Annotated in this window: 217 protein-coding genes, 4 tRNA genes, 1 other RNA gene and 1 riboswitch (2 of these 223 only partly in view); of the genes, 134 read left to right on the forward strand and 88 right to left on the reverse strand. The window is 49.7% G+C overall.

The annotated features are described in order from the left end of the window. From AC2UZI_RS05055 to AC2UZI_RS05070, 4 genes are all read right to left on the reverse strand, one after another. Positions 1-867, reverse strand: the 5' portion of a protein-coding gene (locus AC2UZI_RS05055; RefSeq protein ID WP_486942725.1) for a collagen-like triple helix repeat-containing protein. 792 nt of this gene lie to the left of the window's left edge; only the first 867 of its 1,659 coding nucleotides appear in the window; its start codon is at positions 865-867; the stop codon falls past the left edge of the window. A 503-nt stretch (positions 868-1,370) separates the two neighbouring features. After that, the gene (locus AC2UZI_RS05060) at positions 1,371-1,931 is read right to left on the reverse strand and encodes a MarR family winged helix-turn-helix transcriptional regulator (protein ID WP_486942726.1); all 561 of its coding nucleotides are present in this window, start codon (positions 1,929-1,931) and stop codon (positions 1,371-1,373) included. 324 nt (positions 1,932-2,255) lie between these two features. Next, positions 2,256-4,265 carry a collagen-like triple helix repeat-containing protein gene (locus tag AC2UZI_RS05065; protein WP_486942727.1) on the reverse strand — a complete coding sequence of 670 codons (2,010 nt, stop codon included), beginning with the start codon at positions 4,263-4,265 and terminating at the stop codon, positions 2,256-2,258. A gap of 360 nt (positions 4,266-4,625) precedes the next feature. Beyond that, positions 4,626-6,242 (reverse strand): ShlB/FhaC/HecB family hemolysin secretion/activation protein, encoded by a 1,617-nt coding sequence (locus tag AC2UZI_RS05070; RefSeq protein WP_486942728.1) that lies wholly within the window; start codon positions 6,240-6,242, stop codon positions 4,626-4,628. 865 nt (positions 6,243-7,107) lie between these two features. Here AC2UZI_RS05070 and AC2UZI_RS05075 point away from each other — a divergent pair. From AC2UZI_RS05075 to AC2UZI_RS05145, 15 genes are all read left to right on the forward strand, one after another. Continuing rightward, positions 7,108-7,299 (forward strand): Flp family type IVb pilin, encoded by a 192-nt coding sequence (locus tag AC2UZI_RS05075; RefSeq protein ID WP_486942729.1) that lies wholly within the window; start codon positions 7,108-7,110, stop codon positions 7,297-7,299. Between the two features lie 115 nt (positions 7,300-7,414). After that, a complete protein-coding gene (locus tag AC2UZI_RS05080; protein ID WP_486942730.1) occupies positions 7,415-7,885 on the forward strand; it encodes a prepilin peptidase in 471 nt (156 codons plus the stop codon). Next, complete coding sequence (locus AC2UZI_RS05085) at positions 7,867-8,343, forward strand: TadE/TadG family type IV pilus assembly protein (protein WP_486942731.1); 477 nt, start codon at positions 7,867-7,869, stop codon at positions 8,341-8,343. Before AC2UZI_RS05080 ends, AC2UZI_RS05085 begins: the two co-directional genes overlap by 19 nt. Then, positions 8,340-8,903 (forward strand): TadE/TadG family type IV pilus assembly protein, encoded by a 564-nt coding sequence (locus AC2UZI_RS05090; protein WP_486942732.1) that lies wholly within the window; start codon positions 8,340-8,342, stop codon positions 8,901-8,903. Before AC2UZI_RS05085 ends, AC2UZI_RS05090 begins: the two co-directional genes overlap by 4 nt. A gap of 10 nt (positions 8,904-8,913) precedes the next feature. Further along, positions 8,914-9,882: a Flp pilus assembly protein CpaB gene (gene cpaB / locus AC2UZI_RS05095; protein ID WP_486942733.1), complete on the forward strand. Its 969-nt coding sequence runs from the start codon at positions 8,914-8,916 to the stop codon at positions 9,880-9,882. 37 nt (positions 9,883-9,919) lie between these two features. Beyond that, entirely contained in the window at positions 9,920-11,221 is a 1,302-nt protein-coding gene (locus AC2UZI_RS05100; RefSeq protein ID WP_486942734.1) for a type II and III secretion system protein family protein, read from the forward strand. Positions 11,222-11,253: 32 nt separating this feature from the next. Then, on the forward strand, positions 11,254-12,531 hold the full coding sequence (locus AC2UZI_RS05105; protein WP_486942735.1) for a CpaE/TadZ family protein: 1,278 nt from the start codon (positions 11,254-11,256) through the stop codon (positions 12,529-12,531). A 17-nt stretch (positions 12,532-12,548) separates the two neighbouring features. Next, positions 12,549-13,892 (forward strand): TadA family conjugal transfer-associated ATPase, encoded by a 1,344-nt coding sequence (locus tag AC2UZI_RS05110; RefSeq protein WP_486942736.1) that lies wholly within the window; start codon positions 12,549-12,551, stop codon positions 13,890-13,892. A 2-nt stretch (positions 13,893-13,894) separates the two neighbouring features. Further along, the gene (locus AC2UZI_RS05115) at positions 13,895-14,815 is read left to right on the forward strand and encodes a type II secretion system F family protein (RefSeq protein WP_486942737.1); all 921 of its coding nucleotides are present in this window, start codon (positions 13,895-13,897) and stop codon (positions 14,813-14,815) included. Between the two features lie 9 nt (positions 14,816-14,824). Further along, the gene (locus tag AC2UZI_RS05120; RefSeq protein ID WP_486942738.1) at positions 14,825-15,793 is read left to right on the forward strand and encodes a type II secretion system F family protein; all 969 of its coding nucleotides are present in this window, start codon (positions 14,825-14,827) and stop codon (positions 15,791-15,793) included. 2 nt (positions 15,794-15,795) lie between these two features. Next, the gene (locus AC2UZI_RS05125; protein WP_486942739.1) at positions 15,796-16,779 is read left to right on the forward strand and encodes a tetratricopeptide repeat protein; all 984 of its coding nucleotides are present in this window, start codon (positions 15,796-15,798) and stop codon (positions 16,777-16,779) included. A gap of 10 nt (positions 16,780-16,789) precedes the next feature. Continuing rightward, positions 16,790-17,332, forward strand: coding sequence for a DUF3613 domain-containing protein (locus AC2UZI_RS05130; protein ID WP_486942740.1), 543 nt, complete (start codon positions 16,790-16,792; stop codon positions 17,330-17,332). Positions 17,333-17,366: 34 nt separating this feature from the next. Next, on the forward strand, positions 17,367-19,475 hold the full coding sequence (locus tag AC2UZI_RS05135) for a pilus assembly protein TadG-related protein (RefSeq protein ID WP_486942741.1): 2,109 nt from the start codon (positions 17,367-17,369) through the stop codon (positions 19,473-19,475). A gap of 44 nt (positions 19,476-19,519) precedes the next feature. Beyond that, complete coding sequence (locus AC2UZI_RS05140) at positions 19,520-20,902, forward strand: sigma 54-interacting transcriptional regulator (protein ID WP_486942742.1); 1,383 nt, start codon at positions 19,520-19,522, stop codon at positions 20,900-20,902. Between the two features lie 18 nt (positions 20,903-20,920). Continuing rightward, on the forward strand, positions 20,921-21,649 hold the full coding sequence (locus AC2UZI_RS05145; RefSeq protein WP_486942743.1) for a DUF2968 domain-containing protein: 729 nt from the start codon (positions 20,921-20,923) through the stop codon (positions 21,647-21,649). Positions 21,650-21,734: 85 nt separating this feature from the next. Here AC2UZI_RS05145 and AC2UZI_RS05150 read toward each other — a convergent pair whose 3' ends face one another. Then, positions 21,735-22,907: a vWA domain-containing protein gene (locus tag AC2UZI_RS05150; RefSeq protein WP_486942744.1), complete on the reverse strand. Its 1,173-nt coding sequence runs from the start codon at positions 22,905-22,907 to the stop codon at positions 21,735-21,737. Positions 22,908-22,994: 87 nt separating this feature from the next. Then, on the reverse strand, positions 22,995-23,882 hold the full coding sequence (locus tag AC2UZI_RS05155) for an AAA family ATPase (protein WP_486942745.1): 888 nt from the start codon (positions 23,880-23,882) through the stop codon (positions 22,995-22,997). Between the two features lie 169 nt (positions 23,883-24,051). Here AC2UZI_RS05155 and AC2UZI_RS05160 point away from each other — a divergent pair, with 169 nt between their 5' ends. Further along, positions 24,052-24,414 (forward strand): c-type cytochrome, encoded by a 363-nt coding sequence (locus AC2UZI_RS05160; protein WP_486942746.1) that lies wholly within the window; start codon positions 24,052-24,054, stop codon positions 24,412-24,414. Between the two features lie 7 nt (positions 24,415-24,421). Next, the gene (locus AC2UZI_RS05165) at positions 24,422-24,784 is read left to right on the forward strand and encodes a c-type cytochrome (protein ID WP_486942747.1); all 363 of its coding nucleotides are present in this window, start codon (positions 24,422-24,424) and stop codon (positions 24,782-24,784) included. A 32-nt stretch (positions 24,785-24,816) separates the two neighbouring features. Here the strand turns inward: AC2UZI_RS05165 and AC2UZI_RS05170 are convergent, their stop codons facing one another. Beyond that, complete coding sequence (locus tag AC2UZI_RS05170) at positions 24,817-25,242, reverse strand: DUF1841 family protein (protein WP_486942748.1); 426 nt, start codon at positions 25,240-25,242, stop codon at positions 24,817-24,819. A gap of 219 nt (positions 25,243-25,461) precedes the next feature. Here AC2UZI_RS05170 and icd point away from each other — a divergent pair, with 219 nt between their 5' ends. Further along, the gene (icd, locus tag AC2UZI_RS05175; protein WP_486942749.1) at positions 25,462-26,718 is read left to right on the forward strand and encodes an NADP-dependent isocitrate dehydrogenase; all 1,257 of its coding nucleotides are present in this window, start codon (positions 25,462-25,464) and stop codon (positions 26,716-26,718) included. A 145-nt stretch (positions 26,719-26,863) separates the two neighbouring features. Here icd and AC2UZI_RS05180 read toward each other — a convergent pair whose 3' ends face one another. Both AC2UZI_RS05180 and AC2UZI_RS05185 read right to left on the reverse strand, forming a co-directional pair. Beyond that, entirely contained in the window at positions 26,864-27,481 is a 618-nt protein-coding gene (locus tag AC2UZI_RS05180) for an exopolysaccharide biosynthesis protein (protein ID WP_486942750.1), read from the reverse strand. A gap of 134 nt (positions 27,482-27,615) precedes the next feature. Further along, complete coding sequence (locus tag AC2UZI_RS05185) at positions 27,616-29,109, reverse strand: catalase (RefSeq protein ID WP_486942751.1); 1,494 nt, start codon at positions 29,107-29,109, stop codon at positions 27,616-27,618. A gap of 356 nt (positions 29,110-29,465) precedes the next feature. Here AC2UZI_RS05185 and AC2UZI_RS05190 point away from each other — a divergent pair, with 356 nt between their 5' ends. The 4 genes from AC2UZI_RS05190 to AC2UZI_RS05205 all read left to right on the forward strand — a co-directional run bounded on the left by AC2UZI_RS05190 (position 29,466) and on the right by AC2UZI_RS05205 (position 32,931). Further along, positions 29,466-29,687 (forward strand): hypothetical protein, encoded by a 222-nt coding sequence (locus AC2UZI_RS05190; protein WP_486942752.1) that lies wholly within the window; start codon positions 29,466-29,468, stop codon positions 29,685-29,687. A gap of 442 nt (positions 29,688-30,129) precedes the next feature. Further along, positions 30,130-31,113, forward strand: a complete 984-nt coding sequence (locus AC2UZI_RS05195; protein ID WP_486942753.1) for a TRAP transporter substrate-binding protein — start codon at positions 30,130-30,132, stop codon at positions 31,111-31,113. Between the two features lie 26 nt (positions 31,114-31,139). Next, entirely contained in the window at positions 31,140-31,664 is a 525-nt protein-coding gene (locus tag AC2UZI_RS05200) for a TRAP transporter small permease (protein ID WP_486942754.1), read from the forward strand. A 10-nt stretch (positions 31,665-31,674) separates the two neighbouring features. Further along, positions 31,675-32,931: a TRAP transporter large permease gene (locus AC2UZI_RS05205; RefSeq protein WP_486942755.1), complete on the forward strand. Its 1,257-nt coding sequence runs from the start codon at positions 31,675-31,677 to the stop codon at positions 32,929-32,931. Between the two features lie 113 nt (positions 32,932-33,044). On the opposite strand, the gene AC2UZI_RS05210 is transcribed toward AC2UZI_RS05205, so the two are convergent. Together AC2UZI_RS05210 and AC2UZI_RS05215 are read right to left on the reverse strand one after the other, a co-directional pair. Beyond that, on the reverse strand, positions 33,045-34,772 hold the full coding sequence (locus AC2UZI_RS05210; RefSeq protein ID WP_486942756.1) for a sulfate adenylyltransferase: 1,728 nt from the start codon (positions 34,770-34,772) through the stop codon (positions 33,045-33,047). A gap of 283 nt (positions 34,773-35,055) precedes the next feature. Continuing rightward, positions 35,056-36,987: a DUF294 nucleotidyltransferase-like domain-containing protein gene (locus AC2UZI_RS05215; RefSeq protein ID WP_486942757.1), complete on the reverse strand. Its 1,932-nt coding sequence runs from the start codon at positions 36,985-36,987 to the stop codon at positions 35,056-35,058. 86 nt (positions 36,988-37,073) lie between these two features. Between AC2UZI_RS05215 and AC2UZI_RS05220 the strand changes: the two genes are divergently transcribed. After that, on the forward strand, positions 37,074-40,505 hold the full coding sequence (locus AC2UZI_RS05220; RefSeq protein WP_486942758.1) for a hybrid sensor histidine kinase/response regulator: 3,432 nt from the start codon (positions 37,074-37,076) through the stop codon (positions 40,503-40,505). Here the strand turns inward: AC2UZI_RS05220 and AC2UZI_RS05225 are convergent. From AC2UZI_RS05225 to AC2UZI_RS05235, 3 genes are all read right to left on the reverse strand, one after another. Then, positions 40,498-41,160: a response regulator gene (locus AC2UZI_RS05225; RefSeq protein WP_486943718.1), complete on the reverse strand. Its 663-nt coding sequence runs from the start codon at positions 41,158-41,160 to the stop codon at positions 40,498-40,500. The genes AC2UZI_RS05220 and AC2UZI_RS05225 overlap by 8 nt on opposite strands. A gap of 119 nt (positions 41,161-41,279) precedes the next feature. After that, positions 41,280-42,944, reverse strand: a complete 1,665-nt coding sequence (gene actP, locus AC2UZI_RS05230) for a cation/acetate symporter ActP (RefSeq protein ID WP_486942759.1) — start codon at positions 42,942-42,944, stop codon at positions 41,280-41,282. Then, positions 42,941-43,252: a DUF485 domain-containing protein gene (locus tag AC2UZI_RS05235; RefSeq protein ID WP_486942760.1), complete on the reverse strand. Its 312-nt coding sequence runs from the start codon at positions 43,250-43,252 to the stop codon at positions 42,941-42,943. Before AC2UZI_RS05235 ends, actP begins: the two co-directional genes overlap by 4 nt. A gap of 410 nt (positions 43,253-43,662) precedes the next feature. Here AC2UZI_RS05235 and AC2UZI_RS05240 point away from each other — a divergent pair, with 410 nt between their 5' ends. Further along, a complete protein-coding gene (locus AC2UZI_RS05240; protein ID WP_486942761.1) occupies positions 43,663-44,001 on the forward strand; it encodes a hypothetical protein in 339 nt (112 codons plus the stop codon). Between the two features lie 284 nt (positions 44,002-44,285). On the opposite strand, the gene AC2UZI_RS05245 is transcribed toward AC2UZI_RS05240, so the two are convergent. Beyond that, entirely contained in the window at positions 44,286-45,059 is a 774-nt protein-coding gene (locus tag AC2UZI_RS05245; RefSeq protein ID WP_486942762.1) for a Smr/MutS family protein, read from the reverse strand. Then, a complete protein-coding gene (trxB, locus tag AC2UZI_RS05250; RefSeq protein ID WP_486942763.1) occupies positions 45,046-46,005 on the reverse strand; it encodes a thioredoxin-disulfide reductase in 960 nt (319 codons plus the stop codon). The genes AC2UZI_RS05245 and trxB overlap by 14 nt, the downstream gene beginning before the upstream one ends. Positions 46,006-46,052: 47 nt before the next feature. Here trxB and AC2UZI_RS05255 point away from each other — a divergent pair, with 47 nt between their 5' ends. The 4 genes from AC2UZI_RS05255 to serS are packed head-to-tail and all read left to right on the forward strand — an operon-like array spanning position 46,053 to position 51,784. Continuing rightward, a complete protein-coding gene (locus tag AC2UZI_RS05255) occupies positions 46,053-48,428 on the forward strand; it encodes a DNA translocase FtsK (protein WP_486942764.1) in 2,376 nt (791 codons plus the stop codon). Then, the gene (gene lolA, locus AC2UZI_RS05260; RefSeq protein WP_486942765.1) at positions 48,415-49,041 is read left to right on the forward strand and encodes an outer membrane lipoprotein periplasmic chaperone LolA; all 627 of its coding nucleotides are present in this window, start codon (positions 48,415-48,417) and stop codon (positions 49,039-49,041) included. The genes AC2UZI_RS05255 and lolA overlap by 14 nt, the downstream gene beginning before the upstream one ends. 18 nt (positions 49,042-49,059) lie before the next feature. Continuing rightward, the gene (locus AC2UZI_RS05265) at positions 49,060-50,403 is read left to right on the forward strand and encodes a replication-associated recombination protein A (protein WP_486942766.1); all 1,344 of its coding nucleotides are present in this window, start codon (positions 49,060-49,062) and stop codon (positions 50,401-50,403) included. Positions 50,404-50,449: 46 nt separating this feature from the next. Continuing rightward, complete coding sequence (gene serS / locus AC2UZI_RS05270) at positions 50,450-51,784, forward strand: serine--tRNA ligase (protein WP_486942767.1); 1,335 nt, start codon at positions 50,450-50,452, stop codon at positions 51,782-51,784. Positions 51,785-51,870: 86 nt separating this feature from the next. On the opposite strand, the gene AC2UZI_RS05275 is transcribed toward serS, so the two are convergent. Further along, positions 51,871-52,233 carry a hypothetical protein gene (locus AC2UZI_RS05275; protein ID WP_486942768.1) on the reverse strand — a complete coding sequence of 121 codons (363 nt, stop codon included), beginning with the start codon at positions 52,231-52,233 and terminating at the stop codon, positions 51,871-51,873. Between the two features lie 144 nt (positions 52,234-52,377). After that, positions 52,378-52,467, reverse strand: a tRNA-Ser gene (locus AC2UZI_RS05280). A 268-nt stretch (positions 52,468-52,735) separates the two neighbouring features. On the opposite strand from AC2UZI_RS05280, the gene AC2UZI_RS05285 reads away from it, so the two are divergent. After that, complete coding sequence (locus tag AC2UZI_RS05285) at positions 52,736-53,518, forward strand: 3-hydroxybutyrate dehydrogenase (RefSeq protein ID WP_486942769.1); 783 nt, start codon at positions 52,736-52,738, stop codon at positions 53,516-53,518. Between the two features lie 33 nt (positions 53,519-53,551). Next, positions 53,552-54,343: a peroxide stress protein YaaA gene (gene yaaA, locus AC2UZI_RS05290; protein ID WP_486942770.1), complete on the forward strand. Its 792-nt coding sequence runs from the start codon at positions 53,552-53,554 to the stop codon at positions 54,341-54,343. Between the two features lie 46 nt (positions 54,344-54,389). On the opposite strand, the gene AC2UZI_RS05295 is transcribed toward yaaA, so the two are convergent. Continuing rightward, positions 54,390-56,690 (reverse strand): FUSC family protein, encoded by a 2,301-nt coding sequence (locus tag AC2UZI_RS05295; protein ID WP_486942771.1) that lies wholly within the window; start codon positions 56,688-56,690, stop codon positions 54,390-54,392. 450 nt (positions 56,691-57,140) lie between these two features. Here AC2UZI_RS05295 and ilvB point away from each other — a divergent pair, with 450 nt between their 5' ends. The 4 genes from ilvB to pssA all read left to right on the forward strand — a co-directional run bounded on the left by ilvB (position 57,141) and on the right by pssA (position 61,412). Beyond that, positions 57,141-58,877 (forward strand): biosynthetic-type acetolactate synthase large subunit, encoded by a 1,737-nt coding sequence (gene ilvB, locus AC2UZI_RS05300; protein ID WP_486942772.1) that lies wholly within the window; start codon positions 57,141-57,143, stop codon positions 58,875-58,877. Next, positions 58,874-59,365, forward strand: a complete 492-nt coding sequence (gene ilvN / locus AC2UZI_RS05305; RefSeq protein ID WP_486942773.1) for an acetolactate synthase small subunit — start codon at positions 58,874-58,876, stop codon at positions 59,363-59,365. The genes ilvB and ilvN overlap by 4 nt, the downstream gene beginning before the upstream one ends. A 123-nt stretch (positions 59,366-59,488) precedes the next feature. Beyond that, on the forward strand, positions 59,489-60,505 hold the full coding sequence (gene ilvC, locus AC2UZI_RS05310) for a ketol-acid reductoisomerase (RefSeq protein ID WP_486942774.1): 1,017 nt from the start codon (positions 59,489-59,491) through the stop codon (positions 60,503-60,505). Positions 60,506-60,632: 127 nt separating this feature from the next. Then, the gene (pssA, locus tag AC2UZI_RS05315; protein ID WP_486942775.1) at positions 60,633-61,412 is read left to right on the forward strand and encodes a CDP-diacylglycerol--serine O-phosphatidyltransferase; all 780 of its coding nucleotides are present in this window, start codon (positions 60,633-60,635) and stop codon (positions 61,410-61,412) included. On the opposite strand, the gene AC2UZI_RS05320 is transcribed toward pssA, so the two are convergent. After that, on the reverse strand, positions 61,409-61,921 hold the full coding sequence (locus tag AC2UZI_RS05320) for a hypothetical protein (protein ID WP_486942776.1): 513 nt from the start codon (positions 61,919-61,921) through the stop codon (positions 61,409-61,411). The genes pssA and AC2UZI_RS05320 overlap by 4 nt on opposite strands. 192 nt (positions 61,922-62,113) lie before the next feature. Between AC2UZI_RS05320 and rpsO the strand changes: the two genes are divergently transcribed. Beyond that, positions 62,114-62,380: a 30S ribosomal protein S15 gene (rpsO, locus tag AC2UZI_RS05325; protein WP_486942777.1), complete on the forward strand. Its 267-nt coding sequence runs from the start codon at positions 62,114-62,116 to the stop codon at positions 62,378-62,380. A gap of 91 nt (positions 62,381-62,471) precedes the next feature. Next, positions 62,472-64,628: a polyribonucleotide nucleotidyltransferase gene (gene pnp / locus AC2UZI_RS05330; RefSeq protein WP_486942778.1), complete on the forward strand. Its 2,157-nt coding sequence runs from the start codon at positions 62,472-62,474 to the stop codon at positions 64,626-64,628. A 325-nt stretch (positions 64,629-64,953) separates the two neighbouring features. Here pnp and AC2UZI_RS05335 read toward each other — a convergent pair. After that, positions 64,954-65,039, reverse strand: a tRNA-Leu gene (locus AC2UZI_RS05335). A gap of 17 nt (positions 65,040-65,056) precedes the next feature. Beyond that, positions 65,057-65,146: transfer RNA gene (locus AC2UZI_RS05340), tRNA-Ser, on the reverse strand. A gap of 350 nt (positions 65,147-65,496) precedes the next feature. Between AC2UZI_RS05340 and AC2UZI_RS05345 the strand changes: the two genes are divergently transcribed. The 22 genes from AC2UZI_RS05345 (at position 65,497) to AC2UZI_RS05450 (ending at position 86,604) form a co-directional block, all read left to right on the forward strand. Continuing rightward, on the forward strand, positions 65,497-66,477 hold the full coding sequence (locus tag AC2UZI_RS05345; RefSeq protein ID WP_486942779.1) for an NAD(P)H-quinone oxidoreductase: 981 nt from the start codon (positions 65,497-65,499) through the stop codon (positions 66,475-66,477). A gap of 193 nt (positions 66,478-66,670) precedes the next feature. Further along, entirely contained in the window at positions 66,671-67,420 is a 750-nt protein-coding gene (tpiA, locus tag AC2UZI_RS05350; protein WP_486942780.1) for a triose-phosphate isomerase, read from the forward strand. A gap of 16 nt (positions 67,421-67,436) precedes the next feature. Then, a complete protein-coding gene (gene secG / locus AC2UZI_RS05355; RefSeq protein WP_486942781.1) occupies positions 67,437-67,976 on the forward strand; it encodes a preprotein translocase subunit SecG in 540 nt (179 codons plus the stop codon). A 325-nt stretch (positions 67,977-68,301) separates the two neighbouring features. Next, complete coding sequence (locus tag AC2UZI_RS05360; protein ID WP_486942782.1) at positions 68,302-68,862, forward strand: acyloxyacyl hydrolase; 561 nt, start codon at positions 68,302-68,304, stop codon at positions 68,860-68,862. A gap of 195 nt (positions 68,863-69,057) precedes the next feature. Beyond that, a tRNA-Leu gene (locus AC2UZI_RS05365) sits at positions 69,058-69,142 on the forward strand. 54 nt (positions 69,143-69,196) lie between these two features. Beyond that, a complete protein-coding gene (locus AC2UZI_RS05370; protein ID WP_486942783.1) occupies positions 69,197-69,319 on the forward strand; it encodes a hypothetical protein in 123 nt (40 codons plus the stop codon). 400 nt (positions 69,320-69,719) lie between these two features. Continuing rightward, complete coding sequence (locus AC2UZI_RS05375) at positions 69,720-70,895, forward strand: porin (RefSeq protein ID WP_486942784.1); 1,176 nt, start codon at positions 69,720-69,722, stop codon at positions 70,893-70,895. A 403-nt stretch (positions 70,896-71,298) separates the two neighbouring features. Next, entirely contained in the window at positions 71,299-71,658 is a 360-nt protein-coding gene (locus AC2UZI_RS05380; protein WP_486942785.1) for an NADH-quinone oxidoreductase subunit A, read from the forward strand. A 158-nt stretch (positions 71,659-71,816) separates the two neighbouring features. Then, positions 71,817-72,293, forward strand: coding sequence for a NuoB/complex I 20 kDa subunit family protein (locus AC2UZI_RS05385; protein ID WP_486942786.1), 477 nt, complete (start codon positions 71,817-71,819; stop codon positions 72,291-72,293). Between the two features lie 37 nt (positions 72,294-72,330). Beyond that, a complete protein-coding gene (locus AC2UZI_RS05390) occupies positions 72,331-72,942 on the forward strand; it encodes an NADH-quinone oxidoreductase subunit C (protein WP_486942787.1) in 612 nt (203 codons plus the stop codon). A gap of 7 nt (positions 72,943-72,949) precedes the next feature. Further along, positions 72,950-74,203, forward strand: coding sequence for an NADH-quinone oxidoreductase subunit D (locus AC2UZI_RS05395; RefSeq protein WP_486942788.1), 1,254 nt, complete (start codon positions 72,950-72,952; stop codon positions 74,201-74,203). Positions 74,204-74,233: 30 nt separating this feature from the next. Further along, a complete protein-coding gene (gene nuoE / locus AC2UZI_RS05400) occupies positions 74,234-74,728 on the forward strand; it encodes an NADH-quinone oxidoreductase subunit NuoE (protein WP_486942789.1) in 495 nt (164 codons plus the stop codon). Continuing rightward, positions 74,725-76,092, forward strand: a complete 1,368-nt coding sequence (nuoF, locus tag AC2UZI_RS05405; RefSeq protein ID WP_486942790.1) for an NADH-quinone oxidoreductase subunit NuoF — start codon at positions 74,725-74,727, stop codon at positions 76,090-76,092. Before nuoE ends, nuoF begins: the two co-directional genes overlap by 4 nt. Before the next feature lie 15 nt (positions 76,093-76,107). Next, positions 76,108-78,438 (forward strand): NADH-quinone oxidoreductase subunit NuoG, encoded by a 2,331-nt coding sequence (nuoG, locus tag AC2UZI_RS05410; RefSeq protein ID WP_486942791.1) that lies wholly within the window; start codon positions 76,108-76,110, stop codon positions 78,436-78,438. A 1-nt stretch (position 78,439) separates the two neighbouring features. Next, positions 78,440-79,513 carry an NADH-quinone oxidoreductase subunit NuoH gene (gene nuoH / locus AC2UZI_RS05415; protein WP_486942792.1) on the forward strand — a complete coding sequence of 358 codons (1,074 nt, stop codon included), beginning with the start codon at positions 78,440-78,442 and terminating at the stop codon, positions 79,511-79,513. Between the two features lie 16 nt (positions 79,514-79,529). Further along, positions 79,530-80,018, forward strand: coding sequence for an NADH-quinone oxidoreductase subunit NuoI (nuoI, locus tag AC2UZI_RS05420; RefSeq protein ID WP_486942793.1), 489 nt, complete (start codon positions 79,530-79,532; stop codon positions 80,016-80,018). A gap of 17 nt (positions 80,019-80,035) precedes the next feature. Then, on the forward strand, positions 80,036-80,677 hold the full coding sequence (locus AC2UZI_RS05425; RefSeq protein WP_486942794.1) for an NADH-quinone oxidoreductase subunit J: 642 nt from the start codon (positions 80,036-80,038) through the stop codon (positions 80,675-80,677). Next, a complete protein-coding gene (gene nuoK / locus AC2UZI_RS05430) occupies positions 80,677-80,985 on the forward strand; it encodes an NADH-quinone oxidoreductase subunit NuoK (protein ID WP_486943719.1) in 309 nt (102 codons plus the stop codon). The genes AC2UZI_RS05425 and nuoK overlap by 1 nt, the downstream gene beginning before the upstream one ends. 16 nt (positions 80,986-81,001) lie before the next feature. Further along, positions 81,002-83,005 carry an NADH-quinone oxidoreductase subunit L gene (gene nuoL / locus AC2UZI_RS05435; protein WP_486942795.1) on the forward strand — a complete coding sequence of 668 codons (2,004 nt, stop codon included), beginning with the start codon at positions 81,002-81,004 and terminating at the stop codon, positions 83,003-83,005. After that, entirely contained in the window at positions 83,002-84,504 is a 1,503-nt protein-coding gene (locus tag AC2UZI_RS05440) for an NADH-quinone oxidoreductase subunit M (RefSeq protein ID WP_486943720.1), read from the forward strand. The genes nuoL and AC2UZI_RS05440 overlap by 4 nt, the downstream gene beginning before the upstream one ends. A 9-nt stretch (positions 84,505-84,513) precedes the next feature. Further along, on the forward strand, positions 84,514-86,004 hold the full coding sequence (gene nuoN, locus AC2UZI_RS05445) for an NADH-quinone oxidoreductase subunit NuoN (RefSeq protein WP_486943721.1): 1,491 nt from the start codon (positions 84,514-84,516) through the stop codon (positions 86,002-86,004). Between the two features lie 12 nt (positions 86,005-86,016). Continuing rightward, the gene (locus AC2UZI_RS05450; RefSeq protein WP_486942796.1) at positions 86,017-86,604 is read left to right on the forward strand and encodes a DUF2818 family protein; all 588 of its coding nucleotides are present in this window, start codon (positions 86,017-86,019) and stop codon (positions 86,602-86,604) included. A gap of 50 nt (positions 86,605-86,654) precedes the next feature. Here the strand turns inward: AC2UZI_RS05450 and AC2UZI_RS05455 are convergent, their stop codons facing one another. Next, on the reverse strand, positions 86,655-87,740 hold the full coding sequence (locus AC2UZI_RS05455; RefSeq protein ID WP_486942797.1) for an NAD(P)H-dependent flavin oxidoreductase: 1,086 nt from the start codon (positions 87,738-87,740) through the stop codon (positions 86,655-86,657). A gap of 273 nt (positions 87,741-88,013) precedes the next feature. Between AC2UZI_RS05455 and serB the strand changes: the two genes are divergently transcribed. Continuing rightward, complete coding sequence (gene serB, locus AC2UZI_RS05460; RefSeq protein ID WP_486942798.1) at positions 88,014-88,865, forward strand: phosphoserine phosphatase SerB; 852 nt, start codon at positions 88,014-88,016, stop codon at positions 88,863-88,865. A gap of 145 nt (positions 88,866-89,010) precedes the next feature. Here serB and mfd read toward each other — a convergent pair whose 3' ends face one another. Further along, entirely contained in the window at positions 89,011-92,490 is a 3,480-nt protein-coding gene (gene mfd, locus AC2UZI_RS05465) for a transcription-repair coupling factor (RefSeq protein WP_486942799.1), read from the reverse strand. A 17-nt stretch (positions 92,491-92,507) separates the two neighbouring features. Here mfd and ispD point away from each other — a divergent pair, with 17 nt between their 5' ends. Further along, on the forward strand, positions 92,508-93,218 hold the full coding sequence (ispD, locus tag AC2UZI_RS05470) for a 2-C-methyl-D-erythritol 4-phosphate cytidylyltransferase (protein ID WP_486942800.1): 711 nt from the start codon (positions 92,508-92,510) through the stop codon (positions 93,216-93,218). Next, the gene (gene ispF / locus AC2UZI_RS05475) at positions 93,215-93,706 is read left to right on the forward strand and encodes a 2-C-methyl-D-erythritol 2,4-cyclodiphosphate synthase (RefSeq protein ID WP_486943722.1); all 492 of its coding nucleotides are present in this window, start codon (positions 93,215-93,217) and stop codon (positions 93,704-93,706) included. Before ispD ends, ispF begins: the two co-directional genes overlap by 4 nt. A 22-nt stretch (positions 93,707-93,728) precedes the next feature. On the opposite strand, the gene AC2UZI_RS05480 is transcribed toward ispF, so the two are convergent. Together AC2UZI_RS05480 and ompR are read right to left on the reverse strand one after the other, a co-directional pair. After that, on the reverse strand, positions 93,729-95,030 hold the full coding sequence (locus AC2UZI_RS05480) for a sensor histidine kinase family protein (protein WP_486942801.1): 1,302 nt from the start codon (positions 95,028-95,030) through the stop codon (positions 93,729-93,731). A gap of 129 nt (positions 95,031-95,159) precedes the next feature. After that, the gene (gene ompR / locus AC2UZI_RS05485; protein WP_486942802.1) at positions 95,160-95,894 is read right to left on the reverse strand and encodes an osmolarity response regulator transcription factor OmpR; all 735 of its coding nucleotides are present in this window, start codon (positions 95,892-95,894) and stop codon (positions 95,160-95,162) included. Positions 95,895-96,238: 344 nt separating this feature from the next. On the opposite strand from ompR, the gene tsaB reads away from it, so the two are divergent. From tsaB to AC2UZI_RS05500, 3 genes are read left to right on the forward strand one after another with little or no spacing between them, the layout of a single operon-like run. Then, complete coding sequence (tsaB, locus tag AC2UZI_RS05490) at positions 96,239-97,030, forward strand: tRNA (adenosine(37)-N6)-threonylcarbamoyltransferase complex dimerization subunit type 1 TsaB (protein WP_486942803.1); 792 nt, start codon at positions 96,239-96,241, stop codon at positions 97,028-97,030. Position 97,031: 1 nt separating this feature from the next. Beyond that, positions 97,032-97,520: a ribosomal protein S18-alanine N-acetyltransferase gene (rimI, locus tag AC2UZI_RS05495; RefSeq protein WP_486942804.1), complete on the forward strand. Its 489-nt coding sequence runs from the start codon at positions 97,032-97,034 to the stop codon at positions 97,518-97,520. After that, the gene (locus tag AC2UZI_RS05500) at positions 97,517-98,446 is read left to right on the forward strand and encodes a uracil-DNA glycosylase (protein ID WP_486942805.1); all 930 of its coding nucleotides are present in this window, start codon (positions 97,517-97,519) and stop codon (positions 98,444-98,446) included. The genes rimI and AC2UZI_RS05500 overlap by 4 nt, the downstream gene beginning before the upstream one ends. On the opposite strand, the gene lplT is transcribed toward AC2UZI_RS05500, so the two are convergent. Beyond that, positions 98,443-99,753 (reverse strand): lysophospholipid transporter LplT, encoded by a 1,311-nt coding sequence (gene lplT / locus AC2UZI_RS05505; RefSeq protein WP_486942806.1) that lies wholly within the window; start codon positions 99,751-99,753, stop codon positions 98,443-98,445. The two genes, AC2UZI_RS05500 and lplT, sit on opposite strands and share 4 nt — an antisense overlap. Positions 99,754-100,027: 274 nt before the next feature. On the opposite strand from lplT, the gene smc reads away from it, so the two are divergent. Genes smc through ligA form a run of 3 tightly spaced genes read left to right on the forward strand, consistent with a single transcriptional unit; the run spans position 100,028 to position 106,689 of the window. Then, complete coding sequence (gene smc, locus AC2UZI_RS05510; protein WP_486942807.1) at positions 100,028-103,546, forward strand: chromosome segregation protein SMC; 3,519 nt, start codon at positions 100,028-100,030, stop codon at positions 103,544-103,546. Between the two features lie 39 nt (positions 103,547-103,585). After that, positions 103,586-104,608: a cell division protein ZipA C-terminal FtsZ-binding domain-containing protein gene (locus tag AC2UZI_RS05515; RefSeq protein ID WP_486942808.1), complete on the forward strand. Its 1,023-nt coding sequence runs from the start codon at positions 103,586-103,588 to the stop codon at positions 104,606-104,608. Continuing rightward, positions 104,605-106,689: an NAD-dependent DNA ligase LigA gene (gene ligA, locus AC2UZI_RS05520; RefSeq protein WP_486942809.1), complete on the forward strand. Its 2,085-nt coding sequence runs from the start codon at positions 104,605-104,607 to the stop codon at positions 106,687-106,689. The genes AC2UZI_RS05515 and ligA overlap by 4 nt, the downstream gene beginning before the upstream one ends. A 112-nt stretch (positions 106,690-106,801) precedes the next feature. Here the strand turns inward: ligA and AC2UZI_RS05525 are convergent, their stop codons facing one another. From AC2UZI_RS05525 to fdxA, 9 genes are all read right to left on the reverse strand, one after another. Further along, entirely contained in the window at positions 106,802-107,578 is a 777-nt protein-coding gene (locus AC2UZI_RS05525) for a peptidylprolyl isomerase (RefSeq protein WP_486942810.1), read from the reverse strand. Between the two features lie 12 nt (positions 107,579-107,590). Further along, positions 107,591-107,866 carry a BolA family protein gene (locus tag AC2UZI_RS05530; protein WP_486942811.1) on the reverse strand — a complete coding sequence of 92 codons (276 nt, stop codon included), beginning with the start codon at positions 107,864-107,866 and terminating at the stop codon, positions 107,591-107,593. Between the two features lie 6 nt (positions 107,867-107,872). Next, positions 107,873-108,436 (reverse strand): septation protein A, encoded by a 564-nt coding sequence (locus AC2UZI_RS05535; protein WP_486942812.1) that lies wholly within the window; start codon positions 108,434-108,436, stop codon positions 107,873-107,875. Between the two features lie 2 nt (positions 108,437-108,438). Continuing rightward, the gene (gene msrB / locus AC2UZI_RS05540; RefSeq protein WP_486942813.1) at positions 108,439-108,840 is read right to left on the reverse strand and encodes a peptide-methionine (R)-S-oxide reductase MsrB; all 402 of its coding nucleotides are present in this window, start codon (positions 108,838-108,840) and stop codon (positions 108,439-108,441) included. 108 nt (positions 108,841-108,948) lie between these two features. Continuing rightward, positions 108,949-109,620, reverse strand: coding sequence for a P-loop NTPase family protein (locus tag AC2UZI_RS05545; protein ID WP_486942814.1), 672 nt, complete (start codon positions 109,618-109,620; stop codon positions 108,949-108,951). Between the two features lie 149 nt (positions 109,621-109,769). After that, positions 109,770-110,411, reverse strand: coding sequence for an endonuclease III (gene nth, locus AC2UZI_RS05550; RefSeq protein WP_486942815.1), 642 nt, complete (start codon positions 110,409-110,411; stop codon positions 109,770-109,772). Then, a complete protein-coding gene (locus AC2UZI_RS05555; RefSeq protein WP_486942816.1) occupies positions 110,408-111,049 on the reverse strand; it encodes an electron transport complex subunit RsxB in 642 nt (213 codons plus the stop codon). Before AC2UZI_RS05555 ends, nth begins: the two co-directional genes overlap by 4 nt. A 64-nt stretch (positions 111,050-111,113) precedes the next feature. Then, complete coding sequence (locus tag AC2UZI_RS05560) at positions 111,114-112,346, reverse strand: polyhydroxyalkanoate depolymerase (protein ID WP_486942817.1); 1,233 nt, start codon at positions 112,344-112,346, stop codon at positions 111,114-111,116. Positions 112,347-112,541: 195 nt separating this feature from the next. Then, on the reverse strand, positions 112,542-112,865 hold the full coding sequence (gene fdxA / locus AC2UZI_RS05565; protein WP_486942818.1) for a ferredoxin FdxA: 324 nt from the start codon (positions 112,863-112,865) through the stop codon (positions 112,542-112,544). A 374-nt stretch (positions 112,866-113,239) separates the two neighbouring features. Here fdxA and AC2UZI_RS05570 point away from each other — a divergent pair, with 374 nt between their 5' ends. From AC2UZI_RS05570 to accD, 4 genes are all read left to right on the forward strand, one after another. Then, positions 113,240-115,501: a RelA/SpoT family protein gene (locus AC2UZI_RS05570; RefSeq protein ID WP_486942819.1), complete on the forward strand. Its 2,262-nt coding sequence runs from the start codon at positions 113,240-113,242 to the stop codon at positions 115,499-115,501. A gap of 83 nt (positions 115,502-115,584) precedes the next feature. Next, positions 115,585-116,784, forward strand: a complete 1,200-nt coding sequence (trpB, locus tag AC2UZI_RS05575; protein ID WP_486942820.1) for a tryptophan synthase subunit beta — start codon at positions 115,585-115,587, stop codon at positions 116,782-116,784. Positions 116,785-116,801: 17 nt separating this feature from the next. Further along, entirely contained in the window at positions 116,802-117,620 is an 819-nt protein-coding gene (trpA, locus tag AC2UZI_RS05580; RefSeq protein ID WP_486942821.1) for a tryptophan synthase subunit alpha, read from the forward strand. Between the two features lie 114 nt (positions 117,621-117,734). Further along, positions 117,735-118,616 carry an acetyl-CoA carboxylase, carboxyltransferase subunit beta gene (accD, locus tag AC2UZI_RS05585; RefSeq protein ID WP_486942822.1) on the forward strand — a complete coding sequence of 294 codons (882 nt, stop codon included), beginning with the start codon at positions 117,735-117,737 and terminating at the stop codon, positions 118,614-118,616. 119 nt (positions 118,617-118,735) lie between these two features. On the opposite strand, the gene AC2UZI_RS05590 is transcribed toward accD, so the two are convergent. Further along, positions 118,736-122,068, reverse strand: coding sequence for an Rne/Rng family ribonuclease (locus tag AC2UZI_RS05590; protein ID WP_486942823.1), 3,333 nt, complete (start codon positions 122,066-122,068; stop codon positions 118,736-118,738). Positions 122,069-122,560: 492 nt separating this feature from the next. Between AC2UZI_RS05590 and AC2UZI_RS05595 the strand changes: the two genes are divergently transcribed. From AC2UZI_RS05595 to msrQ, 4 genes are read left to right on the forward strand one after another with little or no spacing between them, the layout of a single operon-like run. Next, entirely contained in the window at positions 122,561-123,529 is a 969-nt protein-coding gene (locus AC2UZI_RS05595; RefSeq protein ID WP_486942824.1) for an RluA family pseudouridine synthase, read from the forward strand. Then, a complete protein-coding gene (locus AC2UZI_RS05600) occupies positions 123,526-124,188 on the forward strand; it encodes an HAD family hydrolase (protein WP_486942825.1) in 663 nt (220 codons plus the stop codon). The genes AC2UZI_RS05595 and AC2UZI_RS05600 overlap by 4 nt, the downstream gene beginning before the upstream one ends. A gap of 20 nt (positions 124,189-124,208) precedes the next feature. Beyond that, on the forward strand, positions 124,209-125,171 hold the full coding sequence (gene msrP / locus AC2UZI_RS05605) for a protein-methionine-sulfoxide reductase catalytic subunit MsrP (RefSeq protein WP_486942826.1): 963 nt from the start codon (positions 124,209-124,211) through the stop codon (positions 125,169-125,171). Continuing rightward, complete coding sequence (gene msrQ, locus AC2UZI_RS05610) at positions 125,171-125,800, forward strand: protein-methionine-sulfoxide reductase heme-binding subunit MsrQ (protein WP_486942827.1); 630 nt, start codon at positions 125,171-125,173, stop codon at positions 125,798-125,800. The genes msrP and msrQ overlap by 1 nt, the downstream gene beginning before the upstream one ends. A 26-nt stretch (positions 125,801-125,826) precedes the next feature. On the opposite strand, the gene AC2UZI_RS05615 is transcribed toward msrQ, so the two are convergent. The 3 genes from AC2UZI_RS05615 to AC2UZI_RS05625 are packed head-to-tail and all read right to left on the reverse strand — an operon-like array spanning position 125,827 to position 128,017. Continuing rightward, on the reverse strand, positions 125,827-126,660 hold the full coding sequence (locus AC2UZI_RS05615) for an N-acetylmuramoyl-L-alanine amidase (protein WP_486942828.1): 834 nt from the start codon (positions 126,658-126,660) through the stop codon (positions 125,827-125,829). Between the two features lie 22 nt (positions 126,661-126,682). After that, positions 126,683-127,399, reverse strand: coding sequence for an SAM-dependent methyltransferase (locus AC2UZI_RS05620; protein ID WP_486942829.1), 717 nt, complete (start codon positions 127,397-127,399; stop codon positions 126,683-126,685). A gap of 21 nt (positions 127,400-127,420) precedes the next feature. Next, positions 127,421-128,017 carry a Maf family nucleotide pyrophosphatase gene (locus AC2UZI_RS05625; RefSeq protein WP_486942830.1) on the reverse strand — a complete coding sequence of 199 codons (597 nt, stop codon included), beginning with the start codon at positions 128,015-128,017 and terminating at the stop codon, positions 127,421-127,423. A 92-nt stretch (positions 128,018-128,109) separates the two neighbouring features. Between AC2UZI_RS05625 and AC2UZI_RS05630 the strand changes: the two genes are divergently transcribed. The 20 genes from AC2UZI_RS05630 to rarD all read left to right on the forward strand — a co-directional run bounded on the left by AC2UZI_RS05630 (position 128,110) and on the right by rarD (position 145,376). Continuing rightward, positions 128,110-128,628, forward strand: coding sequence for a YceD family protein (locus AC2UZI_RS05630; protein WP_486942831.1), 519 nt, complete (start codon positions 128,110-128,112; stop codon positions 128,626-128,628). Positions 128,629-128,701: 73 nt separating this feature from the next. Next, complete coding sequence (gene rpmF, locus AC2UZI_RS05635; protein ID WP_486942832.1) at positions 128,702-128,884, forward strand: 50S ribosomal protein L32; 183 nt, start codon at positions 128,702-128,704, stop codon at positions 128,882-128,884. A gap of 42 nt (positions 128,885-128,926) precedes the next feature. Beyond that, the gene (gene plsX / locus AC2UZI_RS05640) at positions 128,927-130,012 is read left to right on the forward strand and encodes a phosphate acyltransferase PlsX (protein ID WP_486942833.1); all 1,086 of its coding nucleotides are present in this window, start codon (positions 128,927-128,929) and stop codon (positions 130,010-130,012) included. A gap of 26 nt (positions 130,013-130,038) precedes the next feature. Then, on the forward strand, positions 130,039-131,013 hold the full coding sequence (locus AC2UZI_RS05645) for a beta-ketoacyl-ACP synthase III (RefSeq protein WP_486942834.1): 975 nt from the start codon (positions 130,039-130,041) through the stop codon (positions 131,011-131,013). Positions 131,014-131,077: 64 nt separating this feature from the next. Next, positions 131,078-132,010: an ACP S-malonyltransferase gene (fabD, locus tag AC2UZI_RS05650; protein WP_486942835.1), complete on the forward strand. Its 933-nt coding sequence runs from the start codon at positions 131,078-131,080 to the stop codon at positions 132,008-132,010. A gap of 2 nt (positions 132,011-132,012) precedes the next feature. Further along, a complete protein-coding gene (fabG, locus tag AC2UZI_RS05655) occupies positions 132,013-132,756 on the forward strand; it encodes a 3-oxoacyl-ACP reductase FabG (protein WP_486942836.1) in 744 nt (247 codons plus the stop codon). Positions 132,757-132,946: 190 nt separating this feature from the next. Continuing rightward, positions 132,947-133,186, forward strand: coding sequence for an acyl carrier protein (gene acpP / locus AC2UZI_RS05660; protein WP_486942837.1), 240 nt, complete (start codon positions 132,947-132,949; stop codon positions 133,184-133,186). Positions 133,187-133,332: 146 nt separating this feature from the next. Further along, positions 133,333-134,568 (forward strand): beta-ketoacyl-ACP synthase II, encoded by a 1,236-nt coding sequence (fabF, locus tag AC2UZI_RS05665; protein ID WP_486942838.1) that lies wholly within the window; start codon positions 133,333-133,335, stop codon positions 134,566-134,568. Further along, on the forward strand, positions 134,568-135,101 hold the full coding sequence (locus AC2UZI_RS05670) for a hypothetical protein (RefSeq protein ID WP_486942839.1): 534 nt from the start codon (positions 134,568-134,570) through the stop codon (positions 135,099-135,101). The genes fabF and AC2UZI_RS05670 overlap by 1 nt, the downstream gene beginning before the upstream one ends. Further along, positions 135,098-135,700: an RNA polymerase sigma factor RpoE gene (rpoE, locus tag AC2UZI_RS05675; RefSeq protein WP_486942840.1), complete on the forward strand. Its 603-nt coding sequence runs from the start codon at positions 135,098-135,100 to the stop codon at positions 135,698-135,700. Before AC2UZI_RS05670 ends, rpoE begins: the two co-directional genes overlap by 4 nt. 10 nt (positions 135,701-135,710) lie before the next feature. Further along, the gene (locus AC2UZI_RS05680) at positions 135,711-136,217 is read left to right on the forward strand and encodes a sigma-E factor negative regulatory protein (RefSeq protein WP_486942841.1); all 507 of its coding nucleotides are present in this window, start codon (positions 135,711-135,713) and stop codon (positions 136,215-136,217) included. Further along, the gene (locus AC2UZI_RS05685; RefSeq protein WP_486942842.1) at positions 136,214-137,257 is read left to right on the forward strand and encodes a MucB/RseB C-terminal domain-containing protein; all 1,044 of its coding nucleotides are present in this window, start codon (positions 136,214-136,216) and stop codon (positions 137,255-137,257) included. The genes AC2UZI_RS05680 and AC2UZI_RS05685 overlap by 4 nt, the downstream gene beginning before the upstream one ends. 23 nt (positions 137,258-137,280) lie before the next feature. Continuing rightward, a complete protein-coding gene (locus tag AC2UZI_RS05690) occupies positions 137,281-138,774 on the forward strand; it encodes a Do family serine endopeptidase (protein WP_486943723.1) in 1,494 nt (497 codons plus the stop codon). 131 nt (positions 138,775-138,905) lie between these two features. Then, positions 138,906-140,699 carry a translation elongation factor 4 gene (lepA, locus tag AC2UZI_RS05695; protein ID WP_486942843.1) on the forward strand — a complete coding sequence of 598 codons (1,794 nt, stop codon included), beginning with the start codon at positions 138,906-138,908 and terminating at the stop codon, positions 140,697-140,699. 18 nt (positions 140,700-140,717) lie between these two features. Further along, positions 140,718-141,602 carry a signal peptidase I gene (gene lepB, locus AC2UZI_RS05700; protein WP_486942844.1) on the forward strand — a complete coding sequence of 295 codons (885 nt, stop codon included), beginning with the start codon at positions 140,718-140,720 and terminating at the stop codon, positions 141,600-141,602. Beyond that, positions 141,602-142,360: a ribonuclease III gene (gene rnc / locus AC2UZI_RS05705; protein ID WP_486942845.1), complete on the forward strand. Its 759-nt coding sequence runs from the start codon at positions 141,602-141,604 to the stop codon at positions 142,358-142,360. Before lepB ends, rnc begins: the two co-directional genes overlap by 1 nt. Continuing rightward, positions 142,357-143,247 (forward strand): GTPase Era, encoded by an 891-nt coding sequence (era, locus tag AC2UZI_RS05710; RefSeq protein WP_486942846.1) that lies wholly within the window; start codon positions 142,357-142,359, stop codon positions 143,245-143,247. The genes rnc and era overlap by 4 nt, the downstream gene beginning before the upstream one ends. Beyond that, positions 143,240-143,827, forward strand: a complete 588-nt coding sequence (recO, locus tag AC2UZI_RS05715; RefSeq protein WP_486942847.1) for a DNA repair protein RecO — start codon at positions 143,240-143,242, stop codon at positions 143,825-143,827. The genes era and recO overlap by 8 nt, the downstream gene beginning before the upstream one ends. Positions 143,828-143,829: 2 nt before the next feature. Next, positions 143,830-144,462, forward strand: a complete 633-nt coding sequence (locus AC2UZI_RS05720; RefSeq protein ID WP_486942848.1) for a PIN domain-containing protein — start codon at positions 143,830-143,832, stop codon at positions 144,460-144,462. Then, positions 144,462-145,376 (forward strand): EamA family transporter RarD, encoded by a 915-nt coding sequence (rarD, locus tag AC2UZI_RS05725; RefSeq protein WP_486942849.1) that lies wholly within the window; start codon positions 144,462-144,464, stop codon positions 145,374-145,376. The genes AC2UZI_RS05720 and rarD overlap by 1 nt, the downstream gene beginning before the upstream one ends. A gap of 79 nt (positions 145,377-145,455) precedes the next feature. Here the strand turns inward: rarD and AC2UZI_RS05730 are convergent, their stop codons facing one another. The 3 genes from AC2UZI_RS05730 to AC2UZI_RS05740 form a co-directional block, all read right to left on the reverse strand. Then, positions 145,456-146,166 (reverse strand): Bax inhibitor-1/YccA family protein, encoded by a 711-nt coding sequence (locus AC2UZI_RS05730; protein ID WP_486942850.1) that lies wholly within the window; start codon positions 146,164-146,166, stop codon positions 145,456-145,458. Positions 146,167-146,235: 69 nt separating this feature from the next. After that, complete coding sequence (locus AC2UZI_RS05735; RefSeq protein WP_486942851.1) at positions 146,236-146,673, reverse strand: DNA polymerase III subunit chi; 438 nt, start codon at positions 146,671-146,673, stop codon at positions 146,236-146,238. Positions 146,674-146,675: 2 nt separating this feature from the next. Next, positions 146,676-148,169, reverse strand: coding sequence for a leucyl aminopeptidase (locus AC2UZI_RS05740; protein ID WP_486942852.1), 1,494 nt, complete (start codon positions 148,167-148,169; stop codon positions 146,676-146,678). A gap of 51 nt (positions 148,170-148,220) precedes the next feature. On the opposite strand from AC2UZI_RS05740, the gene lptF reads away from it, so the two are divergent. The 3 genes from lptF to AC2UZI_RS05755 all read left to right on the forward strand — a co-directional run bounded on the left by lptF (position 148,221) and on the right by AC2UZI_RS05755 (position 150,975). Beyond that, a complete protein-coding gene (lptF, locus tag AC2UZI_RS05745) occupies positions 148,221-149,345 on the forward strand; it encodes an LPS export ABC transporter permease LptF (RefSeq protein WP_486942853.1) in 1,125 nt (374 codons plus the stop codon). A gap of 134 nt (positions 149,346-149,479) precedes the next feature. After that, on the forward strand, positions 149,480-150,430 hold the full coding sequence (locus AC2UZI_RS05750) for a CysB family HTH-type transcriptional regulator (RefSeq protein ID WP_486942854.1): 951 nt from the start codon (positions 149,480-149,482) through the stop codon (positions 150,428-150,430). A 194-nt stretch (positions 150,431-150,624) separates the two neighbouring features. Further along, entirely contained in the window at positions 150,625-150,975 is a 351-nt protein-coding gene (locus tag AC2UZI_RS05755) for a DUF2325 domain-containing protein (RefSeq protein WP_486942855.1), read from the forward strand. 112 nt (positions 150,976-151,087) lie between these two features. Here AC2UZI_RS05755 and AC2UZI_RS05760 read toward each other — a convergent pair whose 3' ends face one another. Further along, entirely contained in the window at positions 151,088-151,513 is a 426-nt protein-coding gene (locus AC2UZI_RS05760) for a C40 family peptidase (RefSeq protein ID WP_486943724.1), read from the reverse strand. A 536-nt stretch (positions 151,514-152,049) separates the two neighbouring features. Between AC2UZI_RS05760 and AC2UZI_RS05765 the strand changes: the two genes are divergently transcribed. Next, positions 152,050-153,357 carry an MFS transporter gene (locus AC2UZI_RS05765; protein WP_486942856.1) on the forward strand — a complete coding sequence of 436 codons (1,308 nt, stop codon included), beginning with the start codon at positions 152,050-152,052 and terminating at the stop codon, positions 153,355-153,357. Between the two features lie 77 nt (positions 153,358-153,434). Further along, on the forward strand, positions 153,435-154,322 hold the full coding sequence (locus AC2UZI_RS05770; protein ID WP_486942857.1) for a DMT family transporter: 888 nt from the start codon (positions 153,435-153,437) through the stop codon (positions 154,320-154,322). A 28-nt stretch (positions 154,323-154,350) separates the two neighbouring features. Here the strand turns inward: AC2UZI_RS05770 and AC2UZI_RS05775 are convergent, their stop codons facing one another. Further along, on the reverse strand, positions 154,351-155,997 hold the full coding sequence (locus tag AC2UZI_RS05775) for an electron transfer flavoprotein-ubiquinone oxidoreductase (RefSeq protein WP_486942858.1): 1,647 nt from the start codon (positions 155,995-155,997) through the stop codon (positions 154,351-154,353). A gap of 327 nt (positions 155,998-156,324) precedes the next feature. Between AC2UZI_RS05775 and AC2UZI_RS05780 the strand changes: the two genes are divergently transcribed. From AC2UZI_RS05780 to ftsB, 8 genes are all read left to right on the forward strand, one after another. After that, positions 156,325-157,032, forward strand: a complete 708-nt coding sequence (locus AC2UZI_RS05780) for a CoA transferase subunit A (RefSeq protein WP_486942859.1) — start codon at positions 156,325-156,327, stop codon at positions 157,030-157,032. A gap of 8 nt (positions 157,033-157,040) precedes the next feature. Then, positions 157,041-157,703, forward strand: coding sequence for a 3-oxoacid CoA-transferase subunit B (locus AC2UZI_RS05785; RefSeq protein ID WP_486942860.1), 663 nt, complete (start codon positions 157,041-157,043; stop codon positions 157,701-157,703). A gap of 85 nt (positions 157,704-157,788) precedes the next feature. Continuing rightward, complete coding sequence (locus AC2UZI_RS05790; RefSeq protein WP_486942861.1) at positions 157,789-159,567, forward strand: M24 family metallopeptidase; 1,779 nt, start codon at positions 157,789-157,791, stop codon at positions 159,565-159,567. Between the two features lie 134 nt (positions 159,568-159,701). Then, positions 159,702-161,339, forward strand: a complete 1,638-nt coding sequence (pyrG, locus tag AC2UZI_RS05795; RefSeq protein ID WP_486942862.1) for a CTP synthase — start codon at positions 159,702-159,704, stop codon at positions 161,337-161,339. A 123-nt stretch (positions 161,340-161,462) separates the two neighbouring features. Next, a complete protein-coding gene (gene kdsA / locus AC2UZI_RS05800; protein ID WP_486942863.1) occupies positions 161,463-162,317 on the forward strand; it encodes a 3-deoxy-8-phosphooctulonate synthase in 855 nt (284 codons plus the stop codon). A 10-nt stretch (positions 162,318-162,327) separates the two neighbouring features. Next, entirely contained in the window at positions 162,328-162,612 is a 285-nt protein-coding gene (locus tag AC2UZI_RS05805) for a DUF1330 domain-containing protein (RefSeq protein ID WP_486942864.1), read from the forward strand. A gap of 321 nt (positions 162,613-162,933) precedes the next feature. Then, positions 162,934-164,217, forward strand: coding sequence for a phosphopyruvate hydratase (eno, locus tag AC2UZI_RS05810; protein ID WP_486942865.1), 1,284 nt, complete (start codon positions 162,934-162,936; stop codon positions 164,215-164,217). A gap of 51 nt (positions 164,218-164,268) precedes the next feature. Continuing rightward, positions 164,269-164,568 (forward strand): cell division protein FtsB, encoded by a 300-nt coding sequence (gene ftsB, locus AC2UZI_RS05815; protein WP_486942866.1) that lies wholly within the window; start codon positions 164,269-164,271, stop codon positions 164,566-164,568. Positions 164,569-164,628: 60 nt separating this feature from the next. On the opposite strand, the gene AC2UZI_RS05820 is transcribed toward ftsB, so the two are convergent. The 13 genes from AC2UZI_RS05820 to AC2UZI_RS05880 all read right to left on the reverse strand — a co-directional run bounded on the left by AC2UZI_RS05820 (position 164,629) and on the right by AC2UZI_RS05880 (position 177,252). Next, positions 164,629-165,417, reverse strand: a complete 789-nt coding sequence (locus AC2UZI_RS05820) for a TadE/TadG family type IV pilus assembly protein (protein ID WP_486942867.1) — start codon at positions 165,415-165,417, stop codon at positions 164,629-164,631. Between the two features lie 118 nt (positions 165,418-165,535). Beyond that, on the reverse strand, positions 165,536-166,453 hold the full coding sequence (gene hslO / locus AC2UZI_RS05825; protein WP_486942868.1) for an Hsp33 family molecular chaperone HslO: 918 nt from the start codon (positions 166,451-166,453) through the stop codon (positions 165,536-165,538). 108 nt (positions 166,454-166,561) lie between these two features. Then, a complete protein-coding gene (locus AC2UZI_RS05830) occupies positions 166,562-167,098 on the reverse strand; it encodes an RDD family protein (protein ID WP_486942869.1) in 537 nt (178 codons plus the stop codon). Between the two features lie 94 nt (positions 167,099-167,192). Continuing rightward, positions 167,193-167,333, reverse strand: a complete 141-nt coding sequence (locus tag AC2UZI_RS05835; RefSeq protein WP_486942870.1) for a hypothetical protein — start codon at positions 167,331-167,333, stop codon at positions 167,193-167,195. Positions 167,334-167,433: 100 nt separating this feature from the next. Beyond that, positions 167,434-168,996: a THUMP domain-containing class I SAM-dependent RNA methyltransferase gene (locus AC2UZI_RS05840; protein ID WP_486942871.1), complete on the reverse strand. Its 1,563-nt coding sequence runs from the start codon at positions 168,994-168,996 to the stop codon at positions 167,434-167,436. A gap of 8 nt (positions 168,997-169,004) precedes the next feature. Beyond that, the gene (locus AC2UZI_RS05845) at positions 169,005-169,421 is read right to left on the reverse strand and encodes a CopD family protein (RefSeq protein ID WP_486942872.1); all 417 of its coding nucleotides are present in this window, start codon (positions 169,419-169,421) and stop codon (positions 169,005-169,007) included. A 3-nt stretch (positions 169,422-169,424) separates the two neighbouring features. Further along, positions 169,425-170,663, reverse strand: a complete 1,239-nt coding sequence (locus tag AC2UZI_RS05850) for a glutamate-5-semialdehyde dehydrogenase (protein ID WP_486943725.1) — start codon at positions 170,661-170,663, stop codon at positions 169,425-169,427. Positions 170,664-170,775: 112 nt separating this feature from the next. Then, positions 170,776-171,837 (reverse strand): DNA polymerase III subunit delta, encoded by a 1,062-nt coding sequence (gene holA / locus AC2UZI_RS05855; RefSeq protein ID WP_486942873.1) that lies wholly within the window; start codon positions 171,835-171,837, stop codon positions 170,776-170,778. A gap of 1 nt (position 171,838) precedes the next feature. Continuing rightward, positions 171,839-172,498: an LPS-assembly lipoprotein LptE gene (locus AC2UZI_RS05860; RefSeq protein WP_486942874.1), complete on the reverse strand. Its 660-nt coding sequence runs from the start codon at positions 172,496-172,498 to the stop codon at positions 171,839-171,841. 8 nt (positions 172,499-172,506) lie between these two features. Further along, complete coding sequence (gene leuS, locus AC2UZI_RS05865; RefSeq protein WP_486942875.1) at positions 172,507-175,164, reverse strand: leucine--tRNA ligase; 2,658 nt, start codon at positions 175,162-175,164, stop codon at positions 172,507-172,509. A gap of 217 nt (positions 175,165-175,381) precedes the next feature. Beyond that, complete coding sequence (gene rpmG, locus AC2UZI_RS05870) at positions 175,382-175,549, reverse strand: 50S ribosomal protein L33 (RefSeq protein ID WP_166407741.1); 168 nt, start codon at positions 175,547-175,549, stop codon at positions 175,382-175,384. A 37-nt stretch (positions 175,550-175,586) separates the two neighbouring features. Continuing rightward, positions 175,587-175,823 carry a 50S ribosomal protein L28 gene (gene rpmB / locus AC2UZI_RS05875; protein WP_486942876.1) on the reverse strand — a complete coding sequence of 79 codons (237 nt, stop codon included), beginning with the start codon at positions 175,821-175,823 and terminating at the stop codon, positions 175,587-175,589. 280 nt (positions 175,824-176,103) lie between these two features. Then, positions 176,104-177,252, reverse strand: a complete 1,149-nt coding sequence (locus tag AC2UZI_RS05880) for a Bcr/CflA family multidrug efflux MFS transporter (protein ID WP_486942877.1) — start codon at positions 177,250-177,252, stop codon at positions 176,104-176,106. Positions 177,253-177,505: 253 nt separating this feature from the next. On the opposite strand from AC2UZI_RS05880, the gene AC2UZI_RS05885 reads away from it, so the two are divergent. Beyond that, positions 177,506-178,768, forward strand: coding sequence for a class I SAM-dependent methyltransferase (locus tag AC2UZI_RS05885; protein ID WP_486942878.1), 1,263 nt, complete (start codon positions 177,506-177,508; stop codon positions 178,766-178,768). Between the two features lie 199 nt (positions 178,769-178,967). Next, positions 178,968-179,732, forward strand: a complete 765-nt coding sequence (locus tag AC2UZI_RS05890; RefSeq protein WP_486942879.1) for a glycine betaine ABC transporter substrate-binding protein — start codon at positions 178,968-178,970, stop codon at positions 179,730-179,732. 25 nt (positions 179,733-179,757) lie between these two features. On the opposite strand, the gene AC2UZI_RS05895 is transcribed toward AC2UZI_RS05890, so the two are convergent. The 3 genes from AC2UZI_RS05895 to radC all read right to left on the reverse strand — a co-directional run bounded on the left by AC2UZI_RS05895 (position 179,758) and on the right by radC (position 182,751). Then, a complete protein-coding gene (locus AC2UZI_RS05895; protein WP_486942880.1) occupies positions 179,758-181,512 on the reverse strand; it encodes a glycosyltransferase family protein in 1,755 nt (584 codons plus the stop codon). Positions 181,513-181,622: 110 nt separating this feature from the next. After that, on the reverse strand, positions 181,623-181,886 hold the full coding sequence (locus tag AC2UZI_RS05900; protein ID WP_486943726.1) for a type B 50S ribosomal protein L31: 264 nt from the start codon (positions 181,884-181,886) through the stop codon (positions 181,623-181,625). Between the two features lie 187 nt (positions 181,887-182,073). Beyond that, the gene (gene radC / locus AC2UZI_RS05905) at positions 182,074-182,751 is read right to left on the reverse strand and encodes a RadC family protein (RefSeq protein WP_486942881.1); all 678 of its coding nucleotides are present in this window, start codon (positions 182,749-182,751) and stop codon (positions 182,074-182,076) included. A gap of 50 nt (positions 182,752-182,801) precedes the next feature. Between radC and AC2UZI_RS05910 the strand changes: the two genes are divergently transcribed. From AC2UZI_RS05910 to AC2UZI_RS05925, 4 genes are all read left to right on the forward strand, one after another. Further along, positions 182,802-183,278 carry an FKBP-type peptidyl-prolyl cis-trans isomerase gene (locus tag AC2UZI_RS05910; protein ID WP_486942882.1) on the forward strand — a complete coding sequence of 159 codons (477 nt, stop codon included), beginning with the start codon at positions 182,802-182,804 and terminating at the stop codon, positions 183,276-183,278. Continuing rightward, on the forward strand, positions 183,275-184,240 hold the full coding sequence (gene ispH / locus AC2UZI_RS05915) for a 4-hydroxy-3-methylbut-2-enyl diphosphate reductase (protein ID WP_486942883.1): 966 nt from the start codon (positions 183,275-183,277) through the stop codon (positions 184,238-184,240). Before AC2UZI_RS05910 ends, ispH begins: the two co-directional genes overlap by 4 nt. 91 nt (positions 184,241-184,331) lie before the next feature. Then, positions 184,332-185,210, forward strand: a complete 879-nt coding sequence (locus tag AC2UZI_RS05920) for an NAD(P)-dependent oxidoreductase (RefSeq protein ID WP_486942884.1) — start codon at positions 184,332-184,334, stop codon at positions 185,208-185,210. Between the two features lie 103 nt (positions 185,211-185,313). Then, positions 185,314-186,690 carry a YdgA family protein gene (locus AC2UZI_RS05925; RefSeq protein ID WP_486942885.1) on the forward strand — a complete coding sequence of 459 codons (1,377 nt, stop codon included), beginning with the start codon at positions 185,314-185,316 and terminating at the stop codon, positions 186,688-186,690. Between the two features lie 87 nt (positions 186,691-186,777). Here AC2UZI_RS05925 and AC2UZI_RS05930 read toward each other — a convergent pair whose 3' ends face one another. From AC2UZI_RS05930 to AC2UZI_RS05965, 8 genes are all read right to left on the reverse strand, one after another. Next, positions 186,778-187,383: a Maf family protein gene (locus AC2UZI_RS05930; RefSeq protein ID WP_486942886.1), complete on the reverse strand. Its 606-nt coding sequence runs from the start codon at positions 187,381-187,383 to the stop codon at positions 186,778-186,780. 5 nt (positions 187,384-187,388) lie between these two features. Further along, the gene (gene pyk, locus AC2UZI_RS05935; RefSeq protein ID WP_486942887.1) at positions 187,389-188,828 is read right to left on the reverse strand and encodes a pyruvate kinase; all 1,440 of its coding nucleotides are present in this window, start codon (positions 188,826-188,828) and stop codon (positions 187,389-187,391) included. 11 nt (positions 188,829-188,839) lie between these two features. Next, positions 188,840-189,310: a 23S rRNA (pseudouridine(1915)-N(3))-methyltransferase RlmH gene (gene rlmH / locus AC2UZI_RS05940; RefSeq protein WP_486942888.1), complete on the reverse strand. Its 471-nt coding sequence runs from the start codon at positions 189,308-189,310 to the stop codon at positions 188,840-188,842. Between the two features lie 70 nt (positions 189,311-189,380). Beyond that, positions 189,381-189,782 (reverse strand): ribosome silencing factor, encoded by a 402-nt coding sequence (gene rsfS / locus AC2UZI_RS05945; RefSeq protein WP_486942889.1) that lies wholly within the window; start codon positions 189,780-189,782, stop codon positions 189,381-189,383. 14 nt (positions 189,783-189,796) lie between these two features. Next, a complete protein-coding gene (nadD, locus tag AC2UZI_RS05950; protein WP_486942890.1) occupies positions 189,797-190,396 on the reverse strand; it encodes a nicotinate (nicotinamide) nucleotide adenylyltransferase in 600 nt (199 codons plus the stop codon). Next, positions 190,387-191,292, reverse strand: a complete 906-nt coding sequence (hemF, locus tag AC2UZI_RS05955; protein WP_486942891.1) for an oxygen-dependent coproporphyrinogen oxidase — start codon at positions 191,290-191,292, stop codon at positions 190,387-190,389. Before hemF ends, nadD begins: the two co-directional genes overlap by 10 nt. A gap of 21 nt (positions 191,293-191,313) precedes the next feature. After that, complete coding sequence (gene purD, locus AC2UZI_RS05960; protein WP_486942892.1) at positions 191,314-192,606, reverse strand: phosphoribosylamine--glycine ligase; 1,293 nt, start codon at positions 192,604-192,606, stop codon at positions 191,314-191,316. 49 nt (positions 192,607-192,655) lie between these two features. Next, a complete protein-coding gene (locus AC2UZI_RS05965; RefSeq protein WP_486942893.1) occupies positions 192,656-193,387 on the reverse strand; it encodes a YebC/PmpR family DNA-binding transcriptional regulator in 732 nt (243 codons plus the stop codon). Between the two features lie 141 nt (positions 193,388-193,528). Here AC2UZI_RS05965 and AC2UZI_RS05970 point away from each other — a divergent pair, with 141 nt between their 5' ends. From AC2UZI_RS05970 to AC2UZI_RS05980, 3 genes are read left to right on the forward strand one after another with little or no spacing between them, the layout of a single operon-like run. Next, positions 193,529-195,010 (forward strand): helicase HerA-like domain-containing protein, encoded by a 1,482-nt coding sequence (locus tag AC2UZI_RS05970; protein WP_486942894.1) that lies wholly within the window; start codon positions 193,529-193,531, stop codon positions 195,008-195,010. Positions 195,011-195,019: 9 nt separating this feature from the next. Beyond that, positions 195,020-195,952, forward strand: a complete 933-nt coding sequence (locus tag AC2UZI_RS05975) for a 2-hydroxyacid dehydrogenase (protein ID WP_486942895.1) — start codon at positions 195,020-195,022, stop codon at positions 195,950-195,952. Positions 195,953-196,012: 60 nt separating this feature from the next. Then, entirely contained in the window at positions 196,013-196,999 is a 987-nt protein-coding gene (locus AC2UZI_RS05980) for a quinone oxidoreductase family protein (protein WP_486942896.1), read from the forward strand. A gap of 80 nt (positions 197,000-197,079) precedes the next feature. Here AC2UZI_RS05980 and AC2UZI_RS05985 read toward each other — a convergent pair whose 3' ends face one another. Together AC2UZI_RS05985 and pepN are read right to left on the reverse strand one after the other, a co-directional pair. After that, entirely contained in the window at positions 197,080-198,087 is a 1,008-nt protein-coding gene (locus tag AC2UZI_RS05985; protein WP_486942897.1) for a class 1 fructose-bisphosphatase, read from the reverse strand. A 19-nt stretch (positions 198,088-198,106) separates the two neighbouring features. Continuing rightward, complete coding sequence (pepN, locus tag AC2UZI_RS05990) at positions 198,107-200,803, reverse strand: aminopeptidase N (RefSeq protein ID WP_486942898.1); 2,697 nt, start codon at positions 200,801-200,803, stop codon at positions 198,107-198,109. 167 nt (positions 200,804-200,970) lie between these two features. Here pepN and AC2UZI_RS05995 point away from each other — a divergent pair, with 167 nt between their 5' ends. Continuing rightward, positions 200,971-201,609 (forward strand): DUF4136 domain-containing protein, encoded by a 639-nt coding sequence (locus tag AC2UZI_RS05995; RefSeq protein ID WP_486942899.1) that lies wholly within the window; start codon positions 200,971-200,973, stop codon positions 201,607-201,609. A gap of 44 nt (positions 201,610-201,653) precedes the next feature. On the opposite strand, the gene AC2UZI_RS06000 is transcribed toward AC2UZI_RS05995, so the two are convergent. Then, complete coding sequence (locus AC2UZI_RS06000; protein ID WP_486942900.1) at positions 201,654-202,001, reverse strand: H-NS histone family protein; 348 nt, start codon at positions 201,999-202,001, stop codon at positions 201,654-201,656. Between the two features lie 203 nt (positions 202,002-202,204). Here AC2UZI_RS06000 and AC2UZI_RS06005 point away from each other — a divergent pair, with 203 nt between their 5' ends. The 7 genes from AC2UZI_RS06005 to thpD all read left to right on the forward strand — a co-directional run bounded on the left by AC2UZI_RS06005 (position 202,205) and on the right by thpD (position 208,457). Beyond that, positions 202,205-202,981 carry a carbon-nitrogen hydrolase family protein gene (locus tag AC2UZI_RS06005; protein ID WP_486942901.1) on the forward strand — a complete coding sequence of 259 codons (777 nt, stop codon included), beginning with the start codon at positions 202,205-202,207 and terminating at the stop codon, positions 202,979-202,981. Positions 202,982-203,005: 24 nt separating this feature from the next. Then, positions 203,006-204,472 (forward strand): metalloprotease TldD, encoded by a 1,467-nt coding sequence (gene tldD / locus AC2UZI_RS06010; protein ID WP_486942902.1) that lies wholly within the window; start codon positions 203,006-203,008, stop codon positions 204,470-204,472. A 153-nt stretch (positions 204,473-204,625) separates the two neighbouring features. Then, positions 204,626-205,153 (forward strand): MarR family winged helix-turn-helix transcriptional regulator, encoded by a 528-nt coding sequence (locus tag AC2UZI_RS06015; RefSeq protein WP_486942903.1) that lies wholly within the window; start codon positions 204,626-204,628, stop codon positions 205,151-205,153. After that, positions 205,150-205,713 (forward strand): diaminobutyrate acetyltransferase, encoded by a 564-nt coding sequence (ectA, locus tag AC2UZI_RS06020; protein WP_486942904.1) that lies wholly within the window; start codon positions 205,150-205,152, stop codon positions 205,711-205,713. Before AC2UZI_RS06015 ends, ectA begins: the two co-directional genes overlap by 4 nt. Before the next feature lie 105 nt (positions 205,714-205,818). Continuing rightward, the gene (gene ectB / locus AC2UZI_RS06025) at positions 205,819-207,126 is read left to right on the forward strand and encodes a diaminobutyrate--2-oxoglutarate transaminase (protein WP_486942905.1); all 1,308 of its coding nucleotides are present in this window, start codon (positions 205,819-205,821) and stop codon (positions 207,124-207,126) included. Continuing rightward, positions 207,123-207,527, forward strand: coding sequence for an ectoine synthase (locus tag AC2UZI_RS06030; RefSeq protein ID WP_486942906.1), 405 nt, complete (start codon positions 207,123-207,125; stop codon positions 207,525-207,527). The genes ectB and AC2UZI_RS06030 overlap by 4 nt, the downstream gene beginning before the upstream one ends. A gap of 12 nt (positions 207,528-207,539) precedes the next feature. Then, entirely contained in the window at positions 207,540-208,457 is a 918-nt protein-coding gene (gene thpD / locus AC2UZI_RS06035; protein WP_486942907.1) for an ectoine hydroxylase, read from the forward strand. A 104-nt stretch (positions 208,458-208,561) separates the two neighbouring features. Here thpD and ehuA read toward each other — a convergent pair whose 3' ends face one another. The 4 genes from ehuA to ehuB form a co-directional block, all read right to left on the reverse strand. Continuing rightward, positions 208,562-209,365 (reverse strand): ectoine/hydroxyectoine ABC transporter ATP-binding protein EhuA, encoded by an 804-nt coding sequence (gene ehuA, locus AC2UZI_RS06040; protein WP_486942908.1) that lies wholly within the window; start codon positions 209,363-209,365, stop codon positions 208,562-208,564. Beyond that, positions 209,362-210,054, reverse strand: a complete 693-nt coding sequence (gene ehuD, locus AC2UZI_RS06045) for an ectoine/hydroxyectoine ABC transporter permease subunit EhuD (RefSeq protein WP_486942909.1) — start codon at positions 210,052-210,054, stop codon at positions 209,362-209,364. Before ehuD ends, ehuA begins: the two co-directional genes overlap by 4 nt. A 2-nt stretch (positions 210,055-210,056) precedes the next feature. Beyond that, positions 210,057-210,728: an ectoine/hydroxyectoine ABC transporter permease subunit EhuC gene (gene ehuC / locus AC2UZI_RS06050; RefSeq protein WP_486942910.1), complete on the reverse strand. Its 672-nt coding sequence runs from the start codon at positions 210,726-210,728 to the stop codon at positions 210,057-210,059. Between the two features lie 111 nt (positions 210,729-210,839). Continuing rightward, positions 210,840-211,700 (reverse strand): ectoine/hydroxyectoine ABC transporter substrate-binding protein EhuB, encoded by an 861-nt coding sequence (gene ehuB, locus AC2UZI_RS06055; protein ID WP_486942911.1) that lies wholly within the window; start codon positions 211,698-211,700, stop codon positions 210,840-210,842. Between the two features lie 404 nt (positions 211,701-212,104). Between ehuB and aroG the strand changes: the two genes are divergently transcribed. Together aroG and mnmA are read left to right on the forward strand one after the other, a co-directional pair. Then, complete coding sequence (aroG, locus tag AC2UZI_RS06060; protein WP_486942912.1) at positions 212,105-213,175, forward strand: 3-deoxy-7-phosphoheptulonate synthase AroG; 1,071 nt, start codon at positions 212,105-212,107, stop codon at positions 213,173-213,175. Between the two features lie 137 nt (positions 213,176-213,312). After that, entirely contained in the window at positions 213,313-214,431 is a 1,119-nt protein-coding gene (gene mnmA / locus AC2UZI_RS06065; RefSeq protein ID WP_486942913.1) for a tRNA 2-thiouridine(34) synthase MnmA, read from the forward strand. Between the two features lie 75 nt (positions 214,432-214,506). Here mnmA and AC2UZI_RS06070 read toward each other — a convergent pair whose 3' ends face one another. Both AC2UZI_RS06070 and AC2UZI_RS06075 read right to left on the reverse strand, forming a co-directional pair. Next, positions 214,507-215,121, reverse strand: coding sequence for a glutathione S-transferase N-terminal domain-containing protein (locus tag AC2UZI_RS06070; protein ID WP_486942914.1), 615 nt, complete (start codon positions 215,119-215,121; stop codon positions 214,507-214,509). Between the two features lie 220 nt (positions 215,122-215,341). Further along, positions 215,342-215,596: a hypothetical protein gene (locus AC2UZI_RS06075; protein ID WP_486942915.1), complete on the reverse strand. Its 255-nt coding sequence runs from the start codon at positions 215,594-215,596 to the stop codon at positions 215,342-215,344. Between the two features lie 177 nt (positions 215,597-215,773). Between AC2UZI_RS06075 and purB the strand changes: the two genes are divergently transcribed. Next, on the forward strand, positions 215,774-217,150 hold the full coding sequence (gene purB, locus AC2UZI_RS06080; protein WP_486942916.1) for an adenylosuccinate lyase: 1,377 nt from the start codon (positions 215,774-215,776) through the stop codon (positions 217,148-217,150). An 80-nt stretch (positions 217,151-217,230) separates the two neighbouring features. Here purB and AC2UZI_RS06085 read toward each other — a convergent pair whose 3' ends face one another. Next, positions 217,231-217,968: a YbaY family lipoprotein gene (locus tag AC2UZI_RS06085; protein ID WP_486942917.1), complete on the reverse strand. Its 738-nt coding sequence runs from the start codon at positions 217,966-217,968 to the stop codon at positions 217,231-217,233. Positions 217,969-218,436: 468 nt separating this feature from the next. Here AC2UZI_RS06085 and ribA point away from each other — a divergent pair, with 468 nt between their 5' ends. Continuing rightward, entirely contained in the window at positions 218,437-219,057 is a 621-nt protein-coding gene (ribA, locus tag AC2UZI_RS06090) for a GTP cyclohydrolase II (protein WP_486942918.1), read from the forward strand. 144 nt (positions 219,058-219,201) lie between these two features. Here ribA and AC2UZI_RS06095 read toward each other — a convergent pair whose 3' ends face one another. Continuing rightward, positions 219,202-219,831 (reverse strand): FMN-dependent NADH-azoreductase, encoded by a 630-nt coding sequence (locus AC2UZI_RS06095; protein WP_486942919.1) that lies wholly within the window; start codon positions 219,829-219,831, stop codon positions 219,202-219,204. Between the two features lie 207 nt (positions 219,832-220,038). Then, positions 220,039-220,208: riboswitch (yybP-ykoY riboswitch) on the forward strand. 7 nt (positions 220,209-220,215) lie between these two features. On the opposite strand from AC2UZI_RS06095, the gene AC2UZI_RS06100 reads away from it, so the two are divergent. Together AC2UZI_RS06100 and speE are read left to right on the forward strand one after the other, a co-directional pair. Beyond that, positions 220,216-220,794 (forward strand): TMEM165/GDT1 family protein, encoded by a 579-nt coding sequence (locus tag AC2UZI_RS06100; RefSeq protein ID WP_486942920.1) that lies wholly within the window; start codon positions 220,216-220,218, stop codon positions 220,792-220,794. A gap of 243 nt (positions 220,795-221,037) precedes the next feature. Then, complete coding sequence (gene speE / locus AC2UZI_RS06105; protein ID WP_486942921.1) at positions 221,038-222,291, forward strand: polyamine aminopropyltransferase; 1,254 nt, start codon at positions 221,038-221,040, stop codon at positions 222,289-222,291. 155 nt (positions 222,292-222,446) lie between these two features. Here speE and AC2UZI_RS06110 read toward each other — a convergent pair whose 3' ends face one another. Beyond that, on the reverse strand, positions 222,447-222,719 hold the full coding sequence (locus tag AC2UZI_RS06110) for a hypothetical protein (RefSeq protein WP_486942922.1): 273 nt from the start codon (positions 222,717-222,719) through the stop codon (positions 222,447-222,449). A 1,101-nt stretch (positions 222,720-223,820) separates the two neighbouring features. Here AC2UZI_RS06110 and AC2UZI_RS06115 point away from each other — a divergent pair. Next, positions 223,821-224,465: a LysE family transporter gene (locus AC2UZI_RS06115; RefSeq protein WP_486942923.1), complete on the forward strand. Its 645-nt coding sequence runs from the start codon at positions 223,821-223,823 to the stop codon at positions 224,463-224,465. A gap of 32 nt (positions 224,466-224,497) precedes the next feature. Beyond that, positions 224,498-225,019 carry a hypothetical protein gene (locus AC2UZI_RS06120; protein ID WP_486942924.1) on the forward strand — a complete coding sequence of 174 codons (522 nt, stop codon included), beginning with the start codon at positions 224,498-224,500 and terminating at the stop codon, positions 225,017-225,019. 72 nt (positions 225,020-225,091) lie between these two features. Here AC2UZI_RS06120 and sstT read toward each other — a convergent pair whose 3' ends face one another. Further along, positions 225,092-226,315, reverse strand: coding sequence for a serine/threonine transporter SstT (gene sstT, locus AC2UZI_RS06125; protein WP_486942925.1), 1,224 nt, complete (start codon positions 226,313-226,315; stop codon positions 225,092-225,094). Between the two features lie 242 nt (positions 226,316-226,557). Between sstT and ssrA the strand changes: the two genes are divergently transcribed. Further along, positions 226,558-226,925, forward strand: a transfer-messenger RNA (tmRNA) gene (gene ssrA / locus AC2UZI_RS06130). Positions 226,926-227,048: 123 nt separating this feature from the next. Here ssrA and AC2UZI_RS06135 read toward each other — a convergent pair. The 6 genes from AC2UZI_RS06135 to gph form a co-directional block, all read right to left on the reverse strand. Beyond that, a complete protein-coding gene (locus tag AC2UZI_RS06135; RefSeq protein WP_486942926.1) occupies positions 227,049-227,429 on the reverse strand; it encodes a winged helix-turn-helix domain-containing protein in 381 nt (126 codons plus the stop codon). Positions 227,430-227,486: 57 nt separating this feature from the next. Continuing rightward, positions 227,487-228,593 (reverse strand): molybdenum ABC transporter ATP-binding protein, encoded by a 1,107-nt coding sequence (gene modC, locus AC2UZI_RS06140; RefSeq protein WP_486942927.1) that lies wholly within the window; start codon positions 228,591-228,593, stop codon positions 227,487-227,489. 3 nt (positions 228,594-228,596) lie between these two features. After that, positions 228,597-229,283, reverse strand: coding sequence for a molybdate ABC transporter permease subunit (gene modB, locus AC2UZI_RS06145; RefSeq protein WP_486942928.1), 687 nt, complete (start codon positions 229,281-229,283; stop codon positions 228,597-228,599). A gap of 30 nt (positions 229,284-229,313) precedes the next feature. After that, positions 229,314-230,030 (reverse strand): molybdate ABC transporter substrate-binding protein, encoded by a 717-nt coding sequence (gene modA, locus AC2UZI_RS06150; protein WP_486942929.1) that lies wholly within the window; start codon positions 230,028-230,030, stop codon positions 229,314-229,316. Between the two features lie 205 nt (positions 230,031-230,235). Beyond that, complete coding sequence (locus AC2UZI_RS06155; protein WP_486942930.1) at positions 230,236-230,541, reverse strand: hypothetical protein; 306 nt, start codon at positions 230,539-230,541, stop codon at positions 230,236-230,238. 30 nt (positions 230,542-230,571) lie between these two features. Then, a protein-coding gene (gph, locus tag AC2UZI_RS06160) for a phosphoglycolate phosphatase (RefSeq protein WP_486942931.1) crosses the window boundary here: on the reverse strand, positions 230,572-230,686 show its 3' end. Its footprint extends 557 nt past the window's final position; 115 of the gene's 672 nt are visible here — the last part of the coding sequence; the start codon falls outside the window, past its right edge — the gene reads right to left on this strand; the stop codon is at positions 230,572-230,574.

A 230,686-nucleotide genomic window follows, 5' to 3' on the forward strand; every position in this document is an offset into this window, starting at 1 on the left:
GCTGACGGTTCCGGTAATGGGGGAAAGCGTATTATCGAGTGCCGCGCCGACGGCTGATAAGGGTTCGTTCAGCCCCAGTCCAGCCAAGTTGTCGACGGCTTGGCCGAGGTTGCCTAATGTGGGTTCAAGAACGGGAGTCTGCTCGCCATCGACTAAGCTTGTTAAGCCTAATTGGCCGGTCAGGGGTGAGAGTAAACTGCCCTCGGCAAGAAGTGAGCCGGTCAGGTTTGCCACCCCTTGTGTCACGTGTCCTAGGGTAGCGCCTAGTGGGTTCTGCGTGCCATTGGGGTTCAGTAAGCCGCCTGCACTTCCCACAGCGTTGCCAAGTTCACCCACTAAACCACCGACACCAGCGCCTAGGTTCAATGGCAAGCCGCTATCGCTTAGGTCACCGCTAAGTCCGGTTAGCGTGCCACCGACTTCGTTAAGTAAGCCATCTACAGGCTCACCTAGGCCGGTAGTCTGGCCAACGCTTTGCGTCAGGTCAGTAACCGTGTCCGTAACGGGTGCTAAATGCGTGTCCAATGCGTTAGCCAGTTGCTCGCCAGTTTGCTCAAGATTAAGGTCAATGACGTTATCCACCGCAGCGCCTGTGTTTTTCAGTGCTGGGTTTAATAAACTGGATTGGGTGCCGCCGCCATTGCCGTTGTCACCGCCGTTTCCATTTCCACCGTTACCACCATTGCCCCCGTTCCCGCCATTTCCACCATTTCCGTTATCGGGTAAAGAGGGTGAAGGGGGTGGGGTGGGATTGTCACTGTACTTGAGAGAGCCGGAGCAGCCCGCTAAGGCAAAGGCGCTTAATAAAACGGTGGCTAATACACGTTTGCGTAGTCGTGTGCTCTGTGTTGTAGAAAAGGGTTTCATTTGGGATGCTCCTGTAGTGAATTTGTTGTCTTAATCTCACTAAAGCAATATCCGTGCCAGTTTTTGTTTATTTTTATTTTATTGTTTTAAAACAGAAGGTTAGGTGTTTTTGATAACGGTTTCGGTGTTTTTTCTCGTTCCGTTACTTCGTATTAAGAGTGAATTCAGGGGTTTTTATGGGCTTTTCGTAACAGCGTTACGTAACAAAGTAGAGAAATAGTCCGCTTTTAAGCGATGACGGATCGGGATGAGCATAGAAAGAAGGCTAAAGACCGTATCAGTTAAGCCATGAAAAAAAGATAATGCTGCTTTAGCGGCTTTCTTAGCAGCGAAACTGGCGTAATTATCCAGTTTAGGGGCGGTAGCGGTGGCTGCGACTATGCTGGAAGAGTTTTTTCAAAAAAAAGAACCCTACCGAATGAGCTTCATCAGCGATCTCCGGTAGGGTCAAGTTCGTTTTTTAGCCTAGAAGGGCATTCAGGGCGTTAACGGTGTCGTTTGGCTTAGGCGCCGACGCCGTGTTTGCTATCTAGCCATTTCTGCGTGCCCTGCTTAAGGCCACCAATGCTATCAAGTAAGAAGTCGTACATGGCTAAGACTTGATTGGGGTTCTCTTGCGCAGCAAATTCTAGCGCATTTTGAATCGTGTCCTGTCTTTTAGAAATGATGTGCTCACACTGCTCTTTAATGGGCAGCAGCGCCACGACCCGTCTGTCCAGAGGGTGGTTTCCGCGTTTAATAAAGCCTGACTTTTCCAATCGGCTGATTAACGCGCTTACGCCACTGGCGCTGAGATGCATAAGTTGGGCGAGCTGACCCGTGGCCAACGGCTCAAGTTCAACAATGTACTCCAGTGCTTTGTAATCGCTAAGCGGTAGCCCAGCTTGTTCGGCCATTCTGGCTTTGTTCGCTTCGGTGTAGACGGAAAGCTGTCTGACCAGCATTGCAGCCACGTCGTTCACCAGTTGCCGAGACAGCACCTCAGATTGCACGTTGAAATTAGGCGTATTAATTGTGGGGTAGGCTGCGGAGGAGCTTACATTCCATTCGGGTGTATTAAGCATGGTTGATGTTCTCCGTGTGGGTCTTGTAAGCCGCGATATGTTTTTACAACATGTGTGGCTGCGGATCAAAAAACAAGGCATTACAGTATTAATATCTATTAAGCAATTACCGTGCCAGTTTTGTTTTACCCCTTGGGTTTGTGCTTAACTGATTGTTTTTATTGCTGTTGTTTGAAAGGGTGCGTGAGCGTTAAGGGCTTGGGGAGTGGTTTCTTGTTACTTTTTTTCATCGTGTTACGTAACAAAGCTCAAAGCAAAGGCCACGATCTTGCTGAATCGTGGCCTTGCTTTATGAGTGTGAGGTTTGCTTAACGATGGGTTTTCTTAGCGTCCACCACCCAGCAGGCCTCCCACTAGTCCAGTAACGGGTGCTAATAAGCCACCTTGGTTGCCGTTGTTGCCAGTACCGGGTTCTGCTGGGGCTGCTGCTCCACCCAGTCCGCCAGTTAAGCCACCAACAAGGTTAGTGACGGGTGCAAGCAGACCGCCTTGTGCGGCATCGCCACCACCAAGACCACCAGTTAAACCGCCGACAAGGTTAGTTACTGGGGCAAGCAGACCGCCTTGTGCGGCATCACCACCACCAAGACCACCAGTTAAGCCGCCGACAAGGTTAGTGACGGGGGCAAGTAGACCACCTTGCGCTGCATCGCCGCCACCTAGGCCGCCAGTTAAACCACCAACAAGGTTAGTCACAGGGGCGAGTAAACCGCCTTGTGCGGCATCACCACTACCAAGACCACCAGTTAAGCCGCCGACAAGGTTAGTGACGGGGGCAAGTAGACCGCCTTGTGCGGCATCGCCACCACCTAGACCTCCGGTTAGACCACCAACGAGGTTAGTGACGGGGGCAAGTAGACCGCCTTGGGCGGCATCGCCACCACCCAAGCCACCGGTTAAGCCACCCAATAGGCCGCCTTCACCGCCGGTGATACCAATCCCGTCGGTAAGGCTAGCGACGGCTAGTGTGGCATTATCCAATACCGCGCCCACTGGGTTCGCCGCATCGCCGTGGACCAGACCGCCAGCGCTTGTTACTGCTTGGCCTAAGTGAGCAATCGTGCCGCCTAAACCTAGGGGTGTGGCGTCAGAAACTTGTGTGCCAGCTTGTTGCAAGGCTGAGCCTAAGCCGCCAAGCAAGGCGTTGATGGGTTCACCCACGCCCAATCCATCGCCCACTTGTTGGGTGACGTTGCTAACTGTTCCTGTAATGGGGGAGACAACTTGGTCTAAGGTGGCACCGACTTGACCCAGTGGTTCGCTTAGACCCAGTCCGGCAAGGTTATCCACCGTTTGCCCTACGTTGCCTAAGGCAGGTTGCAGCACTGGAGCTTGCTCACCTTCAAGTAAAGAACCGAGTCCAAGTTGTCCTGTCACGGGCGAAAGTAAGCTGCCCTCGGCAAGCAGAGCGCCAGTCAGATGCGCGACCCCTTGCGTTACGTGGCCCAAGGTGTCACCGAGTGCGTTTGGATTACCGTTTGGATTTAGTAAGCCACCGGCACTTCCCAGTGCGTTACCAATTCCGCCCACTAAGCCGCCCACGCCTTCACCTAGGTTTAATGGTAGGCCGCTTTCGCTAAGGTTTGAGCTGAGGCCCACTAAGGTGTTGCCCACTTCGTTCAACAGGCCATCCACGGGTTCACCCAGACCAGTGGCCTGACCCAGACTTTGCGTAAGGTTGGTAACGGTATCTGTAACCGGAGCCAATTGCGCATCTAGCATGTCGCCTAACTGCTCGCCGGTTTGCGCAAGTTTGAGGTCAATGACGTTATCCACCGCAGCGCCTGTGTTTTTCAGAGCGGGGTTTAATAGTCCAGAGGTGGTTCCATCGCCGCCGCCGTTATCGCCACCACCGTTGTCACCACCGCCGTTGTCACCACCACCGTTGTCACCACCGCCGTTATCGCCGCCACCGTTGTCACCACCGCCGTTGTCGCCGCCGCCGTTATCGCCGCCGCCGTTATCGCCGCCGCCGTTATCGCCGCCGCCGTTATCGCCGCCGCCGTTATCGCCGCCGCCGTTATCGCCACCACCGTTATCGCCACCACCGTTATCGCCACCACCGTTGTCACCACCGCCGTTATCGCCACCACCGTTGTCGCCACCACCGTTGTCACCACCGCCGTTGTCACCGCCACCGTTGTTGCCACCACCATTATCACCGCCACCGTTATTTCCGCCATTTCCAGGCTGTTCTGTTGGGGGGGTGATGTTGGCGTCGCCATACTTCAGTGTGCCAGAGCAACCCGCTAAGGCAAATGCGCTAAGCAGTACAGTTGCCAATAAGGTCTTGCGTAGTAACGTGCCGTTTTTTGTAGTAGAAATGGGTTCCATTTGGAATGCTCCTGTAGTGAATACCAATTGTTGATATCACTAAAGCAAAAAGCATGCCAGTTTTTCAGTTGTCTATTTTTATTGTTAATAATCAACTGCTTATTGTTATTTAATTGTTGTTTTCGAAATGGGTTGAATAGCTTTTTATTCAAAGATATCGTTTTTAAACGATATTTCTGGGGTTTTTCGTAACACTGTTACGTAACGTTCAAAGAAGATTGGGCAAAGAGGGGGTGACGCCGTTGCGTAGGGTTCTGGCGTTACGGCAAGCGTTATGACGGTTTAGCAGTGAGGGCGAGAACGCGTAAAGCGGCAATGGGCCGCCTTACTTGGGAAGCATTACGCTGTTAAAGCTGTATCTTACTGATACGAAAACAGGACATTCGCGTTAACACGATATTTGCGCTTTGTGGTGTTTAAGGGCAGGTCGCCAATCGGCTTGGCCACGTTGATGTCAAAAATAAAGTGTTTTGGGTTGCCAATGCGCAAACCCAATGCGGCCGAACTGAGTTTACGGTCATTATAGGCGCGCAAGTTGCTGTCGTTATACCAAGAGCGGGCCCAGTCGATGGCGGCGTAAGGCTGTATGTGATTGATGACGGCATTGCTCAAGCTAAAGCGCGTGTTCAGCTCTGCCGTTAAGCCTATCCCTTTATCGCCGGCGGCTTCACCCGCGGGGTAACCAAAACCATGACGCCATGCCCCGTACGAAACCTGTTCGGTGCTGGGCAGTATGTGCGGGCTGTATTGGCCGCTGGCGTGTAGGCTTAATCCGACTTTGTCGCTTAAATTGATGTTTTGGCGTGCGGTTAAGGTGGTGCGCCAGAAATCAAGTCGCGTATTTAATCGAGCGTTTGGATCAAAGGCCGAATCCAGACGTTGTTTAGCCCCCAAACTGTCTAGCCCTTTGTGCACGGCTAACTGAGCGCTGTGCGATTGCTTGCTGCTGGCACCGCGATAGTCCAGTTCGCCGCTTAGTACTCGTAAGTCGGTGACTTGCACCAGATAGCCAGCATTCAGGCGGTTATGATATTCGTCAATCGAGCGTGAAGCGCCAATGGACGCGCTGGCTTTTAGGCTGCGCTGATTTTCGGCAATCAGTGGATAGCTTAGGCCCACGTTTACGCGCTCGTTGGTCACGCGACGGTCCCAGCCTAGCTGGGTTAATAACGAGTCGTGTGGGGTAGAGCGGTAATGATAGCCATCAATGTCCAGACTTAAGCCGTTTCCGGTTAGGGGGACGGATAGTTTTCCGGCGAAGTAACGTACGTCGTCACTTTCGGTGGGGATGGCGGCGCTGATACGAAGCTCTTCGCCCAGCGGCGTGGCGCTTTTTATGGCAAGTTCGGCGATGGCTTGGCGGCCTGTGCCCAAATCAGAAATGCTAACGCCACCGCCCAGTGTTGAATGCTGAACGTTTAAGACCAGTTCGGTGCCACCATCGGTAGTGCGTGGCATGTCTAATGAAGGCGTTAACTGCAGGCCCGGAATGGTACGCAATAAATTTAAGGTGCGTTCTAGTGTTTTTCGGGTAAGCGGGCGCTCGCTTAGCAGTTTTTCACTTAAACGATGGATGCGTGCCGAGGTGCGCCCGGGGTCACCCTCTATGCGTAGTGATCGAACATGCCCTTCAATCACAGTAATTTTAACCAAGCCATTTGCAAAATCTTGTTCAGGCAAAATCGCAAACGATAACGGAAAGCCTTGCTCTTGATAGAGCATCGTGATGCGATTGGTTTGATTAACGAGTTCAGCAATGGTGAGTTGTTGCTGAGCTAAAGGCTCGATAATCGCCACGATCTCTTCAAACGGAATCGAATGGCTGCCACTGACATCAAAATGTTGGGGCACCACCACCTGCTGTAAGCGTTGCAATATAGCGTCTTGCGCAGCATTGGGCGCTTGGGGTAATTGCATGGCCGGCGCTGGTGCCACCGGGGCCGGCGTTTCGGTGGCGCTACGGGGCAAGGCATCCATCGGATTCCCTCGCAGTGGGGCATCAGCGTAAGCTACCGAGCAGCTTAAACCCGCTACCGCAAGGCAAGTTTTTAGAAGTCTGTGGTTGGGTAGGGGTGCGTAACTAAGCATGGCTCTTAATAGGTGATGGCAGCGTTGAAAGGGCTGCCGCTCAAGTGAAAGAGGAATTACGGATGCATAGGAATGCAGCTGTAAAAAGAGGGTGTTTGAATTGTTGATGTGCTTCTTTGTACTGCTAACAGCTATAAATCAGAACACAAACTGACTTCTTTAGCCATAAGTTGTCTAAATGCAACGTGCTCTTTGGTTTCTTTTTTAATATTTTGTTTCAAATGGCAAGTTTTTCCTAGGTGTTGTCCCTTAATTAAGCACTGCTAAATGCTTGAATTATCGCTTAAAATCTCATAAATTGCAGTGATGTTCGCTTTTTCTATTGTGTCTATAAATTGCAACAAACATCAACAAACGTACCGGATTGTCCGCTAGGTAGTTGATAATTCACCGTAAAAAATTGATGCCTGACACAAAAAAATTTATAGAGCTGTGTTAACAACACCTAAGTATCGCAAAAGAAACGGAATTGTAAAAAATTTTATGACGCTTTTCAGATGTATATTTATCATTGCATACATTTAAAGCATAAAAGAAATTAGGTGCTAGAATAAAATCAATAATTAAGTCTCAAAAGTAGTGGTTTTGAAAGTAAATAATTCAGCGGTTTTTGTTTAATACCGAAAGCTGTAAAGAAGAAAACACTTAAAGTTTAGTGTGTTGTTTGAATCCGAAACATTAAGTCTGTAAGGCTTAAGTATCCGCGCATTGTCACGTTGTGATTGCGCTTTTATGTTTATTTGGAGGGGTTTTTATGAAACAGCAACTACTTCAACTTTGGCGTGACGAAGACGGCGCGACGGCGATTGAATACGCGCTGATCGCGGGGCTGATTGCGGTTGTTCTTATCGGTGCCTTGGGACTGCTCGGTGGGCAAATCGAGGGTTTATTTAGTTCAATCGGCGAGGAGCTGGATACGGCTGCTGCGGGTGCAGGTGAAGATTAAGCTGGTTAAACACCCTAGAGGTCATTAATACCCATTTTTCGTTGTTGTGATAGTTAGCAACAACGACAAATGCAATTTATGGATTGGGCTTCTGATTGTGTTTTAAGGCTGTGCCATGACCCTCTTCCTCACCCTCGCTCTACTCTTTTGCGCCGCTAGCGATTTTTTAGGTCGCAAAATACATAATACAGCGATGGTGTTGATGATGGTCGTGGTGGCCCTAGCCCATGTGCTGTCAGCCGTGGGCTGGGCCCAACCTTATTCGTACAGCAGTTTCATTGATGGCAGTTTGGCGTTTGCGCTGGCTTTTATCGTCTCGTTCGTGTTGTGGCGCTTCAAGCTATTTGGCGGCGGCGATGTGAAGCTGCTTGCCGTGTTGGGTTTTTGTTTTGGTTTGAAGGCCTTGCTACCCATCGTATTGCTGGGCACGGTAGCAACGGGTGTGCATGCATTGGTGCTTTTTACCTTGCAGCGTATTCAAACCACCTTCGGATTTATGATTGCTCGCTTGCCTGCATCCGTACCCTATGGGGGATGGCTCGCGTTATCAGCAATAGGGTGGATGCAATGGAACCTTGCTCAGTAGATAGCAAACAGAGGCTACAGCGCTTACGACACGCTCAACGCGGTGTGTCGGCGCTTGAATTCGCCTTGGTGTTCCCCTTATTGTTCTTCATTTTATACATGGCCATTGCCTACGGCTTGATCTTCGCGGCACAACAAAGCATGAATTACGCCGCTGAAACCATGGCCCGTGAGTCGCTGCTATTCGGTAGCGGCGACGAAAGCTCCCAAGCCACGGCGGCTGATTGGTTAAGAAGTTTAGGTGGCGCATCGGCACTTAGTACAACCATCGTCAGGCAGGAAGATGACCCCAGTCTGGGCGAGTTCGAAAGCCTAGTCATCTTTCGTTATGACTACGCGAATCACCCCATTGTGCCGTGGCTAGGCCCCAAGACTTTTGGTGGTGTGTTGTTTCCTGATGAGCTTATTGCCACCGCCAGTGTCGATACACAGATCACGGCCAGGGTGGGGCGGCCATGAACCATCGTAATGTGAAGGGACTTCATGCCAAAGGCAGCGATTTACACCCACAGCAACAAGGCGCGGCGGCTTTAGAGTTTGTGCTGATCTTAATTCCGGTGCTGTTGCTGCTGTGTGCCATCGTGTCTTACGCCAGCTATTTTTTGTTGCAGCAACGCGTGAATCATACAGTGGGCGATGTGGCGCGTATGGTTAGCGTGCAGCGCGTGGCCTTGGACCCAGACAATCAAACCGCCTTCAGTACCGGTACGGATTCCTATAAAACCCTCATACGTGAACGACTGAGTGACGACGGCTGGCTACACGCTTTTAAAGACAATTGCGATGCGGCCCAATCGTTATGCCATCGCACCGCTATTGAATCCTTAGACTGCGATTGGTTTCCCGCCGATGCGGTGGCTGTTCAGCACTGCGTCAGGGTATCTGTAGACGTAGAAATAGAAGGGTGGTTTTTAACCGATTTACTTAGGCATGTGGGTAGAACGTTTTCGGATTCGGCAAATTGGGTACCTACCGTTGCTAGCGCTTCAGTCGTGGTACGACTACAAAATAATAGGTAGATAACAAGCTATGACGCGTTTTATGAAAGTGGCCGCTATTGTATTAAGTGTGTTGGCGCTGATATTGATCTTATTAGCGCTTAAGCTGATTTTTGCGCCCGCTCCACAGCCAGAGCGTGTGGTGGTGCGCGAGGTTCATACCGAAGCACCGGTTGAGGCGGTGGTGGTGCCCACCTATCCGGTGGTGGTTAGCTTACGCGAACTCGAAGCGGGCACTCAGATTATGGCCACCGATGTGGAAATTGCCCAGTGGCCTGTGCAGCCCCAGCAAAGTTTGCCTGAGATTGATCTGGCCGTGGGTCAGTATTTGCGTTTTGATGTGGCGGCGGGCGAGCCCTTACGAGACAGCGCGTTTAAGCGCGGAATCGCAGAACATTTGGCTGAGTCCGAGCGCGCGGTGACGATTGCGGTGGATGAACAAATTGGCGCGGCACATCGCATACAGCCCGGCGATCACGTTGATGTGTTTTTTACCCTGACTAAAGCGGGTGAAGTGGGCCACACCCAGTCACGTCTATTACTCGCGGCAGCACGCGTTTTGGCTTATGGCCGAGACAGTGTTGATGGCCCCGAAGCGGCTGCAACACAAGGCGGTAGGGGTAATCAAGATGCTACGGCACGCCATGCCATGCTGGCCGTGCCTTTAGATCAAGTCAATGAATTGCTGATGGCTAGTCGAAACGGTCGACTGCAACTGGTGTTGCGCCCGGCAGCTGACGTTGCGATGCCCACGCCGGAATTATTCGATGCCTACACACCGCTACGTGCAGGGCGAGCGGATCTTAGTCCTGCACAAAAAGCGCAATTACGCTCACCAGAAAATCTGGCTTACGCAGGCCTAAGCTTAGAGTCCGTTGCCGTTACCGAAGAGGAAGACGTAACGGATAGCGCACCGGCAGCCAGTACGAATCGCGGGGCAGGGCCTAGCAACCGTGTGCAGATTATACGTTCGGGGAAAGTGTCTGATGAGTCTTACTAATACCGTCGGGCTTCGTGCCGCGGCTGCGAGAGTAACTATGATGCGTTTTAAGCTTCAACAATTGTGCTTTTTAAGTGTGGTGCTGATCACAGGGCTAGTGATGTCGTGGAGCGCTCATGCCAATACAGTAGCGATGGTGGTCAACGATCAAGAGCTTTTGCGTTTTGCGCAGCCCTTGGTGAGGGTAGCGGTGGGCGATGAACGTGTGGCCGATGTACAAGTGTTGGATGGCCAAGGCGGTAGAGCCACCCAATTATTGTTGGTTGCGAAACAGGCGGGTCAAACCGATTTGCGTGTGTGGTTACGAGGTAGCGATCAAGCCATACGTTATCAAGTGCAGGTAAAAGGTGCCGTACAGCAAGCATTGCAGCAAGGTGGGCGCCCTATTGAGGCCGATGTGGGTGCTGCCGGTGGCGTGGCGACCATCAGCGGTAGCTCGAGTTCGTTGTTGGCGCACCGTGACGCTATGGCAAGCGCATCGCAAAGCGGTGCAGATGTCGTGGATTTGTCTGAGATCAACCTCAGTGGCATGGTGCAGGTGGATGTGAAAGTGGTAGAGGTGTCACGTTCGGTAATGAAGGATGTGGGCATTAGTGCCGAGGCACAGCGATCCAGTGGCCGTTGGGCTGCTGATCTGGCGTTGCCCTTAACCAGCGCTAATGGTTTTAACTTAATGTTTAGCTCAAACAGTTTTAACGCACGTTTGAATTTACTTGAACAAAATCGTATGGCCCGTGTGTTAGCCGAACCCACCTTAGTTGCGTTGTCGGGGCAAAGTGCCAGCTTTTTGGCGGGGGGCGAAGTGCCTGTGCCCGAGTCGGGCGGCTTAGGAACCACCAGTGTGTCGTACAAGCCTTTTGGTATTGGCTTAACGGTAACGCCCACAGTGCTATCGCGTGATCGTATTTCATTAAAAGTGGCCCCTGAGGCCAGTGATCTGGATTACGCCAACGCCATACCGGTAGCGTCGGGCGAGAACGTCACGCTGATGCCTGCCTTTAGAACACGAAAGGCTGAAACCACCGTAGAACTGGGCGATGGTGAAAGCTACATCATTAGTGGTTTAGTGTCGCGCCAAACGGCTGCTGACGTTTCTAAGATGCCGTTTCTGGGCGATCTACCCATTATTGGCGCATTTTTCAGAAGTATTCGTTATTCACAGCAAGAGCTTGAGCTGATCATTGTGGTGACACCGCGTTTGGTGAAGCCCATTGCACGTGATGTGACCTTACCCTTACCCGGTGCGGGTCAAGACCGTAGTGATACGCCGACGAATGCTTGGGGCTACTACTTATTAGGGCCTCAAGGGGGCGAGTTTATGCCTGGGTTTTCAAATTAATTCGGCCATTGTCGTGTTCGGGAGTGAAATCATTGACGAATAAGTGGAATTTCTTGCTATGTAGCCATGATCGTGTACTGGCTACGCGGTTAAGCGAAGTGTGCAGCGAGCTGGGCGTGGTGCGCAGCGTAGAGGCGGCACCGCAAGCCGTGTCAGAGGCTTTAGAGCAAGAGCCGATAGATTTGGTGTTTTTTGACTTTAGGTGTTCGGGTCAAGAGGGAGAAACAAGCTTTGATGCCGCAGTCGAGCTGGCTCGGTTAGCGGCCGAATTTTCAGCTCGGGTGGGCCGAGTGGCGATCGGGCAAAGCGAAGACTCGCAAAGTGTCATTCGGGCGCTACGCGCCGGCGTGCACGAGTTTATCGATTTGTCTCGACCGGATGAAGTGAAAGAGACCGTAGAGCGCGCACTGCATTATGTGCGACAACGCGTGCAATCGCACGAGCAAGACAGCCCACCTAGGGCTCGTAGTGTGTTGATACTGGGCGCACGACCTGGGGTGGGTGCGACCACGGTGGCCACCTATGTGGCCGCAGCGCTGCAAAAGAAGTTAGCCGGACAGTATGTAAAAAAAGGGTCCACCCCTTTGCTTAGCGACACGTCAATCTTACCGCTGGCCAATCGGGTGTGTTTGGTGGATTTAGGCTGGCCCACGGGTGAAAGTAATTTGTATTTGAATCTGGTGTCTGACTTCAACTTTATTGAAGCCAGTCAACAGGTACACCGCTTAGACAGCACTTTGCTGAAAACGGCGTTGCCTCAGCATAGCAGTGGCATGAACACCATTAGTTTACCGGCGGATCCGAATGCGGTAAGGCAGGCATCGCTAACCGATTGCTTGGCACTGGGCGAAGTGCTGGATCACCATTATGGCGCGTTAGTGGTCGAGGCAAATGGTTTTCCGAATATCGATTTTCTTCGAAAGGTAGCCGATCGTGTGGATGATATTTGGTTGGTCTGCGATCAAAACATGGCGTCGTTAATCGCCGTGGCTGACTTATTACCGCATTTTGAAGGGCTTTCTGTGCAATTGGTGATCAATCGCTACGACGCCCGGGCCGGCCTCACCGCAAAGGAAATCGCTGAGCGCTTCTCGTTGAACCTCTTAGCTACATTACCGGATCGGGGTTGGGAAATGATGAAGGCCGCTAATTTGGCAGAGCCTATTAGCCAAGGCGACGAGCGCGATTCGTACAACAAAGCCATTGTTGCCATGGTTAACAGCATCTATCACGAAGACGAGTCGCTGTCTGCGCCGCCTTCTAAAGCAAGACTTAAGTGGTTACCCCGTTGGGTTAGCCATTCACGATAATGACAAAGGAACGTGCAATGAGCGCAACGTCTTTTCCAGAAAGTGATTCGCTATTGGGTGGCGTGGACATCCATCGGGTGAAAGAGGCGGCACACGAGCATTTACTGGCTCGCATTGAAGAGCTGGGCGCCGAGTTCGGTCGTTGGACGCGTGAGGCCATACAGGAATTTGTCGGCATCGAAGTGGCAAATTTTGCTCGCTTGCGTCGTCTTCCTGTTAATGAGCTAGAGCAACAGCAAATTGTCAGTGCGCTTACTAAAGAATTAGCAGGCCTTGGGCCCTTAGAAGACTTACTGGCCGACATCGAAGTCGAAGACATACTGATCAACGGCTTTGATAAGGTTTTCGTGTCGCGTCGTGGGCAACTGGCTCAAGAGAACGTGCGCTTTAACGACAATAACCATGTGCTGCGTATTGTGCGGCGCATCTTAGCGCCATTGGGCCGACGACTGGATGAGTCCATGCCCATGGTGGATGCACGCTTGCCAGATGGTGGCCGCCTTAACGTGGTCATACACCCCTTGGCGGTTGACGGCCCGATGGTGTCGGTGCGTAAGTTTCGTAAAGACCCGCTTAAGCCCAAAGACTTACTTGAGCTAAATACCTTTGATCAGGCGATTTTTGATTTGTTGGAAGCGGCCGTGGCCAGCCGATGCAATATCTTAATTTCAGGTGGTACAAGCTCGGGTAAAACCTCGCTGTTGAATGCGTTGGCCTTTTTTATTCCCAGCACCGAGCGCGTGGTGACGATTGAAGATACGGCAGAGCTTTCGCTGAATCATCCCCATGTGGTGCGTCTTGAGGCACGCCAAACGGGCTATGACGGCAGTGGCGAAGTGTCGATACGTGACCTGATTCGTAATAGTTTACGTATGCGCCCTGATCGCGTGGTGGTAGGAGAGGTACGCGGCTCTGAGGTAATCGACATGCTTCAAGCCATGAATACCGGTCACGAAGGCTCGATGGCCACCATTCATGCTAACTCGCCGCGCGAGTGTTTGTATCGCATGGAAATGCTGGCGGGTTTCGCGGGGTTTCAGGGTAGTGAAGAAAGCCTGCGTCGCCAAATATCCAGCGCCTTGGACTTTATCGTACAAATTGGTCGCTTACCTAACGGGCGTCGACGTATTGTGTCGGTCACCGAGGTCACAGGCATGGGCGATGGGGTGATCTCTACCCAAGAACTTTATAAGCACGAAAGCGTTGTGGACGCCAATGACGAGGAAGTGGATCGTTGGGTCAGTTTAGGTATTCATCCTCATAACCGTAAATTGGCCAGTTATCGCGATGCCCTGAGTGCACGTGCGCAAGCAAAGCACGATAGCGATAAAGAATCCGGCTTTTGGGACTGGAGACGCTAACCATGATAGGGCTCGTGCTTCTGATGCTGGGTTTGGTTCTGTTTGCCGGTGCGCACTGGATATGGCGCTACGCGCTGTTACGTGAGCAGCACCGTCGGGTGGACCAACGCTTGTCTCAGCAATTAAGCCGGCACGCGCCTACCGAGTTAGCCAGTGTCCTTACTGAACAGCGTGGCGCTTGGATGCGGGCACCTCGTGGCTGGACAGAGCTATTGCTACGAGCCGGTTTGACCAGTTCCAGAACCTTATACATCAAAATGTTGACCCCTATTTTGGTGTTGTTAGTGACGGTGCTGATGAGCCTAGGCGCTTTTGCCGGGTTCTTGTTTCTGGTTTCAGCGGTACTGCTCTTGTATTTTTGGTTATGGCTACGAGCGGATAAACGACTACGAAAAATGAACAGTCAGATTCCTGATTTTCTGGAAATGATTGTGCGCTTAATGACCATTGGAAACAGCATGAATGCCGCATTTCTTCGTGCTAGTGAAGCTGCCCCAGAGCCCATACAAGGTGTGCTTGAGCGGGTGGTGTCTTTGCATCGTTCAGGCAAAGAACTGGATGATTCCTTGCGTATCGTTTCGCGTCAATTTGGGCTGCATGACTTGTTTTTAGTGGCAGCGGTGATTGGCGTGGCTATGCGCTTTGGTGGACGTAGCGACCAGACACTTGAGCGCATGGCAGGTTTTATGCGCGACCGAGAGCACTCACGGCACGAGCTTCACGCCTTGTCAGCCGAAGTACGCTTATCGGCGTGGGTGTTGGGTTTATTACCGTTGTTATTAGCCTGCTATATTTTGATGTTCAACAACGCATTGTTAGTAGGAATGTGGAACGACGTTGCCGGGAAAAAACTACTTTTTCTTGCCGCTGGTCTACAGATTTTTGGTTCCTATTGGCTTTACCGTATGACGCGACAGGTCTAGGAGGGCGCCATGGATCAACACCTTCTGATCGGCTTATTGATTGCTTGTGCTGTGCTTTGTTTAGCCATGGCAACGGGCGTGGGTGGATGGTTGCTGTTGAGAAAGGGCAGCGAGCGTAGCAAAGTACGAAAAAATATGGATGCAGCCATTGAGCAGCGTCAAAACCGTGGCGAGGCCGCTACCCAAAAGCGTAGCTGGAAGCAGCAGCTTATCGGCTTACTAGAAAGTCTGGGTAAGTGGGCGTTAGCGGGGCCATTGGGTAAAAGCGTGTTGGCCGACGAAGATCGTGAGCTGGTCGACGGTAGCGGCTTCAAAAACCTAGCTCAGGCCCGCCTACTGTTTGTGGGGCTACGTATTGTTAGCACACTTTGTTTTGTGGTAGTGGGCTCCGCTTTCCCTTTTGGGGGCTTCTTAGCCAAGGTGCCCTTTATTGGGGTGTTTTTAGGCTTCGCCTTGGGCTGGATGCTGCCCAAGTGGGTGTTACAACGCCGCACTACCGAACGCCGCAACGCCATCAAACAAGAATTACCGCTATTTGTGGATTTAATACGCTTATTACAAGGCGTGGGGTTATCCATGGATCAAAGCTTACACACCGTAGAAAAAGAATTTCAAAATGTGATTCCGGTGTTGGGGCACGAGTTAACCCTGTCGCTTGAACTGTATTCCCGAGGGCGTACTCGCGAACAGTCACTTGAGCGACTTTCAAAGAATTACCGTAACGACGATTTAGCCGCGATCTGCCGACTTATCGTGCAAGTGGATCAGCACGGTGGTGGCATGCAAGAGCCGCTGAATCGTTTTGGTGAGCGACTGCGCGAGCAGCGACGGTTAAACCTAAAAGAAGAAGTGGGAAAGCTAACCGTAAAAATGACAGGAGTCATGGTCATCACCTTATTGCCCGCCTTATTAATTGTCACGGCAGGCTCCGGTTTTTTGGCCTTATTTCGAGGCTTGTCACAGATGTCAGGGGGGTAAATATGGTGCAAGCTAAAAAAATAATGTGGAAGCGTCAATCTAAATACTGGGCTGTGGTGGCGACGTTACTGCTTGCTGGGTGTGCAAGCAGCGGTTTAGAAAGTGCTTACCAATTGATCGAGCAGCAGCAATCTCAACAAGCCTTAATACGCCAACACGAAGCGCAAGAATGGAAAAGAAATGCGCCGAATCAACGTGAAATTGCCTTAAACGGCATCAGCGAAGTGCAGCAACAAGGGCGTTACTTTGCGTCATTGGCCTTTATTGATGCATATGTCGCAGAGTTTGGCAGAAACCCTGAAATCGATGTGATGCAAGCCGAGGCTTTTCGTAATACCGGTCAGTTAGAACAAAGCCAAGCCTTGTACCAGCAATTGTTAGCGGGCTCGGAAACGGCACTGGCCTATCGCGGTTTAGGCTTGCTTGCCGGACAGCAACAGAATTATGCGCAAGCCGCTGACTATTTAGCGAAAGCAGTACAACAACGCCCAACGGATGCCATGTTGTTAAGTGATCTGGGCTTTGCGCAATTGCGCTCGCATCGCCTAGCGCAGGCACGAGTTTCATTGGGTAAGGCAGCAGAGCTTGAGCCCGATAACGCCAAAGTATTAAGTAATTTAGCCTTGTACTTACTGCTAAACGATCAAACGCAGCAGGCTGAAGAACTGATGACCAAGCGGCGTATGTCCGATCAGGTACGTCACGCGGTGCATGAGTTGGCGTATGACATTCAACATTCAAAAAAAGCAGTGGCCGCACCGGTAATGATGGCAGAGCTTAAAACGGATGCACAGCAAGCCCCAGCGTCAGAGGCGTTGTCTCGCCCTGCAAACGAGTCTGGTGTGGTGCGAAACGTAACGCAAGCGGTGGCGTCCACGCACCCAAGCCCAAGCACTCGTGTTACCACCAGTGCGCAACAACAAGGTGAAGTCCATCGCGCAACCGAAGCGCCTTTTGGTTTTACGAATTCACGCCTGATTCAATAAGGACAATACGATGCACACCTCCACTTTTTGGGTAATAGGGCTGGCTGTAATGGCATTTAGTAGCGCCAGCGTTGCACAGCAAACTCAGCATCCTTTAACGCAACAGTTGCAGAACAATGCGCCTGCACCGGTTCAAGCACAAAGCTACGTGATCAACCCAGTCAGCACAGCCGAATCCGCCGTGGTCACCCAGCGCTCTTCAGCGCTGACTGTAAGTAGCGCTGCTTCGGCAACCCGTTCCGTGGCCGCACAGACGCAAGCGCGCACAGCCCCTGTGACAAACTCATCCACCAACGCGGTGGTTCGTAACCAAAGCCCTGCAGCTCAGCAACAAGCTGTGCAGCAAACCAGCCGTACTTATGCGCCTCGCGCACAAATCGGTGAGGTGACCCGCAGCTTATTGACCGCCCAAGCTCGGCCCGATCGACGTGGCACCGAACACACCGTATTGGGCATTACCGCGACACGCACTTGGGAACGCTACTTACGTAGTTTCGAGCACGAGATACCCGAACGATTTGAGCAGTTAGAGGCACAACGAACGAGCCGCTAACTAAGCGAAGGCTTAGGCGCCCAAGGAGAACAACATGACCCCACATCAACACGCTAACAAGCTGACTCGACGACAACGCGGTTCAATCTTGATCCCCGCCGCCGCTGCCGTATTGGTGTGCGTCATCCTCCTCGGCGCCGCGCAACTTGGCTTGTACTTCTCGGTAAAACGCGAAGCGCAAAACGCCGTTGATTTAGCCGCGCTGAATAATGTGATTTTGTTGGATATGAACGGGTATGGCGATAGCCCTTCGTGTGGTGACATGCAGAGCGATGTAGAGAAGTACATTGAAAACTATCCCTCGCTGTACGAACACCGTGAGTCGTTAAGTGTGACTTGCAAACGAGTAATAGAAAGCAATGGCGACTATTCCCTCGACACCGCTGCCACACTTCCTGCAAATGCTCTGGAAGTTCGATTAGACCTAAAAGCCCAAGCCTATGCGTTTTTCGGAAGCTTAGGTCTAGAAAAAATCAGCGCCACCGCCACCGCCTACCTACCGCCTATTGATGAGTTCTTGGAGCAGCAGCGTTTCAGTGTGCAATACGATACGTTGGGTGTGAATAATAGTGGTTTGATCTCGCAGCTTCTCACGCAGGTGGGCTTAGAGACACATCATATTGATGTACTAACGCATAACGGATTAGCGAATGCAAAAGTTTCGCCATCGGGTTTATTAGCTGCCTTAGAGTTGCCCGTTGATTTGGATTTAAACGTGGCCACACCTTTGGATTTATTGGAACTCGAACGGCTAAGCGTGGCAGAAATTCTTAAAGCTAGTGCTACGGTTTTAGGGCAGCAGGAGCTTGTGGGAGTAAGTCAGGCTAATGTTTTGAATGCAATCGATGCTTTAGTTGGAGTTTCTGGCTTTGGAACAAAAGTTCCTTTGTTTGGTCCCGATGGTTTTTTAAGTATTGCTCATTATGAAAGTGCTAAAGCGGCACTTGGGACTCGTATCGATTGGGGCGAGTTTTTAAATACCGCTGTGCTTTTTGCTCAGGGCGATTCGTTTCTTGAGGTTTCCGAAAGCTTGAATTTAGGCATTGTGAAAGTCGATTCAGCAGTGCGGGTGATAGAGCCTCCCTCCAGTGCACCGCTGATAGTGGGTGCTAAAGCGAGTCATGCCAATGCTCGGGTTTATATACGTGCGCAACTTAACTTACTACTTTTGAAAGTTGACTTACCTATTGTTATCGAGTTGGGTCAGGGGGATGCAACTCTACAGTCTTTAGCGTTTAGTCGAGTAAGTAGAGAGGGAGTTGCTGAATTCGAAGTGAGCGGTGCGCTAGTGAATGTTTGTATGGGTAGATTTGCGAATACAGAATTGTTCTCTCGCGAAAACGGATGCACGGAGGAGAGCGTAGTCTCAGATTATGAGATTGTTAATGCCTTGGGCATCCCTATAAAAACCAGTTTAAAACCCGCTGTGTTTTCAAAGGAAGATATCCCGCCTGTGTATGTGGATCTTATCGGTAAGGGGCCTTTTGAGTCAGAACCTGTGCCTACCTTCGAGTTGAATCTAAGTTCAATTGTTCATCAAGTAGTGGGTGAAACCGTAGGAGGGGTTCTGGGAAGTTTGTTGGACGCTAAAGATGAAATACCTTCTAATCGTTCGAAGCTAACTGATTTAGCGAAGAGTTTAGTGGGAGGGCCCAACATAGAAGATCCCCCTTATGAGAACCTAGAGGATTTCAATCAGTCTTTGGAAGACGCTGAGGAGATGTTGATAGAGATAGAAACGAATGCTAGGAACGCAGGCGTTGCACATGAGGTGGTTAGACTCTTAGGATCAGTAACATCTCTGGTTACTGGCTTGTTAGAGGGAGTACTAAACCTGATCGGTGATCTTCTAAAAGGCATCGTTTGCATTATTCCTTGGATTTGTTCAGATGAGCCGCTAAAAGATTACGAGAAGTTGGCGGGAGCGCTGGAAGATAGTTCGTCCGATAGTAGGGTTGTAATGCTCCTTTTGACTGTCTTGGATTTATTGCTTGAGCCGTTGGAAGATGTACTTAACCCTGTATTAGATAGCTTACTTGACGTGCTTGGGGTAGATCTAGGAGACGTAGTCGTACGTGTGGACGAGTTTTTCAGCCACGATCACTTCGAAGGCGTACTCATTCACAACCTCTCTCACGACTAAACTCCTCAACGTTATTTATCGTCCCATTGAATGTGGATCTTTCTATGACACCAACGCTGTACGTAATTGAAGGTTCTTCAGATCTGTTTTTTCGAGCGATGCGATGCTTGGAAAGCAGTGATGTGGGCGTGGTCCGGGTGGAGTCAGATTCCTCATTACCTACAACGGAAAAGGGGCTGGCTTCGGCTATTGCGCTGGTGTCTGTCTCGGTGATTGCCACGCCTGACTTTTTTGCACAGCAATGGCTAAGTAAATATGCGGTGCCGGTGATTTGGGTGGCCTCATCTGAGCGTGCTGCTGACCCTCGTTATTTTCCAGAACGTTTGTCGCACACGTTATCGTCCGATTTTAATTGCGCCGAGCTTCGGCACTTAGTTGAGAAAATCAGCCGAGGTGCCGCTTTAGAACGTGCTGAGCATCAGGCCGACGCTTCCCCTAGCGAGCCGCTGATCGCGACCTCAGCAGCGATGCAAGCTTGCTTAGACGACGTGCGTTTATATGCTGACACGCGGGCGAGTGTGTTGATTCATGGCGAAACTGGCGTGGGTAAAGAGCGGGTGGCAAAACTGTTGCACGACCAGTCCAGTCGCCGTAATGGACCTTTTATACCGGTTAACTGCGGTGCGGTACCCGAAGGCTTGTTCGAGGCGCATTTTTTTGGTCATGCTAAGGGCGCGTTTACGGGTGCCATTGGTGCGCACAGTGGTTATTTTGAGCAGGCGAACGGTGGAACGCTATTTCTTGATGAAATTGGTGACCTTCCGTTGCATCAACAGGTTAAACTACTGCGAGTTCTGGAACAACGCACGGTGACCCGTTTGGGGTCAACGACGGAAATTGACGTTGATTTCCGTATGGTGGCCGCCAGTCATCGCAGTTTGGTGCAGCTTGTGTCCAACGGCGATTTTAGGGCCGATTTGTATTATCGCTTGGCCGTCGTTGAGTTACACATCCCCAATCTCGAAGAGCGGGGTGCTGAAGAAAAGTTGGCGCTGTTCACGGCCTTGCTGCAACGCGAATTAAAGGCGACGTCGTTGGATGTGCCGGCTTGGATTGGCGCGGCGCTTGATAACATGGTGTTTACGGGTAACGTGCGCGAATTGGCGAACTTGGTAGAACGGGTGGCGTTGTTATATAAGCGTGAACGTAGCCTAGACAGCAACGCCATTAAGCAGGTGTTTGACCGTTTTAGTCGTGTTGGGTTGATGTTAAATGCACCCAAAGCGTTACCCGCAACGTTAAACGAGGCCCAAACTGAATTCAGTGCAGCCGAATTAGCCGAGCGGGAAAAAATTATTGAAGCGCTAGAGCGTAATGCTTGGCGTCGTCAGGACAGTGCAGCCGATTTAGGAATTAGCCGTAAAGTCTTGTGGGAAAAAATGCGCAAGTTCGATATTACTGAACAGAGCGAGCGCAGCGAAGTCTAAAACAGGGAAAGGATGACAATGGGAAGTACGTTAATGCGCAAGCAAACCATGACCATTAAACTGTGTTCATTAGTGGCGCTGGCACTGGGCCTTAGTGCGTGTAGTGCAATTTCACCAACACAAGACGTGTCGCGGCCTGTGGTGCAGCAAACACCAACGGAAACCGCAGCAGAAACCACTGACGTCATAGAACCGATTGCTCAGCCCGAGGTGGCGCCCGTTGCAACGCGCGCGTTGGGCAGTACTGCCGACGAGCTACAAGCGATGATCCAAAGCCGAGAGGTGCGCGAGTTACGCACGGCCTATAACGGCTCTTACGGTGTTAGCATGCTGTTTAACCCCAGCACACTGGACTATTATGTTGCGCTTTTTCAGCAGCAACGCTTCTGGCGCATTCTAAAAACCACATCCTTATCTGAAGCCGAGAAAAGCTATACCGCCTATCGTCAAGAAACGGTGGCTTTAGCACGTTCCGAGCTACAGCGCATACGGCTTGAGGCAGAGTACAACAAAATCGAGGCCGAGCTTAGCGATAGTGCTGATGCCTTAACCACGTTGCAAAACGACATGGAATACCAGCGTCAACAAGAAGCGCTTATCCTTGCCGAGCAGCAAAGCGCAAAACGTGAGGCTGAGCAGTTGGCCGAGCAAGAGCGCGACGCGCGTAAGCAGTTGCAGGTATTGCAAAATCAAATTCGCGAGCTAGAGCGCCAACGCGCAACCTTACGTCGATTGCACGGTAACTAATAACGGCAGTTGAAATGCCGTAATCAATCTCTACCAGTTTGAACGTACAACGATGCCCTCATGGCTGCCAGCGATGGGGGCATTGTTATTTTGATAGATAACGCATACCGGCTTCTAAGCCCGACAGGCTAATGTCGTACATACGGTCTTGCATGATGTGTTGAACCATCGCGATGGTTTGAGGATACTGCCACACACGTTTGGGCTGTGGGTTTAGCCAGATGGCTTTGGGCCATTGCGTTAACAGGCGTTGAAGCCATACCGCACCAGTTTCACTGTTGTTGTGTTCGACGGATCCGTTTACCGTCATGATTTCGTATGGGCTCATGGTGGCGTCGCCCACCAGAATTAATCGCCAGTCGCTGTTGTAACGATGAATAAGATCCCACGTGGGGGTGCGCTCGTGATGGCGTCTGTCGTTGTGCGTCCATACTGTCTCGTAAGGGCAGTTATGGAAGTAATACACCTCAAGGTGTTTAAACTCGCTGCGAGCGGCGGAAAAAAGATCTTCCACTAAGCGGATGTGATCGTCCATGCTGCCGCCCACATCCAATAGCATTAGCACCTTAATGGTGTTTTTGCGTTCGGCCGTCATTTTGATATCGAGCATGCCCGCATTGCTGGCAGTGCTACGAATGGTACCTGGTAGGTCTAGCTCTTCTGCGACGCCTTCCCGTGCGAAGCGGCGTAAACGTCGTAGGGCGATCTTAAAGTTACGAGGGCCCAGTTCTTGTTGGTCGTCGTAATCTTTAAACTCGCGTTGCTCCCAGACTTTAACTGCGCTACGGTTCTCTGCGGACTGCTCACCCAAACGTAAACCTTGGGGGTTGAAACCACTGTTTCCAAAGGGGGATGTGCCCCCGGTACCAATCCACTTACTGCCGCCCGCGTGCCGCGACTCTTGTTCTTCTAAACGCTGTTTAAAAAGCGCGATGAGTGCTTCCCAGCCTAGCTTTTTGATGGCGGCTTGATCTTCTGCACTTAAGTGACGTTTAAAATCACTGATTAGCCAGTCAAGCGGAATTTCTTTGTCGCTGGCCACCGTTTTTAGATGCTCGCGATAAAACTTGCCGAATGCGACATCGTACTTATCGAAAAGGCTTTCATCTTTCACCAGAATCGTACGCGCCAACACGTAAAAACTGTCCAGTGTGGGCGGCATCACGGGCTGGCGTAGCGCTTCAAGCAGGCTCAGGTACTCACCGATTGAGACGGGTATTTCATGAGCACGTAAGTGGTAGAAGAAATCGATAAACATGGTGATAAACGAAGCAAGATAAAAAAGGCCAGCGATAGCGTGCAGTAGTTTATAGCAACGGCAGATAAACCGTTGTTTATATTCGATTTATCGTCGATGGCTTGTCGATTGGGCTACCTTTGCCAGACGTTCTAACAGACTGACATCTTGCTCGTTTTTTAATAGTGCTCCCGCAAAAACCGGAAGGCCTGTTGCATCGGGAGCACTGGGGTCTTCATGTATGGCGTCAGGGTCGACGGATTCGCTTAACAGAAGATAAAACCAGTCTAAAAACTCGGATGTTGAAGGCCTCTTCTTTAATCCCTGGGTGTCGCGTAGCGTGTAAAACACATCCAGTGCGGTGTTCAATACGTCTTCCCGTAATGTGGGGAAATGCACACCTACAATTTGCGTAAGGGTCTCGCGATCGGGGAACTGGATGTAATGAAAAAAGCATCGACGCAGAAAGGCATCCGGCAATTCTTTTTCATTGTTAGAGGTGATGATGATCAGTGGTCGATGACGAGCGCTAATGGTTTGTTGGGTTTCATAGACATGAAACTCCATCTTGTCGATTTCTCGCAGTAAATCGTTGGGGAACTCGATGTCGGCTTTATCAATTTCATCGATCAATATGACGCTGGGTTGCTCGGCTTCAAAGGCTTCCCACAGTACGCCTTTTACGATGTAGTGCCGAATATCATGCACCTTCTCGTCGCCAAGCTGCGAATCACGCAGACGTGAAACAGCATCGTATTCATATAACCCTTGTTGTGCCTTCGTGGTGGATTTAATATGCCATTGCAGCAATGGCCGGTCTAAGGCGGCAGCCACTTCTTGGGCTAAGTGCGTTTTACCGGTGCCGGGCTCTCCTTTAATCAATAAAGGCCGGCCAAGCGTAAGAGCAGCGTTCACCGCCAGTTTTAAGTCGTCGGTGGCGATGTATTGCTCGGTTCCTGAAAAACGTGGGTCAGAAGCATTTTGTAAATCGGTCATAGAAGCGGTATAAAGCAATAAGGTGTTAACACTAATATGGTTTAGGCACATAGCCTAGCGTACAATTATGCATGTTTATGACGGTCGCTAGAAAGTCATCGTAACCATTATTCCCCATGTGTAATGGCTGCGGGCAGACCGGTTTCCAACTCAAAAGGTCTTATACGCCATGATGAAGTTGCAACCAGGAAGTACCGCCTTATCTAAACTGGTAGCGATACCGGTTTTACTTTTATTCTCTTACTCTGCCTTAGCGCAAGACTCGCCTGAAATCATTCAGGGCAACCCTGACGATGCAAAAAGTAAAATTTCAACCTGCATCGGTTGTCACAGCATACCAGGGTATCGAGCCAGTTTTCCCGAAGTCTACCCCGTCCCCATGATCGCCGGCCAAAGCGAACAATACATTATTACGGCCTTGAACGATTATGCCAGTGGGGCCCGATCTTTTCCCACTATGGGGGCGGTAGCACACAGTTTGTCCCCTCAAGATATTGCCGACATCGCGGCTTATTTTTCTAACCTAAAATAAGGGGGCAATGATGCGTCAATACCTATTAGTAGCGGCACTTTTTGCCTCAGTGTGTAGTATGGGGGCGAAGGCTGAAGAGGTCATTAATGGCGAGGGGGTCTGGCAAAAGTACAACTGTGCGTCCTGTCATGGGGCTGATGCCAAAACGCCCATTATGGATACCTATCCTGTTTTAGCAGGGCAGCATGCCAAGTATCTTGCGCAAACGTTGCGAGCGTATCAGCGCGGTGTGGCCGGGGCACCTGCCACATCCAATATACGCACCAATGCGGTAATGGGCGCCTTGGTCGCTAACTTAACCGGCGACGAGATCGATGCGGTGTCGACGTGGTTGGCAACCTTAGAGTCCCCGTTGTCGAATCGACGCTAAGGACATAACAGGGTGGGGGTAGCTACGCTGGCTTAACGCGTGGTGTAACGGTTGATTAGCTCAAGATAACGCTCGTTATCAAGGGGCTGATTTAAGCGTTGTGCCTCCCAGATGACTTCGCCCAGCGCATCCATAATGCGGTGCGCCGCTTCGTGTGGCGTCATCTGTGCGATTAGCCGGTTATAGGCCGCCTTGATGCCAGGGGGCTGATCAATAGACACCTGTTCATGAATTGCTAAATGCATGGACAAGTGCAAAAAAGGATTGGTTTGCCCTTGCTCTACGCTGTAGTCGGCATTGACCGCGTCGGGGTCAGAGAGCAGTTCGTGGTATTCGGGATGCTCATGGACCCAATCCATGGCGATCAGCTCTAGCGGCGTCAACACACCTTTGTTCTGGTGCTTTTGCCACGCTTCTGAGAAAAACTGGCGAACTTGCTCGCGGGTAGGGTTAAACATGGCGGTAATGCGTTGATATATAGTCAGTCATCCCTATATTCTACCTGTTAGCCCTTGCTTGAGATAGCGGGTGATAGGCTGCTGTGTCTGTTGTTTATCATCTATTTTCGTGCTTGAGCGAGTTTTAGGCTAAACTCTTATATAAGACTGAAACGAGCTGTAGCTATAGTGTCGTTTCGCGATCATTTGTTTTCTATTCTGGAGCATTACTGGAGCATCATGACCTATCAGCATATTAAGGTCCCTGCAGAGGGGCAGAAAATCACGGTTAATGCCGACTTCTCAATCAACGTACCCGAACAGCCCATTGTTCCTTATATCGAAGGCGATGGTACTGGTGTTGATATTTCTCCCGTTATGATCAAAGTGGTCGACGCGGCAGTGAAAAAAGCCTACGAAGGCAAACGTCAAATTCACTGGATGGAAGTTTTTGCAGGTGAAAAATCCACTCAGGTCTATGGCCCTGATGTGTGGTTGCCTGAAGAAACCCTCGAGGCAGTTAAAGATTACGTTGTATCCATTAAAGGTCCGCTTACTACACCCGTTGGTGGTGGTATCCGTTCGTTGAACGTAGCGCTACGTCAGCAACTCGACCTTTACGTTTGTTTGCGCCCTGTACGCTACTTCAACGGTGTACCGTCGCCTGTGCGCGAGCCTGAAAAAACCAACATGGTTATTTTCCGCGAAAACTCAGAAGACATTTACGCTGGTATCGAGTTCGAAGCCGAGTCTGCAGAAGCTAAAAAACTGGTCGACTTCCTACAAAACGAACTAGGCGTTAATAAAATTCGCTTCCCAGCCACATCCGGTTTGGGTGTTAAGCCTGTTTCGCGTGAAGGCACACAGCGCTTAGTGCGTAAAGCCATTCAGTACGCGATTGATAACGATCGCTCCTCGGTTACTTTGGTGCACAAAGGTAACATCATGAAGTTCACCGAAGGTGGCTTCCGCGATTGGGGTTACGAGCTGGCTCAGAAAGAGTTTGGTGCACAGCCTATTGATGGCGGCCCATGGTGCAAATTCAAAAACCCGAAAACGGGCAAAGAAATCACCATTAAAGATTCTATCGCTGATGCCTTCTTACAGCAGATCTTGCTGCGCCCAGCCGAGTACGACGTCATTGCAACGCTGAACCTAAACGGTGACTACGTTTCCGACGCCTTGGCTGCACAGGTGGGTGGTATTGGTATTGCACCAGGTGCTAACTTGTCTGACTCGGTGGCCATGTTCGAAGCCACTCACGGTACTGCACCGAAGTACGCTGGTAAAGATTACGTGAACCCAGGTTCCTTAATCTTGTCAGCTGAAATGATGTTACGCCATATGGGCTGGACCGAAGCTGCAGATTTAATTATCTCCAGCATGGAAAAAGCCATTAAGTCCAAGAAAGTGACCTATGACTTTGCACGTTTGCTAGAAGGTGCAAATCAAGTGTCTTGCTCGGGCTTCGGCGATGTAATGATCGAAAACATGTAATGTAGTTGATCGTAGTCTGCCTAAGACGAAAAAACCCGCATAGTAATTAGCTATGCGGGTTTTTTGTTTTTCTACATTATGAGTTGTTCAAATCTCACAATGGCGTAGTCACTTTTGGATTCCTGTTCGCTATGATCCAGAATATTTAGCCAAATAAAGCACCGCCAGCCCAAAATGCGGCGTATAGCAGCGCACTAAAATAGATCACGGTTAATACGGTACCCAGATAGCCCAGCAGTACGAACACACCGTCGCGTTGAATCATCCCGATCGTTAATAGCAGTATGCCGATAGCGGGCGCAGTGTTGGAGAAAGGGATGAGCCCGAATGGGGCCATTAACAGTATTCCACCAAACACCAATACGCCGCCGTTGATCGCTGCCATGCGGCCGGCGGTCATGGCGAGTGCGCGGGGGCGTACCCAGGAGTCAAGGCGTGACACGATTTTTACGCCTTTACGCAGGGCAGGAAGCAGTTTTTGTGCATCAAGCTTGCGGTCCAGAATTTTTGTTGGCAACCACGGCATCCGGTTCAGAGTGACGGCCACTGACAGCAACACGATGGCGGCGCCAAATACCGTAGACACCCCAGGTATTGAAACGGGAATCAGGAAGGGAAGGGTTGCGAGTGCGCACAGCAGCAGGAGCCCTTGCTCACCGATGGCGCTCATTAGCTCGCGTAAGGTCACTGTTTCGCCTTGAATGCTGTCGATGGTACGGGCCAAGGTGGTGCTAAGGGATTCAGTGGAGTCGTTGAAATGCATCAAGTCTGCCTTGTCTTGAGTATCAGATCAGAGTTTCTGTCTTTGGGTTTTATTATGCTTTTCTGGGTCGCTGAAAAGCCGTTGCCCCTACCCCTCGTAAAAAGAGGAGTAGGGGCAACTATAGTAAAACAGATTTACTCGATGCTGTTAGGCGAATCTTCACCGGCAAAAGCGCCGAGTTTGCGCAGTGCAGCTTCTACACCTGCACCGTAGGCTGGATCAGCCTTAGCACAGTTTTCAACATGACGACGTTTAATGAAGTCAGGTGCATCGCCCATGGCGCGTGCGGTGTTGTCGAACAGTACTTGCTGTTGATCTGAGCTCATTAAGCGGAACAGATCGCCCGGTTGCTTGTAGTAGTTCGAGTCATCGTCACGGAAATCCCACCAGTCTGCATCACCATTAATTTTCAGTGGTGGCTCGCGGAACTGGGGTTGCTCTTGCCATTGATTGAAGCTGTTGGGCTCGTAGTGGGGTAGGCTACCGTAGTTACCGTCTGTACGACCGGCACCGTCGCGGTGGTTGCTGTGCACAGGGCAACGAGCAGCGTTAACCGGAATCTGATGGTAGTTAACCCCTAAACGGTAACGTTGTGCGTCGGCGTAGTTAAACAAACGCGCTTGCAGCATTTTGTCTGGTGAAGGTGCGATACCTGGAACCAGATTGCCCGGAGCGAATGCACTTTGCTCGACATCGGCAAAGAAGTTCTCGGGGTTGCGGTTAAGTTCGAATTCGCCCACTTCGATTAGCGGGTAATCGCCTTTAGGCCAAACCTTAGTCAAATCAAATGGGTGATAGGGCACGTTCTCGGCTTCGGTCTCGGGCATGACCTGAATGTACATCTTCCATTTAGGGAAGTCACCGCGTTCGATCGCGTCGTACAGGTCACGTTGGTGGCTTTCACGATCGTTACCGATGATGTCAGCGGCTTCGGCATCCGTTAGGTTTTTAATACCTTGCTGTGTGCGGAAGTGGAATTTCACCCAGTAACGTTCGCCAGCGTCATTCCAGAAGCTGTAGGTATGCGAGCCAAAACCATGCATGTGACGATAGCTAGCAGGAATACCGCGATCGCTCATGACGATGGTGACTTGATGTAGGGCCTCAGGCAGTAGGCTCCACCAGTCCCAGTTGTAGGTAGCAGAACGCAGGTTAGTGCGTGGGCAACGCTTCACCGCTTTGTTAAGGTCAGGAAATTTACGTGGATCGCGGATAAAGAAGACTGGGGTATTGTTACCCACCATGTCCCAGTTACCTTCTTCGGTATAAAACTTCAACGCGAAGCCACGAATGTCGCGTTCAGCGTCGGCTGCACCACGCTCACCGGCGACGGTGGTGAAGCGGGCAAACATTTCAGTTTTTTTGCCGACAGATTCAAAGATCTTGGCGCGGGTGTATTTTGTGATGTCGTTGGTGACGGTGAAGGTACCAAAAGCACCCGACCCTTTGGCGTGCATGCGGCGCTCTGGGATTACTTCACGTACGAAGTTAGCGAGTTTTTCGTTTAGCCAAACGTCTTGTGATAGTAAAGGGCCACGTGGTCCGGCTGTAAGGCTGTTTTGGTTATCCGGTACTGGGGCACCGAACTGCGTAGTGAGATGGGTAGGCTTGTCAGTTGGCTTGCTCAAAGCAGAACTCCTAATAGTTGGTAGGACGTCGTTACGAAGATTATCTTAGCCTGCTACAGCGAGAATGTGAATTAGATAAATGACATTGTTCTGATAGAGGCAAACTATCTTAATAACCTAAAGTAATAGCTTTATTATCGGTGCGATAAGTACGCTGGGATAATGACGCTAAATCAAGTCGATACGAGGTTTTTTCGTTAAAAACATGGCTTTTTTCATGGCCATTGTTTCGTTTGGGTGCGTGGATGTTGTATTAACTCACCTTCTTTAGGGTTCTAGGGTTTACCCCTAGCTATTGAATAGGGTTTACCCTATAATGAAGTCATTGAAGGCAATTCTCTTGGGGGGATTTCAAAATGGCAAACGAATTTGTAAAACTGGCTTCTGTGGGCAACGTACCCAGTGAGGGTGTTGTTCATTCTGGTGGCATTGAGCTACGCTTGAAAAAACTGGCGAAAGTGGCAATGGCTGCTATTCGTAAAGTCGACAGTATTGCACAAGATTATTTCGGTGCGATGGCAGAGGCACGTAGTCGTAAACCTATCGTGTGTGAATGTGGCTTACCACGTTCTTACTAACATCAGTAAAAAACGTAAATCGTTAACAGACGTTTTTTTGACTTAACCTGAAATAGGTTTAGCTCACAGTAATCGAACGTAATGAAGATGCACTGCCTTATTGTCCAGCGAGGTCGCTAAGCCCTCGCTGTTTGCTATCTGCCCAAGCAGATATCGTCCGCCCTATGTAGTTGCTCTGATTATTATTTAAAACGCCCGCTTTTGCGGGCGTTTTTGTTTTTAAGACAATACGCTGCTCACTATACCTGTAGCGGGCTTCGGCGAATAAATAATAAGATTACTAGTAGTACCACCTATTGTTCCAAAGATGGTACGTTAACATAATGAATTCATAATAAATAATGTCTAACTACGTCATTTCGTTTTTGGCGCGATGAATTCTCGTTGTCGTTTTGTTCACATCTCATACGAGGCGATAGCACAATACCAAAGGAACAGAGGAATGAAACCACTCCATTGCTTATTTGCCATTGTAGGTAGCTTTGCCGTGTCTACAGCGCTTGCCCAGAATGTGGTGGCGCTGAAGTTTGCACATGATTTACCCGAGAATACGATTAAGGCTCAAACCATAAAACTGTTTGCAGAAAAGGTAGATGAATACAGCGAAGGGGGTATGCGCGTGGATGTGTATCCAGGTGCCCAGTTGGTGGCCTCCAAAGACGAGATTCGTGCGGCGATTCGAGGACAGGTGGATATTGTCGCGCCGCTTACCAGTTATTACGTGCCTTTGGATGAACGATGGGAAGTGTTTAATCAACCGGGCCTATTTAGTTCGTTCACTCACAGCATGAGCGTACTGGAGGGGGATATCGGTCAAGAGCTACTGGGGGATCTTGAGCGCTTTAGGGTTCATGGGCTGGGGCTTTGGCACGATGGGCCGGGATATCTCTACAGCAGCGATAAGCCAATACGTAAGCCTGCGGATGCGGCGGGCATGAGAATACGCGTAACGCCGTCAGCCCCGTTAGAAGCGGGTGTGCGGGCTGTGGAGGGTGTGCCTGTGACGCTTCAGGCTCCTGACGTTTATTTAGGTTTACAACAGGGCTTGGTAAGTGGTGTGGTGACTACCGTGACTTTAGCCGCTTCGGCACGTTGGTACGAGGTGCTCAATAGCATGACCCGAGTTATGCAGCAGCATGGCGGTTACGCAGTGGTCATTAATAAAGCACGGTGGGATAAGTTAAGCGATGAGCAACGAGATGTTGTTGAGCGTGCGATGCAGGATGCCTCTAAGTGGAACCGTGAGTTCGCCGAAAGTAATGCTATTGCATCAGAAAAAATCCTAATGGATAACGGCATGGAAATTCAGGATTTGGAGCCTGAGCTATTGAACGAGTGGCGGCAAATCTATGAAGGTGTTTATGACAGTCAAAGTGCAGAGGTTCAAGAGCTGATCGCTCGAATAAAAGAAAGCACTGACGAGTAAAACTCGAACCCTAACTAAGGATGGTTATGCACAAGACGCTAAGAACCATAGGTAGAGTTTGGGACCGTATCGAGTTGTTTATCGGTGGTTTATTTCTCACCCTGTCGGTCTTTATCATCGTTATTCAAATTGTGCTGCGTTCGTTTTTTTCAATCTCCTTGGTGGGCGGTGATGAAATTGCCGCCTACGCCATCATCTGGAGCATTTTGTTTACGGCCTCGCTTGCCGTTAAATCGAATCAGCATGTACGTATCGATATTATTTTCACCATTGTGCCCACGTTTATGGTGCGTGTGATCGATATGGTCGGGACATTGTTATCGCTGATTTTTACGCTGTACCTGACCTATTCAGGATGGGAGTTAATGGTGGAAAGCTACATTCTGGGTGAGCTCACCATGACCATGTTGCGTTTACCAGTATGGATTCCACAGATCATTCTTCCGCTAGGGGGAGCCTTGCTGTCACTGCGACTGATTCAACGTTTCATCTGGCTAATCAGTGGTAAAGCGAAGGTAAATCAAGACCTCGATCTCACCTCACCTTTGTAGGAGTTCGTTCATGTTAGCGATCATGACGACATTTTCGGCCGCATTGGTTAGCGGTATGCCCGTGGCGTTTGCACTCGGGCTGTGCGGTCTCGCCTATTTTGTGCTCCAAGACGCGGCACCTGCTACGTTGGCCTCTCAGTTGTTCAGTGCCTTAAGTGTGCCCAGTCTACTAGCCATACCGTTCTTTATTCTGGCGGCTGAGATCATGAGCCGGACTGGGGCCACAACCCGACTTATTCATTTTATTGACGTGTTTATGCGCCATACACGGGGTGGCATGCCAGTGGTGGCGGTCATAGCAACGGTGATGTTCTCATCTATCAGCGGAAGCTCTGTAGCGACCGCTGCAGCAATTGGAACTATTCTTATCCCAGAAATGGTCCAGCGTGGCTATGACCGAACATTTACGGTGGGGCTAATCGCCAGTGCAGGAGGTCTGGGAATTCTGCTACCACCTTCTGTGCCTTTGGTGGTGTACGGCATTGTTACAGAAACATCGATTGCACGAATGTTTACCGCTGGAGCGATTGTTGGATTGATACTAAGCGCCTTGCTTGTCGTAATTGCCTATGCCTATGGCCGAGCCTCCAGAATACCCCCTAAGCCTAAAGCGACCAGACGTGAGCGTATCGATGCCTTTAAAGCTGCCTACGGTGTGTTGCTGTCTCCGGTGATTGTGTTAGGCGGTATTTACTCGGGCTACTTCACCCCGATGGAGGCGGCAGCAGTCAGTTGCGTTTATGCCATTGGTCTGGCTTTAGGTTATGGGGTATCGCTAAAAAACCTACTTCCTATCCTGACCAGTGCAGCCAAAATGTCTAGCATTATTATGATGATTTTGGCCGGAGCACAGTTGTTTGGCTATGCCTTGACCAGCGAACGTGTGCCACATGCGTTATTCGACATCATCATGGCAATGAACCTAAGCGAAACGCAGTTTCTAGTAGGGGTGATGTTGCTGTTTTTAATCATTGGGCTGGCTCTTGAAGTCATCTCGGTCATTCTGATTACCATGCCTATTTTGATGCCTATTCTTATGGGCTTTGAAATTGATCCCGTGTTTTTTGGAATGCTATTGATTTTGAACATGGAGATTGCGGTGATTACACCCCCCATTGGTCTTAATTTGTTCGCTATCAGTGCGATCAGTGGTGTACCAGTGATGCGGGTGTTTAAAGGGTGTTTACCCTTCGTTCTACTGCTCTTAACGATGCTGGCGATTATGACGTTTGTACCGCAAATACAGCAGGGCTTCACGAGAATTTGACGAATTTACACCCTTCGTTAACGCCGAGTGAAAGTTAAAATGCCCCTGTAACGTCTCACAACGTTGCAGGGGCTTTTTATGCCTAGCTGAACTACATAATGATCGCGATAAGATTAATCGTTATCAGCACCACGGTAACGTTTATAAGGTAATACGTTCCAGGTTCGGTCTTTTAGGTTTTCTGGGCAGATAGAGGATGGGATCTCGCTAAGCAGTTGACGTGCCGCGCGTAACTCTCGTTCGACCTCCGCTTTGTCTTGATACATAAACTCATCCGAGGCCTCGTCTGGTGCTTGGCTTAGCTTCTCTTCCAAGTCGCTAATGATGCGTTCTTGTTGGGCGCGTAAGGTATCGCGAGCTTGGGCAACCCAGGCTGGCTGTAGACCGCGGTTGTGATCGCCTAAGTAGGTGTATTCGTCGTACACACCGGTATAAACATCACCTGCATGCGAGCGAGCATCTTGACTGGCGGTTTCTAAATCACGAATCGTTAGGTCGTTGTCTTCCAACTCTTTAGCCCGTGGAGCGCCCCCTAGACGAGTGTATTTGGTGTAGAAGGGGAACATGCTTTTAATGACCTTGGCGATAGGCAGTGTGCCTTGATCGTTTTCATCCACACCTTTGGGCTGCACGCCTTGTATGCCGGAAATTGCTGACTCTGGGCGTACCACTTCTTTAGGCGGCATGATGCCGTGGCGCAGCATTTCGCGAATGCCTGTGCCTGAAATGTTTAAGCGATAGCGCTCATCATGTGAACACGTTTGCGTACTGGCATGACTGGCGCAACGGGTGCAATAAAAGACTTCATGAAACAGGCGCACATCAATGCCCAATTCTTCTGGTGAGAATTGATCAAAGATGCTGTGACTGGCGTACTTGTCGTAATAGCTTCCGATACCGGCGTGGTCACGTCCAATAAGGGCATGTGTACACCCGTAGTTTTTCATGATCAGTGCGTGCAAAACGGTTTCGCGGGGGCCAGCAAAAATATAGGTCACACGTAACGGAGACAAAATGGCACGGTCACCAGGGTAGTAGGTCTCAAGTACGTTACGGTAAGCCAGCATGCGGTATTCGTGGCGCACGTATTCGCGTTTGGCCATTTCTACCAGTGGTTGCAAAAATAGGCCGTCAACTTCTTCGAGTGCGTTGCGGTGAATGTGCTCATGGCCACGGTGCAAGGGGTTGGCACCCGTGATGAAACCAGCGACCGAGCGAAATTTTTTCTCTTCATAGAACAGTCGCCAGGTATCTTTAGGTTCTTGGCGCAGCTTTTCAAAGGGGCCCCAATCCACACGTTGCAGCAGGTGTAGGGTGCCGCCTAAGGAAATGTCGCCCATGCGTCGATAAACCGAGTCTACGCCGGGGTGGTTACGGTCTGTGGTACCAAAAAGTTGTTGGGCACGTTCACCTTTGTCGTAAGCGAACAGGTCTTCAATCACTAAAATGGCGACAGGCTCATTATTGCTGTCGGTTAACGCCACCTCGTCACCAACGGACAGGCCTTTGATGGTCTGGCTGTTGCGCTCGCCGATGGGGGCAAAACTGAGGGGAACGGGCCATACCACGCCGTTGCTTAAGCGGCCTTCTTTAAGAACAGACTTATAGTCCGCTTCGTTCATAAACCCTTTATTGGGCGAGAGTACGCCGGTGGCAATCATCTCGATGGTGATCACAGCTTCAAGGTCGACTCGAATGCTAGGTAATGAACGAGCCCGCTCAATTTCACCTTGCACGAGGTGCTCGGGAACCACTTGGTTCACCAACGTCCCTCCGTGCGGTTTTTGCGGATAGTTATCAAAATTTAATGTCTGTTGCTCCGCGATCGTAGATTGCTCCATGATTCCTCCAGTAGTTTGCCTTGTACGACAGAGACTGTCGTTAGGCTTATCAGTTGAGTAGCGTGACCGTCATAGACCAGAGGTTAAAACGGGATTGCCGCTATCGAATTAAGGTAAGTAAAAAATCGGTGTTTTAAGCTAAAGCCAATAGGCCTTGTAGTGGCTGATCACTCTAAATGCTAGCAAATCGCTAACAAAAGGGGTATGCCGATCTCGTTATTTTAGGTGCTATATATTACGCTGTGCGTTTGGGTATAGGTGATGATCATATCGTTTTACTCCTTTAAAGTTGATACTTAAATCGCAAGACGTCTTGTAAGCGCTGAGCCTGACGTATGGCCTCTTGTACGATGCGTCGTTCTAAGGCGTTTAACGAGTCAGGTCTTAATACATTGCTTAAGGCTTGTTTGTTTTCGCTTTGTTGTAAATGCAGTTGCAGACGCAAAAGTTGCAAATACAGGTAGGCATCTTGTAATGCTTTGGCTTCGTCCACGGGTATAGCGCCTTGTACCCCCAGACGATCCAATCGCTTGCAGGTGGACGCATGATGAATGCCGTAGGCTAAAGCCAGTACCCGAATGGCATCCACAAAGGCGCTTAAGGCCTGTGTTTTTAGGTTGATGGTTTGGTCCGCTAATCCGAGCACATGCCCGATCCGATTGAATACAGACTGCACGGGAAGGCGATACTTCAAGGCATTTTCAGCCATCATGCGTTGAAACTGAGGGTGATCGTTGACCAAGCCTAATAAGTAAGGCTTAAGCTCATCCAGCCCCCACGCTGGTCCCCAAATACTGCGTACATCAAAATAAATACTGGCGCTAAGTAAGTTGTCGGGGTCCGGCGTTTGTATGATCTCAGCAAATTTTTGTCGCCATTCAGACAGCGATAGACAGAGCGCTGGATTACTGGCCATGATGTTGCCGGGGCAAAGCGTTAAGCCGCATTGATCCAATGTCACGTTCACATCTTGCGCCAAGGCCAATAGTTGTTGGCGACAGGCTTCGGTCTCGTCAGGGTGTTTGGGATAAAACAAGATGCCGTTGTCTTGGTCGGTTAACAGGGTTTGTTCGTTTCTTCCCTCGCTGCCAAAGCTTAACCAGCAAAATTTCGTCGTGATCGTTGGGTGCTTGCGAAGCATTAGCTCAATCACCCGAGTGGTGGTGTGATCGTTGAGTTGCGTAATCAGGGCGGTGATTTGGCTGGCTTGAGCTCCGTGAGCCAGCATGTTGCTAACCAGCCTAGTCATGTTGGAACGTAGTGTCTGTAAGGTTTCTACGCTGTCTGCATGACGCAATGCACGCGATAGCCGAACGAGGTCAATGCGTTGCAAGGAAAACAGATCACGCTCGGAGAGCACCCCCAGTAATTGCCCATTTTCTACCACACAAATATGCCCGATGTGATGACGCGTCATTAACATGGCCGCATCATAAGCGGTGTCTTGAGCGTGCAGTACATAGGGCGCTTTGGTCATAAACAGCGCGATGGGTTGCGCTCGGGTGGTGTCTTCATCGCTGAATACACGTCGCAGATCTCGTAGGGTAAAGATACCTTCGAGTTGATCGTTTTGACCTAAAATGGCAATGCTACTGACCTGACGGTCGTGCATTTTCTGCACGGCTAAGCCGAGAGGCGTGCTGGGCGTACAGGTCGTGGGGGTGCGTACGACCAGTTGCTGCAACGGGGTATCTAGCGTTTGATCCGAGCCCAGCGCCCGCGTCGCGCGTGCTTGAATTTGCCGCTGTAAGCGACCAAGCAGGGGGCTAAGATTCTGGTAGATGTAGGTTCTAAAAACGTCAGAAACCTGTATTAACGTAGAGAAAGGTTTCAGGTCCACAACCAAACATTCGCATTGAGTTGCAGCAACGTAATGGGTTCGTGTTGGGCGCTCATCAAATAACGCAGCCACAGGAAAGCCGTCACCGGGCGTTAAATAAAAACGCACTTCGGGTTGTGCGGCTGAAGCGAGCTGTTGTGCCCCTTCCACCTTGCCATCAAACAATAAATACCATTGTTTAACTTGACCTGACTCAGGAGAAAGCAGAGGCTCTCCTTCTACGAAAGTGCGTCGTGTGCATTGCTCAGCTAAGAACTGTTGGTGCGCAACTTCCATTTGCGAAAGCTGCTCATGTTCTTGTAGAAAACGAACAATACCTTGGGTAGCTAAAGTGGTAACGTCTTGTTGGGCAGTATGATCATCATGTCTTGTCATAGTGGTGGCCCTGATGCAACTGTCCTATTATTACTCACAATTACAAGATATATCAGCGCCTTATACCAAAGTAGGAGACAGCCTTAATGAAAGCCGGTTGGGTCGTATTGGCCTCGCTAATCTATGCCGCCATCTTGTTTACGATCGCATGGGTAGGTGACAGGAATCCGCTGTATACACAACGGCCTTGGTTGCGGCCAGCCGTATACAGTCTGGCGTTGGCGGTGTATTGCTCGTCGTGGACTTTCTATGGGGCAGTGGGCTCGGCGGTGCGTTATGGGGTGGGTTTTTTACCGATTTATTTAGGCCCGCTGTTGATGCTGATTTTTGGCTGGCGACTTCTTGAGCGCTTGGCTCTGGTGGCTCAAAGTCAAAACACGGTGTCTATTGCTGACTTCATGGCAAGTCGATACGGTCGCTCGCAGCGCTTAGCGGCGATGGTGGCAGGCATTGCGGTGGTGGCCGCTGTTCCGTATTTAGCGCTGCAATACAAGGCGGTGGCCCTGAGCTTAAGTGTGCTGGCCGGTACGGATTTTGATCGTGGTGTGTTGGGTGATCCCGCATTGTATGTGGCCATTTTAATGGCGCTGTTTTCTATTTTATTTGGTACACGACAAGTCGATGCCACAGAGCACAGGCCGGGACTGATGCTCGCGGTGGCTTTCGAATCGTTGGTGAAGTTAATCGCCTTGGTAGCGGTTGGCTTGTTTGCGGCTCAGTGGTTCGTTAAGGCTGACCTGAACATGGTTGGAGCCGTCAGTACGCTGTTTGAAAATACCGTGCCTGTGGGGTTTGTTGGGCAAACGCTGTTGGCGTTTGCGGCCATTATTTGCTTGCCGCGTCAATTTCATGTGGCGATCGTCGAATGTGGTGATGTCGTCGATATTCGTCGCGCAAGATGGCTATTTGGTGGTTATCTGGTGTTGATTAGCCTGATGGTGTTACCCATCGCGGCGGCCAGTGTTTCTTTGTTTGGCGCCGGCGCGGATGTGGCTCCAGACAGTTATGTGTTGGCTTTACCCTTATCGCAAAATCAGGTGGGGCTCGCCCTAATGGTGTATATCGGGGGCTTCTCAGCAGCGACAGGCATGGTCATCGTGACAAGCGTTGCCTTATCGACCATGGTTAGTAATGACTTGGTCATGCCCCTGTTACTACGTCGTGGCTGGGCACAATACCAGCAAGGCAACGTGGCTTCTACCGTACTGTGGATACGGCGCATTGCCATTATGGCGTTAGCGGGGGCGGCCTATGGTTACTACATGCTTAGCGGGCAAGATACGGCCTTAGCGTCTTATGGTTTGATGGCCTTTGTGGCGGTTGCTCAATTTGGTCCGGGTTTGATTGGTGGGTTGTATTGGCGCGGAGCAAGCCGCCAAGGGGTTGAAGCCGGTTTGGTACTGGGCTTTGCGCTTTGGGTCTATACCTTGTTGCTACCCACCTTAGCCGAGGTCGGCTGGCTTGCCGACGAGTGGTTGCATTATGGGCCATGGGGGGTATCGTGGTTAAGGCCTTATCACTTGTTCGGGGTAGAAGGCTGGGATCCACTCACCCACGGCACGTTCTGGTCGCTAACCTGCAATATTGCCGCTTTTCTGTGGGTCTCGTTACGCCGCCGCCCAGGGTTGGGTGATCGCTTACGGGCCGAGCCTTTTTTAGACCCCTACGCGCAACGACAAAACCTGTCTTCGGGTCAATCGTATGGCGATTTATCCGTGCACGATTTGCTGTTGCTAGCCGGTCGAATTGTGGGGGCAAAAACCGCAGAACGTGCCTTTACTGCACAAGCCAGACAACGTAATCAAACCTTAGAGCCAGGCTTGCGAGCTGACGGCAGTTGGGTACATTTTACCGAGCTATTATTGGCCGCTGCAGTGGGTGCGGCGTCGGCACGATTAGTGCTAACCAGTGCATTACGGGGTTCAGGCATGGAGGTCGCTGCGGTGGTAGCGGTGCTTGATGAGGCTGGACAAGAACTACGCTTTAATCGTGATATTTTGCTTACCACGCTTGAAAACATTGATCAGGGCGTAAGCGTTGTCGATTCAGATATGCGGTTGGTTGCGTGGAATCAAAGTTATCAGCAGCTATTTAAATACCCCAGAGCCATGTTGTATGTGGGTCGGCCGGTCGCTGATTTGATTCGCTTTAACGCAGAGCGTGGAAAAATTGAAACCACCAAACAAGACATTGACGAGGCCATCAACCGTCGAATTCAATTTATGCGTGATGGCTCATCCTATGTGTCGCAACGCACCTTAAACGATACGCAGGTAATCGAGTTAAGGGGGCGCCCGCTACCGGGCGGTGGCTATGTCACCAGTTACAGTGATATTACGCACTATAAACATGTAGAACGCGAATTGCGTGAAATGAATGAGAACCTTGAACAGCGGGTGGCCGAGCGTACGCAAGAGGCCGAGCAAGCCCAAGAGTCACGCACTCGCTTTTTGACCGCTGTTAGTCATGATGTCTTGCAGCCCATTAATGCCGCACGGTTATTTGCTTCGGCCTTGCACGACAGTGAGGACCCCAAAGAAATGCCTCATTTAGCCGAACGTATCGATACCTCATTGCGTACGGCAGAAGAACTGCTTGAAGGCTTGTTGGACGTTTCTCGATTAAATGCCGGAGCGCTTAAGCCCGAATTAAGCGTGATTAGCGTGCGTCAGTTATTACAGCATCTGGCTGATCAATATGCGCCCATGGCGACGCGCCGAGGCTTAAGCTTAAGCCTCTATGCCAGAGATCTCTACGTCTACAGCGATCAGCGTTTATTGCGTCGGGTTGTGCAAAACTTTTTGGCGAATGCGTTGCGTTATACGCAAAAAGGGCGCGTGGTGCTGAGTGCTCGTTTGCGCAACGATCACGTTGAGTTTCAAGTGTGGGATACGGGCCAGGGTATCCCTGAACATCATATTCAGCAGATCTACGCTGAGTTTCATCGTTACGAGCAGCCCTTTGATTGGGACGGGCGAGGTTTAGGGTTGGGTTTATCCATTTGTCAGCGCATTGCTCTGCTGCTGGGCCATAAGCTGGATGCGCGCTCTCAGGTTGGGCGCGGCAGTATGTTCTCGATTAGTGTGCCATTGGCGCAGGCTCCTCAAGCACCGCAAACGCAAGCGAACGCAACGACTCAACGCAATGATCAGCATGCCTTAGCGGGATTACGGGTGCTGTGTTTGGATAATGACCTTGATATTATCGCCGGGATGGAGGCGTTGCTTGGGCGCTGGGGTATACATATCATTACCGCAACCACGGTAGACGAAGCGCTTGATAAGATGGAGCAAAAACCGGATGTGCTGTTGGTGGATTATCACCTGCATGATCGTTTGGATGGTTTGCAGGCGTTGCAGTTACTGCGTCTACAGGCTCCGCATATACAAGGTGCGTTGCTCACAGCCGATGGCAGTGATCAGCTTAAAAAAGCGGCCCGCGAATTGGGTTATTTGGTATTAACCAAACCCATGAAGCCGGCTTCCTTACGTGCGTTCTTAACGGCACAGATTAAATAAGTTTGGCCTCGACACTTTCTTCTTGATGCAAGCCTAAGCGGCTGGCGATCAGAACGGCTTGCGTACGATTGGAGGCGCCAAGTTTACGTAAGATAGCGGTCATGTGGGCTTTGATGGTGGCTTCAGACACATTCAGTTCGTGTGCGATTTGCTTGTTGAGTTGACCGGTACTTACCATTTGCAAAACTCGGAACTGCTGCGGCGTTAGTTCTTGCAACTGGGCGGCCACTTGTTTTTCTTCCACACTAAGACCGAGTGTGGCATCAGAGACCTCAGGCAGCCACGTACCACCATCTAAAATTTCCTGTATGGCGGTGCCCAAGGTTTGTGAGTCAGCCGATTTGGGTATGTAGCCTGCGGCGCCATGTTCGATGGCTCGGCGTATTAGGCTGGGATCTTCATGCGCCGTGATCATGGCGATAGGAAGTGTGGGGTAAGAGGCGCGTAAATGCACTAAAGCACTAAAGCCAATGGCCCCCGGAATGTCTAAATCAAGTAGCAGTAAATCTGCATCTGGGTGGTCATCGACAAGCTGATACAGGTTCGCGATTCGGTCGGCTTCAAAAATCGTAGCATGCGGAAATAAGCGCGCCACGACGCCTCGTAAGGCTTCACGAAATAAAGGGTGGTCATCAGCAATTAGCAGTTCAGTCATGGGGGAATTATGCCATGGCTTAATTGCGACGTTCTGCATAGTGTAATTACCCCTTGCCTAGAAGCAGAACAGGGTACCGAAGTACCCTGTTTGACGAACTTAAGGCCTGCAATCAGCGTTTAGTGTTGACTGGCTGCAGCGGCTCCGATACCGGTTTGACTGCGTACGGTCAGTGCGGCAAAGGCAGCACGCTCTTGAATAGCACGAGCACTATTATCCAGTGTGGAAATTAACCAGATCGAGAAGAAGGCTAATGGAATGGATAGAATGCCTGGGTTAGGGAAGGGCGTAATGGGCTCAGCATAGCCGAAGACGTCTACCCATACGGTTTGGCTTAACACTACCCAAATGGTTGCTGTGGCTAAGCCTAAGAAACCACCGATAGTTGCTCCGCGAGTGGTGCATCCTTTCCATGCAATGGATAAGACCAAGACAGGGAAGTTGGCACTGGCGGCAATGGCGAAGGCTAAGCCCACCATAAAGGCCACGTTCTGGTTCTCGAAAATAATACCCAGCAGAATCGCTAACACACCCAGTACCACGGTAGAGATTCGCGAAATGCGCATCTGGTCGCGTTCTGTAGCGCGGCCTTTAGCGATAACGTTGGCGTACAAGTCATGTGAGATAGCCGCGGCACCCGCAAGGGCTAAGCCAGCCACCACGGCAACAATGGTCGCAAAAGTCACTGCAGCCAAGAAGCCCAGTAGCAGGTTACCCCCTACCGCGTTGGCCAGATGCACCGCCACCATATTGGTACCACCGATCAGGCCGTTGAGCATATCGAAGGTGCCGTCGGGTCCTGTCATGAAGTACTCAGAGTGTTTAACTAAAAGGGCAATGGCACCGAAACCAATAATGAAGGTCAGCAGGTAAAAGTAACCAATAAAGCTACTGGCGTAAATGACGGATTTACGAGCTTCTTTTGCGTCCGCGACGGTAAAGAAACGCATCAAGATATGCGGCAAGCCAGCTGTACCAAAAGCCAGTGCAATACCTAGTGATAGCGCATTGAGCGGGTTGCTACTGACTGCGGCACCGGGCTCCAGAATGGAATGGCCAGTGGGGTGGGTGGCAACCGCCTCGGCAAGCATCGCGTCAATATCCCAATGAAAGGCCGCCAGTACCAAGCCAGTCATTAGGGTTGCGCCTACCAGCATCAACACGGCTTTGATGATTTGCACCCATGTGGTGGCCGTCATGCCACCAAAGGCCACATAAATCATCATAAGTGAACCCACAATGACCACAGCGATGTTGTAGTCTAAGCCGAACAGCAACACGATTAATTTACCCGCGCCCACCATTTGTGCAATTAAGTACAGCGCAATAATAAGCAACGAGGCACTGGCTGCTAGCACACGCATGGGGGTTTGCGACAAGCGGAAGGAGGTCACGTCGGCGAAGTTATAGCGACCTAAATTTCGTAGGCGTTCGGCGATAAGGAACATCACCACAGGCCAACCAAATAAGAAGCCAATCGCGTAAATCATTCCGTCAAAGCCGGAGACATAAACCATCCCTGCAATACCGAGGAAAGACGCTGCAGATAAATAGTCCCCCGCAATGGCTAGACCATTTTGAAAGCCACTTAAGCCGCCTCCGGCGGTATAGAAGTCAGACGTTGTATGAGTACGGCGAGCGGCCCACCAGGTGATGCCCATGGTGGCCGCGATAAAGGTCAAAAACATGACAATAGCGGAAGTGCTGGCTTGCCCTGTCGGCGCTGCAAACGCTGTACCGGTGGCTGCCGCCCAAAGCCCTAAACCGAAGAAAGTCTTTTTCATGTTGCATCCCTCACAATCTGGGCGAGCAAAGGGTCATACACTTTATTAGAGATATAAACAAAGACCGAAATCAGCACGACCGCACTTACAGCGACCAGCACTGCACTGAGCACGCCAATGGACATCGTCATGTTGCCCACGGGGCGGCTGAATAATTCGGGATCAAAGGCGAGGGTAAGTATGAAGCCTGCATAAATCACAATCGTTAAGCTGAAAAAAATCAGGCTCATGCGATTACGTTTTCGTAATAGTTCTTGATAGGCGGGGTGTTGCATAACCGCCGACACCACATCATTGGGTGCACTCATCGTTGTGTCTCCTTTGGTTGATGATTCTATGCATCGGAATTTTTTTCAGCACAATCTCGCTATGTCGAACGCCTAGAGGTGCTCCTGTGATGAAATATAAAACGAGTCTAAATAACCGAGTAGGCGACTTTGGTCGTAGATGAAAACGTGAAGACATGGGCGTGAATGCCCGAAAGCTGGCCGTTACGTCGCCTCGCAGGGTGTCGTTGGTGTTTTCCCTAGCGTAAGCGGTTTAGAGGCTGTTTTTCACTGACTTGTAAGAACGCCGTCTTAATAAAGACTTAATCGCTGCTTAGAATGAGTACTCTGGCTGCTACCCCGGACTTAATCATCGCGAGTGCTTTGGGGTAGGGCAATAACGATAATGTTGTGATGACTCATATTAAATAAAGCGACGATCAGGACTCGGTATGAAACGACCTTCGGAGGATGCACTATTCGTTAAATTGCTTGAATATTATGTGCTGCATAGTATTGGTGAACTTACCGATGATAAGCAAGCAGAAGCAAAACGAATTGAATCTCATTTGCAAACAAAATATCAATTAACCGATACTTGGTTTGAGATGATCAGTGCCACGCTAAATGATTTGCCGATTCAGCAACACGACATGGTGCGTATTTGGAATAAGTACAGTGGCTGGGCATCGCAACGGGGCGCTATCCCCGACCCAGAGGCCTTTGCTGTATCGTATGTAGATCAGCATTATGCCTTGCCAGACATGATGCCTATTGCTCGGCGCGCTTAAGATGAACCTGTATTATTTTAGTAATGTATCAGTGCATTCCCTAAGTGTGTAAGCCGCAGAAATATTGCAAAATACGTTTCATGCAGGTGAGGAGACTATGCAGCCCGGTTTAACAGGGCAGCCGCAATATAGCGGTATATTTTAATAAAGCAGTATCCATAACTAGAATAAAATAAACAAAGGCCAACAGTGATCCTGTTGGCCTTTGTTTATTTATAAATGACGTCTTTTAGTTTATGACGTTACTTAATAAAAAATACGCGTCTTTAAACCCGCTATCGTCATTAACGATAGCTGCGTAAAATTATTTTCACCGCCCCTTTTCCACCTTCGTGTGGTGCACACTCAGCATAGGCTAAGACGTCGTGCAACTGTGAAAGCCAACGTCTTACCGTAGGAAGTAGGATGGGACCATCTTGCCCCTTCGAGCCATAACCCACCCCGTGCACAATGCGTACGCACTTTAGACGGTGCTCGATGCATTCAGCAATAAACTCACTGACTAACGATCGGGCTTCATCCAGTGTGGCGCCGTGCAGGTCTAGGTTGGCCATAATGGGCCACCTTCCTTTTCTCAGATTGCGCATGACGTCAGACCCACATGCCGAACTTAAATACTCGGTGGGGTCGTGTTCAAAAGACGAAGAAATAAATTGATCCGAGGTCTGTACCAACGGGAGAGCATGAGTGGTGGGGCCCATTGCATGGTGCTGTTTGGCCTCGGCCATTTCTGGGGGCGTTAGGCTAACGGTACTGAGTGGAATGCGATCTGAAGACGGTAAAGGCGTAACGTCGTGCATTTCTCGCTCGAACAGCAGCTTGTCCGTATGGGTAACGGGCGAGGTGGTTTTGTGTGCAGGTTGCAGCAGCGTTTGAAATTCACGCTTCAGCACATGGCTTTCAGGCACCGCGTATTTGGCCGCCGCTTGCATTTTAGGCGTGACAAGAACCGGCCCGTCTTTTTTTAAGGCAGGCCGTTCGAGTGTGGCTTGATGAGCGCGTAGCGTTTTCAAGTCGGCAAGACGAGGCTTGCCTAACTTGGACTTATAAGCCTTCATTCTCCAACCACCGTTGCGCGTCTAAAGCGGCCATGCATCCTGCACCGGCACTGGTAATTGCTTGGCGATAAATCGTGTCTTGCACGTCTCCGGCGGCAAATACACCCGGCACGGATGTCATTGTTGCCATGCCTTCGTGGCCTGAACGCGTAATAATGTACCCATCTTTCATGGTTAGCTGATCTTGGAAAATCTCGGTATTAGGGTGGTGGCCAATAGCGATAAAGGCGCCCATCACAGCCAGGTCTTCGGTTTCGTTCGTCTGGTTGTTGCGTAAGCGCACACCCGTGACGCCGGAGTCATCGCCCAATACTTCGTCTAACTCGTGAAAGAGCTTTAGTTTAATGTTGCCGTTCTTAACGCGATCCATCAAACGGTCGGTTAAGATGGGCTCGGCACGAAATGTATCGCGGCGGTGAACAACGGTAACGGTTTTGCATAGCCCAGACAGATACAATGCCTCTTCGACGGCAGTGTTACCGCCACCGACAACGATGACATCTTGGTTTTTGTAGAAGAAGCCATCGCAGGTAGCACAACCCGATACGCCACGACCCATAAACTTTTGCTCGGACTCTAGGCCTAAATACATGGCCGAAGCGCCGGTGGAAATGATTAATGAGTCGCAGGTATACACATTGCCCCCATCACCGTGTAAGGTGAACGGGCGTTTGCTAAGATCTACTGAACTGATTTGATCAAAAATCAGTTCAGTTTCAAAACGTTCGGCGTGAGCTTGAAAGCGCGCCATTAAGTCCGGCCCTTGTACACCATTGGCGTCAGCAGGCCAGTTTTCAACATCCGTGGTGGTCATGAGTTGTCCACCTTGTTCCATTCCGGTGATTAACACGGGGTTAAGATTGGCTCTGGCAGCGTAGACGGCGGCGGTATAGCCAGCGGGGCCCGAGCCCAAAATCAATACTTTTGCATGTTTAACAGTAGACATCGTAGAAATTCCGAATAATTCAATAACCAGCCAATTATAATGAGTCCATGGCTAGATTACCTGCAACTTCAAATCGATCCTCAAAGAATGTCCGAAACGGGCCTTCTCCCTTACAGTTACGCTTGACTTCGCTCATGCGCGAAGCGCGATGGTTTGTGTTCGCTGCCGTCGCCGCTTGGTTAGGTCTTGTGTTGGCTACCTGGAATGCCGCTGACCCAGCGTGGTCGCAGTCTGTGCATGCGGGGGTCATACGTAATCGGGGTGGAACCTTCGGCGCTAATGTGTCCGATTTCCTCCTGTTTTTATTCGGTTTTTCCGCATGGCTTTGGGTTGTGTTGCTGGTGCAACGCGTGACGGTAGGTTTTTATCGCCTCACGCATTTGGTGATGCCCAACACCAAAACGGAAGAGCCGCTTCCGCGTGTTCGTTGGGAAATCGGAATCGGTTTCTTTTTGTTGTTTATGGGTTGTATGGGGTTTGAGGCCCTGCAGTTTCGAAGTTGGGGCGACAGCCACAGTCTACCTGCTGGCGCAGGGGGGCAACTTGGCTATTTATTAGCCCGTTGGTTATCCACCAGCCTTGGCTTTGCGGGCGCGACCCTGCTATTCCTTAGTTTTATTGCGATTGGCTCCAGCTTGTTTTTTAACTTTTCTTGGTTAAATGTTGCCGAAAAACTAGGTCAAGGCGTAGAGAAAGCGGCGCGTCATCTGCTTGAGTTAAAAGCCGCTCGCGAAGATCGCCGTGTAGGCGAGACAAAAAGCGCAGAACGCAAAGAAAGTGTGGCCACTAAGCAAGAATTGTTTGTGCACGAAAAGCCGGTACGTATCGAGCCTTCGGTCAGTGTGGTACCAAAATCCGAGCGTGTGCAAAAAGAAAAACAACAAACCTTATTTAAAGAGTCTAAGGCGACGGGACAAGTGTCAGGCGACTTACCGGCTATTAGCTTGCTGGATCCGGCCGATGAAAACCAAGAAACGGTTTCCGCCGAAACACTGGAGTTTACGTCCAGACTGATCGAGAAAAAACTGTCTGATTTTGGCGTAACGGTTACTGTGGTTCAGGCTCAGTCAGGCCCGGTCATCACGCGTTATGAAATTGAACCGGCAACGGGTGTTAAGGGCAGCCAAATTGTGAACTTGGGCAAAGATCTGGCCCGATCACTTAGCTTGGTTAGCATTCGAGTGGTAGAAACCATTCCCGGCAAGAATTTAATGGGCCTAGAACTGCCGAACCCTAAGCGTCAAATGGTGCGCTTAGAGGAAATCGTAGCCTCGCAAACTTATCACAACAGTGGCTCGTTATTAACGATGGTGCTAGGTAAAGACATTGCGGGTCATCCCGTTGTGGCCGATTTAGCGCGCATGCCACATTTATTGGTGGCGGGAACGACGGGTTCAGGTAAGTCGGTAGGGATCAATGCGATGATCCTTTCGTTACTGTATAAGGCTACCGCCGACGAGGTTAAGCTCATCCTGATCGATCCCAAAATGTTAGAAATGAGTGTTTACGAAGGGATTCCGCACTTGTTGGCACCGGTAGTGACTGACATGCGTCAAGCGGCAAATGCCTTAAATTGGTGCGTTAACGAAATGGAAAAGCGTTATCGTCTAATGAGTAAAATGGGTGTACGTAACCTAGCGGGTTTTAACAGCAAAATACGTGACGCCGAGAAAAAGGGTGAAGTCATTCCTAACCCATTTTCGCTTACGCCTGATGCGCCAGAGCCGTTAAGCACAATGCCATTTATTGTGGTTGTCATCGACGAGCTAGCCGATTTGATGATGGTGGCGGGAAAGAAAATTGAAGAACTTATCGCCAGACTTGCCCAAAAAGCACGTGCCGCCGGTATCCACTTGGTATTGGCAACGCAGCGCCCCAGTGTTGACGTCATCACGGGTTTGATTAAAGCCAATATTCCTACACGTATCTCCTTTCAAGTGTCTTCGCGTGTTGACTCACGCACGATTCTTGACCAAATGGGCGCCGAAACCCTATTAGGGCAGGGCGATATGCTGTATTTACCACCCGGCACGGGCATACCTATGCGGGTACACGGTGCGTTTGTTCACGATGATGAAGTTCACCGCGTGGTGGACTACCTTAAAGAGCAAGGTGGCGAGCCCGATTACGTAGACGGTATTCTTGATGGCGTGCAAGCCGGAGAAACGGGTGATGGTGTCAACCCGGTAACGGGAATGGCAGATGCCGAGTCTGATCCTTTATACGATCAGGCTGTGGCTATTATTCTGAAGAACCGTCGTGCCTCGATTTCATCCGTACAGCGTCACTTACGCATTGGTTATAACCGTGCTGCGCGCCTGCTGGAACAGATGGAACAGTCTGGCGTGGTGTCGGCGATGCAGCCTAATGGAAATCGCGAAATTTTAGTTCCCACCGGAGGTGCTTCGGATGAAGAAAGTTAAACAGCTTGTAGGCGCCGCGTTATTGGTGTGTGCCAGTAGCGTGGCATGGGCAGAGGGCGCCACAGCGCAATTACGCACTTTTATTGATGACGTACAAGCCGCTACCGGCGAGTTTACGCAACGTACGACCGATACGACAGGTTCGTCCAGAACCGAGCAAAGGGGTAACTTCGCTTTTCAACGGCAAGGTCAGTTCCGTTGGGAGACCCGTGAACCTTACGAACAGCTTGTGCTGTCCGATGGCAAATTCGTTTATCAGTACGACGCTGATTTAATGCAAGTGACCCAGCGCGGTGTGGATTCAGCTGTAGGCGCTTCACCCGCTGCTATTTTATTTGGCTCAGGCAGTCTGGATGACGCGTTCACTCTTTCTGAGATGCCCGATCGCGATGGCTTGTCGTGGTTGCAGGCGGTTCCAAAAAATGCGGATGCGGGCTTTGCTCACGTCAACATTGCTTTTGATGCGAAGCTACCGGTGCGTATTGAGCTGCTTGATTCGTTCGGTCAAACCACGCATATTGAACTACGTAAGTTAACGTCGCAATCATCCTTAGACCCAGCTTTGTTTGTTTTTGATGCACCCGAAGGGGTGGATGTGGTGACCATGCCTTAAGGGCACGGTAACAGTTTTATGGATGACACTGACCTTTTCTCTAACGCGGCACACATGCAGACTTATGCGCCCTTGGCCGAGCGTATGCGTCCACGTAATCTTGATCAAATAGCAGGGCAACAAGACCTTGTGGGGCCCGGTAAGCCGTTGCGAGTCGCCTTCGAGTCAGGTAGGCCGCACTCCATGATTTTCTGGGGGCCTCCTGGGGTTGGGAAAACCACCTTGGCTCGCATGATGGCTGAAGGTTTTGACGCTTTGTTTTTGGCCATATCAGCCGTATTAGGGGGCGTTAAAGACATACGCGAAGCGGTGGTCAAAGCGCAAGTTGCCCAAGGTCAGGGCCGCCGTACGATCTTATTTGTTGACGAGGTACATCGTTTTAACAAGGCACAGCAAGACGCTTTTTTGCCCTATGTTGAAAGCGGCTTATTCACCTTTATTGGCGCCACCACCGAGAACCCCTCGTTCGAAGTCAACTCTGCCTTATTGTCTCGTGCCCGTGTCTACGTATTGCAACCGCTTTCAGAGGCTGAACTACGCGTATTATTAGACAGGGCTGTCACCTTACTGAATACCGATCAACGTTACGATGGCGCCTTGCTCATCGACGACGATGCCCGAAGCCAGTTGTGCCGTTGGGCCGATGGCGACGCGCGCCGCTTGTTGAACGCTGTAGAGGTGGTGGCCGAGTCGGCTCAAAGTGCAGGGCGTGATGTAGTAGATAGTGACTGGCTGGAAGTCGCCTTATCCCAAAACCTTAGGCGTTTTGATAAAGGTGGCGATGCCTTTTACGATCAGATCAGTGCATTGCATAAGTCAGTGCGGGGTTCGGACCCTGATGCCTCGTTGTATTGGTTTTGCAGAATGCTAGATGGCGGCGCGGATGCACGCTATTTAGCCAGACGTATTGTGCGCATTGCGTGGGAAGACATCGGTCTTGCTGACCCCCGAGCCATGCAGCTTGCTAATGACGCCGCCGCCACCTACGAACGACTTGGTTCACCAGAAGGAGAGCTCGCTCTGGCTCAAGCGGTGTTGTATTTGGCTGCAGCGCCCAAAAGCAATGCAGGATACAACGCTTATAATTTGGCTAGACGCTTCGCTGCAGAGCACGGTAGTGCGCTGGTGCCGCCTCACTTGCAAAACGCCCCGACTAAACTCATGAAAGACTTAGGCCATGGCAAAGCCTATCGCTATGCGCACGACGAGCCTAATGGCTATGCCGCGGGCGAGCATTACTTTCCACAGGGCTTGAATCCCGTTTTTTATCGTCCGACAGATCGGGGCTTGGAACAAAAAATCGGGCAAAAACTACAGTCTTTGGCAGAGCTAGATCGACAGTATCGCAATAAGCGCTCATAGATTCGCTACAATCTTCAGATTCTATTTTTAAACGGCTTTTTCACTCATGTTAGACATAAACCTTTTGCGTAAAGATTTGCCCAGTGTGGTTCAAGCATTGGCTACGCGGGGCATCGACTTTGATACTCAACGCTTTAATCAACTCGAAGCGAAGCGTAAATCGGTACAGGTCGAAACCGAAACCTTGCAGGCCAGACGTAATGCGGTGTCCAAGTTAATTGGACAATTAAAGTCTAAGGGTGAAGATGCGTCGGCAGAAATGGCCGAATCCCAACAGATACCCCAGCAATTGCATGAGCTTGAGCAACAGCTCTCGACGATCCAACACGAACTGATGGGTTGGCTAGGCGGTTTGCCTAACGTGCCACACAGCAGTGTGCCAGTGGGCGATTCTGAAGAGCAGAACGTAGAGATTCGACGTTGGGTACCCAATGCCTCTGATCCTTCTACGGATCCGGCTCCTTTAGCCTTCGAGCCTAAAGATCATGTTGAGGTTGGGGAAAAAATAGGCCTTGATTTTGAAGCGGCCCGAAAGCTGTCAGGCTCTCGCTTTATGGTGTTACGCGGGAGTATTGCTCGTCTGCATCGGGCGTTGGCTCAGTTTATGCTTGATATGCAAACCCAAGAGCACGGTTATACCGAATGCTATACGCCGTATATTGTGAACAGTTCGACCTTGTACGGTACGGGCCAGCTTCCGAAGTTCAAAGATGACATGTTCTGGGTCACCAAAGGTGGGCAAGGGCACGATGAAGAAGACACCGTTGCCGAAGACTTGTATCTTATTTCCACCTCGGAAATCACCTTAACCGGTACCGTACGAGATGAAATTCTTCCCCTAACCGAGCTTCCCGTTAAGTTAACCGCACACAGCCCTTGTTTTAGGTCTGAAGCCGGAAGTGGAGGGCGTGATACCCGAGGGATTATTCGCCAACATCAATTCGACAAAGTGGAAATGGTGCAAATCGTGCTTCCAGAGCAGTCTTACGACGCGCTAGAGCAAATGGTAGGGCATGCCGAAGCGGTATTGCAACGTCTGGGCTTGGCTTATCGAGTTGTCTCTTTATGCACAGGCGATATGGGCTTTTCAGCCGCTAAAACCTACGACCTTGAAGTGTGGTTGCCTGCACAAAATACGTGGCGAGAAATTTCGTCAGTATCGAACTGCGAAGCCTTTCAGGCGCGTCGTCTCCAAGCCCGATTCCGTCCCGAAAAAGGCCGCCCTGAATACGTACACACCCTGAATGGTTCGGGTTTGGCAGTGGGTCGTGCCTTAGTGGCCGTATTGGAAAACTACCAAGAAGCCGATGGTTCAGTACGCGTGCCCGAAGCGCTGCAACCTTATCTGGGTGGCGCGACCGTTTTATCAAGTGTGAAGTAAGTAATAACGTAGGCGTACAGCGCGGGTATCGCTACCCGTGCTGCCGCATTTACCGTGTAATGCACAACCCTAACGCTGAACGGCGCTTAGTGGTATTTAATCGGGTAGTCGTCAGACAAGCCCAGTAATAAAGGCTTCTCGTCCTTTATCTTTTTCGTTTGAGCACGTCTTGGGGTCGTCGAGCCTCGGTTCAATACCCATAATAATAATGGTACCCAAACCAGTAACGTTAGCGCCTTAGCTGCGATCCCATTCAAGCTGGCATAGCCGGTCTCTGGCGACGCACTGACGTTTAATAATGCGGCAAGGGCGGGGAACTGCCCTACAAACTCGATGATGAGATTACCGGGAATACGAAAAACCCAACGTGCGGTTTCCCAAAGTTCCCATACGCTAAGGCTACCATCGCCGTTAACGTCCATGACCCATTGCAGTGTTTGAAATTGCATGATTGCCTCCTGTTCCAGAAGTCCTGCACACAACGCACATTAAAAACTCTACACTTTCACTATAGGGCTAAGCGGGACCCACGTTCCATATGGTTTTCCCTAGTCGAAAAAAAAGCCATCGCAATGGATGGCCTTTTTTAATAGTGGCGGGCAGGGTGGGATTCGAACCCACGATACGCTTGCACGTATACTGAATTTCGAGTCCAGCGCATTCGACCTCTCTGCCACCTACCCGCTAGGCCGATTTACTGCATGCATTGCAGCTTACCTGTAAAAGGCAAGACCGCTATTCTAGCAGAATTTTTTAAAGCATAGCGAATAATTAAGGTGTGATGTATGCACTTGGTTTTTTAAGAAATCTTATCGCGCAAACGGCAGAATAGTTTATAGACGACGACCTGTGGTGGTCGCCAGAACAACCCCATGCGCGGTCTAATCGTAGTAGGGCGTTAAAACCGTTAGAATAAAATATTATTGAATCATTAACGATTAAAGGCTGATTATGCTCACGAATAAGACGGCAGTTATTACCGGTTCAACCAGTGGTATCGGTTTAGCAATTGCTAGAGGCTTGGCGTCTCATGGGGCCGATATCGTATTGAACGGTTTCGGTGAGAAGCAAGACGTTGAAAAGTTGCGGGTGAATATTGAACTGGAATTCGATGTCAAGGCGCACTATATCCCCGTTGACCTCAGTGACGCCGACGGTGCCAGATCGTTGATTACGCAAGCGGCCGATTTGCTAGGTGGCATCGATATTTTGGTGAATAACGCGGGCATTCAGCACACCGACACCACAGAAAATTTCCCAGTTGATCGTTGGGACGCCGTCATTGCCTTAAACTTATCAGCTGTGTTCCATGCAACGGCAGCGGTGTTGCCGTCGATGCAAGACAAAGGCTGGGGGCGAATCATTAATGTTGCTTCGGCTCACGGCTTAGTCGCCTCCGAGCAAAAATCAGCCTATGTGGCTGCAAAGCATGGTGTCATAGGCTTAACCAAAGTGGTGGCGCTTGAGAATGCAGGCAATGGCATTACGTGCAATGCCATTTGTCCGGGTTGGGTACGCACACCATTAGTTGAAGCCCAAATTAAAGCGTTGGCCCAAAGTGCCGAGGTCGATATAGAAACGGCCGCAAAAATGCTACTGTCAGAGAAGCAACCCTCGCTGCAGTTCGTCACGCCAGAACAAATTGCAGGTGCTGCCGTGTTCATGTGTACCGAGGCCGCCGATCAAATGACCGGTAGCAGTTTAAGTCTTGATGGCGGCTGGACAGCACGCTAAGGCTTAAGACCAGTATTACCTTAAGGATGACTCATGTTGTTTTTACTTTCGCCAGCGAAAAAGCTGGATTACGACTCTCCCGTTCGCACCACGCAAAGTAGCCAGCCTCTTTTTGTGGACGAGGCCCAAGTGTTGAACGGCATCATGCAGGAAAAAACACCCGCAGAAATTTCCACGCTCATGCGCATTAGCGATGACTTGGCTCAGCTAAACGCCGAACGTTTCGCACAATGGAAGCCTACGTTCACGACCGAATCCGCCAGACAGGCAGTGCTGGCGTTTAATGGGGATGTGTACGAAGGCCTAAAGGCCGATGAGCTCTCTGATGAGCAATTGCAATGGACCCAAGACCACTTGGTTATTTTAAGTGGCCTCTACGGCGCTCTGCGTCCATTGGATTTAATGCGTCCTTATCGACTAGAGATGGGCACTCGATTAGCGAACCCACAAGGTAAAAACCTCTATGAATTCTGGGGCACTAAAATAGGAAGCTACCTTGCTGAACGTGCCACCCAGCAAAAAGAGGGGGATGCGGTGTTGTTAAATCTGGCATCCGACGAATACTTCAAGGCGGTGGATACACGTGCCGCAGGGCTGCCCGTGGTGCAATGTGTGTTTCAAGACGAGAAGAATGGCGTCTGGAAGATCATTAGTTTTTACGCAAAAAAAGCACGTGGCCTAATGATGCGTTATGCCATTGATCATCGTATTAACACCGTAGAAGGGCTGAAAGGCTTCGATGTGGCAGGTTATGCCTTTCAAGCCGAGTTATCGTCTGATACCAAGTTAGTATTCAGACGCCCTGAGGCGGCTTTGGCTAAATAATGGCACCGTAGTCATACCGAGTAAAAACGGCTTGAGGCAATAAAACTCAAGCCGTTTTTTCTTCTAGCATGGCCGGAGTAAGCGGGCCGACGACAAAACTTAAGCCACGCATGTCCTGTTGAATAAGCTGTCCGGCCTTCATCATTTGTCGTAGCGGGTAGGCCAGCATGGCCAGTTCGCCCTCGGTCTCAAGGCTGCCCACGCGATCCACTCGTTCGCCGTCTAGTAGTGAAACCACAGCATTGGTTGCTTGTTCTATGCCCGGCGGTACATGGCTAAGCGATGCAAGTAGCGGTACCGCAGCCCCGGTTTGTGACGCCAGTACATGGTTTTGAATCATGAGGTTGTTCAGCAGTGCTACATTCTTTTGCTTGTTTGCTGGCTCATCCATCATTCGGTAAAACGCAGAAGCAAAGTTGTTAAAGGCGATATAGACTTTATTGCGCGCAAGTTGCCATTGCGTATCGGCCTCGCTAAGATCGCTTTCAAGTTGAAGACGGTCAGCCGAGCTTAAGGGCGATTGCAGCGCGTCTTCACGTTCGTCGGGAAGGGCATTGACCCGCTTATTGTCTTGATGTAATTGGCGGTGCAGTGCCGCATACTGCAACCCCGATACCAAAAACTGCCGGTTTGCATCGCGAGCTTCTTTAGCAAAGTCGTCCATCGAACTGGCTTCCCACTGAGGCAAAACGTAGCTACAAATCAAGGCGATGGCACACCCTAAAAAGGTGTCGAACAAACGTTCGCCAATCACAAAGTTATTGCCCAAGTATAAAAACTGAAACGACAGTAAGACGAATATGGTGCTAAATAAGCCCGATAGCATATAGTTGATCTGCACTAAGGCGTTGCCCAGCACATGAGCAATCAGCATGGCTAAAAAGTAGAGTTCGGGATTACTGCTCAGGCTAATAATAATGTAGCTAGCGCCACACCCCAGCGCCGTACCCATCAAACGCCAGGTATTTCGCTGGCGCGTTAAGGCAAAGCCCGGCTTAAGAATGACGACAATGGTCAGAATAATCCAATGACTGTGCGAGGTAAGAGCGGTAAGAATCTCGGTGTCGCCATGATAAAACGTGACCACCAACGCAGGTAGCGCAAGCGCAAGCAGTGACGCCACCGTAACGCGTACGGCATACCTAAAGCTTGACGAGCTGAGACGCAAGTTACTGGTCAGTAGGCCGAAACGAATTTCCTCACGCGATAAAAAACGACTTAATGATTTATCTAAATACTGTTCAATGGGAAGGTCGCTAGCACGAGATTCGGATTGGCTGGCCATGTTTTCAACAATTTGACGTGCGACACGCAAGCGTCTTACGACTTGAACCAGCAGGGCGTACACCTCAGGCTCGTCTTGTGCCATGCCTTTGCTTTTGTATCGATCTAACTCGTATTCCATGGCGCGCACTTGGGCTTTGACGCTAATGCGCTCTTCAGATTGACGGTAGCGCGAGAAATTCAAAGCGATACGTCCGACCTCAACCGAAAGATACTTCAAAGCGTCGTGAGCAAATTCCATGAAATCGCTAGCCGCTAGCTTATGCCGTAATGTGGTGTAGTCAGTATGCGTAGCCACCAGAATGTCTAACAACTTCACCATGTTGGTGTACAGGCTAAGCAGTTCCACCCGTTGACGGTCCCCCCTACCTTTACCTTGAGGGAGTTCACGCAACACCATATCGCGAGCGGCTTGATGAAGCTCGCTCATGCTCGATTGCGCACGGATGAGTTCTCGGTAGTTTTCGTCCAAATCGGTGTTGACGTTGTAGAAATTGGATCGCGCCGCCATGTATTCGGCGGTGGCAAATAACGCCATGGACAGCACACGTCGCTCTTCGCGTAGCCACAGCACACGTCTAAATAGGCTACTGAAGGTGAAATACGAGACGCCGCCGATAAAGGAATAAAGCGTATGCAACCAAACATCGCTGCTTTCCATCGAGCTACGTAAGGTTAGCGACATAAGCAGCAAGCAGGCGAAGCCCATCAAACTGCCGCGCTTACCGAACACATTGAGCATCGAAAAGCTAAAGCATAAAAGCGGAATAACTAGCCAGATAGCCCACGTAGAGCCCGAGGCAAAACCGGTTAAGCCCACCGTTAATGTGCCCAGTGCCACCCCGCCTAGCATTTCGTTGCTACGAAAGCGTCGGGGGCCGCCAGGCGAGTCGACGATGGCCACGCACATGGCACCCATCGCCGCAATAATACCGATGTAATACAGTTTGAATATTCCGCCCAGAATAATGACAGGCAGCAACACCCCCATCGACTGGCGTAAACCACCCAGTAGATAGTGACTGTGTATGAAGCGCTGTAGCGGAGGAATGGGGTTAACCATAAAACCATATTCTGTGCATGGGTTACTCAGTATATAGGGGATGAGCGCTACGTATATAGGGAAAGGGCACTACCTTGCCCCCAATGATTTGTACTTTTCCAACAAACAGAGTTGCTTGACTTTGCCCGATAGGTTAGAGTACGGGCTGCCCGATCTCATCCGATTGGGCAGTAGGGCTCTTTTAAGCGGGTTTATCGACCCGTGTTGTTGCGCCTCTCTTTTGTCGCCGCTGGCCGCGCCACAAGCGTGTGTTGCCAGGGCTTCCGTTTCAAGCTATCGCGTAATGTTACGCAAGTGCTATGTTTCGAAGAGCTCAGGTCAATCAGTAGTGTGTCTGGGTGGCGTGGCCCCGTGGGCCATAAAGCGCCAGATCATGTTGCTGGCTTTGGTTCAGGCTCCGGTTTAAATACCAGTCGAGATAATAGCGCAAAGACTGAAAGGAATTTCATCATGGAACTCAATGGCGCAGATATCGTCGTGCGCACCTTGGCCGACGAAGGCGTAGAACACGTCTTTGGTTATCCGGGCGGTGCCGTACTCTACATCTACGACGCAATATTTAAGCAAGACAAATTTCGTCACGTTCTGGTTCGTCACGAGCAAGCAGCCGTGCACGCAGCCGATGCGTACTCACGTTCATCCAATAAAGTTGGGGTTGCGCTGGTAACCAGTGGCCCAGGGCTAACAAATGCCGTTACCGGTATTGCTACGGCCTACACCGACTCTATTCCGCTCGTGATCATTAGTGGACAAGTTTCTAGCCAAGCGATTGGCGAAGATGCTTTCCAAGAATGTGACTCCGTTGGTATTACGCGCCCATGCGTAAAGCATAATTTCTTAGTGCGCGATGTACGCGAACTAGCCGATACCATACGTAAAGCATTTTATATCGCTAATACCGGCCGTCCAGGTCCCGTATTGGTTGATATTCCTAAAGATATTACCGTAGCCACTGCTCGTTACCAGCCTAAACGGGGCGAGGTAAAAATGCGTTCTTATCAGCCTGTCGTAAAAGGCCACCAAGGACAAATTAAAAAAGCAGTGCAATTGCTGGCCGGCGCTCAGCGCCCCATGATCTACGTAGGCGGCGGTGCCATCTTAGGCAACGCTTGCGACGAGGTTAAGCAACTGGTTGAAGCCAGCGGTGCTCCGTGTACCACCACACTGATGGCCTTGGGTGCATACCCTGGAAGCAGCGATCAGTACGTGGGAATGCCCGGCATGCATGGTACGTACGAGGCCAACATGGCCATGCAACACTGTGACGTTTTGGTCGCAGTGGGTGCGCGTTTCGATGACCGAGTAATCGGTAATCCGCGCAACTTCATGCAAGTACCGCGCAAAATCATTCATATAGATATTGACCCTTCGTCAATCTCCAAGCGCGTCAAAGTTGATGTGCCCATCGTAGGGTGCGTTAAAGACGTCTTGGGTGAATTCAACGATTTTTACGCCCAATCTCGTCCAGACACTGAAAAAAGTAAGCTGGCGTTGGCGCAATGGTGGCAGCAAATTAACGAGTGGCGCGCTAAAGACTCCTTGGGCTACAAAGGCTCAGATCAGGTCATTAAGCCGCAATCCGTTGTTGAGGCCCTGTGGGAAGTCACCGGTGGTGACGCCTTTGTGACATCAGACGTAGGCCAGCACCAAATGTGGGCGGCTCAGTACTACCGCTTTAACCAGCCTCGTCGCTGGATTAACTCCGGTGGTTTGGGCACCATGGGCGTAGGCTTGCCCTATGCGATGGGTGTGCAAATGGCAAACCCTGATTCACAGGTGGCCGTTATCACGGGTGAAGCATCCATTCAGATGAACATCCAAGAGCTCTCCACCTGCTTGCAATATCGTTTAAGCCCTAAAGTATTGTGTTTAAACAACCGCTATCTGGGTATGGTTCGTCAGTGGCAAGAAATCGATTACGGTTCGCGCTACTCCGAGTCTTACGTCGATGCCTTACCCGATTTTGTGAAGCTGGTTGAAAGCTACGGTCACGTAGGTTTGCATATCGACAAACCGGCTGACGTCGTACCTGCCATCAAAGAGGCATTCACTAAACACAAAGACCGTTTGGTGTTTATGGACTTCATCACCGATCAAACCGAGAACGTGTGGCCGATGGTGAAAGCCGGAAAAGGCTTAACAGAAATGTTGCTTAGCGCAGACGACCTTAAAGGAGAGAAATTATGAAACGCGTAATTTCCGTTCTTCTTGAAAACGAACCGGGTGCGCTATCACGTGTGGTGGGTTTGTTTTCTGCACGTGGCTATAACATCGAAACCTTAACCGTAGCTCCCACCGAAGACGAAACCTTGTCACGCATGACAATCGTCACTGTGGGTCAAGACGATGTTATCGAGCAAATTACTAAGCACTTAAACCGTTTAATTGATGTGGTTAAAGTGGTGGATCTTTCCGAAGGTCCACACGTCGAGCGCGAACTGATGCTGATTAAAGTGCGCGCAGTCGGTAAAGAGCGTGAAGAAATCAAGCGTATGGCTGATATTTTCCGTGGCAGCATTATCGACGTCACCGATAAAACCTACACCATCGAGTTAACCGGTGTGCAGGAAAAAATTGCGGCATTTATTCAAGCACTAGATTCCACCGCTATCCTAGAAACCGTTCGTACGGGCGTTTCGGGTATTAGCCGTGGCGAGCGAGTGCTGAAGCTATAAAGGTTTTCGGCGTCTGGGCGTTTTTACGCGCTCAGGCGTCGACATAACAACGATTGTTCCTGCATTGTTGCAGGTAAAAAAGATAACGCTAATTAAGCGGAATAAAATTTTGGAGTGGTTTTCATGAAAGTTTTTTACGACAAAGACTGCGACCTTTCTTTAATCAAAGGTAAAACAGTTGCGATTATTGGTTACGGTTCACAAGGTCACGCACACGCGCTTAACCTGCACGAGTCAGGCGTTAATGTGGTTGTTGGTTTGCGTAAAGGCGGTGCATCCTGGAGCAAAGCTGAAGGCGCTGGCTTAAAAGTGCAAGAAGTGGCTGATGCCGTTAAATCAGCGGATGTCGTAATGGTCTTGTTGCCAGACGAAAGTATCGCTGAAGTTTACCGCTCACAAATTGCCGATAACATCAAAGCAGGTGCTGCCTTAGCGTTTGCACACGGCTTTAACATTCACTACGGCCAAGTGGTTCCACGCGAAGACATCGACGTAATCATGGTTGCTCCTAAAGCGCCTGGTCACACAGTACGTGGTACTTACACAGAAGGCGGTGGTGTTCCACACCTTATCGCTGTGCATCAAGACAAGTCGGGTGCCGCTCGCGACCTCGCGTTGTCATACGCTAGTGCTAACGGTGGTGGCCGTGCTGGTATTATTGAAACCAACTTCCGCGAAGAAACCGAAACTGACTTATTCGGCGAACAAGCTGTATTGTGCGGTGGTGCGGTTGAGCTCATCAAAGCCGGTTTTGACACATTGGTTGAGGCGGGTTACGCGCCTGAAATGGCTTACTTCGAGTGCTTGCACGAGTTGAAGCTTATCGTAGACCTTATCTACGAAGGCGGTATTGCCAACATGAACTACTCCATCTCTAACAACGCTGAGTTCGGCGAGTACGAGACAGGTCCAAAAATCGTTACCGACGAAACACGCGAAGCCATGCGCAAGTGTTTGGCCGACATCCAAAACGGTGTTTACGCTAAAAACTTCATTCTTGAGCATGCTGCAGGTGCCCCAACATTGACAGCGCGTCGTCGTATCAATGCTGACTCACAAATCGAGCAGGTTGGTGAGCAACTTCGTGCAATGATGCCTTGGATTGCAGCGAACAAATTGGTAGATAAAAGCAAAAACTAAATTTATTTAGTTTGGCTAAACCCTGTTTTAGGTCGTATTCTTCGGCCCGAAACAGGGTTTTTTTATATCGAGGGCTAACGCAATCGGTTATGCTTAATCTTTATTGTCTTTGTATTTAGTTCGGACTATGCCCATTAAAACCCCGGAAGAAAAACGCCGTCGCAGTATTTATTTACTGCCCAATGCGTTCACCACAGCTAATTTGTTTGCGGGCTTTTATGCCGTGGTTCAAGCCATGAATGGCCGTTTCGAGGTTGCTGCCATTGCCATCTTTCTGGCTTTGGTGTTCGACGGTATGGATGGTCGCGTCGCGCGTCTTACCAACACGCAGTCCGCTTTCGGCGAACAGTACGACTCTATGGCCGATCTCACCTCGTTTGGGGTAGCGCCAGCGCTGGTGATGTACGTCTGGGCACTGCAAAGTTTAGGGCGGTGGGGGTGGCTAGCGGCGTTTATCTTTGTAGCCGGTGCGGCGTTACGGTTGGCTCGTTTCAACACCAACATTGCCGTGGTTGATAAACGGTTTTTTCAAGGCTTGCCCAGCCCAGCCGCAGCCGCGTTGATCGCGGGTTTTGTTTGGCTGGCAGTTGATAACAAGCTACGTGTATCCGGAGAGCCCCTTGCATGGTGTGCCTTTGCGCTAACGGTATACGCCGGCATCGCCATGGTAACCAACGCCCCGTTTTATAGTGGAAAAAGCTTTGCGATGGGCAAAAGTGTCCCGTTTTGGGTCATGCTGCTATTAGTGCTGCTTTTTGTGTTCGTGTCGTCTGACCCACCCATTGTGCTGTTCTCGATGTTTATTCTTTACGGCTTGTCGGGGTGGGTGGTCATGGCGTGGCGCTGGCGGCGTGCCCGTCAGCTGCTTCAGCAGCGACGAGCAAGCGAAGGCGATAAACCGCTTTAATTTAAGAAGGGGAACATCCCATCACGTAGTTCGATGGGATCGGGCCCCGAGTGGTAATGCACAACTTCATTGTTGTCGTTGAAGTAAATGGTCAGCATTCCATTAAATGCACCGCCTTGGCGGTACCGATACGACCACGTGTTCATGGGCACCCCACGCAGCGGCACAATCTCTCGGTCGGCTGGCGGGCCAAACCAACACTGCACGCGCTCAGGTGGCCAGTAACCGTCGTTTAAACGGGTGAACTCGGCGTCTGAAAGCATTTGGCGCATGGCTATCACCGTTTCATTGTCATCCAGCTCGGCTGTCCACGCGTATTGACCCATGGGTTGCGTGGTCCATGTCGCTAAACGTTGGCCGTCATCAACGCACTGGGTATGTGGCGAGCCGAACGACTGTATCACTTGCGCTAATGGCGTTCCAGGGGTGACATCGCTCATACTTGAGCACGAAGCCAGAAGGCCTATTGCACTAAGCATGGCGGTGATTTTCAGTAGAGGAGTACGCATTAGTCTCTCCGAGTCCACAAAAGTAATAGGGATAGCGCTATTTTGACGTATAAATACGTTAAAGGTGTAATCTCTTTGCTTTATCCCGACGATTATCGTTATAATTTACGGGATTTGCTGAATGGTCAGCGAAGGTTTCTTTTGCACGTCAAGGCTCCTCGGCCTTGTCGCATGTTTTAGAGGATATTTATTATGTCTACAGAAGTAAAAAAAGCCGATCTCGTATCGACATACCAACGTAAAGAAGGCGACACCGGTTCGCCCGAAGTACAAGTTGCACTATTAACTGCACGTATTACTCATTTAACCGAGCATTTCAAAACTCACGTTAAAGACCATCACTCACGTCGTGGCTTGCTACGTATGGTTAGCCGTCGTCGTAAACTACTCGATTACTTAAAAGATCGTAAGCCCGATGCCTATCGCGATTTGATCGAAAAGCTCGGTCTACGTAAGTGATATATCGGGGCACGCCCCGCGCGAAATAACCGTGCCTGCTGCGAACTACGTGTCGTAGCAGGCACGGTTTTTTATTGTAAGGAACTGACTAATGTTCAATAAAGTTACTAAAAAATTCCAGTATGGCGAGCACGAGGTTGTGCTTGAGACTGGCGAGATTGCTCGTCAAGCCTCTGGCTCTGTATTGGTTTCTGTCGAAGACACTGTTATTTTAGCTACCGTTGTTGGGGCCAAAAAAGCAAAATCTGGCCAAGATTTCTTCCCGCTAACCGTTGATTACGTTGAAAAAACCTATGCGGCAGGTCGCATTCCTGGTGGTTTCTTCAAGCGTGAAGGTAAGCCGTCCGATCGCGAGACATTAACGTCACGTTTAATCGACCGTCCATTGCGTCCTTTATTTCCTGAAGGCTTCTACAACGAAGTTCAGGTCATTATTCACACGCTATCCGTAAACCCTGAAATCGATCCCATTATCCCTGCGTTAATTGGTGCATCGGCAGCGTTGTCCATCTCAGGTATCCCTTTTGATGGACCAGTGGGCGCGGCACGTGTGGGTTACGTAAACGGCGAGTATGTACTTAACCCTAGCAGCACAGCCATGGCTGAAGAGTCTAAATTAGACCTCGTTGTTGCGGGTACCGAAGCGGCTGTGTTGATGGTCGAGTCCGACGCTCAGCAACTATCTGAAGATGTCATGCTAGGCGCCATTGCTTTTGGTCACCAGCAAATGCAGGCTGCCATCAACGCCATCCACGAACTCGTGGAAGAAGCCGGCAAGCCCGAGTGGGATTGGCAGCCAGCACCCGCTAACGAAGCGCTTATCGCCGCTGTTAGCGAAGCTGGCTTAGAGGGCCTGAAAGCCGCCTACCAAACTCGCGAGAAGCAAGCCCGTACGCAAAAGTTAAACGACGTTAGCGCGAGCGTTAAAGCGGCTTTGGCAGAACAAGCCGAAAGCAAAGGCGAAGCTGCGCCTGATAGCGTCGAAGTCGACTCTATCTTGTTCGACTTAGAAAGCAACATCGTACGTAGCCAAATTCTAAACGGCGAGCCACGTATCGACGGCCGCGATACACGCACTGTGCGTCCTATCGAGATCCGCTTAGGCGTTTTACCTCGCGCTCACGGTAGTGCGTTGTTCACACGTGGTGAAACACAAGCGTTGGTGGTTGCCACCTTGGGTACACGTCAAGACGAGCAAATTCTTGACTCCGTCATGGGCGAGTCACGTGACCGCTTCATGCTGCACTACAACTTCCCACCTTTTGCTACTGGCGAAACAGGTCGTTTTGGTGCGCCGCGTCGTCGTGAAATTGGTCATGGTCGCTTGGCTAAACGTGCGTTAACACACCTATTGCCAGAGCCAGAAGATTTCCAATACTCATTGCGCATCGTGTCCGAAGTGACTGAGTCCAACGGCTCATCATCCATGGCTACCGTTTGCGGTGGTTCATTAGCGTTGATGGATGCTGGTGTGCCAGTTGCTGATCACGTAGCGGGTGTAGCGATGGGCTTAATTAAAGATGGCGGCAAGTTTGCAGTGCTAACCGACATCTTGGGGGACGAGGATCACCTTGGCGACATGGACTTCAAAGTGGCAGGTACCGAAAACGGTATTACCGCTTTGCAAATGGACATCAAAATCCAAGGTATTACCACCGAAATTATGCAGGTCGCGTTGGCGCAAGCTCGCGAGGGTCGTTTGCACATCCTAAATCGCATGGAAACGGCGCTAGAGGGTTCACGTAGCGAGCTTTCCGCTTTTGCGCCCCGTATGATTTCAGTGAAAATCAACCCCGAGAAAATTCGTGATGTAATTGGTAAAGGTGGAGCAACCATCCGTGCCCTAACTGAAGAAACCGGTACGCAAATTGATATCGGCGACGACGGTACCATCACGATCTCCAGCGCTGATTTGGAAAAAGCTCACGAAGCCGAGCGTCGTATTAAAGAGCTAACCGCTGACGTCGAAGTTGGGCAAGAGTACGAAGGTCCTGTGCTACGTCTGTTAGATTTCGGTGCTATTGTTCAAGTGTTGCCAGGCCGTGATGGCTTGTTGCACATCTCTGAAATCGCTAACTACCGCATCGCTAACATTAACGACATCCTAAAAGTGGGTCAGTTAGTGAAGTTTAAAGTGATCGAAGCTGATGACAAAGGTCGTCTGCGTTTGTCCATTAAGGCAATCGGGGGCATTGAAGCCCAAGGTGGCCCTCAGGATCCAAATGCGGCGCCTGCCACTGAAGAGTAAGTAGCACAATGCAAAGGCTGTGCAGGTGACATAAAACCCGCACAGCACGCGCTGTGAATGCCATAGGTTGCAAAGCAGGGTGTAATCAACGATTGCACTTTGTCCATGCCTCTTATGGCATTTTTGCGTTTGGCAGCGTATGCGAGTTAATTGAGTGAGGGGTTGGTTTAAAGGTAGGGCAGGCTGCTGAGGTGGGTTGCGTGTGCAAAGCGATGAAAGCGGTGCGGACGTAGCAAGTGTGCAAACCTAACAGGCACAAAAAAAGCCCCTTGCGGAGCTTTTATGTTTGCAGCGTAGCATTGAAATCAAACGAACCATCTAATGATGGTGCACCCACCCGGAATCGAACCGGGACGACCAGTGGTCGAGAGATTTTAAGTCTCTTGCGTCTACCTATTCCGCCATGGGTGCGGACTTCAATATGCTATTGGCGGAAGCGGTGAGATTCGAACTCACGGATGAGTTACCCCATCGCTGGTTTTCAAGACCAGTCCATTCAACCACTCTGGCACGCTTCCTTTGGCTAGATACATGACCAGCTAAGGCATGCGTACTACTAAAGCCATTCTTTGATGGTTATTAAGTGGCGCGTACTCGTTATAAAGTAAGCACTTTTTAATTAACTACCAAAGGGCAAAATTATACCCGTGTTTTTTGTTTTTGTCACATCTTGTTTTTGTTTTGTGTAAAACAAGGAAGTGATTAACCGGAACGACGCGAATACGTCGTTGCGAACAGGGCGTGTACTCTGCATATCAAGCGCGCTATTATGGACTAAATTTAATGGTGTGTCATGCCCACCCGCTTTTTGGCGCGGTGTAAGGGCTAAACACAACGTCCGACGATCTTGAGTTAGGAGTAGGCATTCATGAAAGTGGTGGAAATTTCCCAGCATGGCGGGCCCGAGGTTTTAAAAATAGCAGAGCGCCCGAAGCCCGAGCTTCAAACGGGGCAGGTGCTTATAAAAGTTCATGCTGCAGGGGTCAATCGCCCTGATGTGTTGCAACGCACAGGTGTTTATCCACCGCCTCCCGATGCTTCCGACTTACCGGGCCTAGAAATAGCGGGCGAGATTGTAGAAGGTGAAGTAGACGGAACAGGGTTTAGTATTGGCGATAAGGTGTGCGCGTTGGTTGCCGGTGGTGGGTACGCACAATATTGCGCGGTAGATGTCGGTCATTGCTTGCCAATTCCTAAGGGCATGAGCTACATCGAAGCGGCCGGCTTGCCAGAGACCTACTTTACGGTGTGGAGCAATGTGTACGATCGAGCACAGCTGAAGCCCGGCGAATCCTTTTTGGTGCACGGTGGGGCAAGCGGCATCGGCACCACGGCGATTCAACTGGCAGTGGCTCGAGGCCATAAGGTCTTTGCTACCGCCGGTAGTGACGAGCGCGTAGCGGCTGTCGAAGCCTTAGGGGCGGTAGGAATTAATTACCGAACTCAGGAATTCGAGAAAGTCATTAAAGAGGCCACCAATCGTAAAGGGGTGGACGTCATTCTAGACATGGTGGCGGGTGACTACATTAACCGTGATATTCGTTGTTTAGCAGATGACGGTCGCATAGTTATTATTGCGTTGTTGGGCGGAGCGAAAGGGCAAGTTGATTTTGCCCACATATTAACGCGCCGCTTGGTGATTACAGGATCCACCTTGCGTCCGCGTCATAGCGAGTTTAAAACGGACATTGCGGCCAATTTAAAAGCTGAAGTTTGGCCATTGCTTGAGTCGGGGGTGCTAAAGCCATTGGTGTACGCCAGCTTCCCCTTGGAAGAGGTGCAAAAGGCGCATGCCATGATGGATGCGGGCGAACAGGTAGGCAAAATCATTCTTGAAGTTAGCCACTAAGTAGCCAATGGGGCATGCAGCGCTTGACGGCGGTATCTAAGCGCTGCTCCCTTGAAGCCAATGTGGGAAATAATTCACGAGTTATTAGGTGCAAATCGCTGCATCGCGCTACAATAGCCGGTTGACTGGTTTAATAGCGCAGTATTGCCTTGGTTTTTTGGGGTGGCTGCGGCAATGTTTATTCCCGAGGGCAATGACAAAACACGAAGCTCGTAAACGCCTTGTAATAGGCAATTGGAAAATGAATGCGTCGCTGCAAGCTAACGCATCATTATTGAATTCCCTACTTAGCACGGCGCCTACACCCGCTTCGACGCAGCTTGCGGTTTGTGTGCCATTCCCTTATTTAGCGCAAGTGCAAAGTCAGCTTGATGGTTCCCACATTCAGTGGGGGGCTCAAGACATCAGTACGCAATCACAGGGTGCATACACCGGAGAAGTCTCCGCTTCCATGCTTCATGATTTTGGTTGTCGGTTTGTGTTGGTCGGGCACTCCGAGCGTCGTTCGGGCCATGCTGAATCTAACGCTGATGTAGCACTGAAAGCAGCGCAAGCACTGGGCGCGGGTATAACACCCGTGTTTTGCGTGGGTGAAAGCGAAGCGCAGCACGAGGCGGGGGAAACGCAAGATGTGGTATTGGCGCAACTTCAGCCTTTGCTCGACTTGGGTGCCATAAACGTAGCAAAAACCGTCATTGCCTACGAGCCCGTTTGGGCCATAGGTACCGGTAAAAGCGCAACACCCGAGCAAGCCCAAGCGGTGCATGCTTACCTACGCAGTCTTCTGCAACAGGCTGGTGTGGCGCAAGTCCAAATATTATATGGTGGCAGTGTCAATGCCACTAACGCCGCGCAGCTCTTTGCTATGCCCGATATTGATGGGGCGTTGGTGGGTGGTGCGGCGTTAAATGCCGACGAATTTTTACGTATTGCGGCCGTGTAGGCCTCGGAGTCATTAAATGTTAACGCTGTCATCCATGTTGCAAGCGGTTCAGGTTATTTCCTCGCTTGCCATTATCGCTTTGGTTTTGCTGCAACAAGGTAAAGGGGCCGACATGGGCTCTGCTTTTGGTGGTGGCTCTGCAGGTAGTATGTTCGGTTCAGCCGGTGCGGCCAACTTTTTGTCGCGCATGACCAAATGGGCTGCCGTCATTTTCTTTGTTTCTACCGGTGCTTTGGCTTGGGTGGCGTTTAAGCCTGCCACGCCGGATGCGGGTGGTGTCATGCAGGGCTTCGAATCAGTCGTGCCGGGTAGTGCAGCGCCTGCGCCCGCTATTCCTCAGTCGCCCGACGTCAGCGTTCCTAACGTTCCTTCTACTACCGATAGCGTTCCACAGGCTCCTGCGGTTGTTCCTGAAACTTCTGAGGTGCCGCAATCAAGTCCAAGTGCCGAGGGTGCGGATCAGCCTGAAGAAGCGTCATCTACCGAAGCGCCAACCGCTGAAGATACCGTGCCAACAACCGATGCACCTGCTGATAACATAGCGCCTGCTAACTAAGTGGTGGCTCGTTCTGTTTTGGGTGAGCGTAGTCCCCACTGCTGTGCGGGGGCAGGGTATAAGTAGCTCTGCATTGACGCAATAACAAGAAGCCGATCTCATCAGAGTATCGGCTTTTTTGTTAAGGCGTGAGCTTGGGGTGGTGTCTTTAAGGCTGTGTTGTCTCATTTGATTACGCGCTGTTTCATTGCTATAAAGCCAGCGTGCTGTAGTGCGGTAAAAACTACACAATAGGTTGTGAGCTTAGGCATAATGCGTTGACGCGGGTATCAATGAGGCCATTGGCGTCATTGGCACAAACAATAACGAATAAAGGCGATAAATAATGAGCGTGACGAAACAAGCTGGAAGTGCATTCGTTCTAAAAGGTGTGCGTAAAGCGCTGTTGGTGTTGGGTTGTGGTGTGGCGCTAGCTGCGCCACTGGCTCATGCTGACGGTTTGCAGGGTTTTAGTATGCGTATGGGGTTGGGGGACGACTATAAGCGCATTGGTGCGGCCTGGAATAGCCCGACCTTGTGGTCCACGACTCTTTTTAATCGCAAGCTTGATCTTGATGCCGAGGTAGGGCTGGCCTATTGGCATGCTAACAGTAGCTCGTCCGCGTCCAGCGTTTGGCAAATTACAGCCACCCCCATGTTGAGGTATTGGTTTACCGATCGTTGGTTTGCCGAGGCAGGTATAGGGCCGTCGGTTTTCTTCTCGGTTAAGTTCGCCGATCGCGACATCGGCTCTAACTTTCAATTTGCCGATCAAATTGGGGTGGGGCTACGCTTAAGCGACAAGCAACGCTTAAGTTTGCGCTATTCACACTATTCAAACGCTGGGGTAAAAAAACCAAACCCGGGGCTTGATCTTATACAGCTTAATTACACCTACTTGTTTTAATGTGTGATGTAGTAAGTGATGTAAATGTGCGGTTAAACGCTTAGGCTTGCTTGAGCAATATCGAGCGAGTTGTGGTGTGAATGCTGTGCTTTTATTTGTTTTTCATCCAAAGCGGTAGTCATTCACTTGCCAAGTTTGTTTTCCATGTTAGAATACCGCTCTTACTTGCTTTTGTGGTTGTTTAATAAAGGCACTGCCGACGTGGTGGAATTGGTAGACACGCTATCTTGAGGGGGTAGTGGCGAAAGCTATGCGAGTTCGATTCTCGCCGTCGGCACCAAGTTAAATTAGCGTTTATCGCTGCACAGAAAACCGAGCATTGCTCGGTTTTTTTGTGTCCGCGATCTTTGTGCCTTTAATTTTTGTGTTGTTGTTGTTGTTGTTGTTGTTGTTGTTGTTGTTGTTGTTGTTGTTGTTGTTGTTGTTGTTGTTCTCGGGGCGGATTGGGGTCAGGTGACGTCAAACTGGCTTAGATCGACTGCTTTTGGCTTATCACGAGCCAGAGATTGTTTTGAGGGTTAAAATCAACGCCTCTGGTTGGGCGTATAAAAGCCCTTAAAATTCAGCTAATTAAGTCTATTTCCTAAGAGTTAGCTTGAACGGAATTTAATACTTTTTAACGCTGTTCTTCTAATGCGGGTAAACCCTAGGTTTGTGGTGTGGTTTTAACGGTTTTGTGGCGAATAGGCTACAAAAACAGGCTTATCTGGGTGATAAAGCACACAAACAATGGTCAACCCGCTGGAAGTTTGATGCAATAGCTCCAACTTCCCATTGCGGAGTTAGAAGGAGCAGTAGCACACACTAGGTTGTTGGGCTGCTCTGATTTACTCAAAAAATCCACGGAGATTTCTTACATGAAAAAGACTCTGCTAGCTGCTGCTCTGATGGTCGGTTTCGCCGGCGTTGCTCAGGCAGACACATCAGTAACACTTTACGGTATCCTTGACGGCGGTATTGGTTACAACAAAATCAAAGGCTCGGCTGTTGCTGGCGTAGACGCTGATGGTGATCGCGTTCTTAATCCATATGCAGCGAACGGTCGCCAAGGTTTCGATCAAAAGCGTACAGGTCTGATTAATGGTATCCAATCCGGTAACCGTTGGGGCCTAAAAGGTTCTGAAGATTTGGGTAACGGTCTGCGCGCTGTGTTCCAACTCGAAAGCGGCTTTAACTTGGGTACAGGTAACTCGGCTCAGGGTGGTCGTTTGTTCGGTCGTCAAGCTACATTGGGTCTAGCTAGCGATAGCTGGGGTCAGTTAGACTTTGGTCGTCAAACTAACATCGCTTCCAAGTACTTCGGCTCTATCGATCCGTTTGCTACAGCTTTTGACCAAGCGAACATCGGTGGCGTAATTTCCGCAGCTAACACCGCGCGTTACGACAACATGGTCATGTACCAAACACCTAACTTCTCTGGTTTCCAGTTTGGCGTTGGTTACTCCTTTAACGTAAACGGTGATCAAGAGTGGCGTGTAGCTGGTGAGCCTGACGAAAACATGAAAGCCTGGACGACAGGTCTTCGTTACGCTAACGGCCCAATCAATGTTGCTTTGACATACGATCAGTTTAAAGATCCTAGCGCTGTAAACACTGGTGATGACGTGACAGCGAAAAGCTGGAACTTGGGTGGTACTTACGACTTTGAAGTTGTAAAACTGCACTTGGCCGGTGGTCAAACACGTGACGGTATGTTCCAAACACAAAGCTACGCAGGCGAATCTTTCTTGCCTAGCTACCGTGGTCTAGAAGGTCTACGTATTAACTCCTACATGGCTGGCCTAAGTGCACCTGTAGGCGCTGGTAACGTAATGTTCTCATGGACTATGGCTGATTTGGACGAAGCTCCTAATGGTGCGGCTTGGAGAACAGGTACAGAGTTCAAAGATCAGCACACATTTAGCTTGGGTTACACACACCCATTGTCCAAGCGCACTAACGTATACGCTATTGGTTCATACGCCAAAAACGTACACTTCGCGCCTGATGCAAAAGCTACTTTGATCGGTGTAGGTCTGCGTCACCAGTTCTAATTGTGCGCGTAGGCAACTACGCACATAGGGTCTGATTATTTAGGCCGCTAGAACTTGCAAGCTTGCTTGCATTAAAAGCCACTCTTCGGAGTGGCTTTTTTGCGTTGGCGGGTTTTGTTGTGGACGCTGGAAAAGGTCTTGCTTGTATTGCAGGGGTGCTTGTATTACTGTGGTGTATAGGGATGGCAGATGCGTTTGTTACCAAAAGTGCTAAGCTTACATTGTCATGTCATATCGTTGTAATATCGACACACCTCTGGCAAAAGCCTTATGCACCAAGGCTTCTACGGCTTAGGCCTGTATTCAACTGCACTTTCTGTGCTGCCCTCAGGGTTATCCCCTTAAACTCCACTCTCAAAATGCTACAATCCTAGAGTTTATTTACTGCGATTGGGTGCTTTGCATGAACCTGCAACATTACTTTCCCGTGCTGCTATTTATCTTAGTGGCTACAGGCATTGGTTTGGCGCTGCTAACGGCAGGCCGTATCTTGGGGCCTAACCGTCCTTACGACGAAAAATTGTCGCCTTACGAGTGTGGGTTTGAGGCATTTGACGACTCTCGCATGAAGGTCGACATCCGTTACTACCTTATTGCTATTTTGTTCATTATGTTCGATTTGGAAATCGCGTTTCTGTTTCCATGGGCAATAGCGAACGGCACGGTAGGGCTAGTCGGTTTTTGGTCTGTCATGGTGTTTCTGGCGATACTTACCGTTGGCTTCATCTACGAATGGAAAAAAGGCGCTCTCGACTGGGAGTAAGCCCGTTAACTCTGTTGCGCTGTGGTGGTATGCGTAGTCACACCAGCTATCAGCGCTAAAAAATCTCTGCCCCCGGAAGACCTCCAGTAGCAGACCTGACAGTAAAAGGTGCTAAACACAGTTTTGGGGTGTGTAGCGCTTGGGTAAAGGCAAATAAAATGGCTATCGACGGCATTCTTAAAGAAGGTTTTATCACCACCAGCGCAGACAAGGTTCTGAACTGGGCTAAGACAGGTTCCATGTGGCCTATGACATTCGGTTTGGCTTGCTGTGCAGTCGAGATGATGCACGCCGGCGCCGCCCGTTATGACTTAGACCAATTTGGTATTATCTTTCGCCCCAGTCCGCGCCAGTCCGATCTCATGATCGTCGCCGGCACGCTGTGCAACAAAATGGGTCCCGCCCTACGTAAGGTCTACGACCAGATGGCCGAGCCCCGCTGGGTGGTCTCTATGGGCTCCTGTGCCAACGGTGGTGGGTACTACCACTACTCGTATTCTGTGGTTCGGGGTTGCGATCGTATTGTTCCTGTTGATGTGTATGTGCCGGGTTGTCCACCCACGGCAGAAGCCCTAATTTATGGCCTTTTGCAGTTGCAAAACAAAATTCGTTTAACTAACACCATTGCGCGTTAAGCGTCTGGCCCATTCATTTTAGGTAGACTTCATCACTATGACACGGCTTGAAACGCTACAAAAAAATCTACTGACAGTGTTTGGCGACGAGGCGTCGCTAGCGCTGTCTCACAACGAGCTTACCCTCGAGGTTCCTACCGATAGCTGGATAGAAACCTGTACCGCGTTACGCGATCATCCAGACTTAGGTTTTGAGATCTGCATCGACCTTTGCGGTATCGATTACTCGGGCTGGCGTGCACCAACCTTCGAGTACGATCCTACGCTTTTTCCTCATCGCTTTGCGGTGGTGATTCACTTGCTTTCGGTAAAGCATAATTGGCGCCTACGCGTACGTACGTTTGTGGCGGGTGACGACTTTCCGGTATTGCCGACGTTATTTAATGTGTGGCCCACCGTGAACTGGTTCGAACGCGAAGCCTTTGACCTTTACGGTATTGTTTTCGAAGGCCACCCTGATCTACGTCGTATTCTGACCGACTATGGTTTTATCGGACATCCATTCCGCAAAGATTTCCCCATTTCTGGCTATGTGGAAATGCGCTATGACGCCGAGCAAAAGCGTGTTGTTTACCAGCCAGTCACGATCGAACCGCGCGAGATTACGCCGCGTGTTGTACGTGAAGACGATTACGGAGTAGGGCGCTAATTGCATCATGGCTGAAATTCAAAATTACTCATTAAACTTTGGTCCACAGCACCCCGCCGCACACGGTGTATTACGTCTTGTGCTTGAGTTAGACGGCGAGGTCATCCAACGTGCTGACCCCCATATTGGTTTGCTGCACCGCGCCACTGAAAAGCTGGCCGAGCACCGTACGTATTTACAAGCCTTGCCCTACATGGATAGGCTCGACTACGTTTCCATGATGGTGAACGAGCATGCCTATTGCTTGGCAGTAGAGCGCTTGTTAAACGTGGATGTACCGTTACGTGCGCAATACATTCGCGTCATGTTTGACGAAATTACGCGCATTCTTAATCACTTGATGTCCATCGGTTCTCATGCGCTAGACGTGGGTGCGATGGCCGTGTTCTTGTATGCCTTCCGCGAGCGTGAAGACTTGATGGATGCGTACGAAGCGGTGTCAGGTGCGCGTTTGCATGCGGCTTACTATCGTCCGGGTGGCGTGTATCGCGATCTTCCCGGCCACATGCCGCAGTACCACGGTAATAAATACCGTAGTGCTAAAGAACTTGACGCCATGAACGACGCACGTTCTGGCTCGCTGCTTGATTTCTTAGAAGACTTTACCAATCGCTTCCCGGCTTGTGTCGACGAATACGAAACCTTGCTAACCGATAACCGTATCTGGAAGCAGCGTTTGGTCGATGTGGGCATTGTGACGGCGGACCGAGCCAAAGCCTTGGGCTTTACTGGCCCGATGTTGCGTGGTTCAGGCGTAGAGTGGGACGTACGTAAAACTCAGCCTTACGAAGTTTACGACCGTGTGGACTTTGATATTCCTGTCGGCACTAACGGCGACTGTTACGACCGTTACTTGGTGCGTATCGCTGAAATGCGTGAAAGTAATCGAATTATTCGCCAGTGTATTGAATGGCTACGTCATAACCAAGGTGCGGTCATTACCGACAACCATAAGGTAGCACCACCTAGCCGTGAACGTATGAAAACGGACATGGAAGATCTAATTCACCATTTCAAACTCTTCTCCGAGGGTATGCACGTTCCACCGGGCGAAGTGTACGCGGGTGTAGAACACCCTAAAGGCGAGTTTGGTATCTACATGGTGTCTGATGGGGCTAACAAGCCTTATCGCATGAAAATTCGCGCCCCTGGGTTTGTCCATTTGCAGTCCCTTGATGAGATGTCGCGCGGTCACATGATCGCTGATGCGGTCACTATCATTGGTACGCAAGACATTGTGTTTGGCGAGATCGACCGCTGACGCGGCGCTACGGATCAACGGAATCAAATTATGCTGCTTTCCGAAAAAGCTTATGAACGTATCGACAAGGAATTAACCAAATTCCCTGAAGATCAAAAGCGCTCTGCCATTATGGCGTCGCTAACTATTGCCCAAGAAGAAAAGGGCTGGGTGTCTGCTGACATCATTGAGGATGTTGCCATCTACCTTGACGTACCCGCTATTGCCGTACAAGAGGTCGCGACGTTCTACAACATGTTCCATACCAAACCCGCGGGTAAGTACACCATTTCAGTGTGTACGAACTTGCCATGTGCATTACGCGACGGTGTGAAATCAGGCGAATACCTAAAAGAAAAACTCGGTATCGATTACGGCGAGACCACAGACGACGGCATGTTCTCATTGGTAATGGGCGAGTGCATGGGTTCCTGTGGTGATGCACCGGTGATGTTGGTGAATAACCAGCATATGTGCGTGCACATGGAGTCCGAGCGTATTGATGCCATGCTGCACGAACTCAAGAAACACGGAGAATCAGCATGAGCGCTCCCGATATTTTTAAACAACTTGCGCAAGGGCTAGAGCCCAATCCGGCTAACGACCTGTCGCGTAGCATGATCTTTCATGGCCGCCATTTAAACCCTCAAATGTTAGGGGGCTTAGACGGCACGAATTGGGGCCTAGAAGATTACGTGAAGCGGGGTGGCTACGAAGCCTTACGCAAAGTATTAACCACGGGCATGACCCCCGACGATGTGATTGCCGAAGTCAAAACATCGGCGTTGCGCGGTCGTGGTGGTGCGGGTTTCCCTACGGGTTTGAAGTGGAGCTTTATGCCTCGCACTCTTCCCGGCCAAAAGTACTTGGTATGTAACTCTGACGAGGGCGAGCCAGGTACCTTTAAAGACCGTGACTTACTGCGTTTTAACCCTCATCTGGTCATTGAAGGTATGGCCATTGCTGCCTACGCGATGGGTATCAGCGTGGGCTATAACTACATTCACGGCGAAATTTTCGAGGTCTATCAGCGCTTTGAAGAGGCGTTAGAACAGGCTCGTGCGGGTGGCTTCTTAGGCGATAACATTCTAGGTTCTGGTTTTGATTTCCAGCTACATGCTTTCCATGGTTATGGAGCGTATATTTGTGGCGAAGAAACCGCGCTATTAGAGTCACTGGAAGGCAAAAAAGGCCAACCTCGATTTAAACCTCCTTTCCCTGCAAGTTTTGGCTTGTACGGTAAGCCCACCACCATTAACAACACCGAGACCTTTGCATCGGTACCTTGGATTATTCGCAATAGCGGTCAAGAGTACCTAGATATTGGTGTACCCAATGCAGGTGGTACAAAAATCTTCTCCATTTCGGGTGACGTACAGCGTCCCGGAAATTACGAAGTACCGTTAGGTACACCGTTTGCTACCTTGCTCGAGCTCGCTGGTGGAATGCGTGAAGGGCGTAGCCTTAAAGCGGTTATTCCAGGCGGATCATCGGCGCCGGTACTGCCGGCCGACATCATGATGCAAACGAATCTTGACTACGACGCTATCGCTAAGGCGGGCTCGATGTTAGGTTCGGGTGCGGTCATTGTGATGGACGATACGCGCTGTATGGTGAAAAGCCTGTTGCGTCTCTCGTACTTTTACTATCACGAAAGCTGCGGTCAGTGTACGCCGTGTCGCGAGGGTACAGGTTGGTTGTGGCGCATGGTTCACCGTATTGAAAACGGTAAAGGTCGCCTTGAAGATCTCGACATGCTTGATGAGATCGCCCAGAACATTATGGGTCGTACCATTTGCGCTTTGGGTGACGCTGCTGCACTGCCAGTACGTAGTTTTGTTAAGCATTTCCGCGACGAGTTCGCACACCACATCGAGCATAAAAGCTGTGTGGTGCCCCAATATTTGTAGGCTCAGGACAAACTAATGGTTGAACTCACCATCGACGGCATCAAAGTGGAAGCCCCAGAAGGCAGCATGGTTATCCAAGCTGCACAAGACGTTGGGGTTTACGTGCCGCATTTTTGTTATCACAAGAAACTCAGCATTGCGGCGAACTGTCGCATGTGCTTAGTAGACGTAGAGAAAGCACCCAAGCCGTTACCCGCGTGTGCAACGCCAGTAACCAAAGATATGGTGGTGCACACTCGTTCCGCAAAAGCCATTGCTGCTCAGAAAAGCGTGATGGAGTTCTTGCTCATTAACCACCCCCTTGATTGCCCAGTGTGTGATCAGGGTGGTGAGTGTCAGTTGCAAGACTTGGCTGTGGGCTACGGCGCATCACAATCACGCTATAAAGAAGAGAAACGCGTGGTTGTAGCGAAAAACATGGGATCACTGATCTCTACCGAAGGAATGCAGCGCTGCATTCACTGTACGCGTTGCGTACGTGTGGGTGAAGAGATCGGCGGCATGCAAGAAGTCGGTATGTTGAACCGCGGTGAACACGCAGAAATCACGACCTTTGTCGACAGAGCGGTCGAGTCCGAGCTGTCCGGCAACATGATTGATGTGTGTCCGGTTGGCGCATTGCTGTCTAAGCCTTTCCATTTCCAAGCACGTACGTGGGAGCTTGCCCGTCGTCGCACCGTTAGTCCTCACGATAGCGTAGGGGCGAATCTGGTTGCACAGGCAAAAATGGATCGCGTGTTACGTGTACTGCCTTACGAAAACGAAGACGTTAACGAATGCTGGATCAGCGATCGTGATCGTTTCTCATACGAAGGCCTGTACACCGAAGACCGCCTCTCTCATCCCATGATTCGCGAGAACGACGGTTCATGGCGTGAAGCCTCCTGGAGCGATGCGCTACAGTTTGTCGTACACGGCATTAATGCCGTACGCGAAAAGTTTGGTGCAGATCAAATTGGCGGTATTGGTAGCCAAGTCGCAACCACTGAAGAGCTGGCCTTATTGGCACGCCTTGTGCGCGCTTTGGGCTCAGAGAACGTTGATTTCCGCTTACGTCAAATTGATGCTCGTTTAGATCAGGCTTTAGTGGGTACGCCTTGGTTAGGTATGCCCATTGCTGATTTGAATAAAGTTGACCGTGTGTTGGTCGTGGGTTCGTTCTTGCGTAAAGATCACCCACTAATGGCACAACGCTTACGTCAAGCCGTTAAGTTGGGCGCTCAGGTTTCCTTTATTGACTCCGCTGCTGACGATCCGCTCTTCCAGCGTATTGCAGGTCGCATGACAGTGGCTCCAAGCCAATTGGCCAATGCGGTTGCTGAAGTGTGTGTGGCCGCTGCTGAAGCAGCCAACCAAGAGGTTCCCGCCGCATTTAGCAATGTAGCGGTTTCTGATATCGCAAAAACCATTGCAAGCAGCCTTGCTTCTGGCGAGAAAGTCGCTGTTTTGCTTGGCAATATGGCGGTATCAAGTGATCAAGCTAGCGTAATCGCTGCCAATGCAGCGGTATTGGCTAAGGCTACAGGCGCTACCTTAGGTTTCCTTGGTGCAGGTGGTAATACGGTCGGCGGTTATCTGGCCGGTGCGGTTCCAGCCAGCGGTGCATTGACTGCCGAGCAAATGCTAGCGCAATCACTACGTGCTTATATTGTGTTGAACGCCGAGCCTGGTTTCGATAGCGATCAAGGGGCTCGTGCTGTAGAAACATTGAAATCAGCGACATTCTCGGTTGCGCTAACCTCGTATCGTAGTGCGGCAGAAGAGTGGGCGGATGTCATGTTGCCTATTGCTCCTTTCACAGAAACGTCGGGTACGTTCGTGAACGCAGAAGGACGCGTTCAAAGCTTTAAGGGCGCTGCTGCACCCTATGGCGATACCCGTCCAGGTTGGAAAGTATTGCGTGTATTGGGTAACTTGTTCCAGCTTGAAGGTTTCGATGATGAAACCTCCGAGTCCGTGCGTGATTTAGTGTTGTCAGGTGGTGTGGCTTCTCGTCTTAGCAACGTGATTAATGCAGCTCCGGCTCTGGTTGCTGCACCTGAAGGCCTTGAGCGTGTAGCGGATGTGCCAATTTATCGCAGTGATGCTTTAGTTCGCCGCTCGTTACCGTTGCAGCAGACACCTGCTAGCGCATCGCCCACCGCGCGTATGAACGCACAAACTATTGAACAATTAGCTTTAGTAGACGGCGATGCAGTCAACGTTCGTTCCGCACAAGGTGCCGCGGCGTTGCTAGTACAGCTGGATAACACCGTCGCTAACGGTTGTGTGCGCGTGGCAACGGCTTTTGCTGAAACTGCTGCATTAGGTAGCAGCTTTGGTCAACTGACAGTGGAGCGTGCATAAGATGGAATTGCTGTCTGCTATTCAAAGTTTTGGTGAGGGCCTGATCGGCCCGACCGCATGGTATGTGGTGTGGACCTTAATCAAGATTGTTTGCATTTCCTTGCCTATCATTATTTGCGTTGCGTACTTAACGTACTGGGAACGCAAAATGATTGGTTTTATGCATGCACGTAAAGGCCCAAACCGTGTGGGATATCGCGGTTTTCTACAACCCTTTGCTGACGTATTTAAGCTGTTAACCAAAGAAGTTATTGTTCCAGCTAAAGCGAATAAAGTGTTATTCGTTTTGGCTCCAGTGGTAACGCTGATGCCGGCCTTGGCGGCTTGGGCAGTCATACCGTTTGGGCCAGAGCTTGTCTTGGCTAACATTAACGCGGGTTTGCTTTATATCTTGGCCATTACCTCTTTAGGTGTATATGGGGTCGTTATTGCCGGATGGGCTTCTAACTCTAAGTATGCATTGCTGGGCGGTTTGCGTGCAGCGGCTCAGGTACTTTCTTACGAGTTAGCCATTGGTTTCGTGCTGATTACGGTCTTGCTGGTTTCGGGTACCTTAAATTTAAGTGAAATCGTGTTCAGCCAAGATCGCGGTATGTTTGCTGATCGCGGACTTAACTTCCTGTCTTGGAACTGGTTGCCCTTGTTACCACTGTTTGTTGTCTACGTGGTTTCCGCGGTGGCAGAAACGAACCGTCACCCCTTTGACGTGGTTGAGGGTGAGTCCGAAATCGTAGCCGGTCCGATGGTGGAATACTCAGGTATGGGTTTTGCCCTGTTCTTCCTGGGCGAGTACGCCAACATGATCTTCTTGTCGGCGTTGGCCTCAATCATGTTCTTAGGTGGTTGGCTGCCAATCGTAGATTTCGCACCATTTACTTGGATTCCCGGCTGGTTATGGCTAGGGTTGAAAACCTTTGTAGTGGTTTCAATGTTTGTGTGGTTCCGTGCGACGTTCCCACGCTTCCGTTACGACCAAATTATGCGTTTGGGCTGGAAAGTATTTATTCCGCTCACCGGTATTTGGTTAGTCTTGGTTGCGATTTGGATGCAAACGCCGTGGAACATCTGGCAATAGGGCACGGGGGCTAATTATGGAAGCTATCAAAGATTTTTTCGGCAGCTTGATGCTGTCCGAGATGCTCAAAGGGATGCGCCTTACCGGAAAGTATTTTTTCCGTCGTAAAGTAACGCTGCATTACCCTCAAGAAAAAACGCCTACCTCCGCTCGTTTTCGCGGGTTGCATGCTTTACGTCGTTACCCTAACGGCGAAGAGCGTTGTATTGCCTGTAAGTTATGCGAAGCGGTGTGTCCTGCGTTAGCGATTACCATCGAATCCGACGAACGGGATGATGGCACACGTCGTACCACTCGATATGACATCGATTTAGCTAAATGTATTTTTTGCGGTTTTTGTGAAGAAAGCTGCCCAGTTGACTCCATCGTAGAAACTCATATTCACGAGTATCACGGTGAAAAACGTGGCGATCTTTACTACACCAAAGATATGTTGTTGGCGATCGGTGATCGTTACGAGCCTGAAATTGCTAAGCGTCGTGCAGAAGACGCTCCTTATCGCTAAAGCCGAGGTCAGACTTTATGATTTTTACTACTGTTCTGTTCTATGTCTTGGCGCTGATACTCGTGGTTGCCGCTTTCCGAGTGGTGACGGCAAGTAGTCCCGTTACAGCGGTATTGCACTTGATTTTGGCATTCTTCACAGCGGCCATGATCTGGATGACATTGGGTGCCGAGTTCCTCTCATTGCTACTGGTCGTAGTGTATGTAGGGGCTGTAATGGTCATGTTCCTGTTTGTGATCATGTTGGTTGACGTGCGTATGCCGTCCATCACCGAGGGGCTGAAGGCTTATTTGCCTTTAGGCCTTATCGTGGGTGGCATCATGATTTTAGAAATGGCGTTTGTGTTAACCCGAGCCTGGGTAGACGCTGGGCCTGCTGCGATCATGCCTGAAAACTACAACAACTCACGCGTGTTGGGCGAGCTGATGTATTCGGAATACATCTTCGCTGTACAGGTGGGTGGCGTCATTCTGTTGGTTGGCATGGTTTCAGCCATCGCCTTGACGCTACGCAAACGTGCTGATGTGAAGCGCACGGTGTCGTCCGATCAGGTGAAAGTACGTGCCAAAGATCGTTTACGCATCGTTAGCATGGCTTCACAAACCGAAAGTTCATCAACGACTCATCAGGTAGAGGGAAATGCTGGAGACAAACAATGATGACACTTAGCTTGGCTCATTATTTGGTTTTGGGTGCCATACTGTTCACCATTGGATTATTTGGCTTCTTCTTGAACCGACGTAATCTTTTGATTTTGTTGATGTCAGTAGAGCTGATTTTGCTTTCGGCCAACATGAACTTTATCGCGTTTTCTTCCTGGTTTGGTGATACCTCCGGGCAAATCTTCGTTTTCTTCGTGCTCACCGTAGCGGCTGCTGAAGCGGCTATCGGCCTAGCGATTCTTGTCTTGCTATTCCGCAATCAGAATACGATTAACGTAGATAAACTTGACCAGCTCAAGGGTTGATGGGAACGCATACACTATGAACTCACCAAGTCTATATTTAATAATTGCTCTTGCGCCGCTGGTTGGTGCTTTACTTTCCGGCCTGTTCGGCACGGGTTTCTTAGGTCGTGCTATTGGTAAGACCGGAGCACACCTAATTACCATTGCCGGAGTGTTAATTTCCTTCATTGGTTCGGTCACCGTTTTGCTACAAGTGCTGGACGGCCAAACCTTTGATGGTGCGGTGTACACCTGGATTACCATCGCTAATATCAGTTGGGAAATCGGTTTTCTAATCGATACCTTAACGGCATTAATGATGGTGGTGGTTACCTCCGTATCGTTGATGGTGCATATTTACACCATCGGCTATATGGCTGACGATCCCGGTTATCAACGCTTCTTCTCCTATATCTCACTCTTTACCTTCTCGATGTTAATGCTGGTCATGTCTAACAACATGCTGCAGTTATTCTTCGGTTGGGAAGCGGTGGGCTTGGTTTCTTACCTGTTGATTGGTTTCTGGTTTGACCGTACCTCGGCAACCTTTGCCAACATGAAAGCCTTCTTGGTTAACCGTGTGGGTGACTTCGGTTTTGTGTTGGGCATTGGTTTAATTTATGCCTACACCGGTACCATGCACTATGGGGAAATCTTCGAGCAGGTTTCGCACCTAGCGACCTTAACGTTCCCAGGTACAGATTGGCAGCTTCTGACTGTGGTTTCCATTGCACTGTTTGTTGGGGCAATGGGTAAATCAGCTCAAGTACCTCTGCACTCATGGTTGCCAGATTCCATGGAAGGTCCTACGCCTATTTCGGCGTTGATTCACGCCGCAACGATGGTTACGGCGGGTATCTTTATGGTGGCTCGCTTTTCACCTGTGTTCGAGCAATCGCCAACAGCGTTGTCGTTCATCATTGTAATTGGTGCGATCGGTGCCTTGTTCCTTGGCGTATTGGGTATTATCCAGAACGATATTAAACGTGTGGTGGCGTACTCCACCTTGTCACAGTTGGGTTATATGACGGTGGCGCTAGGGGCTTCTGCCTACTCAGTTGCTATCTTCCACTTGATGACTCACGCGTTCTTTAAAGCCTTGCTGTTCTTAGGCGCGGGATCGGTCATTATTGGTATGCACCATAATCAAGACGTCCGTGCTATGGGTGGCTTGCGTAAGTACATGCCTGTAACGTGGATTACCTTCTTACTGGGTACGGCTGCATTGGTAGGAACACCGTTTTTCTCGGGCTTCTACTCTAAAGAACACATCATTGAAGCGGCAGGTGCTGCGGCAGCAAGTGGCTTATGGGGCGCTAACTTTGCCTACTACGCCACACTGATCGGTGTGTTTGTGACCTCGTTGTATTCCTTCCGTGTGTACTTCTTGGTTTTCCACGGCAAAGAAAACTTCCGTAATCCAACTCCTGAAGCCTTAGGCGAGCATCATGTACTAGAGGGCGATCCTAAAGAGTCTCCATGGGTGGTTACGTTGCCGTTAGTATTGCTCGCTATCCCTTCCGTCATTGCCGGTATTTGGTTTATTGATCCACTCTTGTTTGGTGGCTTCTTTGACGGCGTGATTACCGTATTACCAGAGCACACGGCCATGGCCGACTTAAGTAGCCATTGGGTTGATTGGGTGGCCTACGGTCTACATGGTTTTGTGACGGTACCTTTCTGGTTAATGGTGGCCGGCTTTGTAGTGGCTTGGTACTGCTATCTTGTGAATCCTGCCGTACCGGCAGCGATTAAGCGTAATACCGCGGGTATTAACAAGGTACTAGAGAACAAGTACTACGTGGACTGGTTCAACGAGCAAGTGATAGCACGCGGTGCCCGCTGTTTGGGTACCGGCCTTTGGAAAGGGGCAGACGCTGGCCTTATTGACGGTTTCATCGTTAATGGCAGCGCACGTGTAGTGGGCTGGATTGCTGCGGCTTCTCGCAAAATCCAGTCAGGCTTTATTTATCACTACGCCTTTGCCATGATTCTTGGCATTATGGCCCTCCTAACCTTTTTCGTGCTGACGGTTCAATAATGGCAAGCGATATGGCGTCTTCTACATTTCCTTGGTTATCGCTCGCAATTTTCGTGCCCATTTTGTCCGGACTTTTGGTTCTGGCATTGGGCAGAGACGAGCGGCCTGAGTTCACTCGTACTCTTTCCTTAATTGGGGCGATTGCGGGTTTCGTGGTAACAATCCCGCTGTACACGGGTTTCGATCCGTCTACGGCGAACATGCAGTTTCAAGAGATTGCTCCCTGGATTCAAACCTTTGCGGTGAATTATCACTTAGGTATTGATGGGATCTCTCTGTGGTTTGTATTGCTCACGGCATTCATTACGGTGATTGTTGTGATTGCCGGTTGGGAAATCATCACCAACCGCGTTGCGCAATACATGGGTGCCTTCCTGATTCTATCGGGCTTGATGGTGGGTGTGTTTGCAGCGCAAGATGGGATGCTTTTCTACATCTTCTTCGAGGCTACGCTGATCCCCATGTACATCATTATTGGTGTTTGGGGCGGGCCGCGTCGCGTTTATGCGTCCTTCAAGTTTTTCTTATATACCTTGTTGGGCTCGTTGCTGACACTGATTGCCTTCATCTACTTATGGCACGCTTCCGGTGGAAGTTTTGCGATTCAAGATTGGCATAATGTGCAATTGGCATTCCAACCGCAAGTGTTAATTTTCTTGGCCTTGTTTATGGCATTTGCCGTAAAAGTGCCGATGTGGCCAGTGCACACGTGGTTGCCGGATGCTCACGTTGAAGCACCTACTGGTGGTTCAGTCGTGTTGGCAGCCATCATGCTGAAACTGGGTGCTTATGGTTTCTTGCGTTTTTCGCTGCCTATTGCTCCAGACGCCTCACACAGCTTGTCAGGGTTTATGATTGCCCTGTCACTCGTGGCCGTTATCTACATTGGTTTGGTAGCGATCGTTCAGAAAGACATGAAAAAACTGGTGGCCTACTCATCCGTAGCGCACATGGGTTTTGTGACCTTAGGGTTCTTCGTCTTTAACCAAACGGGCCTAGAAGGCGCGATCATTCAAATGATTTCGCACGGTTTCGTATCGGGCGCTATGTTCCTGTGTATCGGGGTGTTGTACGACCGTATGCATACGCGAGAGATCGCCGATTACGGCGGTGTGGTGAACGTTATGCCACGGTTCGTCACGTTTTTCGTGCTGTTCTCAATGGCGAATTGCGGCCTTCCCGGCACCAGTGGTTTCGTTGGTGAGTTCACGGTGATTATGGGGGCCGTAGAGTACAACTTCTGGATCGGTCTCTTAACCGCTTCGGCGTTGATTACTGGTGCAGCCTACTCGTTGTGGCTCTTAAAGCGTGTGGCTTTCGGTCCTGTGACGAATGACAACGTACGTAACATGCAAGATCTTAACGGACGCGAGTTCTTAGTCTTGGGCGTTATGGCCATTGCCGTGTTGTTCATGGGTGTGTATCCCAAACCGTTTACGGAAGTCATGCACGTCTCGGTTGATGCACTGTTGCAGCATGTTGCTGTATCGAAACTGTAGACCTGGAACATTATGCAAAACTCATTTGATTTCGCTTTGGCACTGCCCGAGATTCTGCTTTTAATCTTGGCATTGGGCGTGCTGTTATTTGATGCGTTCAGTAAAGAAGTAAACCGTCAAAATACCTTCGTTTTAGCGTTAGGTAGTTTAGTGGTGATGGTGTTGGTTTCGTGCTGGCAATGGAACAGCGGCGTTACCGGAAGCACCTTTCATGGGCTCTATCTTGTAGATTCACTGTCTCACTTCCTGAAGATTGCCTCGTATATCGCGGTGGCGGCCACCTTGATTTACGGTCGTGCCTACGCTGAAAACCGTGGCATGATGCAAAATGGCGGAGAGATCTATTCGCTTACGCTGATGGCGCTGCTAGGGCAAATGTTGATGATCTCAGCCGGTAATATGCTGATGGTCTACTTGGGCGTCGAGCTCATGTCTTTTGCGTTGTATGCGTTGGTGGCATTACGTCGTGAACACCGTCCTGCGATTGAAGCGGCAATGAAGTATTTCATTCTGGGTGCTTTAGCGTCGGGTGTGTTGTTGTACGGTTTGTCCATGATCTACGGTGCTACAGGCCACTTAGATCTACGTGAAATCGCCGCGGTTGTGTCAGAAGGCAGGGCAGAGCGTCTAGCTTTGGTATTCGGTGTGGTGTTTGTGGTGTCAGGTTTGGCCTTTAAGTTAACGGCCGCACCTTTCCACATGTGGACACCTGACGTTTACGAAGGCGCTCCCACAACGGTGACCTTGATTATTGCAGCGGCTCCAAAAATTGCGGCCTTTGCGATCACCTTACGTTTGTTAGTCGAAGCACTACACGGTATTGCTATCGACTGGCAGCCAATGTTGTTGTTGTTGGCTGTAGCCTCACTCGTGATCGGGAACTTAACCGCCATTATGCAGACGAACTTTAAGCGTCTGCTGGCGTTCTCTACGATTTCCCACATGGGCTTTGTGTTCCTGGGGCTGATGTCTGGGGTAGGGGCTGACGGTGCTGTGGCTAGCGAGGCTTATGGTTCGGCTTTGTTCTACGTGATCATTTATGTGTTGACCACATTAAGTACCTTTGGCTTGATTTTGTTGTTAAGTCGTCAAGGTTTCGAGTGCGAGAACATTAGCGATCTTAAAGGGCTAAATCGCCGTCATCCATTGTTGGCATTGGTACTGTTGTTATCCATGTTCTCATTGGCTGGGATTCCACCTTTGGCTGGTTTCTACGCAAAGCTTAGCGTTCTGCAAGCGGTTGTGGGTGCCGGACATATTGCGATTGCGGTGATTGCGGTGGTGATGTCTTTAATCGGTGCTTTCTACTACATTCGCGTGGTGAAAGTGGCGTACTTTGAAGAGCCCGATGAAGAGCTTGCACAACAGCCATTAAACCTAGGTTGGGCCACAGGTGGTGTACTGTCGTTAAACGGTCTATTGATCTTTATCTTCGGTATTTTGCCCGGTGGTCTATTGACGCTTTGTATTCAAGTTGTACAGGAATCATTACGGTTTTAATCGGTATTATTCATGAATCAAAGTGTAGCTGTCTGGATGCTAATCGGGTTGTCGCTTGTTACGGCTAATTTAACCTTCGTTACGCAACGCCCTTTAGTTTTTATGCCATGGCAGCAACAGGGCGAACCTGCGGGTTCTGCCCTGTATCGAATCGCTCGTTCATTATTGTTTTTGGCGGTAATGATCAGCATTGCCTACGTTGCCCACCGCTATATCGCGCAGAGTTTCTTTAACTCTGCCATGCCTTTGGTATTAACCGTGGTGGGTGTCGTTGCGTTGTTCGCGTTGCTTTTCACTTTTCCAGGTTACGTACAACGCCATCATCCGATTCATAAAAGCGTACTCGATCGTCTTATCGAAATGTTCGTTTTCTTCTGTTTGATGGGTGTTTTAGGTTTTGCGTTTGAAGCCAGCATTGGTAATCCTTTCCCACAGGGTTGGGAATTCTATGCGATTGCCTTATGTTTGTATGTGGTTTTGGGCTATCCAGGCTACGTATTCCGCTATTTGGTTAAGCGCCGCCGTGTTGTTCAGGCGAATTCCGCAAGCCTTAAGGCTTCAGCCGCTTCGACGACGGCAAAGCGTAAAGCATCTAGCTAGTCACCATTGGCGGGAGCTTAATCCCGCCAACTCTCTCGCCAATAAGTGCTTCAGCACTTTAGCCAATGCATTCGCGTTAAGGCTTCTTGGCATATCACATAGGTTAATTCATCGGCGGCTAAGGCTCGGTTCAATCCGGCGGCCTGCCCAGCCCAAAGTGGTGAGAAGTCACCGCGTCCTTGCTGCTCGGCATGTGCGCGCAGCGGAGCAATGGCATGCGAGGCATGGGGGAAGGTGGGGACTGTTTCCGGTTTCGCGCCGAGTTGTTGAATGGCATAGTTGTTGATGGCGCGTGCGGGCTTACCGGTGTATAGCGTGGTAATGACCGTTGCACTTTCGGTTGTTTGCGCCAGCGCTTTTCGATGGACTTCAGAGATTAACGATTCAGGGCAACTTAAGTAAGCAGTGCCGAGTTGCACCCCTGAGGCACCCAATGCAAAGGCTGCAGCGACGCCTCGGCCGTCTGCAATGCCGCCTGTCGCGATTACAGGCAAGGTGACCGCATCCACTATTTGTGGAACCAGTGCCATGGTGCTGCACTGTTGCTCGCTAGAGGATTCAAGGAACATGCCACGGTGTCCGCCCGCTTCGGCCCCTTGGGCAATGATCACATCACAACCGGCTGCTGCTAGGTGTTTCGCTTCTCGTACGCTGGTTGCCGTTGACATGATCACGGCACCAGTGGCTTTTATGCGGTTTACCAGTTCTGGGGCTGGTAAACCAAAATGAAAGCTCACCACCGGAGGCTTAAGTTCTTCAACGAGACGACACAGTTCGTCGTTAAAGCTAGCGCGTGGCGTGGTTATTTTGATACGTTGGCTATCGAGCCCTGCTTTTTCATAGTGGGGCTGTAGCGTGTCTTTCCATCGCTGTTGCTCGTCCTGATCGACGTCGTGCGGGGCATGACAGAAAAAGTTCAGATTAAAGGCTTGGGAAGAGGCCGCCCTAAAGGCGTTCACTTGTTCGCGTATGGTGGCCGCATCTAATAGCGCACAGGGTAATGAGGCAAGGCCTCCGGCTTTCGCTACACCCAGCGCAAGCTCTAGGCCGCCGGCTCCGGCCATAGGAGCTAAGATTAGGGGCTTGGGGACATCCAGCAGTTTTTGTATGCGATACGTTGGCCAATGTTGTGTCATGCGTTGGTCCTTGGTGTCAGCGTAGGGTGTGGCCCTGTTTAAGCAATGGCCTACCTGTGAATAGGGGCGATAGCACCCATCATATCGTTAGCTCGGTTATTGGCACAAGTTACAGTGAAGTTGGTGACGATAAGCTTGCGTTTGCACCTGTTGTTTTTACGCTTGCGGGATACAATAGCCCGTTACGCTGTTTGGCGTCTTCTACTTACTGTTAACGTTGCTGATTGCTTTTAAGCGATTAAAGCGTATTACTTTTGTGCTCCGTCTGAAATTATGTCTCATTTAATACTTCAATCACCGACGCTGAATCAGGCCACGGTAGAAAAAATCGCTGCAATGGTTTGTGCAGATGGTGTACAAGAGCTTGGCCCGACAGCGGTACGGGTTTTAGGAGCCGATAACTCGGTGAAAGCCGAGGTGGCAGCTGAGTGCCAGCGTGCTCGCATTGATTTTGCTTTTTTAGAGCACATCCAGCTTTTACGAGAATGTAAAATTTTAGCGATGGACATGGATTCCACGCTAATTAACATCGAATGCATTGATGAAATTGCAGCGGCAGTGGGGCGTAAAGAGCAAGTGGCCGCCATTACCGAGGCGGCAATGCGCGGTGAAATCACTGATTTTGCTGAAAGCTTGATTCGTCGTGTGAAGTTGTTAGAGGGTGTACCCGAATCGGCGTTGTTATCGGTTTACGAGCAACGCTTGCAGTTAAATCCAGGCGCACAGAACTTGGTAAGCACGGCAAAGAAACACGGATTGCACACCTTATTAGTGTCGGGTGGCTTTACGTTTTTCACGCAAAAATTGCAGGCGCGTTTGTCTTTAGATGAGACTCATGCCAACACCTTAGAAGTGGTTGATGGCACGTTAACGGGCAGAGTGCTGGGTGATATTGTGGATGCACAAGTTAAGGCGGATCATGTTGCTCGCTTAGCTAAACAGCTGGATGCTACCCCCGAGCAGATTATTGCGGTGGGTGACGGCGCCAACGATTTAAAAATGATGAGCCATGCCGCGTTCTCTGTTGCTTATCGGGCGAAGCCAGTCGTGCAAGAGCAGGCGGCGTATGCCTTAAACGTCGTTCCTTTAGACGGAATCTTAAACTGGTTTCGTTTAAGTCATTAAGGATAAGGGTTGGGTTGAACGCAACGTTGTTTGGTGTGCAGTATAAAAAAGCGGGCTTCTGTGTCATTCAGAAGCCCGCTTTTTTTTGTTGAGCTAGCCCTAGAAAGAAAGAGGGTCTTTGCTTTGATGGCTTGAAATGGCCAGCTTACGAGTTCGGACGCGAAATTAAGCTTAAGACCTCAAGCAGTCGTGACACGCGAGTCAACAGGTCACTGTTTTCTTTGAAGGTGATACGTAAGCGATCAGAGCCTGCGAAGCGGATCGTTTTATGAGTCTGTACCAGTTCTATCAAGGTGATGGGGTCAACATTGGGCTGATTCGAGAACTGCAAGGTGGCGTACTCAGCGTTAGCGTCGATTTTAGTAATACCAATGGGCTCAGCAGCAATACGCAGCTTGTGTACGGCCATCAAGGTTTTGGCGGCTTCAGGCAATGGCCCATAACGGTCGATGAGCTCTTCTTGCAGTTCATTCAGTTGTGCTGCGTCTTTGGCGTGCGATAGTTTTTTATAAAACCCTAATCGTGCATGCACGTCGGCGCAGTAATCCGAGGGTAGCAACGCTGAAACGCGTAAATTAACTTCACAATCAGCGTTAAAGGGCGAGTCTAAGTCAGGCTCTTCGCCCGATTTTAATGACTTGACGGCGGCATTTAGCATATCGGAATACATAGAGAAGCCGATTTCTTGTATGTTTCCTGACTGTGATTCGCCCAGCACTTCACCCGCGCCGCGAATTTCTAAGTCGTTCATGGCTAAAAAGAAGCCCGACCCTAATTCTTCCATGGCTTGAATGGCTTCCAAGCGTTTTTTGGCGTTATTGGTGATCGCGTCTTCGCCCGGTGTAAGTAGGTAGGCATAAGCCTGATGGTGTGAACGACCCACGCGTCCGCGTAATTGGTGTAGCTGGGCTAAACCTAAGCGGTCCGCTCGGTGGATGACGATGGTGTTTGCCGAGGGGACATCAATACCTGTTTCGATAATGGTGGTGCAAAGCAGCACATTAAATCGTTTTTGGTAGAAGTCTTTCATGACGCTTTCAAGTTCGCGCTCGGGCATCTGCCCATGGGCCACGCCTATACTTGCTTCGGGCACCAGTTCAGCTAATCTGGCGCGTCGATTTTGAATGGTTTCTACTTCGTTGTGCAAAAAGTAGACCTGTCCGCCTCGTTTCAGTTCGCGTAATAGTGCTTCGCGAATGGTGCTGCCATCTTCACGACGTACGAAGGTTTTAATGGCCAGGCGCTTTTGCGGTGCGGTGGCAATAACAGAGAAGTCGCGTATTCCTTCCAACGACATGCCCAAGGTACGGGGTATGGGGGTGGCGGTTAAGGTCAGAATATCGACTTCAGAGCGTAATGCTTTTAAGCGTTCTTTTTGTCGCACCCCAAAGCGATGTTCTTCATCAATAATAACCAGACCTAAATCGTTGAAACGTACACTTTCTGAAAGAATCTTGTGAGTGCCGATGACAATATCAACTTGCCCAGAGGCTAAGCCTTCGATGGCGGTTTTACTTTCTTTCGCTGAACGGAAGCGCGAGAGTTCGGCCACCCGAACCGGCCAGTCAGCAAAGCGATCACTAAAGGTTTGCGCATGTTGTTCGGCTAACAGGGTGGTGGGGCACAGCAAGGCTACTTGCTTTCCGTTGGCCACCGCTAAAAACGCAGCACGTAGGGCGACTTCTGTTTTTCCAAAACCCACGTCACCACAAATTAAGCGGTCCATGGGTTGGCTGGATCGCATATCGTCCATGACGGCTTCGATAGCGGCATCTTGATCAGGTGTCGCCTCAAAACCAAAGCCAGCGGCAAAGTTTTCGTAATCGTTGAGTGGAATCTTGTATTGATTGCCTGTGCGTGCAGCCCGTTTAGCATAAAGGTCTAACAATTCTGCCGCGGTGTCTCGGGCTTGTTTAGCGGCTCGCTTACGTGCTTTCTCCCACTGCCCTGAGCCTAGCTGGTGCAAGGGTGCTGAGTCGGCGTCAGAGCCACTGTAGCGTGCGATGACGTGTAGCTGCGCGACAGGGACATAAAGGGTTGCCGCTTTCGCGTACTCAAGGTGTAAAAGCTCGACCGGACCTTCGCCTAAGTCCATTTCGACCAGACCGCAATAACGGCCTATGCCGTGCTGGGTGTGTACCACCGGATCGCCTTCCCGAAGCTCGGAAAGGTCTCTGACCATGGCTTCTACATCGGTAGCATTCTCTTGTTTTCGTCGTTGACGTTGGGTGCGTGCCTGAGTGGGATACAGGTCGTTTTCAGTCAGGATGCTGAGGGCGGCATCGTGCAGGGCAAAGCCTTGTGATAACGGAGCGACAACAAGTGCAAAGTGCTCATCGGAATGTAAAAAGCTTTGCAGGTCGCGGCTTTCACCCGACACCGTAATGCCGAATTCTTGAAGCATTTGCGACAGCGTTTCTCGGCGTCCTAACGAGTCGGCACACAGCACGGTACGGCGGCTGGCGTCGGTAATTTCCCGACGTAGCGCCGCGACAGGATCTTCGGCGCGCCGTGCGATGGCGACTTCGGGCAAGGGTGAGAACTCGTCATTGTCTTCCCCTTTCACGAGGCTGAGTCGGGGAAAGTTTTTAATGTGAGTATGTAGCTCGTCATCACTTAAAAACAACGCATCAGGTGCTAATACGGGGCGTTCGTTATCGCTTTTCAAGAACTGATAGCGGCCGTAGGTTTCGTGATGAAACTGTTGTATGACGGTGGAAACGTCTCCTTCGCTGACAATAATGGAGTCAGTAGGAAGGTAGTCAAACAAGGTAGCGGTTTGATCAAAAAATAGTGGAAGGTAGTATTCGACCCCAGCGAAAGCGATGCCATTACCAATGTCTTTGTAGGGTAGGGCTCGGCTAGGGTCACCTTCGAATACTTCTCGGAATCGCGTTCTAAATAGGGTGCGCGCCGCTTCGTCCATGGGGAACTCGCGTCCGGGTAGTAACTCTACCGATGGGACGGGATAGAGGCTGCGCTGGCTGTCGACATTAAAGGCACGTATGGATTCAATCTCGTCGTCGAACAAATCTAAGCGGTAGGGCAAGACCGAGCCCATAGGGAAGATATCAATTAACCCACCTCGAATGCAAAATTCGCCAGGTGCCGTGACTTGAGTTACATGGCTGTAGTTCGCCAATAACATTTGATCGCGTAGTTGCGCCTCGTCCAGCTTTTCACCTTGTTTGAATGCAAAGGTATAAGCGGCCAAAAAGGAAGGTGGTGGAAGGCGATACAATGCGGTGGTAACGGGAACTGTCAAGACGTCAACGCTGTTCTGAAGCAAGGCATTCATGGCTTCTAGGCGTGAAGAGATTAAATCTTCATGCGGTGAAAAGCTGTCGTAGGCTAAGGTTTCCCAGTCAGGAAATTGCCGCACGCGTAACGCTGGAGCAAACAATGGAATTTCATCGGCTAACCGTAAGGCGTCCAGCGGGTCACTGCACATAATAACCACTGGTTTTGCACTTTTGATCGCTAGGTCGGCAATTAACCACGCATCCCCCGAACCCGGCGGCAAGGCTTGAACGTAGCGTTGGCCGGGTTTAAGCGCTTTTAGCACCTGACTGGTACTGGAGAGTGAAAGTGATGTTTGAATTTCAGTATCCATCAAGGTGGTCATAGTAGAATTACTGGCTTATGAACAAAAAAATAATTGCAATTGTGCCCGCTGCGGGTATTGGCGCGCGAGCAAGACATAAAACATCGTTAACCACAGCAGTGGTCAAGCCCAAACAATACGAGTTGTTAGGGGGAGTCCCGATGCTTAGGCGATCAGTGCAAACCTTATTGCGTGATCCGCGCATAGCACAGGTCAGGGTGATTGTAAGCAAGCAAGACCTTTGGGTAGAGCAAAGCCTTAAAGGCCTTGAGCGTACCATTTGGCGAGACTGCGGGGGAGAAACTCGCGCCGATACGGTTCGTAATGCCCTCATCGATCTCAATGCGGATAGCGATGATTGGGTGCTTGTGCACGACGCCGCTCGGCCAGGCCTGCCCATCGACGCTTTGGCACGTTTGATTGATTGCTGTTTCGAAAAAAACCAAGGCGGGCTATTAGCCCAACCGGTAGCTGACACCATAAAGCGCGGAACAGAATCAGACAACATACATGTAGTAGAAAAAACGGTACCTAGAGCAGCGCTTTGGCTTGCCCAAACCCCGCAAATGTTCAAAGCGGGGGTGCTGTTAACAAGCTTAGAGCATGCACATCAGCATCATACTGAGGTTACGGATGAAGCGTCGGCGGTGGAAAACCTTGGCTACCAGCCCTTATTAATATTGGGGTCAAATCGTAATTTTAAAGTGACTTGGCCTGAAGATTTTAATCTTATGGAAAAATGGTTGTGAATATGGGAATACGTGTGGGTCATGGCTTTGATGTACATGCCTTAGTCGAAAATAGAGACCTGATTATCGGTGGGGTGACGATTCCTCATACGCACGGTCTGTTGGGCCACTCTGATGCCGATGTACTGCTGCATGCAGCAACAGATGCCATACTTGGCGCTGCCGCCTTAGGCGACATAGGCCGCCACTTCCCGGATACGGACCCTCGCTACAAAGGGGCCGATAGCCGTGTGTTATTGCGTGACGCCATGGCAATCGTAGCAGAGCAGGGGTGGAGGGTGGTTAATTTGGATGCCACTGTACATGCACAAGCACCTAAGATGGCGCCGCATGCGCCAGCCATGGTGGCGAATATCGCTGCTGACCTGAACGTACCTGAAAACTGTGTCAACGTGAAGGCAAAAACCAACGAGCATTTAGGCTATTTGGGCCGTAAAGAAGGTATTGCCGCCAATGTGGTGGTATTACTCATGCGCGACAGCGCCTAGAAACACGCGGCGTGGTCGTCGTCTAACTTTTACGGTCTTGCGGTGAACGCACACGAATTTTGGGAATGGTGATGCGTGCCAATAAACCTTGGGGCGGGTGCGAGATTAAATCGAGCTTACCGCCCACGTGACCCAATAGTCGTTCTACGATCGATAAACCTAAGCCGGCTCCGCTGACGCCAGTGCGGGCAGTCTCACCGCGAGAGAAGGGGCGCAATAGCCGTTCGATGTCATGGGGCTCTACGCCTGTTCCCTGATCCTCGACGCTAATCTCTAAGATGTTGCCGCTTTGTGTTGCTGAGAGATGAATGTAGGCCTTGTCATCCACAGGGCTTCTACCGTATCGACGAGCATTTTCAATCAAGTTCACCACAATCCGTTTTAAATCGTGCGCTTGAATACGCCCGTAGAGGCTGTCTTCAATATGAGCGGTCAGTTGTCCGCCCAGACTTTCGGTGTGTGAACGCTCGCGCTCGTAGATTTCGCGTAAAACCGTAGAAATATTGATGCCTTTTTCGGGGGCGATGCTGGCAGGGCGAGCGTATTCCATTAACTGGCCAATACTATGGTCAATTTGGGCGAGGTCTTCGTCAATAGCATGACGTGTCTCGTCGCTGACTGCACTGAGCTCAATCTCAAGTCGCATGCGCGCCAACGGTGTGCGTAAGTCGTGCGAAATACCTGCCAGCATAATTTCACGGTCGGCCTCGGCTTGACGTATGTCTCGTGCCATACGATTAAACGCAATATTAAGATCGCGTATTTCATTTGGACCCCGTTCGGGCAAAGGCGAAGGGGTCTCTCCTTGGGCTAGCTGTCGCGCCACTTTAGCAAGACGAGCCAAAGGGTGATTCACAAAACGCACACTGACAGCGGCCCCGATAAGAGCAAGCAATAAGGCTGTCGCGGCCCAGCCCAACCATTCGGGCCCGGCGGTAAGGCTTAATTGCTCGCGGTCGAATACCAGCCAATACTGCTCATCATCAATGTCGAACGACACCCAGATGCCCGGCATTTGGTTCACCGACCACATCACTAAAGTTTGGCTGCCTAAGCCGTTACGTATCTCTTTAGAAACGTGACGCCAATAGTTGGTGCGTTGCAGTGGTTCCAGTACGTCGCTTTCTTCGCGTGGTTGTACCCGTAGCCCCTCTTTGGTGGCTAAATCGAGCATCAGGGAAGGGCGGTCTTCACCGGGAGCATAGATCAGTGCCGATCGCGTGATACTGACGGCCGTGGTGACGCGCTGTGCCATTTGGCGCGCACGAGGGCCTTCTTCCATGCTAAAAAAAACTTGCAGCCAAGCGCCTAAGCTGACCAGCATAAGTGCCGCCAGCAAAAGAAAGGATCGACTAAATAAGCCGAGTCGGAAACGAGACGACTTTTGGGGTCTGACAGTGCCAGACCCCGATTTGGGCGTACCTAAATTAGTGGCCATTCACGGGGCGAGGCGCTAGTTCCCACCATCAGGAATGAAGACGTAACCTAAGCCCCACACAGTCTGAATAAACACAGGTTTTGACGGGTTGGGCTCGATGAGCTTACGTAAGCGAGAGATCTGTACGTCCAGACTACGATCAAAGGCTTCGTATTCACGTCCTCGTGCTAGTTCCATTAGCTTATCGCGCGAGAGTGGGATTTTAGGATGTCGAGCAAACACCTTTAATACCGAAAACTCACCGGTAGTAATTGGCACGACTTCCTCTTCTTTGGTCAAGGTACGAGTCGACAAATTCAACACATAAGGGCCAAATTCGATGGATTCGTTTTCTTGACTTGGCGCACCGGGGTGTTCTTCAGTACCGCGACGACGCAAGATAGCATTCACCCGAGCCAACAGCTCGCGAGGGTTGAATGGTTTGATTAAGTAATCGTCAGCACCCATTTCAAGGCCAACGATTCGATCAATCTCTTCGGCCTTGGCCGTAAGCATGATGATTGGGGTGTTATCGTGCCCACCACGTAGGCGACGACAGATGGAAAGTCCATCTTCACCGGGAAGCATAAGGTCAAGTACGAGTAAGTCGAAATGCTCGCGCTGCCAAAGCTTAGACATTTCCTTACCGTCTTCTGCAACAAAGACATTAAAGCCTTGCTCAGAAAGGTAGCGACGAAGCAGGTCCCGAAGGCGGGGGTCATCGTCAACGACAAGGATCTTGCGGGATAGGGGTTGATTCTGCGTATTCATGATGAAAATGTAACAGGCTCCGAGTGGCTCGTACAGGTCGGTAGAAAAATATTACACTTGAAGCGTTTAGTACGAAGTTTAAGGGAAATACCAGTTTGTCCATACGTTTGAAGCTTCATTGATTTTCTATTCTATAGATGTAACAGAGCTTGTAAAGGCTTTATTTACATTGCTTTGTACATCTTTGTTAATCCGTGAAAAAAAATGTTTGACCTGTTGGTTGGGTAAAAATGCCTTTTTGAGCGATTCAGGCTGCATGTCGCAAGGGGGCAGCCCCGACGCGTTATCCACACGGTCGTCCCTATAAAACGCCACGAACGTCATCCACACAGTAAAATGGCGGGATGAATACGCACATATTGGTTTTAGAAACCTCTACACAAGTTTGTGGGGTCGCGCTATTAAGCGCAGAGAATCAGCAGCCTATGCGGCTTTTGGTCCAAAAACACGAAGGAAGTGGCGAGCACGCCGAACGCATACTGCCGATGGTGGAAACGCTGCTGGCAGAAGCGGGGCTGGTGCGTGCTAACTTAACGGCAGTCGCGTTTGGACAAGGCCCTGGCGGTTTTACCGGTTTGCGAGTCGCTTGTGGCGTGACACAAGGTATCGCTTATGCCTTGAAGCTACCGGTTATTGCGGTACCGTCGTTACTCGCAGTAGCGGTATCAGAGCATCCCCAAGAAGGCCAAATCGAGGTGGTAGCGTTGGACGCACGAATGGGTGAGCTCTATGTAGCGGCTTATCGCTATGATCAGCAACGGTGGGAAACGTTACACGAGCCCATACTGCTCGATACCGAGCATTTGGCTTTATGGATACGACAACTTCAACGCCAGCACGACGTTAACGTTTTGATACGTTTGAACGGTGATGTGCCAGAGACGTTTCCCGACTTGATCGCTGATCTTGAGTTAATTCCCCATTTAAAGGTCGCTCCAGCCAGTAAACCGACGGTTGAGGGTGTAGCGATGTTGGCTCAGCAGGCGTTAGCGCGCGGCGATACCATTTTGCCTGAACAGGCCATGCCGTTGTATGTGCGAGATAAAGTGGCATTCACCACGTCCGAGCGCGAGCAGGGCATGGGCGGAAACCCTTCAGCGCAGTGGCGTCCTCTTAACAATGAGGTGAACTCTTAATATGCCATCAAGCATCCAGAACGTAGCCGAGCTTGCTATTCGGGACATGAAGGCCGCGGATATTTCGGCGGTGGCCGAGATCGAGGCGGCGGTGCAGCCTTATCAAGCTTGGACAGTTCAAAGTTTTAAAGATGCGTATATGTCGTGCTACACCATGACGGTTGCCGAGTTAAAAGCAAAAATTGTGGGGTATGCCGTGGTGTTGATGGCGCCCGATGTGGGCGAGTTATTATTAATCGGCGTCAGCCCCGATCTCCAAAATATGGGGGTGGGTCAGCGCCTGATGCTTGATGTTGAACAACGCATACGCGCCAAATCATTAACGGCGGTTATGTTAGAGGTGCGTCAATCGAATGCACAAGCGCAACGATTCTACGAGAAACAAGGTTTTGTTTCGGTGGGGCGGCGGAAAAACTATTATCAAAGTGCGCAAGGCGAGCGTGAGGATGCGTTGCTATTACGTAAAACACTTCTACAGGATGACATGTGACGGGTTCAGTTGATCGTGAATTAAGGCTAGAGGCCATTCAATATGCGTGGTTGCAAGAACTGGGCATTGATCGCGCGTATTTATCTCGTCTTAATGTTGAACCGACTATGGTGGCTCATCCCACTCATTCTGAGGCGGTTCAGCCCACCGTAAGCAGCGAGGCGGTGGAGTCGGTTGCCGTAGTATCAACTTCTGTTGAGCAAAATCAAGAGCAAACGCCAGCACCACAACCGCGGTCTTTGCAAGAGTCCATTAATGCCTTGCGACGCGCGGCGAATATCCGTCCAACGCAAACGTCGTCCACGTCTACCCCCGATGAAACCGTAGCAACAACAGCGGCTCAGCGCCTCATTCCTGATGACTTAGCGGCTTTAGAACAGTCTGCAGCAGCGTGTGTTTCGTGCGCTTTGCATCAGAACCGCTCAAGGGTGGTGTTTGGTAAAGGAAGAACGCAGACGGTGCAATGGTTTGTGTTGGCCGATGCTCCCAGTGATGCGGATGACAAATCTGGAATAGCGATCGATGGTCATACGGGGGCGTTATTGGACGAAATGTTAGGTAGTGTGGGGTTGAACACGACTGAACATTGTTATGTCACTCATATGGTGAAGTGTCGCAGCCTTGAACCCCAAGGGCCTGATAGTACGGAGATTCAAGCGTGTAGCGCGTACTTACTGAAGCAAATTGAATTACTGCAACCGCAGTACATACTAGCTTTAGGGCAGCAGGTAGCGAATCAGTTATTGGGTGTTAACGACGATATTGAACAGCTGCGTTCTAAAATACACCATTGGCAATCGCCGCAAGGCAGAAGCTTACCTGTGGTGGTCACGTATCACCCTGCTTCGTTATTGTTACGCCCCCAGCATAAAGCCAATGCCTGGCGCGATTTAGCGTTGGTGAAAGGGCTTAGCCAAAACGCTTAAGTTCGCTTTAGTGCTCTGCCTCGTCCTCGATGCCCAATTTGCTTACTCAGGTCGGGGTTACGACGGTGGTTGTGTCGATTCCAGCGCATGATGACCAGCATTAATGAGGCGACCAGTAAGCCAAAAAATACAATAATGAGGTTAATGGGTAGGTCTAACCACAGCAGTAGACTGTAGAAACTCAACATTAATAAGATATTTAATTGCTCATTAAAGTTTTGTACGGCGATAGAGTGTCCGGCGGATAGCAGCACATGGCCTCGGTGCTGAAGTAGGGCGTTCATGGGGACCACAAAAAAGCCGGATAAGGCGCCAATCGCCAGCAGCAGTGCATACACGGCCCATGTCGAGTAGGCAAAGGGCATTAACAGGACTACTAAACCCATGGCTACCCCTACGGGCAAAACATGTAGGGCTTTTTGAAGTGGAACGCGGCCAGCAACGATGGCACCGATTACCGTACCCAAAGCAGCCACCCCCATCAAAATCGAGGCCTGATCAAGACGATAGCCCAGTTGATGTTTACTCCATTCGATGACGATAAACTGCAGTGTGGCGCCGGCACCCCAAAAAAGGGTAGTGACCGCTAAGGAAATTTGTCCGAGTTTGTCGCGCCACAAAATGCTCACGTAGAAGCGAAAATCGCGAAGTAATGCGAGCGGCTGTGTTTTTTGTTTGGGGTAGACCACATTGGTGCGCGGTATGACTAAATTGCAAAGCGCCGCTGCAACGTAAACCAAACTAATTAACAGGATGGCAACTTCGACGCGGCTTTGGGCCACAGCGCTAATCCATTTAACGCTTTGTAGTTGTTCGGAAATGCTGGGGCTTACGAGTACGCCGCCAACAACGGTGCCGACAATAATGGATAAGACCGTTAAGCCTTCTATCCAACTGTTTCCTCTCACTAAGTCTTCGGGTGGCAGCATCTCGGTCACAATGCCGTATTTGGCAGGCGAGTAGGCTGCAGCGCCAATACCCACGAGGGTGTAGGACACAAAGACCAATAGCAGTTGCTGGTGTTCAGTTGGCGCAATGTATTGATGACCAAACATGATGGCGCAACCCATTAGTTTGATTGCGTTGGTGGCAAACATGACTTTACCTTTAGGGTAAGAGTCAGAAAAGGCGCCGACAAATGCGGCCAGCACCACATAAGCCAATGCAAACCACCATTTCATCATGGGCGCCATCCAGTCTGGACCTTGTAGGTCAGCAATAAGAGCAATGGCCGCAATGAGTAAAGCGTTGTCGGCGATAGACGACAGCGCTTGGGCAGCCATAACCAGATAGAAGCCTTTTTTCAAAACAATTTCTCTACGTCTACCTACATTTGTAAGGCAAAGTGTTAAGTGGAAACTAAGTGTTCGATTGAAACGATATTGAGTATAGCGGCTAGAAAGACGCAACGAGGGAAATCATAACGTAGATGCGCTATTTTGATTGCTTTGTTTTTACTAGAGCGAGTAGCGGTGCGTTATCATACGAGCCTACTAGAGGCTCGTTTGAACTTTGGTTGTTTCACACTTATTTTGTGCGCCACTGCTTTGCTAAACCATTAACTATACGCCAACCTCGATCGTGCGCTTAACACAAATAAAACTTGCTGGATTTAAATCCTTTGTGGATCCCACTGTGATACCAACGCCAAGTCAGTTGGTCGGAGTGGTGGGTCCCAACGGTTGCGGTAAATCCAACATTATTGATGCCGTGCGGTGGGTGTTGGGTGAAAGCCGTGCATCCGAGCTTCGTGGCGAGTCAATGCAGGATGTGATTTTTAACGGAAGTGGAAATCGTAAGCCCTCGGCTCGTGCATCGGTAGAGCTGGTGTTCGATAATTCAGAAGGTCGCGCCAGTGGGCAGTGGGGAGCCTTTAACGAAATTTCGGTGGGGCGGGTGCTAAGCCGCGATGGCACGAGCACATACCTCATAAACAACCAGCAAGTTCGTCGTCGCGATATACACGATATTTTTCTGGGTACAGGCTTGGGTTCACGCGGTTATGCCATTATCGGACAAGGCATGATCAATCGCTTGATTGAAGCCAAACCTGAAGAGCTACGTGTTTATTTAGAAGAAGCCGCTGGGGTGTCGCGCTATAAAGAGCGGCGTCGAGAAACCGAAAGTCGTCTTGCTGATACCCGAGAAAACCTGCTTCGTTTGGATGACATTTTACGCGAGCTAGAGACCCAACTCGAGCGTTTGACACAGCAGGCCGAAGTGGCTGCTCACTATAAAGGGCTACAGCAAGAGGGCGAGTTAAAACAACATTTATTGTGGTGGCTACGTGAAAGTAACGCCAAAGAAGATCAACAAAAAAAGAGCCTAGCCATACAACAGGCGCAAACGCAGGTGGAAGCGGCTGTGGGTGGGGTGCGCGGGCTAGAGGCACGCATTGAACGCTTACGCCAAGCGCATTTTGATGCCAGTGATGCGGTTCATCAAGCGCAGTCGGAATTGCTTGAGGCGGGGGCTAAAGTCAGTAGCCTTGAGGCCGAAATTAAACATGCTTTGGATGCGCGTGCACGGATGCAGAGCCGCCAGCAGCAGCTTGCCGCACAACAAAACGAATGGGCAGAGCAAGAGCAGTATTGTGAAGACGAACTTTCTGCGTTAACTGTGCAGCTTGAAGACGCTGCTGCGGCCATTGTGGAAGCCGAGGCTCGCTCAGAGCAGGTTCAAGACAGTTTGCCAGAGCTTGAAGAGCAGGTCAGACGTTTAGGCCTGCAGCGCGATGAGGTACGACAGCAGGTCGCTAAATTAGAACAAGCCTTAGCGCTGCGTGCTCAAGCCATTGCTGATTTGCACAGACAGCGAGAACAATTGGCGTCAAGACAACAGCGATTAGAGCAAGAAAAGGCCGAGCTCAAGGTGGTGGACAACTCGGATATTGAACGCTTGGAAGGGGAGCAGCAACAATTGCAACAACAGCTAGGGGGCGCACAACAGCAATTACAGCGCCTTGAATCCGAGCTTCCCGAGCTTGAGAGCCAACGTGCCGAAGCGCAAGCGAACGTGCAGCAGCGCCTAGCTGCACACGCAAAACTTGAGGCGCGCTTAGCTGCCTTAGAGCAGTTGCAAGCCGATGTCCAACGTCACGATAAGCTCGAGCCATGGTTAGCTAAGCATCAGTATTCCGATGTGCGTAAGCTATGGCAGCAAATCCAAATCTCTCCCGGATGGGAAACTGCCGTTGAGGCCGCGTTACGTGATTACCTCGGTGGTATACCCGTAGCCCAATTGGACTCGTTGTCGGCCGTTCTTCAAGATCCACCGCCTACACGCCTTTATTTTATTGAGCCGCCTGAGATGCTTCAGACGACGGTGACGCTTGAGCATAGCCTAGCGCGTAAACTCAGCCTATCCAATCCGGGGCTGCAGCAGTTGGTCACGCAGTGGTTGGCGAATATTTTGATCTGCGATAGCGTTGAGATGGCGTTGAGACAGCGCGAGCAGCTTGAAGCGGGACAGCGTTTTGTTACGCCTCAGGGGCATCTGGTCGATCAATGGTCGGTACAGTTTTATGCGCCCGATGATGCCCAAGCGGGTGTACTCGCCCGTCAGCAAGACATTCTGAATACCCAAAAAGAGATTAAAGCCAGCCAGTTGTCCGTGCACGAAGTAGAGGGCAAGGCTCAACGCTGCCATCAACAATGGTCGCAATTGTCGCAAGCGCTACCGTCCGCTCGTCAACGGGTGGCAGAGCTCACGAGTCGTTTACATACCGTACAGATGGATTGCGCCTCGTTGCAGCAACAGTCGTATCAGGCACAAGAGCGTGCCCATCGTGTTCAAGCTGAATTAGACGACATGGCCGACACATACGAAGAGCTAGCCGCCAAACAAGACGAGGCCGAGCACGATCAAAGCGAGTTGTCCGAGCAGCTATTTGAGGCTCAAGACAAGCAAGAGCAGGCCGAGCGAGTCAGTGAGGCAACGAACGCTTCCGTGGCAGAGGCTCGTCATCAAGCACGAGATCGCGAGCGCGATCTTCAGCAGGTTCAGCACGCCGAGCGTTTGCTTCAAGCTCGCCATGAAGAGTTGGCAAGAACGAGACGATTGGCGCAAGAGCAATTACAACGTGCACAAGCCGAGCTTAGTAGTTTACAGGGCGAGCTCAGCGAGATGGATGCTTCGCCCACTCAGGAAGGGTTGCAGCAAGCGCTGGAAGCGCGGGCGGAACAGGAAGAGCGACTCAGCGCCGCTCGACGTGGGATGGATTTTGCTGCTACCGAGTTGCGAGAAGCTGAAACTGAAAAGAGCCAGATTGAACAAGGCGTCGATCCTTTACGCGCACAAGTGACTGAGCTGCAGTTGCAGGAACAAGCCGCACGCTTGGCGGTCGAGCAATACAGCCAGTTACTTGACGAACGAAAGGTTGATCGAGCCGCTTTGGCTACGACGATTTCAGAGAAGCCGGAGCAATGGCAAAAGCTGGGTTGGTTACAGTCAGAGGCTCAGCGAATTTCTCGTCAAATCGATAATCTGGGGGCGGTTAACTTAGCGGCTCTCGAAGAACTCAAGGCGGCGCAAGAACGTAAACAATATTTAGACGAACAACATGCTGATTTAAGTTTGGCGATTGAGACGCTAGAAGATGCCATACGTAAAATTGATAAAGAGACCCGAGAGTTATTGATGGGTACTTTCAACGCGGTTAACGCGCATTTTGGTGAGTTGTTTCCCCAGCTTTTTGGCGGTGGCGAGGCCAAGCTGAGTTTAAGCGGGGAAGACGTACTGGATTCAGGGGTGCTTATTATGGCGCAGCCTCCGGGTAAGCGTAATAGCACTATCCATTTGCTGTCTGGCGGTGAGAAGGCCTTAACGGCAACAGCGCTGGTTTTTGCCCTGTTTAAGTTGAATCCCGCTCCTTTTTGTCTATTGGATGAGGTGGATGCGCCCCTTGATGACGCCAATACCGAGCGTTACGCTAAATTGGTAACGAGCATGAGCGAGCAGACACAGTTTTTATTCATTTCTCACAATAAAATAGCAATGCATATGGCGAAACAATTGGTTGGGGTTACCATGCAAGAGCAGGGGGTTTCGCGTATTGTGGCTGTGGATGTCGAGTCAGCCTTACAAATGGCCGAAGCCTAACAGCGCCGCAAACACGGTTTTATTTATACAGGTCGCACTATGAGTGATTTACAAATAGGTTTGATTTCGTTGGGGGTCATCATTATTGCCCTTGTATTGCTGTTTAACTGGTGGCAAGACCGACGAGTTCGACAGCAAATGCAAGCGCAGTTCCCCGAAGATGAGCATGATCCGCTCATGAGCCACGTTGCAAGTTCAGCGGTACGCAAAGAGCCCACCGTACACATTGCGGATTCGTTAAGCGATAGCGCCACTGACTCATTCGATGAGGTTGATGCTGCCTGTGAAGCCGTAATTGATATTGCCTTTGCATCACCAGTTATGGGGCGCGAATTGGCTCAGGTTCTGCATGATCATTTACGTGCCGATGCAAAGCCCCTGCGTTTCTTTGCGATCGCCGAAGATGGAACTCCTCGATCGCAGTTGGCGGGTGACGAGTTGTATAGCTCGATGCAACTGGCCGTGCTTTTGGCCAATCGAGCCGGTCCATTAACCGATATCGAATGGTCGCGATTATGGTCGGCAGCACAAAGCGTAGCGCAACATTTCGATGCGGCGGTCGAAGGCCCAGAACAAGACGATGTGGTGCGCCGAGCGCATCAGCTGGATGCGTTGTGTGCCGAGTTGGATGCCCAAGTGGGGCTTAGTTTGCGTCTTCCCGGGCCGGTTGCTTTCCAGCAAGTCATGGCTGTGATTCGCGAAATGGGGTTTTTAGACTATGGCCGCCAAGTGGCCTGGCTGGCTGATTCGGGCATACCCCGTTTTAGCGTATTATTCGATGGTTTATTAGCGGATGAGGTGAAGTCGGCCAGTATCGAGCGAGTCGATTTGCTGCTTGATTTGCCCAATAGCCCTACCGACGAGCAAGCCTTTAGTCGCATGGCTTGTGTGGGTCGCGACTTAGCGTTGCGATTGGGGGGTGAGTTATTGGATGACCAAGGGCGTCCGCTTCCCGAAAGTGCCGATCAAAGTATAGATGAGCAGCTTTTTGCGATGTATCAGCAATTAGAAAGAGCGGGCTTCACCGCCGGTGAACCGCGTACGGCAAGGGTATTTGCGTGACCAGATTACGTTTAGATGATTTAAAGCAGGAAATTAGGCTACACAACCATCGTTATTATGTATTAGATGCTCCCACGATTAGCGATGCTGAGTACGACGCGTTACTGCGCGAATTGCAAGAAATAGAAGCCCAACATCCAGATTGGGTCACGGCTGACTCGCCAACCCAACGGGTTGGTGCTGCACCCATGGCAGGTTTTAACACTGTTGCCCATTCAGTACCTATGTTGTCATTGGGAAATGCGTTCGAAGACGACGAGCTGATCGCGTTTGATAAGCGCGTCGGAGACACGTTAAAGGCAGCGGGCTTGATTGGGATGGCAGACACGGTAGAGTACAACGCCGAATATAAGTTTGACGGTTTAGCCGTTAGTTTACGTTATGAACATGGCGTCTTGGTCAGAGCGGCAACACGTGGAGACGGCGCAACCGGTGAAGATATTACGTCCAATATCCGTACGATCCCCTCGGTTCCGCTTGGTCTGTTAGGTAAGCCTACGACTTGGCCCGCCGTGCTCGAAGTTCGCGGTGAAGTGCTGATGAACCACAATGACTTTGAAGAGCTGAATCGTCAGCAGCAGCGTCGACGTGAGAAAGTGTTTGTTAACCCTCGTAATGCGGCAGCAGGCAGCTTGCGACAGCTTGATCCTCGTATCACGGCCCAACGACGCTTACGGTTTTATGCCTACGGTTGGGGTGAGATCAGTGTGACCGAACCCAGTCCACAGCAAGATTTATTAGCGCAGTTGAATCACGAGCCCATCGAGCCTTATGCCACACAAGCCGAGATGTTGATGTGGTTACAACGATTGGGCTTTCCCGTTCATCGAGCGCACGCTGTAGTCAAAGGCGTAGACGGGTTATTGGGTTTTTATCGACGCACAGAAGAAGCACGTACCGATTTACCTTTCGATATTGATGGTGTGGTCTATAAGGTAAATTATCTGCATCAGCAACGTGTTCTGGGCTTTGTGGCACGGGCTCCGCGGTTTGCGATTGCGCATAAGTATCCTGCTCAAGAGGCAAACACTGAGCTGCTGGGCATTGATGTGCAAGTCGGGCGTACGGGTGCCATTACGCCAGTCGCACGCTTAAAGCCAGTGTTTGTGGGTGGGGTGACCGTCACCAATGCCACCTTACATAACGAGGATGAAATCCGCCGTAAAGATGTACGCATTGGCGATACCGTCATTATTCGGCGAGCGGGTGATGTTATCCCTGAAGTGGTGCGTCCGGTGCTCGAGTTACGCCCAGAAAATACGCAGGTTTTCGTGATGCCGACGACGTGTCCTGTCTGTGACTCGGCGATTGAGAAGCCTGAAGATGAAGTCATCGCCCGATGCACGGGTGGACTGGTGTGTGCGGCTCAGCGTAAACAAAGCTTATCGCATGCGGTATCACGTAAAGCCTTAGATATTGATGGAGTAGGCGAGAAGCTCATCGAGCAATTGGTGGACACCGGTAGGGTTAAAACGTTGGCGGATCTCTATACCCTGAGTGTAGAAGAGCTATTGTCCTTACCACGCATGGGACGTAAGTCTGCTGAAAATGTCATTAATGCGCTCAATAAAGCGCGACATCCCAGTTTGGCGCGTTTGCTGTATGCCTTAGGTATTCGACATGTGGGGGAAACCACAGCTCGGGATGTAGCCAAGCACTACGCCACGCTTGAAAATGTCATGGAGGCGGATGAAGAGGGCTTGCTAGCGGTGCCCGAAGTAGGGCCAGTTGTTGCGGCCTCTATTGCTCACTTCTTTGCCGAGCCTCATAACCGCGCAGCGATCGTGAAACTCTTGCAATCGGGTGTCAGTATTGACGAGACGGTAGCGGCGGCGTCATCTCGAGACGTTTTAGCCGGTCAGACGTTTGTTATTACGGGTACCTTACCCAACTGGACACGTGATGATGCGACACGCCATATTTTAGAGGCGGGTGGTAAGGTAAGTGGGTCTGTCTCGGGTAAAACAGCCTATGTGGTAGCGGGAGTCGAGGCCGGGTCTAAACTGCGCCGAGCTCAAGAGTTGGGCGTATCGATTCTAGACGAAGCAGGTTTAAAAGCGTTGCTGGGTCAACCGGATTAAGGCTTAGCATCGTCAATTGACGTTCCATATAAAAAAGGCGGGTTCTCGAAATGGGAACCCGCCTTTTTTGGCGATGCGGTCTTAGCCTGAGCCGAGACCTTATCAGGATGCATTACTTAATATCGGCGGCCTTAAATAGGCTTTCTTGATACTGACTCAGTTTAGTTTGACGCATCATGTCTTCAATTTGCGCTTTCACTTCATCAAACTCAGGGAATTGCATCGTACGGGTGTCGTCAACCTGCACAATGTGCCAGCCGAACTCTGACTGAATGGGGGCAGCACTGAGCTCGCCTTTCTTTTGAGCTTCTACAGCCTGTGCAAAGGTGGGTACGTAGTTTTGGCTGCTAGACCAACCTAAGTCGCCACCACGTTGGCCACTGCCTGTGTCGATAGAGTGTGTTTTGGCCGCTTCTTCAAACGAGGTTTTTTTGCCTTTTAAGTCAGCAAGAATTTTCTTGGCGTCCGCTTCCTCTTCGACCAAGATATGACGAACTTTGTATTCTTGTTTACCTGCTTCTTGCTTTTTTAAGGTCTCGTACTCAGCTTTAACTTCGGCCTCTGTGACGGGATTCTTTTTCAGGTAGTCAGACATTAAAGCGCGAACGAGAATGCCTTGGCGCGCAAGCTCAAGCTCTTGTTTGATGTCAGCTTGTTTTTCTAAACCCGCTTTTTCAGCAGCTTGAACCACAACTTGGCGGCCGATGAGTTCTTCTTTGACTTGTTCACGCAGTTGCGGAGAATCGTTAGCACCTTGCTCAACTAACAGGGCAACAAAGTCATTTAATTGCTTTTCAGTGATGGGCTTACCATTGACTGTAGCAACGTTCTGAGCGTGAACAGGAAGGGCAAAAGCGCAAGTTAAAGCCAGTGCAGCAAATCGTTTCATGAGGGTCCTTCGTTAAGCGTTAACGCTAGCCTGTATGGTTAGCGCGTGTATAGGGTGTGGCATAAGGTCTTGAACGCGATCATACACAAGTCTGTGTCGGGCAAGTGTAGAAAGTCCTTCAAAGTGTTGCGAGCTGATAAGCAGCTTAAAGTGAGCAGCGCCGTCTTTAGCGCCAGCGTGGCCCACATGCATATGTGACTCGTCAATAACCTCGATATGCGAGGGCTCGAGGTCGGCCAGACGAGCTTTTAGCGTATCAATACGCTCTAAATTGATGGTTGTAGACATAATAGTTTAAATTTGATCGTCGTTGGCAGCGTTATGGTCTTTTAGGTAGCGTCCTAGCCAGATAGACTGTGCGATCACAAAGATAATTAATAATACAAGCGAGCCAAATACTTTGAAGTTAACCCATTGGCTTTCGCTGAAGTGGCCAGAGAAGGCAATATATAAATTTAAGGCTCCCGACACAATAAAAAATAAGGCCCAGCTATAGTTCATTTTGTCCCACACCTTAGCAGGCAAAACGATTTGTCCACCCATGATTTTTTGCATTAAGTTACGTCTAAGAATGAGATGGCTCCCAATCAAAATCGACGCAAATAACCAATACAACACGGTGGGCTTCCATTTAATAAAGGCTTCGTTCTGGAAAAAAAGTGTAGCACCACCAAAAACAACGATGACACCCAGATTGATCCAGTGGGTGGTTTCAATGGTTTTTTGTCGTAGTTTTAGCCACGCGATTTGCGCAAAAACGGCGACAATAGTCACTGCTGTTGCGGTGTAGATATCAAAATTGCGAAAAGCAATAAAGAAAAGAATTAATGGAAATAAATCGAATAAAAGCTTTTTCATAGTTAAGCGTCAGGGGTGGCTTCAAATGTTAGGGCTGCCGAGTTTATACAATAACGCAAGCCGGTGGGTGGGGGGCCATCAGGAAAAACGTGGCCTAAGTGTGCATCGCAAATATTGCACACGATTTCGGTACGTGTCCTGCCGTGTGAGGTATCTAGCTCTTCTCGAACGTGATCAGGGTTCAGCGCAGAAAAATAGCTGGGCCAACCGCAGCCGGCATCGAATTTGGTATCGGATTCGAAAAGCGGTGTATCACAACATACGCAACGATAGATTCCGGTTTCAGTACTGTTCCAGTATTCGCCAGTGTAAGGCCGCTCGGTACCTTGCTCACGGGTGATGTGAAAGGCTTCAGGGGACAAAATGGCTCGCCACTCTTGTGTGGTTTTGTGAACTTTAGTCAAAATAACACCTATAAACAGACGAGATTGAAAGGCTATCTCTACATAGTAAAGCTTTTAGCCCTTGTTTCGTAGCCTAGAGGTGCAAATACACGATAGACGGCGACATTACTAGCAACTGATCGGGACACGAGCCTCTTGTAGTTGCCCGTCGTGTAAGTGGTAAAAGCGATCGGTGAGGTGTTGAAGGGCATCGCTGGTACTTTCTGCCATGATTAAGGTGTAACCACGGTCTTTTAAGGCTTCAAGTAAATCAAGCGCACTTTTTTGATAGACGGGGGCGATGCCAGCCAATAGGTTGTCGATTAAGAGCAGATCGGCACCGCCTCGTAATGCACGAGCTACCGACAGAATATGTTGCTCACCGGGCGGTAAGCGTATGGCAGGCACATCCTTATTGGACTTCAGCATGGGAAGAAGGTTGTAGATTTCGCCCAAGGGTAGACCACCGCCCATGCCCATATTCGTTAGTGGTAATAAGAGGTTTTCTTCACAGCTAAGGTTACGCACCACGCCTGTGGATTTAGAGCAATAGTTAATGCCTAAGTTGCCCATGGCAAGCACGTCTAAATGTACGGATTCGATGTTATGGACGCGTACGGAACCCTCGCGTTTTGCACTGATACCCATAAGGCCGTGCAGAGCGTCACGACGTGTCTGGTGTTCGTCGGCGATGAGACACACGAGCTCGCCACGGCAAGCGTGCAAATTGATGCCTTGCAAAATATATTGCTGGCCACGCCATACGTGTAAGTTAATCACTTCTAGAGTGGTATCACCCATGCCCCACCTTTGATCGAATAACGGGGCAGCAGTTTTTTATCTAGGTACTGTGGCGCCCGAAGTTTATCGTGTGTTATGGCAAAATTATGCGCATTTGCGCCACTTTAGACTATGCGGGTTTTACATAGTCTGTTGGGGTTTTATTATATTTAGCCCGGTGCAGGTGTCTTCGCTTTGTATTCACACAGGTCTGAAATACCACACTGGGGGCATTTGGGCTTTCGGGCTACACAAATATATCGGCCATGCAAGATAAGCCAGTGATGCGCATCCAATAAAAAAGGCTTGGGGATAAGGCGTTCTAACTGCTTCTCAACCTCTACGACGTTTTTTCCTTTCGCAATACCCGTGCGGTTAGATACGCGAAAGATGTGTGTGTCCACAGCGATAGTAGGTTGTCCAAAGGCAGTGTTGAGCACCACATTAGCGGTTTTTCGTCCTACCCCGGGCAGCGCTTCAAGGCTGGCTCTATCGTCAGGCACTTCTCCTTGGTGTGTCTCCATCAATATTTCGCAAGTACGAATGACGTTCTTAGCTTTGGTGCGAAATAAGCCGATGGTTTTAATGCATTCCATTAAGCCTTCTTCGCCTAAGCGTAAAATACCTTCAGGAGTGCCGTGAGTGGGGAAAAAGCGACGAGTGGCAATGTTTACCGAAACGTCAGTGGCCTGAGCGGACAAAATCACCGCGATTAACAGCTGGAAAGTACTGTCGTACTCAAGCTCTGTGGTGGGTTTGGGGTTAGCCGCTTGAAAGCGACTGAAAATCTCGGTGCGTATGGTGGCGTTCATTTTTTGTTTAAGTCCGGATTGGCGCGTCGTGCGCGGGCACGTGCCAAGGCGTCTGCAATGCTTGCTTTGCGTCGCTCAGGGTCGTCAGCGGTTTGAGTAACCTCGGGCTTATTGGCTAGCACTCGGTTTGCTAAACCGCTGTCTTCATTGTGTTTGCTTTCTAAGCGCTGTTTGCGTCGCTCAAAATTTACACGGGCCTGATCTGCCTGCACTTGAGTCCATGGGGTGGTTTCGACCATCGTGATGCAGTCCACAGGACAGGGGGCTACGCATAAATCGCATCCAGTGCATTGATCGCTAATGACCGTATGCATGAGCTTATTCGCACCCAAAATGGCGTCAACAGGACAGGCTTGTATGCATAGCGTACAGCCAATGCAATGGGCTTCGTCGATCAGCGCAACCGTTTGGGGGCCGAACTCCCCGCACTCGGGGTTTAGCTCGATTACTGGGTGGCCAGTAAGTTCGGCAAGTGCTTGAATGCCTGCAGTTCCGCCTGGTGGGCACCGATTTATTTTTTCGCCTTTTTCAGCAATGGCTTGGGCGTAGGGTTGACAGGCGTCGTAACCGCACCGAGTGCATTGGGTTTGCGGAAGCAATTGGTTAATGCGTTCCGTTAAAGAGGGGACAACGCTCATAAGTCAATAACAGAGGGGCCTCTAGCAGGCCCCAATATTCGTAAAATTAAAAAGGAAGCTGTAGTTATGTGCTCAGCTGCTCAGCTGTTGCAATAAACGCCTTTATTTTAGGATAGATTTGATTTCTCCACTTGCGGCCCGAGAAAATACCATAGTGGCCACTACCCAGTGCGGTGTAGTGTAATTTGCGATTCGCAGGAATTCCGCTACATAAGCGTTGCGCTGCTCGCGTTTGACCAAGGCCAGAAATATCGTCAAGTTCGCCTTCTATCGTGAAAAGGCTGGTGCCCACTATCGATTGGGGTGTCACTCGAGTGCCGTCAATTTCCCATTCGCCTTTGGGTAGGCGGTGCTCTTGGAACACGATTTTGATGGTATCCAAATAGAATTCAGCAGGCATATCCATTACCGCATTGTATTCATCGTAAAAGCGACGGTGGGCTTCGGCATCGCTGTCGTCGCCTTTAATCAGGCGCTGATAAAAGTCTTGATGCGATTGCATATGACGGTCTGGATTCATGGCAATGAACCCAGCATGCTGTAGAAAACCTGGGTAGACTCGGCGTCCCGCGCCGGGGTAACGGATGGGTACGCGGTGTATGAGCGTGTTTTCGAACCAAGAGTAAGGCTTGGTCATGGCCAGTGAGTTGACTTCTGTTGGCGATTCGCGTGGGTCAATGGGGCCACCCATCATCACCATGCTTTTAGGCAGGGCGGCAGGGTTCTTTATTGCGGTAATGGATAACGCGGCGAGCACGGGCACGGTGGGTTGGCATACGGATACGATGTGTATATCTTTGCCCAAGGTGGTTAAAAAATGCTCGATGTAGTGGACGTAGTCGTCCAGATGAAATGCCCCATGATGAAGCGCTACCATCCGGGCATCGATCCAATCGGTAACGTAAACATCATGATCCCTGAGCATGGTCTGCACAGTGTCGCGTAATAACGTAGCGTGATGCCCTGACATCGGCGCAACGATCAGCACTTTTGGCAACGAAGCCACGCTCTCTACCCGTTCAAAATGCAAAAGCTGGCAAAAGGGTAGCTGAATGACTGACTTCTCTGTGGTTTCTATAAGATGGCCTTGAGCACCGACGGGGGCCACATTCCATTCGGGCTTCTCGTAGTCTTTGCCCAGTCGGTATAAAAGCTCGTAACTTGCAGCAAGCTGTTTCGACAATGGCGTGTACGACCACGGACTGTAGGGGTTAGAGAATAAGGCAGAGCCTTGCCCCGATAGTGTGACTAAAGGGGCCAGCATGGAACGCTGGAATTCGTGCAAGTCGTAGAGCATATAGGCCTTATGTATAGTGCAAGGGACCGTAACACATCAAAAAGCTAAGGTGTACAAGCGACTGCAGTGTAAGGCAGTTCATTTGTCGATAGCCTTAGCCTTAACGATAATTATCGATGTGTTGCGTTGCAGCAATAAGAAAGCCAACTGATTTTATGATTATGCTTTGCGGCGTGGCGATAGCAGCGCGACGACTTAGCGCTCTAGGTGTTGGAGTTTTCCTTCTACACCGTTCCAGTCATCGGCGTCTTCCAAGGGTTTTTTAGAGCGATTGATCATACCGAAAACGGGGGTTAGTTCGGCGTTAAGCTCAATAAAGTGCACTTGATCTTGGGGTAAATCTTCTTCAGCAAAAATCGCATTTGCCGGACACTCGGGGATACAGACGGCGCAGTCAATACATTCTTCGGGGTCAATGACTAAAAAATTAGGACCTTCACGAAAACAGTCTACCGGACACACGTCCACACAGTCAGTGAATTTGCATTTAATACAGTTTTCAGTCACGACGTGAGTCATTTTTAGCTCCAGCTTAAAACATAGCAACAATGGCAAACCCATGGTCCATTCGGGGGACTCGACATTTTGCCGCAATAATTAAATGATTTTAACGAATATTCAGACCAAGGCTTGTAATATCCAGCTCAGCAACGATGGATATCATCGTGATGTTCGTTGTTTGGCACAAAAGTACCGTTTTTAGGCCTTACGTGCATTGTGGTAGATCAGCTATTTGGTTTTTGGCATATCGTTAGGGGTCAATTGTAGTCCACGCGCGGCGTAGTCATACGATTAAATAGGTGTCTTCACACGTCAGAGTGCTCGCGGTACCGGTTCAGACAGGCTAGTATATTAAAACTGATTGCTGTCTTTTACGTGACGTGTTTATGACTATGCCTGAGTCTTTTACTCAACCTCATCCTTCATCCTCCACTTCGGTCTTTAGCCCAGAGTGGTACGAGCGCGTTTGCGCCGATCTTGATGAGACAGGCCAGCAATGGATACGTAAGGCCGTTGATACGGTATCAGGGCCTTTGAGCGGGGTAATGGCCCATACTGGTGAACCACTAGATAGACATTGCGCCCATGTGGTCGAAATTCTAAAGGATTTGGGTTCGGATGCTTTTACCCGAGCGAGCGCATTGTTGGCGGTGTTACCCGAGCCTGAATCTGGCGCTGATGACAGCCAGCGCAATATGTTGCAGAAAGAATTTGGTTCGGAAATTGCGAATCTAGTGAAAGGCACGCGAGCCTTGTATCGCTTAGGGGCGATAACGGGACAATCTCATGATCAAGCCGCCCCAGGCAGTGACCAAAAAGAAATGAAGCGGCGCATGCTGCTAGCGATGGCTGTGGATTTGCGCATCGTATTGTTGCGTTTGTCCTCAAGGTTGCAATCACTACGTTGGTTTGCCCAAAGTAAAACGCCTTGTCCACGAGGCTTTGCCCAAGAAACCATGGAGCTTTACACGCCGCTGGCGAATCGATTGGGTATTTGGCAGGTGAAATGGGAGATGGAAGATCTGGCTTTCCGTTTTCTTGAGCCTGATACCTATAAAGATATCGCTAAGCAACTCGAAGAAAAGCGTGCCGAGCGAGAGGCGTTTATTCGTTCTGTTGTGAAGCAACTGACCGAGTCATTGGCAGACGAGGGCATCACAGCCGAGGTGTACGGTAGGCCTAAACATATCTACAGCATCTGGAATAAGATGCGGAATAAAGATCTTAACTTTAATCAGTTATTTGATCTGCGAGCCTTGCGTATTATTGTTGACGACGAACGTAGTTGTTATGGCGCCTTAGCCCTAATACACGCGTTATGGACGCCTGTTCCAGCCGAGTTTGATGATTATATTTCTCGTCCTAAGCCCAATGGCTACCGCTCGCTACATACAGTTGTGGCGGACGAGCAAGGGCGTAGTTTTGAAGTCCAGATTCGAACACAAGAAATGCACGAGTTTGCCGAGTTCGGAATGGCGGCACACTGGCGCTACAAAGAGGCAGGGCGTGCAGGGGGCACGGTGGCTGCCACGGCAGATGAACAAAAAATAGCCTGGATGCGTCAACTTTTGGCCTGGGATAAGTCCACCGGTCCTGGCGTTGATGGACACGGTTCAGCCGCAGAGGGCAGTCAAACGGACCCAGCCCCCGAATCGAGTAAAGGCGGCAACGAGCACATTTACGTTTTAACGCCTCAGGCACGCGTAATTGAGTTACCCGTGGGAGCGACACCGGTTGATTTTGCGTATTACCTGCATACGGATCTTGGCCATCGGTGCCGAGGAGCGAAGGTTGATGGCAAGATGGTGCCGTTATTAACGAAGCTGCAAACGGGTCAAACCGTAGAAATTGTCGCGGCGAAATCCGGCGGACCTTCACGCGATTGGTTAAATACGCAGTTGGGCTTCTTAGCAAGCCCTCGGTCTCGTGCCAAAGTTAGGGCTTGGTTTAACGCGGTAGAGCTACAAGAGCGGATTTCACAAGGCCAGCATATGGTCGAGAAAGAGCTACAACGTTTAGGAAAAACCGCCACCAACCTAGAGCAGTTAGCTCAGCGCTTGGGTTTTGCCCGAGCAGATGACCTGTATGTTTCGGTGGCGAAAGACGAGTTTAGGCTGCGCCACATTGATCATGCTTTTCACCCAACCTCAAGCGCGACGCCCGAGACCGAAGCTAAGGTTTTCTCTGCCGCTCATGCCAGTGTGACGCGTACCGGAAAAAGTGGGGTGCTGGTGGTGGGTGTGGACTCACTTATGACACAATTAGCGCGTTGCTGTCGGCCAGCTCCTCCTGATCCCATCGTAGGGTTTGTGACGAGGGGGCGAGGCGTTTCTATACATCGCGACGACTGTAGCTCGTATGCGGGGCTGGTTTTGAAGCAACCCGAGCGCGCTATTGACGTAGACTGGGGTGATACTGGCGATGCCCTGTATAGTGTCGACTTGCATATTAATGCACAAGAGCGTCCCAACCTGTTGCGCGATATCTCTGAAGTGTTTGCGCGCCTACGACTCAATGTAGTGGGTGTTAATACCTTAAGTCGTCGCTCACTCAGTCAAATGACCATTACTATTGAAGTTACCCATGGTGAGCAAATTCAGCGCGCACTCACAGCGTTACAAGAAATTCCAGGAGTGGACGCCTCGCGTCAATAGCGCCTCGCTAGCTGGTAAAATACTTATTTATGTATCGACTCTGATTAGAGCCGATGCGCACCGATTCAAAAGAGAGTTAAGCCTTGAAATCTTATACACTGCCTGATTACGAAGGTCATTTCGGTCGGTTTGGTGGTTCCTTTGTGGCCGAAACATTGGTCCATGCTTTGGATGAACTACGCGACGCCTACGATACGTTTAAAGATGACCCTGCATTTTTACAGGAGTTTGCCTACGAACTTAAGCATTTCGTCGGCCGTCCATCGCCTATTTATCATGCTCGTCGTTGGTCTCAAGAGTTAGGCGGTGCACAGATTTGGCTTAAGCGCGAAGATCTGAATCACACGGGTGCCCACAAAATTAATAACTGCATTGGTCAAATGTTATTGGCTAAGCGCATGGGTAAAACACGCATTATTGCCGAGACGGGTGCTGGTCAACACGGTGTAGCCACCGCCACGGTAGCGGCACGCTATGGTCTTGAGTGCGTGGTGTATATGGGCAGTGAAGACGTACGCCGCCAAGCGTCCAATGTGTACCGCATGAAGCTTTTGGGTGCCACGGTTATTCCGGTTGATTCAGGCTCAAAAACGTTAAAAGACGCATTGAACGAAGCCATGCGCGATTGGGTCACCAATGTAGAGGACACCTTCTACATTATCGGCACTGTTGCAGGCCCACACCCGTATCCCATGATGGTTCGCGACTTTCAGTCGGTAATAGGCACTGAGTGTTTAACGCAGATGCCAGAGGAAACTGGTCGTCAACCTGATGTCATTGTTGCGTCGGTTGGTGGCGGTTCGAACGCCATGGGTATTTTTTACCCTTATATCGATGATGAAAAAGTGGCCCTAGTGGGTGTAGAGGCGGGGGGTAAAGGCATCGACACAGCGCAGCACTCGGCCTCATTAAATAAAGGCGCTGTGGGTGTGTTGCACGGTAATCGTACCTATGTGCTTCAAGATGAAGCAGGACAAATTCAAAGCACGCACTCTATTTCAGCAGGCTTAGATTACCCCGGGGTAGGGCCCGAACATGCTTGGCTTAAAGATTGCGGTCGCGCAGAATATGCCGTGGTTTCAGACGATGAAGCGCTGCAGGCCTTTCACGATTGCTGCCGTATCGAGGGCATTATGCCGGCGTTGGAATCATCACATGCTATTGCCTACGCCGTGCGTGTGGCCCCCACGTTGCCCAGCGATCGTATTATTCTCGTTAATTTATCGGGTCGCGGTGATAAAGATATGCACACGGTCGCCGAGTACAGTGGCATCAGCCTGTAGTTGTAATGGAACTTACTATGTCTCAAATTTCTAATGCGCGGCTGCTGGCCACGTTTAACAAACTGAATGGCCGTACCGCGTTAATTCCATATATCACAGCAGGGGACCCTTCTGTATCGGCAACGCCAGCCTTAATGCATGCGTTAGTTAAAGCGGGCTCAGATGTGATCGAGCTTGGTGTGCCTTTTTCTGATCCCATGGCAGATGGGCCTGTTATTCAGCGTGCAGCCGAACGTGCTGTGGCACGAGGCGTCAGTCTTAACGTTGTGTTGGATATGGTCCGACAGTTTCGTGAAAATGATGATCAAACTCCGGTTGTGCTGATGGGGTATGCGAATCCAATCGAAGCCATGGGCCAAGAAAACTTTGCGCGCGCTGCCAGTCAAGCCGGGGTTGATGGTGTGCTTACGGTAGATTACCCACCCGAAGAGTCCGTCGAGTTTGCGGCGCTATTGGCCCAAGCGGGTATTGACCCTATCTTTTTATTGGCGCCTACATCAACCGAAGAGCGCATGAAGCTTATTGCGAAGGTGGCTCGTGGCTATGTTTACTATGTGTCGCTAAAAGGGGTAACCGGCTCAGGGGCACTCAACACGGATGATGTTGCCAAACAGCTTGAAATTATCCGTCGTCACGTTACGATTCCAGTTGGCGTGGGCTTTGGTATTCGCGATGCAGCCAGTGCTAAACGCCTAAGTGCGTGCGCCGATGCGGTCGTGATCGGTAGTAAATTAATTGAAACCATGGAACAAGCCTATGCCGATAACGGCACGGATCAGGCGGCGATTGATGCGGCGTCATCGTGGTTACATGAAATTCATCGTGCTTTAAACTAGCCCATGCTATGCATTTCCGTATAGAATCATGCGCTTGTGCCTTTTAAAGCACGGCCCTATATTGTCAAAATTTTTGGCGGTGCAGTCATCACCGCCTAATAACAGGATTGCACCATGAGTTGGATCCAAAAAATTCTTCCTCCGATGATTAACCGCGGCCAAGAAAGTAGCCGTCGCGTGCCGGAGGGCCTGTGGGTGAAATGCCCGTCATGTGAGTCTGTGCTGTACAAAGAAGACTTGCAAGCCACCTTAAATGTGTGCCCTAAGTGTTCACATCACATGCGGATCAATGCACGTGGTCGAATTGATGCCTTGTTGGACGCCGAGGGGCGGGTTGAGATCGGCGCGAATACGCGTCCCGTTGATCCGCTAAAATTCAGGGATTCCAAAAAGTACCCAGATCGCGTCGTACAAGCTACCCGTAGTACCGGAGAAAGCGAAGCCATGGTGGTGATGCGCGGCACAATATTAGCCGTGCCGGCCGTGGTTGCTGCGTTCGAGTTCGAATTCATGGGCGGTTCCATGGGCTCGGTCGTCGGTGAACGTTTTGTGCGTGGGGTAAAAGAAGCGATTGAATCCCGATCCGCTTTTATCTGTGTTGCCGCCTCTGGCGGAGCTCGCATGCAAGAAAGCTTATTTTCGCTGATGCAAATGGCAAAAACCAATGCCATGTTGGCACAGCTTTCTCAAGCAGGCTTACCCTTTATTAGCGTACTGACTGATCCCACCATGGGTGGAGTATCCGCCAGCTTTGCTTTTATGGGTGATGTGGTCGTGGCTGAGCCCAATGCTTTGATTGGTTTTGCTGGTCCTCGCGTTATTGAGCAAACCGTGCGTGAAAAGCTTCCTGAAGGGTTTCAGCGGGCTGAGTTCTTATTAGAGAAAGGCGCCATCGATATGGTTGTGGATCGCCGTGAAATGCAGGTTGAAATTGCTCAGCTTATTGCATTACTAACTCGTCAACCCGCCGAGTCTGTGCACAAGCCGATTTCTTAAGCGGTCGTTGTAAAAAGATTGTTGCCGACTTAGCGGTATTGCACAGTCATTAAAAAAGCCTTGCTAGGAAAATCCTAGCAAGGCTTTTTTACGTGCTACGGCGTTTGCCAGGCTAACGCTTACTTGGTTTCAACAAGTTCCAAGGCTTCTGGTTCAACGCTAACAGCCGTCTTACGTGGGCGTCCTAGTTTAGCTTTAGGTGCTTGGTAATAATCGTTGTTGGCGCTTGTCGAGGTTTCAACAAGTGCTAAACCACGTTGTTCCAATACGCTCTTTAGCTCGTCAGAAAGTATGTCAGTGCTTTCCGAGGCCATAAGGGCGGGCGCCGGTGCTGTCTCGTCGTTCGTGCCGTTAGCTGTGTCGCCTGTAACCACATCCTCTGTCGTTGTGAGGTCAACAGAGATTTCAGGAGCGGTATCCAGCGTGGTGTCCTCAGCGACAACAGGCTCAGAGACTTCTTCGTGAGTTTGCTCAATCGCTGGTGTTGATGCTTCAACAGCCTCTGGGCTTGATGTGGCGTCATCCACGCGCTCAGGAGTGCTGTCGATAGTCGCTGTGTTGTCTTCAGCCTCGCTGGTTACGAGCGGTTGTTCAATGGCTCGCTCTGCGGAGGAAGAGGCCTCGTTTTGCGTCTCGATTTGTACCAAAGGTACGTTTTCGATCACCACTTTTTGGCGTGTGCGGGTGGGGCGCTCAGAAGAGGCAACAGGAGCTCGGTACGCATCCAGATCTGACTTGGCATCGGTACGAGTTTCAACAACCTGCAACGAGCTTTGTGCCAATAACTGATCAAGCGCTTGACTTGCCGAGTTCACCGATTTGGTGGATTCAACGGCAGGACTAGGCGCGGCCACAGCTGCTTCTTCTACCGGCTGTGTAACGACCTCTGAGGCTTTAGAATCGATAAGGTCTGCTTTTTCAACGATAGCGGCTTCTGGCTCAATTGTGGCCTTCGGTGCTGTCGTTTCAGAGGCAGTAGGAACAACGGTTACGGCTTCGCCCTCAGTGCTTTCAGGCGTAGACGCTTTGACATCTTCGTGCTTTTCAAACGCCGCTGCATCAAAGCTGGGTGTTTGGTGTGCCACAAAGGTGGTTTCTGCGTTGGCGGCTTCGGCGGCGTCAGCGTTGTCGTTTTGGTCTACGTTGGTAGCTGCTGCCTCGGGCGAACGACGTCCGCGACGGCTGCGACGGCGACGACGACGGCGCTCGGGATCGCCTTGAGTTTGTGACTCGTCAGTTGCTACGACGGAATCGTTCTCAAGCGCTTTGCTCTCGACGCTGTCGTCGTTATGCTTTTCGCTTTGTGCGGCGGGTGTTGCAGTGGCCGCAGTAGCAGCTAGCTTAGCAGCGTTAACGTCAGTATTTTCCTCGTGGTTGGCACTGGTGTTTTCTGTGTTGTTTGGCTCACGACGTCGGCCTCGTCCACCGCGACGGCGACGGTTTGATGACGGTGTGGTGCTTGTTTCTGCGGCATCCGCACCTTCAGCACCTGCAGTTGTAGCGCGTGCCTGACGATTCTCGGCGCTAGGCGTTGTGTCGGCCGTGTTTTGGGCTGGACGACGACGGTTACGCCCTGTAGGGGTACCTTTGGTTTGAGGCTGCTCAGTCGTGTCCTCTGCGCCTGCCGTTGGGCGTTGTCCACGGCGCTGACGGTTTGATCGTTCGCCGGAGCCAGCAGCATTTTGCTCTGATGTATTACGTGTTCGGCGACGGTGGTGTGGCTTGGTCGCTGACGTTTTTTTCTGCTCTGGCTTAGGCGCCTCTTCAGTAGGGCTGAACCACGCCATGATCCGTTTCCATAAGCTAGGCTTATCGGCTACTTTCGCAACACTTGCTGCAGTAGGGGCAGGTTGAGAGGGGGTGATGCCTTTTACCAGTGCTTCAGGTCGCGCTTTCACTTCGTGCGTACGATGTGGGGTCAGGGTAGAGGGAGCCTCTTCCTGAACTTGTTGGAAGCTGGTTTTGACTTCGTCTAAGCGGGCATCATCGTGGCGCAGGCGCTCGATAATGTGGTGAGGCGTTTCAAGGTTTTTATTAGGAATCAGCGTTAAGTTAATGTTCAAACGTGATTCAATTTTTGAAACGTCAGCGCGTTTTTCATTCAGTAAGTAGGTGGCGACATCAACAGGAACTTGCGCATGTAAGGCCGCGGTGCCTTCTTTCATGGCTTCTTCTTGAAGCAGGCGCAGCACGTGTAAGGCGCTGGACTCAGCATCGCGTATGACGCCAGTGCCCGTACAACGAGGGCAAGTGATATGAGAGCCCTCGTTAAGAGCGGGACGTAGGCGTTGGCGAGAAAGTTCCATCAAGCCAAAACGTGAGATCTTACCCATTTGTACACGAGCGCGATCCACGTATAACGCATCACGTAAACGTTGTTCGACGGCACGTTGGTTCTTGCCGTCTTCCATATCGATAAAGTCGATAACAATTAGGCCACCCAAGTCACGCAGCCGTAACTGACGAGCGACTTCATCGGCGGCTTCCAGGTTAGTGCGTACAGCGGTTTCTTCGATGTCGGCGCCGCGTGTTGAGCGCGCAGAGTTGACGTCAATGGCCACCAGCGCTTCGGTGTGGTCAATAACCACAGCACCGCCTGAAGGCAGTTGTACAGTACGGGAGTAGGCTGTTTCGATTTGGTTTTCAATCTGAAACCGAGAAAACAATGGGATGTCGTCGCGGTACATTTTGACGCGCTGCACATTATCGGGCATCACCACGCTCATGAAAGCCGTGGCTTGTTCGTAAATGTCATCGGTATCGATAAGAATCTCGCCAATTTCTTGGGAGAAATAGTCTCGAATCGCACGGATGACTAAACTGGATTCCAAATAAATTAAGATCGGAGCGCTATTGTCTTTGGCTGCGCCATCGATAGCCGTCCACAGTTGAAGTAGATAGTTTAAATCCCACTGTAGTTCTTCAACACTACGACCTATACCAGCAGTGCGAGCAATGATGCTCATGCCTGATGGGATATTAAGTTGGTCGATGGCTTCGCGTAATTCCTGCCTATCTTCGCCTTCCACTCGACGTGAGACACCGCCTCCACGAGGGTTGTTCGGCATTAAGACTAGGTATCGTCCGGCAAGCGAAATGAAGGTGGTTAGCGCAGCGCCTTTGTTACCACGTTCTTCTTTTTCAACTTGAATAATAAGCTCTTGGCCTTCGCTTAGTGCGTCTTGAATGCGGGCAGAGCGCACATCCACGCCTTCTTTAAAGTAAGTGCGTGCGACTTCTTTAAAGGGAAGAAAGCCATGGCGATCTTCGCCGTAGCTAACAAAACAAGCTTCTAGACCTGGTTCAATTCGAGTGATAACCCCTTTATAGATATTTCCTTTACGCTGTTCGCGTCCGGCAGTTTCAATATCGAGATCAATCAGTTTTTGACCATCAACAATTGCAACGCGTAACTCTTCTTGGTGCGTTGCATTAAACAGCATTCTTTTCATGAGCGTGATTCTCCGTAGTCATGGCGCACCGATAATCGGAGCACGACCGCGGGTCACTCGGTGTGAGGCACTTTTCGCTGCAGAGGGAAGGCTGATAGGAATCAGGCCATGCCCACCGTGTAATGTCGTGGGGGCACAGTGCGCGGGTAAGCGCGCGGTTCAATCAGCATAAAGGTCAGGTTCACTATAGTGTTTGACGATAAGTAAATTGCTGGGAACGGACAGACTCGGGTTTTGCTCGCGTCTGGTGCTAAATTCTAAAGAGCGACGACTTTTTCGCAGTTGTTCAGTGCCGCACGCGGAGGGCGAGAAATGAATGGACACGGGCGTAACGCAACACGTGTACAAGCAAGCAGGCTCGCTCCGGCGACCTTATGACCCCGAAAACTGGAACTCAGGTATTACAATGAGACCTTTCCAGCCTAACGGAGACGCACCCTTTGCATCTCTACGTTTGGCGGTGTCACAGTTTTCATAGGCTGAGGCGATTATATGCCTCTTTTGGACATGAGCAAACCATTAGATACTGAAAACCAAGTTCCACGTGTCCGTTTCATCGAAATCGAGGCTGAACTGGCCGGTCAACGCGTTGACAATTACCTTGTCCGTGAATGTAGGGGAGTCCCTAAAAGTCATATTTATAAGGCGATTCGTAATGGCGAGGTCAGAGTTAATAAGGGAAGGGTGTCAAATGACTATCGCTTACAAAGTGGTGATCTTTTACGTATTCCTCCCATGCGGTTAGCGCAGCGCGATGAGCCAGTTCCTATTCCCCCAGCCTCCTTTCCTATTGTTTACGAAGATAAGCACATATTGGTGATTGATAAGCCTCAGGGCGTTGCCGTTCATGGCGGTAGTGGAGTCTCGTTTGGTGTCATTGAGCAGTTGCGGGCCGCCAGACCTGCCGAGCGATTCTTAGAGCTCGCCCATCGCTTGGATCGCGACACCTCCGGCCTGTTAATCGTAGCCCGACGTCGAGCAGCCTTAGTGCGTTTGCATGATATGTTCAGAGAAGGGGCGATTGAAAAGGTGTATCAGGCACTGGTGGTGGGTGATTGGGTAAACGACCGCCAGCATATACGCGACCCGCTTTTACGTTGGATGACAGCCAGCGGCGAGCGGCGTGTCAAAGTGCATCCTGATGGTAAGCCTTCCCATACGATCATTAATTTGTTTCAGCGCTATGGTCGTTATAGTTTGGTCGAGGCCGATCTTAAAACCGGTCGTACCCATCAAATTCGTGTCCATTTGGCCAATCTTGGGTTTCCTATTGTGGGAGACGATAAGTACGGTCAGGATCAAGTGCGCGAGCACTTTGCTCGTTTAGGTTTTAAGCGCATGTTCTTACATGCCAGTGGGGTGAAAATGAAACACCCCATTACAGAAGAGGACTTGGTTTTCTTGGCGCCGCTGCCGACTGAGTGCCAAGACATATTACGTAAGCTGGAGAGTATTGAATGAGTCGTTCTAAACGTTATGAAGCGGTGGTCTTTGATTGGGATGGAACCGTTATGGACTCGACCCATGCTATTGCTACCGCCATTCGGATGGCAAGCGAGGATTTGGGTTTAAGCGTGCCGACGATGGCTTTGGCGAGTTGGGTTATAGGGTTGTCGCTAGAAAGTGCGTTGTATCGAGCCGTGCCTGATCTAGAGGCCGAGCAGATGCCGCTGTTTTTAGAACGTTACCGTCATCACTTCATGCAGCGTGATCCGCAGATTAAGTTGTTCGACGGAGTCCTGGACTTCATGAATGAACTTAAGGCCGGTGAGGTCGTCTTAACAGTGGCAACAGGAAAAAGTCGTGTCGGTCTTGATCGGGTACTACGAAACGTGAATTTAAGTGATTATTTTGCGGCAACACGCTGCGCGGATGAGACGCAAAGTAAGCCACACCCCTTGATGTTGTATGAATTAATGGATGAGCTTTCACTGAATCCCGAAAGCGTACTGATGGTAGGTGACACAACGCACGATATGGTGATGGCGAGAAGTGCGGGTATTGATTGCTTAGCGGTGACTTATGGTGCGCATGACCCTAAAACCTTAGGCAGCGCAGAGCCCACTTATATGGTGGATAGTGTCGCGCAATTGCGAGATGTGGTGTTGCAGCGCATTTAGGCGTTAACCAGCGAGCTCTTATGAATTACGTTAAACATAAAGCAAAAATTCTGGCTTCTGACATTACAGAGGAAAGGCTGTGGCGTAATCGTCGATTGCTATTGAAAACGGGATTAAGTACAGGGGCGTTGGCCTTAACGGCTCCATGGCGTAGTGCTATTGCTGGCGAGTCGGATCAGCGTCCGCTTACGTACAGCAGCCCAGAACGGTGGGCCTCGCCTGAGGTATTAACCACGCGCGCTGATGTCACGTCCTATAATAATTTTTATGAGTTTGGTACGGATAAGTCCGACCCCAAGCGGCATGCAGGGCAGATGCCCACACGTCCATGGCAGTTACACATCGAAGGAGAGGTACATAAGGCCAAAACTTTCGATTTGGATGATTTACATGCCCTGCAGGCGTTGGAAGAGCGTGTCTATCGCCTGCGTTGTGTGGAAGGGTGGTCCATGGTTATTCCTTGGTTGGGCTACTCACTCAGCACACTGTTAAAGCAGGTAGAGCCAACGGCCAATGCAAAATACGTATTATTTGAAACGGCCGCCATGCCAGATCATATGCCTGGGTTGCGTTCACGGGTTTTAAACTGGCCCTATATCGAAGCGCTGCGTATAGACGAAGCCATGCACCCCCTCGCGTTATTGGCGTTGGGGGTATATGGCACCGAGCTTCCTAATCAAAACGGTGCGCCTGTGCGCTTAATTGTGCCGTGGAAGTACGGCTTTAAATCGGCAAAGTCGATTGTGCGCATCCGTCTTGTTGAACGACAACCGGTGACCAGTTGGATGCAAGCTGCGCGGCATGAGTACGGTTTTTTCGCAAATGTGAATCCTGATGTGCCACATCCGCGGTGGAGTCAAGCCACAGAGCGACGTATTGGTGCGGGTATTTTTGCGCCACGCATGGACACAGAGCTATTTAATGGCTATGCCGATGAGGTGGCCAGTTTGTATAGCGGCATGGATTTGGCTCGGTTTTACTGATGACGACTCAGCAGCCTGTTGCTCGCTATCTGCCTTGGCTGCGTAGCCTTGTTTTCATTGTGGGTATGTTTCCCCTTTTACGTTGGGGGTATTTGGGATTTACGCAGGGCTTAAGTGCTAATCCTGCAGAGTTTTTAATTCGATCCTCGGGTATTTGGGCAACCGTGCTGTTGTGGCTTACGTTGGCCGTTAGCCCATTGCGTCAATTGTTTTCAGCTCCGTCACTGGTGCGCATACGACGACCGCTAGGGCTATTTTCTTTCTTTTACACCGTGCTGCACGTAGTGGGATGGGCCTTATGGGAACATGGTTTCGTGCTATCTCGCATGTGGACGGACATCCTTGTCCGTCCTTTCATTACCTTGGGTGCGATAGCAACGTTGCTCATGTTGTTGTTGGCCTGTACTTCTACCCACCGTGCGATGCGTAGTTTGGGTGCGAACTGGAAGCGCTTGCATCGCAGCGTGTATGCGATTGCGGTTTTGTCGATTGTGCACTTTTATTTGGTTCGCAGCGGGAAAAACGACTTTTTTGACGTGTATGGCTACGCTGCCGTACTGGGTGTGTTGTTAGGCATGCGTTTGGTGGATTACCGCTACAGGCGCCAACGTCATTCACAGCGACGTTAGTCTAAACGCCGCTGTGAAGCTTAGGCTTAACGAGCCGAGTTATGTAGGGCTTTTAAGATAGCCACGGTCTGTGCATCCGGCTGTCCATCGTAACGTTGCGGTCGGTAGCGCATCTGAAAGGCAGCGATCACATTGATGGTGGCTTTGTCCAGCTCGTGACTTAAGGTGATGTCGTAACCGATGGCTTTTAACAGGCGTTGTATTTCCTGAATGTCGGGTAAGCCCTGCGCTTGAAATTGCTGCTGATACTCAGCGGCAAGCTCTGGGTTGTACCAGCGTCCAAGCCCAGCTTGGGCCAAAGCTGACCATGGAAACAACGGGCCAGGATCGACCTTACGTTGGGGGGCAATATCACTATGACCCACGATATTGCTGGGTGTGACACGGTGGCGATTCACGATGTCTTTAAGCAGTTCAATGGTTAAGTCTATTTGCGCTTGGCTATAAGGGGCCCACGTGCCGTCGCTGTGCTTACCGGCATTGACGATTTCAATGCCTATCGAGCTCGTGTTGAGATCACTGTACTCGCCCCAGCGGCTTACGCCAGCGTGCCATGCTCGCCTATTCTCATCGACCAATTGATACAGCTTGGGCGGATTGTCATCAGTGATGAGGTAATGGCTGCTGACATCGTGTTGGCTTAACACCTTAAGTGAAGTGGGTGTGCTGCCAGCGGTGTAGTGCAAAACAATATGCCGTACCCTGCTGTTTTGTCCTTGTGCCTGAAGGCTATCGTCGATTTTGGTATTGCCGATGCGGGGTGCCGTGCTGCAGGCCGAGAGGATCAAGGTAGAGGCGAGCAATAGCCTAAGACCGTAAGAACGTTGATGGCGAGACTCAAAAATTCGTAGCAAAGACATGGCGGTTGATGTGCCCTATAGCTTAAGCTTGAAATAAGAAAATGGAGGGTTGTTTAGCGAATTCGGGATGCGGTTCGCTAAGCCACTGCTCAATGCGACGTGTACGCAGCCACTGCTCTGGGGTGGTCAAAGAGCGGGCAATGCACAGCCTGGTGTTTTTATTCAGAGTTTGAAGCAGAGCAGCAAATATGGCGTCGTTGCGGTAGGGAGTTTCAATAAATATTTGTGTTTGGCGATGTTTTTTTGAGTGAAGCTCCCATTCTTTTAGGGTTTTATCGCGTTCGTGAGCTTTGACGGGAGGATATCCATGAAAGGCAAACTGTTGTCCGTCTAAACCGCTGCCCATTAGGCTTAACAGGATGGATGATGGCCCCACGTGGGGCATGACGTGTATGTTTAATTCGTGGGCTATCGCCACCACGGCGGCACCTGGATCGGCTACTGCAGGGCAGCCCGCTTCGGATACCAAGCCAATTTCGCCACCGTCTTGAATGGAGGACAGCCACTCTCGTATCTGTTGAGGGGTTGTGCCCCGTTTGTCTAGGGTGTGGATGGTGATATCTTGAATGGGTTTCAAGTGGCTAATTTGTTTTAGAAAAGCACGTGCGGTTTTTGCGTTTTCAGCGATATAGGTATCGATTGATTGGGCTTTGGCCTGCACACTACTGGGAAGCCAAAGGCCAATGTTGGCATCGCCTAAGCTAACGGGAATAAGGTGTAAGTAAGCGGTAGAAGGCACGTTGTGGTCCTGATGGATCGGTTAAAGGGCGGAAGCGGTAGGTCCGCCCAGCAAGGGGTTAAGGCCTGCCAGACGCAATAAGCGACTTAAGGCGATCAGGGGCAAGCCGATAATCGCGGTAGGGTCGTCTGATTGCATGGACTCCATTAAGGCAATACCAAGGCTTTCGGCTTTAGCGCTGCCGGCCGTATCAAAAGGTTTGTCATGCTGCAGGTAGTAGTGAATTTCCTCATCGCTAAGTGACCTAAAGGTACACGTAGTGGGTGTGTCACTGCTCCAGCGCTTTGAGCCGTGTGCAACGGTGATGGCGCTATGAAATATAACGGTTTGGCCCTGTAGTTGCCGTAATTGCTGTACTGCCTGATCATAACCGCCAGGTTTGCCTAATGATAACTCGCCGATCGCTGCTACTTGGTCGGCTCCGATGACGTAGGCGTCAGGGTTCGCTTGTGCGATGGCGTCGGCTTTCAATGCCGCTAATCGTCGGGCTAAGGCTAAAGGGGACTCGTTTAACTGTGGCGTTTCGTCCACATTTGGGCTGATGGACGTAAATGGTAGGGCAAGCCGCGCTAACATATCGCGGCGATATGGCGAGCTCGATGCAAGGATAAGACGCATAGTAGTGCTGATTCAGTGAAAAGTTTGACTGCTTAACTGTGTGCGCTGTATTATCTAATGTTTTCCTTGTTATTGGAATGCCGGAGGTCGTTGTGGACACTACGCAATATCTTCTGGATGTCGCCTCGTTTACACGCTTGGGCGATAACAGGCAGGGTGACGTTGGTTTTGATGTTCTTCAACGTGCTGGCGAGGGTTTGCCGAAGCAGCAAGGGCAGCAGTTTAGTTGGTCTGCTAAGGGTGAACTTGATTCGGCCGGACGTCGTTTTATACATTTGCACGCTACGGGGTTTGTCATCCTAGAGTGTCAGCGGTGTTTAACGCTGTTTGAGCAGCCCATTAACGTTGAGAATACGTTCGAGGCTGTTGATACCGAAGCCGAGCTCGAACTCGATGATGAAGATTTCGAGGGTTCAGATCGGATATTATCAACTCAACGGTTAAACTTGCTTGAGCTACTGGAAGACGAGATTATTCTCAATTTTCCCTATGTGGCTCGCCACGAAATTTGTCCTTCGTTGCCTGATGCCTTATCGAGCAGCGATGAACCAGATCTTGAAGCCGAGAAACCTAATCCGTTTGCGGTGTTGAGCAAGCTTAAGAAGTCTTAGCTCATTTTTTTAACTATTATTTAATTCTGCGGGGCCAGTCGCATTCTGGTTAGCCCTGTACACAGGAGTCATCATGGCCGTTCAGCAAAACAAAAAAAGCCCATCGCGTCGTGGCATGCGTCGTTCACACGATGCCTTAACAGGTCCTTCCACTGCAATTGAATCCACAACGGGTGAATTGCATCTGCGTCATCACATCAGTCCTAACGGTATCTACCGTGGCCGCAAAGTGTTAAAAACGAAAAACGACGATTAATTCGTTGCTTAACGTTCCGCATTAACCACCTCTGCGTGCTTGATGACAATAAAATCAATACGTATCGCTATCGATTGCATGGGCGGGGATTTCGGCTTAGCCGTAACCATTCCCGCTGCCATGCGATTCGCACAAGAGCATCCTGATACTCGGTGTTTGTTGGTCGGTGATAAGGCTGCAATTCAAAAGCAGTTGTCCGAATCCTCCAACCGCTCCGATGATTGGTATGACATACTCCACGCCTCTGAAGTCGTCACTATGGATGATTCCGTAGAGGTCGCGTTGCGTCGTAAAAAAGACTCGTCCATGCGCGTCGCCGCTCAAGCCGTTAAAGACGGGTTGGCGGATGCTTGCGTTTCGGCGGGTAATACCGGCGCTTGGATGGCGATTAGCCGCTATGTATTGAAAACGCTAGATGGCTTCGATCGCCCAGCAATTGCTACTTCCATCCCCAATCAAAAAGGGGGGGCGACCACCATGCTTGATTTGGGCGCGAATGTGGATTGTTCAGCCGCCCATTTGCTGCAGTTTGCCATTATGGGAACAGCGCTAGCCAGCACCTTAGATCGTCGAGAGCGGCCTACTGTGGGTTTGCTTAATATCGGCGAAGAAGTGATCAAGGGTAACGAGGTGGTTAAGCAGGCAGCCGAGTTACTGCGTAATAGCGATTTGAACTTTTACGGAAATGTCGAGGGTGATGACATCTGTAAAGGAACGGTCGATGTGGTGGTTTGTGATGGATTCGTAGGCAACGTTGTGCTGAAGTCGCTTGAAGGCTTGGCTAAAATGGTGGCCAGCATGCTGCGAGAAGAGTTCACGCGAAATACCGTTAGCATGGCTGCTGGAGTTATCGCTAAACCTGTACTGAACCGCTTAAGTTATCGTGTTGATAACCGTCGTTATAATGGCGCAGCGCTATTGGGTTTACGTGGTATTGTCATAAAAAGTCACGGCTCTGCTGATGCATACGCTTATGGCTATGCACTACAGCGAGCTCGGTTCGCTGTAAAGAACGGCTTGCTTGAAGGTACCACCGAGGCCATTGCGCGTTTACGACTCAGTTTTGCTGAGGCCGAAGTCGCGCCGCCTCTTTCTTCGCAGGGCGAACAATCAGAAGCTGCGCAGTAGTACGCGGCTCTCAGGAGTTTAACGCTATGCCATATGCCAAAATAATTGGGTCCGGCAGTTATTTGCCGCCACGGGTGGTATCAAACGATGATTTGGCTGCAGAGCTTGCGCAACGTGGCATTGAAACCTCAGATCAGTGGATACGCGAACGCACAGGTATTCTACAACGTCACCTCGTTGAGCCTGGCGTAAAAACAAGTCAATTAGCAGTCAAAGCCGCTCAAGCCGCTTTGGATGATGCAGGCCTATGTGCTAGCGACATCGATCTGCTTATTGTTGCAACCTCCACCCCCGATTTTATATTTCCTAGCACCGCGTGTATTGTGCAGGCCGAGTTAGGCGCGAAAAATGCCGCAGCCTTCGACGTGCAAGCGGTATGTAGTGGGTTTGTGTACGCGCTAACCACGGGCGAAACGTATATCAAGGCTGAGCGTGCAAAGAACGTTTTGGTGATTGGTGCCGAAGTGTTTTCAGGCATTCTTGACTGGGATGATCGCAGCACTTGTGTCTTGTTTGGTGACGGCGCCGGGGCTGTAGTGTTAAGTGCTAGTGATGAACCCGGTGTACTCAGTGCAAAACTCAGTGCGGACGGAACACAAACACATATCTTGGCGGCAGCTGGAAACGTGGTTCATGGTGCGGTTGAGGGCGACCCCTTCTTACGCATGGATGGACAAGCCGTTTTTAAATTTGCCGTGACTTCTCTTACGCAGTCGGCGCACGACGTCTGTGAGCAAGCCGGTGTCGCTCTAAGCGATGTTGACTGGTTAGTCCCTCATCAAGCCAACTTGCGAATTATTAATTTTCTCGGTCGTCGCCTCGGCATTGATAACGAGAAAGTCGTGGTCACTGTAGATCAGCATGCTAATACTTCGGCAGCAAGTGTGCCCTTAGCGCTTGATGCAGCCCGCAAAGACGGACGCATACAGTCTGGCCACCTTGTACTCTTGCAGGGTGTGGGTGGTGGTTTCACATGGGGCTCTGTGTTGGTACGCATGTAGCTGTTTGATTAATAGATGCTGCTTTTATCGGCTAGGCATTATTTGAATCAGAGATAGTACGAATATGAAATTTGCTTTGGTGTTTCCAGGTCAGGGCTCGCAAACCGTTGGAATGCTCGATGCATGGCAGGATAATGAAACCGTCCAAACACTAATGGCTGATGTAAATCAAGCCTTGGACCAAGACCTTTCTGCTTTAATAGCGCAAGGTCCCGCTGAAGACTTAAACCTCACCGTGAATACACAGCCCGCCATGTTAAGTGCTGCTGTGGCGATGTATCGCGTCTGGGAAGCTTCAGGCGGTCCGGTGCCTACGGTAATGGCAGGTCATAGTTTGGGTGAGTACTCGGCGTTAACGGCCGCTGGGGTGATCGGTCTTGCTGATGCTGTGCGCTTGGTCAGAATCCGCGCTAGTGCCATGCAAGAGGCCGTTCCTGTAGGAACAGGTACGATGGCAGCCATCATCGGTCTGGGTGACGAACAAGTGATTGAGGCGTGTGCAGAAGCCGCTCAAAACGAAGTGGTTGAAGCGGTTAATTTCAATGCGCCGGGTCAAGTTGTGATTGCAGGGCATGTCAATGCTGTCCAACGTGCCTGTGACGTAGCGAAAGCAAAAGGTGCGCGTCGTGCGATGGTCGTTCCCGTGTCAGCTCCTTTTCACTCTAGTTTGTTGCAGCCCGCGGCGCAGGTGCTTGAAGGGGCGTTAGCGGAAGTTAACATGCAGGCACCTGCTGTAACGGTGATCAATAACGTTGATGTCCAAAACCCTTCAAATGTTGACGATATCCGTTCAGCGTTGGTACGACAGGCTTGGCATCCAGTGCGCTGGGTCGAAACCATACAAGCGATGAAGGCCATGGGTGTGACCCATGTTGTAGAATGCGGACCAGGTAAGGTGTTGGCTGGCTTAATTAAACGCATAGACCGAGACCTAGTTGTGTATTCAGTGAACGACCCTGCATCATTAGATGACGCGTTGGCGGCATTAAAAGGATAATAATGAGCTCTCTACCATTAGATTCAAAAGTTGCTCTTGTAACAGGTGCAACGCGTGGCTTGGGCAAGGCAATTGCTGAACACTTGCAGTCTTTGGGCGCTATTGTCATTGGTACAGCGACCTCCGAGGCAGGGGCAAGTTCAATCAACGATATGTTGTCGCCTGCTGGTGGACGGGGCGTTGTACTCGATGTCAACGACGCCGAAGCGTGTGATGCGCTGATTACTCAATTGACGAAAGAGTTCGGTGGCCCGCATATTCTTGTTAATAACGCGGGCATTACGCGTGATAATTTGATGATGCGTTTAAAAGACGATGATTACGATGCGGTGGTTGATACCAACCTAAAAGCGGTGTTTCGTCTAAGTCGTGCTGTCATACGTCCTATGATGAAGGCGCGTTGGGGCCGCATCATTAATATCACGTCAGTGGTGGGTTATAGCGGTAACCCTGGGCAGGCAAATTACGCGGCGGCAAAAGCCGGCGTGGCGGGTATGTCCCGCGCTCTAGCTCGCGAGTTAGGTAGTCGTAATATCACAGTAAACTGTGTGGCGCCTGGCTTTATCGATACTGATATGACTCGGGCCTTGAATGAAGAACAATCTGCTGCTATTTTAAGCCAGATTCCTCTGGGTCGTTTAGGCGCAGCCCAAGACATTGCCAATGCGGTAGGGTTCTTAGCAGGGCCTCAAGCCGAGTATGTTACTGGCACTACGCTGCACGTAAACGGCGGGATGTATATGTAAAGAGTTTGGCTCAGGCCAGTTCTAAGGTAAAATCATTTAATTTGTAAGGGGCGTACCTTTTGGTGTTTAATAGCCTCCGAGCTATTGTTTGACTATTGGTACTGCTGTTTTTTTTGTCATAGCCTACACCCATTTAATGTATCGTTTGGCTATAATTCGCGGGAATTAATCCCCAACTTGGAGAATCTGCATGGAAAGCATCGAACAGCGCGTCAAGAAGATCGTCGCTGAACAACTTGGCGTAAACGAAGCCGAGATCAAGAACGAATCTTCTTTTCTTGACGACCTCGGTGCCGACTCGCTCGACATGGTCGAGCTCGTGATGGCGCTCGAAGACGAATTCGAAACCGAAATTCCAGATGAAGAAGCTGAGAAAATCACGACGGTTCAGCAAGCTGTTGATTACATTAATTCAAACAGCGAGCAGTAATTTCAAATCCGAGTGTGGGCAGGTTTTAGGCTTGCCCCCGCTAGGCGGTTTATAGCGAATATCTGTGACGTGATCCTTAGTCTTTTAAAGCGTAGGGCCTTATTGATATTCTCTTCAAACCGCTTTTTTTGTTTTAGGAGTCATCCGTGAAGCGACGTGTCGTGATTACCGGGCTGGGTATAGTGTCCCCAGTCGGCAACGATATTGCCAGTGCATGGGATAACATCGTTAATGGGCGTTCAGGTATAGGACGTATTACACGTTTCGATGCATCTGCTCTCAATGCCCAAATTGCGGGTGAGGTCAAAGATTTTGATATCACGCAACTCATTACCGCTAAAGAAGCTAAACAAATGGATACGTTTATCCATTACGGTTTAGCGGCTGGGTTACAAGCGTGGGAAGATTCTGGTCTAGCTGTTACCGACGAGAACGCTGATCGTATGGGTGTGATCGTGGGCTCAGGAATCGGTGGCTTACCTCGTATTGAAGATACACAAAAAGATTACTTAGAGCGTGGTGCAAGGCGTATATCGCCATTTTTTGTGCCGGGCTCACTCATTAATCTGGTGTCAGGTCAGTTGTCTATTGCTCTTGGTCTAAAAGGGCCAAGTTATGCAGTCGTGTCGGCTTGTACAACAGGTTTGCATTCTATTGGTGATGCGGCTCGGCTTATCGAGTACGGCGATGCCGATGTGATGGTAGCTGGTGGCGCTGAGTCAACGGTTTCGCCCTTAGGAGTCGGTGGTTTCGCTGCCATGCGTGCGTTATCAACTCGTAACGATGATCCCACCACAGCTTCTCGTCCATGGGACCGAGACCGCGATGGTTTCGTGCTAGGGGAAGGGGCCGGCGTATTGGTGCTTGAAGAGTACGAGCATGCGATCCGACGTGGCGCCCGTATTTACGGCGAGTTCGTAGGGTATGGAATGAGTTCTGATGCCCATCACATAACGACTCCTGATAAAGACGGACCAAAACGGGGCATGGACAACGCGCTGCGTAATGCACAAATTGATCCTACATCCGTTGACTACATCAATGCCCATGGTACATCCACGCCACTTGGTGATGTGAATGAAACCGAGGCGATTAAGTTAGCCTTTGGTGATCATGCGAAGAACTTGGTTGTGAACTCAACCAAATCGATGACGGGCCACTTATTAGGCGCAGCTGGGGGCATAGAAGCCGTCTTTACTACCTTAGCGGTGCACCATCAGATTTCTCCGCCTACGATCAATATTTTGAATCAAGACCCTGAGTGTGATCTTGATTACTGCGCCAACGAGGCGCGTGAGATGAAAATTGATGTGGCACTTTCGAACTCTTTTGGTTTTGGTGGTACCAACGGTTCGATGGTGGTGAAGCGTTACGCCAAATAGTGGCGAAGACTCATTTAGCTTCGTCTACAGCCCGACCTTACACAACCCAAGAGCCCTTTTGGGTTGTGTGGTCGGGCTTTTTGTTGTCTTGCCTACTTTGCGTGTTCTTGGCAATGGCCGTGTGGCGCTATGCACCTTCACTGTGGTCGTACGGCTTGGTAGGGTGTATTACCGTTTTTGTGCTGATGCAGTGCCATATCAAAGCAAAACGTCGGCATACATTATTTCTGCAGTTTGTTGATAAACAATGGTATGTTGTGGATCATCTAGGAGAACTGTACGAGGTGTACTTGTTGCGTAATTGGCGTAGCCCTTGGTGTATAAGTTTACAGCTGGTCAGTCAGCTGCAGGTTGAAGAGAGGTGGGGCATTACTACTGTGCTAAACAGACAGCGCTTTTCGTCAAAGCCATATTATTTCAACCTTAGCTTTTGGCGCCAGCAAATTGGGGCTAAGCAGTGGCGCGAATTAAATGTGGCCCTCAGTCGTAGCCATGCCTATGCGGGGCTATCACAGCCTAAGGAATCACTATGAGTGAACGCGATGTCGATGCCGATCTGGTCGCACGTGTTCAGCGAGGCGATAAACGAGCTTTCGATCTTTTGGTATTGAAGTATCAGCGGCGCATTATGCGTCTGTTATCGCGCATGGTGAATGATGCTGGCGAAATTGAAGATGTAGCCCAAGAAACATTTATTAAGGCGTATCGAGCCTTGCCACAGTTTCGTGGTGACAGTGCGTTTTATACCTGGTTGTATCGCATTGCGATTAACACGGCGCGTAACTGGCAGGCCTCCAGTAATCGTCGGCCTTCACTGATAAATTCATACGAAGGCGAAGATGGTGAAACTTTTAGCCCAATTGATAACCTAACAGACATCAGCACACCCGAGTCTGAAATGGTAAGTCGTCAGGTTGTTGAGGCCGTTAACGCGGCGATAAGCGCGCTTCCCGAAGAGTTGCGCACCGCAATCGTTCTACGAGAAATCGAAGGCATGAGTTATGAAGACATTGCAGAAACAATGGACTGTCCCATCGGGACGGTTCGTTCACGAATATTCCGTGCCCGCGAGGCGATTGCCACAGAGCTGCGTCCCGTTCGCGAATCCGGTGATACAGATCGCGGTAGGTAAGGAGTAATTCATGTCTAGTCATACTGTTAATAACGTCGATCACTCTGACTACAGCTCTTGGGAAGAGTCTGTGTCGGCGTGGGTGGATGGTGTTGCTCAAGTTCGTCCCGACGAGCTAGACACCCCTTATGGTCGACAGCTTTGGGACACCTATCATCTGATTGGGGACGTATTGAGAAGCGACGAGCTTTCCATTACGCCGTCGGATAAGTTCTACGCTCGTTTATCGAAAGCGATTGATGATGAACCTACGGTTTTAGCGCCGGTGTATCAAACGCATACCAAGAGCATGCGTTGGGGTGTTTCAGGTGTGGCCGTTGCGGCCGCTATTGTTGCTGTCGCGTGGGTCGCTTTGCCGTATTTCTCTACAAGTCCGTTATTGCCCGATAGCGCCCCTGTTTTGGCAAGTGTGTCTGAAGACGCATGGGCCGATTATGTTGACGCTCATCGAGACTTGTCGGGCATTGGGCCAGCGAAGCAGGTTTCATACGAGTTAGTAGGGGCCACAAATCAATGATAGTTGAAGTGGGGTCACGAGCATTGCCGCTGTTTAAAACACCTTTTAAAAATGTGATCGTAGCGCTGCTAAGTGTTGTCTCTAGCGTTGCGTTTGTGCAAAGCAGCGCGTCGGCCGCCAACAGTTCAGAGGCGACTGATCCGCTTCATTTTCTTAGCGCGATGCAGCAAGCAACGCGTGAACTCGATTATGCTGGCGTGGTCACTTATACGCAGGGCGGTGCTACACAGTCTATGCGGCTTGTGCACATGGTAGACGGAACAGGTGAGCGTGAACGCTTAGAGTTATTAGACGGTAAGCCCAGAGAGTTTTTACGCACAAACGATCAAGTGCAGTGTTTGATTCCTGAACGAGAAGTTGTGCTTGTAGAGCGTAAACGAGCAGATCGCTTTCCGTCTGTCTTATTAGGCGAATCAACTCGCATACCCGAACATTACTCTATTCGACAAGATGAAGCCTTGCACCGTGTTGCCGGACGAGAGTGTGTGATGTATGAATTACAGCCTAACGATGCGTTGCGCTATGGCTATCGCTTATGCGCCGACGCAAAAAATGCCTTGTTATTACAAGCACAGACCTTAGACAGTAATGGCGACCTAATCCAACAAGTCTCTTTTGCAAGCATTGTGTTTGGAAATCAAGTGAGCGCTTCGGACTTACAGTCAGATATCGACTTTTCAGGTTGGCGCACGATCGAAGCTAAAATGACAGATGTGGATTTGTCTGCCCAAGGGTGGCGTATCGATTACCCAGCGGGTTTTGAAGCCGTTTCTCAAGTGGCGCGCTCGATGGGTGCGGGCAGAAGGGTTTCACAATTGGTGTTGTCTGACGGTCTTGCAGCGATTTCAGTCTTTATCGAGCCAGTCGAAGATCAAGGCTCCAGACTTAAAGAGAACAAAGGCTCCAAACGTGGCAGTATGAATTTATTTAGAACACGAATTGGCGACTTCTGGCTAACCACTACGGGGGAAGTCCCGCTTAGCACTTTGGCTGATTTAGGGCGTAGTGCAGAGTTTGTCCCATTAGCTAAAAAGCATTGACGCGCATTTAAAGGAGTTTAATGATGCAAATCATGAGTACAGGGTATAAAAAACTAGCTGGATCATTGACATTAGTCGCTGCCGGCATGGCTTTTGCTGGCGTGGCTCCAGTCGCGCATGCACAAGAAAGTGCCAGTGCAGCCCCGGCTGTGGTGTTACCTGACTTTTCCAGTATCGTTGAAAAAACGGAAAAATCCGTGGTTAATATCCGTACGACAGAGTCCGTAAGGGTAAGGCGCTCAATGGGAGGCGGCGGGCCCGGTTCCAGTAATGATCCTTACGATTTGTTTCGCTGGTTCTTCGGCCCAGACTTTATGCCACCCGGAGTCAATCCTAGGCAGCAAGGGCCTTCCACACCAGAGCCTCAAGAACGAATCGTCCCCCGTGGTGTAGGTTCAGGGTTTATCATTTCTAAAGATGGCTATGTGTTAACAAACAATCATGTCGTAGCCGATGCCAACGATATTTTTGTGACGTTGACAGATGGTAAGGAATATAAAGCCACTGTGGTGGGTACCGATGATCGTACCGACGTTGCGCTAATAAAAATTGAAGGCGAGAATTTAGCGCCACTGACCATTGGTAATCCAGCTGATCTTAAAAAAGGGCAGTGGGTGTTGGCCATCGGCTCGCCCTTTGGTTTGGATTCTACCGTTACAGTAGGGATCGTCAGTGCGATTAATCGCGATACGGGCGATTACTTACCCTTTATTCAAACCGATGTTGCCGTTAACCCAGGAAACTCAGGTGGCCCACTTCTTAACTTGAATGGTGAAGTTGTGGGGGTGAACTCACAAATTGTGTCTCGCAGTGGTGGTTTTATGGGGATTTCTTTAGCAATTCCCATCGATGAAGTCATGAATGTCGTCGAACAACTCAAGGCGCATGGTAAAGTAACGCGTGGTCGTATTGGTGTGCAGATTACGCAGGTTAGCGATGATGTGGCCAAAGCTCTGGGTTTAAGTAATAACAAAGGGGCCTTGGTCAGTAATGTCGAGCCAGAAGGGCCGGCTGCGAAAGCGGGTATCCGTTCAGGCGATGTTATTTTGCGTTTCGGTGACAAGAAGATCGAACAAATGAGCGATCTACCACGTATCGTCGGTGCCAGTCAGCCTGGTGATAGCGTCGAAGTGGAAGTTTGGCGTAAGGGTAAAAGCACCACTGTTCGAGCCACTGTCGATGAAATGCCAAGCGCTACCAGTGCGGCGTCTGCGGCTCAGCCCCAAGAGACAACCCCCGCCGTTGATCGTATCGGCTTGCGCGTGGCATCCCTTAGCGATGCAGAACGCAAAGATGCTGGTGTGGAGTCAGGGGTAGTGGTTGTTGAAGCAACGGGTGTTGCGGCATCGGCTGGGCTCACACAGGGCGACCTTATCGTTCGTGTAAATGATCAAGACGTAAACAGCCCTGATCAATACAAAAAAGTAATAGATGCTTTGGACAAATCGAAGGCAGCAGCACTGTTGGTGGTGCGTGGTGGCAACTCTCAGTGGGTTCTTGTCACTCCTTCGAAATAAACTCCCTTAAACCGGTTAAAATATTAGCCATGCAGAAGGGGGCGTCCTAAGCGCCCCCTTCTTTTTGTCGCATCATGACAATGCTGGCTGGCCTCTATTCCTATTAACAAGTCGTTTTCTTTTTCTGGTCTATGGATCACATCCGCAACTTCTCAATTATTGCTCACATTGATCATGGTAAGTCCACACTAGCCGATCGATTAATCCATCGTTGTGGCGGGCTAGAAGATCGTGAGATGTCTACGCAAGTGCTCGACTCGATGGATATCGAACGAGAGCGTGGGATTACGATTAAGGCGCAAACAGCCTCCCTGCAATATAAAGCCAAAGATGGCAAAACCTATAATTTAAATCTGATTGATACCCCCGGGCACGTTGACTTCTCGTACGAGGTTTCTCGCTCGTTATCGGCCTGTGAAGGCGCGCTTTTAGTCGTTGATGCTTCGCAGGGCGTAGAAGCGCAAACGGTAGCAACCTGTTATACCGCCATCGAACAAAATCTTGAAGTCATTCCGGTGCTCAATAAGATGGATTTACCGTCGGCGGATCCCGATTCAGCGCGTCAGGAAGTTGAAGACGTTATCGGTATCGATGCAACGGATGCGATTCCTGCCAGTGCAAAAACCGGCATGGGTATCGAAGAAATTTTGGAAGCGATTGTGGCTAAGGTGCCGCCGCCCGTTGGTAATGTTGACGAGCCACTTCAAGCACTCATCATCGACTCGTGGTTTGATAACTACGTGGGTGTTGTGATGTTGGTGCGCATAGTAAACGGCCAACTTAAGCAGAAAGACCGCGTACAGTTAATGGCAAATGGCACCACGCATAATTGTGAGCAAATTGGTGTTTTCACGCCTAAAGCCGAGCCTAAAGACGCGTTACGAGCTGGCGAAGTGGGCTTTATTGTCACCGGCATGAAAGAGCTAGAGCACGCTAAGGTTGGCGATACCATTACGCATGTCGCTAAACCCGCAGCACACGCTTTACCCGGCTTTGTCGAAGTCAAGCCACAAGTATTTGCCGGTTTGTATCCGGTAGAAAGTAGTGAGTACGATCAACTGCGCGAATCCCTTGAGAAGCTGAAGTTAAACGATGCTTCCTTAATGTTCGAACCAGAGGTGTCGCAAGCTTTAGGTTTTGGATTCCGCTGTGGTTTTCTAGGCTTATTGCACATGGAAATTGTGCAAGAAAGGCTAGAGCGCGAATTCGACATGGACATTATCACTACTGCTCCGTCGGTGGTGTACGAGGTACAGCGTAACGACGGTGAAGTGTTGATGATCGAAAGCCCATCACGCATGCCGGAAATCAGTCACATTGCTGAAATTCGCGAGCCGATTGTGACGGTGACGCTGCTGATGCCTCAAGATTACGTAGGGCCAGTGATGACCTTGTGTAATGCTAAACGTGGTGTGCAAATGAACATGACGTATTTGGGGCGCCAGGTCAGCTTGGTGTACGAGATTCCACTTGCTGAGATCGTGCTTGATTTCTTCGATCGTCTTAAGTCAGTGTCTCGCGGTTACGCCTCGATGGATTACGAGTTTAAAGAATACCGACCTGCTGATGTGGTGAAAGTAGATGTGCTTATTAACGGTGATCGTGTCGATGCACTATCGATGATTGTGCACCGTGCTAATGCACGATATCGGGGCCGCGAGGTGGTATCAAAAATGCGCAGTCTTATTCCACGCCAAATGTTTGATATCGCTATTCAAGCCGCGATTGGTGCCGAGGTTATTGCTCGGGAAAACGTCAAAGCATTGCGTAAAAACGTTCTTGCAAAATGCTATGGTGGGGATATCTCTCGTAAGAAAAAACTAATCGAGAAGCAGAAAGCGGGTAAGAAACGGATGAAACAGGTGGGGAATGTGGAAATTCCTCAGGAAGCGTTTCTAGCAATTCTGCAAGTCGAAGATAAATAATAACCATCGAGGTAAGCAATGCGTTGGGACTTTGCCCTGATCTTATTTATTTTGTTGGTTGTTACCGGCATTATTTGGTTTTTGGACCGTTTCTCGCTGGCACCGCGTCGACGTCAGCGTGGTCGCGAAGCGATGGGTGCTATTCAAGACGGGGCAGGAGGGAACGCACTTCATACAGAAACCTTGCGTAAAGAAGCGTATGCAAAAGCGGTACGTATGCCTTGGTGGGTTGAGTACGGGGTAAGTTTTTTTCCGGTCATCTTGTTTGTTTTCGTGTTGCGTTCGTTTATTTTCGAACCGTTTCGTATCCCTTCGGGCTCGATGTTACCTACCTTGCAAAACGGTGATTTTATACTGGTTAATAAGTACGAATATGGTGTACGGATTCCAGTTATTAATAAGAAAGTTATCGAGGTTAACGACCCTAGTCGTGGCGATGTGATGGTTTTTAGGTTTCCTGTAGAACCCGATACTGATTACATTAAGCGTGTGGTTGGCCTACCGGGTGACACCATTAACTACCATAATAAAACGCTGTATGTGAATGGGGTTGAAGTGAAGCAAATTCGTAATGGCGAATTTTTTGAACCCGATCGTGCGCTATATACGGGTCGCTATTTAGAAGAGCTCGGCGCCACTGAACATCACATCTTGCTTGATAAGCGCGGTTCTCAAAGCTATATGCCTATTGTTCGCTTCCCTCATATTGATAATTGCGAATACTCCAACGCGGGTGTGCGCTGTACGGTGCCAGAAGATCAGTACTTTGTCATGGGAGACAACCGTGACAACAGTCTGGATAGTCGTTATTGGGGCTTTGTACCTGACGAAAATATCGTTGGCCGAGCATTTTTAATCTGGATGAACTTTAGTGAACCGAGTCGCATAGGACGATTTCAATAATGGCGCGTTTGAAAAAACTCGAAGAATCCATTGGCCACCAGTTTCTGAATATTTCGTTGCTAGAGCAGGCCATTACACATCGAAGTCATAACTCTCAGCATAACGAACGCCTTGAGTTTCTTGGTGATTCAGTCTTGAACTTTGTGGTGGCTTCGCTGTTGTATCAGCGTTTTGTTGGAATAGACGAGGGCGATTTGTCCCGTTTGCGCGCTAATCTTGTGAAACAAGCGACGCTAGCGGAAATTGCGCAACGACTTTCTTTGTCTGAATATTTGCGCCTAGGTGAAGGCGAGCTGAAAAGTGGCGGTTTCAAGCGTCCTTCCATTTTGGCCGATGCCTTAGAGGCTGTTTTTGCAGCGGTGTACTTAGATGGTGGCTTCGATGCTGCAGAGCGTGCTGTCACGCGACAGTTCGAGTCGTTGTTAACCAATGTGGATCCCAAAACATTAGGAAAAGATCCTAAAACCTTATTGCAAGAAATACTGCAAAGCCGTCGTCTGGATTTACCTCAATATACAGTGATTGCCACACACGGTGCGGCGCATGATCAGATTTTTGATGTTGAGTGTAGAATCGAGAAGTTAGACATTACCGTGGAGGCCAATGGCAGCAGTCGCCGCGCAGCCGAGCAAGCGGCTGCATTACAGGCCATTGAAATTGTCACCACGCAGCATCCAGCGCGTGGCTCACGTCAGTCCAGACGTCAACGTCAGGCGCAGCTAAGTTTACCCGTAGCTGTTAATCAGGAGAACAAATGAGCTCCAACGAATTTCGTTGTGGTTTTGTAGCCGTAGTAGGGCGCCCTAATGTTGGGAAATCCACATTAACGAACGCCTTGGTCGGCTCTAAAGTATCGATAGTATCGCGTAAAGCCCAGACGACACGCCATCGAATTCACAGCGTGTTGACACGCGATGATGAGCAGTTCGTATTCGTTGACACTCCAGGGTTCCAGACACGGCATGGTGGCGCGATGAACCGCATGATGAATCGCGTGGTAACCCAAGCATTGGCCGACGTGGATGTGGTTGTGCAGGTGGTCGAGGCAGGGAAGTGGACGGAAGGCGATGCTCAGGTGGTTCCACTGCTACCAAAAAACAGAAGTGTTATTTTAGTGGTTAACAAGATTGATCTTCTGAAAAACAAGGCTGAATTGCTGCCATTTTTGGCACAACGAAGTGAAGACTTCGATTACGACGCCATTATCCCCTTAAGTGCGGCGCGCTCTGTTCAACTGGATGTTTTGTTGGATGAAATCGCAAAGCACTTGCCGGTAGGCGAAGCCATGTTTGAAGCCGATACCCTGACTGATCGTTCGATGCGTTTTATTGCGACAGAGCTTATTCGAGAAAAAATCTTCAGGCTGGTTGGTGACGAACTTCCGTATCAGTGCACCGTCGTGATCGAGCAGTGGGAAGAAAATGATTCGGGTGCCCGCATTGCGGCTTGTGTACTTATCGAACGAGATAGTCATCGCCCGATATTACTTGGGGCGGGTGGCGAACACATGAAGCGCATTGCCTCAGAGGCGCGTCAAGACATTGAACGCATGCTTGAGAAACAAGTCTTTTTAGACGTGTATATAAAAGTTCGCAAAGGGTGGTCGGATCGCGACGCATCGCTTCGTGAGCTGGGGTATGAGTAGAAGGCGCCAACAAGTACGCCACCAACGTGCCTACGTATTACATTACACGGCGTGGCGTGAAACGTCGCTAATCCTTCAGGTCTTTACTAAAGGGTATGGTTGTATTCCTTTAGTGGCCAAAGGTGCGAAAAGACCTCACTCTGCCTTAAAGCCGGTCTTGTCGGTATTTCAGCCACTGTTTCTTAGTTGGTCTGGCGCGAATGAGGTTAAAACCTTAACCCAAGCCGAATGCGCAGGCATTTATCCGTTGACAGGTACGGGAATGATGTCTGGCTGGTATATGAACGAGCTACTGCTGCGTTTACTACCTCGAGAAGACCCACATCCTTTGCTCTTCGATGCTTACGAGCAGGCATTACAGCAGTTGGCTCAAGAGCCCCGTACGGCGCCGTTGGCATTACGGCGCTTTGAGTGGATACTTCTGCAGCAGATCGGTTATGGTTTGGATCACGAGATGCCTGATTTTTCAGATCCTGAGCTCGAGCCGCATCTGCGTACCTTGCTTCGCGAGCGCATTGATCAGCAGCTTGGTCGTCCGCTACGTACTCGTGATGTATTAATGGATTTACAGCAGTATTAATAATGGGTTCTGTGTTGAAGCCTTCATTGCCTGAGCAGTCAGATTCAGCAGCACTTGTCTTGGTGTTGGACGCCTGCGTGCTCATTTCAAATGTATTGCGATTTCTCTGCTTGGGTTTGGCTCGAGCAGACGTCTATCTGCCTGCATGGAGCGCGATTATCGGCGATGAGTGGGCTCGTAATGCTTCCCGATTATGGAAGGTGCCGGTACAGGCTCTGCATCAGGATTGGGAGGCGTGGCAACGAGAATTCCCCCATGCGGATCAAGCAAATGTTCAAGCTTATAAAGAAGGGTTGAAGTACAGTGACCCTAAAGATTGGCATGTCATTGCCGCTGCCCGCTCTGCTCAGCTGGCTTATCCTGAACATCACGTGCACATATTGACCAAGAATGTGAAAGACTTTAATCGTTCTGAACTCAAGCGTTTGGGGTTGTCGGTACTGCCTTTAGATCAATTTTTGTTGAATGTTCTGGGTACGCATCCCGCTATTATGGCCACGCTGTTAGAACAATTGCCCGCGGCGGTTAAACTGTCAGATAAACCGTTATTAAGTGTCGATGCACTGTTAAAACGAGAGCGCTTATTCGGCCTAAATCGTCGTTATCAGCAAATGTTGCTGTTAAAAGGTAAATAATGAAAAAAGGGATTGGCCTTTCGGTTGGCGCTTCGGGCTTATTCGCGCTTTTGTATTATTACACGACGCTATTAAAGCCCTTAGATGGCACCGAGGTGTTCGCGTGGCGCGTTTTGCTTGGCTTCCCCGCTTTAGCAGTGGTGATTACGCACTTTAAGCGGTGGCCCGAAGTCTGGATGGTGCTTAAGCGAATGGTTACCGATATACGGTATCTATTTTTGCAGGTGCTTTGCTCTGTATTATTCGGCGTGCAGTTGTGGTTGTTTGTGTGGGCGCCATTGCATCAAAAAGCATTAGATGTGTCGATGGGCTATTTCTTATTGCCCTTAATGATGGTGTTGTCGGGTAGGCTTTTCTATAAAGAAAAACTGAGCACCATGCAGTGGATAGCCGTCGGTTTTGCTGTGCTTGGGGTCACACATGAACTCTTGCGCACTTACTCGTTTTCCTGGGCAACAGCGTTAGTGGTGTTTGGCTACCCACCGTATTTCGTATTACGGCGTTTTCTGAAAGTGGGCTCCTTAACATCACTGTATTTTGATTTTGGTTTTTTATTACTCCCTGCCGCTTACATTTTAATGAATCAGGACATCGGCGTCGCTCAGCAGTTCGGTGGCAACGGGTTCTTGTATGTAAAGGTATTAGTGTTCGGTATTATCAGTTCGGCGGCGCTATTGGGTTATTTAACCGCTAGCCGTTTATTACCGCTTAGCTTATTTGGGATATTGGGCTATGTAGAGCCCGTTTTATTGTTCTGGGTGGCTTTCCTATTGCTGGGCGAACCCGTTCAAGCACACGAATGGCTCACCTACATTCCTATCTGGATTGCCGTGTTAATCGTAGCCTTAGAAGGGTTTCTAGCGTGGCGTAATGATATTGTTAAGCGACGAGTTATAGCACCGACACGTAAATAGCGCTAAGGCGGCTACGCATATAAAAAATGCCCCCAATAATTGGGGGCATTTTCGTTGTTCGCTTCGGCAACAGTAAGGCTTAGTCGTTATTACCACCAAAGATACCCAATAGCATCAATAAGTTAGTAAAGATGTTATAGAGGCTTAGATAAACAGCTAGCGTTGCTGTGATGTAGTTGGTCTCGCCGCCACGCATAATGCGTTGTAGATCAACAAGTAAAAATGCTGAAAAGATGGCGATGGCCAGAACCGAAATGGTCAACATCAAGGCAGGCATTTGCAAAAAGATGTTTGCAATAACGGCCACGATGAGTATGACAGCGCCAATCATTAAAAATTGGTGCATTCCGCTAAAGTCGCGTTTGGATGTAGACGCTACCGTAGCCATCGTTGCGAAAACGGCACTCGTGCCACCAAACGCTAACATGATCAGCTGCGAACCGTTGGACATCCCCAGAACAAAGCCCAACATTCGAGACAGCATGATGCCCATAAAGAAGGTGAACGCCAGTAATAGCGCTACCCCAAGAGAGCTGTTTTTATTGCGCTCGATTAAAAACATCAAGCCAAAAGCACCGACTAAAAACAGCATGACTGTCATGCCGGGGCTGGCACCCATGATTTGATTAATGCCGGTGCGTAAGCCCACCATAGCGCCCAGTACCGTAGGCACCATGGACACAGCAAGAAGCAGGTAGGTGTTGCGCAAAACACGGTTTTGCGCGAGTTGTGATTGAGCGCCTGTTGAGCCAGAATGCTCAGGCAGGCTTGAATGACGAAAGTCGCTCATGATGCATCCTTCAAAGCAAAATAATAAGTTTAAGGTTAACTTACAATAAGCTGAACACGCAAATTGTTTTTAGCCTTTTAATTGGTGCGCTTTAACGACGCAACCGTTTGCTTGGTATTGCCGCCAACGGGCCCGTGCTTCGTCACGATCAATGTCGTCGTGCGAGACAATTTCCAGTATACGTGCAAAGCGCTCGACATTGGGAGGGTAATTGGACGACAAATTCATCAGCCAAGCAGGTTCTGAACCTACATGGCTGATGTTCGGGTCGGGGTCCCGCTGGCACAATACGATGGGTGTGTTCGCAGCCAGTTCGTCATCGGCTTTAACATGCGGAACGAAAGCGCTAGGCTGAAACCCCCATAACAGGTGGTCAAAGCGTGTCAGTTGCCTGTTGTCGTCAATAAAGATAATAAGGCGTCGTCCAAGTAAATACTGCTTACGCACGACATCACATGCCGTGCGTAAGCGATCTGAGGCGCCAAATGCGAAGTCGACGCGAACCATTATTACGGCGTTTGGTTCAACAGGAACTGTACGAGCAGTGGAACAGGGCGTCCGGTTGCGCCTTTATCTTTGCCACTACGCCAAGCGGTACCGGCAATATCTAAGTGAGCCCAGCGGTACGCTGCGGTAAAGCGTTGCAAGAAGCACGCTGCTGTGACGGCGCCTGCAGCAGGACCACCAATGTTAGCGATGTCAGCAAAATTAGATTTTAGCTGTTCTTGGTATTGCTCATCTAAAGGTAAGCGCCAAACTAGATCACCACTGGTTTTAGCAGCAGCGATGAGTTCATCAGCCAATGCATCATCAGGGCTAAACAAGCCGGTATTGACGTGTCCTAGCGCCACCACGCAAGCACCAGTTAGCGTTGCCATGTCAATAACCACCGAGGGCTTGAATCGTTCTGCGTAGGTCAGAGCATCGCATAATACGAGGCGGCCTTCGGCGTCTGTATTCAGGATCTCAATGGTTTTACCGGCCATGCTCGTGACCACGTCACCAGGCTTGTTGGCGGTGCCGCTGGGAAGGTTTTCGCAGGCGGCAACCAGCCCAATGACTTTACGGTCTAGCTCTAGCTCTGAAATAGCGAGCATGGTGCCGAACACACTGGCGGCGCCACCCATATCGTATTTCATTTCGTCCATATTCGAAGCAGGCTTGAGAGAGATACCACCAGCGTCGAAAGTTAAGCCTTTGCCCACTAAAACAATAGGACCATCTTGATCATCGGTTTTGGTGGTGGGGGTGTGAGTAAAGATAATAAAGACCGGAGGTTGCTCCGAGCCTTTAGCTACAGAAAGAAAGGACCCCATCTTCAACGCTTCCATTTGCTTGCGTTGTAGTACTTCTACCTTCAACGTTGGGTATTGCTTCGCCAACTTCTTAGCCTCTTCTGCTAGGTAGGTGGGGGTGCAAATGTTGGGAGGTAGGTCAGCCAGTAAGCGCGTAAAATTAGAGCCTGTTGCGACGGCAGCACCTTCACGTAGACCTTCTTTAGCTTCGGTTGATTGTGTACGAGCGACCCACACGGCAAATTTTTTCAGTGCGATGGGGTCTGCTTTTTTGCTTAAGGTCGCATCGAAGCGGTAGGTGCTTGATACAACAGCTTGGGCAGCAGCGTTACTGCGTTGACGTAGCGTTGTAGCATCGCAATCAATGGTGGTTAGCGCTGATACGGCTTCTTTAAGATTTGCCTGAATGCAGTACCGAGCAAAGCTGCTCTCAGCTTGGGCGTGGGTTTTTGCTGAGTATTTGCTTTGTTCGCCTAGGCCTACCAGTACGATGCGCTCGGCTTTCACGCCCGAAAGATTACGCAAAACAAGCTGAGAACCTGCTTTGGCGTTAAACTCACTTTTTAACGCAGCACGTATTGCGCCATCGCTTGCGCGGTCGATAATGTCGGCAGCCGGAGATAATACGTTGTTGGTGAATAGACCGACGGCCAACGCAGCAGTCTTAATTTGATGCAAAGAGGCCGAGGTTTGTGTGCTAAATTCCATACGTTTTTCCTATTAATGCAGGCAATAATTCGTTAACCTGCCTATTGTCTCATGTCTTTATTTAAACGTAGCGCTGTATCTGAAATTCTCAGTCACGCAGGGGTGGTCTTATCAACCCTTTTGATCGTGTGGCTAAGTGTACTGCTGGTTCGCTTGGTAGGCGAAGCAGCTAGCGGTAGCATTGGCGCTGACGTTGTGCTGGGCATGGCTTTGTTTTCAACCATAACCGCCTTGCCGGTTATTTTATCCGCCTCGCTATTTATTGCTGTACTCACTACCATCACGCGTACGTTTCGTGAATCCGAAATGGTAGTGTGGTTTGCAAGTGGCTTATCACTGCGCAGTTGGATAGCACCCACATTGCGTTGCGCGGTGCCGGTAGCACTGATCATCGCCATGTTGACTTTTTTTGCCTCTCCTTGGGCTTACCGCCAAATCTCCGAGTACAGACAGCGCTTCGAGCTACGCTCTGATCTTAGCAAAGTCACTGTGGGACAGTTCGTTGAGGTAGAAAATGGTGCGCGTGTGTTTTTTACTGAAGCGCCTACCAATGACAGCGATGAGCTGGGAAATGTGGTGGCCAGAGTCATTGATCCGCAATGGTTTAGTGTAATTACTGCCCAAAGTGCTCATGTGGAAACTGAAGAAAATGGCGATCGATTTTTAGTGTTAAACGAAGGGCATCGGTACGACATGAAGCCTCAGAGCCCCTTATTTCGTATCACTGACTTCGAACGTTACGGGGTGCGCCTTGAAAGCCGAGACGACATGAGCTCACCCGAGCAAATACGGCTTCAGGCCTTACAACAGATTAAAGCCAGACCCAATGCGCAACTGCTTAGTGATCGCACGGATCAGGCGTTTGCACAGCTGATGTGGCGTTCGGCACTGCCGATCGCTGCGCTGAATTTAGCGCTTTTGGCCATACCTCTAGGGGCCGTTAACCCGCGTATAGGTAAATCAGGAAACATGCTGATGGCAGGCTTATTGGCGTTGCTCTACATGAATCTTATCAACCTGTCGCGGGGTTGGATCACGAATGGTGTGTTAAGTTTCTGGTCAGGCGTGTGGTTAGTGCACGTGATATTTATGGCGCTAACCTTAGTTTTGCTATGGCATAAAACGCGAATTAGGGCGCCTAAAGCGCTAACGCATTCGTCGTCAGAAAGTCGCTGACGATACATGTAGCCGCTTGCTTTGCTGTTGCAGCGGTATAGCTTAGCTTTTATCTTTCTATGCATATACTCAAATAGAATATAAAGGCTGTCTCTTATTACCTATAATTGAGAGACAACAGGGGCTATATACATATGAATCTTCAGCAATTTCGTTTTGTGCGCGAAACCATTCGTCGCAACTTTAACCTTACGGACGCCGCTCGCTCGCTATATACGTCACAACCTGGCGTATCGAAAGCGATTATCGAATTGGAGGACGAGCTGGGCATTAAGATCTTTGAACGTCATGGTAAACGGATCAAAGGTTTAACTCGTCCAGGGGTCGCAGTGGCTGAGGTGATCAACCGCATCATGCGAGAGGTTGATAATTTAAAGCGGGTCAGTGATGACTTTGCGAAGAATGATGAGGGTGCGTTGGTGATTGCGTGTACGCATGCTCAGGCACGCTATTTATTACCCAAAGTTATTCCTGAATTCCGTAAACGCTTTCCTAAAGTGCATATGTCGTTGGCTGAAGGTAACCCGCCCCACCTAGCGCAAATGGTTTTGCACGAGCAAGCTGACGTAGCGATTGCTACAGAGACCTTGGCAGAAACCCCGGGCTTGGTGGCATTACCGGTGCTTGAATGGCAACACACCATTGTGGTGCACCCTGATCACCCTCTAGCGCAACTGCAAACGCAGGCCGCACGCAATATTAGCTTAGCGCAAATCGCTGAATATCCTATTGTTACTTACGATAAGGCCTTTTCTGGTCGTCGCTCTATTGATGAGGCGTTTGAGAGGGCCGGGGTAGTACCCGATATCGTGCTTGAGGCTATTGATGCTGACGTCATCAAAACCTACGTGGATGTGGGTCTGGGTATTGGAATCATTGCCGGTGTTGCGTTTGATCCGCGACGCGACAAGGGTTTAGTGGGTTTAGATGCAGGACATTTGTTTGGTCTGCATATGACCCGAGTCGCCATTAAGCAAGGTACTTTCTTGCGTGACTATGTTTATGTCTTGCTTGAAATGTTGGCGTCAGAGCTAACTCGAGACGTCGTAGAGAAAGCCATAGAAGATGGCATTGCTCCAAATTAACAGGCACTAGCGTTTTTAAGAAGAGAATGGCGGCTGTTAGGTCGCCATTTTTGTGCTTAAGGTGCTTGCGTTGTAGTGTTTTAATGGTGAAAACGTTGTCGTTAACCTGACAAACTTGCTGGATATCTAAATTAATTTGACAATACTAATGAGAATGATTATCGTTTAGGCATTAATCTTCTATTGGAGTGAATATGTCACAGCAAGTGCGTGCAATTATCGTTGGGGCAGATAGGTTAGGCAATATTCCAGCATTGCTTGATTTACATAATATTAAAGTGAAGCAGCACATTAGCGGTCGCGACCCCTCGCACCAAAAAAAATCGTTACAGCTACCTTCCGGTACAGAACTGTTGATCTTGTTAACAGATTTTTTAGGGCATAACGTGATGAAGACCTTTAGGTCAGCTGCGCAGCGTTCCGGTGTGCGAGTGCTAGCCTGCAGAAGGTCTGTGTGCAGCATTAAGCAGGCGCTAGCGCAAGAGGGTTTTTGTGAGGTTTGTCCATACAGCAAGAAAGCAGAAAAAACGGTAACCCTGCAGTAAGCGAGACAGACATAATGATCAGTAAGAAAAAAGCCCAGTGTTAAGGCATTAACACTGGGCTTTAATCATTAGAAGTACGTTGGGTGCAGCTTGGGTACTTCCGCTAAGTTTGTTATTTCGCTGCGACGATACGTCTGGCACCGTTATAGCGGCTTTTCCAGTAGGATACGGTCATGTCTTCAACGCGCACTACGGCGCCTGTACGGGGAGCATGAACAAATTTATTGTCGCCAAGATAGATTCCCACGTGCGAGAAACGAGCGCCGCGGGTATTGAAAAACACCAAATCGCCTTCTTCCAGTTGATTACGCTTTACCGACTCGCCAAAGGATGCCATCTGAGCTGACTGACGCGGCAGTTTTAACCCTAACGACTTTTCTGCGACATAACTAACCAAGCCACTGCAATCAAACCCTGTGTTGGGGCTTTCACCGCCAAATCGATAATTAACACCTAAAAATGATAAGGCCGTGCTTACAACTTCTTGGCCGGCTTCTGCGGATTGATTGTGTCGGTCTGAGCCATAAGATATTCGAATGTCGCCCTGAGCACGGTTTGCTAAGTAGGAGCCGAGGGGATCCGATTGCGTACGGTAGCTATAGTCGCTACTGAGATCAGAGAACAGATCGTCAAGCGCCGCGTAATCGTTATTAGAGCCGGTGGAAGCACAACCTGTTAATACCAGTGCGCCGCACAGAGGGGCGAGACGTATAACGAGGGATGCTGAAAATGCAGAGGTTAAGCGCTGGTAAAACCGTAGGTGTGGTGGCATGGTGTTTTAAGCTACTGTTATGGCCTGCATGACGTTTTAAGGATTGCAATAAGCCTATTGTTTTTACGTGTAGATAAAACAAATTAGCTGATTTAAAGAGAAGTACGGTTCGAGAACGTCAAGATGTGCAAATTGAACAATATTCAGTGACCGAGTTTACCTAAGGAAACCTATCTCGTAAACCTCAAAGCCCAGTTTAATATGTAAATCACGACGATAACGCTCCTATTACATCGACGTTAAATGGAAATGCCGGTTTTAACGTATGATTTAGCGTCGTTCATCACGAATTTAAAGGTCTCATGTCCACGTATTCCAAACCAAGATTACGCTTTCGCGCCGCGTTACAAAACGATGTATCCCTTCGCGAGCTGTGGGCTTGGGCTATGTATGATTTCGCTAACTCTGGCTATACCACCGTGGTATTAACCACGGTGTTCAGCGCTTACTTTGTTGGCGTGGTGGCAGCGGGCGAGTCGTGGGGGACTTTAGCCTTAACAATGGCCTTGTCCCTCTCATATCTGATGGTGATGCTGACAATGCCGGCGTTGGGCGCTAAGGCCGATGCACGCGCCCAGAAACGGCGCTTGCTGTTCAGCTCTACCTTAGGGTGCGTGGTGGCGACCCTGTTCCTATCTCGTTCGGTGGGCGGAGATGTATGGTGGGCCCTTGGTTTTATTGTGCTTTCAAACTATTTTTACTGCGTCGGCGAGTCGATCATCGGCGCGTTTTTACCCGAACTTGCCAAACAAGAGGCACTGGGTAGAGTGTCGGGGTGGGGCTGGGGGTTTGGCTATTTTGGCGGAATGCTGACGTTGGGTATTGCCTTGTTCGTAGTGACGCAAGGAGAGGCTGCAGGCGCTTCCGCTGAACAATATGTACCTTGGGTGATTGCCATTGCTGCAGTGGTGTTTTTGCTGGCGGCCATTCCTTCTTTTCTCTGGTTAAAAGAACGTTCGCCTGCCAGTCAGCGTCCGTCGGTAGGGATGCTGACACGACTGGCGTTGGCGTGGGGTGAAACGCGTGATCATTTTCCGGATTTACGTAAGTTATTAATTTGCGGTGCTTTCTATCAGGCGGGTATCGCTGTCGTTATTACCTTATCGTCGGTGTATGCAACGCAGGCCATGGGTTTTTCCATGAGTCAGACCATGTTGTTGGTGTTTACGGTGAATATCGCCGCGGCAATAGGGGCGATGGTTTTTGGGTCTGTACAAGATCGTGTCGGACATAAACTGGCGTTAGCGATTACCTTAGTCGGCTGGTTGGTAATGGTGGCTTTAGCCGCGACGGCGCAAAGTAGCACACAATTTTGGCTCTCTGCGGGTGTAGCTGGCGTATGTATAGGCAGCAGTCAAAGTGCCGGACGCGCTATGGTGGGCGCTTTTGCTCCTGCCAAGCGTTTGGGCGAGTTTTATGCGCTATGGACCTTCGCTATTCAGTTAGCCGCCGTTGTCGGGCCGCTTTGTTATGGGTTGGTTAGTTGGCTAACGGATGGTAATCATCGCTTGGCGTTGAGTTTTACCAGTTTGTTTTTTGTGGCCGGTTTACTGGTGTTGTCTCGCATTGATTTTTATCGTGCGATGGAGCAAAAACAGCGGGCAACCTAAATTGTTCAAATCATGATGTTTATTAAGCGTATCGCCCAGATGGCGGGCTGTAGATACATCGTTTTCTGGGGAAGTTTTTGAGTAAGACAGCTGAGCAGGGCGCGCTGGCATTAATGTGTGCCACGATCGCTTTTTGGAGTTTTAGTTGGATCGTCATGAAGACGATGGTCAATTATATTGGACCTATCGATTTAGTGGCTTATCGCTACGTTATTGCTTTTGCTTTTTTATTTTTGGTGCAACGTTATCAACGCATTCCATTTGTTATGCCGCCTTTGCTGCTTTCTTTTGGTATTGCTGTTTTTCAAACGGTGGCATTTCAAGTGCTGTCTCAATTCGCTTTGATTCAAAGTGGGGCGGGCCATGTTGTATTGCTAGCGTACACGATGCCTTTCTGGGCGGTTTTATTTTCGTGGATCTTATTAAAGTCGCGCCCCAATGTGAAGCAGTGGATCGCTTTGGGCTTTGGTCTATTGGGGCTAATGTTGGTGTTAAGACCCTGGAGTCATCTCGATAATGTGGGGGCGTCTCTGCTGGGATTGGCCTCAGGGGCAAGCGGAGGTTTTGGTCTAGTATTGTCAAAAATACTGTTTGATAGGCATAAGCCCAATGTATTGAACCTGACTGTGTGGCAGTTGTTGATGGGGGCGATTATTACTGTGCCGTTGGCCTACTTCGTTCCTCAGCGAGAAACCGTTTGGGTCCCTACCTTATATGTGGGGTTGCTTTACATGTCTGTGTTGGCCTCTGGCTTAGGGTGGTTGATGTGGTTGGCTGTGATTCAGCGTGTCTCAACGCCGGTGGTCAGTATGTCCAGCTTAGGTGTGCCGGTATTAGCGATATTACTAGCGTGGTTATTGCTTAGAGAACAACCAACCACCTTAGATTTAATCGGGGTAGCGATGGTCGTGATGGGTTTGGTCGTGGTTAATCTACCCAGTCGACGTCCAGCGTTAAGTGGCTAGTGTAAAAAAGGGCTATGCAGCCCTTTTTTTACATACCGTTATAAACGGGGCCTTCGCCGCCTTGCGGGGGAACCCAAACAATGTTCTGTTTAGGGTCTTTGATATCACAGGTTTTACAGTGCACGCAGTTTTGCGCATTAATTTGCAGCTGATCAGCCCCACTATCGTCTTTCACAAACTCGTAAACCCCTGCAGGGCAATAACGCGCTTCGGGCCCCGCATACTTGGCAAGATTAACGGTCACAGGAATGCTTGGGTTGACCAACGTTAGGTGTACCGGTTGATCTTCTTCATGGTTGGTGTTGGAAATAAAAACCGAGCTGAGCTTATCAAACGTTAATACGCCATCGGGTTTTGGGTAATGTATGGGCGAGCACTCCGCCGCTGGCTGCAAACTATTGTGATCAGCCTTTTTGTTTTTTAATGACCAAGGCATTTTTCCACGCAGTACAAGTTGCTCAATGCCTGTCATTAAGGTGCCTACGGTTCTGCCTTTTTTAAACCATTGCTTGAAGTTGCGAGCCTGATTGAGTTCGTCGAAGAGCCATGATTGTTCAAAGGCGTGCGTGTAGGCGTGAAGCTCGTCGTGCTGTCTAGCGGCAGTAAGGGCCTCGATAACGGCGTCAGCAGCCATTAACCCGCTTTTTATCGCTGCATGACTACCTTTAATACGGGCGCTATTGAGAAAGCCAGCCTCGCAACCCAATAAGGCACCGCCGGGGAAAACAAATTTAGGTAACGATAATAAGCCACCCGCTGTGAGCGAACGAGCCCCGTAGGCAACGCGTTTAGCGCCTTCGAAGGTGGGGCTGATATGCGGATGAGTTTTATAACGTTGAAACTCGTCGAAAGGAGAAATCCAGGGGTTTGCGTAATCCAGACCAACGATCAAGCCTACAACGACCATGTTGTTATCTAAGTGGTAGAGAAAGGCTCCTCCGTAGGTGTCGGCATCAAGGGGCCACCCTGCCGAGTGCAGTACTAAGCCGGGTTGCGAGCGCGAAGGGTCGACCTCCCACATTTCTTTGATACCAATGCCATAGCTTTGGGCATTTCGGTCGGCGTCCAGTTGGTAATTACTGATCAGTTCGCGACCTAAGTGTCCGCGTGAGCCTTCAGCGAATAATGTGTACTTCGCCAACAACTCCATTCCCGGCTGGTAGTTAGCGCTTCGGCTACCATCGCGCATTACGCCCATATCACCAGTGACCACACCGCGTACGGCGCCGCTTTCTGTATATAGAAGGCTAGCAGCGGCAAAGCCGGGGAAGATATCCACGCCAAGACCTTCTGCATAGTCGCCAAGCCATTTCGATAACTCGCCTAAGCGCACGATATAGTTACCGTCGTTTTTAAAACAGTTGGGAAGCATCCACGATGGCGTGCGTTGAGAGGATTTCTCGCTGAGGAATAAAAAACGGTCTTCGTTAACCTCTACCTGCACCGGAGCCCCTTTTTCTTTCCAGTCGGGTATGAGCTCGCTCAGTGCTCGTGGGTCCATCACCGCACCGGAAAGGGTGTGAGCGCCAATTTCCGCACCTTTTTCAAGTACACAAACGCTAATTTCTTGATCGTTCTGGATAGCTTGCTGCTTTAGCCGAATAGCGGCAGCTAAGCCTGCGGGACCTCCGCCAACGACAAGAACGTCGTATTCCATCGATTCGCGTTCAGACATGCGTAGTGCTCTCCGTATAAAATTTATTATGGCCGGCTAACCGTTCGTGGTGGCAGTGGCACAATCAGGATTAGAATAAACTCATTGTAGAGCAGGATGAAGAGGATGGAGAAACCTCTCCAAGTTACACCTTTGTTTGAAAGGGGGTTCGGTCAATACAAATCGCTATACTATGATGAGTCCGTTGAAGCTAAACGGCTTTAAGCGTCGGATTTATTACGTTAGTCATCGTGCAACGAGAAGCGCTTTGCTAAGTCTTCTCATTTGTTCGATAGGTGTTTATAAATTCCTAAGGCATAGCATCCAATCATTTTTAAGGAATGTGGCATGAACAAAGTGTATTCAAGCGCAGCCGAAGCGCTTGCTGGGGTCGTGGCCGATGGGCAAACGATCGCTGTTGGCGGTTTTGGCTTGTGCGGTATCCCTGAAATGCTGATTGCTGCGTTGCGTGATGCCGGTGTGGGCGAACTAACGTGCATTAGCAACAATGCCGGTGTTGATGGCTTTGGTTTAGGCCAACTATTGGAAACTCGCCAAGTAAAGAAAATGATTTCTTCTTATGTGGGCGAGAATAAAGAGTTTGAGCGGCAATTTCTAGCCGGAGAGCTTGAGCTCGAGTTTACGCCCCAAGGCACCCTTGCCGAAAAATTACGGGCGGGTGGTTCTGGTATTCCCGCTTTCTTTACGGCGACGGGCGTCGGCACCGTGGTTGCGGATGGCAAAGAAGTGCGTGAAATTAATGGCAAGAACTATGTGCTTGAGCATGCTTTGGTGTCGGACGTGTCACTGGTTAAAGCGCAAGTTGCTGATCGAAGTGGCAACTTAATATTCAGAAAAACGGCACGAAATTTTAATCCGGACGTAGCGAAAGCTGGAAAAATCACCATAGTTGAAGTGGAAGAAATCGTAGAGAACGGTGAGCTTGACCCTGATCATATCCATTTGCCGGGTATCTTCGTACACCGTATCGTTGTGAATTCCACCCCCGAAAAACGCGTAGAGCAGCGCACAGTACGTAGTACCACAGGAGGCTAAGTATCATCATGGCTTGGAACAGAAATGAAATGGCAGCGCGCGCAGCGCGTGAGCTACGAGACGGCTTTTACGTTAATTTAGGCATAGGGATGCCTACGTTGGTGGCTAACTATGTACCCGAGGGCGTAGAGGTATCGTTGCAGTCTGAAAATGGGTTGTTAGGTATTGGCCCTTTCCCTACAGAGCAAGACCTTGATGCCGACCTAATTAACGCTGGAAAACAAACGGTAACGACCTTACCTGGCTCATCCTTTTTCTCGTCCTCGGATTCATTTGGCATGATCCGTGGTGGCAAGATCAATTTGGCTATTTTAGGTGCGATGCAAGTGTCCGAGCGCGGTGATCTGGCTAACTGGATGATTCCGGGCAAGATGGTTAAGGGCATGGGCGGCGCCATGGATTTGGTTGCAGGGGTTGAGCGGGTCGTTGTGCTAATGGATCATGTCGCAAAACGTAAAGAGGGTGGCGAAGATTTGAAGTTGTTACCCGAGTGTACGCTTCCATTAACCGGAGTCGGGGTAGTCGATCTTATCATCACGGATTTAGGGGTATTTGAAGTGGGTGAGAGCGGCTTGGTGCTGACTGAGCTGGCTCCTGGTGTCAGTGTTGATGAGGTCATTCAGAAAACCTCTGCCGCTTTAGACGTATCGGCGGTCGTTCAGCAAATTTAATCGTAGCCTCACCGCTAGTTAGGGGGCGCATCGCCGTAAGCATGCGCCCTTGTCTTTTCATTATTCAGCCACACAACGCCTAACCATGAACCAACGTTTAATAGCTCTTCGTGACGTGATGCGCGCCGATCAAGTCGCCGCTTTGTATATCCCTAGCTCTGATCCTCATTTGTCTGAGTACTTGCCTGAGCATTGGCAAGGGCGATCCTGGATCAGTGGTTTTCATGGCTCGGCAGGTAGTGTGCTGATTACCGAAGATTTCGCTGGTTTATGGACGGATAGTCGGTACTGGGTTCAGGCGCAAACCGATCTGGATGGTTCTGATTTTACGCTTATGAAAGCGGGGGCAGAGGGTGTAGCTACGCCCATTGAATGGGTCCGTGCAAATTTGAAAACAGGCAGCGTGATCAGCTTTGATGGCGAAGTCATGTCGCTGGCGCAGCTTGACGAGTGGTTGGCGTTAAGCGATGCGGGTTATGCCATTGATGATAGTTGCGATTTGCTGACCCAAATATGGCCGGATCGCCCGGGCTTGCCGAATGAGCCGGTTTACGAGCATATCGCGCCTTTTGCGCAACGCGAGCGTGCTCAGAACGTGGGTCAAGTGCGTGACGCCATGCGCAATGTAGGTGCTGACTGGCACTTGCTATCTAGCCTCGATGATATTGCATGGCTATTTAATTTACGGGGCGCTGATGTTTCTTACAACCCCGTTTTTCTTGCTCATGCCTTGATCTCGCAGGACGAGCTTCGTTTGTATGTAGAGTTAAGCAAACTACCTCCTGATTTGCAGCAGCGTTTAGGCAAAGAGGGGGTCAGCTTGCGTGGCTATGCTTCGCTTGCCGACGATTTGGCTCAATTAGACAGCGCAATTACGCTTTTGGTGGATCCGCAACGCGTGACCAGTGGTGTGGTAGCACCTGCTTCCCATGTCAATTTATGCCGCGCTACGAATCCGAGCCAGTTGATGAAAGCGTTAAAAACCGATGCTGAGATCGAGCACGTTCGTGTCGCGATGCGGTCGGATGGTGCCGCATTGTGTCGATTTTTCTCTTGGTTCGACTCGAAGGTAAACACGCAGACGATTACCGAACTTGATGTTGATCGGCGTTTACTCGAAGAGCGTGCTAAAGAACCTAATTTTGTGTCGCCCAGCTTTGGAACCATTGCGGCTTACGGTCCTAATGGAGCCATGCCTCATTATCAAGCGACGCCCGAATCTTATAGCGAGATTCGGGGTGATGGCTTACTGCTTATTGATTCAGGGGGGCAGTATTTAGGGGGGACCACCGACATCACCCGAGTGGTACCTGTAGGTAACCCCAGTGAGTTAGAAAAACGTGACTTCACGCTGGTGCTTAAGGGAATGATCGCGTTGTCTCGCGCTCGCTTTCCTCAAGGTGTTACCGGCCAGCAACTTGATGTTTTAGCGCGTCAACCTCTTTGGGAAGAAGGCTTAGAGTTCGGTCATGGCACAGGGCATGGCGTAGGATACTTCTTAAATGTGCATGAGGGGCCTCAGTCCATTTCATGGCGCGGAAGAGGCGGGCCGGGTGTCGCCATGCAAACAGGGATGATTACGTCGAACGAGCCGGGACTGTATCGAGATGGCCAGTGGGGTATTCGTATCGAAAATCTCATTGTTGTTAAAGCACCTGAAGAAACACCATTCGGTCATTTTCTGAGCTTTGAAACGTTAACGCTTTGCCCCATTGATACGCGGTGCGTGTTATCAGAATGGCTGACACCCATCGAGAAAGATTGGTTAAATGCTTATCATGATAAAGTGCGCGCCGAGTTATCGCCGCTACTGAGCGGAGAGGCTTTACAGTGGCTCACACATAGAACCGCCCACATAGTCTAAAATACCTCGTACTGGTACTGCTTGTGTTGTAAAACAGGTGCATCGTTTGCACCCTATGCATAAGATTGCTACTGGCCGTTATATAATCCAAATTTCCAGCTCTAGCCCGATCTAATCGTCGGGCTTGTATCAAAATGACCACCAAATACGTATTTGTAACGGGAGGAGTCGTCTCCTCTCTGGGTAAGGGTATTGCTGCAGCGTCACTGGCTGCGCTACTTGAATCCCGCGGCCTACGCGTCACCATGCTCAAGCTTGATCCGTATATCAACGTCGATCCAGGCACCATGAGCCCCTTTCAACACGGCGAAGTGTTTGTCACCGAAGATGGTGCCGAAACTGACCTTGATCTTGGTCATTACGAGCGATTCATTTCGACTCGTATGCGCAAGGTGAATAACTTTACGACAGGTCAGATTTACGAATCCGTGCTGCGTAAAGAGCGTCGTGGTGATTATCTCGGTAAAACCGTACAGGTCATTCCCCATATTACGAATGAAATTCAAGACTCCATTATGCGCGGTGCTAAAGCGGCGTATAACGGTGAAGCCGATGTGGCGATTGTTGAAATCGGTGGTACGGTTGGCGATATCGAGTCCTTACCTTTTCTCGAATCCATTCGTCAAATGAGCCTACGCTTAGGACGTAATAACACCGCGTTAGTGCACTTGACCTTAGTGCCTTTTATTCCCTCTGCGGGCGAGCTTAAAACCAAACCCACCCAGCATTCTGTCCAGAAGCTGCGTGAGATCGGCTTATATCCTGATGCCTTGTTGTGTCGTGCTGATCGCGAAGTTCCTGCCGACGAGCGTGCAAAAATCTCGTTGTTTTCGAACGTGCAGTTGGATGCCGTAATTTCCGTGTGGGACGAGACCTCCATCTACAAAATACCAGCCATGTTGCATAAGCAGGGTTTGGATCAACTGGTTTGCGATGCACTGGCTTTATCTCCACCCCCAGCCGATTTGTCCATGTGGGATAGCTTGGTTGAAGCCCTAGAGAACCCAGAGCACGAGGTGTCCATTGGTATGGTCGGTAAGTATGTCGAGCTGACCGAGTCGTATAAGTCACTGAGTGAAGCGTTAATTCATGCGGGAATCCACACCCGTACGGCAGTAAAAATTCACTACATTGATTCGGAAGATATTGAGCATGACGGCACAGACTGCCTGAAAGGCTTAGATGCTATTCTTGTTCCTGGTGGTTTCGGAAAACGCGGTACCGAAGGCAAAATTATGGCCATTCGTTACGCTCGCGAGAATCAAGTGCCTTATTTAGGTATTTGTTTGGGTATGCAATTGGCCGTGGTCGAGTTCGCACGTAATGTCGCAGGCTTGGGGGGCGCAAATAGCACCGAGTTTGATCCTTCTGCAGCTCATCCCGTTGTGGCATTGATCTCTGAATGGCACGACCGTGAAGGCCAACTCGAGTCGCGTAGTGCTGCGGATGATTTAGGCGGCACCATGCGTAAAGGGGCACAAAGTTGTCCTGTGAAGCCGGATACCCGTGCAGCGTCTATCTACGGAGACACGGTCAACGAAAGACATCGTCACCGTTACGAAGTCAACAACGCTTATGTGCCGCGTTTGGAAGAGGCAGGCATGGTGATTAGTGCTCGCACACCAACGGAAAACTTGCCGGAAATCATGGAGCTGCCTGAGCATCCTTGGTTCATGGGTGTGCAGTTTCACCCCGAGTTCACTTCCACGCCACGTGATGGTCACCCTTTGTTTATCGGTTACATCAAGGCTGCTTTGGAGTTTCAGAAATAAGTTTAGGAAATCGTCGATAGGCGTCGAACTTAGGCCTTGATTGTGACGCTGACAATCAAGGCCTAATTTATAGTGATAGCCGGCGAGGTTTGGCAGCTACACTTACTTAAAAAGGATGCTCTTATGGAGTTATGCGGTTTTAATGTGGGTTTAGATCAGCCCTTTTTTCTGATCGCAGGTCCGTGCGTGATCGAATCGCGTCAAATGGCGTTCGACACGGCCGGTGCGCTTAAAGAGATAACTGAGCAGCTGGGAATTCCCTTTATTTATAAAAGCTCATTCGATAAAGCCAACCGTAGTTCGGGTAGCTCCTATCGAGGGCCTGGCATGTATGAAGGGCTTCAAATACTGGCTGATGTGCGTGCAGAACTAGGCGTACCAATCTTGACCGATGTGCACGAGAAAGAACAAATCGACGATGTGGCGGCGATTGTTGATGTACTGCAAACTCCCGCTTTTTTATGCAGACAAACCGATTTTATCCAAGCGTGTGCGGCCAGCCTAAAACCGGTCAATATTAAAAAAGGCCAGTTTTTAGCGCCTCACGATATGGTTCACGTGGTCTCAAAAGCTCGTGCGGCAGCCTTAGACGCAGGCGGTGATGGTTCCACCATCATGGTGTGTGAGCGCGGCGCATCGTTTGGTTACAATAATTTGGTTTCAGACATGCGATCTTTGGCCATCATGCGTGAAACTGAGTGTCCAGTGGTGTTCGATGCGACCCACTCTGTGCAATTGCCAGGAGGGCAAGGGACAAGCTCAGGTGGGCAAAGCGAGTTTGTTCCTGTCTTAGCGCGCGCGGCTGTGGCGGTGGGCATATCAGGTTTGTTCATGGAAACACACCCTGATCCCGCTAAAGCCATGTCGGATGGACCGAATGCAGTGCCACTGCAGCATATGCCCGCATTACTTCGCTCATTAAAAGAGCTGGATAATGTGGTGAAAAGTAATAACGTACTTAATTTGAATTGGAAATAACGGAGAATATATGGCCGCCTATTTAATCGCAAATGTTGCAGTGTCAAACCCAGAGCAATATAAGCAATATCAAGAACTCTCTACTCATGCACAAAAAACGCATGGTGTGCGTGTTTTAGCGCGCGGTGGTGAAACGCGTACGTTGGAAGGCAATGCACCCACTCGTACCGTTATTATGGAATTTGATACGCTTGAGGCAGCCGAAGCCTTTCATGCTTCCCCCGAGTACGTGGCTGCACGCCAGAAGCGTGAGGGTGCTGCTGAGATGACCATGTATGTGGTGCAAGGTTTATAAATCTGACGGACACCAGTAAATGATGTGTGCGGCTGTTAGTGCCTAAGTGTACTTTTGGTACTTTCACCGCATACTTTCTACTTAAAATCGCGGTTTTTCTCTTAAAAATGGTGAATTACCCGCTAATTTTCAAGAATGAGTCTTTTGCTGGTCGGCGGGTACCTTGTGTTTCCTCGCGCTTTTACTCACAATGTTTGTTGAGCGGGAAGTCTAAAGGTTACAATCTGGACTTGTCGTTGTAGCCGAAACAGGTGTTCATACCTTCGTTTCGGATCGTTTTCCACTAGCCTAATCGCTATCTAGAGCAGGACTGCCAAAATCATGAGTGCTATCGTAGACATTATCGGCCGTGAAATCTTAGATTCGCGCGGTAATCCAACTATTGAATGTGACGTTTTACTTGAATCCGGTGCCATGGGCCGTGCATCCGTACCTTCAGGTGCCTCGACGGGTGCAAGAGAAGCACTAGAGCTACGAGATGGTGACGCTGCTCGTTACCTAGGTAAAGGTGTACTTCGCGCTGTTGAGAACCTCAACACCGAAATTTCTGAAGCATTGATGGGCTTGGATGCACAAGAACAAACTTTTGTAGACCGTACGTTAATCGACTTAGACGGTACAGCCGATAAAAGTCGTTTGGGCGCGAACGCGATGTTGGCGGCCAGTATGGCTGTCGCGCGTGCAGCGGCCGATGACTCTGGCTTGTCACTATATCGTTACTTTGGTGGCAGTGGCGCAATGCAAATGCCTGTGCCGATGATGAACGTGATTAACGGTGGTGCTCACGCCAACAATACGCTTGATATTCAAGAATTCATGATTCTTCCTATCGGCGCAAAAAGTTTTCGCGAATCCTTGCGTATGGGCGCCGAGGTGTTTCATGCGCTAAAAAAATTAATTGATAAGCAAGGCATGTCTACCGCCGTTGGTGATGAGGGTGGTTTTGCACCTAACGTCGCTAACCACGAAGCGGCTATTCAGTTAATTCTGCAAGCCATTGGTGAAGCAGGTTACGAGGCAGGCTCTCAAATTGCGTTAGGCCTGGATTGCGCTAGCTCTGAGTTTTACCGTGACGGAAAGTACCATTTAGCAGGCGAGGGTGTTTCCCTGTCAGCCCAAGACCTGACCAATCTACTTGAAAGCTGGTGTGATAAATACCCCATCATTTCGATTGAAGACGGTATGGCTGAAGATGATTGGGAAGGCTGGAAAATCCTGACCGATCAATTGGGTAAAAAAGTTCAGCTGGTGGGTGATGACTTGTTCGTGACCAACACTGAAATTCTTAAGCAAGGTATTGATCAGGGTATTGCTAACTCTATCCTAATCAAAATCAATCAAATCGGTACCTTAACTGAAACTTTCGCCGCGATTGAAATGGCGAAGCGTTATGGTTATACCTCTGTTATTTCGCACCGTTCAGGCGAAACCGAAGACTCCACCATTGCCGACATCGCAGTGGCCACGAATGCAATGCAAATCAAAACAGGCTCCTTGTCCCGTTCAGATCGCATGGCGAAGTACAATCAATTGTTACGTATTGAAGAAGAATTAGCTGAAGTTGCCACCTACCCAGGCCGCGATGCGTTCTATAATCTGCGCTAAGTATTGATTCCTAGGCGACCTTACTTAGGTCGCCTTTTTTTGCCAGAGACTATGCGCCTGCTTTTACTGCTATTAATCGTTCTGAACCTCGTAACCCAATACGCGTTGTGGTTTGGTAAAAGTGGTTGGGAACGCGTGCGTGAACTGCAAGTGCGGCTTGATAGCCAACAAGAAACGAATGAGGCCTTACAGGCGCGTAATAATGCATTACTTGCCGAAGTACAAGATTTAAAATCAGGCACTCAGGCCATTGAAGAGCGAGCGCGTTCTGAATTAGGCATGTTTCAAGAAGACGAAATCTTCGTTCAAATCCTTCCTGCTGATAACAGCAATACAACGCCACGCCCATAGCAATTTTCTATACGCTATAAATTACTGCCTGCTTTTTGCGACGACCCTTACTGCGTGTTCTTAATACGTGCTTAGCATCGTCTCATCCTCAGACGAGTTAGCTCGCTGTATGGCCTCATTGGGCTTTATTGGCCACTGAACAGGGTGGCTTTGTGCTGCCACCGATAGCGTCACTTTCAAAGGGATTAGGCCCTTAGCTAAGGCTTGATGTGTATAGCTCTCGGCGATGTTAAGTTTAGATGCCGCAGCGATAACACTACGTAGAAGCAAGAAGCTAGGTTCATAAAGATAAACGCCTTGCAAAGTAATGGTGTTGGCATCAAGAATGCTGTGTTGTTCAGCCGGACTTGGCTGGGCGCTAAACGAGAAAGGGCGATCCATTTTTAGCAAACCTTTATGATGCTCATACTGATAGTGTTGGTTAATCGTCGGATGCGATGTACCAACTTCACGTTGTGCGCGGCGGTCTGCATACCGAGTAAAGCTTTGGGCGTTGGGTGATAGAATAGAAACTTTCCAAGGATGTAGTTGATAGCGTGCGGTAAAGCGATCGTATCGTTGCTGTTGGGCCAGCTCTTTGGGGTTATTTGTGCTATTTACTGTCCACACCAGCATGGCTTCATTTACTTTTTTTTGTATTTGGGCTGGGTCCACATGGTGGGTGGCCGCGGCTCGAGCGCCTTCTAACAAGGCATTTTGATAAAGCTGTCGTAGTGTTTGAGCCCGGATGAGGTCGTAAGCACTTAAGGCGATGAATAGAATCACGATGCCCGCGATCATAAATTCGGTGCTGCTAGCCCCTTGTTGACTGCAGGAGCTGGGAGGATGAATTACGTTTTTTTTCTTCATGGGTGCATGGCTTTTCTTGATAACAAAAATGGATGCCGAAGCATCCATTTTGTAGTGTTTTAAGACGGGTTGTTCTTAAAAAAGCCAAACTCATCCACTGTGCTAACTACGTTTTACGTTAGTGCAGGGTATTGCCGCCATCTTGCAAGTTATCAGGGTTTTCAAGAAATAAGCTGGCGCAGTCCACCGCATCGAACTCATAAGGTTTGCCACAAAAATTACACGAAACGCTGATGACTTCGCGTTCGGACAAAATGCTGTCGATTTCTTCACGTCCTAACATGTTCAGCATTTTTGCTACACGCTCACGTGTGCAGGGGCAGTGCCATTGCACGGGTTCGCCCGCTAAAGCGATCAGCTCTTCTTCCCAAAATAGGCGGTGAATCAGGGTGTCAGGTGATACCGAAAGTAGTTCCTCGGGTTGTATGGTGGCGGCTAGCTGTTTGGCGCGTTCCCACGTTTCGTCTGTGTCGACCTGAGGTTGTTCTCCGCCACTGCCGGGTAGTTTCTGTAAGAGTAAACCGACGGCTTTGTCATTACGCGCTTGCAACCAGATTTTCGTATCAAGTTGCTCTGAGCTGCGCATGTAGTCTTCCAGTACGTCAGCGACGGTGTCGCCTTCCAACGGCACCACACCTTGGTAAGGTTGTAGTGTGGAGTCGGTTGAGTTGGGGTCCAGAACGACAATAAAACGTCCTTTACCGTTGGCATTCAGTAATTGTTGAAAGTCTTCGTTTGCGTCCACACTTTGTCCCTCACGAAGAGTGACAGTGGCTCGAATATTCAGTTCGGATGAGCACTCAACAACAAGCAATGCGATCGGTCCGTCTCCTTGAATTTGAAGCACCAGTGAGCCGTCGAATTTTAAGTTTCCTGCTAGTAATACCGCTGCTGCGGCGAGTTCGCCCAACAGGTTTTGCACATTTTCCGGATAGGTTTGGTGTGCCAAACCTGTGCGCCAAGCTTGCTCTAGCGACACCGTTTGGGCGCGAGTGCTGTGATCAGCAAACAGGTATTTTTTTAATTGATCGGTCATGTAAGGGCCTAAACGTACAAATAGCGATAAAAAGAATATCTAATAAATGGGGACGAATGGGCTGTTTGCAATAGCTGCTAGCCGTTGGGTAGGGGCAGCAGTCGCCGCCTATGCCTTAGCCGTGGTGGCGCGAGCTTGAAGATCTACAAGGCGTGTGCCAGCGAGACGATCGTGCATGAACAAACCGTCTTTGTCGAACCAAGACCAGATGAAAATACTAAAGGGGGCCACGACCACGAGTAAGTCAGTCGAGGCATAACCGCTGCGTATGGATAAATATTGAACGATTAACGCGCTTGCTAATGGAAGAGGCCATAGCAATAAGTAGCGCAGTAGCAGCCTGAAATAATGGGGTTTAGTACCATCAAGGGCTTCAATGCGCATGTACCAGGTCTTCATGGGCAGCGTTTGGCCTGTACGGCGCCAGCACAACATGAAATAAAGACCGATGGCAAGAAAGAGAACAAACTGCCGTGTATGCCTCATATAGAGTGCATGATAGCTTTTCGTAGCGACGTCGAAAATGAGGGCGGTGAGTACTACAACACCAAACAGCAAAACACTTTCGTACATCATCGAGGCAAAACGGCGACGACGGCTGGGTGAGGAAAAATCAGAAGTAACGTTTACGGCAGATGAGGACATCTTAATTTGCAGGAAATGATCAAGAACGCTTTATTATCCCGCAAAATGGCTCAATCAGTGTACCTACCTGAAAGAATCCACCCGATAATCGGTTTTAAACTTTACGAGACATGCGCAAGAAAAGGTTTTTTAGCGCACGTACTGGACGTAGACGATTTTGCTCTTCAATTGCGTGTTGAATGAGTTTACGCTCGATTTCGTCAGTTAAATAAGTTTGAGTGTTAGGGTTCCACATAGCGTCACCAAATAGTTAGTTGAGGGTTAACCCTATTATAGGGTTAACCCTCTGTTTTATCAAGTGAAACGCATTGAAAAACTGTGGTTAAACGTGCACGTTATGTTTTGCGATAACCGGCTTTGACCATTTCAAAGGAAAACAATCGGCAGTCTAAGGCACCGTTGTAGAGTGGGGTGCGGCGTTTGGGTTTTAAACGCATGTAGCTGGGTAAGTCGAGGTCGCTGGTAATCAGGTTGACGTTCCAACCCGCGTAGTTCTGCTTTAAATGGGCAGACCAGTCTCGCCAGAAGGCATCGTCTGTACCCGCCAAACGCTCTCCGTAAGGTGGGTTGCTGACGATCCAGCCTGTTTCTGCCACGGGCATGACATCAACAGCGTTGGCGACTTCAAAGCGAACGGTGCTTTCACTAAGATGCGAACGATCAAGGTTTGCTTTAGCGGCTTGAATGGCAGCAGGGTCAAGATCGTAGCCCACCAGTGGAACCTCAAGCTCTGTAGCAATGCGTGAACGAGCATCGGCTTTAATGTCTTTCCAGATGCGATCGTCGTGATTTCGTAAGCGCTCAAAGTGAAAAGGGCGCCAGATCCCTGGAGGGGCGCCTAGCGCGATCCATGCTGCTTCGATCAAAATCGTACCGCTACCACAGAAGGGGTCCATTAGCGCTTGATTGGGATCCCAGTCTGAAAGGGCGAGAATACCGGCCGCTAAGTTCTCTCTGAGGGGCGCCTCCCCTTTGTTGTGACGCCAACCGCGTTTAAACAATGACTCGCCACTGGTGTCTAAATAGAGTGTTGCAGATTGCTCGTCAAGAAACAGATGGACTCTGGCGTCAGGCCTGACGGTATCGATGCTAGGACGCTCACCCTCACGGTCTCGTAGACGATCACAAATACCATCTTTGGCACGTAAGTTGCAGAACTGGAGGCTTTGCATCGGACTACGTATGGCCGAGGTGTCTACCCTTAGGGTTTGTTCCGCGCCGAACCATCGCTCCCAAGGCGTTTGGTAGGCTAACTCAAAAATATCGTCCTCGTGATGAACGGGGGCGTGGGCTACTTGTACAAGAATACGAGTGGCAATTCTTGAGTAAAGGTTGATGCGTAACACACCAGACCAATCGGCTTGAAAGTGACAACCCCCACGTCCGATTTTTACGTTCTCATAACCTAATGCTTGCAGCTCTGCACTGAGCACTTCCTCTAAACCTTGCGGGCACGGAGCAAATATTTTGAATATTTCGCTTAAACGAGCATTGCTATGTGTGCTTTCTTTTTTTGGGTATTGGCGGTCGGGGTTGTCAAAACGAGCTCCTCGACGTTCTCGCTGCGCGCGTGCAGGACGCGGGGTGTCTTGCGTGTCGTGGTTTGCATTGGGTCGACTGCGTGAGCGTGAAGCGTGCGAAGAGGACGATTCCTGTTGCTTGTTGCCTCTGGGGTGACGGGCAGCCGGTTCACTTGAGGAGCGTTTCGAAGCGGTTTTCCCTGCACGAGGCGTACGCTTATCGTCTTCGCTGGCTTCTGGCTGTTGTTGAAGCCGCTGCATAGTCATCGCGGCTCTGGCGCGTGCGCCGCTTCGTAGGCGTGGCTCGCCGGGCTTATCGGTGTTAGCCGTAGTGCGTTTGCTAATCGATAAGGTTTTGCGTTTATCTTGTTCTGACATAAGGAAGGCTAAAAAGGTTTTAAAACGACGAGAATCAAGACCAGCAAAAGTAACAGTACTGGAACTTCATTGAACCAGCGATAGTAAATATGGTCGCGCTTATTGCGATTCTGCTTAAATTGTTCGAGTATGCGTCCGCACCACCAGTGGTACAGAATAAGTACAAATACGAGCGAAAGTTTGGCGTGAATCCAAGCTTGGTTTTGGCCAATACCATAATAGAGAAATAGCGCTGCTCCACTTACTACACTGAGTACAGCGAGTGGAAACATAAAGCGATAAAGTCGCTGCGCCATACCGAGCAATACCGTGTGTGTTTCAGTGGTATGAGATTGCGCTAAATTGACATAGATGCGGGGCAAATAAAACAGCCCCGCAAACCATGAGGTAACGAATAATAGGTGAAAGACCTTAGTCCAAAGCATGCTTTAGCCTCGAAGTTGTCCGTCACCGGTTAATACCCATTTATAGGTCGTTAATCCATCAAGCCCTACGGGCCCTCGGGCATGCAGGCGGTTTGTAGAGATACCGATTTCAGCGCCTAAGCCATACTCAAAACCGTCAGCAAAACAGGTGGGCAAATTCACATAGACCGAGCTTGAGTCGACCTCGCGCTGAAAGCGTCTGGCTGCACTGAGGTTCTCGGTAACGATGGACTCGGTGTGCTCTGAGCTGTATTGGCTAATGTGTTCAATAGCTTGATCAATATTGTCTACGATACGAATAGCCAGAATGGGGGCTAAAAACTCTGTTTCCCAATCGCTTTCGGTTGCAGGCGTAGACTTGCTGATAAGCGTAGCGCTACGCTCGCAAACTCGGAGCTCTACCCCTTTGTCAATAAGGGCTTGCGCAAGCTCTGGCAATACCGAAGGAGCAATGTCAGTATGTACCAATAGCGTTTCCATGGTCCCGCAAATACCATAACGGTAGGTTTTTGCATTAATGGCAATGCGATGCGCTTTTTCCACATCGGCCGCAGCATCAATATAGAGGTGGCAGTTGCCATCCAAGTGCTTAATAAGCGGAACGGTAGCCTCTGCGCTAAGCCGTTCGATTAACCCCTTACCGCCGCGAGGAACAATGACATCGACATAATCGGTCATGGTTACTAAGTGGCCAACTGCGGCGCGGTCAGTGGTGTCAATGACCTGCACAGCTGTTTTTGGTAGGCCTGCCGCTTGTAGCCCTGCGCTGATGATCTTTCCTAATGCCAGATTTGAATGAAAGGCTTCACTGCCGCCACGTAGCAATGTGGCATTGCCCGATTTTAAACATAAGGCGGCGGCGTCAATGGTGACGTTAGGTCTAGATTCGTAAATAATGCCGATTACGCCTAAAGGGACTCGCATTTGAGCAATTTGCATACCATTTGGGCGCAATGTGCTGGGGCCAAGCGTTCCGACGGGATCGGGCATCTCAGCAATTTGCCGCAGTCCTGTGGCCATGAGCTCAAGGGCGCGATCCGATAAGGTAAGACGGTCAAGTAATGCGGCTTCTATGCCGCGCTCGCGGGCGGCGACCAAATCTTTAGCATTTTCCTCTTGAAGTGAGGTTTTTTGCTCAATAAGTAGGTCGGCCATGGCATGCAGCGCCAACGCTTTTTCACGCCCTGAGGCATTGCGCATCAAACGGGCAGCAGAGCGAGCCTTTTGGCCTGTTTGAACCATATACTCAGCCAGACTGAGCTTGCTTTCATCAGCAGTAGTAGAGGCTTCAGACATAATAATGACAATAATAAAGTAGAGTTATCCATACTACTATAAAGCATATGGATGGGTATCAGGAACGAGGGCGTGTGCGGCCAGCTAGCGCGACGCGTAGAATTAACCTTGCGGTTTCTTCCCATGCATCGTTAAGGCGATTTTTTGGCCGTAATCCTTTGATAATACGATCGATATCTTGAGCATGCTGTAATGCTGGGGGCCAATTTTTAGCAGGCACACGTTGTAGAGTCTGGCGCAGTAGTTGTTCGCGTTTACCAAATACGCGATGTTTACGCAGTTCTGCCCCGAGGTCTTGACCCGAGCTTTGTGTTTGAGCAAGGCGAGCTAATAAGCGTACTTCATCGCCCACCGCCCAGAGCACTAAGGGTAGGGCTTCGCCTTCTCCTTCTAAGCCTCGCAGAATGGTCAATGCGCGCTTAGCATTCCCTTCCAGCATTGCGTCGCGTAGGTCAAAGACATTGTAGCGTGCTACATCTAATACAGCGCGTTGAACGTCTTCAAGACTTAATTCGCCTTTGGGATAAAGCAGCGCGAGTTTGGCCACCTCTTGGTAGGCCGCAAGTAAGTTACCCTCGACTTTCTCACACAGCCACTCAAGCGTTTCACGGCCTGCTTGCTGCTGTTGTTTCAGTAGGCGAGCGTTTAGCCAGTTTGCTAAAGCGCCGCGTTCGATGGTTGGAACGTCTACCCATACAGCGACACGCTCAATGGCTTGAGCCCACTTGCTATTGCGCGTGGCGCGATCAAGGCGTGGTAGCTGAAGGATAAACAGCGAGTCGGGGGCCTCGTTATTTTCAATCAGTTTGGCGATGCGAAGTAGGGCGTCACCACCGGCTTTGCCCGGTTTTCCAGCGGGTAGAGACACTTCAATGGTGTGTTTATCACCAAAGAGTGACACACTTTGCGTGGCATGAAACACGGGAGCCCAATCCGAGCGACCATCGAAATGAAAAGAATGCCGCTCTGTGTGGTTGTGCTCTCGAGCGGCGCGACGTATGGCATCAACGCTTTCAGTTTGCAGTAATATTTCGTCGCCACACACCACAAAGCACTGAGCAAGGTGATCGCTGCTACGTAGTTGTTGAATTAATCCGTCGGCATCCACTGTACACGACATATTACTGGGTACGGTTTAGAGAGGGGTTAACGGCATCAAAAGGAAACGGAAGGGTCTCTGGGCGCTCTTCCAGGTCGTTGTAAAGCTCAAACTCGGTACTAGGAATGGACGTTGGCGAGTTGAAGTTCTCTTCGACATCCGGTGAGCTTAATCGGCGTACGAGACGATCGATTAGAGATTGCTCCATGGCTAAAAATAAGGTGGCCATTTCGCCCTGCTTAGCTTGTACGGCACTCGGGTCGTGCGGAACTTCCCGTACGGTTTGAAGCAACGTCGGAGGAAGCAATATATTGCCTGCGGCATCCAGTAATTGAAAACGTATGGCAACAGTCAGTTCGTACTCTTCAACATGGCCTTGGGGGTCAATGGAAAGTTCACGAGTCAAACGTTGATTGCTGAGCTGAATAAGCTGAGCCTCTGGGTTTTGATCACGTTCAACGAATCGTAAACTGGGTGAGCTGGCAATCAGTACACGACGCAGTTGAGCTCCGAATAAGGAGTTATCTGAGAAGTTAGTGTAGAGGGTGTCGAAGGGAAGTGGCTGCGGTCCTTTAAGACGAAAACCACAAGCACTTAGCATAATAATTAAGCAGAGCGCAGACCCCATCCATAGCCAGCGCAGCTGGGTGAATGAGCGTAGCCATGAACGGGGAGCGTGCATAATAAGTACTATCCTACAACGTTAACTAAACGACCAGGAACCACAATAATACGCTTGGGTTCGCGACCTTCAAGAAATTTAAGTACGGCGCTATGCGAGGTGGCCTGCTTTTCAATGTCCGCTTTTTCGGCATCATAGGCCACGCTAATTGTGCCTCGAAGCTTACCATTAACCTGCAGACTTAATTCGATTTCATCAGCGATGAGAGCAGCATCATCAACGATGGGCCATGCGGTATCCAGCAGGTCGCCGTATTGTTCAGCATAACCGAGCTCGTTCCATAGTTGCCAGCACAGGTGCGGTACGACGGGATAGAGGACACGAATTAAAATAGACGTTGTTTCGGCCAGTGCCGCGTTGTCGGCAGGGGTGGCTTCTAGCTTGGCGCTCTCTAGTGTATTCAGCATTTTCATACAACCAGAAACGACGGTATTGTATTGAATACGTTGATAGTCGTAGTCGGCTTGTTTTAGAAGGCCATGCACTTCAAGGCGCAAAGACTTTGCTGCACTACTTAAGGTAGCGGCATCTATGGGGGTAGCTAAACCGGCTTTAATGGTAGCTTGTTGCCCGCGGCTAAAGTTCCACAGCCTACGTAGGAAACGATTGGCACCATCGACTCCCGAATCAGCCCATTCTAGAGTTTGCTCGGGCGGACTGGCGAACATCACAAAGAGGCGAGCGGTGTCGGCACCCATTGAGTCAATCAGCTCTTGGGGGTCTACGCCATTGTTTTTGGATTTAGACATGGTGCCAATGCCGTCATAGCTAATGTCAGACCCGTCTGCTTTCAATTTGGCACCGACGATGTTGCCTTTGCTGTCGAATACGTTTTCGACTTCGTCTGGCCAGAAGTATTCGATACCGCCGTTTGCGGTACGACGCGAATAAATGTGATTGAGCACCATGCCCTGGCACAGCAAGCGTGTAAAGGGCTCGTCAAAATTAAGCAAGTCCATGTCTCGCATAACTTTGGTCCAGAAACGGGCGTACAGCAGGTGCATAACGGCGTGTTCGATACCACCGATGTACTGGTCCATTGGCATCCAGTAATCGTTTCGGGCGTCGACCATGGCTTGGTCATTGCCTGCTGAGGCATAGCGCATGAAGTACCAAGATGAATCTACGAAGGTATCCATGGTGTCGGTTTCGCGCTTAGCGTCGTTGCCGCACGACGGGCATTTGCAGTTCAAGAAGTCCGCGTCTTTGTTCAAGGGGTTGCCACTGCCATCGGGGATGAGATGTTCAGGAAGCACTACCGGAAGATCGGATTCAGGCACGGGCACAGGGCCACAGTCATCGCAGTGAATGATGGGAATAGGTGTGCCCCAATAGCGTTGGCGCGAGATGCCCCAGTCACGTAAACGGTAGGTGATTTTCTTTTCGCCTAGGCCTTTACGTGTTAAGTCGTCAGCGATGGCATCGACGGCTTCGGAAACGCGTAGATTATCGTATTTGCCTGAGTTGATGGTACGACCAATTTGCTTGTCGCCATACCAATCGGACCACTCGGTTAAGGAGTAGTCTCGACCTTCTACCCCGATAACCTGTTTAATGGGCAGTGAGTATTTTAAGGCGAATTCGAAATCACGCTCGTCGTGTGCGGGTACGCCCATGACGGCGCCGTCGCCGTAAGTCATAAGGACATAGTTACCCACCCAGACGGGGATTTCCTCGCCACTTAATGGGTGCGTAACGGTCAGACCTGTAGGCATACCTTCTTTTTCACGATGGGCTAGATCGGCCTCTGAGGTGCCGCCTAACTTGCAGTGATTAATAAAGGTTTGCAGTTCGGGGTTTGATCTGGCTGCATGAGTGGCCAAGGGGTGCTCGGGAGCCACTGCGCAAAAGCTAACCCCCATGATGGTGTCGGCACGTGTTGTAAACACATACATGTGACCATCTTGTATAAGCTGGTTTTGATCGTCGCGAATGTCATGAGTGAAAGCAAAACGCACCCCTTCACTTTTGCCAATCCAGTTCTCTTGCATCAGGCGTACGCGTTCAGGCCATCCGGGTAGCTTGTGCTTGACGTGATCAAGCAACTCTTCAGCATAATCGGTGATACGTAAGTAGTAGCCTGGGATTTCGCGTTTTTCAACCTCAGCGCCTGAACGCCATCCGCGACCATCAATCACTTGCTCGTTAGCCAGTACGGTTTGATCGACGGGATCCCAATTGACGACCTGTGTTTTACGATAAGCCACGCCTTTCTCAAGCATTTTCAAGAAAATCCATTGATTCCACTTGTAATACTCGGGGTCGCACGCACACATTTCACGGGACCAGTCTATGGCTAAGCCCATCGCCTGCATTTGCTTTTTCATGTAGGCAATATTGTCGTACGTCCACTTAGCAGGAGGTACGTTGGATTTCATGGCTGCGTTTTCAGCCGGCATGCCGAAGGCGTCCCAGCCCATTGGCATCAATACGTTGTAGCCACGCATTCGAAGCTGGCGGGCCATCATGTCGTTGATGGTGTAATTGCGCACGTGCCCCATATGTAGCTTACCGCTTGGGTAAGGCAGCATGGAGCAAGCATAAAACTTGGGTTTGGGCGAGCCGTCGGCTTGGGTAGCGTCTTCGCTTACGCGATAGACATCACGCTCTTGCCAGTTTTGTTGCGCATTTTGCTCTACTTCGGTGTGACTATAACGTTCCTGCATGAGATTAGTGACCAAAAAAAGTGAAGGCGAATCGGCACATTATAGGCTGCAATAGCCAGTCTTGAGTGCCTGATATGGACGTAATGTGTGTCGTGCTGTAGGGCACGAGTGCTTTTAGCTTGGCAAAAAAAAGCCCTGCATTAGAAGCAGGGCTTTGGTGCCGTAGGCAGCTCGTTGGGTACGGGCAGATAAAAGCGCTGCACCGAGAACACATCTTTTATTTAAGACGTGTTTCTTTGTACTCTACGTGCTTGCGGACGACGGGATCAAATTTTTTGATCACCATTTTTTCAGGCGTATTGCGCTTGTTTTTGGTCGTTGTGTAGAAATGACCAGTACCAGCGGAAGACTCGAGTTTGATTTTCTCGCGTATACCTTTAGCCATGATGTGCTCCTTGTATTAGGTTAGTGCTGGGAGACGCTTAAACGCGTTCGCCGCGTGCACGTAAGTCGGCCAATACGGAGTCGATACCGTTTTTGTCGATTAAACGTAAAGCTTGTGTGGAAACACGCAGACGAACCCAGCGGTTTTCGCTTTCAACCCAGAATCGACGAGATTGAAGATTAGGAAGAAAACGACGCTTTGTTTTGTTGTTAGCGTGCGAAACGTTGTTGCCCACCATTGGGCCTTTTCCTGTAACTCGGCATACGCGTGCCATGGTTATACCCCTTGAGAGTCTAGTTCGGCTACCGCACACAGCCAATCAACTATAGTAATTAATACTAGGCGGTTTAAGCTCGTGGTTCGTGGTTATAGTAGTAGCTGCCCGTAATAACTGGCGCTGACAGAGAGTGTTATGGATTAACAAGACGTTGATCCGCACAATTGTTGTTACCGCTGTTACCTGCACAGAAAGCTATTACTACAATCAAAGAAACCGAAATTAATTGTTCGTAAAGCAGACTATTCTAATATGAAAAACGGCGCCTAATCAAGTATTAACGGCTTTTAGTTTCGGCGGTGCGGCTTGCAAGCCACGATAGTGTGGCGCAACCCGCTAAAACCGCGGTAAGCGGTAAGGGTGTTGCCGAGTGCCAAGCACTGACTGCTAGCCCAGCTAGCGCACCACATAACATTTGTATTGTACCCATTAAGGCCGACGCTGCGCCTAAGCGGTGACCTTGCTCGCCCAGTGCTAGGGCTGCTGAGTTAGGCCCTATAAAGCCTTGGCATGCCATAAAGCCCATCAAGCAGATCATTAACGAGATCAGACCAAGCTGCTGTGTGACTGTTAGTAGTAAGGCCGTGGCGATGAAAAATAGTTGTGAGCTTTGGGCCCATCTTAGTAGCCTATCCGGCGTAAAGCGGTTAAGTAGCCGAGCGCTAAATTGTGAAGCGGCAATGAGTGATGCGGCATTTAGGCCAAAAAGTAAGCCGAAATAAGAGGGGTCTACGTCATAAATGCTGATGAATACACGAGCCGAACCGGCAATATAGGCGAACATGCCCGCAGAGCCAAAGGCAGCCGCCAGAGAATAAAAGAGGAATCGGCGATGGTGGCTTAACTCGTAGTAATTCTTTGCAATCACCGTTAAGCGCAAAGGGATGATGTTGTTTGGGTCTAGTGTTTCGCGCATTGAGCGCCATGTGGCGATGAACAGCGCCACGCCCACAAGACACATAAAAATAAAGCTCGCGTGCCAACTGCTAAACCGAAGTAATTGCGCGCCCAAGATAGGGGCTAGTATCGGTGTAACCCCCATCACTAACATCAACATGGATAAGGCTTTGGCTGCGTCTCGGGTATCAAAGTTGTCACGTATTACCGCCCGAGTGATCACCATTCCCGCGGCACCCCCAAATGCTTGTAATATCCGCCACCCGGTTAAATGGTGGATATCGGTACTGAGGGCACACCCTAACGAGGCTATCGTGAATAATGCCAAGCCAAACAAAAGAGGCTTTTTCCTACCAAAACGATCCGCTACAGGGCCGTAGATAAGTTGAGCACACGAAAGCCCCAACAAATAACTGGCTAAGGTGCGTTCTATGCTTCCCAAGTCTGTATTTAAACTGCTTGCCATGGCAGGAAAGGCAGGCAGGTACATGTCGATAGCTAAAGGCCCTAACGCGGTAAGTAATCCCATTAGCACAAGCCAAGAGGGAAAACCGGTTAGTGACGAACGTTCGTGAGAGGGTTGCATGTGAAAAGGTGGGGAGTGGGTGGGAAACAACCGTAGGTCAGGTGGGGGCTTTAGCAAAACAGGCGTGAAAGTGATAAATTAATCGCTGTATGAGCAGCCGCGGACAATCTTAGCATGTGAAGCCATCATAGGCTGGTGGCTTGACGCTATGCAGTAGAGCGGAACGCATTCTTTAGTGATTCTCAGGGAGGCGGGTTTGAGTTCTATTACAGCGATGGTTGAGTCTAAACTGGCAGATTTGCCTATCAAGGTCAGTGTGTCGTTACCCAGTGGCGAAATGATTGGGCCTCAGGATGCCCAATTAGCCGTTCGTATTAGCGATAACGCGACGTTGGCGCATTTGGCAGCGGGCCAAGTGGGAAGTCTTGGGGAAGCGTATGTTGAGGGTACCTTCGATTTTGACGGGTCGGTTCGCGATCTTATGGAGGTGGCTGCAGCCATATTGCCTGATTCGCCGATGAACCAGATGCGTGCTGGCGCTTTCACCAGCCTTATTTATAAGCTGCGTTCGATCTGGCGGCATTCTGTCGAACGCGATGCTAAACAAATCGAGTTTCATTACGATCTGTCAGACGACTTTTATAAGCTGTGGTTAGATCCTAGACGCGTCTATTCTTGCGCATACTATAAAGAGAATTATTACACCTTGGCAGAGGCTCAAGAAGCAAAGCTTGATCATATTTGTCGTAAATTGCGCTTGCAAAGCGGCGAGCGTTTCTTGGATGTGGGTGCTGGTTGGGGAGGGTTATTGTTATGGGCCGCAGAGCATTATGGTGTAGATGCGACGGGGATTACGCTATCCAAAAACCAGCATGCCTATGTAACTCAACTGATCGAAGCGAAGGGCTTAACAAGCCGCGTTCGTATGCAGTTACTCGATTATCGTAAATTAGATACGGGCCAACCTTTCGATAAAATTGCCTCGGTGGGAATGTTTGAGCACGTAGGGCGTGCGCAATTATCCAGCTACTTTAATACCTTACGTCATTTGCTAAAACCAAATGGGCTGGTTTTAAATCATGGTATTACCTCGGGTGGAGTCGACCATAGTCAATTAGGGGCAGGAATGGGGGATTTCATTGAAAAGTATATTTTCCCTGGTGGCGAGTTGACGCATATCAGTCACGTATTACGGCATTTAGCTGAAGGTGGTCTGGAAGATGTGGACAGTGAAAACTTGCGTCCTCATTACGCTCGAACATTGTGGGCGTGGAGCGATGCCTTAGAGGCGAAGTTAAACGAAGCGAAGGTGACGTTACCCGGAGAGCAGGGGCAAAAGTCGCTACGGGCTTATCGGGTGTATTTAGCAGGATGCGCAATGAGTTTTGAACATGGTTGGATTGCGTTGCATCAAGTGCTGGCACAGCGTTCACCCGACGGTAAAAGCGACGAGCTTGCGCCATCTGACCCGTCGGCTTACCCGTGGCGTCGTGATTATATTTATACTAATCCACAGTAAGCATGTCGTGTAAGGTTAGAGATATATCGTCATACGCTTAAGTTTTGCTTTCAAAACGTAATAGGTCGCAGTTTGTTTTAGTGCACGAGAACCACTAAACTGACTGTGACCTTTTTGTTTGGGTCGTCAATGGCATCGGCGCATGGCGATATGTTGAGTGTGGATGCTGTTTCAAAGAATCAGTCTTAAGGAGTTAAGCATGCCCATAACCGGAGTGGCTGCGTTTCAACATCGTGGGTTCAGTCAATCTTTAAAACGCAAAGTGGCCGCTCAGTTGGCAGTAGGGTTGGCTGGGATATTGACCTTATCCAATGTTGCAGCGGTAGAAGCCACTGCTGTTTGTGAGATTGATCGACCTGTGCGTTTTGTGGCAATGGACTGGGATAGTAATCGTCTTTTATTAGAGGTTGAGCGTTTTATTATTGAACAAGGTTACGGATGCTCAACAGAGGTTCAAAGTGCCGAGGTGCTTGACGGGGTGAAAGCGCTAGAGCAAGGGGATGTCGATGTGCACTCGGAAGTTTGGCTCAGCAGTGTTTCTGCGCCGTGGCAAGAAGCTGAGTCCAGTGGACAGGTTAAGCGTTTAGGCGAATTGTACCTAGGGGGTGGCGGATCTTTTGCTCCCGACGCTGTTAAAGAAGCCGTCGAGCAAGCGCAAGCTGACGACGAGTTGATTGGCGGGTGTGGGGCTGACGCCAATTGCAGTGAAGACCCGCTTGCCTACCCAGAGCACGCCGTATTTACGGGTTTGAATACTCGGTTTTCAGAGCAGACTCCACAGCTCAGTGCATTTTTTGCGAATGTGCGGATTGAGCCCGACTTGATGGCTAACACCTTAAAAGCAATGCAAGCCTCGTCTATTAATGCAGAGGAAGCGGCGCGTCAGTTTCTTAGCGAGAATGAAGATGTTTGGGCACAGTGGTTACCGATGCATGTCACATTGCGCGTGAAAGGCGCTTTGTAGCATCGACGGTAACCCTTTGGACACGTCAGGGGTTGTTACGCAAGAGTCGGAACATTTCGTTGCGATCCCCTCCGCGGCGTCCAGACCATAGCTCGGTAGTAGTAGCGGGTACAGGGTGTAGCCCGCTTTCGACTTCCTTGGCATTTAGTTGTTGCAAGACCAGTGGGCAGCGATGATCAAAAATCAGATCAATGTGGTTGAATACATAGAACGAAGCTCGCTGCCCAATACCTACCCCTAGGCCTCGTATGCACTCACGGGCGTTACGATGTTCGGTTAACACCGTGTTGAGTTCGTTTGAAACGCCTCGGTAGCTACGAGCGTAATCCAATGCGGGAAGCCATAGTGTTACCAATAACAACCATGTGGTCAGTAAACCGCCAGCCGATAATACTGTGCCGCGCCAAAGGCCGGGTGGGTGGCGACGAGTGCGCCAAATAACTAATAAAACCCAGCTTAATGAACCGGCAATCGCAATGCTAAGTGCAGGAATCGAAACAAAAACTTCGTAGCCCGTGGTTTGTCTAGCAATGCTGTGTGCGATTTTGGGCGGCCACCCCGTTTGTTGGGCGATCCATCCTAGCCACACCGTTGCGGCGGTGAGTGAAAAACACATCACAGCAAACCAGTCTAGCGTGTTAATCACGCCTCGACGCAAGGTGGGCAGTGCAAAAGCGGCGAGTACCGCACACGGCACAGCCAATAAGGCATACTCTGGCTCGAAAGGGGCCGAGTGGACCATCAGCGAAAGTAATGCAGCACCCAGTAAAACGGTGGGTAACAGCATGTGTGGAGCACGTAACCATTGGCGCCAGTTCCACAAGGCGATTAGCGCGAGTGGCCACGTGGGCCAAACGAACCAAAGCAAGTCGCGCAGCGTTTTAGCTGTATTAGAGAGGGACGGCCATGCATACGAGCTAAGGTTCCAGAGTACCCAGTTGTGTGTCCAAAACAGACTAAAGCGTTTTGCAGGTAGCCACCAGAATAAGAAAACGGCAATAGCGACGATGGCTGTCATCGCAAACCATTTTATTTCGTCTCGATAGACAGATTTCACGCTTAACAGGGCCACAATGCCTAGTATGATGGGCAGCCCACCCACCCATCCGCGCGTGAGTAGGGCGCAGCCAAGGGCAAGACCTAGAAGGATAGAGCTAGAGGCGGGTTTGGCAGGCAAGCGAGCCGCAGCAAAGAAAGCGAGGGCTTGAAAAGCGATGATGGCAGGTACTTCAGAGCTTTCATGCATACGCCACATGATGCCAAGCGTAGCAATAATAAAGAGCAATGCGGCGTCGGCGAGCATCCTACCGTAGTCGGTTGGCGAGGGCTCTCCACCAAAAGGTAAGGGCAAAGGTTGTGCTTCGGGAAGCCGTGCCAGCTTGAACGTACCATACCAAATGCAGTAGGTAAGCATGCCAAACCAAACAAGGTTAGGGATGCGAGAGGCGAGAATTGTCGCGTTTATGTCTGAGGTGAATAGTGCAAAAACAGGGCTAAATAGGGTGATGCATAGTACGCCTACCCACGTGACGAGGGGGCCGTTCTCGGCATAGGCCAAGCTACCCACTTGAGGTAGTAATAAGGCGATGCCGCCATCGTGATTTAAGGCGGTTAGCATGGCAGCTAAGCCGACGACGTCGTCTGTCTTCCAGGGGTCTCTGAAGAGTAATCCTGAAAATATATAGATTAACCCTACCAGCAACAGTAAGCTGCGCGGCAGTTTAGCTGCGCCTGGAGTCGTTAGGCGTGCAGGCGTAGAAAGATTCTGGGATATCGACACAGACAAGTACTAATGTTGAGAAGGATTTATGATTATAGCTGTAGGGACGCGACAGATACGATAGACGAAAAAAAAGCAGCCAAGGCTGCTTTTTTTATTACGAAAAGCGATTAGCTGCTTTTGCGTGTACCTGCAGTACGAGCAAAACGGGCGCGGAATTTCTCAACACGGCCTGTTTCAACGATGCGGGTTTGTGCGCCGGTGTAAAACGGATGTGACTCGGACGTTACGTCACATTTGAAAAGAGGGTATGTTTTACCGTCTTTTTCGATGGTATCGCGCGTGTGGAGCGTCGAACGGGTAATGAAGGAATTACCCGTTTGTTGATCCAAGAACACCACTTCGCGGTACTCTGGGTGGATGCCTTCTTTCATGATGGTTTTCCTGTCGTTCATAGTAGGACCGCCAACAGATATCAAAAGAAAACGATCTGCCACGTATCCAGTAAATCGAGAGATTCTACCATTGCCTTTATATTTTTCAAAGTAATAGGCGGCTTCTTTCAGCCAGAGGGGGCTTTTTTACTTCGACTGTTGTTTTAGAGAGAAGAACTCAACGTCGCTACACTTGAGAGCGTTCGGCCAACGAGGTGGCATGATTGGCCGTGATGATGAGGTGATCAAGCAAGCGAATATCAACAAGTTGAAGCGCTTGTTTAATGTGCTGGGTCAAATGTAAGTCGGCTTGACTGGGTTCTCGGACCCCCGATGGATGGTTGTGTGCCAGTATGACCGCCGTGGCGTGATGCGTTAGGGCCGCTTTCACTAGCTCTCGTGGGTAAACAGAGGCTTGGTTAATCGTGCCCTTTGATAGCTCTTGGCAGTTGATTAGCCGTAGTTGGTTATCAAGGTATAGGGCAATGCAGTGCTCAACCTTCAAATGTCCCAAACGCGAGATACAATACAGTTTGACTTTCTGAGGTTGGTTCATCATTGCGCCTTGCACCAAATCTTCTTTTAGCGCTCGGCGAGTGATTTCACTAATGGCGAGTAGTTCGCAGCTTTTAGCTTGGCCTATGCCATTAATACCTTGTAGCTGGTTGGCATCAGCGGCCAGTAAGCCCCTAAAGCCTTTGAAATGGGCTAATACGTTTTTTGCTAAGTTAATGACGTGATGTTGCGCTGTACCGGTACGCAGTACGATTGCCAGAAGCTCTTCGTCAGCTAATGATTCCGCACCGTGCTTAAGCAGGCGTTCTCGAGGCCGCAAATTATTTAGGAATTTACTGTTAGAAAGCATAAGAAGCACTAAAATGAAGTCTATATATTGATGACACAGGATGGCAGATTTTGACCGCGCTCTCAGATGAAAATCCCTTAATTGTCCGTGAGGATTCCTACTTAACATTGCACTATTGCATACAAATTATGTCGGGGCCTGCGGCGGGAACGCTTTTTATTAATACCTTTGATGGACGACCTGCTACCTTGCAAATGGGTGCGGGGCAATGGGCTACGGGTCTTGAGAGCGTGTTGTTGGGCGAACCAGAGGGCGCGACATTGCATGCGGATCTCCCTCCAGAGCAAGCTTACGGTGAACGTAACCCCGCTTTGTTGCAATGGGTTAGTCATGACATGTTGCGTGAAAATACGGCAAAAGATGAAAGCTTCAATCCAGGTGATATGGTTGAGTTCAGTGCGCGTAATGGCTCCCGATACTCTGGCGTTTTAAAACAGTTAAGCGCGGATGCCGCGTTGTTTGACTTTAATCACCCCTTAGCTGGGGCAGACATCCGTTTAGATGTGAAAATTTTGGGAATTTTATGACGACATCGACTTCCACAGAATCCGGTTTAGAAGTGATATTGGCCCAACCTCGTGGGTTCTGTGCGGGCGTGGATCGCGCCATTGACATAGTAGAACGAGCCATTGAGCTACATGGGAAACCGATCTATGTACGCCACGAAATTGTGCACAACCGCTATGTGGTTGAAGACTTAAAGGCGAAAGGGGCCATTTTTATCGATGAGCTTGAACAAGCTCCCGAAGGCGCTATTGTGGTGTTTTCAGCGCACGGAGTATCGCTACAGATCAGAGCGGAAGCGCAAGAGCGTGGACTGAAGATTTTTGATGCCACTTGCCCACTCGTAACGAAGGTGCACGTGGAAGTCGCGCGTATGCGAAAAGCCGGTCGTGAAATCATCATGATTGGGCACAAAGGCCACCCCGAGGTAGAGGGAACGTTGGGTCAGTCTGAGGTGGGAATGTATTTGGTCGAGACCCCCGAAGATGTGCAGGCTTTATCTGTGAAAGATCCGGATAACTTGTCTTTTGTGACGCAAACCACGCTATCGGTGGATGATGCGGCTCAAGTTGCGCAAGCCTTACGCGATCGTTTCCCTAATATCACCGAACCAAAGAAAAGTGATATTTGTTATGCCACTCAAAATCGACAAGATGCTGTGAAAGTGATGGCTCCACAGTGCGATGTGGTGCTAGTAGTGGGAAGCACGAATAGTTCTAACTCGAATCGCTTGCGTGAAGTGGCTGAACGTAAAGGGGCCGATGCTTATTTATTAGACGATCCTGACATGATTCAGGCTGACTGGTTAAAGGCAGGTAGCCGAGTGGGGGTTACGGCAGGCGCCTCTGCGCCGGAAGAGCTCGTGTCGCAAGTGATCGCTCGTTTGAAAGAGTTAGGCGCCATTTCAGTCCGTACTCTGGATGGCGTGGAAGAAAATGTATCGTTCCCATTGCCCCGCGAGTTATCAAGAAAGTTGAATCCTTAAGCCGTTAAAGGGCACGTCCCTTTAGCGCAGCCCGATGCAGAATACAATTTCTCTTTAAAACACCTTTAATAACAAGGTTCAACCTATTGCTATGCGTATTGGTTTTTGTGGTTTAGGTTTGATGGGCTCGCGTATGGCACAGCGATTGCTAGACAGCGGGCATTCCCTTACGGTGTGGAATCGTAGCGTAGAAAAAACTCGTGTATTGGAAGAGCAGGGGGCGAAGGTGGCAGCAAGCCCAGCGCAGCTGGCCGCCGAGTGCGAGGTGGTTTTTGCGTGCGTTTACGATGCCAAGGCGGTAGAAGAGCTGGTTTTTGGCCCCCATGGTCTAAGTCATGAAGAGGGGGCGATGAAGCTATTTGTGGATCATGCTTCTATTCCTCCAGCGATTACTAAAGAGTATGCGCTACGGTTAAAAGAAAAAACGGGTGCGTCGTGGGTAGACGCACCTGTGTCAGGCGGAACAGGTGGTGCCGAGAACGGTACCCTAGCCATCATGGCGGGCGGCGATATCACCGATATCGAAACCGTGCGTCCCTACCTCATGTCGTATGCGCAGCGCGTGACGCTGATGGGGCTAAATGGTGCAGGCCAAACGACTAAGCTTTGCAATCAAGCGATTGTGGCCTCAACCATTGCGGTGATAGCCGAAGCAATACGTTTGGCGTCTGACGACGGCGTCGAAGCCAGTTTGCTTAGTGAAGCGTTAGCTGGTGGCTGGGCCGATTCCGTATTGTTGCAGCTTTTTGTGCCAAGAATGACAGCAGCAGAAGGTGTTTCGGTAACGGCGACGGTTGCTACCATGCTTAAAGATTTAGATGCGGTGGCGCACTTAGCCCAAAGTAATAATACAGCAATGCCAGTCAGTCATTGCGCGCAGCAACTTTATCGATTGGCCACTCAACAGGGCTTAGGCCAGTCGGATGTGTCTCAGATTATTAAGGCATTGACTGCCAAACCTACACACTGAAGTCTAGTCAGGCTTTATCGTTAACGAAGTATCTGGTTTTTAATAAAAGACAGCCATCGGTTTGTCGGTGTCTGTTGGTTAATGTGCCTCTTTAAGGTTATTTATGAATAAAAAGATCGTAGTGTTAGGAGCTGTAGCTGTCCTAGGTCTGGGCTATGTTGCAGCAACGGCTTATGTGGGTGGCCAAACTGAAGCGGTGGTACGTGATCAGGTCGCTATCGTTAACACGAAGCTACATGAGCAAATTCACACTGAAAGCTCCGATGATTACGCACGTCTTAGCATTCTTAGTTTTGAGCGAGAAGTGTTTAAGTCTGAAGCGATATATCAGTTTGAAATGAAGCTGGCTGATGACACGATCAATTTACAGTTTAAAGACACTTATTATCATGGACCTTTGCCAGTTGCGGCGATAGGGGCCGGAAAGCTCAGTCCCATGTTAAGTTACAGCCAAACTGAGCTGTTGGAAAACGAGGGCTCTAAGGTATGGTTTGAGGGGGCTAATGGTCAAATACCTTTAACAGCCGAAACGGTCTATCGCTTTGGGGGCGGCGTAGCGTCAGAGATGGTGTTAGCACCAGTCAGTCTGAGTAACGACGCCTTTTCAGTTGACGTCGCGAAGACCATGGTTCATTTCGACTTTGAAGAGAATATTGCAAATCATGTTGCTCAAGGTACGTTGCCGCTCGTGTCGTTCAAGAACGTCAATAGCGAAGACAGCGTAAACATCAATAACATTCGTTTTGAGGGCAAAAGCGCCGAAACGAATGATGAAGTCAATAACGAATACGTTGCTGATATTGAAAGTATTGTTATCCATTCAGCTCTAGGCGCAGACGTTAACTTGAGCCAGGTGATATTAAGCGGAGAAGGGCGTCAGCGTAATGAAATGGTTGATGTGAGTCTAAATTACCGCATAGCCGATGCGCGAATTGACACGCAAAGCTTTGGTAGTTTCGAGCTGGGTACGTATGCAAAAAATATTGATAATACGGTGTTGAAAGAAATCAGTGCGCTGTCCTCGCAAGCAGAAGAAAACGTTGAAATCTTGGAACCGTTGTTACATAAGTTATTGGTGAAAAACCCAGAGCTTGGAATCGAGCCGTTTATATGGCGTAACAGCGGTGGAGAATCAAAAATAGAAGTTCAAACGGTACTTCAAGGGGCGGAAAACACGCAAACCTCGACTGAAGAAATCGTAAAAAGTTTAGCGGTGTCTGCCAGTATTCCCCGTGATATGGTCACGGCGATTTTAGGCAGTGAGGCAGGCTTTTTGTCGTCTATGGTTGAAATGATCTTTGATGAGAAAGTACAAGATCTCCGTCATAAGCAGTTAATTACTTATGAAAACAATACGGCTATGGTCGATTTTCAGTATGACAGCCAAAGCAAGCAAGTTCGTTTAAACGGAAAAACCATGTCCGTCGACGAGTTTGCGGTACTTGCAGGCTCAGAGATGCAGCCGTTATTTGGTTTCTAAGACAGAGGTAGAGGGCTTTTGTTAAGCCCTTCGGTTGCAACATATCGCCCCAGACTGGCTTTTTTGTTAAAGCGCTCTGGGGCTTTTTTATGTTTCTATAAGTCCTGACTGAACAAAGAGGTCGTAGGTTTCATGCAGAGGTAAACCCATTACACCGCTATAGCTTCCTTCAAGGTGACGGATAAAGGCAGCAGCTTGACCTTGAATGCCATAAGCACCGGCTTTGCCTAAGGGCTCACCGGACTCGCAGTAACGCGCTATCTCTACGTTGCTTAAGGCTTTCATTGTGACTTGACTACTTGATAACGCACTGTAGCGGTGACCTTTTGCTATCAATACTACGGCCGTGTGCACGTGATGGGTCTGATCAGAAAGCAGGCGCAGCATGCGGCTAGCGTCGTTCAAATCGCTGGGTTTAGAAAGGATAGCGCTGTTTAGCTCTACGGTTGTGTCTGCGCACAATAATGCATACTCAGTGTCTATTTGCTGCGTAAGAAGATAATGTTGCGCTTGCACGGCCTTTTCTGCGGCGGTGCGCGTTACGTAGGAAATCGCTGTTTCCCCTTCTTCTTGAGGCTCATCCTCGCCGGGTGGGGCTGGCACGTGCACCACAGTATGGTTGATACCAATCTGCTTTAGCAGTTCGTGACGACGAGGACTAGCAGAGGCCAAGAGTAAAGGAAGGCTAAGCATCGATTTTACTTCACGGTTAAAATTTTCATGCCGTTGGTGCCACCGCTATCAGCGTGCAAATCGCCTTTGGTCAGAATGATCCAATCGCCGCTTTTGACGACGTTGTGCTGCTTTAACAACTCAATAGCGGCATCGCTAATTGCAGAGTGCTCAAAAGCTAAGGCGTCAAAAGGCAAGCTGTAAACGCCTCTGAACATCGCTGCGCGATTCAAGGTGTGAGCATGGCGTGTGAAGCAAAAGATAGGGACACCCGAACGAATACGGGACATGATCAGCGGTGTGCGGCCACTTTCGGTAAGGCTGATAATGGCCTTAATGCCGGGGAAGTGGTTAGCCGCGTACATGGCTGAAAGCGCGATCGTGTCATCACACCGATCAAAACGTTCGCCGAGTCGGTGTTGAGAAGTAGTGGTCACAGGCTCTTGCTCTGCGCCGACACAGATGCGAGCCATAGCGGATACAGCTTCTACTGGAAACGAGCCCGCAGCACTTTCTGCAGAAAGCATGACGGCATCGGTGTAGTCCAATACCGCATTCGCTACGTCGGACACTTCTGCACGGGTAGGAATAGGGCTGGACACCATAGATTCCATCATTTGCGTGGCAGTAATGACGACTTTGTTTAGCGTTCGAGCGTGTTGAATAATACGTTTTTGTATGCCAACCAGACGGGCGTCGCCGATCTCAACGCCTAAGTCCCCACGCGCGACCATGACCCCATCGCTGGCTGTGATGATGTTATCCAATGCCGCGTCGTCTGCGACGGCTTCAGCTCGTTCGATTTTTGCAATCACCCAAGCATTGCTGCCTGCTTGTTGAATAAGGGCTTTGGCTTGTTCCATATCGCTGCCATAGCGTGGAAACGACACGGCGATGTAATCCACATCAAGCTCGGCTGCAAGCTTGATGTCTTCTCGGTCTTTGTCGGTAAGGCTGGGAGCAGAAATACCACCCCCGCGACGATTAATGCCTTTGTGGTCGGAAAGCTCGCCCCCGGTGATAACCGTTGTGTGAACGGACTCACCTTTGACCTCACGTACGCGCAAAATGATTTTACCGTCGTCTAAGAGCAACTCATCGTCTGGAGCGCAATCGTGTACCAATGGGGGGTAATCAATACCGACAATCTCTGCATTGCCTTGATCGGCGGCGTGTTCATTAGATAACACAAACGATTGGCCGACTTCGAGGTTCACGCGTTGGTTAACAAAACGAGCGATGCGAATTTTCGGACCCTGTAAGTCACCCATGAGGGCGACATAGCGTTGATGTTTTTCGGCAATCTGCCGTACAAGAGCGGCTTTTTTTCGGTGATCGTCAGCCGTTCCATGTGAGAAGTTCAAACGGGCGACGTCCATGCCGGCAAGAATTAATTGCTCAATAACAGCGGCGCTTTCTGACGCTGGCCCCAATGTGGCAACAATTTTCGTACGACGTTTAGACATGAAGACTCCTGTTAACTACGATGATAGGGATGCCCCGTTAACATTGACCATGCACGGTATAGCTGCTCTACCAATAGAACGCGAACCATTGGGTGGGGCAAGGTTAACGAGGAAATGCGTATTTGTTGTTGGCAATCACGCTTAAAACTAGGATCTAAGCCGTCGGGGCCGCCAATGATCAGTGCAATATCGACAGACTGATCACGCCAAGATTGAAGCTGGTCTCGCAGTTGCACGGTACTGAGATCGCGCCCCCGCTCGTCTAAGGCAATACGCCAAGTCTGGGCGGGTATGGCGGCGTCGATGCGTTTAGCCTCTGCCATCATTAATTGTTGAGGCGTTTTGCCTGTATTACGCGCTTCAGGTTTAATTTCTTTGAGTTCGATGCTGTAGTCAGAAGGCATCCGGCGTACATAATCATTCCATGCTTGGGTCACCCAATCGGGCATGCGATGGCCTACAGCAACAATATAAATTTTCATAAGCTATGCAGGAAGGCGTAGACAGTTCACGCCCCCTTGTCTCGTAATGATGAGGCGTGGGCAGAGAGGCTTAGTCGTCTTCTTGGTCGTGGCTAAAGGTATCGCCCACAAGCGGCAGTGTCGATTCGGGAAGTAAATCGACCTTAACCGGTCTGTCGCCCCAAAGCTCTTCGAGGTTGTAATACTGGCGAATAGTGGGTTGCATGCAGTGAATAACAATATCGCCCAAATCGATCAGTACCCACTCGCCCGTGTCTTCGCCTTCATGCGCTAAAACCTGTACTTGGTTTTTCTTCGCGCTTTCAATCACACTGTTGGCCAGAGCGCGTGTTTGGCGGTTGGACGTGCCGCTTGTAATGACGACCCGATCGAACAAACCCGTTAGGTGGGTGGTATCAAAAACACGGATGTCTTGTGCTTTGACATCTTCTAAAGCGTCGATCACAAGGCGTTGTAAAGATTCTATATTCATGTGGTTTTAAGCCGTTAAGCAGTTTTGTAAAGGCCGTGCTGAAGAATGTATTGCTTGATTTTTGGATCAAGCAGTCCTTCAGTGCTGGCCCCGTGTTGTAGACGGTTGCGGATGTCGGTGGCAGAAATTTCAGTAGGAGGAAAGTGTAGGCGATGCAAGCTTTTGCCCAAGCCCAATAGTTGTTGGGTTAAGGGAGTAGGAGCCTGTACGTCGCTTCCCGGTCGCTGCGCTACAGCAAGCTCAACTTGCTGAACGATTTTTTGCCAGTCGCGCCATGAGCAGAAGTTTTGTAGTTGATCTGACCCTATTATCCAATAGTATACGGGGCCTGAGCGAAGTTCATTGACGGTATCGATGGTATAGGTGGCACCGCCCCGTTCGATTTCGCTTGTATTAATGTGTAGTGCGGGGTGCTCGGCGCAGGCTAAGGTTAATAATTCGACTCGATGTTGCGCCGTAGCGGCAAGCGGAGCACGTTGCCATGGGTTTGCCGCGGGTATTAACTGCAGTTGGTCTAGCTGCAGTGCGTCGACGGCATGAAGTGCTAGCTTAATGTGGGCGGTATGCACCGGATCGAAACTACCGCCCAACAGACCTATGCGTTCTAAAGCCATTCGCGTGGTGTTAAGAAATCAGCCAAACGGGCTTCGGGCGATCCGGCCTCTGGCTCCCACTGATAGCGCCAGCGCACAATAGGAGGCATCGATAATAGAATGGATTCGGTCCGCCCGCCAGACTGCAGCCCAAACAGGGTGCCTCGATCAAACACCAGATTGAACTCAACGTAGCGCCCGCGACGATACGCCTGAAAATCGCGTTCGCGTTCACCATATTTTGTATGGCGTCGTTGTTCGACGATTGGCATATACGCTTTAACGAAGTGATCTCCTACTGATTTCACCATCGCAAAGCTTTGTTCGAAACCTTCTACATTCACGTCGTCAAAGAAGATACCGCCTATCCCCCGCGTTTCGTTACGGTGTTTAAGGAAGAAATAGTCATCACACCACTTTTTGTACTTGGGGTATTTTTCAGCACCGAATGGCGCTAACGCATCAGCACATTGTTGGTGAAAATGTTTGGCGTCATCCAGGTAGGGATAGTAGGGCGTTAAGTCCAACCCACCACCGAACCAAAAAACCGGCTCATCACCCTCGTTGTGCGGGTGCGCAACGAATAGGCGCACGTTCATGTGAGTGGTTGGAATATGTGGGTTACGAGGGTGGATGACCAGTGAAACACCCATCGCTTCCCAAGGTCTGCCCGCTAACTCTGGACGCTGAGCGCTGGCCGACGGAGGCAGCTTCTTTCCCTTCACATGGCTAAAAAGAACCGCAGCTCGCTCAAACACATTGCCTTCTTCGAGATAGCGTGAGACACCGCCGCCGCCTTCGTCGCGATCCCATTGGTCAGTCTGGAATTTTTGCCCATCAGCCAATTCGAGACGAGCGACGATACGCTGCTGCAAATCAAGAAAATAGTCGTGAACGTCGGTAATAGTCGTTGTCATGCCAGGGAGTGACTCCTTGAATTACGAGGCATCGGAATTAGGAATGGCGCGCCAACCAATATCGGTGCGGAATTGCTTGCCTTCAAATTGTATTTTGGTGGTTGCCGCGTAGGCTTTTTCTTGCGCACGACGTATGGACTCACCTAAGGCCGTTACGCATAATACGCGTCCGCCAGACGTGTAGAGCTGATTGTCTTTTAGTGTAGTGCCCGCATGAAACACCATGCAGTTTTCGGCGTCTTCGGGAAGTGGCTGGATGAGATCGCCTGAGCGCGGGTTCTCAGGGTAATCAGCAGCGGCCATGACCACACCCAGAGCCGTACGGCGGTCCCATTCGATATCGGCTTCATTCAGTTTGCCGGCAATCGCCAGTTCGAACACGGCGCTTAAATCGCTTTTAATCCGCATCATGATGGGCTGGGCTTCGGGGTCGCCAAGGCGACAGTTGTATTCAAGTACTTTAATACTGCGACTGTTATCGGGGCCATCACCGATCATCAGGCCAGCATACAAAAAGCCCGAGAAGGGAATACCTTCTTTAGCCATGCCTTGCGTTGTAGGCAGAATGGCTTCGCGCATAATGCGATTGTGTAAGGTGGGGGAAACAATCGGGGCAGGAGAGTAGGCACCCATACCGCCTGTATTCGGTCCTTCATCACCATTTTTTAAACGTTTATGGTCTTGGCTAGTGGCTAAAGGTAGTACGTTGATGCCATCGCACATGACGATAAAGCTGGCTTCTTCGCCTGTTAAAAACTCTTCGATGACCACTCGAGCACCGGCAGCACCAAAACGCCCATCGCCAAGCATGTCGTCGACAGCGTCGAGCGCCTCTTGCTCGTTCATGGCGACGATAACGCCTTTACCCGCCGCCAGACCATCCGCTTTAACGACGATGGGGGCGCCTTGCTCGCGTATGTACTGTTTAGCGAGTTCAGGGTCGGTAAATGTGGCGTAGTTGGCAGTGGGGATGTGATTACGCTGCATAAAGGCTTTAGCGTAATCTTTAGAGCTTTCTAACTGAGCAGCAGCTTGTGTCGCACCAAAAATGCGTAGGCCTGCCGCTTTGAAAGCATCGACCACTCCTGCTGCAAGCGGAGCCTCTGGGCCCACGACAGCAAAGGCTATGTTCTCGGAACGAGCAAAGTCGACCAAGTCATTAACGTCGGTTAATTCAACGTTTTTCAATCGGGGGGTTGTGGCGGTACCGCCGTTGCCCGGTGCAACAAATACGGTATTTACCCGTTGTGACTGGGATAAGCGCCAAGCGAGCGCATGTTCACGGCCGCCGCCGCCGATGACGAGTAGCTTCATAAGTTGTAGTGCGTGGGCTTAATAGCCCTTTGCGATCCATAGAGAGTTGTTATTCGGTTTCGTCCATGACGGCAGTGGTAAAGACCTCTTGCACATCGTCGAGACTTTCGAGCGCATCCAGCATTTTTTGCATGGTGATGGCGTCATCGCCTTCAAGCTCGGTTTCATTGAGTGCTTTCATCACGACGCCGTGTACTTCGGGCACTAAATTTGCGTCAGCAAAGGCCTTGTTCAGGTCGCCGTAGTGAGTGGGAAGACAGACCACCTCGATGAGGCCCTCTTCGTCTGTGATGATATCGTCGGCACCGGCTTCTAGGCCGATCTCCATAACTTTCTCTTCCGATGAACCCGGCGCAAATATGAATTGGCCACAGTGCTGGAACTGGAAAACTACAGAACCGTCAATGCCCAGATTGCCGCCGTTTTTCGAGAAGGCGTGTCGTACGTCCGAGACAGTACGCTGACGATTGTCGGTCATGCAGTCAACAATGACAGCAGCGCCGCCTACGCCGTAGCCTTCGAAGCGAATTTCTTCAAAGTTTGCACCATCGGATTCGCCAGCACCGCGCTGAATAGCTCGATTAACGTTATCCTTGGGCATGTTGGCAGCGGTGGCTTTTTCGCATGCCAAGCGTAATCGAGGGTTGGCATCGGGATCAGGGCCAGCTTCGCGAGCTGCGACAGTGATTTCTCGGATGATTTTTGTCCAGAGCTTTCCACGCTTAGCGTCTTGACGCCCTTTGCGATGTTGAATATTCGCCCATTTACTATGTCCGGCCATAAACTCTTACCAAATTTTAAAGGTTACTCAGTATACGTTTTGCTTGGTATTTTAGCCTGTGCGCAGAAGTTAGTCTGAACTACACTTCGGGCTCAGGGTTATACACCTTATTATTGGTCATTTTAATACGTGGGGCCCAGTATGTCAGACACATTAAAAATTGCTCGTGGACAACAGTCTGAAGTTGTGTTGTTACCCAAGATGGCGAATCGACACGGTTGCATAACCGGTGCCACGGGAACCGGTAAAACCGTTAGTTTACAGCTATTGGCGGAATCCTTCTCCCGTTTAGGTACGGCGGTATTCGTTGCCGATGTTAAAGGCGACTTAAGCGGAATCTCACAAGCGGCGCTTCGCAACCCTAAGTTAAGCGCTAGGCTGCAGGATTTGGGGCTACCAGAGCCCGAGTTTGGCGCTAACCCTGTGGTGTTCTGGGATGTGTTCGGAGATCAGGGGCATCCAGTTCGTGCCACGGTATCTGACATGGGCCCCCTATTATTAGCACGAATGCTAGAGCTCAACCCTACACAGGAAGGGGTGTTGAACATTGTCTTTAAATTGGCTGACGATGAAGGGCAGTTGATTCTTGATCTCAAGGATTTGAGAGCGATGCTTGAGCACGTTGGCTCGCGTGCGACCGAGCTACGGGGACGCTATGGTAATGTTTCGCCAGCGTCGGTTGGGGCCATTCAGCGAGCTTTACTTCGCTTAGAAGCCGAAGGGGCAGAAGCCTTTTTTGGCGAGCCTGCGCTGGATATAGCGGATTGGATACGCACCGACTCATCGGGCAAAGGCATCATCAATGTGTTGGCCGCCGATAAGTTGGTGCAGTCCCCAAAGTTGTACTCTGTTTTTTTACTGTGGATGCTGGCTGAGCTTTATCAGCGCCTGCCTGAAGTAGGGGACTTGGCACAGCCAAAATTTGTCTTTTTCTTTGATGAAGCCCATTTGTTGTTTAATGACGCCCCTAAGCCCCTTATCGAACAGGTAGAGCAGGTGGTAAGGCTCATCCGCTCTAAAGGTGTTGGTATTTACTTCGTTACGCAAAGCCCGATGGATATACCTGAAACGGTTCTAGGGCAGCTAGGTCATCGCATTCAGCATGCTTTACGTGCCTACACGCCGCGTGATCAACGGGCTGTGAAGACAGCGGCGCAAACGATGCGCCCTAATCCAGACCTAGATATTGAAGCAGCCATTAGCCACTTAGGGGTGGGTGAGGCGTTGATTTCAATGCTTAATGAAAAAGGCATTCCTGAAATGACACAGCAGTCTTGGATGTACGCTCCGGGCAGTCGTATCGGACCGGCTACCGAGGACGAGAAACGACAGATTCGTGCCGCTTCTAATTTGGGTCTTAAATACGATGCCGCCATAGATCGAGAGTCGACTTACGAGGTGTTAACAAAAAGAGCCGCCGAAACCGCTGAGCTGGCGGAGCAAGATGAATCGTCGGCTGGTGGTTTGGGTGGGATGCTGAGTGACTTTATTTTTGGATCAACTGGGCCTCGCGGTGGAAAGAAAGACGGCTTGCTTCAGTCCGTGATCAAGGCCGAAGCACGACGGGGGGCGACCAAGTTGGTACGCGGTATTTTGGGCTCATTGTCAAAAGCGAAGCGCTAAGGAAGAGTCATGCCTAAAGTGATTGTGGCGGCGGGAACAGAGGATAGTAATCACAAGTGGGTTGAGGCTTTTCGTAAGCGTAATCCGTCGTGGACGCTATTAGCGTGGAACGCACATAGCGACTGTCAGGGTGCTGATTACGCGGTGGTCTGGCAGCCTTCTTTAGCGCTTTTTCAGGTTGAGACCTCACTGAAAGCGGTATTCAATCTGGGCGCAGGGGTGGATGCATTACGATTAAGCGATTTTCCAGAGCAGCTTCCTATTTACCGTTTAGAAGATGCGGGAATGGCCTACCAGATGGCTGAATATGCAGTGTATGGGGTGTTGCAGGCGACGCAGCGTTTTGTCCCTTACGAGCAAGCCAAAGTCGCTAAACAATGGCAAAAACAAGCACCGATTTATCGTGAGCAGTATCCTATTGGCGTGATGGGGATGGGGGTGATCGGGCAGCATGTGGTGAATGCACTGTTGGCATTGGGCTATCCTTTGCATGTCTGGACCCGAACGCCACGGCAGATTGACGGGGTACAGACCTACAGTGGTAAATCGGAATTAAGCCAGTTTTTATCTCACACGCGGATACTGATTAACGTGCTACCGTTAACCGATGACACGCAAGGCATTCTTAATCAGCACACCTTGGATCAACTTCTACCTGACGCTTATTTAATTAATATGGCGCGCGGTGGTCATGTGGTGGATGACGATTTATTGATGGCGTTGAATGACAAGAAATTAATGGGGGCCTTGTTGGATGCTTTCACCGTAGAGCCTTTGCCGTCTACGCATCCTTTCTGGTCTCACCCTGATGTTTATGTCACTCCTCATATTTCAGGCATGACAATGATTCCTGAAACCGTTAATCAGGTATCAGAGAAAATTAATGCCTTGTCTCGCAATCAGTCTATTTCAGGTTTAGTAAAACGAGACCTTGGGTATTAGTGTCCAGCATTTCGCTACCCAGAAGGTCAGCATATTATTAGTGTTAGTAAGGAGAAGGTTATGCAGCAAAGCGTTAAGGCCATTCGTTTAGAGGAAAACGGTGGGCCCGAAGTATTGCAATGGCAGTCTATCCCTCTTGAGGCGCCTAAGGCGAATGAGGTGTGCATCAGACACAAAGCCATCGGTTTGAACTTTATTGATATTTACTGCCGTAGCGGTTTGTATCCAAGTACGTTGCCACATGGTTTGGGTTTCGAGGCGTCAGGCATTGTCGAGGCCGTCGGTAGCGAGGTGCATCATGTCAACGTTGGCGATCGCGTCGCTTATGGTCAAGGTCCCTTAGGAGCGTACTCTGAAGCCCGCAATATACCCGGTGACCGCGTGGTAAAACTACCCGATGAGATCAGCTTCGAAGACGCGGCGGTGATCATGCTCAAAGGCTTGACTGTGCAGTATCTTTTTCGCGAGGTATACCAACTTAAGGCGGGTGATACGATTTTATTTCATGCAGCGGCGGGTGGTGTAGGCTCCATCGCATGCCAGTGGGCCAAAGCACTCGGCGTGAAGCTAATTGGTACAGTGTCCAGCGAAGAGAAGGCCGCAGCCGCTAAGGCGAATGGCGCATGGGAAGTGATCAATTACAGTAAAGAAAACGTCATTGATCGGGTGCGTGAGCTAACGGACGGTAAGATGGTGCCTGTGGTTTACGACAGTGTCGGTAAAGACACGTGGGAAACTTCACTGAAGTGCTTGCAACCCAGAGGCTTAATGGTCAGTTTTGGTAATGCATCTGGCCCCGTTACGGGCGTTAACTTGGGCATTCTGGCGCAGCATGGTTCGTTATACGTGACACGACCATTACTTTCCACCTTCGTGCCAACGCTAGAGACCATGCAAGCGGCAGCAGAAGACGTATTCGACTTGTTGAAAACGGGGAAAATAAAAGTGGAAATTGGACAGCGCTATGCGCTGAAAGATGCTGCAAAAGCTCAAGAGACTCTTGCATCACGTAGCACGGTAGGAGCAACAGTATTAACTGTTGATTAATAAGATTGAAAATGTAGGTGTTCGGCTGGCCGTCTATTCATAACGATTATTAGTAGACGGCCTAGCAAAAAAACGTACGTTTATGACTCAGTATGGTAGCGCTGAATACGCTCTACTTCATTTTTTGAGCCCAATACTACGCCGATGCGTTGGTGCAAATGTGTGGGCTGTACGTCAAGAATACGATTTGCTCCATCTACGGCAGCACCACCAGCTTGTTCAATTAAAAAGCTCATGGGGTTTGCTTCGTACATCAGACGTAATTTACCGTGGCGTACCGACTCACGTTGATCGCGAGGGTACAAGAACACGCCTCCGCGAGTCAGAATACGATGCACATCAGCCACCATAGAGGCGATCCAACGGGTATTGTAATTTTTACCCAATGAGCCTTCTACACCTGCTAGACACTCATCAATGTAGCGTTTCACGGGGGCTTCCCAATGACGCATGTTTGACATGTTAATGGCAAACTCACTGGTGTCTTCGGGGATACGAATGTCTTCGTGTGTTAGTAACCAAGCGCCAGTTTCTTTATCGAGGGTAAAGCCTACAACACCTGCGCCTAGGCTAAGGATGAGCATGGTTTGAGGGCCATATACCGCATAGCCTGCTGCGACTTGCTTAACACCCGCCTGCAAAAAGTCGCTTTCTTGAATATCACGATCTTTGGCATCGTTAGGTAAGCGCAATACCGAGAATATGGTCCCGATTGAGACATTCACATCAATGTTAGATGAGCCGTCTAAAGGGTCAAATAACAAAAGATACTCACCCTTGGGTAAGTGCTTGGGAATAGGGTGTAGATCTTCCATTTCTTCAGAAGCCATTGCGGCAAGGTGCCCACCCCATTCATTGGCCTCTAATAAAATCTCGTTAGACAAGACATCAAGTTTTTTCTGCACTTCGCCTTGTACGTTTTCTGTGGACAAGCTTCCTAGCACATCGCCTAAAGCGCCTTTACTGACGGCATGACCAATGGTTCTGCAGGCACGCGATACGGTTTCGATGAGTAGTCGTACGTCGGCTGATATAGAGTTATCTTGGCGCTGCTGCTCAACAAGATACTGCGTTAAATTCTTTCTCAAGGTTTGAGCTCCAGAAAAATCAAAGTGTGAGTGCTTTATTTATGATTTCCGCCACGTTGGCAGAAACGGCATTCTTTTGTATGTGCAGAATGGCGTCATGTAACTGATCTCGATAGGGGGCGTCATAATACGACCAATTATCAAAGGTACGAGCCAAACGTGCTGCAATTTCGGGGTTGATGCTATCAAGAGCCACGACCTGTTCTGCCCAGAACTGATAGCCCGAAGCAGAGTGTACTCCCAAGCTGTTGTTGTTGCAGAACTGGAAAATGAGCGCCCGTGTTCGGTTCGGATTACGCAAGGTGAATGCGGGGTGAAGCATGAGCGATTGGATGGTGTCTACGGTAGTGCTGGGGGCGCAAGCCTGTAAGGTAAACCAACGATCCACGACTAAAGGATCATGCTGCCACGTCTCGTAGAAGTGGGCGCAGGCCTCGCCGCTTTGGCTTTCATCGTAAAAGTTCACCAGTGACTGCAATGCACCGAAGCGATCGGTCATATTCTGAGCTTCGTGATATTGCTGTATAGCGAGCTCGTAGGCACCGGTAACTTGTGCGGCGGCAAGATACTGTAAACACAGATTTTTTAAGGCGCGTCGGCCTGAGGAGACGGCGTCAGGACTGTAGCTTTCGTTAGGGTCGTGAAGTTCCTGATAGCGAGTTTGCCACTGCTTAGCTAAGGCGGTGCCTAGATAGGACTGTAGGCTTTGGCGTGCTTTTGCAATCGCAACAGGTTGCATCGGATGGTGCAGATTCTGTATTTCACGCACGGCCGCAATATTGAGGGCTCGGGAGAGGAAAGCGGGCGAGAGCGCGTCGTCGTTTAATAGTCGCTCAAAGACTTGAACGACAATATCGCGTTGAGCCGTTACCTCTGTACGGTTTTGTGTAGACAGTGCGGCATTTAAGATCGTACTTTTGATCAACGACTGGGTCGCTTCCCAGCGTCCAAAGGCATTGGAGTCATGTTCGGCCAGCAGTTGTAAATCGTCATTGCTACGGCTAATCTCGATGTCCACCGGTGCCGAGAAATCGCGCAATAGAGAAAGAACCGGCGCTTCAGCAACCTGTGTGAATGTCCACGTTTGTTCTGAGGTATCCAATTCCAATAAGAATTCGTCTGACGTTTTATTATTTAGCGTTGCGCTCAACACGCGCCCTTGAGGTCCGATTAAGCCTATCTTAATGGGTATCAATAATGGTTCTTTCTTTAGCGAACCCTCGTGCAGCCGTTCGATCCCGACGACTTCGTTGTGTTGGGTGAGGTGAACGGTGTAGTGTTGAGTAGCTGGGTCGTAATGCGTTGAGGCAATCACCTTTGGTGTACCCGCTTGGGAATACCACCGTCTAAATATGGAAAGACTTTTACCTGGATTCTCTGCTTGATAAACACTGTCCATGGCATCGATGAAATCATCGCAGGTTACGGCTTGACCATCGTGGCGACGTATGTATTCGCGCATTCCTTGTTGGAAAAGCGCTTCGCCAAGTAAGGTGTGCTGCATGCGTATGACTTCAGCGCCTTTTTCATAAATTGTGGCGGTGTAGAAATTACTGATTTCTTCATAGCTTTCCGGCCGTATCGGATGCGCCATGGGCCCGGCATCTTCGGGGAATTGCGCTAAACGCAGCGTGCTAACGTCATCAATGCGTTTAACAGCTTTAGCACTGTCGGCCTGAGCAGCGTCCAACTGGGCGGCCAGCATATCCGCAGAGAACTCTTGTTCTCTAAAAACAGTAAGGCCTTCTTTTAACGATAATTGAAACCAGTCTCGGCAAGTAACACGATTACCAGACCAGTTGTGAAAATACTCGTGTCCGATAACGGCTTCGATATCGCGATACGTGGTATCGGTCGTGGTTTGAGGGTCTGCCAGCACATAGGCGGCATTAAAGACATTCAAGCCTTTGTTTTCCATCGCGCCCATATTAAAGTCGTGAGCCGCTACGACCATGTATCGGTCTAAATCAAGTTCTAATCCAAAACGCTCTTCATCCCATCGTAACGAGCGCTCTAAACTATCTAAGGCCCATAAGGTTTTTGCGCCATCGCCTTTGTCGCTATAAACCTGTAATAATACGTCGCGCCCGCTTGCGGTTTGAACGGTGCGTTCTTGGCAATCAAAATCGCCAGCGACTACAGCAAAAAGATAAGACGGTTTAGGAAAGGGATCTTCCCATATAACTTGGTGCTTATTATTTTCTAATAGAGTGTGTCGCAATAAATTGCCATTCGACAGCATGATGGGGTAGGCGTCTTTATCAGCAACCAAGCTAACTTGGTAGCGAGTCATCACATCTGGGCGGTCGGGAAACCAAGTAATTCGTCTGAAGCCTTCAGGTTCGCATTGGGTGAAAAGCTGTTCGCCCGACACGTATAAGCCCATTAAGGTCGTGTTTTGAATAGGGCTGCACGTATTGACGATCTCAATGAGATTTTCCTCGGCCTGCAAATTAAGGGTCAGAGCCTGTTCACTAAGCGTGTATTCATCTGCCTGAAGTGCTTTTCCGTTCACACTGACACTAAGCAGCGTTAATTGCTCGCCATCCAGCACCAGCGGCTGGGGGGGGTCTTGCTTCGATATTGCGGTGAATCGTGTTGTGACGGTAGTGGTTTGCGGGCTTAAATCGAAATTCAGAGAAAAATGCTCAATGGAATAAGGAAAGGGTTGCCAGTCTTGGCGATGGATGGTGGTTCTGCCAGTGTCAGTACGCATAGTGATTAATCGCTGATATATAAAGTTGCTATTATTGTAATGTGATAAAAGATAAAAGCTTCACGTCGCCTTAGCGCAACTGTTTGAGCCAATATGTGTTTGGTCTGCAAAGCTGGGCGTATGATGGTTTTAACCATTTTCTTTTTATTTTCAATAAAGGAGCGCTTATGTTACTGGGTACTAAACGCTCATTTTTAACGCTGCGCTATTACTTGGCTTTAGGTAGTCTGGCCTTTTTACTGTCAGGTTGCGCGTCAAGTAGTTGGTCGGCCAAGGTAAGTAGCTATCAGCGTTGGCCTGATAACGTGGTTGGCGAGCGGTATCGTTTGCAGCCTACGGAAAACCAATTAGGCAATTTAGAGTATGAGTCTGTTGCCGATACCGTGCGTGCTGCGATAGGCGCCACGGGTTTAGTGGAAGGTAAAGAAGACGCTCGATTTGTCGTGCACCTTAGCTACGGCTCTGAACGTAAGGAAGAGTGGGTTCAGCATTACCACGATCCGTATTTTGACGGCATGAGGCCATTTGGCTCGATTTGGGGTGGCCATTACGGTGGTTTTGGGGGTGGTATCTATTACAGCCCCCGCATTGTTAGTGTGCCGGTGCAGTATCAAGAATACCGGTTAACCGTAATTATTAACGATAGCACTCAGAATAATTCTGAGGTGTATCGCTCAAGTGCTACGAGTTCAAGCGGTGGAAATAACTTGATGGAAGTAATGAGTGGTTTAGCGCAGGCCGTTTTTGATCAGTTTCCCGGCAATAATGGTGAGGTCAGAGAGATAACCTTTCAGCGTAATCGCTAATTAACGATTACGCCATTGATAATCATTTGTTATCAGGTGTGATATTATTTTTCAATTAGAAACTTATCGCGTTTAATGCCTTTGGCTTCAGCGTCAACAATCCACCGGGGAGGGCGACCACGACCTGTCCATGTGTCTCCGGTATCGGCATTTTTATAGCGTGCAGGTAAAGCAGCTTTAGGAGCTGTCGTTACTTTCTCTTCGCGCTTGGCACGACGGTTGTACGCTTCAGTGACTTCATCGATGCTGATGTCGTACTCAAGCATAGAACGGATAATCGAATTAATAACGGGCCGCCGTTGGCGTGTCTTTAGCGTACGCATTTTACGTTGTAGCTTAAGAATTTCTTTTTCGATATTTTGCTTTTCTAAAGTAAACGACTCTTGTGGCATTATTAATTCCTTAGTGAAATCTGCGGTTATTGGTATTTACTGTATGTGCTTAATTTATGGCGTCACATTGATTTAATTTTAACTCTATTTTTAGAAACTTGAAAATAGAGTTTTGATTTATTGTGAGCACAACTAACGAGGACAACTTACCGGTGAAAAACACACTGAGTAGAACTAAGATAGTTAAGGTCGCTGCCTTGCAAATGGTGTCTTCAACTGATTTAGATGAGAATTTACGTCAGGCACAAAATTTAATCGAAAATGCAGTGCAGTCTGGGGCGAAGTTACTGGCGCTGCCTGAATATTTTTGTTTTATGGGCTTACGCGATCGAGATAAATTGGCCCATCTAGAGTCAGATGGCGAAGGCCCAGTGCAGCAATTTTTAAGTGAACAAGCTCGTAAATATCAAATCTGGTTAATTGGTGGCACATTGCCTCTTGAAAGTCCCGATTTAAATCGAATTTATAACAGTGCTTTGGTGTACGGCCCGCAGGGGGAGCGCGTGGCCCGTTACGATAAAATTCATTTATTCAGTTTTAAGAAAGACGACGAGTCGTATGACGAGTCTCGCACCATTCGCCCTGGAGAGTGTCATCCACAAGTGTTTGACACGCCTTTGGGACGTGTTGGATTAGCCGTCTGTTACGACTTGCGCTTTCCGGAGTTATTCCGAGCGATGGGGGATGTTAATTTGTTAATTATTCCCTCGGCCTTTACTTACACCACAGGTCAGGCACACTGGGAGGTATTGTTGCGTGCACGTGCTATAGAAAATCAGTGTTACGTGTTGGCTCCGGCTCAGGGTGGGAAACATGAGAACGGGCGGCGTACCTGGGGGCATTCTATGTTAATTGACCCTTGGGGCAATATTGTTGACAACGTCTCTGAAGGCTCGGGTTATGCTGCTGGTGAAGTCGAGTTAAGTTATTTACGTTCGGTGCGCCAGAGCTTACCTGCATTACAGCATCGAATGATGTAGAAGCATTAAGGATATTTAGGATATATGAACATCACAAACCCCGCTATTGAAGCCCTAGGTACCGCAAAAATGTTATTGCTTGAGCCGTGGGGGTTAAGCGAAAGCGACCTTGATACGGCGATGTCTGAAATTTTTGAACATCAAGTCGACTACGCGGATCTTTATTTTCAGTATACGCGTAGCGAGGGGTGGAGTCTGGAAGAAGGCATTGTTAAAGCGGGTAGCTTTTCTATCGAACAGGGCGTTGGGGTAAGGGCGTTAAGCGGTGAAAAAACGGCTTTTGCTTATTCAGATGCTTTGAACAAAGAGGCCTTGCTTTCATCAGCTCATGTCGTACGTAGCATTGGTCGGCAAGGTGCGACTAAGCGGGTACGTGTTAATGGACAAAAAGGTAAGGCAAGTACACCCCATCAGTTGTATCCACAACAGGATCCCCTAAACAGTTTAAGTGCCAGTGAAAAAGTGGCTTTACTGGAAAAAGTCGAGGCGAAAGCCCGTGCTGCAGACCCAGCGGTCATTCAGGTGATGGCAGGCTTAGGGGCTGAATATGATGTCATGATGGTGGTGGGCAGTGACGGGCGTTTGGTGGCTGATGTGCGTCCCTTAGTTCGCCTATCTGTCTCGGTTATCGTAGAGCGTAATGGTAGACGCGAAGTGGGCAGTTCAGGTGGCGGCGGTCGCTACGGTTTGGCCTACTTTAGTGATGACATGATCGATAGCTATGTTAGCTTAGCTGTCAATTCGGCCTTGACATCGCTTGAGGCCACGCCGGCACCAGCAGGTGAAATGACGGTCGTATTAGGCTCAGGTTGGCCTGGTATCTTATTGCATGAAGCGGTAGGGCATGGGTTAGAGGCCGACTTCAACCACAAAGGCTCTAGCGTGTTTGCCGGTCGTATTGGTGACCGTGTTGCAGCAAAAGGGGTGACGGTCATTGATGACGGTACCTTAGCCGACCGCAGGGGTTCACTAAACGTTGATGATGAAGGTAATCCAACCCAGAAAACCGTGCTAATCGAAGACGGTATATTAAAAGGTTATCTGCAAGATAGTCGTAATGCTCGTTTTATGAATGCAAAGGTGACGGGCAATGGTAGACGCGAGTCTTATGCTCATGTTCCCATGCCTCGAATGACAAATACCTACATGCTAGATGGTACGCACGAGCATGATGAAATTATCGCTTCCGTCAAAAATGGAATTTACGCTGCTAATTTCGCTGGTGGGCAGGTCGATATCACCAGCGGCAAGTTCGTCTTTTCTACCTCAGAAGCGTGGTTAATAGAAAACGGTAAGTTGGTGCGTCCTGTAAAAGGAGCAACATTAATTGGTAATGGATTCGATGCCTTGAACCGAGTCAGCATGATTGGAAACAACATGGCGCTAGATTCGGGCGTTGGTACTTGCGGCAAAGAAGGGCAAAGCGTACCGGTGGGTGTAGGCATGCCGACCATTCGTATTGATGGGCTTACCGTCGGGGGGACGGCTTAATCAGTAACGAGCGAAAATAAGGTAGTAAAAAAGGGGCATCCGGTAACGATGTCCCTTTTTTTGTATCAAAAACCGTTATTGACACTAATTATTCGACGGCATATGATTAGTGTACTAATTAATTTGGATTTGTTTTGGATGCCTATCTGATAAATGAACACTGAGCACGAATACGATCTGCGCATTTTGCGCGCTTTACGCAAAATTACTCGTTCTATTGCTTTGCATTCACGGCAGTTAGCCGCTGGCAGCAATATTACGGCTCCCCAGCTTATTTGCTTGCGTACGGTTATTGAGAAAGGTCCATTAACGGCGACAGCGATTAGCCGCGAGATGCACATCAGTCCCAGCACTGTCGTTGGTATTCTGGATCGTCTCGAAGACAAAGAGCTTATCGTTCGTGAGCGTGGCCGCGAAGATCGACGTATTGTGTTTATTACTGCTACGCCTGCAGGTAAGACGTTGGCTTCAGAGACGCCATCGCCCCTGCAGAAACAACTCGCTGATGCGTTGAATAACTTGCCGGAGCTAGAACAAGCTACCATCACGTTATCGTTAGAACGTATCGTTCGATTAATAGATTCAGACTCTGAAATGGCCACAGAGGCCTCAGATACTGTTTCACCGATATTGGAGGTCCCGGTCGGGAGTGTTCCTCCTGAATCTGGGTTAGTAGTGTGAAAAACCTCATATTCAAGAAGCCACAACATAAAACAGAAAAACCGAGAAATGGTGATTCTGAACCAGAAGACCCGCTGATATTTCGTGCTCCCATCGCCGACGATGGGGCACGAATACATCAGTTAATCTCAGAGTGCCCACCACTCGACGTAAATTCAGTTTACGCATACTTGCTTTTAGCCGAACATTTCGCAGAAACCTGCGTAGTGGCCGAGCATCAAGACAGCCTTGTAGGCTTCATCTCTGCATACATTCTTCCCAATCAGCCTAACGTGCTATTCATTTGGCAAGTAGCCGTGCATTCCGATGCGCGAGGGCAGCGTTTGGGGCAACGTATGTTGCATCATTTGCTCGACCGTTCGAGCCTAAAGTCTATTCAATATTTAGAAACAACTGTCAGTCCCGAAAATCAAGCATCTCGTTCTATGTTTAATAACGTAGCGCGTCAACTTAATACGCAACTTGATGAGGGTGTTCTGTTTCAGTCGCATCACTTTGGTGAGCAGACACACGCAGACGAACCTTTGCTTCGGATCGGACCCTTTTCGCACGACTTGTAGTGGGTTACTGCTCGGTTCTATTTTTAATGTAAATGAAGAGAACTCAGCTTTCGTGCGGAAAAGTGTATTCGGAGGGAAGTTGTGTTCAAGGAAGGAGAGAGAAAAATGACTGATTTAAAAATATTTGACAGAATGGAGTCTGAAGTTCGAGGCTATATCCGTTCGTTTCCCGTTGTGTTTAAGAAGGCCAAAGGTTCCATACTTTTTGATGAACAAGGCAAAGAGTATGTGGACTTTTTCAGTGGCGCTGGAACCTTAAACTACGGTCATAACAACTCACATCTTAAAGAAAAGGTTATTGAATACCTAAGTTCTGATGGGGTTGTGCATGGTTTGGATATGGCCACCAGCGCTAAAAAGTACTTTCTGGAAACCGTAGAGCGCCGTCTGTTTAAGCCCCGCAATTGGGAATATATCTTACAGTTTACCGGGCCTACCGGTACTAACGCTGTCGAAGCCGCATTGAAATTGGCGAGACAGGTTAAAGGGCGACAAAATATTGTTTCCTTTACCCATGGTTTTCATGGCGTAAGTGCAGGTGCGCTAGCCGCTACTGCCAATCGAAAGTTTCGTACCGCAGCAGGCACGGGTCTGTCTAACACGACCTTTCTTCCCTACGATGGCTACATGGGCCCCGACGTCAATACCTTGGCGTACTTCGAGCGTATGCTGGAAGACCCAAGTAGCGGTTTAGACCATCCGGCGGCCGTTATCGTGGAAACCGTGCAGGGCGAAGGTGGGGTGAATGTAGCCACTCGCGCATGGATGCAAGAGCTACAACGCCTCTGCCGTCGTCATGACATGTTACTTATCGTGGACGATATTCAGGTAGGGTGTGGGCGTACAGGAAGCTTTTTCAGCTTCGATGAAATGGATATTCAGCCTGACATCATTACCTTGTCAAAATCACTATCTGGATTTGGCTTACCAATGTCGCTTGTGCTGATTAAGCCCGAGCTAGACCAGTGGAAACCTGGAGCGCATAGTGGTACGTTCAGAGGGAATAATCTGGCTTTTGTTACCGCGGCTCATGCATTGGATAAATACTGGAGTGATGACGCTTTTAAAGAGCAAACGCAAGCGAAAGCAGCCATCGTTGGTGACTGGTTAGAAAACATTGTTCATAGCTATCCCGATGCTGGTTTTAATGCACGTGGGCGAGGCTTGATTCAGGGCTTGGTAACCCCAGCGCGATCGGGTTTAGCGTCTGTGATTAGTGCTCAGTGCTTCCAGAAAGGCTTGGTAATCGAAACATCAGGCGCGAATGACGAAGTGTTGAAGCTATTGCCTGCGCTAACGATTAGTGATCAGGAACTGCAGCATGGTTTAGAAGTGATTGAGCAAAGCGTTGGTTATGCCTTAGACCAACAAAGTCGAAAGAAGGTTGTGAAAATTGCAGGAGCAGGAAAATGATTGTTAGAAATGTAAAAGATGTGATTGGTACCAAAGATGAAATGCGTACGGATAACTGGGTTAGCCGTCGGGTATTGTTAAAGAAAGATGGTATGGGTTTTTCGTTTCATGAAACCACCATTTTTCCGGGTACCGAAACGCACATACATTATCAAAATCATCTTGAAGCAGTGTGGTGCATCGAGGGCGATGGCGAAATCGAAACCATTGCCGACGGTAAAAAATACGATCTACACGCAGGTGTGGTTTACGCTCTTAACGAGAATGATGAACACTGGTTACGCGGTGGAAAAGAGCCTTTGCGTGTGATTTGTGTATTCAATCCCCCTTTAACCGGACTTGAAGTCCATGACGCAGAAGGGGTGTATCCATTAGTAATGGATGAAAGTACAGCAAATTAAAGGAGTCGAATCATGAATACCTCGATTGCAGACTTATATGTATCGAGAACCGAACGCGGGTCAGCGATCATCGCTCGCCAAGAGCCGACGGTATATGAGGATGGCACTTATGTTCAGGCGCTCACAACCGAGCAACTGACCAGTTACGAAAATAACGGTTTTCTTGTGATGGAAGAGTTATTTAGTGCGGCGGAAGTGGATGAATTACTTGCTGAGGTCGACAGACTCGGTAAGGATGAGCGTCTACAAGGCCGTGCTGAATTAGTCACCGAACCTAACGGAAACGCATTGCGCTCGATTTTTCTCGTGCATAAGTTAAGTGAGAAAATTAAAGAGTTGGTGCGAGACCCTCGGGTTTTAGACGTGGCGAGACAAATACTGGGGTCTGAAGTTTATATCCACCAGTCTCGAGTCAACTTGAAACCCGGTTTGAATGGCAAAGAGTTTTATTGGCACTCAGATTTTGAAACGTGGCATGTTGAAGACGGTATGCCCACCATGAGAGCCTTAAGTTGTTCGTTATTATTAACCGATAACAACGCGTGTAATGGTCCTTTGATGTTGGTGCCTGGATCGCATAAGCAGTTTATTGCGTGTGAAGGCATTACGCCGAGGAACAACTACGAGCGCTCGTTGAAGAAACAAGAGGTGGGGGTTCCTGACCCCCTTAGCCTTAAGTTATTGGTGGATAACGGAGGCCTTCACCCCGTGTGTGCAAAAGCAGGCTCGGTGGTATTCTTTGATTGCAATACCATGCACGCCTCGACAGGAAACCTGTCGCCGTGGCCACGTGCTAACGTATTTACGGTTTATAACAGTGTAGAAAATGTGCTGCAAGAGCCAAAGTACGGTCTCGATCCGCGGCCAGAGCATATTGCAACCCGAGAGGGTTTCGAGGTGCTAAAGCGCGCCGGAGAGCTTGTGTCGTAATCGGCAATATCACAGCGTAGTTACACATAAAAAACGCTCTCTTAGTAAGTACTAAGAGGGCGTTTTTTTTTTATCAGGCTATCAGCGAGACGAGAGAGCTCGAATCAATGGCCGTTATTTTGCACGATGAAGTTGCTTAAAAACTCTTTAGTGCGCTCTTCCTGCGGTGTGACGAATATTTGCTCAGGGCTTCCATCTTCAACGATTTTTCCCTTATCAAAGAAACAAATACGATCAGAGATTTCTTTGGCAAACTGCATTTCATGGGTGACCAATAATATGGTTAAGTCATGTTTTTTGCTTAGACGTTGAATGACGCTTAATACTTCCCCAACGAGCTCTGGGTCCAGAGCCGAAGTCGGCTCGTCAAAGAGTAGAATGTTGGGCTGCATGGCTAAGGCGCGAGCAATGGCTACGCGTTGCTGTTGACCCCCAGATAGTTGACTGGGAAACTTATCGGCTTGATCGGATAGCCCTACAAGCTCCAGATATTCGTCTGCGCGTTTATTCGCTTTTTCTTTACTCAGTCCCAGCACGTGTATAGGGGCTTCGGTCACGTTGCGCTTCACCGTCATATGCGGAAAAAGATTAAACTGCTGGAACACCATCCCCATTTCTTTACGCATCGTGCGTAGATGCCCCTCGCTGGCAGCGACCAGCTCATCATTTTTCAGCTCATGCCACAGTGGCTTACCAGCCACCCAAATTACGCCATCCTGTATGTTTTCTAGGGTCATGAGTATGCGTAAGACCGTCGATTTTCCTGAACCTGAAGGGCCAATAATCGTGACTTTCTCGCCGCGACTAACTTGAAAATCTAAGCCATCAAGCACCGTAATGTCACCAAACTTTTTGGTGACATTGTCGAATTTTATAATTGCCTCGTCGTGGCTTTGCTCGGTATTCATCGTAGTGGTATTCCTTGTTTGGGTAGCCTTGTATCTAAATAGCGCACGCCCCACGATGCGACTAAGGTCAGAATCAGATAGAGGCCGCCCACCATAGAGAGCGGCACCATGTAATTGAAGGTACGATCGCCAATGATTTTGGCGACATTTAAGACCTCTAACACCGACACTACCGATAAAATCGGCACATCCTTCATGATGGAGACTAAATAATTACCCAATGCGGGAACGATTCGAGGTATAGCCTGCGGGAGGATAACAATACCGAAGGTGCGCAGCGGTGATAAATCTAAAGCATGGGCGGCTTCGGTTTGACCTCGCGTGATGGACTCAATACCTGCTCGGTAAACCTCGGAGGTATACGCACTGTATTGAACGCCTAGGGCGAGGGCACCGGTTAAAAAGGCGGGTAGAACTAGGCCGTAATCGGGAAGTACATAATAGAGAAAAAATAATTGCACGAGTAAAGGGGTATCGCGAATGAACTCAGTTAAAAACCGAGCCGGCCACGAGATGATCTTAAAACGCACGCTTTTCAGGCCCGCTAGAATTAATCCTAATACAGCGGCAACAACAAAACCGAGCAGTGTTGCTTGTATGGTAACGATTAATCCGCGTAATAAAATGGGTAGTATCGAGACGGCAAATGCCCAATTATTGCTGGTGTCCCATGCATAACCAAATAGCATAATTAGCTCCGTCCAGCGCGCCAACGCCCAGTTAGTCGTTCAAGGGTCTTCATGAAGGCCGTTAATACCAAAGCCATTCCGAAATACATGAAGAGTAAAAGGGTGTAGATGGTGGTGCTGTCTTGGGTGTAGTTTCGTATCTGTTCGGCTCTAAAGGCCAAATCACCCAAGCTAATCAAGGAAACCAGAGCGGTGTCCTTTAGATTCTGTACCGCCAGATTCCCAAAGCTGGGCATCATTTCGGGTATAGCTTGCGGAACAGAAATGCGCCACATGGTTTGCCTTGGCGTGAAGTCTAAAGCTTGAGCGGCTTCAAGCTGTGAAGCGGGAACCGCTTGAATCGCTCCTCTGACGACCTCCGCGCCGTAGGCGCCAATATTAAGACTTAATGCCAGTGTTCCTGCCACCACCGGAGGAAGACGCAAATCTATCCCGATACTTTGGCCTAATACTGGCAAAGCGAAGAAAAGCCAAAATAGTTGTACGAGTAACGAGGTGCCTCGGAAGACTTCAATAAAGGCGATTGAGAACGACTTAACCAACCAGTTCGGCGACAGCTTCCCTACACCGAACATAAAGGCGATTATTGTGCCAAAAATACTTGAGTAAACGGTCAACTTGATCGTGACCCAGGCGCCGCTTAATAACGGGCCGCTGTAATTCATCCAGTCCATAACTGTATCCGCCGTATCCCCGTCTTAAACTCATTTTGTAAGAGTAATTGGGGAGAATTCATCCCCTACTAGTGACCTAGTAGGGGATGAGATTTACGTACAAAGCGTAATTTAGCCTTCGCAAAGTTGACTGGTTGTACGGGTAGGAGACGCTTCTAAGTCAGCATCAGTGAAACCGTAGCCCGCTAAGATGTCTTTCCATTCTTCAGTTTGCTTAAACTTAACAAGCTCTTCATTCACAGCGTCTCTAAAACTTTCGGAGCCCTGCGAGAATGCAAAGCCCCCCCAGCTTCGTATGGCTTCGCCGTCAATGACAGGGTCTTTAAAGTTCGCTGCGATTTCGACCTTGTCGCTCTTGGAGGCGAGCTCGCTAGCGGTTAAGCTGGTCGCTGCGTAAGCATCCGCACGGCCTGTGGATACCGTAGAAATGGCATCGGCATTATTCGCGATGGTGACCATGCGGCTTTCGTCCACACCTAAGGCTTGCATCATTTCTAGCTGATCAGCACCGGCCATGATGGCGACGGTGTAATCGCTGTCGCTAAAGTCTTCATAAGCGTGAATGTTTTTGGGGTTGCCCTCAGCAACCATTAGGCCCTCTCCGTAAGAGCTGTTTGGTTCGGAGTAAAGCACCTGCTTACAGCGCTCGGGCAGTATGGCCATTTCGGCGGCTACCATATCAAAGCGGTTGGCCTGAAGGCCGGGAATTAACGAACCAAAGTTTGTGGTGGACCACTCAATGCGATCAATGCCGAGATTTTTCATGATGGCTTTAGCGACGTCTGGGCCTGCCCCTTTGGCATTGCCTTCTAAATCCATATAGCCATAAGGAATTTCATTAGCGACTGCAATGCGCACTGAACCTCGGTTTTGAATCTCTTCTAATGATGCAGAGTGGGCGGCTCCCGCTACGGTCAACAAGCTAGCGGCGGCAATAGCGGTCAGTGTTGACGAAAAGGTGTTGAGACGCATGGTTGTCCTTTTATAAATATATACAGCGAAAATCATTAGCACACGAATGATTTGGTGAGTTAATGATACTACGCCATATTATTATGAGACAAATCATATTGTTTCAAACTATTGTGTTTGCGACTTCAATAGCCGTTGCTAGGCTGATAGCGAAAGCGGCTTGAAAAGCATTGAATCTGCTTGCGGTACCTTGGGTGCTGTGCTAGCATGGGTACCTATGTACACCAAACAAGTTTATTTTTTCTTTTACTTTTTTGCTTTTCCAAGGCCGCTGGCGCAGGAAGGGATGAATCGTACATACGCAAAATAGTAAACGAAATCCTAAAAAAGCCGCCAGCAAAGCAGGGCGGCTTTTTTTGTGCCGCATTACCGCAAAACTGGCACAAACCTACTGGAGTTGAATCGTGTCGCACAATACTGATGATCTACGTATCAGGGAAATTAAAGAGCTAAGTCCACCCGCGCACGTGATGCGTGAGTTTCCGTGTTCGACAGACGTGGCAAAAACAGTGCACGACACTCGTCGCGCTGTTCACGAGGTTTTACATGCCAAAGATGACCGTTTGGTTGTGGTCATCGGGCCTTGTTCTATTCATGACCCTAAAGCGGCCATCGAGTATGCAAAGCGGTTATTGGCCGAGCGTGATCGTTTTAGCGACGAGCTAATTATCATCATGCGCGTGTACTTTGAGAAACCCCGTACCACTGTAGGTTGGAAAGGCCTTATTAACGACCCTAATTTAGATGGTAGTTTTAATATCAATCAGGGCTTACGTACCGCACGGGAGTTGTTGCTTGAAGTTAACTCACTGGGTTTACCGGCGGGTTGCGAGTTTCTTGACATGATTACCCCTCAGTATATTGCTGATTTGGTTTCTTGGGGTGCTATTGGGGCCCGTACCACCGAAAGCCAAGTACACCGCGAGCTAGCGTCGGGTTTATCCTGCCCAGTCGGGTTTAAGAATGGCACGGGTGGAAGTACGCGCATCGCTGTTGATGCGATTAAAGCCGCAGCGTCATCGCATCACTTCTTGTCCGTGACCAAGGGCGGTCATTCTGCGATTGTTTCCACGGGTGGTAACGCCGACTGTCACATTATTCTACGTGGTGGTAAGGCGCCTAACCACGATGCAGAAAGCGTTGATAAAACCGGTAAAGAAATGGAAGCGGCAGGTTTGCTACCACGCATTATGATTGACTCAAGCCACGCCAATAGTAATAAAGATTACCGACGTCAGCCGCAGGTCATCGAAGAGGTTTGCACTCAGATCGAAGCGGGTGACGAGCGTGTGTTCGGCGTTATGGTAGAGAGCCATTTGGTTGAAGGAAAGCAAGACCTTACGGCCGGACAAAAACTGACATACGGTCAAAGTATTACCGATGGGTGCATCGGTTGGGACGATTCCGTTGCTGTGCTTGAGCGTTTAGCGAAAGCGGTACAGGTCAGACGTCAACATGCTAGCGTCGCTGCGTAATCTGGTAGTGTCTAGCGGCGCGGGCTTTTGTCTACGTAGTAGGCAGCTCAGCGCTCAGGCGCTATGATGTAAATGTGTATTAAGCCATCACTCATTTAAGTGATGGCTCTTTTATTTTTGTATTGTTAACTATCGTTATGTCTGGTTCTTCTCAAAGTAAAGGACGTGTCATTGTCGGCATGTCAGGTGGCGTGGATTCGTCGGTCAGTGCGTGGCTGCTGAAACAGCAGGGTTACGACGTGCTCGGGGTATTCATGAAGAACTGGGAAGACGATGACGATAGTGAATACTGCTCGTCGCGACAAGATTGGCTTGATGCGGTAAGCGTTGCTGATCTCGTCGGCGTTGATATTGATGCGGTGAATTTTGCGACGGATTATAAAGAACGTGTCTTTGCCGAGTTTTTGCGTGAGTATTCGGCCGGCCGTACGCCTAACCCCGATGTGTTGTGTAATGCTGAAATTAAGTTTAAAGCGTTTTTAGATCATGCTATGACGTTGGGCGCTGATTTTATTGCGACGGGGCATTACGCTCGTGTTCGGTCTGTTCAAGCCAAGTCGGGAAGTACGCGATATCAGCTTCTTAAAGGTGTGGACACAAGTAAAGACCAAAGTTATTTTCTACACCGATTGAATCAAGAGCAATTGTCCCGCACGTTGTTTCCGCTCGGCGAGTTGCCCAAAACGCAGGTGCGTCGTATTGCAGAAGAGCTAGCGCTACCCAATGCCGCAAAGAAAGACTCGACCGGAATCTGCTTTATTGGCGAGCGTCCTTTTAGGGAGTTTTTGAATCGCTATTTGCCCACGCAACCAGGGCCTATCAAGACGCCAGAAGGCCAAGTTATCGGTCAACACGTGGGCTTGGCGTTTCATACTTATGGCCAGCGTAAAGGTCTTGGCATCGGAGGTGTCAAAGGTCAACAACGAGCGGATGGCACGGCAGATGCTTGGTATGCTGCGCGTAAAGATCTGGCTAACAACACCTTATATGCCGTCCAAGGTCATGACCACCCTTGGCTGCTAACAACGCAGTTAAAGGCCGAAGACATTAGTTGGATTGACGGGCAGTCGCCAGCATTGGGCGATTACGCCGCTAAAACACGCTATCGACAAGCGGATGCTGCTTGTCGATTGATGCAGTCTAATGCAGAGGGTTTTGAGCTGCAGTTTAGCGAATCCCAATGGGCGGTCACGCCGGGACAGTCAGCGGTGTTATACGATGGGGATATCTGCCTAGGCGGCGGAATCATACGTTAGAACGACGTAGAACGGTGTAATTGAAAAAAGCTACCTATACTATATGGTAGCTTTTTTTATTACGTACGTGCTGTTTTAGCTTGTGGGGGCAGCGGTGCCTTGAAAGGATGGGCGCTCTTGAAGCTTTTCGTTTAGACGCTTTAGATTCGGATGTTGGCTGCGCCAATCGATTTCAGGAAAACGTAGGTCGATGTAGCCTAGGGCACAGCCGACGGCGACGTCAGCTAAAGTAAAGCTTATGCCCATACAAAAGGCTTGCTCACCAAGCGCTTCTTCCATGTGTGCTAACGAGGCATGAATTTTACTTTCTTGGCGTTTAATCCATGTTGAGCTTCGTAGCTCGGCAGGGCGACGGTGTAATTCGATAAAGATAGCGACCGAGGCGTCCAGAATGCCATCAGCTAGAGCTTCCCAACACTTCGTTGCGGCCCGCTCTCTACCCGACTGGGGTAGTAGCCGTCCAACAGGCGATAGGGTGTCTAAGTATTCGACGATAACGCGGGAATCAAACAAACTACCGTAGTCGTCCATGATGAGACAAGGAACCTTGCCTATCGGATTGTGTTGTTGAATTTCTGAATCGTCGGCCCACACGTCTTCGAGTACTAATTCGTAATCGAGCTTTTTTTCGGCCATCACTACTCGCACTTTGCGAACGTATGGGCTGGTGAGTGAACCTAGGAGTTTCATAGATGAGTATTGTTAATTGCCAACAAAAAGTATAGCAGGTAGCGTTGCTTTTACCCCTAAATTGGGCTGTTTAAGCATACAGTTAACAATTGATGAATAAGAGTGTGGTTAATAAGCTGTGATTTTACGAATTTCAGCGAATAACTTGCTTAACCAAAATGCTTTAGGTAGCGGTGCGGTAACTCAGGGAAGGATGCCCCGAGTTACCCCAGATGGTTGTTTATTCTTGAGCTTCACTAATGGGGCGAGCCACATACCAATTTCGATCTAAAAATAAATGATGCTCTAGACCGTCTTTGCTACAGTTGGCGTCAATGCTTAGTTGAGGGGCTTCGTTTTCTCCCACATTAAAATTATCGGCTTCCACTTCAGCGGCAGCAAAATAGGCGTTCACGTTAAGGTCAGGCAAGCCATGTTCGAGCACAAACTGTTGGACGGCATTTTTACCTTCATCCGTTAAAGCATAGGTATACATGTGCAGCCTCCTAATCAAGGTGGGGGTATGAAAATTCTACCTTATCTACAGAGTTAAGCATGATTTGTCTTGCCGCTAGGTGTATCACTCTCTGTTTTTACGTAGCGGCTCGTGTTGGGTGGGCGCGATGGTAGAATAGGGTTTCGCTTTTTTATTTCTCTTTCTCAATTTAGTCTAATGCAAATCGCAGAACAATTAACCGCACTTAATGCGCTATCCCCCTTGGATGGCCGCTATGCAAGCCGTTGTGACTCGTTACGTGGCTTACTTTCCGAGGCAGCTTTTATGGCTCACCGTGTTGAGGTCGAGGTGGCCTGGCTTATTGGTCTGTCTAAAGCGGGATTGCCAGAATTGGCTTCTTTTGATGCGAAGGCAGAAGCGACGCTTACGCAATTAGTAACGAATTTCTCTGAACGTGACGCACAGCGTATAAAGGAAATTGAAAAAGTCACTAACCATGACGTGAAAGCGGTTGAGTACTGGTTAAAAGAGCAAGTGGCAGACGATCCTGCGTTACAGCAAGCAGCAGAATTCATACACTTTGCCTGCACCTCTGAAGACATCAACAATACCTCGCACGCGCTAATGCTTACCCGTACGCGTGAATACGTGGTGTTGCCACAGTTAAACGCGGTGCTTGATGCGATTCGTAGTTATGCCAAGCAGTTTGCCGATCAGCCATTGCTATCTCGTACGCACGGTCAGCCAGCTAGTCCGACCACCATGGGTAAAGAGTTTGCTAACGTGGCGTATCGATTACAGCGAGCGATTGATGCGATTGCTCAGGTTGAGCCGTTGGCGAAGTTAAATGGTGCCACGGGTAATTACAATGCACACTTGTCTGCTTACCCTGATGTGAATTGGCCTGAGTTCAGTAAAAATGTGCTGAACGGTTTGGGTCTAACACAAAACCCCTTAACCATTCAAATTGAGCCACATGATTGGATGGCCGCATTTTTTGATGCCGTTGGTCGCGCCAATACGATTTTGCTTGATTTTAATCGTGATATTTGGGGCTATATTGCTATGGGCTACTTTAAGCAGCGTCTGAAAGAGGGCGAAATTGGCTCTTCAACCATGCCACATAAAGTAAACCCCATCGATTTTGAAAACTCGGAAGGAAATCTAGGTCTGGCCAACGCAATGTTACGCCACTTATCCGAGAAGCTGCCGATTTCGCGCTGGCAGCGAGACTTAACTGACTCTACGGTATTGCGTAATCTGGGCGTAGGTTTAGGTTACAGCATGGTCGCTTACGATTCGTGTTTGCGTGGTTTAGCAAAATTAGAACTCAACGCGGATGCCATCGATGCGGATATTGATGCGTGTTGGGAAGTTTTAGCCGAGCCCGTACAAACGGTGATGCGTCGCTTTGGTTTGCCTAACCCCTATGAACAGCTTAAAGAGCTAACTCGTGGAAAAGGCATTACGCAAGAGGCGTTGCGGGGCTTTATTCAAGGTTTGGATTTGCCTACTGAGGCGAAGCAATCGTTGCTTGAACTCACACCTCGTCGTTATATCGGTTTGGCCCAGCAATTAGCGCTTGATAGCTAAGTTGATGCCTTAAAAAGTGAATAAGCCGTGTTATTTGACGCGGCTTATTCTATATGGGCTTTATCGAGCACAGCAGCGCATTATTGATAACGTCCACAACCTTTATAAAGTTGGTTGTTAATGGTTAATGCCACCTCGTGGTCAAAGGCTTCACCGCTCATGGTGTCCACACAAGGTGTGCGTAACATATCAATCGATAAATTAGCACCATTATAGGTAGTGCGGTAATGGGTTCCAGCATACGTGCTTTGGGCTGGCGGCAAGTTCACGGTGTAACGAGTCTGGCCATAGTCCAGAAGAATATCGGCGATTTGGTTCTGTATGGTGAATGTCCAACCAGGCTCGTTGCCAAATGCCTTAAAGGCGCTTGGTGTGGCGGGCATGTCAGTGCCTGAGACTTGCATCAATCGGATCTGCCCTACGTCAGCCACATCGCCTTGGGCATCAAGGGGAATGAAAGTGTCAGTTGTCCAGCGCTTATTTCCCTGTGCGTCCAGAACTACGGCCCTTAACCCATACTGCTGATCAACAGGCAATTGTTTTTTATCGACGGCGAAAGCAAAGGGTATGGGTACCTGTCGGTTCTCTAAATTCATATCGTGGTGCCACACTTCATTGGCTTGAGCGTCGGCGGCCGGTAGGGCATGGACTGAAAAGCGAGCGGTAGAATTAGGGCTAAGGGCAATTCGCTGCAAGTAAGTCAGTTCGCCTTTAACGTTTAAGCCTTCTACCGCAGGTTCATTCATGCGGGATGGGCTCGTGCAGGCCGTAATGCCTAAGCAAGCCAGAGTTAAGGACGCGAGTGCTAGTTTTCTCATTCTTGTTACCTCCAAAGCAGTTATAGAAGATCACGGTAACGCACCAACGTGTCACTACCGTTTCGCGTGACGCTTAGAGACGGCAGGGCGTTCCAGTCTTAACCTTCGTACTCATCATAGGTAGACATTAACGTATGCACTAGAATGAAGTGGCAAACAAATGTTAATTGCTCAGTCATGTATAAGATCTGACCTAAGCGCTTCAAGTGACGCTCCGATGCACCTCAGGCACTTCCGTGCACAACTTATCCCCAGACTTAAGCACACATACTGTGGGTAAGTTGCATCCCATTTAGTCTGGTGGTGCTCAGGAAATTGTCCTGATTGGCGGTGTTAATCACCATCGTAGTCAGGATTTAAGCCCGAAAGCCTTACATGCCTTTATGACTAATGGTATTCTCTAGCTTTGGCTTTAGTCGGTCTGTGGCAGTGGCGTACTCAGTCTCAGGTATCGATACTTATTAACGGTTGAGCGCCTTTTATCGAGTTGTTACTTTGTTAAGTTATATTACTTCTAGTAAGCTGCCGATGCCTTGGGCAGTTTTCGATTTACATGTGTTCGTAGATGATGTTTCTGATAAAGAGCATTTAGTCATTGCTTTAGGCGATTTAAGCACGCCCGAGCCATTGCTAATGCGTATACATTCAGAGTGTTTGACCGGAGATGCGTTGTTTAGCCAGCGCTGTGATTGCGGGCCACAGCTACGTAAGGCGCTTGAGCGCATCGCTCACGAAGGGCGTGGTGCCGTGTTGTACTTACGTCAAGAAGGTCGTGGTATAGGCTTAGTTAATAAAATTAAAGCCTACCACTTGCAGGATCAAGGTGCGGATACAGTAGAGGCCAACGAGCAGTTGGGTTTCCCAGCCGACATGCGTCATTATCATATTTGTCAGCCAATGCTGAACCATTTTGACGTGAAAAGTTTGCGCTTGATGACCAACAACCCCAAAAAGGTTAAAGCTCTTGAAGACTTGGGTTTCGATGTGGTTGAGCGCGTACCCCACCAGATTGCAGGTAACCCTTTTAATATAAATTACTTGCAAACCAAATCAGAAAAACTTGGACATTTATTCGACGATAACGATTAGGTTTAGCGCGAAAGGGCGTTTGGCAAAGCTCGAAATGCACTAACCGCTCGGCGTTCATACAATAAAAAGCCCTGCCCACACAGTATTAAAACGTGTGAGCAGGGCTTTTTTTATTATTGCTGCGTACTCAACGCGGCGCGTTTATTACGCAGCCGCTGTTTCGCTAATCAGTTCGGATATTTGTGTTTCCGCAGCAGCCAGCGCTTCGTCGGCCGCATTTGGTGCGGTAGCAACACCTTCTGCACGCACTACATGCACGTCATTAATACCCACGAAACCAAATACTACCTTTAAGTAACTTTCTTGGTGCTCTAAGGCTTGGCCTTGTTCAGACGTGGAGTAAAAGCCACCACGTGATGAAGCAATAATCACTTTTTTCCCTGTGGCTAGACCCTCAACGCCATTTTCGGTGTATTGGAAAGTACGACGTGGCTGCAGAACACGGTCAATCCAGGCTTTCAGTTGGCTGGGGATGGTGAAATTATAAAAAGGGGCTGCTACAACGATTACGTCGGCGGCTAAAAATTGCGTGACCAGTTGCTCAGATACCTCGTTCTCTTTTTGAATTACGGCGTTAGTTTCGTCATCAAAAGCGGGGTTGCGAAATGCCATGGCATTCGCTGAGAAGTGATTAGGAGCCTCTACGGCCAAATCGAGGTACTCGACCTTAGTTGAGGGGTGAGCAGCAACCCATTGCTCGGTAATGCGTTGTGTCAGTTTTCGAGAAATGGAGTGTTCTCCATTAAGGCTTGAGTCGATTTGCAGTAATTTCATGTTTTATTCCAAAGTGTGTATTTGATACGTTGGGTCTATTATCGGTTGTCTTATCGTTTTGATATATGCCCTAGACGGCAATTTATTGTTGTCCATTAAGCAACAATAATGTTCAATTAAATTCTGTTGGCTTCTGGTCGTTAACTGACGGAAAATTCGCTTACTTAGCCTTAGTACGAGCAATTTACTCAGCGAAGTGGTATGATGTCGCCAGTCATTGGGGAGTAGCCGCTCTTCTTCTAGAGGCCACCGTCAACATACTTGCAATACTTTTATTGCATGGCGCTGGCAGCTCTTAGCCTGGCAAGACCTTTGACCGTGTCGTCCTCCGTATGGCTGGAGGGGTGGCATGGTCAATCGTACCTATCCAGCCAGGAAATTCACATGCAGGCCTTATTTGTATCAACGGGTATTGTTGCGCTCGCCGAGATTGGTGATAAAACTCAATTATTAGCCTTTATCCTCGCAGCCCGATTCAAGCGACCCGTACCCATCATTCTGGGCATCTTGTTAGCAACCTTGTTAAATCACGCCTTAGCGGGAGCGATCGGTGTGGCGTTGCCGTGGCTGATTGATTCCCAAGTTTTAGCGTGGGTACTAGCCGTCTCGTTCTTGCTAATGGCCGCTTGGATGCTAATACCCGATAAATTGGACGATGCAGATTTAGCGTTTCAGCGATACGGTGTATTTGTAGCAACAAGCGTGACTTTTTTCATTGCTGAGATGGGAGACAAAACCCAGATAGCCACGGTCGCTTTGGCAGCGCAATATGACGTTTTTTTTGCGGTGGTTATTGGAACGACACTGGGAATGATGATCGCCAATGTTCCGGCTGTGTTGATCGGCAAGGGCTTAGCTCATAAGCTTCCCGTGCGACTCGTACACTGTATTGCGGCCGTTATTTTTGCTGTGCTGGGCGTATTAGCGGTGCTTCAAGCACTGGGGAAAGTGAATTGGTTTTAGTTAACGATAGGGTGTTTAACACCTGCGTTGTTTTATGTTTGAAATAACGAGTTTTGCGTTGATTATCCAACACACTTAGGGCTTTTTACGGTAAATTTGCTTTTTTAGTCAAAAAGGCATATGTATATTACCAATTCTGCTGGTATAGTGATTGACTTTTCTCGTGTCGTCAGTTTTTCTGGCTACGGGCTTTTTTCAGTCTCTTTGTAAGACTGAGATCCTTTAACTAGGAGCAATATCGTTATGCAAGGCCTGCACCTTACCGCAGATTTATATCACTGCTCGGGCGATTTATCGATTTTTATCGATGAGCGCGCGCTGGCAGACTTATGTCGTGAACAGACTCAGCTATCTGGCTTAACCATCGTTGGTGAAAAGTGGGTCACTTTTCCCGAGTATCAGGGTGAGCCGGGTGGTGTCACGGGTACTGTGTTATTAGCCGAGTCTCATCTTGCTATTCATACCTGGCCAGAAACGGGTGGCGTCACATTGGATGTCTACGTTTGCAACTTTAGCGAAGATAATTCGGCTAAAGCACAACAGCTGATAGATGGCTTAATCAGTGCCTTTAAGCCCACTCAAGTTCAACGTAATACCTTGCTACGAGGCGATAAGAATGGCCCCGTTGGCAGTGGCGAATTATTGCTTGAAGGGTTAAACGATCACGCGGTTTACGGCTTTAGGTTCAATAAGCGAATTCTATCCAAGCAAACGTCGTTTCAACACCTTGAGCTGCTTGAGTCGCCTGACTTGGGTGTGACGTTGCGTTTAGATGGCTGTTTGATGACTTCCGAACGCGATGAGTTTTTCTACCACGAAGCCTTGGTGCATCCTTTGGCGATTAGTCATCCTGCGCCTCGTAAGGCTTTAATTATTGGTGGTGGCGATGGTGGGGCGCTAGAAGAGCTACTAAAGCACAGCACCATAGAGCATGTCACTTTAGTGGACCTTGATGCAGAGGTTATCGAAGTGTCACGCCAGTATCTTGGTGCCATTAACCATGGCGCTTTAGATAGTCCGCGTGTGCGCGTTTTAGCTGCTGATGGGGCTGAGTTCGTACGTACGACTCATGAAACCTACGATTTGGTGTTATTGGATCTTACCGATCCAGAAACGCCAGCTGGCCCCCTTTATACGACGTCGTTTTTTCAAGAGTGCAAACGGGTGATGGCTGCTGACGGTGCGATGGTACTGCACTTAGGCGCTCCGTTTTACGAGCCCGATCAAGTGCGTTCGTTAAGTAAGCAATTAAGTGGCGTTTTTGAGCACGTCAATGCCCATGGTTTGCACATACCGCTTTATGGCTCATATTGGGCGATGGCGATCGTCTCCGACTCTGTCATTCCTAAATCGTTGGCTGTTGGCGAGGTAGAGCAGCGCCTACAGCATCGCAATATTGGCGAACTTCAATATTACAATTCTGAAGTGCACGGTGCGTTATTCGCATTGCCTAATTATTATCGTAAGCTGTTGCCTGAAATGGCAGAGATTGGCTAAGGAGGCGATTCCAGTTGTTAAGCCGATGAGTTTAGCGATTGATCCCTAACTAGACTTCAAGTCTCGTTAGGGATTTTTATTTCTGCTATGGCTGTTTACTAGCCCGGGAGGGCTAGTTGCTTCTCTTGTTGTGTGTAATTTACGTGGATCTGAATTTAGTGGGTGGTGGCGAGGCGCGTTCCGACATGATGGATGTCTTTGAGACGGAAGCGTATGCGTAAACGCTGTTGTACATCGGAATCACCAATGGTTGCATCGGCGGTATAGGTCGTGCAGCCAAAGATAGGCGAGCTAAAAATGACAGTGCCTGCGACTTTTGGGCCATGCAAAGGTTGTAGATAAACGGTATCGCCTAGACGGATATCGGTTTCATTCAGGTTCTCGCTTTCAGGACGAGCAACCAAGCTGTTTGGGTAAAGTGTTTTCATTGTGTTCTCCCTAATTGGGCTTATTGTTTTATGTGCTTGAGCCGATGCCCAAGTGGGTTCGCTATCGCTATCGCATTTCAATGCTGCTAGCAGTATAGAGAACGACTGTGAGTGTTTTATGACAGCAGAAGCTTATCGCTAAAACTGCTGCATTTTTATTGTGTTACGCGTGGATGTACGTGCCGTTACCGCATCGTGTGTTGGAGGGTGTTGGCGCGAGCCTAATCGTTTAGCCTGTAGCGTATGGTGCTACAAAGGTTAGAAACCGGCCTGATGTTATTCACGTGTAACAGGGATGTGCAAACGACAATTACGGTCAGAACCTAGCTTTGTAATAAGCGAAATTTTTGCTAAGTTCAACATCGTAGTAGTAGCTGGTTTGCATAAGCCCTATGATGTTAACCACTTTTGATGAGATAGCTTTTATGCCCTTGCTATAGCCCGAGTTAAATAATTCTAGTTGTTATGACTAGGTTTTTATAGCTATCTCGTAGTTAACCAATCTACATTACATGCTTTGATGGGTGGTGTCAAGCTGTTTTGTCGTGGCGTTAAGGGCTCGTGGCTAAAACTGACGCGAGGGCTTATTCGCCACGCTAAATTAACCAATAAGTATTTGCGTTTAGGTTTATAATTTTCTTACTTATTTTCAATGGTAAGCAGTACCAATAGACCGATAACAATGCCGCCAATTGCGATAAGAGCACTGGGTATGAAATCAGCTATGGTAGCGAAAATATCAGTCATGCATATCTCCGAGAGTATATTGAAGTATAGATTTCATTGAGGTAATGAAATTTTACCCTTGTAAATGATAGATACAAGACCTTTTTGCACACAATTGCCCAAATAATGTATTTAAAGTTAAATAATTGTAAATTATAAGCTTAAACTAAGCAGTATATTTGCATTGGTTTCACCGATGCGCGTTTTGGGTCGGCTTATAAGGCCTAGCAGTACATGCTTTAATGGTAGGTATTGAGCTTGTACTGGCTTTCTTTTTCATGCAAACCAGTGTATTTCGCCCAACGACTTTTTATGGCCCACACTTTAAAAAGCCAGTAGCGCTCCCATTCGGTTAGTAGACTACGGCGCAGTGATATGAGTTTTCAAATGTGGTTGTCGTTCTTAGTAGCGTCGGTACTGATTAGCGTATCGCCAGGCGCGGGTGCAGTGGCGTCCATGTCGTCGGGTTTAAATTTCGGCTTTAAGAAAGGAATATGGAATGTACTGGGCCTACAGCTTGCGTTGATTGCGCAACTGACTGTGGTGGCCGCGGGCTTGGGTGCGCTATTGGCCACCTCCGATATCGCTTTTTCCGTTGTTAAATGGTTTGGCGTTATCTATTTATTGTATTTAGCCTATAAGCAGTGGGTTGCACCAGTAAGCCCTGTTCAGGCAAGCGGTGGGTTAAAGGCCCAAAGAGCTTTAAAACAAACGAGTGTCAGCGGTTTATTGTTTTGGCGGGGCTTCGTTGTTAACGCTAGTAATCCTAAAGCGATACTTTTTATTTTAGCGGTAGTACCGCAGTTTTTAGACATCAGCAGACCTTTGATCACGCAGTATGTGATACTTGGTCTAACGATGGTCATCGTAGATATTGTGGTGATGTGCGGTTACACCAGCTTGGCAATGAGTTTAGCTCAGTTGTTTAAGCAAACCGTGCATTTGAAGCGATTAAATCGTGCTTTTGGGCTGATGTTTGGTCTTGCTGCCGCATTGCTTGCCACCATAAGGCGCGTTTGATTCGTATTTTTTAAGGACGACGTGCGTTTTCAATGTTATTGTTTTTTATTTTTGTTGTTGGGTTGATTGCGGTCTTAGGGTTGGTGCGTGCCGGTGGTGTTATTTTTGCTGACGGCACAGGGGTGGACCCTGATGGTAAGTCCGTATCACTAACAGTTGCTCCAAGTGCTCAAGCTAAGAGAAAAGCGCTTATTCAAGCCTCTCTGTGTGCCATAGCCTTGTTGGGTTGTGGTTTGCTTTACGAGTGGGGCTATAACAGTTCCGAGGCTAAGCAGCAGCGCGCGCTTACTCAGGGCGAGGCTCACTGTAGTGATGTACTTGGTGCTTACAAAGCCGCGCAAGTTCTTATCCGGCAAGTCGAGAGCGCTTCGTTCTCATTTCCTTTTGTACCGGCCCCTGAATCAGAATCGTTGGGAAACTGTGAATTTAAGATTATGGGTTCGGTAGAGCGAGTGATTGATGCCGGAGTTCGTGAGCGTGCCGATTTCATTGTTTACGTGCGTTACGAATTAGAGCAGGATGCTTGGGAGTTATTGGGCTTAGAATGGTCCTGAGGGTAGCCATAAAAAAAGCCCTATAGCAGGTGCCATAGGGCTAACGATAAAAAAGAAGGGCTTGACTTGGCTTTAGATGTTTTTCATACCGCCAGCAGCGGCGGTGAACAACACGTCTGTTGATGAGTTCAGAGCGGTTTCAGCCGAATCTTGCACGACGCTAATAATAAAACCAACTCCTACCACCTGCATAGCGATGTCGTTAGGGATGTTGAATAAGCTGCATGCCAAGGGAATCAGTAGTAACGATCCGCCCGCAACGCCTGATGCGCCACACGCACAAACAGAGGCGACGATACTTAGCAGAATGGCGGTGCCGATACTGACAGGTATACCTAAGGTGTTAACCGCGGCTAAGGTCAGTACGGTAATGGTAATTGCCGCACCCGCCATATTGATGGTGGCCCCAAGTGGAATAGATACCGAATAGGTGTCTTCGTTGAGCCCTAGTTTCTTTGCAAGCGCCATATTTACAGGAATATTTGCCGCCGAGCTTCGAGTGAAAAACGCAGTAATGCCGCTTTCACGTAGGCAAGTGAACACCAAAGGGTAGGGGTTACTTCGAGTTTGGCTGTAAACAATCAAAGGGTTAACGACCAATGCAATAAACAGCATGCAAAAAATCAGCACTAGCAATAAGAGTCCATAGTCAGAGAGGACGCTAAAACCAGTAGCGGCAATGGTGGAGGCAACAATTCCAAATACACCAAGAGGGGCCAACCGAATAACAAGCTTTACAATATTAGTGATGGCATTCGACGCATCGGAGAGTAATTGTTTGGTGGTGTCGGCAGCGTTTCGCAAAGCCAGCCCTAGCGCAATCGCCCACGCTAAAATCGCCATGTAATTGGCATTGAGTAGGGCGTTAATAGGGTTATCGACAATGCTAATGAGCAAACCCAGTAATACTTCATCTACTGATCGAGGAGGGTTGAGAGCACCTTCTGCAATCTGTAGCTGAATCGTTGATGGAAAAAGAAAACTCGCTACCACCGCTACGATAGCAGCGCTGAAGGTGCCGATAAGATAAAGGAATATTACTTTACCCATTCTTGATTGGGCACCGCGTTTATGGTTTGCAACCGCTGCCATCACTAAAAACAGCACAAGTACAGGCGCAACTGACTTTAAAGCTGTAATAAAAAATTCGCCAAGTGGTGCGGTCCGCTGTGCCCACGTCGGCGAAATGGCGCCTAGCGCTATGCCTAGTATTAGGCCTACAACAATTTGTTTAACAATGCTGCCCTGTTTGATGAATTTCATGACAGGGTGTTGATGGGCTAAATGCGTAGCCATCGGTGAACTCCAAGGTTAGACCTACCGCTTATGGCAGTAGGCGCGAGGTGGTGAAGGTGGCCCACAAGGTATGTGCCCAAAAGTGTGGTGTAAGAGCCAGTTCAGAATAATACCACTACGCCCATTTTGTTATGTCATGTTAATGGTTTATAATAACTACAAGATGTCTGTTTCTAAGGTGAATAGTCTGATGCAAGGTAAATTGCATTATTCGAAGCATCACCGAAGTTCAGCATTTACGTGGGGCCGACCTGGCTTCGACGTGGGTCACAAAACAGAGCAGGGCATGTCGAGCACCAGTTCGCTCGTAAATCCACTGGAAAAAGTATAAACGCCAATGATGAGCGTTTCGCTCTAGCCGCTTAATAACCGGATGAGCCGCTGCACTAATTTGTCTTTGGGTTAGGCTAGGAAACTAGCAGCAGCGTCATATACAAAGAATCGAATGTGTCTGGGCCACTCAGATATGTTCTAAAACTTAGTGGATCGCCAAGGAAAGGCCAGTCGGTAGGCATAATCCAAGGTTAAAACATAAAGTGCTCCGACTACACATGTAGAACTGCCTGCGGAGGGCTTGCGGACGGGGGTTCAATTCCCCCCGGCTCCACCAAGAATTCCTTTAAAACCAACGACTTAACGGTCGTTGGTTTTTTATTTTGTGCTGATGTTCGATTTCTCTGTTTATCTTCGCTCTTAGCGGATTGCCCAGCGCGGTTTTAAACGCGATAAGGCGTTACGGCACATTAGCGCTGCTATCGTTATTGCCTTGGCGTGTTTGTGTGGCATCAATCTCGGCTTGCAGCGCTTCGAGGTGCGATTGGGTTGCGGCGAGGGTGGTGCGTTCAAGTTCTCGGTAATGGGCGACTACCGTGTGCCCCAGAGGGGTTAGGCTTGCTCCACCGCCAGCCTTCCCACCGTGATATTTTTCTATCAGTGGGTTTTCAAACAAGGTGTTGGCTTCTTCTACCAACGCCCATGCCCGTCGATAAGACATACCCAGAGCCCGACCCGCCGCGGAAATAGACCCGAGCTCAGCAATGTGCTCCATTAAATCAATTTTGCCTGGCCCGAGGCGTCCGCCTTCAAGTACGATGCGCAAGCGAATTCTTGGCACTGGTAGCCTCCTGTGAATAAGCTGTAGTGATTGGGTTTGTTTGTTTTGATCGTGTTGTTACGCTATTGCCGTAAACGATACGCTTTTAATTTGTGCAACCACCGTTTCGCCCACCTGTAAATTCAGCGCAGCCAGTGAGCGTTGAGAGAGGCGAGCGATGAAATCGAAGCCGCTTTGGTTAGCTAACGACAATCGAATATTAGCTTCGGCTTTACCGATGGGATCAATCCCTACAACGTGAGCCGAGAGCAAGTTAAGAATGCTGCTATGGGTTGAGCGGTCTCTAGCGATACTTACATCACTGGCGGCGATACGAACACGAACAGACTGACCCGTTTTAAGTTCATTGGCGATAACAAGAATTTCAGTGCCGAGTACATCGAGCACTGCAATGCCATCTGCCTCATTTTTTAGAACTGTCGCGGGTAGTATAGCAGCGCTATCGCGGTTACGTCCGAAGGGCAAGTTTGGGTCGGTAAGGGCTAGATTGAGAGGGCCCTGCGACATAACGCGTCCTGCTTTCAAAGCAACCAAATGATCGGCGAGACGCTCAACTTCCGAGATATCGTGTGAAACCAGAATAATCGGAATGGAGAGATTGGCGTGTAGGGCCTCGAAATAGGGCAATATTTCCTCCTTTGCCATGCGATCCAGTGCAGACAGCGGTTCATCCATTAACAATAGGCGCGGTTGCGAGAGCAGGGCTCGGCCGATGGAGACGCGCTGACGCTCTCCCCCGGAGAGGTGCTCCGGATGTCGTTCAATGAGGTGTGATAGGCCTAAGAGATCCACCACATCGTCAAAGTGTATAAGGGGGGTAGCATCTTTAACTCGGCGTGCACCATAGTTAAGGTTCTTTCGTACCGATAAATGTTGGAAGAGGCTGGCTTCTTGAAAAATGTAGCCAATCGCTCGTTTGTGAGGGGGGGTAAAGTGACGTGTATCTTGCCACACCTCATCGCCTACAAGAATTTTACCGGGTATACGCTGCAGGCCTGCAACCGAACGCAGTATGGAGGTTTTGCCGCAACCCGAGGGGCCGAACAACGCGGTGACCCCTGTCATGGGGGCTTGAAAGGCCACATCAAGATGAAAAACGCCAAGATGGCCTTCAAGTCGCACATCGATGGCTTGTTCTTTTTGCTGGTTGTTTTCTTGCTGCATGACTTAAAGTGCCTTCTGACCAGAGCGTCGTGCCAGCATCGACATGGAAAAAATGACGAGAAACGAGAAAATAAGCATCCCAGCAGAAAGAATATGTGCCTCTCGCCAGCGTAAGGTCTCCACAAAGTCGTAAATGGCGACGGACAATACTTTGGTTTCGCCGGGGATGTTGCCACCGATCATTAAGATGACGCCGAATTCGCCTACGGTGTGTGCGAATCCGAGAACAGCCCCTGTTAAGAAGCCAGGTTTGGCTAATGGGATGGCCACGCTCAAAAAGCGATCAAGAGGCGAGGCGCGCAGAGTTGCCGCGACTTCCATCGGGCGACGTCCCATGGCCTCAAAGGCATTACGAATAGGCTGAACGACGAAGGGCATCGAGTACAAAATAGAGCCGAACACTAATCCTTCGAAGGTGAATGCAAAGGTGCGCAGTCCGACGAGGCCCCCGAACATGCCGCCTAAGCCATCGGGGCCCAGCACGATGAGTAGGTAAAAGCCAAGCACGGTGGGCGGAAGAACCAAAGGCAGGGCCACAAGCGTCGCAACCACTTCTTTGAAGCGAGATTGAGATCGAGCTAACCACCAACTTATCGGTGTACCGATGATCAATAACAGGACTGTAGTCAGGCTAGCTAATTCAAGGGTTAGACGAATGGGTTGCCAGAGTTCCGCGCTTAACATGTGCATCTCGCTTCAATAAAAAACGGTTACGTGCGCTTAACGACCAAGAGCATATCCGTATTTTTGGATGATTTGACTTGCCTCATCGCTTTGAAGAAACTCGAGAAAAGCGATCGCAGCTGGGTTGTTTTGGCCTTTATTTAATAAGACGGCGTCTTGGCGTATGGGCTCGTAGAGCTTTTGCGGAACAGTCCATCGTGAGCCTGCTTCGCTTTGAGAAATCTGGCCAAGTGCTACAAAGCCGACTTCGGCGTTGCGTGTGGCTACGAACTGATAGGCCTGACCAATATTTTGTCCTTGAACGATTTTAGGCTGTAAGGTGTCGAGAAGATTCAGCGCCGTCATGGTTTGAACGGCTGCTGCGCCATAAGGAGCCGTTTCCGGATTCGCGATGGAGATTTTTTTGAAGTCTCCTGCCTGAAGTGTTTCAGGGCCTGTCACCTTGCCCTCTTGCGCTGAATATAGTGCTAACTGACCGATAGCATAGGTGAAAACGGTACCCTCAACGCCGTATCCTTCTTGAACGGATTGCGTTGGGCGTTTGTTGTCGGCGGCAAGAAATACTTCGAAAGGCGCTTCTTTTGTTATCTGTGTGTAAAACTGTCCTGTGGCACCGAACGATAGCACGGCTTCGTGATCCGTTGATTGGCCGAAGGCTTCAGCAATTTCCGTTGCAGCATCGGTAAAGTTAGCCGCTACAGCAACATGTGTTGTGGCTGCAGTGGTGGATAGACTGAAAAGAGCTGACGACATGAATAAAGCAGCAGATATGGCCGAGCTGATATAACGCACTGGGTTTCTCCTCGATATGTTTCTTCGAACATATTGGATGTTAGGCGTTCTTGAGAAAACTGACAAGTTACATTTCGATAGTAGGCGAGGAGGCCACGTATGGCCTCCTTATTTGTGATCGTTTTCTATGGCTTGCCGTATGACAGCATGCTGTGCAGTTAAAGGGTTAACGGCGTTTGCTTGTGATTAAGTACATGGCGTTTTCGAATACATCATCAAGCGTGGACTCGGCGGATTCAATATGATTTTTGATGTATTGCCCCACTTGCTCTTCGGGGAAGTTAACGCCCAATGCCTCGGCTTCATTTAATGAATTATTAATCAGCCTTTTGAAGTCTTGCAGCACGGTCTCGAGGTAATCAACAGGGGAGTCCTCGTTTTCATATGCTTTTGCTAAAAGCAGGGCAATTACCATTTCGAATGCTTGGGTGGTGCCGCTGATCTCAGCTTGAATTTGCTCTAATTCTGTCATGATGCATTTGTCCGAAAAATGGGTTGGGGGTTAAGCCTCTGCTGTTGCCCATTTTTCTACGGCTTGCAGAATCTCAATTGGCGAATTGACGACAGCATCTGCTTCCCAGGAAGCAATGTTTGGGTCAAAGTCACAGTAACCATAA

The sequence above is a fragment of the Paenalcaligenes sp. DL 463 genome, assembly GCF_057475185.1.

Coding starts and splice junctions, on each gene's coding strand:
- AC2UZI_RS05245 (WP_486942762.1), bottom strand. CDS start 45,059: ATGAAGGCTTATAAGTCCAAGTTAGGCAAGCCTCGTCTTGCCGACTTG.
- modC (WP_486942927.1), bottom strand. CDS start 228,593: ATGCAGCAAGAAAACAACCAGCAAAAAGAACAAGCCATCGATGTGCGA.
- AC2UZI_RS06100 (WP_486942920.1), top strand. CDS start 220,216: ATGCAGGCCTTATTTGTATCAACGGGTATTGTTGCGCTCGCCGAGATT.
- AC2UZI_RS05115 (WP_486942737.1), top strand. CDS start 13,895: ATGATAGGGCTCGTGCTTCTGATGCTGGGTTTGGTTCTGTTTGCCGGT.
- rpsO (WP_486942777.1), top strand. CDS start 62,114: ATGTCTACAGAAGTAAAAAAAGCCGATCTCGTATCGACATACCAACGT.
- thpD (WP_486942907.1), top strand. CDS start 207,540: ATGAATACCTCGATTGCAGACTTATATGTATCGAGAACCGAACGCGGG.
- rarD (WP_486942849.1), top strand. CDS start 144,462: ATGAAAAAAGGGATTGGCCTTTCGGTTGGCGCTTCGGGCTTATTCGCG.
- AC2UZI_RS05930 (WP_486942886.1), bottom strand. CDS start 187,383: ATGCTTAGCCTTCCTTTACTCTTGGCCTCTGCTAGTCCTCGTCGTCAC.
- AC2UZI_RS05155 (WP_486942745.1), bottom strand. CDS start 23,882: ATGACCGATTTACAAAATGCTTCTGACCCACGTTTTTCAGGAACCGAG.
- nuoF (WP_486942790.1), top strand. CDS start 74,725: ATGAGCGCTCCCGATATTTTTAAACAACTTGCGCAAGGGCTAGAGCCC.
- fabD (WP_486942835.1), top strand. CDS start 131,078: ATGAAATTTGCTTTGGTGTTTCCAGGTCAGGGCTCGCAAACCGTTGGA.
- AC2UZI_RS05690 (WP_486943723.1), top strand. CDS start 137,281: ATGCAAATCATGAGTACAGGGTATAAAAAACTAGCTGGATCATTGACA.
- AC2UZI_RS05780 (WP_486942859.1), top strand. CDS start 156,325: ATGAACAAAGTGTATTCAAGCGCAGCCGAAGCGCTTGCTGGGGTCGTG.
- AC2UZI_RS05830 (WP_486942869.1), bottom strand. CDS start 167,098: ATGTCCTCATCTGCCGTAAACGTTACTTCTGATTTTTCCTCACCCAGC.
- AC2UZI_RS05515 (WP_486942808.1), top strand. CDS start 103,586: ATGAGTGATTTACAAATAGGTTTGATTTCGTTGGGGGTCATCATTATT.
- fabG (WP_486942836.1), top strand. CDS start 132,013: ATGAGCTCTCTACCATTAGATTCAAAAGTTGCTCTTGTAACAGGTGCA.
- nuoK (WP_486943719.1), top strand. CDS start 80,677: ATGACACTTAGCTTGGCTCATTATTTGGTTTTGGGTGCCATACTGTTC.
- AC2UZI_RS05560 (WP_486942817.1), bottom strand. CDS start 112,346: ATGCTCTACGACTTGCACGAATTCCAGCGTTCCATGCTGGCCCCTTTA.
- rpmF (WP_486942832.1), top strand. CDS start 128,702: ATGGCCGTTCAGCAAAACAAAAAAAGCCCATCGCGTCGTGGCATGCGT.
- AC2UZI_RS05080 (WP_486942730.1), top strand. CDS start 7,415: ATGACCCTCTTCCTCACCCTCGCTCTACTCTTTTGCGCCGCTAGCGAT.
- lepA (WP_486942843.1), top strand. CDS start 138,906: ATGGATCACATCCGCAACTTCTCAATTATTGCTCACATTGATCATGGT.
- mnmA (WP_486942913.1), top strand. CDS start 213,313: ATGTCTGGTTCTTCTCAAAGTAAAGGACGTGTCATTGTCGGCATGTCA.
- AC2UZI_RS05385 (WP_486942786.1), top strand. CDS start 71,817: ATGGCTATCGACGGCATTCTTAAAGAAGGTTTTATCACCACCAGCGCA.
- AC2UZI_RS06095 (WP_486942919.1), bottom strand. CDS start 219,831: ATGAAATTACTGCAAATCGACTCAAGCCTTAATGGAGAACACTCCATT.
- pnp (WP_486942778.1), top strand. CDS start 62,472: ATGTTCAATAAAGTTACTAAAAAATTCCAGTATGGCGAGCACGAGGTT.
- AC2UZI_RS05085 (WP_486942731.1), top strand. CDS start 7,867: ATGGAACCTTGCTCAGTAGATAGCAAACAGAGGCTACAGCGCTTACGA.
- ehuB (WP_486942911.1), bottom strand. CDS start 211,700: ATGCGTCTCAACACCTTTTCGTCAACACTGACCGCTATTGCCGCCGCT.
- AC2UZI_RS05735 (WP_486942851.1), bottom strand. CDS start 146,673: ATGGTTCGCGTCGACTTCGCATTTGGCGCCTCAGATCGCTTACGCACG.
- nuoH (WP_486942792.1), top strand. CDS start 78,440: ATGGAATTGCTGTCTGCTATTCAAAGTTTTGGTGAGGGCCTGATCGGC.
- mfd (WP_486942799.1), bottom strand. CDS start 92,490: ATGACCACCTTGATGGATACTGAAATTCAAACATCACTTTCACTCTCC.
- AC2UZI_RS05680 (WP_486942841.1), top strand. CDS start 135,711: ATGTCTAGTCATACTGTTAATAACGTCGATCACTCTGACTACAGCTCT.
- rsfS (WP_486942889.1), bottom strand. CDS start 189,782: ATGAATATAGAATCTTTACAACGCCTTGTGATCGACGCTTTAGAAGAT.
- AC2UZI_RS05130 (WP_486942740.1), top strand. CDS start 16,790: ATGCACACCTCCACTTTTTGGGTAATAGGGCTGGCTGTAATGGCATTT.
- fdxA (WP_486942818.1), bottom strand. CDS start 112,865: ATGACTCACGTCGTGACTGAAAACTGTATTAAATGCAAATTCACTGAC.
- AC2UZI_RS06000 (WP_486942900.1), bottom strand. CDS start 202,001: ATGCCACAAGAGTCGTTTACTTTAGAAAAGCAAAATATCGAAAAAGAA.
- AC2UZI_RS05555 (WP_486942816.1), bottom strand. CDS start 111,049: ATGAGCGTTGTCCCCTCTTTAACGGAACGCATTAACCAATTGCTTCCG.
- AC2UZI_RS06120 (WP_486942924.1), top strand. CDS start 224,498: ATGTTATTGTTTTTTATTTTTGTTGTTGGGTTGATTGCGGTCTTAGGG.
- yaaA (WP_486942770.1), top strand. CDS start 53,552: ATGTTGTTTTTACTTTCGCCAGCGAAAAAGCTGGATTACGACTCTCCC.
- kdsA (WP_486942863.1), top strand. CDS start 161,463: ATGGAGTTATGCGGTTTTAATGTGGGTTTAGATCAGCCCTTTTTTCTG.
- AC2UZI_RS05145 (WP_486942743.1), top strand. CDS start 20,921: ATGGGAAGTACGTTAATGCGCAAGCAAACCATGACCATTAAACTGTGT.
- AC2UZI_RS05975 (WP_486942895.1), top strand. CDS start 195,020: ATGCCTAAAGTGATTGTGGCGGCGGGAACAGAGGATAGTAATCACAAG.
- AC2UZI_RS05235 (WP_486942760.1), bottom strand. CDS start 43,252: ATGAGTGCACCCAATGATGTGGTGTCGGCGGTTATGCAACACCCCGCC.
- holA (WP_486942873.1), bottom strand. CDS start 171,837: ATGTCGTGTACAGTGGATGCCGACGGATTAATTCAACAACTACGTAGC.
- ilvC (WP_486942774.1), top strand. CDS start 59,489: ATGAAAGTTTTTTACGACAAAGACTGCGACCTTTCTTTAATCAAAGGT.
- AC2UZI_RS06005 (WP_486942901.1), top strand. CDS start 202,205: ATGGTGTCTTCAACTGATTTAGATGAGAATTTACGTCAGGCACAAAAT.
- ispD (WP_486942800.1), top strand. CDS start 92,508: ATGAACAAAAAAATAATTGCAATTGTGCCCGCTGCGGGTATTGGCGCG.
- AC2UZI_RS05395 (WP_486942788.1), top strand. CDS start 72,950: ATGGCTGAAATTCAAAATTACTCATTAAACTTTGGTCCACAGCACCCC.
- AC2UZI_RS05100 (WP_486942734.1), top strand. CDS start 9,920: ATGATGCGTTTTAAGCTTCAACAATTGTGCTTTTTAAGTGTGGTGCTG.
- AC2UZI_RS05535 (WP_486942812.1), bottom strand. CDS start 108,436: ATGAAAAAGCTTTTATTCGATTTATTTCCATTAATTCTTTTCTTTATT.
- nuoE (WP_486942789.1), top strand. CDS start 74,234: ATGCTGCTTTCCGAAAAAGCTTATGAACGTATCGACAAGGAATTAACC.
- AC2UZI_RS05645 (WP_486942834.1), top strand. CDS start 130,039: ATGCCATATGCCAAAATAATTGGGTCCGGCAGTTATTTGCCGCCACGG.
- AC2UZI_RS06015 (WP_486942903.1), top strand. CDS start 204,626: ATGAACACTGAGCACGAATACGATCTGCGCATTTTGCGCGCTTTACGC.
- AC2UZI_RS05720 (WP_486942848.1), top strand. CDS start 143,830: ATGGGTTCTGTGTTGAAGCCTTCATTGCCTGAGCAGTCAGATTCAGCA.
- nuoI (WP_486942793.1), top strand. CDS start 79,530: ATGGAAGCTATCAAAGATTTTTTCGGCAGCTTGATGCTGTCCGAGATG.
- AC2UZI_RS05360 (WP_486942782.1), top strand. CDS start 68,302: ATGAGCGTGACGAAACAAGCTGGAAGTGCATTCGTTCTAAAAGGTGTG.
- rlmH (WP_486942888.1), bottom strand. CDS start 189,310: ATGAAAATTTATATTGTTGCTGTAGGCCATCGCATGCCCGATTGGGTG.
- AC2UZI_RS05345 (WP_486942779.1), top strand. CDS start 65,497: ATGAAAGTGGTGGAAATTTCCCAGCATGGCGGGCCCGAGGTTTTAAAA.
- pssA (WP_486942775.1), top strand. CDS start 60,633: ATGCCCATTAAAACCCCGGAAGAAAAACGCCGTCGCAGTATTTATTTA.
- AC2UZI_RS05530 (WP_486942811.1), bottom strand. CDS start 107,866: ATGTCTACAACCATCAATTTAGAGCGTATTGATACGCTAAAAGCTCGT.
- AC2UZI_RS05120 (WP_486942738.1), top strand. CDS start 14,825: ATGGATCAACACCTTCTGATCGGCTTATTGATTGCTTGTGCTGTGCTT.
- purB (WP_486942916.1), top strand. CDS start 215,774: ATGCAAATCGCAGAACAATTAACCGCACTTAATGCGCTATCCCCCTTG.
- AC2UZI_RS05840 (WP_486942871.1), bottom strand. CDS start 168,996: ATGTCAGAACAAGATAAACGCAAAACCTTATCGATTAGCAAACGCACT.
- AC2UZI_RS05685 (WP_486942842.1), top strand. CDS start 136,214: ATGATAGTTGAAGTGGGGTCACGAGCATTGCCGCTGTTTAAAACACCT.
- ectB (WP_486942905.1), top strand. CDS start 205,819: ATGACTGATTTAAAAATATTTGACAGAATGGAGTCTGAAGTTCGAGGC.
- rpmG (WP_166407741.1), bottom strand. CDS start 175,549: ATGGCTAAAGGTATACGCGAGAAAATCAAACTCGAGTCTTCCGCTGGT.
- rpoE (WP_486942840.1), top strand. CDS start 135,098: ATGAGTGAACGCGATGTCGATGCCGATCTGGTCGCACGTGTTCAGCGA.
- AC2UZI_RS05150 (WP_486942744.1), bottom strand. CDS start 22,907: ATGTTTATCGATTTCTTCTACCACTTACGTGCTCATGAAATACCCGTC.
- AC2UZI_RS06115 (WP_486942923.1), top strand. CDS start 223,821: ATGAGTTTTCAAATGTGGTTGTCGTTCTTAGTAGCGTCGGTACTGATT.
- AC2UZI_RS05450 (WP_486942796.1), top strand. CDS start 86,017: ATGAATCAAAGTGTAGCTGTCTGGATGCTAATCGGGTTGTCGCTTGTT.
- AC2UZI_RS06070 (WP_486942914.1), bottom strand. CDS start 215,121: ATGAAACTCCTAGGTTCACTCACCAGCCCATACGTTCGCAAAGTGCGA.
- AC2UZI_RS05195 (WP_486942753.1), top strand. CDS start 30,130: ATGAAACCACTCCATTGCTTATTTGCCATTGTAGGTAGCTTTGCCGTG.
- recO (WP_486942847.1), top strand. CDS start 143,240: ATGAGTAGAAGGCGCCAACAAGTACGCCACCAACGTGCCTACGTATTA.
- ehuD (WP_486942909.1), bottom strand. CDS start 210,054: ATGCTATTTGGTTATGCATGGGACACCAGCAATAATTGGGCATTTGCC.
- AC2UZI_RS05295 (WP_486942771.1), bottom strand. CDS start 56,690: ATGGTTAACCCCATTCCTCCGCTACAGCGCTTCATACACAGTCACTAT.
- AC2UZI_RS05845 (WP_486942872.1), bottom strand. CDS start 169,421: ATGCTTTGGACTAAGGTCTTTCACCTATTATTCGTTACCTCATGGTTT.
- AC2UZI_RS05320 (WP_486942776.1), bottom strand. CDS start 61,921: ATGCGTACTCCTCTACTGAAAATCACCGCCATGCTTAGTGCAATAGGC.
- AC2UZI_RS05455 (WP_486942797.1), bottom strand. CDS start 87,740: ATGACACAACATTGGCCAACGTATCGCATACAAAAACTGCTGGATGTC.
- AC2UZI_RS05750 (WP_486942854.1), top strand. CDS start 149,480: ATGAATCTTCAGCAATTTCGTTTTGTGCGCGAAACCATTCGTCGCAAC.
- AC2UZI_RS05755 (WP_486942855.1), top strand. CDS start 150,625: ATGTCACAGCAAGTGCGTGCAATTATCGTTGGGGCAGATAGGTTAGGC.
- ehuC (WP_486942910.1), bottom strand. CDS start 210,728: ATGGACTGGATGAATTACAGCGGCCCGTTATTAAGCGGCGCCTGGGTC.
- plsX (WP_486942833.1), top strand. CDS start 128,927: ATGACAATAAAATCAATACGTATCGCTATCGATTGCATGGGCGGGGAT.
- AC2UZI_RS05200 (WP_486942754.1), top strand. CDS start 31,140: ATGCACAAGACGCTAAGAACCATAGGTAGAGTTTGGGACCGTATCGAG.
- era (WP_486942846.1), top strand. CDS start 142,357: ATGAGCTCCAACGAATTTCGTTGTGGTTTTGTAGCCGTAGTAGGGCGC.
- AC2UZI_RS05215 (WP_486942757.1), bottom strand. CDS start 36,987: ATGACAAGACATGATGATCATACTGCCCAACAAGACGTTACCACTTTA.
- AC2UZI_RS05275 (WP_486942768.1), bottom strand. CDS start 52,233: ATGCAATTTCAAACACTGCAATGGGTCATGGACGTTAACGGCGATGGT.
- AC2UZI_RS05220 (WP_486942758.1), top strand. CDS start 37,074: ATGAAAGCCGGTTGGGTCGTATTGGCCTCGCTAATCTATGCCGCCATC.
- AC2UZI_RS05265 (WP_486942766.1), top strand. CDS start 49,060: ATGGATGACACTGACCTTTTCTCTAACGCGGCACACATGCAGACTTAT.
- AC2UZI_RS06030 (WP_486942906.1), top strand. CDS start 207,123: ATGATTGTTAGAAATGTAAAAGATGTGATTGGTACCAAAGATGAAATG.
- rpmB (WP_486942876.1), bottom strand. CDS start 175,823: ATGGCACGCGTATGCCGAGTTACAGGAAAAGGCCCAATGGTGGGCAAC.
- ompR (WP_486942802.1), bottom strand. CDS start 95,894: ATGAATACGCAGAATCAACCCCTATCCCGCAAGATCCTTGTCGTTGAC.
- hslO (WP_486942868.1), bottom strand. CDS start 166,453: ATGACCGATCAATTAAAAAAATACCTGTTTGCTGATCACAGCACTCGC.
- AC2UZI_RS05060 (WP_486942726.1), bottom strand. CDS start 1,931: ATGCTTAATACACCCGAATGGAATGTAAGCTCCTCCGCAGCCTACCCC.
- nth (WP_486942815.1), bottom strand. CDS start 110,411: ATGAACGCCACCATACGCACCGAGATTTTCAGTCGCTTTCAAGCGGCT.
- AC2UZI_RS05900 (WP_486943726.1), bottom strand. CDS start 181,886: ATGAAAGAAGGCATCCACCCAGAGTACCGCGAAGTGGTGTTCTTGGAT.
- rnc (WP_486942845.1), top strand. CDS start 141,602: ATGGCGCGTTTGAAAAAACTCGAAGAATCCATTGGCCACCAGTTTCTG.
- AC2UZI_RS05525 (WP_486942810.1), bottom strand. CDS start 107,578: ATGAAACGATTTGCTGCACTGGCTTTAACTTGCGCTTTTGCCCTTCCT.
- leuS (WP_486942875.1), bottom strand. CDS start 175,164: ATGCAGGAACGTTATAGTCACACCGAAGTAGAGCAAAATGCGCAACAA.
- AC2UZI_RS05545 (WP_486942814.1), bottom strand. CDS start 109,620: ATGGGTGATACCACTCTAGAAGTGATTAACTTACACGTATGGCGTGGC.
- AC2UZI_RS05835 (WP_486942870.1), bottom strand. CDS start 167,333: ATGTGGAACCCTAACACTCAAACTTATTTAACTGACGAAATCGAGCGT.
- ispH (WP_486942883.1), top strand. CDS start 183,275: ATGACGACATCGACTTCCACAGAATCCGGTTTAGAAGTGATATTGGCC.
- cpaB (WP_486942733.1), top strand. CDS start 8,914: ATGACGCGTTTTATGAAAGTGGCCGCTATTGTATTAAGTGTGTTGGCG.
- radC (WP_486942881.1), bottom strand. CDS start 182,751: ATGCTTTCTAACAGTAAATTCCTAAATAATTTGCGGCCTCGAGAACGC.
- AC2UZI_RS05165 (WP_486942747.1), top strand. CDS start 24,422: ATGATGCGTCAATACCTATTAGTAGCGGCACTTTTTGCCTCAGTGTGT.
- AC2UZI_RS05615 (WP_486942828.1), bottom strand. CDS start 126,660: ATGTCTTTGCTACGAATTTTTGAGTCTCGCCATCAACGTTCTTACGGT.
- serB (WP_486942798.1), top strand. CDS start 88,014: ATGTCTCATTTAATACTTCAATCACCGACGCTGAATCAGGCCACGGTA.
- icd (WP_486942749.1), top strand. CDS start 25,462: ATGACCTATCAGCATATTAAGGTCCCTGCAGAGGGGCAGAAAATCACG.
- ftsB (WP_486942866.1), top strand. CDS start 164,269: ATGCGCCTGCTTTTACTGCTATTAATCGTTCTGAACCTCGTAACCCAA.
- rimI (WP_486942804.1), top strand. CDS start 97,032: ATGCCATCAAGCATCCAGAACGTAGCCGAGCTTGCTATTCGGGACATG.
- AC2UZI_RS05730 (WP_486942850.1), bottom strand. CDS start 146,166: ATGAGCGACTTTCGTCATTCAAGCCTGCCTGAGCATTCTGGCTCAACA.
- AC2UZI_RS05110 (WP_486942736.1), top strand. CDS start 12,549: ATGAGCGCAACGTCTTTTCCAGAAAGTGATTCGCTATTGGGTGGCGTG.
- modB (WP_486942928.1), bottom strand. CDS start 229,283: ATGCACATGTTAAGCGCGGAACTCTGGCAACCCATTCGTCTAACCCTT.
- nadD (WP_486942890.1), bottom strand. CDS start 190,396: ATGGCTTTAGAACGCATAGGTCTGTTGGGCGGTAGTTTCGATCCGGTG.
- AC2UZI_RS05790 (WP_486942861.1), top strand. CDS start 157,789: ATGAACCAACGTTTAATAGCTCTTCGTGACGTGATGCGCGCCGATCAA.
- nuoG (WP_486942791.1), top strand. CDS start 76,108: ATGGTTGAACTCACCATCGACGGCATCAAAGTGGAAGCCCCAGAAGGC.
- AC2UZI_RS06075 (WP_486942915.1), bottom strand. CDS start 215,596: ATGTATACCTATGCTTTAACGGATGAAGGTAAAAATGCCGTCCAACAG.
- AC2UZI_RS05285 (WP_486942769.1), top strand. CDS start 52,736: ATGCTCACGAATAAGACGGCAGTTATTACCGGTTCAACCAGTGGTATC.
- AC2UZI_RS06085 (WP_486942917.1), bottom strand. CDS start 217,968: ATGAGAAAACTAGCACTCGCGTCCTTAACTCTGGCTTGCTTAGGCATT.
- AC2UZI_RS05070 (WP_486942728.1), bottom strand. CDS start 6,242: ATGGATGCCTTGCCCCGTAGCGCCACCGAAACGCCGGCCCCGGTGGCA.
- ilvN (WP_486942773.1), top strand. CDS start 58,874: ATGAAACGCGTAATTTCCGTTCTTCTTGAAAACGAACCGGGTGCGCTA.
- purD (WP_486942892.1), bottom strand. CDS start 192,606: ATGAAGCTACTCGTCATCGGCGGCGGCGGCCGTGAACATGCGCTCGCT.
- ilvB (WP_486942772.1), top strand. CDS start 57,141: ATGGAACTCAATGGCGCAGATATCGTCGTGCGCACCTTGGCCGACGAA.
- AC2UZI_RS05180 (WP_486942750.1), bottom strand. CDS start 27,481: ATGCATTTCAACGACTCCACTGAATCCCTTAGCACCACCTTGGCCCGT.
- AC2UZI_RS05850 (WP_486943725.1), bottom strand. CDS start 170,663: ATGGTTCAAACAGGCCAAAAGGCTCGCTCTGCTGCCCGTTTGATGCGC.
- AC2UZI_RS05980 (WP_486942896.1), top strand. CDS start 196,013: ATGCAGCAAAGCGTTAAGGCCATTCGTTTAGAGGAAAACGGTGGGCCC.
- AC2UZI_RS05380 (WP_486942785.1), top strand. CDS start 71,299: ATGAACCTGCAACATTACTTTCCCGTGCTGCTATTTATCTTAGTGGCT.
- ehuA (WP_486942908.1), bottom strand. CDS start 209,365: ATGAATACCGAGCAAAGCCACGACGAGGCAATTATAAAATTCGACAAT.
- hemF (WP_486942891.1), bottom strand. CDS start 191,292: ATGACAACGACTATTACCGACGTTCACGACTATTTTCTTGATTTGCAG.
- serS (WP_486942767.1), top strand. CDS start 50,450: ATGTTAGACATAAACCTTTTGCGTAAAGATTTGCCCAGTGTGGTTCAA.
- sstT (WP_486942925.1), bottom strand. CDS start 226,315: ATGGCTACGCATTTAGCCCATCAACACCCTGTCATGAAATTCATCAAA.
- AC2UZI_RS05170 (WP_486942748.1), bottom strand. CDS start 25,242: ATGTTTAACCCTACCCGCGAGCAAGTTCGCCAGTTTTTCTCAGAAGCG.
- AC2UZI_RS05820 (WP_486942867.1), bottom strand. CDS start 165,417: ATGAAGAAAAAAAACGTAATTCATCCTCCCAGCTCCTGCAGTCAACAA.
- AC2UZI_RS05920 (WP_486942884.1), top strand. CDS start 184,332: ATGCGTATTGGTTTTTGTGGTTTAGGTTTGATGGGCTCGCGTATGGCA.
- AC2UZI_RS05240 (WP_486942761.1), top strand. CDS start 43,663: ATGAAACGACCTTCGGAGGATGCACTATTCGTTAAATTGCTTGAATAT.
- accD (WP_486942822.1), top strand. CDS start 117,735: ATGAGTTGGATCCAAAAAATTCTTCCTCCGATGATTAACCGCGGCCAA.
- AC2UZI_RS05775 (WP_486942858.1), bottom strand. CDS start 155,997: ATGTCTGAACGCGAATCGATGGAATACGACGTTCTTGTCGTTGGCGGA.
- AC2UZI_RS05160 (WP_486942746.1), top strand. CDS start 24,052: ATGATGAAGTTGCAACCAGGAAGTACCGCCTTATCTAAACTGGTAGCG.
- AC2UZI_RS05075 (WP_486942729.1), top strand. CDS start 7,108: ATGAAACAGCAACTACTTCAACTTTGGCGTGACGAAGACGGCGCGACG.
- AC2UZI_RS05125 (WP_486942739.1), top strand. CDS start 15,796: ATGGTGCAAGCTAAAAAAATAATGTGGAAGCGTCAATCTAAATACTGG.
- AC2UZI_RS05785 (WP_486942860.1), top strand. CDS start 157,041: ATGGCTTGGAACAGAAATGAAATGGCAGCGCGCGCAGCGCGTGAGCTA.
- pyrG (WP_486942862.1), top strand. CDS start 159,702: ATGACCACCAAATACGTATTTGTAACGGGAGGAGTCGTCTCCTCTCTG.
- AC2UZI_RS05255 (WP_486942764.1), top strand. CDS start 46,053: ATGGCTAGATTACCTGCAACTTCAAATCGATCCTCAAAGAATGTCCGA.
- AC2UZI_RS05065 (WP_486942727.1), bottom strand. CDS start 4,265: ATGGAACCCATTTCTACTACAAAAAACGGCACGTTACTACGCAAGACC.
- AC2UZI_RS05970 (WP_486942894.1), top strand. CDS start 193,529: ATGTCAGACACATTAAAAATTGCTCGTGGACAACAGTCTGAAGTTGTG.
- AC2UZI_RS05090 (WP_486942732.1), top strand. CDS start 8,340: ATGAACCATCGTAATGTGAAGGGACTTCATGCCAAAGGCAGCGATTTA.
- acpP (WP_486942837.1), top strand. CDS start 132,947: ATGGAAAGCATCGAACAGCGCGTCAAGAAGATCGTCGCTGAACAACTT.
- nuoL (WP_486942795.1), top strand. CDS start 81,002: ATGAACTCACCAAGTCTATATTTAATAATTGCTCTTGCGCCGCTGGTT.
- AC2UZI_RS05135 (WP_486942741.1), top strand. CDS start 17,367: ATGACCCCACATCAACACGCTAACAAGCTGACTCGACGACAACGCGGT.
- AC2UZI_RS05190 (WP_486942752.1), top strand. CDS start 29,466: ATGGCAAACGAATTTGTAAAACTGGCTTCTGTGGGCAACGTACCCAGT.
- AC2UZI_RS05925 (WP_486942885.1), top strand. CDS start 185,314: ATGAATAAAAAGATCGTAGTGTTAGGAGCTGTAGCTGTCCTAGGTCTG.
- AC2UZI_RS05225 (WP_486943718.1), bottom strand. CDS start 41,160: ATGACTGAACTGCTAATTGCTGATGACCACCCTTTATTTCGTGAAGCC.
- lptF (WP_486942853.1), top strand. CDS start 148,221: ATGTCTTTATTTAAACGTAGCGCTGTATCTGAAATTCTCAGTCACGCA.
- AC2UZI_RS05480 (WP_486942801.1), bottom strand. CDS start 95,030: ATGCTGGTCAGCTTAGGCGCTTGGCTGCAAGTTTTTTTTAGCATGGAA.
- AC2UZI_RS05625 (WP_486942830.1), bottom strand. CDS start 128,017: ATGCGTCTTATCCTTGCATCGAGCTCGCCATATCGCCGCGATATGTTA.
- AC2UZI_RS05805 (WP_486942864.1), top strand. CDS start 162,328: ATGGCCGCCTATTTAATCGCAAATGTTGCAGTGTCAAACCCAGAGCAA.
- AC2UZI_RS05765 (WP_486942856.1), top strand. CDS start 152,050: ATGTCCACGTATTCCAAACCAAGATTACGCTTTCGCGCCGCGTTACAA.
- AC2UZI_RS06155 (WP_486942930.1), bottom strand. CDS start 230,541: ATGACAGAATTAGAGCAAATTCAAGCTGAGATCAGCGGCACCACCCAA.
- pepN (WP_486942898.1), bottom strand. CDS start 200,803: ATGCGTACTGACACTGGCAGAACCACCATCCATCGCCAAGACTGGCAA.
- AC2UZI_RS05570 (WP_486942819.1), top strand. CDS start 113,240: ATGCCTGAGTCTTTTACTCAACCTCATCCTTCATCCTCCACTTCGGTC.
- trpA (WP_486942821.1), top strand. CDS start 116,802: ATGTCTCAAATTTCTAATGCGCGGCTGCTGGCCACGTTTAACAAACTG.
- actP (WP_486942759.1), bottom strand. CDS start 42,944: ATGAAAAAGACTTTCTTCGGTTTAGGGCTTTGGGCGGCAGCCACCGGT.
- AC2UZI_RS05600 (WP_486942825.1), top strand. CDS start 123,526: ATGAGTCGTTCTAAACGTTATGAAGCGGTGGTCTTTGATTGGGATGGA.
- lepB (WP_486942844.1), top strand. CDS start 140,718: ATGCGTTGGGACTTTGCCCTGATCTTATTTATTTTGTTGGTTGTTACC.
- AC2UZI_RS05210 (WP_486942756.1), bottom strand. CDS start 34,772: ATGGAGCAATCTACGATCGCGGAGCAACAGACATTAAATTTTGATAAC.
- msrP (WP_486942826.1), top strand. CDS start 124,209: ATGAATTACGTTAAACATAAAGCAAAAATTCTGGCTTCTGACATTACA.
- msrQ (WP_486942827.1), top strand. CDS start 125,171: ATGACGACTCAGCAGCCTGTTGCTCGCTATCTGCCTTGGCTGCGTAGC.
- AC2UZI_RS05965 (WP_486942893.1), bottom strand. CDS start 193,387: ATGGCCGGACATAGTAAATGGGCGAATATTCAACATCGCAAAGGGCGT.
- trxB (WP_486942763.1), bottom strand. CDS start 46,005: ATGTCTACTGTTAAACATGCAAAAGTATTGATTTTGGGCTCGGGCCCC.
- tsaB (WP_486942803.1), top strand. CDS start 96,239: ATGAATACGCACATATTGGTTTTAGAAACCTCTACACAAGTTTGTGGG.
- modA (WP_486942929.1), bottom strand. CDS start 230,030: ATGTCGTCAGCTCTTTTCAGTCTATCCACCACTGCAGCCACAACACAT.
- tldD (WP_486942902.1), top strand. CDS start 203,006: ATGAACATCACAAACCCCGCTATTGAAGCCCTAGGTACCGCAAAAATG.
- lolA (WP_486942765.1), top strand. CDS start 48,415: ATGAAGAAAGTTAAACAGCTTGTAGGCGCCGCGTTATTGGTGTGTGCC.
- AC2UZI_RS06110 (WP_486942922.1), bottom strand. CDS start 222,719: ATGAAAACACTTTACCCAAACAGCTTGGTTGCTCGTCCTGAAAGCGAG.
- AC2UZI_RS05590 (WP_486942823.1), bottom strand. CDS start 122,068: ATGAAAAGAATGCTGTTTAATGCAACGCACCAAGAAGAGTTACGCGTT.
- tpiA (WP_486942780.1), top strand. CDS start 66,671: ATGACAAAACACGAAGCTCGTAAACGCCTTGTAATAGGCAATTGGAAA.
- eno (WP_486942865.1), top strand. CDS start 162,934: ATGAGTGCTATCGTAGACATTATCGGCCGTGAAATCTTAGATTCGCGC.
- pyk (WP_486942887.1), bottom strand. CDS start 188,828: ATGTCTAAACGTCGTACGAAAATTGTTGCCACATTGGGGCCAGCGTCA.
- AC2UZI_RS05140 (WP_486942742.1), top strand. CDS start 19,520: ATGACACCAACGCTGTACGTAATTGAAGGTTCTTCAGATCTGTTTTTT.
- AC2UZI_RS05740 (WP_486942852.1), bottom strand. CDS start 148,169: ATGGAATTTAGCACACAAACCTCGGCCTCTTTGCATCAAATTAAGACT.
- AC2UZI_RS05390 (WP_486942787.1), top strand. CDS start 72,331: ATGACACGGCTTGAAACGCTACAAAAAAATCTACTGACAGTGTTTGGC.
- AC2UZI_RS05595 (WP_486942824.1), top strand. CDS start 122,561: ATGCCTCTTTTGGACATGAGCAAACCATTAGATACTGAAAACCAAGTT.
- speE (WP_486942921.1), top strand. CDS start 221,038: ATGCAAGGCCTGCACCTTACCGCAGATTTATATCACTGCTCGGGCGAT.
- secG (WP_486942781.1), top strand. CDS start 67,437: ATGTTAACGCTGTCATCCATGTTGCAAGCGGTTCAGGTTATTTCCTCG.
- AC2UZI_RS05995 (WP_486942899.1), top strand. CDS start 200,971: ATGTTACTGGGTACTAAACGCTCATTTTTAACGCTGCGCTATTACTTG.
- AC2UZI_RS05890 (WP_486942879.1), top strand. CDS start 178,968: ATGCCCATAACCGGAGTGGCTGCGTTTCAACATCGTGGGTTCAGTCAA.
- AC2UZI_RS05880 (WP_486942877.1), bottom strand. CDS start 177,252: ATGGGATTACTTACCGCGTTAGGGCCTTTAGCTATCGACATGTACCTG.
- AC2UZI_RS05425 (WP_486942794.1), top strand. CDS start 80,036: ATGATTTTTACTACTGTTCTGTTCTATGTCTTGGCGCTGATACTCGTG.
- AC2UZI_RS05375 (WP_486942784.1), top strand. CDS start 69,720: ATGAAAAAGACTCTGCTAGCTGCTGCTCTGATGGTCGGTTTCGCCGGC.
- AC2UZI_RS05860 (WP_486942874.1), bottom strand. CDS start 172,498: ATGCACGCTCCCCGTTCATGGCTACGCTCATTCACCCAGCTGCGCTGG.
- AC2UZI_RS05205 (WP_486942755.1), top strand. CDS start 31,675: ATGTTAGCGATCATGACGACATTTTCGGCCGCATTGGTTAGCGGTATG.